Source organism: Streptomyces sp. NBC_00557 (assembly GCF_036345995.1).
Lineage (GTDB): Bacteria > Actinomycetota > Actinomycetes > Streptomycetales > Streptomycetaceae > Streptomyces.
The window spans coordinates 6,161,996-6,389,507 of record NZ_CP107796.1 but is presented as its reverse complement, the minus strand read 5'-3'; the positions used below and the strand labels follow the sequence as shown (position 1 = coordinate 6,389,507).

Here is a 227,512-nt window from a genome sequence, read left to right as displayed (position 1 = left end):
CCGCCGACCGGCCGCTGACCGTGGTCACCGCCTCCCTGCCGGTCGCGGGCGCCCTCGCCGAGGCCGGGAACACCCAGGTGCTGCTCCTCGGTGGCCGGGTCCGGGCGGGCACGCTGGCCACCGTGGACCACTGGACGACGAAGATGCTCGCCGGCTTCGTCATCGACCTCGCCTACATCGGCGCCAACGGCATCTCCCGCGAGCACGGCCTGACCACCCCCGACCCGGCGGTCAGCGAGGTCAAGGCGCAGGCGATGCGGGCCGCGCGCCGGACCGTCTTCGTGGGCGTGCACACCAAGTTCGGCGCGGTCAGCTTCTGCCGGTTCGCCGAGGTCGGCGCGCTGGAGACGATCGTGACGAGCACCCAGCTCCCGGCCGCCGAGGCCCACCGCTACTCCCTGCTGGGCCCGCAGGTCATCCGGGTCTGAAAGTCAACTCACCCCCCTTGCGGGCGCTTCACGCCCTCGAAGTGCCCCTTATATACCGATATCTCCAGGAGCGATCGATGCGAACCCAGAGCCGACGGAGGCCGCGAGCCACGCTCGCCCTGGCCGCCGCAGGGACGCTGCTCGCCCCGCTGCTCTCCGGCTGCTGGGTCGGCGCGGGCGGGACCGGCGGTGGTGACTCCATCAACGTCCTGATGGTCAACAACCCCCAGATGACCGAGCTGCAGAAGCTGACCGCCGCGCACTTCACCAAGGAGACCGGCATCAAGGTCAACTTCACGGTCCTGCCCGAGAACGACGTCCGCGACAAGATCAGCCAGGACTTCGCCAACCAGGCGGGCCAGTACGACGTGGCGACCCTGAGCAACTACGAGATACCGATCTACGCCCGCAACGGCTGGCTGCACGAGATGAACTCGTACGTCGCCAAGGACCCGTCGTACGACGAGAAGGACGTGCTGGCCCCCATGCGCCAGTCCCTGACCGCCTCCGACGGCAAGCTCTACGGCCAGCCCTTCTACGGCGAGTCGTCCTTCCTGATGTACCGCAAGGACGTGTTCACGGCGAAGGGCCTGACCATGCCGGCCCACCCCACCTGGCAGCAGGTCGCCGACCTCGCGGCCCGGGTGGACGGCGCCAAACCGGGCATGAAGGGCATCTGCCTGCGCGGCCTGCCCGGCTGGGGCGAGATGATGGCGCCGCTGACCACGGTGGTGAACACCTTCGGCGGGACCTGGTTCGACAAGAACTGGAAGGCCCGCCTGGACTCCCCCGAGTTCGAGAAGGCGACGAAGTTCTATGTCGACCTCGTACGCAAGCACGGCGAGTCCGGCGCCGCCCAGTCCGGCTTCGCCGAGTGCCTCAACGACATGACCCAGGGCAAGGTCGCCATGTGGTACGACGCCACGTCCGCGGCCGGCCTGCTGGAGGCGAAGGGCTCCCCCGTCAAGGGCAAGCTCGGCTACGCCCCCGCCCCCGTGGAGAAGACCCCCTCCTCCGGCTGGCTCTACACCTGGGCCTGGGGCATCCAGAAGGCCTCCCGCAACCCCGACAAGGCCTGGAAGTTCGTGTCCTGGGCGTCCGGCAAGGGCTACGAGCAGCTGGTCGGCGAGACCAGCGGCTGGCCCGACGTCCCGGCGGGCAAGCGGGCCTCGACGTACAGCAACCCCGAGTACCGCAAGTCGGCCGCCGCCTTCCAGGACATGACGAAGCAGGCCATCGAGAGCGCCCGGCCCACCGACCCCGGGGTGCAGCCGCGCCCCGCGCCCGGCATCCAGTTCGTCGACATCCCCGAGTTCACCGACCTGGGCACCAAGGTCTCCCAGGAGATCAGCGCGGCCGTCGCCGGACGCCAGTCCGTCGAGTCGGCCCTGAAGAAGTCCCAGAAGCTCGCCGAGAAGATCTCCAAGGAGTACGAGGGACGATGACCGCGACCACAGCACCCCTCGCCACCGCTCCGGTACGCGCCGCGCGGCAGCCCTCCGCCCGCCTGCGCGCCTGGGCCACCCGGGCCCCCCTCATGCCCGCCCTCGTCTTCCTGATCGTCGTGACCCAGCTGCCGTTCGTGGCCACGCTGGTGATCTCCTTCTTCGACTGGAACGCCCTCTATCCCAAGGCCCGCCGCTTCACCGGCCTGGACAACTACCGCCAGGTCCTCACCGACGCGGACCTGCGCCACTCGGTCTGGACGACCGTGCTGCTCACCGTGACGGTGGTGCTGGTCAGCCTGGTCCTGGGCCTCGTGCTGGCCCTGCTTCTGGACCGGAAGTTCCGCGGCCGGGGCATCGTCCGCACCCTGCTCATCGCACCGTTCCTCGTCGTCCCGGTGGCCGCCGCCCTGCTCTGGAAGCATGTGCTCTACAACCCTGAATACGGCCTGCTCAACGGGTTGTTGCACTATGTGGGCGGCCCCCAGCCGGACTGGATCTCCAACACCCCGCTGCTCGCCGTCGAGGCCTCCCTGGTGTGGCAGTGGACGCCGTTCATGATGCTGATCCTGCTCGCCGGACTGCAGAGCCGCGACCACCAGCAGATCGAGGCCGCGCGGGTGGACGGCGCCAACGACTGGCAGATCTTCCGCCATCTGACTCTCCCGCACCTGCGCCGCTACCTCGAACTCGGCGCCCTGCTGGGCTCGATCTACATCGTCCAGAACTTCGACGCGGTGTTCACCATCACGTCCGGCGGCCTCGGCACGGCCAACCTGCCCTACACCGTCTACCAGAGCTTCTACCAGGCCCACGAGAACGGCCTCGCCTCGGCCGCCGGCGTCCTGGTGGTCATCGGCTCGATCATCATCGCGACCTTCGCCCTGCGCGTGGTGTCGTCCCTGTTCCGCGAGGAGGTGTCCCGCGCATGAACGCCGCACTGCGCCGCAACGGGCTGGGCCTGCTGGCCTGGCTGACCGGCATCGCGTTCTTCCTGCCCATCGCCTGGATGGCGCTGACGTCCTTCCACTCCGAGGCGGACGCGGCCACCAACCCGCCGTCCTTCGCCGCGTCGCTCACCCTCGACGGCTACCGCGAGTTCTTCGGGTCGGGCGGCGGCGCGAGCCCCTGGCCCGCGCTGATCAACTCCACCGTGGCCTCGGTCGTCTCGACGCTGTGCGTGCTGCTCCTGGCCCTGCCGGCCGCGTACGCGCTCTCGATCCGCCGGGTGCGCAAGTGGACGGACGTGCTGTTCTTCTTCCTGTCCACGAAGATGCTGCCGGTGGTGGCCGGCCTGCTGCCGGTCTACCTGTTCGCGAAGAACACCGGGATGCTCGACAACATCTGGCTCCTGGTCATCCTCTACACCTCCATGAACCTGCCGATCGCGGTGTGGATGATGCAGTCGTTCCTCGCCGAGGTCCCCGTCGCGGTGATCGAGGCGGCGCAGATCGACGGCGCCCGGCTGCCGACGATCCTCACGCGCGTGGTCACCCCGATCGCCCTGCCCGGCATCGCCGCCACGGCCCTGATCTGCTTCATCTTCAGCTGGAACGAGCTGCTGTTCGCCCGGGTCCTCACGGGCGTGGTCGCCGAGACCGCCCCCGTCTTCCTGACCGGCTTCATCACCAGCCAGGGCCTGTTCCTGGCCAAGGTGTGCGCCGCGTCGCTCGTCATCTCCCTGCCGGTGCTCGCCGCGGGGTTCGCCGCCCAGGACAAGCTGGTCCAGGGCCTGTCGTTGGGAGCCGTGAAATGAAGGCCGCCGTCATCGAGTCCGTGGGCCGCGCCGTCGTCACCGAGGTCCCGGACCCGACGCCGGGACCCCGTGAGGTCGTCGTCGAGGTCGCCGCCTGCGGCCTGTGCGGCACCGACCTGCACATCCTCCAGGGCGAGTTCGCGCCCAAGCTGCCGATCGTGCCCGGGCACGAGTTCGCGGGCGAGGTCGTCGGCGTCGGCAGCCAGGTCACCGAGGTCGCGGTCGGCGACCGGGTGGCCGTGGACCCCTCCCTGTACTGCTACGAGTGCCGCTACTGCCGTACCGGTCACAACAACCTGTGCGAGCGCTGGGCCGCCATCGGCGTCACCACGGCGGGCGGGGCGGCGCGGTACGCGGTCGCCCCCGTGGCCAACTGCGTGAAGCTGCCCGAGCACGTGCGCACCGAGGACGCGGCCCTGGTGGAGCCGCTGTCCTGCGCGGTGCGCGGCTACGACGTCCTCAACTCCCGCCTCGGCGCGCACGTGCTGATCTACGGCTCCGGGACCATGGGCCTGATGATGCTCGAGCTGGCCAAGCGGACCGGCGCGGCGAGCGTGGACGTGGTCGACGTCAACCCGGCGCGGCTGGAGACGGCCCGGCAGCTCGGCGTGTCCGCCTCGGCGGCCAGCGCGGACGAACTGGACCGCCCGCAGGGCTGGGACGTGGTCGTGGACGCGACCGGCAACGCGGCGGCGATCCAGGACGGCCTGGACCGGGTGGCCAAGGCGGGCACGTTCCTGCAGTTCGGCGTGGCCGACTACGCGACCCGGGTGACGATCGACCCGTACCGGATCTACAACCAGGAGATCACCATCACCGGTTCGATGGCGGTGCTGCACAGCTTCGAGCGGGCGGCGGAGCTGTTCGCGAACGGGGTGCTCGACCCCGAGGTGTTCATCAGCGACCGGATCCCGCTGGACCGCTACCCGCAGGCGCTGGAGCAGTTCGCCGCGGGGGTGGGGCGCAAGATCGTGGTGGTGCCGTAGGCCGTTCGGCGGGTTTCCGCTGGTAAGGGAACGGTAAAGCGACGTCGTTCGTTCACCCGGCATGACAGCTATGACCCCTGGCTCGAACATCCCTCTGTCGGCCGCCCGTGTCACCGTGGACGTGTCCGCGCCCGTGCGGCTCGACGTGTCGGGCCTGCTGCTCACGGCCGACGGCAAGGTGCGCTCGGACGACGACTTCATCTTCTACAACCAGCCGGTGGGACCGGGCGTGAACTACGCGTCCGGGGGCGGTGCGGCCCCGGACGCGATCACGGTCGACACCGCCGCCGTCCCGCCGGACATCGAGAAGATCGTGGTCACGGCCAGCCCGGACGCGGCCGGCCAGACCTTCCAGGGCATCGAGCCGACGGCCACGATCCGTGACGCGGACGCCGGCACGGTGCTGGGCACCTTCACCCCGCCGCGGCTCGGCGCCGAGACCGCGCTGATCGTGGTGGAGGTCTACCGCCGGAACGGCGCCTGGAAGGCCCGCGCGGTCGGCCAGGGGTACGCCGACGGGCTGGCCGGCATCGCCACGGACTTCGGCGTGGCGGTGGAGGAACCGGCCGCCCCGTCGGCACCGCCGCAGCCGGCCGCACCGTCGGCGCCCCCTGTGGCACCGCCGCAGCCGGCCACTCCCTCGGCCCCGCCGGCGGCCCCGCCCCGGGCCGCCGCTCCCCCGCCGCCCGCCGTGCAGACCCCGGTGACCCCACCCGCCCCGCCGGTGTCGCCGCCCGCGGCCCCGCCCGCGCCCGCTCCGGGGGCCGGGAAGATCAACCTCGACAAGGGCCGGGTGAGCCTGCAGAAGAACCAGACCGTCTCCCTGATCAAGGGCGGCCGTCCGCTGCTCTCCCAGGTCAGGATGGGGCTCGGCTGGGAACCGGCGTTCCGCGGCGCGGACATCGACCTGGACGCCTCGGTCATCGCCTACGGCCCGCAGCGCAACCACATCGACAGCTGCTACTTCGGCAAGCTGACGATCCTGAACGGCGCCATCAGACACTCCGGTGACAACCTCACCGGAGAGGGCGCGGGCGACGACGAGGTGATCACGGTCGACCTGGGCCGCCTCTCCCAGGACGTCACCGGCCTGGTCTTCACGGTGAACTCCTTCTCCGGCCAGAAGTTCACCGAGGTCGCCAAGGCCTACTGCCGCCTGCTGGACGGCACCACCGGCGAGGAGCTGGTCCGCTTCGACCTCACCCACGCCGAGCCCCAGACCGGCGTGCTGATGGCCAAGCTCGTCCGCCAGTACTCCGGCGAGTGGGACATGACGGCACTGGGCGCCTTCGTCAAGGCCCGCACGGTGCGGAACATGGTGGACCCGGGGGCACGGGCGCTGTAGGCCGCCGGGGGCGGGGAGGAGCGCGGGCGGACCGCCGGTTCGCGGGCGCTGAGAGCCCCTCCCGCACGGGGAAGGCGCCACCCGGGCGGGAGGGGACGAGGCGGTGCACGCCACCGGCGTCGGCGTGGGGGTCGGACGCGGTCCGGTACGAGGGCCCGGCAGGGTGCGCCCTCGTACCGCGCCCGGTGCGTCACGCGACGGTGCAGGCGGTGCCGTTCACGGTGAAGGCGGCAGGCTTGGCGAAGGCGCCGGAGTAGGTGCCCTGGAACCCGAAGGACGTCTGACCACCGGGCGCGAGCTGCCCGTTGTAGGAGAGGCTGGTCGCGGTGACCGCCCCCGAGGACGGCGACACGGTGGCGCCCCAGGCGCTGGTGATCTGCTGGCCGGAGGGCAGCGTGAACCCGGCCTTCCAGCCGTTCACCGCCGTGCTGCCGGTGTTGGCCACGGTGACGTCGGCGGTGAAGCCGCCGGTCCAGACGTTCGTCCCGTACGTCACCTTGCAGGCCGACGTGCCGGGGTCGGCCGGGGTGGTGCCGCCGGTGTTGACTGCCGAGGAGAACGACGACACGGCGAGTCCGGCGCCGTTCTGCCAGGGTTCGAAGCCGGCCTGAACGCTCGTCAGGTACCAGCTGCTCTGGGCCAGTCCGCGGGAGACCGCCTGGCGCACGAAGTCCATGACGTCGAAGGACCAGCTGGTGATGGCCGACGGGGCGACGAACGACAGCACGTCGTTGGAGCCGTTGTTGCCGGACCACACCTGCCACTGGCGCCCGGCGACGGTGACGGTGCCGACCTGCGAGCCGACCGGCTGGACCGAGCCGACGTGGTTGAACCAGACCATGATCTCGGTCTTGTTCACGCCGTCCTTGCGGGCGGTCGGGTCGAGCCAGATGTCGTACGCCGCGTCGTACACGGCGTTGCTCACGTACGTGTACGAGATCGACGTCGGGGCGCTGGAGATGCCGCTGAGCTGCGCCGGGAGGTTGGTGCCCGGTGAGCAGTTGGTGTAGTGGCAGCCGTTGTAGATCGACGGGTACGACTTCGGCGCCCCGTTCGTCGGCACCGAGCCGTCGGCCTGGGTGATGCGGAAGCCGGAGTCGGTGGCGCTGATGCACTGGGTGTCGCTGGTGCCCCAGCGGTTGTTCTGGACGACATAACGGCCCTGGACCGTGGTCGACCCGAACTGATCGCAGACCGTCGTGTCGGCCTGTGCGGCCGAGGCGGTGGTCAGGAGCGCCGCCAGGGCGGCGAGGACGGTGAGCAGCGCCGCGAACAGGGCACTGGCTCCACGGACATGGTGCTGTGACGTGCGCATGCGGGTCCTCTCCGAAGGGACGGGGAAGTAGTCGCGGGAGCGCTCCCAAGTCATTGAATGGGAGCGCTCCCATTCCCTCGGTTTCGGTGGGACTGTAGGGAGTAGTGCATGTCCCTGACAAGACGTCGGGCGGGAATGCGTCGAAGCGTTGTCGAAGGCGCAGGTCAGATACTCACGCCCGGGAGCGCTCCCGAAACCCTTAACTCGCCGGGCCCTGATGCAGGGCGCCTCAGGCCGACTCGCGCACCACCAGTTCCGTGCGCAGAATGACATGCCGCCAGGCCAGTGAGGGTTCCTCGATCTCCTCCAGGAGCAGCCGGACCATGGCCCGGCCGATCTCCTGCAGCGGCTGACGCACCGTCGTCAGCGGCGGCACGGTCTGCTCTGCCAGCGGGAAGTCGTCGAAACCGACCACGGCCACGTCCTCGGGCACCCGCCGCCCCGCCGCCCGCAGCGCCTGCAGCGCACCGGCCGCCGTGGTGTCCGACGCGGCGAGCACCCCGTCGATCTCCGGGTGCCGCTCGATGAGCCGCGCCATCGCCAGCCGCCCGCTCTCCCGTGTGAAGTCACCCTCGGCGATCCAGGACGGCTTGCCGTGCAGCCCGGCCGCCGCCAGCGCCTCGCGGTAGCCGCGCAGCCGGCACTGGGCGACGTACATGTCGGACGGCCCGGTGATGGTGGCGATCGCCGTCCGGCCGCGTTCCAGCAGGTGGGAGACGGCGCTGCGGGCGCCGCCGACGTTGTCCGCGTCGACGTAGCTGACGTGCTCGTCGCCGGAGCGGCGCCCGAGCAGCACGGTGGGCACGCGGGCCTCGGCGAGCATGTCGGGCAGCGGATCGTCGGCGTGCACGGACATCAGCAGCACCCCGTCCACCCGGCCCCCGCGCGCGTACTCCAGCAGGCGCCGCCGCTCGGCGCCGGACCGCACCAGCGTCAGCAGCAACTGGATCCCGGTGTCGGCCAGCCCGTCCCCGAGCGAGCTGACGATCTCGGAGAAGAAGGGCTCGGCGAACTGCCGCCAGTCCGGCTCGGTCATCACCAGTGCCACCGCGTCGGCCCTGCTCCCGGCCAGGGAACGGGCCGCCAGATTGGGCACATACCCCAGCTCCGCGATGGCCTGCTGCACGGCACGACGGGTCGACTCCTTCACGCCCGCCGCGTTGTTGATGACGCGGGAGACGGTGCCCCGCCCCACTCCGGCGCGAGCGGCCACCTCCTCCAGCGTCGGCGTGCCAGGGCGTCGCCTGCCCATGACCACCTCCCCCACGAGATCCCCGATCTTACGGCCCGGCCGCCGCGCCGCACACGGCCGCGCCCCGGGACGCCGCCCCTCCGCTCCCGGGCGGGGCAGCTCCCGGGAGCACGTGCACGGCGTCGCGGGGCCGGGGCCGAAGGCCGGGGGAGGAAGCGTGACGACAGGCCCTAGCCCCGCAGCCCCTCCACCAGCAGGGTCAGATACCGCCGGATCTCCCGTCCCTGCCCGTTCGCGAGTTCGGATGCCGTGGCGACCCCGTGGGCGAGCCGCAGCACGTCGATCGGCTCGACGTCGGCCCGCAGCGCCCCCTCCGCCCGCGCCGCCTCGACCAGCCTCGCGGCCGCGCCCTTCACCGTCGTCCCGCACGCCGTCAGCGCGGCCGAACTGCCGTCCGTGACCGCCGAACCCAGCAGCGCCTTCATTCCCCGCACCTGGATCGTGGCGACGCACAGCTCGTTCAGCCACTCCATCAGGGCCTCGCCGGGCGGCAGTTGCCCCGCCAGCTCCTCCGCGCGCGCCCCCAGCGCCTCGATGCGGTCCACGTACGCCGCCTCCAGCAGCGCCTGCCGGGTCGGGAAGTGCCGGTAGAGCGTGCCGGAGCCGACGCCCGCCCGCTTGGCGATGTCGTCGAGTGACGCCTTCTCCCCATGCTCGGCGAAGGCCTCCGCCGCCACCTTCAGCAACCGCTCGTAGTTGCGCCGAGCGTCCGCGCGCATGGGCCTGACCTGCGTCATCCAGTAACTCCTTGCACAGCGGGAACCCTCTCCGTATTTACCACGGGGCGTCGCGCGCCTTCGGCTTCGGTTCCCTGATCGTGCCGGCCGCGCCGGCGGTGGCGGCGTGCGTGCTCACCGGCGGCAGACCCGGGTCCGCGCGCTGGCCTCGCGGCCTTCGGCGGCCCACAACGCCGCACACCCCCTCGGCGCTCCCCGCCTCGCGGGCGCGGCGGGGAGCGGCTCGGTGGTCCCGGCGCCTACCGCTGCTGCCGCTTCCAGGGGCCGGTGATGGCGAGCATGATGCCGGGCGTCTGGATGTTGGCGAACAGGGTCCGGCCGTCGGGCGAGAAGGTGACGCCGGTGAACTCGCTGTACTCCGGCTCCGCTTCGGTGCCGATGTTGAGCTCGTTGCGGGCGATCGGGTAGGTGCGGCCGCTCTCGGTGGCGCCGAACAGATGCTGGACGCCCTCGCCGTCCTCGGCGATGACGAGGCCGCCGTACGGGGAGACGGTGATGTTGTCCGGGCCGTCGAAGGCGCCGTCCTTCGCCGGGTCCGGGTTCACGCCGAGCAGCACCTTCAGGGTGAGGGTGCGGCGCGCCGGGTCGTAGAACCAGACCTGGCCGTCGTGCTGGACGGGGCTCTCCTCGCGGGCGTAGGAGGAGACGATGTAGGCGCCGCCGTCGCCCCACCACATGCCCTCCAGCTTGCGGGCGCGGGTGATCCGGCCGTCGGCGAACTGCTTGCGGGTGGAGACCTGCCGGGCGTCGCGGTCGGGGACGTCCACCCAGTCGACGCCGTAGACGGTGCCGATCCTGGTGGCGCGGGACAGGTCGTCCACGAACTTCCCGCCGGAGTCGAAGCACTTGAAGGCCTGGAGCACACCGGCGTCGTCGGCGAGGGTGCGCAGCTTGCCCCGGCCGTGCCGGAAGCCCTCCGGCGGGGTCCAGCGGTAGAGCAGGCCGTTGGGGCCGGCCGCGTCCTCGGTGAGGTAGGCGTGCCCGCGCTTGGGGTCGATGACGACCGCCTCGTGGGCGTAGCGGCCGAAGGCCTTGATCGGCTTGGGGTCGCGGTTGGCCCGGTGGTCCTCGGGGTCGACCTCGAAGACGTAGCCGTGGTCCTTGGTCATGCCGTTCTGGCCGGCCTTGTCCTCGGTCTCCTCGCACGTCAGCCAGGTGCCCCAGGGAGTGGAGCCGCCCGCGCAGTTGGTGGAGGTGCCGGCGATGCCGACCCACTCGGCGACCTGGTCGCGGCGCACCTCGACGACCGTGCAGCCACCGGAGGCGGCGGGGTCGTAGACGAGGCCCTCGGTGAGCGGCACGGGGTACGCCCAGTTGGCGCGCGGGCCCTTCAGTTCGTGGTTGTTGACGAGGAGGGTGGCGCCGCGCTGTCCCGCGAAGGCGGCGGTGCCGTCGTGGTTGGACGGCGTGAACTCGCCGGACTCCAGCCTGGTCCTGCCGCTGTAGGTGACGATCTCGTAGCTGAAGCCCGCGGGCAGGGCGAGGATGCCGTTCGGGTCCGGGACCAGCGGACCGTAGCCGACGCCGTGTCCCCCGTGCGCCGACTCCGCCCCGGCGCCGTCGGCGTCCGTCGCGGCGAGGGCGTTCGGCGCGGTGGCGAGGGCGCCGACGCTGCCCGCCAGGGCGATCCCGGCGCCGGCGATCGCGGAGGTTCTGGCGAAGTCCCTGCGGGTGAGCGACATATGTGTCTCCTACAGACGGTGGGAGTGCCGTGGAGGGTGGCGGACCTCGGTTCGGCGCACACGCTCCCGCCACACCTTGAACGGGAGTTGAACAGCGGGCTGCTTCCAAGGCCCTTGTTCAAGAATCCGTATGGCACACCCCATGGCCACCCCAAAGGCGACCCGCCACTACGGCACTCGGCCGCACCACCGAGAAGAAGCCCCCGCACCGCGACGGCACTCAGCCGCACCACCGAGAAGAAGCCTCCGCACCACGACGGCACTCAGCCGCACCACCGAGAAGAAGCCCCCGCACCGCGACGGCACTCGATCACAGCGCCGGGAGAGGACCGACCGTACCGCGACGGCCTCACACCCCGTGCTGCGACCGCGCCTTGAACGCGGCCTTGCGTGCCTCCTTCGCCACCTTCTTGTCCGGGTGCAGCCGTCCCATCGCCTCCAGCACCTCGGCCGTGGCCGGGTGCTCCACCCGCCACGCGGCGGAGAAGAACCCGCTGTGCTGCGCGGCCAGCCCCTCCACCAGCGCCTGCAGTTCCTCGGAGTTGCCCTCGGCGGCCAGTTGCGCGGCCAGCGTGTCGACGGTCAGCCAGAACACCATCTCCTCGGACGGCGCCGGCACCCCGGCCATCCCCCGCTCGCTCAGCCAGACGCGGGCCAGGCCGCCCAGTTCGGGATCGTCCAGCACCTCCCGCAACGCGGGCTCGGCCTCCGCGCCGACCAGGGAAAGGGCCTGCTGGCAGCGCAGCCTGCGCAGCGGCGCGCCCGCGTCCGCACCCCGGGCGGCGGCGAGCAACTCCCGGGCGGCGGCGAGCGGTTCGCGCCGGTCGAGCCACTGCTCGGTCTCGGCCCGCGCCGCGGCCTGACCGAATCCGGCCATGCCGTCGAGCAGCGCGTCCGCGCCCTTGTCGGCGAGTTCGCCCACGGCCGGCGCCGCGAACCCGGCGTCCAGCAGCCGCGCCCGCAGCCCGTACACGCCGAGCGGGGTGAGCCGGACCATGCCGTAGCGCGTGACGTCGGCGTCGTCCAGCGGCGCGGCCGGCTCCTCCTCCGGGTCGGCCATCAGCGCCTCGTCCACCGGCCGGTACTCCACGAGACCGACCGGCTCCAGCATCCGGAACTGGTCGTCCAGGCGCATCATCGCGTCGGAGACCTGCTGCAGGACGGCGTCGGTGGGCTCGCCCGGGCCGTCGGGGACGATCACCGAGGCGGCGAGGGCGGGCAGCGGGACCGGTCCCTCGCCGGGGCCGCCCTCACTCACCGTCAGCAGATACAGATTGCCGAGGACGCCGTCGAGGAACGCGGCCTCCGCGTCCGGGTCCCAGCCGAGTGACGAGAAATCGACCGTGCCGTCCTCGGCCAGGGCGTCGGCCAGACCGTCCAGATCCGGCACGCTCGCGTCGGCGAGGACGGTCTCCAGCGCGGTGAGCCACACGGAGAGCACGTCGGCCGGGGAGCCGCCGGTGAGCAGCTTCAGCTCCTCGCCCGGCCGTACCGTGCCGGCCTCCTCGTCCACGATCTCGACCAGCCCCGTGTCCACGGCGATCCGCCAGGCCTCGCCGGCGTCCGCGGCGGCGTCGTCACCGCTCAGTCCGAGCAGTTCGGCGGCGGCCGGAAGCTGCTCCTCGACCAGTACGCCGCCGGCGTCCACGCGGGTGTCCGGCCCCGCCCAGCGGGCGAGGCGGGCGGCACGGGAGAGCAGCGGCGTGGACAGCGCGGCGCGGGCCAGCTCCGCTTCGGAGTGCAGCCGTACGGGCGGCAGGGGGGAGCTGTCTGACATCGGCTGGATCTCCTCGGAGCGTGAAACGGGCTCAGCCGCTCAGCCTAGACGGATTTCGCCCCATGCCGCCCGGTTCATCTCCCCGTCAGCGGCCGTACATGGCCGAAACCTTGACAACTCCCGGGCGCAGGCAGGAGATTGACGCGCGTAGAAGTTGGGGGGACGACTGTTCACTCGGCTCTACGCGTGTCACGGAGGGCTACGACCCCCACACGCACCCGTACCACCCTCGTCCCGGCGCATCGTCACGTCCCCGGAGGGATCCCTTGCCGAGCAGGTCTTCCGCGCGCCTCGCCGCGCTCACCGTCGCCGCCGTCTGCAGCGCGGCGTCCGCCGTCGCCCTGACCGCCCCCGCGCACGCCGACTCGGTGCGCGTCCACGACATCCAGGGCACGACCCGAATATCGCCGTTCGCCGGGCAGAAGGTGACGGACGTGCCCGGCATCGTCACGGCCACGCGCACGTACGGCTCCTCCAGAGGCTTCTGGCTCCAGGACCCGGATGCGGACGCCGACCCGGCCACCAGCGAGGGCGTCTTCGTCTTCACCGGCTCCACGCCGAAGGTGGCGGTCGGCGACGCGGTGACGGTGACCGGCACGGTCTCGGAGTACGTCCCGGGCGGCGCCTCCTCCGGCAACCAGTCCCTGACCGAGATCACCAAGCCGGTGATCACCACGGTCTCCACCGGCAATCCGGTCCCGGCGCCGGTCGTGATCGACGAGGACTCGGTGCCGGACGCGTACACCCCGCAGGGCGACCCCGCGGCCGGCGGCTCGATCAACAACCTCCCGCTGGACCCGTCGAAGTACGCCCTGGACTACTACGAGTCCCTTGAGGGCATGAACGTCCAGGTCGCCGACACCCGCGTGGTCACCGCCACCGACCCCTACAGCGAGCTGTGGGTCACGGTGAAGCCGCACGAGCACGCCGGCCGCCGAGGCGGCACGGTCTACGGCTCCTACGACTCCCAGAACACCGGCCGCCTCCAGATCCAGTCGCTGGGCTCCACCGCCGACTTCCCGAAGGCGAACGTCGGCGACACCCTGGAGGGCGCCACCACCGGCCCGCTCGACTTCAACCAGTACGGCGGCTACACCCTCGTCGCGAGCAGGCTCGGCACGCTGCAGAGCGCCGGCCTGGAACGCGAGACGACGCGGAGGCAGTCGGGCCGCGAGCTGGCGGTGGCCACCTACAACGTCGAGAACCTCGACCCCTCGGACACCACCTTCGCCCAGCACGCGTCCGCGATCGTGAACAACCTGCAGGCGCCGGACATCGTGTCCCTGGAGGAGATCCAGGACGACAACGGCGCCACGGACGACGGCACGGTCGACGCGAGCGTCACCGTGAACAAGCTGATCGACGCGATCGTCGCGGCGGGCGGCCCGAAGTACGACTGGCGCTCCATCGACCCGGTCAACGACCAGGACGGCGGCCAGCCGGGCGGCAACATCCGCCAGGTGTTCCTGTTCAACCCCGAGCGGGTGTCCTTCGTGGACCGCGCGGGCGGCGACTCCACCACCGCGGTCGGCGTCGCCAAGAAGAACGGCAAGGCCGAGCTGACAGCCTCCCCCGGCCGCATCGACCCGCAGAACGCCGCTTGGAAGGACAGCCGCAAGCCGCTGGTCGGCCAGTTCGTCTTCCGCGGCAAGACGGTCTTCGTGATCGCCAACCACCTGGTCTCCAAGGGCGGCGACCAGGGCCTGACCTCCCAGTACCAGCCGCCGACGCGCAGCTCGGAGATCCAGCGCCACGCGCAGGCCACCGAGGTGAACGCCTTCGTCAAGGACATCCTCGAAGTCCAGAGGAACGCGAACGTGATCGCGCTCGGCGACATGAACGACTTCGAGTTCTCCGAGACGGCGCAGATCCTCGAGGGCGACGGCGAACTGTGGTCGGCGATCAAGTCGCTGCCGAGGAGCGAGCGGTACACCTACGACTACCAGGGCAACGAGCAGGTCCTGGACCAGATCCTGATCAGCCCGGCGATCCGGCGCGGCTGCGACGTCGAGTACGACAGCGTGCACATCAACTCGGAGTTCAACGACCAGATCAGCGACCACGACCCGCAGGTGCTGCGCTTCCGCCCGTGACCTGCGTCAGGACCGGCCGAACACCCCGCTGAGCCAGTCCTGCCAGGCGGCCTCGTTCGCCTCGGCGTCGGCGTCCGGCGCGAAGTCGTGGACGCTGATGCCGAGCGGGGCGCCCCAGTGGCCCCGCCCGAAGAAGCGGATGAGGGCGTGGTCGGTGCGCAGCCCGATGAAGTACGGGTTGCGGTAGTCGAGTACGGCGTCCAGGGGCCCGCCGGGCCCTCGGACGCTCACCTTGGCACCGGCGGCCGCGTCGTCCGCAAGCCCGAGGGCGCGCGCGACGGCGGCGAGCGCCCGCGGGCTCGCCGAGGCCGCGGGCCCGTTCAGCTGGGCGAAGGCGACCGGCCGGGGCGCGAAGTGGGTGAGGTACTCGCACAGGGTGTGCAGGTAGAAGTTGGTGTGCTTGCTGGCGCCGTCGTACTGGTTGTTCCAGTCGTCGGTGAAGATGCCGCTGTGCACATAGCGCACCCAGGCGCGGCGCCCCTCGTCGCGGGACTCGATGGTGTAGTCGAGCTGGTTGACCGACTGCGTCGGCATGCCGACGTCCTCGCTGCGACTGCCGTAGCGGTGCGGCGGATCCCAGGCGGTGACGGTGGACCCGAAGGGCCCCCTGCCGCCTTCGCGCGGCTCGGGCGGGTCCATGGGCCACAGGTAGCCGCCGGTGCCGGTGGTGACGGCCTCCCACACCTTCTCGGGCGGGACGTCCACCTCGAACTCGCGGACGATCTCGAATTCCTCGGGCATGTCGGGACTCCTGCTCACTGGTCCAGTGCGGGGGCCTTGACCGTGGGATGCAGGGCGACGACGATCCGGTGGTCGCGGCCGCCCTCGGCGTCCGGGGCGTCGTACTTGCGGATCAGCGCGCTCACGCCCGCCGTCAGCTCCTGTACGAAGGCCGCCCGGTCGGCGGCGGAGGCGAAGCGGACCTGCCCGTCCAGCGCGTAGGTCGCCAGCCCCTTCCGGGCCCGCGCGGCGCCGGTGATCAGCGCGCCGACGTCCCGCACCAGCCGGGCGCCGAGCGCGAGCAGCCACCGCGCGGACAACTGATCGCGAAAGCGATCCGGATCCGGCTGGACGCCCGGCAGAGCGGCGGGCGAGATGACGTACGAGGCGGCGGTCGCCCGCATCAGCCGCTCGGTGACGTTGCCCTTGCGCCGCTCCCCGGCCAGCTCGACCAGGCCGTGCCGCTCCAGCGCCTTGAGGTGGTAGTTCACCTTCTGCCGGGGCAGCCCGACCTTGCCGGCCAGCATCGTCGCCGAGGCGGGCTCGACGGCGAGCTCGGCGAGCAGCCGGGCCCGGATGGGGTCCAGCGACACGGCCGCCGCCTCGGGGTCCTCGATCACGGTCACGTCCAGCATGCCCACACCCTCCCACCGAAAACTTTTCTCGTCCACGGTGGGCGGGGCAGGTTCAGCGTCGCCTCATCCGCGCGACACCGGCGGCGACCACGGCGGCGACGCTCGCCAGGCCCGCGAGCACCGCCGGCCGCCGCAGCCGCACCAGAACGCCCGCGGCCCTGCCCTGCGCAGCATGCCCGGCGTGCCCGGCCCGCCCCTGCGCCACATGCCCCGCCTGAGCCACCTTGCCCTGCACGACATGCCCGGCATGGACGGCCTTGCCCTGCACGACATGCCCGGCCTGGGCAGCCCGGCCCTGCACCGCATGACCGGCCTGGACGGCCCGGCCCTGCACGGCGTGCCCGGCCTGGGCGGCGCTGACCCGCAGCTGCACGGTCATGGCGCCGGCCTTGTCCCGCAGATCGGCGGCCCGCACCCGGGCCCGCCCCTTCACATCGGCCTTGCCGACCAACTGGGCCACGGTGCCCCCGAGTTGGTGCCTGGCGTGCTCGATCTGGTGCCGCAGCTCGTCGGGTCCCTTGGCCCCCGTACGATGCGGAGTCCTGTGCTTCATCGGTGTGCCCTTTCTCGCGTCGACGTCGGCCCGGCCGCTGCCGAGCCCCGGGACAGGCCTGAGCGGGTCGCCTCCGGAGGCCGCGTGCGGCGGGAGGGGACGTGCCGGGTGGTGTCCGCCCGCAGCGGCCGGCGAGAACACCGGGCACTCCACGGCAGGCGGCCCGCCGGACCGAGGACGGACACCACCCGGCGCGGCACCGACTCACAGACCACCGTAGGCGCGACCCCGCCCACGACGCACCCGCACGGGCCGCCGCAGGCACCGAACGCACCCCGCAGACCACCGCAGGCATCGAACGCACCCGCACCCGCACGGAACGCCGCAGGCAGGGCATCGCACGCACCCGACGGGACACCGCACCGCACGAAGCACCCGCAGTGGCCCACGCACCGAAGACGCACCGACCAGGCCGCTCCAGAGCTGCGGGTACCCGGAGAGGCGGCCGTTAGGCCGTCACCCCCGCCCCGATCCCCCGCCCCCGCCCCCGCCCCCGCGCTCACCGAGCCGGGCGAGTTGGCTCTGGAACCAGTCGAGCCGGGCCTGCAACAACGCCGCCTCGGCCACGAGTTCGGGCACACCCAGCTCCGCCCCCGCCGCCAACTCGGCGGAGCCACCCGCACCCCCACCGCGCGCAACCACCCGCAGCCCCTCCCCGGCCAGCCGCGCGAACCCGGCGAGCGAGACGGACGTACGCCCGCGCACACACCCGGCGCACGCCGGAGCGAGCCCCCGCCACCCCGGCCTGCCCCACCCGGCGTCGGCGAGCGCGACGGCGGCGGCGCCGCAGGCGCACGGCCCGGCGACGGCCGTGCGCACCCGCTGCCGCCCGTACCGGAACCCGCGCTCGAAGCGGATGTAGGCCCCCAGCACGGAGACCTCCAGCAGCAGGGCCGTACGGTGCTCGGCGGTGCACAGCATGGCCTCCGCGGCGGCACGGTCGTGGACGCAGTGGAACCCGCAGTCGCACAGCCGGGCCGGCGGCCGGTGCCGGCGCCCGTAGACGCAGGCGGCGTCGTCGAGGACGCCGTACGGCAGCGCGCCGCCGAGCGACACTCCGGTGAACCCGGCCCGGGTGCCGTCCTGGGACAGCACCGGGTGGGCGATCTTGTATCCGGTCGGCGGCTCCGTCGGGCGTTCCGCGGGGAGCCGCAGTCTCATCGGACGGCCGGAACCTCTTCGCGGCCCGGCTCGGCCGTCACGACGCGGGCGGTGTCCTCAGCAAGCGGTCCCCGCTCCTCGCGGACGACCTCCTCGCGGACGATCTCCTCCCGGCCGGCCTCTTCGCCGCGCGGCCGCTCCTCGGCGTATCCGGTGGCCAGTGCCTTGCCGAGCTTCATGGTGCCTCCCATGACGGACGTCGGTGACCCTCCGGCCATAGTGACCCATGAAGGGCCGAGTTGGACACAGGGCCTCCGTCCACCAGAGCATCAATTCAGCAGAACTTACCAATAGCGCGTAGCAGAATTAAGTAGTGCTTGATCAAGGGGAGGCCGACACTACCCCCATGACGACGACACCCACCACCCCGCGCCCCTTCGGCCGCACCCTCTGCGCGATGATCACGCCGTTCACCGAGGAGGGCGCCCTCGACCTGGACGGCGCCCGCGAGCTGGCCGAGCGGCTGGTGGCCGAGGGCTGCGACGGCCTGGTGCTGAACGGCACCACGGGCGAGTCGCCCACCACCACGGACGCGGAGAAGACGGAACTGGTCGCGGCCGTCCGGGAGGCCGTCGGCGACAGCGCGTCCCTGGTCACCGGGGTGGGCACGGCCGACACCCGGCACACCGTGGAACTGGCCCGCGCGGCCGGGAAGGCGGGCGCAGACGGGGTGCTGGTGGTGACGCCGTACTACAGCAGGCCCCCGCAGGAGGCGCTGGAGGCGCACTTCCGCCAGGTCGCCGACGCGAGCGGACTGCCCGTGATGCTGTACGACATCCCGGGCCGCACCGGCACCCGGATCGAGCCGCAGACGATGATCCGCCTCGCCGAACACCCGAGGATCGTCGCGGTGAAGGACTGCTCGTACGACTTCCTAGGCACCCAGAAGGTGCTGGCGCACACCGATCTCGCGTACTACGCGGGCTGCGACGAACACGTGCTGGCGCTGTACGCGGTCGGCGCCGCGGGCTGCGTCAGCACGGTCGCCAACGCCGTACCCGGCCGGATCGCCGCGATCCTCGACGCCTTCGACGCCGGCGACACCGCGCGGGCGGCGCAACTCCAGCTGCGGGCGACGCCGTTGATCGAGGCGATGATGGCCGCGGGCCTGCCCGGCACGGTCACCGCGAAGGCGCTCCTCATGGCCCTCGGCCGCCCCGCGGGCCCGGTACGCGCACCCCTGCTGCCCGCAGACCGCGACACGACCGACGAACTGCTGACCCGGTACCAGGAACTCACCACCCCCTGACCACGGACAGCCGGAACCCGCACCCGCACCCGCACCCGCCCGCATCCGCAGACCTCACCGCTCGGCGAACACCGGCTCCCAGTCCCTGTCCGGCATGGCACAGCGCCCTCCGCCACACGGGGCGGAGGGCGCTGCTGCGCGGTGCGGTGGGTCAGTTGTGACTGTGGAGGATGTCGTTCAGGCCGCCCCAGACCGCGTTGTTCGGGCGGGCCTCGACCGCACCGGTGACCGAGTTGCGGCGGAAGAGGATGTTGGAGGCGCCGTTCAGCTCACGGGCCTTGACGATCTGGCCGTCGGGCATGGTGACCCGGGTGCCCGCGGTGACGTACAGGCCGGCCTCGACCACGCACTCGTCGCCGAGCGCGATGCCCACGCCCGCCTCGGCGCCGATCAGGCAGCGCTCGCCGATGGAGATGATCACGTTGCCGCCGCCGGACAGGGTGCCCATGGTGGAGGCGCCGCCGCCGATGTCGGAGCCGTTGCCGACCACGACGCCCGCGGAGATCCGGCCCTCGACCATGGAGGTCCCGAGCGTGCCGGCGTTGAAGTTGACGAAGCCCTCGTGCATGACGGTGGTGCCCTGGGCGAGGTGCGCGCCGAGGCGGACCCGGTCGGCATCGGCGATGCGCACGCCCTTGGGGACGACGTAGTCGGTCATGCGCGGGAACTTGTCGATCGAGGTGACCTGCAGGTGCAGGCCCTCGGCGCGGGCGTTCAGCCGCACCTTCTCGATGTCGTCCACCGCGACCGGGCCGAGCGAGGTCCAGGCGACGTTGGCGAGGTGGCCGAATATGCCGTCCAGGCTCTGGCCGTGCGGCTTGACCAGGCGGTGCGAGAGCAGGTGCAGGCGCAGGTAGACGTCGTGGGCGTCGATCGGCTTCTCGTCCAGCGAGGCGATGACCGTGCGGACGGCGACCACCTCGACGCCCCGGCGGGCGTCCGGGCCGGTCGCCGCGGTTGCGCCGCCGCCCAGCAGCTCGGCCGCCTGCTCGGCGGTGAGCCGCTCGGTGCCGGCCGGGCCCGGCTGCTCGACCAGCTCGGGGGCCGGGAACCAGGTGTCGAGAACGGTGCCGTCGGAGGCGATCGTGGCGAGGCCGGCGGCGACGGCGCCGGTGGTGCGGGTAGCAGACTCGGTCATGGGACAAAACCTAACGTGGGCGGGGTGGTCGGGGCGAACCGCGTCTCACGTGCCGGGCGCCGCTTCAGGGGATCAGCCGAGCCAGCACCTCACGCGCGCGCTCCTCGTCGTACGAACCGCCGGTGAGCAGCACTTCGAGGCAGATCCCGTCCATCAGGGCCACCAGCGCCCGCGCCGTCACCTCGTCCACCCGCGCGGCCAGCCGGTCCGCCGTCTCCTGCGCCCACTGGGCGGCGACCGGGCGCAGGGCCGGGCGGCGCAGGGCCGCGAGGTACAGCTCGTACTCCAGCTCCACGCCCGGCCGGTCGCGGCCCAGCCACTCGCCGAGGACCCGGGCGAGACCGGCCGCGAGGTCGCCGTCGCCGTCCGCGAGGACGCCGCTGGCGTCGAGCACCCGTGCGAACCCCTCGTTGGCCTGGCACAGGGCGGCCACCAGCAGGTCGTCCAGGGTGGCGAAGTGGTAGGTGGTGGAGCCGAGCGGGACGTCCGCCTCGGCGGCGACCGTACGGTGGCTGAGCCCGGCGATGCCGTCGCGGGCGGCCACCCGCAGGGCCGCGTCGATGATCCGCTGCCGCCGCTCGGGGTCGTAGCGCCGCCCCATCAGTGACTCGCCCCGCCGAGGTTCAGCACGACCACTCCACCGATGATCAGCAGGATGCCGCCGGCCTTGGCGAGGCTCAGCCCCTCCCCGAAGAGGAGCAGGCCGAGCAGGGCGACTGTGGCGGTGCCGACGCCGGACCAGATCGCGTACGCCGTGCCGATCTGGACGGTCTTCAGCGTCTGGGCGAGCAGCGCGAAGGAGACCAGATAGCCCAGGGCCGTCACGAGCGAGGGCCACAGCCGGCTGAACCCCTCGCTGTACTTCATCGCCGTCGTCGCGGCGACCTCGGCGGCGATGGCGCCGGCGAGCGTCAGATATCCCATGTGTACGAGCGTACACACCGTTGCGTACGGCCGTACACATGGGTCGCGCGGACGTGGGCGGAGCGCACGGAAAAGGGGCCGCGGCACTCGGCCGCGGCCCCTTTCGCCCGCTCTGTGTCAGACGTTGAACCCGAGCGCCCGAAGCTGCTCGCGGCCGTCGTCCGTGATCTTGTCCGGGCCCCACGGGGGCATCCAGACCCAGTTGATGCGCAGTTCGTTGACGAGGCCGTCCGTGGCGGACTTGGCCTGGTCCTCGATGACGTCCGTCAGCGGGCAGGCCGCCGAGGTCAGGGTCATGTCGACCGTGGCCACGTTGGAGTCGTCGATGTGGATGCCGTAGATCAGGCCGAGGTTGACGACGTCGATGCCCAGCTCGGGGTCGACCACGTCCATCAGGGCCTCGCGGAGTTCCTCCTCCGAGACCGGCTTCATCTCAGCGGTGTCGCTCATGCCGTCTTCCTTTCGGCGTCGGCGCCACCCAGCGCCTGGGCCGTCGCGTCCTTCCACGCCATCCAGCTCAGGAGGGCGCACTTGACCCGCGCGGGGTACTTGGAGACACCGGCGAACGCGACCGCGTCCTCCAGGATGTCCTCCATCGCGTCGTCCGGCTCGATCCTGCCCTTGGACTGCATCAGCTCCAGGAAGGTCTCCTGGATCTTCTGCGCGTCGGCCAGGTCCTTGCCGACCAGCAGCTCGTTCAGCACGGAGGCGGAGGCCTGGCTGATCGAGCAGCCCTGGCCCTCGTAGCTGACGTCCGCGATCTGCGTGCCGTCGTACTTCACGCGGAGGGTGATCTCGTCGCCGCACGTCGGGTTCACATGGTGCACCTCGGCGTCGCCATCCCGCAGACCACGCCCGTGCGGGTTCTTGTAGTGGTCCAGGATGACTTCCTGGTACATCGAGTCCAGCTTCACGGTCTCAGCTCACGCCTCTCAGCCGAAGAAGTTCCGTACGTGCTCCAGGCCGTCGACCAGAGCGTCGATCTCGGCCGGCGTGGAGTACAGATAGAACGACGCTCGCGTGGTCGCAGGAATTCCGTACCGGAGGCAGACCGGACGGGCGCAGTGGTGGCCGACGCGGACCGCGATGCCCTGCTCGTCCAGGACCTGGCCCACGTCGTGCGGGTGGATGTCGCCCAGCGTGAAGGAGATCGCGGCGCCCCGGTCCTCGGCCGTGGTGGGGCCGATGATCCTCAGGTCGGGGACCTTCTGCAGCTGCTGCACCGCGTACTCGGTGAGCGCGTGCTCGTGGGCGAGGATCTTCTCCATGCCGATCGACTGGAGGTAGTCGATCGCCGCGCCGAGACCGACCGCCTGCGCGATCGGGGGCGTGCCCGCCTCGAACTTGTGCGGCGCCGGGGCGTACGTCGAGGAGTGCATCGAGACGGTCTCGATCATCTCGCCGCCGCCGAGGAACGGGGGCAGGTCCTCCAGCAGCTCCTGGCGGCCCCAGAGCACGCCGATGCCGGTCGGGCCGCACATCTTGTGGCCGGTGAAGGCCACGAAGTCGGCCTGCAGGGCCTGTACGTCCAGCGGCATGTGCGGGGCGGCCTGGGAGGCGTCGACACACACCAGCGCACCGACCTCCTGCGCCCGGCGCACGATCGCCTCGACCGGGTTGACCGTGCCCAGGATGTTCGACACCAGCACGAAGGAGACGATCTTCGTCTTCTCCGTGATGATCTCGTCGATGTTGGACAGGTCCAGGCGGCCGTCGTCCGTGAGGCCGAACCACTTCAGCTTCGCGCCCGTGCGCTGCGCGAGCAGCTGCCACGGCACGATGTTGGAGTGGTGCTCCATCTCCGTGATGACGATCTCGGTCTCGTGGTCCACCCGGTAGGGCTCGTCGGCCCAGCCCAGCATGTTCGCCACGAGGTTCAGCGACTCGGAGGCGTTCTTGGTGAAGATCACCTCGTCGCGGCTCGGCGCGTTGACGAACGCGGCGACCTTGTCGCGCGCGCCCTCGTACAGCGCCGTGGCCTCCTCGGCGAGCACATGCACACCGCGGTGGACGTTGGCGTTGTAGCGCTCGTAGTACTCGCTCAGGGCGTCCAGCACCTGGCGCGGCTTCTGCGACGTCGCCGCGTTGTCCAGGTACACGAGCTTCCGGTCGTCGTGGACCAGCCGGTCCAGGACGGGGAAGTCCTTGCGGATCGCCTCGGTGTCGAGGAGGCCCGGCAGCTGTGTCACTCGGATGCGCCACCCTTCGTGTAAGCCTCGTAGCCCTCGTTCTCCAGCTTGTCCGCGAGCTCGGGGCCGCCGGACTCGACGATGCGGCCGCCGGCGAACACGTGGACGTGGTCGGGCTTGATGTAGCGCAGGATGCGCGTGTAGTGCGTGATCAGCAGGGTGCCGACCTCGCCGGTCTCACGGACGCGGTTGACGCCCTCGGAGACGATGCGGAGCGCGTCGACGTCCAGGCCGGAGTCGGTCTCGTCGAGGATCGCGACCTTCGGCTTGAGCAGCTCCAGCTGGAGGATCTCGTGGCGCTTCTTCTCACCGCCGGAGAAGCCCTCGTTGACGTTGCGCTCGGCGAAGGACGGGTCCATGTTGAGGCGCTCCATGGCCTCCTTGACCTCCTTCACCCAGGTGCGCAGCTTGGGGGCCTCGCCGCGGATGGCGGTGGCGGAGGTGCGCAGGAAGTTGGAGACCGAGACGCCGGGGACCTCCACCGGGTACTGCATCGCCAGGAACAGGCCGGCGCGGGCGCGCTCGTCGACGGACATCTCCAGGACGTCCTCGCCGTCGAGCAGCACGGTGCCGCTGGTGATCGTGTACTTCGGGTGACCCGCGAGGGAGTAGGCGAGGGTCGACTTGCCGGAGCCGTTGGGGCCCATGATGGCGTGCGTCTCGCCCTGCTTCACGGTGAGGTCGACGCCCTTGAGGATCTCCTTCGTGGCGTTGTCGGCCTCGACGGTGACGTGCAGGTCTCGGATTTCAAGCGTTGCCATGGGTGCCTCAGGACTCCTGGGTGAGGGAGACGAGAACGTCGTCCCCTTCGATCTTGACGGGGTATACGGGGACGGGGCGCGTCGCCGGAAGGCTGTCGGGCTTGCCGGAGCGGAGGTCGAAGCGCGAGCCGTGCAGCCAGCACTCGATGTGGCAGTCGTCGACCTCGCCCTCGGCGAGCGAGACGTTCGCGTGGGAGCAGATGTCGTGGATCGCGAACACCTCGCCCTCGGTCTTCACGACCGAGACCGGCGTGCTGTCGATCTCCACCCGCTTCGGGGTGTCCTCCTCCAGCTCGCTCAGCCCGCAGACGCGTACGAAGCTCATGCGACCGAAGCCTCCAGCTCCTCCTCGATCTTGGCGAGCAGGCGCTCCTCGATGTCCGGGACACCGATCTGCTGGACCAGCTCGGCGAAGAAGCCGCGGACCACCAGGCGGCGGGCCTCGTGCTCCGGGATGCCGCGGGCCATCAGGTAGAAGAGCTGCTCGTCGTCGAAGCGACCGGTGGCGGAGGCGTGGCCGGCGCCGACGATCTCACCGGTCTCGATCTCCAGGTTCGGCACCGAGTCGACGCGCGCGCCGTCCGTGAGGACGAGGTTGCGGTTCATCTCGTAGGTGTCGGTGCCCTCGGCCTCGGCCTCGATGAGCACGTCGCCGATCCAGACCGCGTGCGCGTCGTCGCCCTGGAGCGCGCCCTTGTAGACGACGTTCGACTTGCAGTGCGGGGTGTTGTGGGTGACCAGCAGGCGGTGCTCCTGGTGCTGCCCGGCGTCGGTGAAGTACAGGCCGAACAGCTCGGCCTCGCCGCCGGGGCCGGCGTACGTCACGCGCGGGTGCAGGCGGACCACGTCACCGCCGAAGGTGACGACGACCGACTTGAAGGAGGCGTCCCGGCCGACCAGCGCGTTGTGCTGGGCGACGTGGACGGCCTTGTCGTCCCAGTCCTGGACGGAGACGACGGTCAGCTTGGCGCCGTCGCCCAGGATGTAGTCGACGTTGGCGGCGAGCACGGCGTCACCGGTGTGGTCGATGACGACGACGGCCTCGGCGAAGGCGCCCAGCTCGATCACCTGGTGGGCGTAGGCGACCCCGCCCTCGCCGTGCGCGGCGATCCGGATCGGCTCGGTGAGCACCGTCTCCTTGGGGACGGTGACCACGCCGGCCTTCTCGAACGCCGAGTACGCCTGGGCGGCGACCCGGTCCACCGGGGTGCCCGCCCTGCCGAGCCGCGCGTCGTCGCGGCCGACGGTCTCGACGACGACGCCCTCGGGGGCCTGGACGGTGACCTTCACGCCCCCGCCGTTCGCGACGGCGGTGCCGTCGTGCAGCCCGCGCAGGCGCTCCAGCGGGGTGAACCGCCACTCCTCCTCGCGGCCGTGCGGGACCGGGAAGTCCGCCACGTCGAAGGAGGGGGGCGCGCTCATGCGCGAGACGACGGTCGACTCCGCGGCGACCGCGATGGAGCCCGCGGTGGTCGAACCCACGGGGATGTTCTGGGCCTCAGCCATGGCTGTCGTATTGCTCGCTTTCTCAGGTCAGTGGCTTGACGGGGGACTGCGGAACGGCGATCAGCCGACCGCGCCCTCCATCTGCAGCTCGATCAGCCGGTTGAGCTCCAGCGCGTACTCCATGGGCAGCTCCTTGGCGATCGGCTCGACGAAGCCGCGCACGATCATCGCCATCGCCTCGTCCTCGGACAGGCCGCGGCTCATCAGGTAGAAGAGCTGGTCCTCGGAGACCTTGGAGACGGTGGCCTCGTGGCCCATGGACACGTCGTCCTCGCGGACGTCGACGTACGGGTACGTGTCCGACCGGGAGATGGTGTCGACCAGCAGCGCGTCGCACAGCACGTTCGACTTCGATCCGGCGGCGCCCTCGCCGATCTCGATCAGACCGCGGTAGGAGGTACGGCCGCCACCGCGCGCCACCGACTTGGAGACGATGTTGGAGGAGGTGTTCGGCGCCATGTGGACCATCTTGGCGCCGGCGTCCTGGTGCTGGCCCTCGCCCGCGAAGGCGATGGAGAGGGTCTCGCCCTTGGCGTGCTCGCCCATCAGGTAGACGGCCGGGTACTTCATCGTCACCTTGGAGCCGATGTTGCCGTCGATCCACTCCATGGTCGCGCCCTCGTAGGCCACGGCGCGCTTGGTGACCAGGTTGTAGACGTTGTTCGACCAGTTCTGGATGGTCGTGTAGCGGCAGCGGGCGTTCTTCTTGACGATGATCTCGACGACCGCGCTGTGCAGCGAGTCCGACTTGTAGATCGGGGCGGTGCAGCCCTCGACGTAGTGCACGTAGGCACCCTCGTCGACGATGATCAGGGTCCGCTCGAACTGGCCCATGTTCTCCGTGTTGATACGGAAGTAGGCCTGGAGCGGGATCTCCACGTGCACGCCCTTCGGCACGTAGATGAAGGAGCCGCCGGACCACACGGCGGTGTTCAGGGCCGCGAACTTGTTGTCACCGGCGGGGATGACGGTCCCGAAGTACTCCTTGAAGAGCTCCGGGTGCTCCTTGAGCGCGGTGTCGGTGTCGAGGAAGATGACGCCCTGCTCCTCCAGGTCCTCGCGGATCTGGTGGTAGACGACCTCCGACTCGTACTGGGCGGCGACGCCGGCGACCAGGCGCTGCTTCTCGGCCTCCGGGATGCCCAGCTTGTCGTAGGTGTTCTTGATGTCCTCGGGCAGGTCCTCCCAGGACTCCGCCTGCTTCTCCGTGGAGCGCACGAAGTACTTGATGTTGTCGAAGTCGATGCCCGAGAGGTCGGAGCCCCAGTTCGGCATCGGCTTCTTCTCGAAGAGCTTCAGGCCCTTCAGGCGCAGCTTGGTCATCCACTCCGGCTCGGCCTTCTTCGCCGAGATGTCGCGGACGACCTCCTCGTTCAGGCCGCGCCTGGCGGAGGCACCGGCCACGTCGGAGTCGGCCCAGCCGTATTCGTACTTGCCCAGGCCCTCGAGTTCGGGGTGGGCAGTCTCCGTGGGGAGAGTCATGCGGGGTTCCTCCCGGCCGTGCTTGCAGGTGCGTCGGTGGATGTCTTGGGGATGAACGTCGTGCAGACGCCGTCGCCGTGCGCGATGGTCGCCAGTCGCTGGACGTGGGTACCCAGCAGCTCGGCGAAGATCTCCGTCTCCGCCTCGCACAGCTGCGGGAACTGCTCCGCGACATGGGCGACAGGGCAGTGGTGCTGGCACAGCTGCTCGCCGACCGGTGCGCTGCGCGCCGTAGCAGCGTACCCGTCCACGCTCAGGGCCTTGGCCAGCGCTTCGGCCCGCTTGTCCGGGCTGACCGCCTCGATCGCCTTGCGGTAGGCGCTCGCCTGGGCCGCGATCCGGGCGCGGGCGAAGGCGGCGACCGCCTCGGGTCCGCCGCCCTGCTCGGCGATCCAGCGGAGCGCGTCCGCGGCGAGCTTGTCGTAGGACTGGTCGAAGGCGTCCCGGCCGCAGTCGGTCAGCGCGAAGACCTTGGCGGGGCGGCCGCGCGTGCGCGTGCCGTACACGCGCTGTTCGCGGGCCTCCACCACGTTCTCCGCGACGAGCGCGTCCAGGTGGCGCCGGACGGCCGCCTGGGTGAGTCCCAGCCGGCCGGCGAGTTCGGCGACGGTCGACGGGCCGTGGTCCAGGATGGAGCGCGCGACGCGGTTGCGCGTGGAGCGCTCACCGGTCGCGAACTCTTCCTGCGGGGCCCCCAGAGGGGTCTCCCGAGCCTCGCCGACGTTTTTCACAACGCCATTGTTGCGTAATTCCCGAGAGCCTGACAAGCGGCGTCCGGATCACCGGGCGGTGCCCTGCGTCACTTAGGCATACCTAATCCGACCTGCGAAAACGATCTTTTATCGATCATCCGTCCGATAACCGGGTGACACCCTCGCCATCCGGCCGGGAGACTCCCCACCATGCCCACACCCCCTCCGACCGGCCCTCTCGTCACCCGGGACAGCCTCGCCGCACAGCTGCGCCAGCTCGGCGTCGAGCCCGGCGAGATCCTCCTGGTCCACTCCTCGCTCCGCGCACTCGGCTGGGTGAACGGAGGCGCCGTCGCCGTCGTCCAGGGACTCCTCGACGTCCTCGGCCCGGCGGGCACCCTCGTCGTCCCCACCCAGTCGGCCGACCTGTCGGACCCCGCGCTGTGGAGCAGGCCGCCCGTGCCGCCGCAGTGGTGGGACCGGATCCGGGCCACCATGCCGCCGTACGACCCGCTGATCACGCCCTCGCGCGGGGTCGGCGTGATCCCGGAGACCGTGCGGACCTGGCCGGGCGCCCTGCGCAGCGCGCATCCGCACACGTCCTTCGCGGCGCTCGGCCCGCACGTGCGCAGCCCGCTCGCCAAGCTGGAGAAGCTCGGCGCCCGGGCGCTGCTGCTCGGCGCGGGGTACGACGCCTGCACCAGCTTCCACCTGGCCGAGTACCGGATCCCCGCGCCGCTGGTCCCGGTGGGCCGGCCCGCGCCGGGCGGCGGCTGGCAGACGGTGACGGAGGTGTCGATCAGCTCGGACCGCTTCGACGAGCTGGGCCACGACTTCGAGCGGGACCGGCCGGTCGTACGCGGAAAGGCGGGCGCGGCGGACGTCCGGCTGTTCCCCGTGGCGGACGCCGTGGCCTACGCCGAGCGGTGGCTGCCGCTGCACCGGCCCCGGGAGGAGTGAGTTCTCCGACCCGCCCGCCTGACCGGCAAGCGGTCTCCCTAGACTCTGGACCCATGCGAAGTGAGCCTGTGGTCCAGGTCCAGGCCCTGGTGAAGCGGTACGGCACGAAGACCGCGGTGGACGGCCTCGACCTGGTGGCCGAGGCGGGCGTGACCGCCGTCCTCGGCCCCAACGGGGCCGGGAAGACGACCACGGTCGAGACCTGCGAGGGGTACCGGAAGCCGGATTCCGGCACGGTGCGCGTCCTGGGCCTCGACCCGGTACGGCAGTCCGCCGAGCTGCGCCCCCGGATCGGGGTGATGCTCCAGTCCGGCGGCGTGTACTCCGGCGCCCGGGCCGACGAGATGCTGCGGCACGTGGCGAAGCTGCACGCGCACCCGCTGGACGTGGACGCGCTGATCGAGCGGCTGGGGCTCGGCTCCTGCGGGCGGACGAGCTACCGGCGGCTGTCCGGCGGCCAGCAGCAGCGGCTCGCGCTCGCCATGGCCGTCGTCGGGCGCCCCGAGCTGGTCTTCCTCGACGAGCCCACGGCCGGCCTCGACCCGCAGGCCCGCCGGGCCACCTGGGACCTGGTGAAGGACCTGCGCGCCGACGGCGTCTCCGTGATCCTCACCACGCACTACATGGAAGAGGCGGAGCAGCTCGCCGACGACGTGGCGATCATCGACGGCGGCCGGGTCATCGCCCAGGGCTCCCCGGAGCAGCTGTGCAAGGGCGGCGCCGAGAACACCCTGCGCTTCACCGGCCGCCCGGGCCTCGACGTGGGCTCCCTGCTGAAGGCCCTCCCCGCCTCCTGCACGGCCGCGGAGCTGACCCCGGGCAGCTACCGCGTCGTCGGCACGGTGGACCCGCAGCTGCTGGCCACCGTGACCTCCTGGTGCGCCCAGCACGGAGTCATGCCGGACCGCATCTCGGTGGAACGGCACACGCTGGAGGACGTCTTCCTGGAGCTGACCGGCAAGGAGCTGCGCTCATGACCACCGCCACGGGTACCTACTCCCCGAAGCCGGGTGCGGCGCCCCTCCCCCGCATGATCGCGGCGCAGGCGGCGCTGGAGACGAAGATGCTGCTGCGCAACGGCGAGCAGCTGCTGCTGACCGTGGTCATCCCGACCCTGCTGCTGGTGCTCTTCAGCTCGGTGGACATCGTGGACACCGGCAGGGGCAAGGCGGTGGACTTCCTCGCCCCCGGCGTCCTGGCGCTCGCCGTGATGTCGACGGCGTTCACCGGGCAGGCCATCGCCACCGGCTTCGAGCGCCGCTACGGCGTACTCAAGCGGCTCGCCGCCTCGCCGCTGCCCCGCTGGGGCCTGATGACCGCCAAGACGGCCTCCGTGCTGGTCACGGAGGTCCTCCAGGTGGTCCTGCTGACGGTGATCGCCTTCGCGCTCGGTTGGTCTCCGCACGGCAACCCCGCCGCCGTGCTGCTCCTGCTGATCCTCGGCACGGCCGCCTTCTCGGGCCTCGGCCTGCTGATGGCGGGCACGCTGAAGGCGGAGGCGACCCTGGCCGCCGCCAACCTGGTCTTCCTGCTGCTGCTCGTCGGCGGCGGCGTCATCGTGCCCCTGGAGAAGTTCGGCTCGGCCGGGCAGCACGTCCTCGGCCTGCTGCCCATCTCCGCGCTGTCGGACGGCCTGCGGGACGTGCTCCAGCACGGCGCCGGGACGCCCTGGGGCGACCTGGGGATCCTCGCCGTCTGGGCGGTCCTGGGGCTGGCCGCGGCCGGGAGGTTCTTCCGCTGGGAGTGAGCCGTCACGAGGGAGCCTCGTGAACGCGTGCACAAGCGGCGGCCTACGATGGAGGGCGTGCCCAAGCTGAACCCCGCCGACGCCGCAGCGGCCGTGCGCAACCCGCTCGCCTTCATCGCCGCACGCTGGACCCCGTCCCCCCGGACCGTCCAGCGGGCCGCCCTCGCCGCGCTCGTGATGTCGGCGGTCATCGTCGTCACCGGCGGCGCCGTCCGCCTCACCGGCTCCGGCCTCGGCTGCCCGACCTGGCCGGAGTGCACGGACGGCTCGCTGACCCCGACGACCGCGCTGAGCTACCACAGCGCGATCGAGTTCGGCAACCGCATGCTGACGTACGTGCTGTGCGCCGCCGTCGGCTGGGCGATCATCGCCGCCCGCGCCGAGAAGCCGCGCCGGCGCAGCCTGACCCGGCTGGGCTGGGCGCAGTTCTGGCTGGTGATGGGCAACGCGGTCCTCGGCGGCATCGTGGTGCTCGTCGGTCTCAACCCGTACACGGTCGCGGCCCACTTCCTGCTGGCGACGGCCCTGATCACCGTCGCCGCGGTGATGTGGCAGCGCACCCGCGAGGGCGACGGCGCCCCCCGGCCGCTGGTCGGCAAGGCCGTGCAGCAGCTGGTGTGGTTCCTGGTGACGGCGTCCCTGCTGCTCATCGCGGTCGGCACGGTGGTCACCGGAGCGGGGCCGCACGCGGGCGACTCCAGCGACGTCAAGCGGATCCCGATCGACTGGGAGACCGTGGCCAAGCTGCACGCGGTGCTCGCCTGGATCGTGGTGACGCTGACGTTCGCGCTGTGGTTCGTGCTCAGGGCGGTGGACGCGCCGAAGGGCCCGCTCTCCCGCACCCGCGACCTGTTCCTGGTCCTGCTCGCCCAGGGCGTGATCGGTTACGTCCAGTACTTCACGCACCTGCCCGAGCTGCTGGTCGGCCTGCACATGCTCGGCTCCTGCCTGGTGTGGATCGGCGTCCTGCGCGTCCTGCTGGCCCTGCGCGAACGCCCCGAGGCCGACGTGAACCTTCCCGGCCCCTCGCCCGAGGTGACGGTGGGCACGCGCGTGTGACTCACCCGTACGCGGCGACCAGCGCGTCGATCGCCGGGGCGAGGTAGGCGCGGGTCAGCTCCGCACGGCGGATGACCCAGTCCTCGCCGGCCCGGGCGGGAGCGGCGCCGTAACGCCGGCGGGCGGTGTCCTCGACGACCTCCGCGGGAGCGCCGAGGGCGGGGAGTTCGGCGAGGGCCTCCCGCTTGGAGATCAGCCGCCCGTCCCGCAGCGCCACGGTGGCCCGGGCGAAGGTCAGCAGCCCCAGGTCCACCCACACGTCCTGCCGCCACAGCCTGACCCTGTCCACCGCCGGCCGCCAGTAGTCCCGCTGGTCGCGCACGACGAAGCCGTGCAGCTGCCGCTCCAGCACCGCCGGGAGGAGCCCGGCGGGTGGCTCGCCGTGCAGCACCCGCCCGAAGTCGTGCAGCTCACGCCGGGTGACGGGGGTGACCGGGCGGCGCAGGGCCCGGCCGTGTGCCCAGGTGAGATGCGAGCGGTCCGGGTCGTCCAGGGTGGCCGGGGTGAGATAGGTGCAGTGGAGTTTCGCGGCGAGCGGCAGGGTGCGCAGTCTGCGGTGCAGGGCCACCACGCGCCGTACGGTCCCGAGGCGCACAGGGCCCGGCAGTACGGCGATCAGGTCGAGGTCGCTGCGGCCCTCCTGGTAGTCACCGCCCGCCATTGAGCCGTGTGCCCACACGGCGCGCGGCCGCAGGGGCAGCAGTTCTTCCAGGAACCGGTCGAGCAGCGATGCGGTCGGCATCCGCCCAGTGTGGACACCTCAGGTCAGCCCGTACACCCGGCGCGCGTTGTCCGCCGCGACCATGCGGGCCACTCGCTGGGCGTCCTCCAGGGACCACGCGCCGTCGGCGACCCAGGTGCCCAGGACGCGGGCCAGGGCCTCGCGGAAGAGGCGGGCGCCGACGACGTGCAGCTCGGGCAGGCCGTGGGCGCCGGTGGAGAAGAGGATCTTGCCGAAGGGGGCCAGTTCCAGGATCTCGGCGAGGACGGTGGCCGCGCGGGCGCCGGTGCGCACGAGCGCGGCGCCGGAGTCGGTGTAGACGTGCGGGAAAACGCCGGCCAGGTGGGCGGCGTTGCGGTGGTACGGGTAGCCGTGCAGCAGGATCAGATCGGTGCCGAGGCCGGCCGTGGCCCGCACGAAGTCGGTGAGCAGCACGGGGTCGGTGCGGTCGATGCGGGAGCCCGGCTCGCCGAGCCCGGCGTGCAGTTGCAGGGGCAGGCCCGAGGAGACCGCGATCCACAGCAGGTGCCGCAGCAGCACCGGGTCGGTGAGCGGCCCGCCGACCCGGCGTCCGGCCAGCCAGCGCCCCGCCGCGCCCCGCACCTCGCCCGGCCCCGGCGGCTCGGGCGCGAGTGCGAGCCCGTGCCGGACGCCGGCGACGGAGGTGAAGGCGACGGCGCTCGCGGCGGCGCCGTGCACCGACTCGGCGAGGTTGGCGAGGAAGGACTCGACGGTGCCGGAGGTGTCGGCGACCTGCTCGGCGAGCTGCTCCAGCCGGATGATCTCGCGGGCCTCGGCCTCGCCGGCGGACGCCATCTCACCGGGGCCGGTGAGGTCGCCGGGCAGGCCGGTGTCGACCAGGTAGGTGGTGATGCCGCTGCCGCGCAGCAGTCTGCGGCCCGCTTCCAGCACGCCCAGTTCCCGGCGCCGGGCCAGATAGCGGGCCGGCGGGCAGTGCGGTTCCAGGCCGAGCAGGGGCGGGCACCAGCGCCGTACGGCGAAGCCGGTCTGGGTGTCGAAGAGGGTGGTTCCGGGCGCGGGCGGTCCCTCGGTGCGGGCGAGCTGGGCCTCGAAGGTGCCGAGGCCCAGCTCGGTTCTCAGTACGCCGTGGCAGTACTGGTCCACGAGGGACGGCGTCTCGATCATCCCCGGCCTCCCCGCTGCGCTCGGCTTCAACGGCCTAACGTGCGAACCGGGGTTGAGGTCGCGGTTCGGCTCGGGACTTGCGCATACGTCGGCGAGTGCGGCCCGTCGGTGGTTGCTCGATCCCACGCGGCGGAGCCGCCATCAATGCAGCCCCGCGCCTCTGGGGTTGGCTGCTCAACCGTCAGCTGCCGAGCTGAATGCCCGCCATCCGCTTCCACTCGTACGCGCCCGTCCTCACCTTCGCCGCGAGTTCCCCGTCGAAGGACTCGTGGACGGTGATGCCGGACTTCTCGACGGCCTTCCCGGCGATCTCGGTGCTGGGCGCCACGAGGTCCCCCCAGCCGCCGTCCTCGCCGACGAGGACGATGCGGGCGCCGCGCTCGCCGATGTAGGCCACCTGGCCCTCGGCGCCGCCGTGGGCCTTGGCGAAGGCGCTGATCTCCCGGGCGAGCCTGGCCACCTTGCGCTCGGCCCTCGCGTCAACCTGCTGCGTGTCTGCCATGGCCAGGATGCTACTCGCGGGTAGATCGACTGGCGAGGGCAGGGCTCTGTGACGTACGCCCGGTGTGCGTCAGTGCAGGAACGGGTCGACCGCGATCGCCACGAACAGCAGCGACACATAGGTGATGGACCAGTGGAACAGCCGCATCTCCTTCAGCTTCGCACCGGTCACCTCGGCCCTGGCCCGGTTCTGCAGCGCGTGCGCCTCCCACAGCCACCAGCCGCCGGCGGCCAGCGCGACCGCCGTGTAGAACCAGCCGGTGTAGCCGAGCGGGGTCAGAAGCAGGGAGACGGCGACCATGACCCAGCTGTAGACGACGATCTGCTTGGCGACGACCTTGTTGGAGGCGATGACCGGCAGCATCGGCACGCCCACGCGCGCGTAGTCGTCCTTCACCTTCATGGACAGCGGCCAGTAGTGCGGCGGGGTCCAGAAGAAGATGACGAGGAAGAGGATGACCGGGGCCCAGGACAGGGAGTCCTTCACCGCCGTCCAGCCGATCAGCACGGGCATGCAGCCCGCGATGCCGCCCCAGACGATGTTCTGCGCCGTACGCCGCTTGAGGATCATCGTGTAGACGACGACGTAGAAGAGGAGCGCTCCGAGTGAGAGCCACGCGCTCAGCCAGTTGACGGTGAATCCGAACAGCAGTGTGGAGACGACCGCCAGGGTGATGCCGAAGGCGAGGCACTCGGGCGGGCTGACCATGCCGGTCACCAGCGGCCGCTGCGAGGTGCGGTCCATCAGGGCGTCGATGTCCCGGTCGATGTACATGTTCAGCGCGTTGGCGCCGCCCGCCGAGAGGTAGCCGCCGACACAGGTCAGCAGGACCAGCTTCAGGTCCGGCACGCCCTGCTGGGCCAGGAACATCACCGGAACGGTGGTGATGAGCAGCAGCTCGATGATCCGCGGCTTGGTCAGAGCCACGAACGCCTTGACACGGGCCCCGAACGGCCGGTGAACCGGGCCCTGGCTCGCACCACCCAGCACGCCCGCTGGACGTGATTCGACGGCCGTCACGCACACCCCTGACAGAGACTCCCAGCGAGCCTCCCCCTGGGAAGTGCCGGCAAAGGCTCGCGCGTACCACGCCACTTTAGACGTTGCCCATACCCCGGCCTTCGCGGGGGTGGGGTCGTGTTGGCACACCCCCCATAAGAGGGGACACGGCACTCGATTGAGCGCTCAGATGACCACCTCCGTATTCATGTGCCACATGCCCTTGTCGGCCAGTCGGGAGGCGGATGACGCGGAGTCCCGGCAGTCTGTAAACACTCGAAAAAATGCACGTCCCCACGGGGGTAGGCTCGTCAGCGGCCGGCGGGCGGCAAGCACGCCGGCGGCCGGGTGGGCGCATGCCCCGAAGACCGGCGACCGACATGTGGAGAGGAGCCCTGACCCAGGGTGAGCACCAAGCCGACCACCACAGACCTTGAGTGGACCGAGCTGGACCAGCGGGCCGTGGACACCGCCCGTGTCCTGGCCGCCGACGCCGTACAGAAGGTCGGCAACGGCCATCCCGGTACGGCGATGAGCCTGGCCCCGGCCGCGTACACCCTCTTCCAGAAGGTGATGCGGCACGACCCCGCCGACCCGGAGTGGGTCGGGCGCGACCGCTTCGTGCTGTCCGCCGGCCACTCGTCCCTGACCCTCTACACGCAGCTCTACCTGGCCGGCTTCGGCCTGGAGCTCGAGGACCTGGAGTCCTTCCGCACCTGGGGTTCGAAGACCCCGGGCCACCCGGAGTACGGGCACACCAAGGGCGTCGAGACCACCACCGGTCCGCTCGGCCAGGGTGTCGCCAACGCGGTGGGCATGGCGATGGCCGCCCGCTACGAGCGCGGCCTGTTCGACCCCGAGGCGCCGCAGGGCGAGTCGCCCTTCGACCACTTCGTCTACTGCATCGCCGGCGACGGCTGCCTGCAGGAGGGCATCTCCGCGGAGGCCTCCTCGCTGGCCGGCCACCAGAAGCTCGGCAACCTGATCCTGCTGTGGGACGACAACCACATCTCGATCGAGGGCGACACCGAGACCGCCGTCTCCGAGGACACCGTCAAGCGGTACGAGGCCTACGGCTGGCACGTGCAGCGCGTCGAGCCGAAGGCGGACGGCGACCTGGACCCGCAGGCGATCTACGCCGCGATCCAGGAGGCCAAGAAGGTCACCGACCGGCCGTCCTTCATCGCGATGCGCTCGATCATCGCCTGGCCCGCCCCGAACGCCCAGAACACCGAGGCCGCGCACGGCTCGGCGCTGGGCGAGGAGGAGGTCGCGGCCACCAAGCGCGTCCTCGGCTTCGACCCCGACAAGCACTTCCAGGTCGAGGACGAGGTGATCGCCCACACCCGCAAGGCCCTGGAGCGCGGCGCCCAGGCGCGCGCCGAGTGGGAGAAGGCCCTGCAGGTGTGGCGGGACGACAACCCCGAGCGCGCCGCCGAGTTCGACCGCATCAGCCGGGGTGAGCTGCCCGCGGGCTGGGAGGAGAAGATCCCGGTCTTCGAGCCGGGCAAGGGCGTCGCGACGCGTGCCGCCTCCGGCAAGGTGCTGCAGGCGCTCGGCGCGGTGATCCCCGAGCTGTGGGGCGGCTCCGCCGACCTCGCCGGGTCGAACAACACGACCATCGACAAGGAGAGCTCGTTCCTGCCCGCGGGCAACCCGCTGCCCGAGGCCAACCCGTACGGCCGCACGATCCACTTCGGCATCCGCGAGCACTCCATGGGCGCCGAGCTGAACGGCATCACGCTGCACGGCAACACCCGGGTCTACGGCGGCACGTTCCTCGTCTTCTCCGACTACATGCGCAACGCGGTGCGCCTGTCGGCCCTGATGCACCTGCCGGTGACGTATGTGTGGACGCACGACTCCATCGGCCTCGGCGAGGACGGCCCCACCCACCAGCCGGTGGAGCACCTGGCCTCGCTGCGCGCCATCCCGGGCCTGAACATCGTGCGCCCGGCGGACGCCAACGAGACCGCGATCGCCTGGCGCGAGATCCTGCGCCGCTGGACCAAGGAGATCGGCAAGGGGCAGCCGCACGGCCTCGCGCTCACCCGCCAGGGCGTGCCGGTGTACGAGCCCAACGAGGACGCCGCGCGCGGCGGTTACGTGATGTTCGAGGCCGAAGGCGGTGAGCCGCAGGTCATCCTGATCGCCACCGGTTCCGAGGTGCACCTCGCGGTCGAGGCGCGGGAGCGGCTCCAGGCCGAGGGCGTTCCGACGCGCGTGGTGTCGATGCCGTCCGTGGAATGGTTCGAGCAGCAGGACCAGGGGTACCGGGACTCCGTGCTCCCGCCGTCCGTCAGGGCCCGCGTGGCCGTGGAGGCGGGTATCGGGCTGACCTGGTACCGGTACGTCGGGGACGCCGGCCGCGTCGTTTCCCTGGAGCACTTCGGTGCTTCCGCCGACGGCAAGGTGCTCTTCCGCGAGTTCGGCTTCACTGCCGAGAACGTGGCCGCCAAGGCCCGGGAATCCATCGCCGCCGCCCAGCGCTGACGCTCATATACGACACGTAGGAGATGTAATTCCATGACAGACGCACTCAAGCGCCTCTCCGAGGAAGGCGTGGCGATCTGGCTGGACGACCTGTCGCGCAAGCGGATCACGTCCGGCAACCTCGCCGAGCTGATCGACCAGCAGCACGTCGTGGGCGTCACCACCAACCCGACGATCTTCCAGAAGGCGATCTCGCAGGGCGACGGCTACGACCAGCAGCTCTCGGACCTCGCGGCCCGCAGGGTCACCGTCGAAGAGGCCATCCGCATGATCACCACGGCGGACGTCCGCGACGCCGCCGACATCCTGCGCCCGGTCTTCGACGCCACCGGCGGCAAGGACGGCCGGGTCTCCATCGAGGTCGACCCGCGTCTCGCCCACAACACCAAGGCCACCGTCGCCGAGGCCAAGCAGCTGGCCTGGCTGGTGGACCGGCCCAACACCCTGATCAAGATCCCGGCCACCCAGGCGGGCCTGCCGGCGATCACCGAGACCATCGGGCTCGGCATCAGCGTCAACGTCACCCTGATCTTCTCCCTGGAGCGGTACCGGGCCGTCATGGACGCCTACCTCTCCGGCCTGGAGAAGGCCAAGGAGCGCGGCCTGGACGTGTCGCTGATCCACTCCGTGGCGTCCTTCTTCGTGTCCCGCGTGGACACCGAGATCGACAAGCGCCTGGACGGCATCGGCACCGACGAGGCCAAGGCGCTGCGCGGCAAGGCCGCCGTCGCCAACGCGCGCCTCGCCTACCAGGCGTACGAGGAGGTGTTCTCCTCGAGCCGCTGGCAGGCGCTGGAGAACGCGGGCGCCAACAAGCAGCGTCCGCTGTGGGCGTCGACCGGCGTGAAGGACCCGGCGTACCCGGACACCCTGTACGTCACCGAGCTGGTCGCGCCGAACACGGTCAACACCATGCCGGAGGCCACGCTGGAGGCCACCGAGGACCACGGCGAGATCAGCGGCAACACGATCGCCGGCACCTACGAGCAGGCGCGTGCCGACCTGGACGCGCTGGAGAAGCTCGGCGTCTCGTACGACGACGTGGTGCAGGTGCTGGAGGACGAGGGCGTCGAGAAGTTCGAGGCGTCCTGGAACGACCTGCTGAAGTCCACCCAGGCGGAGCTCGAGCGCCTCGCTCCTTCGGAGGGCTGAGTTGTCACCCCTATCCGGTTCGGGAGCGAACCCGCTTCGTGACCCGGCCGACCGACGGCTCCCGCGCATCGCGGGGCCGTCGGGCCTGGTCATCTTCGGGGTCACCGGCGATCTGTCCCGCAAGAAGCTGATGCCCGCGGTGTACGACCTCGCCAACCGGGGTCTGCTGCCGCCGGGGTTCTCGCTGGTGGGCTTCGCCCGCCGCGACTGGGAGCACGAGGACTTCGCCGCGGTCGTGCACGACGCGGTGAAGGAGCACGCGCGTACTCCGTTCCGTGAGGAGGTCTGGCAGCAGCTCCTGCAGGGGATGCGTTTCGTCCAGGGCACCTTCGACGACGACGAGGCCTTCGAGCGGCTGCGCGGCACCATCGAGGAGCTGGACAAGGCACAGGGCACGGGGGGCAACTTCGCCTTCTACCTGTCGGTGCCGCCGAGCTCGTTCCCGGTGGTCATCCAGCAGCTGAAGAAGCACGGCCTGGCCGACCAGTCGGGCGGTTCCTGGCGGCGCGCGGTCATCGAGAAGCCGTTCGGCCACGACCTGAAGTCCGCCGAGGAGCTGAACAAGGTCGTGCACGAGGTGTTCGAGCCGGAGCAGGTGTTCCGGATCGACCACTACCTCGGCAAGGAGACCGTCCAGAACATCCTGGCGCTGCGCTTCGCCAACACGATGTTCGAGCCGATCTGGAACCGGTCCTTCGTGGACCACGTGCAGATCACCATGGCCGAGGACATCGGCATCGGCGGCCGGGCCGGCTACTACGACGGCATCGGCGCCGCCCGCGACGTCATCCAGAACCACCTGCTGCAGCTCATGGCGCTCACCGCCATGGAGGAGCCGGCCTCCTTCGGCGCGGACGCGCTGGCCGCGGAGAAGGAGAAGGTGCTCGGCGCGGTACGGCTGCCCCAGGACCTGGGCCGCAGCACCGTGCGCGGGCAGTACGCGGGCGGCTGGCAGGGCGGCGAGAAGGTCATCGGCTATCTCGAGGAAGAGGGCATCGACCCGCAGTCGAAGACCGACACGTACGCGGCGATCAAGCTGGAGATCGACAACCGGCGCTGGGCGGGCGTCCCGTTCTATCTGCGCACCGGCAAGCGCCTCGGCCGCCGGGTGACGGAGATCGCGGTCGTCTTCCAGCGGGCCCCGCACTCCCCCTTCGACACCACGGCGACGGAGGAGCTGGGCCAGAACGCGGTCGTCATCCGCGTCCAGCCGGACGAGGGCGTCACGGTCCGCTTCGGCTCGAAGGTGCCGGGCACCTCCATGGAGATCCGGGACGTGTCCATGGACTTCGCCTACGGCGAGTCCTTCACCGAGTCCAGCCCGGAGGCGTACGAGCGGCTCATCCTGGACGTGCTGCTGGGCGACGCCAACCTCTTCCCGCGCACGGAGGAGGTCGAGCTGTCCTGGAAGATCCTCGACCCGATCGAGGAGTACTGGGACAAGCACGGCAGGCCCGCGCAGTACAAGTCGGGCACCTGGGGGCCGGCCGAGGCGGACGAGATGCTCGCACGAGACGGACGGAGCTGGCGCCGGCCATGAAGATCGATCTGACCGACACCACCGCCGGCGACATCAACAAGGCGCTGGTGCGGGGCCGCCGCGCCATCGGCACGCCCGCCGTCGGCATGGTGCTGACCCTCGTCATCGTCACCGACGAGGAGAACGCCTACGACGCCCTGAAGGCCGCCAACGACGCCTCGCGCGAGCACCCCTCGCGCACGCTGGTGGTCATCAAGCGGGTCTCCCGCAGTCCGCGCGACCGCACGTCCTCGCGGCTGGACGCCGAGGTGCGGGTGGGCGCGGACGCGGGCACCGGCGAGACGGTGGTGCTGCGGCTGTACGGCGAGGTCGTGGGCCACGCCGACTCGGTGGTGCTGCCGCTGCTGCTGCCGGACGCGCCGGTGGTGGTGTGGTGGCCGGTGAACGCCCCGCTCGATCCGGCGAAGGACCCGCTGGGCGCGCTCGCCCAGCGCCGGGTCACCGACACCTACGCCGCCGAGCAGCCGGTGCGGGAGCTGTCCGCCCGCGCCGCGGCCTACGCGCCGGGCGACACCGACCTGTCCTGGACGCGGATCACCCCGTGGCGCTCCATGCTCGCGGCCGCGCTCGACCAGGTGGCGTGCGAGGTGAAGGCCGTCGAGGTGGAGGGCGAGGAGTTCAACCCGAGCTGCGAGCTGCTGGCGATGTGGCTCGCGGACCGGCTGGACGTCCCGGTGAAGCGGTCGCTGTCGGCCGGTCCGGGGCTCACCGCGGTCCGCATGGACACCACCTGCGGCCCGATCGTCCTGGACCGCGCGGACGGCACGCTGGCCACGCTGTCCGTCCAGGGCCAGCCGAACCGCGCGGTGGCGCTGAAGCGGCGGGACACCGCCGAGCTGATCGCGGAGGAGCTGCGCCGGCTCGACCCGGACGACACCTACGCGTCGGCGCTGCGCTACGGCGTGGAGCGGCTGAACACGGTCCCGGAACAGCAGTCCCCGGCGAGTGAGCCGGTGGCCGAGCCGGAGCCCGTGGAGGAGGCCGCCAAGGCGCCGGCGAAGAAGGCGGCGGCGAAGACCGCGAAGAAGGCACCGGCGAGGAAGGCGACGGCGAAGTGAGCACTCCGCAGCTGGTCGTCCACCGCGACAAGGAGCTGATGGCGCAGGCCGCCGCGGCCCGCCTGATCACGAAGATCGTGGACGCGCAGGCCTCCCGGGGCACCGCGTCCGTGGTCCTCACCGGCGGCCGCAACGGCAACGGTCTGCTGGCCGCGCTGGCGGCGGCGCCGGCCCGGGACGCCGTCGACTGGGGGCGCCTGGACCTGTGGTGGGGCGACGAGCGCTATCTGCCCGAGGGCGACCCCGAGCGCAATGTCACGCAGGCCCGCGAGGCCCTGCTGGACTCCGTGCCCCTGGACCCGGAGCGCGTGCACGCCATGCCCGCCTCCGACGGCCCGTACGGCACGGACGTCGAGGCGGCGGCGGAGGCGTACGCGGCGGAGCTGGCGAAGGCGGCCGGACCGGAGAACCACGGTGCGGTGCCCACCTTCGACGTCCTGATGCTGGGCGTCGGCCCGGACACCCATGTGGCCTCGCTCTTCCCGGAGTTGCCGGCCGTACGGGAGACCGAGCGGACGGTGGTCGGCGTGCACGGCGCGCCGAAGCCGCCGCCGACCCGGATCTCCCTCACCCTGCCGGCGATCCGCTCGGCCCGTGAGGTCTGGCTTCTCGCGGCCGGCGAGGACAAGGCGGAGGCGGCGGCCATCGCCTTGTCGGGTGCGGGCGAGATCCAGGCCCCGGCGGCCGGGGCGTACGGCCGCTCGCGCACGCTGTGGCTGCTGGACGCGGCGGCGGCCTCGCAGCTGCCGAGGTCGCTGTATCCGCCGGCGTCGCCGTGATCCACTGAGGTCCCCCCTCGCAGGCGCTTCACACAATCTCCACCGGATGCCCACGCACCGGCCAACTTGTGTGTAAGCTCCATGCGCTGCATCCGCACCACTGAGGGGGGACCTCATCATGCGCATACGCTTCGCGCTCGCCACCGCCGTCACGGCCGGAACGCTCGCCGTCGTCGTGCCGGCCCCGGCCCAGGCCACCGAGTACTCCTCCGCCCTGAAGATCAAGGGCGTCCAGTACGACGCGCCGGGGCGGGACTCCAACAGCTGCTCGACGGGCAACACCCGCGACGAGTACCTGACGATCAAGAACTACTCGCGCGGCACGACCGTCAACCTCAAGGGCTACGTCGTCAAGGACGCCGCCGGCAACCGGTTCACCTTCCCGTCCAACCACTACCTCGAGCCCGGCGACTACGTGAAGCTGCGCGGCGGCCACGGCACCGACTCGGACGCGAAGAACGTCGTCTACCGCCAGAACTGCAACTTCATCTGGAACAACGACAAGGACACCATCTACCTGTACAAGCCCTCCGGCGCCCACGCGGACACCCACGCCTACACCAAGTCCCGCGACGACCGGGACGGCAACGGCTACATCACCTTCCACGGCTGACCCCGCGCGGCCCAGGGAGGAAGAGAGTGAACCCGTACCAGCGCCCGTACCGGCGGGTGCGCCTGTGGGCGGCCGGCGTCGCGCTGCTGGCCGCCGGCGCGGCCGGCTGCGGCCAGTCCGGCGGCACGGCCAAGGCGTCTGCGCCGACGCCCCGGCCGACGGTGACCGTCACGGCGACGGCCACCGTGACCGCCGAGCCGGAGCCCGGCCCCACGGTCACCCGGACGAAGACCGTGCGGACGCCCGGACCGACGGTGACCGTCACCAGGGCCGCCTCCGGCACCGTGCGCAGTGGCGGCACCGGCGGCGGCAGCAGCGGCGGCGGCACCTGCTCGATCGTCTCCAACGCGGGCAACTGCTACCAGGCGGGCCAGTTCTGCCGCAGCGGCGACCACGGGGCGACGACCACGACCGCGGGCGGCACCCCGATCAGGTGCTCCTACAGCGGCAGCGCCTGGCGCTGGACGTACGCGTGACCCGGGCGGGCTCGGTCACTTGACCGAGCCCGCCATCACGCCCTGCACGAAGTGCCGCTGGAAGGCGAAGAACACCACCACCGGCACGATCAGGGACAGGAAGGCGCCCGGCGCCAGCACGTCGATGTTGCTGCCGAACTGCCGGATCTGCGACTGGAGTTCCACCGTCAGCGGCTGCGAGGAGCTGTCCGCGAACAGCAGCGCCACCAGCATGTCGTTCCACACCCACAGGAACTGGAAGATGGCGAGCGAGGCGATCGCGGGACGGCCCACCGGCAGCACGAGCCGGGTGAAGATGCGCCACTCGCTGCCGCCGTCCATCCGGGCCGCCTCCAGCATCTCCTTCGGCATCTCCGCGAAGTAGTTCCGCAGCAGGAACACCGCGAAGGGCAGGCCGTAGGCGACGTGGAAGAGGACGACTCCGGGGATCGTGCCGAACAGGCCCAGCGCGCCGAAGAGTTTGGCCACCGGCAGCAGGCCGATCTGCACCGGCACCACCAGCAGGGCCACCACCAGCAGGAAGAGGGGTTCCCGCAGCGGGAAGTCCAGCCAGGCGAAGGCGTATCCGGCGAGCGCGGCGATGACCACGACCAGGGCGGTGGCCGGCACCGAGATCAGCACGGTGTTCCAGAAGGCCTGCACCATGCCGGAGTTCTTCAGCAGCGCCGAGTAGTTGTCGAAGGACAGCTGGCCGGGGCTGGCGAACGCCGTCCACCAGCCGCCCTTGGCCGTGTCCTGGGCCGAGCGCAGGGAGGACAGGAAGAGTCCGGCCAGGGGGGTCAGCCAGACCAGGCCGATCACCACCAGGAAGGCCTGCACCAGGCCGTTGCCCAGGCCCCGCCTGATCGCGTTCATCGCTGACTCCTCATCGCTGACTCCTTCGGAAACGCCGGACGTTGAAGACCATCGCGGGGATCACCAGCAGCAGCAGGAGCACGCCGAGGGCGCTGCCCAGGCCCTGGTTGTTGCCGCCGCCGAAGGACACCAGCCACATCTGGGTGGCGAGCACCGTGGCGTCCTCCTGCACCGGTCCGGGCGCGATGATGTAGACGAGGTCGAAGACCTTCATCACGTTGATCACGAGCGTGACGAAGACGACCGTGAGGACGGGGGCCAGCAGGGGGACGGTGATCCTGCGGAAGATCTGCCACTCGTTGGCGCCGTCCATCCGGGCCGCCTCCAGCGCGTCCCGGGGCAGTGTGGACAGACCGGCGCCGATCAGGACCATCGCGAAGCCGGTCCAGATCCACAGGTAGGCGCCGATGATCGCCGGGGTGACGAGCGTCGGCCCGAGCCAGGAGACGCCCTGGTAGGGCTGGGCGAAGTTGGACGCCGGGAGCTTCACCGTGTAGGTGCCGGCGCGCAGTCCGGAGAAGCGGAAGGAGCCGTCGGCCGCGGTGGTCGCGCTCGCGACGGTCCGCCCGTCGCGCACCGCCTGCACCTTCATGCCGGGCAGGCCGCTCTCCTTCGGGTCGACCTTGCCCTGTCTGCCTCCGCCGCCGGGGGTGAAGTCCAGGTAGACGACACCGCGCAGTTCGCCGGGCGCGGCCGGGCGCGAGGCCGCCGCAGCGGCGGGCTCGGCGCCCTGGGGCAGGTCCTTGGGCAGCACGCCGACCATGGGGAGCGTCACCGTGTGCCCGGCGTCGGCGGTCGTACGGTACGAGCCGTCCCGGTCCTGGGTCAGCAGGCCCGTGCGGCCGCGCGCCGTCGGGTAGGCCGCGGTGCCCTTGAAGGCGTCGTGGACGGAGACCACGGCCGCGTTCAGCACGCCCTTGTTCGGGTCCTCGTCGTAGGCGAGCCGGAAGATGATGCCGGCGGCCAGGAAGGACACCGCCATCGGCATGAAGAGCAGCAGCTTGAAGGCGGTGGCCCAGCGGACCTTCTCCACCAGGACGGCCAGGATCAGGCCCAGGCCGGTCAGCAGGGCCGGGGCCACGACCACCCAGATGGTGGTGTTGCGGATGGCCTTCAGGGTCGCCGGGTCACGGAACATCTCGGCGTAGTTGCCGCCGCCCACGAACCGGGTGCCGGAGGCGTCGAAGAAGCTGCGGCCGACGGAGAACAGCACCGGGTAGACGACGAGCGCGCCGAGCAGGAGCAGCGCGGGGAAGACGAAGAGCAGGGCGATCAGCCGGGCCCGCCGCCGGCCGCGGCGCCCGCGCGCCACGCCGGCGGCGGCCGGCTCGGCCGCCCGCTGTTTCACAACAGTGGTGGCGGCCATGGTCAGTCCTGGTAGGCCTTCGCCGCGGCCGACTCCAGCTTCGCCGCCGTGCCCTTGGGGTCGGACGGGTCGCGCAGGAAGTCCTGGAGCAGCTTCCACTCCCCTGCGCCCTTGGTGCCGCCGAAGGCCGCCGGCGCCTGGTCGGACATGTCGAAGCGGACCGAGTCGCCCGCGTCGATCAGGGACTTGGCGGTGGCGCGGGTGACGTCGTCGCCGTAGGAGGCCGGGTCGAGCTTCTTGTTCGGGGACAGGAAGCCGCCCGCCTTGGCCCAGACGGCCGCGGCCTCGGGAGTGGCCAGGTACTCCAGGAGCTTCATGCCGGCCTTGCTGTTCTTGCCGTCCTTGAGGACGACCGCAGCGTCACCGCCGCTGACGACCGGCGCCGTGCCGCCGTCGACCGCCGGGAACGGGAAGAAGTTCGCGTCCTTGCCGATGGTCTTGCCGAACTGGTCGTGCGCGACTCCGCCCACGAAGTCGCCCTCGTAGACCATGCCGGCCTCGGGCTTGGGACCGAACACCTTCTCCACCGAGCCGGGGAAGTCGGTGTTCAGCGCCTCCTTCTGGCCGCCCGCGATCAGCTGCTTGTCCTTGAACAGCTTGCCGAGCGTGGTGAGCGCCTTGACGACCGACGCGTCCGTCCACTTGAGCTTGTGCGCGGCGAGCGCGTCGTACTTCTCGGGTCCGGCCTGGGAGAGGTAGATGTTCTCGAACCAGTCGGTGAGGGTCCAGCCGTCCTCGCCGCCGATGGCGAAGGCGGCGAGCCCGGAGTCGGAGACGGTGTGCCCGTCCTTGAGCATCTCGTCGTACGTCTTCGGCGGCTTGACCCCGGCCTGGGCGAGCGCGTCGGGGCTGTACCAGACGGTGGACTTGTGGGCGGCCTTGAAGTACAGGCCGTAGACGGTGCCGTCGACGCTGCCGTACTTCTTCCACACCGGCGCGTAGTCGGCGGTGATCGTCTGCTGGGCGGTGGCGGACAGGGGCTTGAGCCAGCCCTTCTTCGCGAACTGCTGCAGGACGCCGACCTGCGGGACCATCACGACGTCGGGTGCGTTGCCGCCCTCGATCTTGCTGCCGACGACCGTGGAGACGTTGTCGCCGGTGGAGATGAACTGGGTCTTGGCGCCGGTCTTCGCGGTGAACGCGTCCAGCACCTTCTGGAAGTTCTTCTGCTCGCTGCCGGTCCAGACGCCGGCCACGGTGACGGTCTGGCCGCTGAGCGCCTTGTCGCCGCCGCCGGCGGAGACCGGCCCGCCGCCGCAGGCGGTGGCGCCGAGGGCGAGGGCGAGGGCTGTGCAGCCGGTGAGCAGGGTGGTACGGCGTCGCATCATCGTCGATGTCCTTTTCGAGAGGTGGTTGATCACAGGTCGCTGAGCCACCAGGCGGCCGTGGCGCCCGGCAGGACGCCGGCCGGGCAGGAGCCGCTGGAGAGCAGGGGAGCGCCGGAGACGGGGGCGGGCACGGGGGCCGTGCCGAAGTTGACGGCGCAGACCAGGCCGTCGCCGCGGGTGAAGGCGAGAACGCCGGGCTGGGAGTCGAGCCAGGTCAGCGTGCCCTCGCCCAACTGCGGCAGGGAGCGCCTGAGCTGCAGGCCGTCGCGGTACAGGTGCCAGAAGGAGCGGGTGTCGGCGAGGGCGCGGTCGGTGGCGTACTCGGCGAAGTAGTCCGGCTGCGGCAGCCAGGGCTTGACCCCCTCGACTCCGGAGGTGAAGCCGAACGGGGAGGCCTGGCCGGACCAGGGCAGCGGCACCCGGCAGCCGTCGCGGATCCGGGCGCGGCTGCCGGTGCGGCGGAAGATCGGGTCGGTGAGGACGTCGTCGGGCAGGTCGACGACCTCGGGCAGGCCCAGTTCCTCGCCCTGGTAGATGTACGCGGCGCCGGGCAGCGCCAGCATCAGCAGTGCGGCGGCGCGGGCGCGGGCGGCGCCGAGGCCGCTGCCCTCGGGGGCGGGTTCGCCGTAGCGGGTGACGGTGCGGACCTGGTCGTGGTTGTTGAGGACCCAGGTGACCGTCGAGCCGGTGCCGGCGATGTCCTGCATGGCCTCGGAGATGACCTTGCGGAAGGCGTCGGCGTCCCAGGGGGCGCCGAGCAGGTCGAAGAAGAAGGCCTGGTGGAGTTCGTCCGGGCGGACGTACAGCGCGTGTTCGCGGGCGGTGGGGACGGAGACCTCGCCGACGAGGAGGCGTTCGCGGCCGTCGCGTGCGGTGTACTCCTCGCACAGGGCGCGCCAGCGGCGCCACACGCCGTGCACCTCGGGCTGGTTCCAGGCGAGCGGGTTGACCGAGTCACGGGTGCGGGCGTCGGCCTCCGGGTCGTCGGAGTCGGGCAGTTCGGGGTGCTTGAACAGTCCGGCGGCCACATCGATGCGGAAGCCGTCCACGCCCCGGTCGAGCCAGAACCGCAGGACGCGGTCGAACTCGTCGGCGACCTCGGGGTTGCGCCAGTTCCAGTCGGGCTGCTCGGGCGTGAACATGTGCAGGTACCACTGGCCGTCACCGACCCGGGTCCAAGCGGGGCCGCCGAACATGGCGTGCCAGTTGTTGGGCGGTTCGGCGCCGTCGGGTCCGCGCCCGTCGGCGAAGTGGAAGCGGGCGCGGGCCGGGCTGCCGGGGGCGCTCTGCAGTGCCTCGCGGAACCAGGGGTGCTCGCTGGAGCAGTGGTTCGGGACGATGTCGAGGAGCACCTTGATGCCGAGCCGCCGGGCCGCCGCCATCAGCAGGTCGAACTCGGCGAGGTCGCCGAAGAGCGGGTCGACGTCGCAGTAGTCGGCCACGTCGTAACCGTGGTCGTGCTGCGGCGAGGGGTAGAACGGGCTCAGCCAGATGCCGTCGACGCCGAGTTTCTTCAGGTACGGCAGTCCGGCCCGGACTCCGGCCAGATCGCCGACGCCGTCGCCGGTGCTGTCGAGGAAGCTGCGGACGTAGACCTGGTAGATCACCGCGTCACGCCACCAATGATGCCTGTTCAACCCTTGTGCCTGTCTTTCCGAAGGGCCAGCTGCGAAGGGCAGCGGTTATGCATGCATGTTAGGTAGCCGTGTCGCGAGGGTGTCAACGAAAAGAACGGAAGCTACTGGAGAGTTGAGGGAACAATTCCGGACTTAATGGGGCATCATGAACCGAGATGAGATCCGGGCGTTACCTAACAAGTAACTAGCAGCGGGGTCAGCGACGGGCGATCGCGTCGAGCTCGCGCGCCAGCCGGCGCACGGCCTGCCCGGGCGTCTCGCGCCCGGTGAGCGCGTCCTGCATCACCGCCTGCACCACCAGGCTGACCTGGTCGTAGTGCGGGCTCTTGGGGCGCGTGCGGGCGGTGAGCACGGCGGTGCGCAGCGTCGGCAGGTAGGGGAAGCGCCGGATCAGGGCCGGGTCTTCGTAGAGCGCGGCGCGCACGGGCGGCAGCGAACCCCGGGTGAGCACCTGGCGCTGGACGGGCGCGCTGGTGAGATAGGCGATCAGGCGCGCGGCCGAGTCGGGGTGCCGGGTGTGGGAGTTGACGGCGAGGTCGGAGCCGCCGAGCACGCTGGTGCCCGGCCCGTCGGGTCCGGGGATCGGCACGGCGCCGATCCTCCCGGCGACCTTGGAGCCCCTGGCGGAGGCAAGGGCGTAGGCGTAGGGCCAGTTGCGCAGGAAGAGCAGCCTGCCGTCCTGGAAGGCCTGCTTGGACTCCTCCTCCTTGTACGTCAGCGCCGCCTTCGGTATCCAGCCCTCGCGCACGCCGCGGGCGAGGAAGCCGATACCCTCGCGGGCGGCGGAGGAGTCGACGGTGACCCGTGTCCCCTCGCCGCCCAGGATGGTGCCGCCCGCCGAGTAGACGGCCTCGGCCGCGTTCACGGTGAGGCCCTCGTAGGGCAGGAACTGGCCCGCGTAGCCGTCGAGTCCGTACTTGGGCGCGATGGTCTTCGCGTCGTGCTCCAGCTCGGCCCAGGTGCGCGGCGGGGGCACGCCCTCCTTGGCGAGGATGTCCTTGCGATACAGGAGGAGTCCGGCATTCGTGACATACGGGACCGCATACAGGCGGCCGTCGTAGGTGGCCGTGTCCACGACCGGCGGCAGGAAGCTCTGCAGCGGGAAGCGGTCGCGCGGCAGCGGGCGGATCCAGCCGGCCGCCGCGAACTCCGAGGTCCAGTTGACGTCGATGTTGAGGACGTCGAAGCGGCCGCGGTCGCCGCCGCGCAGATCGGTGGTCATCTGCGCGTGGGTCTCGTCGGCGGAGTCCGGCAGCTCGACGAGGGTGACCTTCTCGCCGGGGTGGGTGCGGTTCCAGCCCTGCAGCAGCGGGGCGAGATAGCCGGTGAGGTCCCCGGCGGTGGCCAGGGTGAGCGGGCCGCGGCCGTCGCCGCCCGCGTCGTCGGCATGGGCGCCGGAGGCGACGTACCCCGTCATGATCACGGCGAGTACGAGGAGACCCCTACCGGCGGCGCGTATCCACCGCATAGGTTCCTCCCTGAACACGTACACACGGCTCCGGGCGTCCTCGCCCGGGACAGGGCCATGTATACCTGTTAGGTATGGGCGATACTAGGGCCTGGAGCACATTGTGAGAGGACAGGAGGACAGCACGCGTGCGCCTGCCCCTCCTGGCACTCCTCGCCCGCGGCCCGGCCCACGGCTACGAGCTGAAGCAGGACCTTGAGCAACTGCTGGGCTCCGCGTACCCTCAGCCCAACGTCGGCCAGATCTACGTCACCCTCGGCCGCCTCGAGAAGTCGGGACTGATCGAGGGCGAGGACGTCGAGCAGTCCAGCCGGCCCAACAAGAAGGTCTACCACCTCACCGACGCCGGGCGCGAGGCGCTGCACGCCTGGTTCGAGGAGACCGAGGACGAGCCGCGGGTGCGGGACGAGTTCTTCATGAAGCTCGCCCTCGCCCCGCAGACCGGTCTCGCCGACCAGATGGCCCTCATCAACAAGCAGCGGCGCCAGTACCTCAACACCATGCGCAACCTGTCGAAACTGGCCGCGGCCGAGAACCGGGACAACCGCATCGCCCACCTGCTCATCGAGGGCGCGATGCTGCATCTGCAGGCCGACCTCGACTGGCTGGAGCGGTGCCAGGAGGAACTGGAATGAGCGAGGACACGGTTCCCGTGCTGCGGGCCGAGGGCCTGGTGAAGACCCACCACGGCGAGGGCGCGCCCGCACACGCCGTGCGCGGGGTCGACCTGTCCGTGGCGCGCGGCGAGTTCGTCGCGATCACCGGCCCGTCGGGCGCCGGCAAGTCCACGCTGCTGCATCTGCTCGGCGGGCTGCAGCGGCCGGACGAGGGCAGCATCTGGCTGGACGGGCGCTGCACGGACTCCTTCAGCGAGGCGCGCTGGGCGGTGGAGCGCCGCAAGGCCATCGGGATCGTGTTCCAGTTCTTCAACCTGGTGTCGAACCTGTCCGTCGCCGACAACGTCGAGCTGCCCGCCCTGCTCGCCGGCGTCCCGCCGAAGAAGGCGCGCGCCGAACGCGAGGAGCTGCTGGCCGAGCTGGGGCTGGCGGGCAAGGAGCGCAGCATGCCGGGCGAGCTGTCCGGCGGCGAGCAGCAGCGGGTCGCGCTCGCCCGCGCCCTGGTCAACCATCCCGCGCTGCTGCTGGCCGACGAGCCCGCCGGCAGCCTGGACAGCAAGGGCACGCGCGAGGTGATGCGGCTGCTGTCCCGCTTCCACGGGCGTGGTCAGACCATCGTCCTCGTCACGCACGACGCCCGGCTCGCGAGCGCCGCCGACCGCGTGATCAGCTTCTTCGACGGCCGCATAGCCGACGACGCCCCGCTGGACGGCGCGCCCGCGCCCCGCAGGCCGGGCATCTCGGGCGTGCTGGAGCTGAGGGACTGACGGTGCCGGATCTCAGGGATGTGCGGGCCGCCCTCCGCTGGGCGCACTCCGACCTGCGCACGCACCGGGGCGAGGCGCTGTTCCTCATGCTGGCCACCGCCGGGATCGTCGCCTCGCTGCTGCTGGCCACCGCCCTGTTCGGGTACGCCACCAATCCCTGGCAGCGGGTCTTCACCCAGGCCCGCGGGGCGCACGTGTGGATCCACACCGTGCCGTCCGCCGACGCCGGCGCCCTGGCCCGGCTGGACGGGGTCCAGGCCGTGGCCGGCCCCTACCGCACCGAGTCCGCCACCGTCTCCGTACGCGGCGCCCGCGCCTCCGTGGAGCTGCGCGGCACTCCGCGGCTGCCTTCCGTCGGGCGGCCGCTGCTCGCCTCCGGGCACTGGCTGGACCCGGCCGAACCGGACGGCGTGGTGCTGGAGAGCAGCCTGGCCCGCGCGCTGCTGGCCGAGCCCGGGGACACCCTCACCCTGCCCGGTACGGCCCGCACCCTGACCGTGGAGGGCATCGCGGACAGCGCCGAGCCCCGCTACAGCCCGGGCGAGCAGCCGGGGCTGGTCTGGGCGCTGCCGTCCGCCGTACGCGCCCCCGGCGGCCAGGTGATCGGCCTGCGGCTCGCCGACCCGGCCGACACGGACTACGCGGTGCAGCGGGCGGTCACCGTGCTGGGGGCGGGCGCGGTCGGCGAGGTGTCCACCTGGCAGCAGGCGCGCTCGGCGGCCCAGGGCGACGACCGGCTGCTGGGCCAGGTGCTCGGCCTGTTCGGCCTGGGTGCCCTGATCGCCGCCGGGTTCGCCGTGCACGGCGCGATCGCCACCCGCATCCGGGGGCATCTGCGGGACATCTCGGTGCTGAAGGCGATCGGCTTCACGCCCGGCCAGGTGGTGCGGATCTTCCTGCTCCAGCACCTGGCGTACGCCCTGCTCGGCTCTCTCGCCGCGGCCGCGCTCGCCGAGACCCTGGGCCGCCGGATCCCGGGCCGGCTCGGGGACGCCGTGGGCGTCTGGCAGGGGCTGCCCGGGCACACGGTGGCGCTGTGCGTGGTGCCCGTGAGCGCGGTGCTGTTCATCGGCCTGACCACGGGTCTCGCGGCGTGGCGGGCCGGTCGGGTACCGCCGGTTCCCGTGCCGCGCCGCGCCGGGCCGGCCGTCGGTCGGCTGACCGGTGTGGCCCGGCGGGCGCTCGGTCTGCGGCTGCCGGCCGCCCTGGTCCTCGGCTGCCACAAGGCGTTCGCGGGGCGCGGCCGGTCGCTGGCCGCGGTGGCCCGGCTGACGCTGCCGCTGCTGCTGATCGTGGTGGCGCTCAGCGCCTGGACCACGATCGACCGCTTCCACAGCAGCCCCGACCGCGTGGGCCTGCCCACCTCGCTCACCGTCCGCACGGACGGCGCCCTGACCGCGTCCGGGGTGCGGTCCGTGCTGACCGGCGACCCCCGGGTCGCCGCCGCCTATCCCGGAGTCGAGGTCGCCGCGCTGGTCCCCGGCCAGACCGGCACCATCGCGCTGCGCGGCGTCGGCACCCGCGCCGAGCCCTACCCGTACGCCCTCGCCGCGGGCCGCGCGGCCCGCGGACCGGACGAGGCGGTGGCCGGCCAGGGCCTGCTGGACCTGCTGCACGCGCGGGTCGGCGACTGGGTGCGCATGACGGTGGGCGACCGGCCGCAGATCCTGCACATCGTCGGCCGCAGCATCGAACCGCAGAACGCCGGCCGGGTCGTGACCACCTCCCTGGACACCCTGCGCGAGAACGACCCCGCGCTGACCCCGGCCTTCTGGGAACTGCGGCTGCGCCCCGGCGCCGACGCGAAGAGCGTGGCCGCCGCGCTCGCCCGGTCCGGCCGGGGGCACCTCGATGTGCACCCCGTGACGAACCCGGCCGACGGGCTGTCCCCGCTGCGCGGCGTCGTCGCCGGACTGATCGCCGTGCTGGCCCTGATCGGGCTGGTCGAGCTGCTCACCGCCATCGGCGGCAGCATCCGCGAGGGCGAACGGGACGTGCTGGCGCTGAAGGCGATCGGCATGTCGCCACGGCAGATCACCGCGATCACCGTCACGGCGACGAGCTGTACGGCCCTGGCCGCGGCGATCGCCGCCACGGCGCTGGGGCTGCCGCTGGGCCACCGGCTGATCGACGCCCAGGGCAGCTCCAGCGGGATCGGGGCCGGTATCGCCCAGGCCCCCTCGCCCGTACTGCTGCTCGCGCTGGGTGCGGCCGCCGTGCTGGGGGCGGCGGGACTGGCCGCGCTGCCCGCGGCCCGCTCGGCACGCGGGCGCCTCGCGGACACCTTCAGCGCGGTGGCCTGACGGCCGTCAGGGTGCGACGTCGTGCCACTGCTCGGGGTGGGCCCGGATCTTCGTGAGCAGCCCGGCGAAGGCGTCGCCGTCGAACAGCACCGCGTTGTACTCGGCCGGGATGCGCACGTCGTCGATCTCGGCGGTCGGGGTGCCGGGGCCGTGGGGGTCCTGTGCTCCACCCGCCTCCTCGTACACCTCCTCGGCCTGGTCCACGAAGGAGCGGTACTTCATGGTCTTCACCGCCGAGTCGAAGTCCGGGCCGCGCAGCCCGGGAACGCGCGCGGCCAGCTTCAGCAGGAAGGCGTCGGTGAACCCGTCGACGCTCTCCTCGGGCTGGTGGGCGTAGAGCACGTCGTGGTACTCGGCGAACCTGCCCTTGTCCAGGGCGGCCCGCAGGGCGTTGACCGCCTTTCTCGACCCGGCGCCGCCGAGCCGGTCGTCCAGGAAGGAGGCCAGGGTGTACTCGGTCCTCGCCTCCCGCCGGATGGTCGCCGCGCGCAGCCGCGGCGCTCCTCCGCCGGTCTCGAAATCCTTGCACACCGGGCACCGCGGGTCCTCGTACAGGTGCACGGTGACGGGGGCGGCCGGGTCGCCGACCATGATGGTCGTGCCGTCGTTGCCCAGCCGCTCCGGCACGTCCGACAGCGCCTGGTAGGCCGGTGCCGGCCGGCCGTTCTTCGCCTCCGCCGGCTCCCCCCTGCTGCCGCAGCCCACCGCCGACACCCCGACCACGGCCACCGCGACCGCCGCGGCGAGCCCTCTGTACGCCATGTGCCCCTCCCCTGAAGTCGCCCAACCTTAAAGGATCGGCACAGAGGGCGCACAGAAAGGGCTGCCGCGGAGGCCGGCGGGGTCAGCTCCGGCCGCGCAGCTGCCGGTACCGGGCGACCAGGGCCTTGGTGGAGGGGTCCAGGCCGGGCACCTCCGCGCCCTCGGTCAGGGCGGGTTCGATCCGCTTGGCCAGCACCTTGCCCAGTTCGACCCCCCACTGGTCGAAGGAGTCGATGTTCCACACCGCGCCCTGCACGAACACCTTGTGTTCGTAGAGCGCGATCAGCTGGCCGAGGACGGACGGGGTGAGTTCCTTCGCCAGAATGGTCGTCGTCGGCCGGTTGCCCTGGAAGGTCTTGTGCGGGACCAGCTCCTCCGCCACGCCCTCCGCGCGGATCTCCTCGGCGGTCTTGCCGAAGGCGAGGGCCTGGGTCTGGGCGAAGAAGTTCGCCATCAACAGGTCGTGCTGCGCCTTGAGTTCACCGCTCAGCTCGTCGACCGGCCGGGCGAAGCCGATGAAGTCCGCGGGGATCAGCCTGGTGCCCTGGTGGATCAACTGGTAGTAGGCGTGCTGCCCGTTGGTGCCCGGCGTGCCCCACACCACCGGCCCGGTCTGCCACTCCACCGGCCGGCCGTCGCGCTGCACCGACTTGCCGTTGGACTCCATGTCCAGCTGCTGGAGGTAGGCGGTGAACTTCGACAGGTAGTGGCTGTACGGCAGCACGGCGTGCGACTGGGCATCGTGGAAGTTGCCGTACCAGATGCCCAGCAGGCCCAGAATCAGCGGGGCGTTGGCCTCGGCGGGCGCGGTGCGGAAGTGGTCGTCCATCAGCCGGAAGCCGTCGAGCATCTCCCGGAAGCGGTCCGGGCCGATGGCGATCATCAGCGACAGGCCGATCGCCGAGTCGTACGAGTACCGGCCGCCGACCCAGTCCCAGAACTCGAACATGTTGTCCGGGTCGATGCCGAACTCGGTCACCTTCTCCGCGTTCGTGGACAGCGCCACGAAGTGCCGGGCCACCGCCGCCTCGTCGCCTCCCAGCCCCTCGACCAGCCACTTGCGCGCCGAGGTGGCGTTGGTGATGGTCTCGATGGTGGTGAAGGTCTTGGACGCGATGATGAACAGCGTCTCCGCAGGGTCCAGGTCGCGGGTGGCCTCGTGCAGGTCGGCGCCGTCCACGTTGGAGACGAAGCGGACCGTCAGCGCCCGGTCGGTGAAGCTGCGCAGCACCTCGTAGGCCATCGCGGGGCCGAGGTCGGAGCCGCCGATGCCGACGTTGACCACGTTCCTGATCCGCCTGCCGGTGTGCCCGGTCCACTCGCCGGAGCGGACCCGCTCGGCGAAGGCGGCCATCTTGTCGAGGACGGCGTGCACCTTCGGCACGACGTTCTCGCCGTCGACCTCGATCACCGCGTCCCTCGGAGCGCGCAGGGCGGTGTGCAGCACGGCCCGGTTCTCCGTGACGTTGATCTTCTCGCCACGGAACATGGCGTCCCTGAGCCCGGACACGTCCGTGGCGGCGGCCAGCTCGCGCAGCAGCCGCAGCGTCTCGTCGGTGACGAGGTGCTTGGAGTAGTCGATGTAGAGATCGCCGACCTGGAGCGTGTAGGTCTCACCGCGCCCGGGATCGGCGGCGAACAGCTCCCTGAGATGGGTGTCGGCCAGCTCCTCGCGGTGCTTGGCGAGAGCGGTCCACTCGGGCGTCTGGTTGAGCCTGGTACGGCCGTCTGCGTTCATTTCCGACTTCCGCCTTCTTTCGTGCCTGTCCCAGCTGTTCCAACCTAGTTGATCACCGCTCGGCGCGAGCCGTCGTGACATCGCCGTGCGGCGCGACAACAGGTACGTCCGGCATGCGGGCCGGTATCAGCGAGGTGACGGCGAGGGCGAAGAGCACCGCGGCGAGCAGGGCCGGGCCGTTCAGCCCGTAGGCGCGGGCGGCCACCCCGCCGAGGAGTGCGCCGAGCGGCGCACCGGACGTGGACGCCGTGCGGAACGCGGAGGCGATCCGGCCCACCATGGCCCCGGGGCTGCGCTGCTGCATCAGGGTGACCTGGTTGACGTTCCACACCAGGTTCATGGCGCCGAGCAGCAGCATGCCGGCGACGAGCGCGGCCAGGTGCCGTACGGATCCGATGAGCAGCAGGGACGACGTCTGGACAGCGCCGGCGACCAGCAGCGCCCGCACCCGGCCGGTGCGCAGCGCGAGGCGCTGCGCGGCGAATCCCCCGGCGATGCTGCCGACCGAGTAGGCCGTCATCGCGGCCGCGTATCCGGCGTCGCCCGCGTCGAGCCAGCGTGTCACGTGCAGCGCCAGGGTGGCGATCAGGGCTCCCATGCCGATGTTGCACAGCAGCGTGGCCACGCAGATCGCGCGCAGTGCCCGGTCGCCCCACAGGGCGCGCAGGCCCGCACCGATCTCCGTGCGCAGGGTGCTGCCCGCCGGGCGGGGCGCGCGCTCCGGTGGACGCATCCGCAGGGACGCCACCAGGGCGGCAGCCACCAGGAAGGTGCCGGCGTCGGCCGCGAACGGCATGGCCACGCCCGCCGTCAGCAGCAGCGGCACGAGCGGCGCGGCCAGCAGACCGCCGGCGATCTGCTGACCCGTCATCAGACGGGCGTTGGCGCCGCCCAGTGCCGCGCGGTCCAGGAGGGCGGGCAGCAGGGCCGTCGCGGCGTTGTCGAAGAGGGTCTGGAGCGTGGTCAGCGTGAAGGCGAGGACGAGCAGCAGGGGGATCGAGGCGTGGCCCAGTCCCACCGTGACCGCGAACGCGGCCACCAGCAGGCCGCGGACCGTGTCCACGGCCCACATCGCACGCCGTCCGTCGACCCGGTCGGCCAGAGCCCCGCCGAGCAGGCCGAACAGCAGCCAGGGCACGTAACCACAGGCCGTCACGGAGGCGATGACCAGGGGCTCGTCACTGAGCCGGACGGCGAGCAGGGGCAGCGCGGAGGTCCGTAACGCGTCCCCGAACCGGGAGACCACGGCGGCCGTCCACAGCCGTCCGAAGCCCCCGCGCCATCCGGGCGCACGGCTCTGGCCCGTCCTGGTCTCCCCCGTGCCGACCACTGCCGTCAGCTCCCCTCGCGCGGTTCTCGCCTGCACCGACAACCGTAGAGGGCGGCACTGACAATCGGCCGTGCGAGCGGGGGCGACAGGGCTCCGGCCGGGCACCTGGAAGGCGCCCGGCCGGTGTCAACTCCTAGATCTCGCCCCGCAGTTTGGCGAGCGCCTCGGCGAGGATCGCCTCGCCGTCCGCGTCGCTGCGCCGCTCCCGTACGTACGCGAGGTGCGTCTTGTACGGCTCGGTGCGCGGCGGGTCCGGCGGGTTGTCCCGGTCCTGGCCGGCCGGGAAGCCGCAGCGGGGGCAGTCCCAGGTGTCGGGGACCTGCGCGTCGCTGGCGAAGCTCGGCTGCGTCTCGTGCCCGTTGGAGCACCAGAAGGAGACGCGCAGACGCGGCGCGGACTCGCCGCGCTCGGCCTCGCCCATCGGCCCCGCCCCGACCCGGCTTCCTCGGATCGCGTTGCCACTTGCCACGGTCGTAACTCCCTGCGTGATGGTGCCGCGAAGCGAGTCGGCGTTTCGCTCCGCTGCGAGCGCCTCAGTCTACGTAAGGCCCAACGCGCGTCCAGTGTTGGGAGTTACCAGCCCCACACCCAGACGCAAGCCCCATGATAGGCCGCGCCCTGGAGCGCGTACCGAACATGGGGCCTTACGTACCGAATATGCGTGATGTGTGTGCTGCGATGGTGTCAGCTGTTCGTCTTCATGAGGATGCCGAGGACGATGATGCACGCGAACCAGAGCAGCCCGATCACGATGGTGATCCGGTCGAGGTTGCGCTCGGCGACCGACGAGCCGCCGACGGACGACGCCATGCCACCGCCGAACATGTCGGAGAGGCCGCCGCCCTTCCCCTTGTGCATCAGCACCAGCAGCATCAGCAGCAGGCTGAAGATGATCAGGGCGATCGAGAACCCCACAACCACGGCTGGACCAACTTCCTCGGATTCGGATGGACGACGGGGGCACAGCGTCCCGGCTGCGCCCCCGCAAGGGTACGACGTATTGCCGCTACCGCCTACTCACAGCCCGCGTCACTGGTCGCGGAACCGCACGATCTTGACGAACTCGTCGGCGTCCAGCGAGGCGCCGCCGACCAGAGCGCCGTCGATGTCGGCCTGGGCCATGATCTCGGCGACGTTGCCCGACTTCACGGAGCCGCCGTACTGGATGCGGACCTTGTCGGCCACGTCCTGGCTGTACAGCTCGGCGATCTTGGCGCGGATGGCGGCGCAGACCTCCTGGGCGTCCTCGGCGCCGCAGACCTTGCCGGTGCCGATGGCCCACACGGGCTCGTAGGCGATCACGATCGTCTCGGCCTGCTCGGCCGGGAGGTCCTTCAGACCGCCCTCGACCTGGGCGAGGGTGTGGGAGACGTGGTTGCCCGCCTCGCGGACGTCCAGCTCCTCGCCGACGCACAGGATCGGGGTGAGGCCGTGCTTGTAGGCGGCCTTGACCTTGGCGTTGACCAGCTCGTCGGTCTCGTTGTGATACTGGCGGCGCTCGGAGTGGCCGATGACCACGTAGGTGCACTTGAGCTTGGCCAGCATCGGGCCGGAGATCTCGCCGGTGTAGGCGCCGGAGTCGTGCTGGGAGATGTCCTGGGCGCCGTACTTGATCTTGAGCTTGTCGCCGTCGACCAGGGTCTGCACGGAGCGCAGGTCGGTGAAGGGCGGCAGGACGGCGACCTCGACGGCCTCGTAGTCCTTGTCGGCCAGGGCGAAGGCGAGCTTCTGGACGTGCGCGATGGCCTCGAGGTGGTTGAGGTTCATCTTCCAGTTGCCCGCCATCAGCGGCGTGCGCGTGCTCAAGGTCAGTCCTCCAGTGCGGCGAGGCCGGGGAGCGTCTTGCCCTCGAGGTATTCGAGGGAGGCGCCGCCACCGGTCGAGATGTGGCCGAATGCGTTCTCGTCGAAGCCGAGCGTACGCACGGCGGCGGCGGAGTCACCGCCGCCGACGACGGTGAAGCCCTTCGCGTCGACGAGGGCCTGGGCGACCGCCTTGGTGCCCTCGGCGTAGTCGGGGTGCTCGAAGACGCCCATCGGACCGTTCCAGAACACGGTCTCGGCGTCGGCGAGCTTCGAGGCGTACAGCTCCCGGGTCTTCGGGCCGATGTCCAGGCCCTCCTGGTCGGCGGGGATCTTGTCCGCGTCGACTGTGGTGTGCTCGGTCGGCGCCTTGGTCTTCAGGTCCGGGAACGTCCGGGAGACCACGACGTCCACCGGAAGCAGCAGTTCCACGCCCTGCTTCTCGGCACGCTCCATGTACTCCTTGACGGCGGGCACCTGGTCCTCCTGCAGGAGGGAGATGCCGACCTCGTAGCCCTTGGCCTTGAGGAAGGTGTAGGCCATGCCGCCGCCGATGAGCAGCCGGTCGGCCTTGCCGAGCAGCTGGTCGATGACGGCGAGCTTGTCGGAGACCTTGGCGCCGCCGAGCGCGACGACGTACGGGCGGCGGACGTCCTCGGTGAGCTTCTTCAGGACGCCGACCTCGGTGGCGATGAGGTGGCCGGCGTAGTGCGACAGCCTCTTCGGCAGGTCGTAGACGGAGGCGTGCTTGCGGTGCACGGCGCCGAATCCGTCGCCGACGTAGACGTCGGCGAGGGCAGCGAGCTGCTCGGCGAACCCGGCGCGCTCGGCGTCGTCCTTGGCGGTCTCGCCGGGGTTGAAGCGCAGGTTCTCCAGGACGGCGACCTGGCCGTCGGCGAGGCCCTCGACCGTGTCCCGGGCGGAGGAGCCGACGGTGTCGGTCGCGAAGGCCACGGCGGAGCCGAGGAGTTCACCCAGGCGGGAGGCGGCCGGAGCGAGGGAGAAGGCGGGGTCCGGGGCGCCCTTGGGGCGGCCCAGGTGCGAGGCGACGACCACCTTGGCGCCCGCGTCCGCGAGGGCCTTGACGGTGGGCAGGACGGCGCGGATGCGGCCGTCGTCGGTGATCGTCCCGTCGGCCAGCGGCACGTTGAGGTCGGCGCGGACGAATACCCGCTTGCCGCTCACGCCGTCGGCGAGAAGTTCGTCGATCGTCTTCATTGAGTGGACTCCAAAGGAGGGCTCGTGGTGCACCTGATCGTAAGAGGACGTGGTCCGGGCGCGAGACAGGGCCCGGACAGCGCGGCGCTGCGCTGCCCGAGCCCTGCTCTCACTTCAAGGTCCCGCTTCGGCGATCAGAGCTGGTTGCCGACGAAGACCGTGAGGTCCACGAGGCGGTTGGAGTAGCCCCACTCGTTGTCGTACCAGCCGATGACCTTCACGTTCTTGCCCTCCTGGACCATGGTCAGGGAGGAGTCGAAGGTGCAGGACGCCGGGGCGTTGACGATGTCGGAGGAGACGATCGGGTCCTCCGTGTAGTCCAGGAGGCCCTTCAGCTCGCCCTCGGCGGCCTTCTGGAAGGCGGCGTTGACCTCTTCCTTGGTGACCTCGCGGCCGAGCTCGACGACCAGGTCGGTGACCGAGCCGGTCGGGACCGGGACGCGCATGGCGATGCCGTCGAGCTTGCCCTTGAGCTGCGGCAGCACCAGGGCGGTGGCCTTCGCGGCGCCCGTCGTGGTCGGGATGATGTTCTCGGCGGCGGCACGGGCGCGGCGCAGGTCCTTGTGCGGGAAGTCCAGGATGCGCTGGTCGTTCGTGTACGCGTGCACCGTCGTCATCAGGCCCTTGACGATGCCGAAGTTCTCGTCGAGGACCTTCGCCATCGGCGCCACGCAGTTGGTGGTGCAGGAGGCGTTGGAGATGACGTGGTGGTTCGCCGGGTCGTACTTGTCCTGGTTGACGCCCATGACGATGGTGATGTCCTCGTCCTTGGCCGGAGCCGAGATGAGGACCTTCTTGGCGCCGCCGGCGATGTGCTTCGCGGCGTCTTCCTTCTTGGTGAAGATGCCGGTCGACTCGATGACGATGTCGACGCCCAGCTCGCCCCACGGGATGTCGGCCGGGTTGCGCTCGGAGAGCACCTTGATGGTGTGGCCGTCCACGGTGATCGTGTCGGCGGTGTGGGAGACCTCCTGCTTGAGGCGACCCAGGATCGTGTCGTACTTGAGCAGGTGAGCGGTGGTCGCGGTGTCACCCAGGTCGTTGACAGCCACAACCTCGATGTCCGCCCCCTGCTCCAGCAGGGCGCGGAAGTAGTTACGCCCGATGCGGCCGAAGCCGTTGATGCCTACGCGGATCGTCACGAACCGATCTCCTCGTTGGTACGCCGGCCATGCGGTGCCGGCGAGCTCTGTTTGGGATGTCCCCGACCACCACCGACCCTACCTCTCCGATGGCCCCGGGGTGACATCGAGATGGCCCATACACGGGCAGGCATTCCGTACCCGTCGGTAGGGGTACGGACCGTGCCGGATCGACGGTGGTTTCACTCGTATTTGTTACGGAATGCCGAGCGGTTTTGACGGTCTGTTCACTCGTTCGTGAGCGGGTCGGCTCACTTGATCAACGCCCTTTCCGCGCACCGTTGAGAGGGGCCGCGCTCACCTGTCGGAACAAGGCGAGCATGATCTGTCAACGTGGCGGCCCTCACCTCCCGGAACGCGTGGAACGCCGTCCTCGGACAGAGGTGCCCGATCGGCCGCCGACCACACCTGCACGGGCGCCGAGGCCGGAGGTGCCGGTGATGCGCCAGGGGAAGACGGTGCCGGTGAGCAGAGGCTGCGACCCGCGCATATGACGGGGCATCAGATGCGCGAAGGCCGGCGCCCCGGCCCGACTGGGCCTCGGCACCGGCCTGTTGGCATGCGGCGGTCAGCCCGCCAGGTTATCCGCCAGCTCCTCGGTGAGGTTGGCCTCCGTGCCCGGGATGCCCAGGTCGGCGGCGCGCTTGTCGGCCATGGCGAGCAGCCGGCGGATACGGCCCGCCACCGCGTCCTTGGTCAGCGGCGGGTCGGCGAGCGCGCCCAGCTCCTCCAGGGAGGCCTGCTTGTGCTCCATACGCAGGCGTCCGGCCGCGGCGAGGTGCTCGGGGACCTCGTCACCCAGGATCTCCAGCGCCCGCTGCACCCGGGCTCCGGCGGCCACGGCGGCCCGGGCCGAGCGGCGCAGGTTGGCGTCGTCGAAGTTGGCGAGCCGGTTGGCCGTGGCCCGCACCTCGCGGCGCATCCGGCGCTCCTCCCAGGCCAGCACGGACTCGTGCGCGCCCAGCCGGGTCAGCAGCGCGCCGATCGCGTCACCGTCACGGACGACCACCCGGTCCACGCCGCGCACCTCACGCGCCTTCGCGGCGATGGACAGCCGGCGGGCGGCGCCGACCAGCGCCAGCGCGGCCTCGGGCCCCGGGCAGGTCACTTCCAGGGAGGAGGACCGGCCGGGCTCGGTCAGCGAACCGTGCGCCAGGAAAGCCCCGCGCCAGGCCGCCTCCGCGTCGCACGTGGCTCCCGAGACCACCTGCGGGGGCAGACCGCGGATGGGACGGCCCCGGCCGTCCACGAGCCCCGTCTGGCGGGCCAGCTGGTCCCCGCCGGCGACGACCCGGACGACGTAGCGCGAGCCGCGGCGCAGCCCGCCGGGCGCCATCACGATCAGCTCGGAGCCGTGGCCGAAGATCTCCAGGATGTCCCGCTTGAGGCGCCGGGCCGCCATCGCGGTGTCCAGCTCCGCCTCGATCACGATGCGCCCGCTCACCAGGTGGAGGCCGCCGGCGAACCGCAGAATGGCGGAGACCTCCGCCTTCCTGCAGCAGGTCCGGGTGACGGGGAGCCGGGAGATCTCGTCCTTCACCGCTGCCGTCATCGCCATGGGCCGATCCTTCCATGCATCCGAAAAATACGGTCGTACGCGGCGGCCAACAGCTCCGGATCATGCCGGGGGCTTCCGTCGGTCCGGGCCACCGGCGCCAGCTCGATCGCGGCCCCCAGCCGCTTGGCAGCCTCGGTGAGCGAGTCGCGGTCGGGCACGGCGGCCTCGTCGGCCAGCACCACGTCCAGGGCGAGTTTAGGGGCGTGTCGCCCCAAAACCTCCAAATGACGCTGCGGGGAGAAGCCCTCGGTTTCTCCCGGCTGCGGGGCGAGGTTCAGGGACAGCACCTTGCGTGCCTTGGTCTCGGTGAGGGCGTCCAGCAGCTCGGGGACGAGCAGGTGCGGGATCACCGAGGAGAACCAGGAACCGGGGCCGAGCACCACCCAGTCCGCGTCCAGCACCGCCGCCACGGCCTCCGGCACGGCCGGCGGGTCGTTGGGCACCAGGTGCACCGACTGGACCTCGCCCGGGGTGAGGGCGACGTTCGCCTGTCCGCGCACCGTGTCCACGTCGTCCGGGCGGTCCGGGTCGTGCCCCTTGACCAGGGCCTGCAGCTCCAGCGGCACGGCGGACATCGGCAGCACCCGGCCGTGCGCGCCGAGCAGCTTGCCCACCAGGTCCAGAGCCTGCACATGGTCGCCGAGCTGCTCCCACAGGGCGACGATCAGCAGATTGCCGACCGCGTGCTCGTGCAGATCGCCCTGGGACTGGAAGCGGTGCTGGATGACCCGGGCCCAGGTCTGCCCCCACTCGTCGTCGCCGCACAGCGCGGCCAGCGCCTTGCGCAGGTCACCGGGCGGCAGCACGCCCAGCTCGTCGCGCAGCCGGCCGCTGGAGCCGCCGTCGTCGGCCACGGTGACCACGGCCGTGAGGTCGCCGGTGATCCGGCGCAGCGCGGCGAGCGAGGCGGACAGGCCCATGCCGCCGCCGAGTGCGACCACCTTGGGCTGCGCGCCCCGGCGGCGGGGCCGCCCACCGCGGGCCTCGGCAGGCCGGGCCGCCGCCGCCCGGGCGTCGGCCGCGGCACGGCTCGAACGGCCCTCGGGCACCATCCGGCGCAGCCTGCCCAGCCGCCGTGTACGTTCCGTCATTCCCGTCCCATGTCCCGGTGCACGACCACCGTCTCCACGCCCTCGGCCGCGAGCCGCGCGGCGAGCTTCTCCGACACCGCGACCGAGCGGTGCTTGCCGCCCGTACAGCCGATGGCGATGGTCACGTACCGCTTGCCCTCGCGCCGGTAGCCGGCCGCGATGAGCCGCAGCAGCTCGGCGTACCGGTCGAGGAACTCCTTGGCGCCCGGCTGGTTGAAGACGTAGGCGGCGACCTCCTCGTTGAGGCCGGTGAACGGGCGCAGCTCCGGGACCCAGTGCGGGTTGGGCAGGAACCGCATGTCCGCCACCAGATCGGCGTCGACCGGCAGACCGTACTTGAAGCCGAAGGACATCACGGTGGCCCGCAGCTCGGGCTCCTCCTCCCCGGCGAACTGGGCGTCCATCTTGGCGCGCAGCTCGTGCACGTTGAGGCTGGAGGTGTCGATCACCAGGTCGGCGTCGCCGCGCAGCTCGCGCAGCAGCTCGCGCTCGGCGGCGATGCCGTCGACGATCCGGCCGTCGCCCTGCAGCGGGTGCGGGCGGCGCACCGACTCGAAGCGGCGCACCAGGGCCTCGTCGGAGGACTCCAGGAAGACGATCCTCCGGGTCACGCCGCGGGTGTCGAGGTCGGCGAGGGACTCGCGCAGATTGTCGAAGAAGCGCCGGCCGCGTACGTCGACGACGACCGCGATCCGCGCCACGTTGCCCTGCGAGCGGGCGCCCAGCTCCACCATCGTGGGGATGAGGGCGGGCGGGAGGTTGTCCACGACGAACCAGCCGAGGTCCTCCAGACACTTCGCCGCCGTCGACCGTCCCGCTCCGGACATGCCGGAGATGATCACCAGCTCGGGGATGGCCGCGTCGGGGCCTGCAGCCGGTGTACCGTCCGTGCTCACCTGTGCTCCGTCGTCCTGGACCGCGGGCTGCTGACCGGCCGCGGTTCGCGGCTGATCCTGCCCTGCCTCCCTGTGAGCGGGATCTCGGTCCGCTGTGGGCTGTGCATCGTGCTCGGTCATGTCTCCTGCCCCCGTCGTTCGTCCGGGAGGCCCGCGGTTACGGGCTCCCGCGAGGCACCCGCCGTCGTATCGGGTTCCTCGTCCTCAATGATCTCTCCAGTCGCCGTGTTGACGGCGGGTGCGGCCGGAGCCGCCTGGGCGAGGGCCGCGGCGACGGTCTCGGCCGTCTTCCGGCCTATGCCCGGCACCTCCTGGATCTGCTCGATTGTGGCGGACCGCAGCTTCTTCACCGAGCCGAAATGCTTGATGAGCGCCTGTTTGCGGGTATCGCCGAGGCCGGGGACCTCGTCCAGGGGGCCGGCCCGGAACCGCTTGGCGCGTTTGGTGCGCTGGTAGGTGATCGCGAACCGGTGGGCCTCGTCCCGTACCCGCTGGAGCAGATACAGACCCTCGCTGGTGCGGGGCAGCACCACCGGGTCGTCGTCGCCCGGCAGCCAGACCTCCTCCAGGCGCTTGGCGAGGCCGCAGACGGCGATGTCGTCGATGCCCAGCTCGTCCAGTGCGCGCCGGGCCGCGGCGACCTGCGGCCGGCCGCCGTCGACCACGACCAGCTGCGGCGGGTACGCGAACTTCCTGGGGCGGCCGTCGTCGTCCTTGAGGCTGTTGACGGCCGCGTCCGGGCCGGTCAGAGCGCCGTCACCGTCTCCGAGGACGTCCTCGGAGTCCTCCGTCCACTCCCCCGTGCGCTCCTTCTCCGCGAGGTACCGCTTGAAGCGGCGGGTGATCACCTCGTGCATGGAGCGGACGTCGTCCTGGCCCGCGAAGCCCTTGATCTGGAAGCGCCGGTACTCGCTCTTGCGCTGCAGGCCGTCCTCGAAGACGACCATGGAGGCGACCACGTCGTCCCCCTGGAGATGCGAGATGTCGTAGCACTCGATCCGCAGCGGGGCGCTGTCCAGGTCGAGGGCCTCGGCGATCTCCTCCAGGGCACGCGAGCGCGTGGTCAGGTCGGAGGCGCGCTTGGTCTTGTGCAGGGCGAGGGCCTGCTGGGCGTTGCGCTGCACGGTCTCCATGAGCGCCTTCTTGTCGCCGCGCTGCGGGATGCGCAGCGAGACGTTGGACCCGCGGCGGCCGGTCAGCCACTCCTGGACCGGCTCGACCGGCTCCGGCAGTGCCGGGACCAGGACCTCCTTGGGGACGGCGTCCCCGGTCTCCTCGCCGTAGAGCTGCTGGAGGGCGTGCTCGACCAGGGCGCCGGTGGTGATCTCCTCCACTTTGTCGGTCACCCAGCCGCGCTGGCCGCGCACCCGGCCGCCGCGCACGTGGAAGATCTGCACCGCCGCCTCCAGCTCGTCCTCGGCGACCGCGACGAGGTCGGCGTCCGTCGCGTCGGCGAGCACGACGGCGTTCTTCTCCATGGCCTTCTTCAGGGCCTCGATGTCGTCGCGCAGCCGGGCCGCCCGCTCGTACTCCATCTCCTCGGCCGCCTCCATCATCTGCTTCTCCAGACGGCGGAGGTAGGTGCCGGTGCGGCCGGCCATGAAGTCGCAGAACTCCTCGGCCAGCTCCCTGTGGTCCTCGGGCCCGATCCGGCCGACGCACGGCGCGGAGCACTTGCCGATGTAGCCGAGCAGGCAGGGCCGGCCGGTGCGGGCGGCGTTCTTGAAGACGCCCGTCGAGCAGGTGCGCACCGGGAAGACGCGCAGCAGCAGGTCGACGGTGTCGCGGATGGCCCACGCGTGCGCGTACGGACCGAAGTACCGGACGCCTTTCTTCTTGTGACCGCGCATCACCTGCACGCGCGGGAACTCCTCGTTCATCGTCACCGCGAGGTACGGGTAGCTCTTGTCGTCGCGGTACTTGACGTTGAACCGGGGGTCGTACTCCTTGATCCACGAGTACTCCAGCTGGAGGGCCTCGACCTCCGTGGACACCACGGTCCACTCCACGGACGCGGCGGTGGTCACCATCGTCCGGGTCCGCGGGTGCAGGTTCGCCAGGTCCTGGAAGTAGTTCGCCAGGCGCTGGCGCAGGCTTTTCGCCTTTCCGACGTAGATCACCCGGCGGTGCTCGTCACGGAACCTGTACACCCCCGGGGAGTCCGGGATCTCACCCGGCCTGGGGCGGTAGCTGGAGGGGTCGGCCATGTCTCACACCCTACTGGCGAGCACCGACACCGCGTCGGGCCTGTGGACAACGCCCGCACCCGCGCGCCCGTCCGTCCACAGGCCGGCACCGGTGTGCGGCGACGGCACGTCCGGCTCCGGTACCGATCACGGGCGAACGGCCGGGGAAGGGGCCTGCTTGGGCGACACGGAGGCTTGCCGGGGCGGCGGGCGGCGGGCGGCGGGCGGCGGGCGGCGGGCGGCGGGCGGCGGGCGGCGAGGAGGTTCTAGCCGTCCGGGGATCGTCGCCGAAACGCTCAGGTCTCCTTGTCGACATGGTCAGGGTGCGGACGGGGGCCGGCCCGTGCGGCGCCGCGCACCGGCGCGGCGTGGGCGTCGCGCACGGGCCGTCCTGTCGAGCGGCGCGGGCGGGGTGCGCGAGGGGCCGACGGCTGCGGGATCCGGCCGCGGCGCCGCCGCCCTCCGAGGGCCTGGCGGGTTCCAGGTGTTGTCGGGGTCTGGTCAACACGCTTCAATGCGGAGGAACTCGGGGCCGTGCATCCACGCGTACCGGCGTGGCGTGCGCAGGCACGGGCGTCCACAGCGCCCAAGAGGTGGCCCCGGCACCAGCGCAGCGGTCTGACCAGCCGCAGCGACACCTCACAGAAAGGCGCCCCGGTATGCGGCATGCCACGGAGCACGCGCACCTCCCCACCGCGGAACTGGACACGGCCCTGCGGGGCGGCCCCTTCCATGTGGCGCTGCGCGCCGCGATCGCCGCGCGCGGGCTGCCGCTGCAGCGCGTCCAGCATCATCTGTCCCGGTACGGGGTGAAGGTCGGTGTCACCAGCCTGAGTTACTGGCAGCAGGGCGCTCGCCGCCCCCAGCGGCCGGAGTCGCTCAGGGCCGTGCGGGCCCTGGAGGAGATCCTCCAGCTGCCGGACGAGTCACTGATCCGGCTGCTCACCGAGGCCGACCAGCGCCCGACGGCCGGCAGGCCGGCAGGACGCTCCTACCGCCTGCTGACCGAGGCCTCGAACGCCCTGGACCGGCTCCGCGCCGAGCTGGGCTGGTCGCTGGACGGCGGGCTGCACACCCTGGGTCACCACGAATGCGTCCGCATCGGCGCCCGGCGCGAGCTGGCGGCCCGCGAGGCCCACCACATCGTGCGGGCCCACCGCGACGGCGTCGACCGCTTCGTCGCCGTGCACCACGGAGATCCCGGCTGCCGCCCGGCCGACATCAGAGTGCGGGCGCTGGAGAACTGCCGCACGGGACGGATCCGCTGGGACCAGGACACCGGCGTGCTGGTCGCGGAGCTGCTCTTCGGCACCCGGCTGCGCGCCGGTGACACCTTCCTCTTCCGGTACGGCATCGAGGACGGCACGGCCGGGCCCGCCCGGGAGTACCTGCACCGCTTCGCCATCCCCGGCGGCCAGTACGCCCTCCAGGTCCGGTTCGACGCGGCCGCGCTGCCGGTCCGCTGTCACCGCTTCGCCCAGCACTCGCCGGCGGCACCCCGCAGCGGCCGCCACGACCTGCCGGTCACCGGCCCACACCACTGCGTCCACGTGGTCGAGCCGCGGATCCGTCCGGGCATCGTCGGCATCGCGTGGGACTGGGAGTGAAGTCGCCCTCGCCGCGCGGCACTTGAACCGGATCGCTGCCGGGCCGGTCCGGCTCGGCTGTCCGGTCAGGCGCCCGGGCCCGCGATGATCCTGCCGTTCGCCGTCTTCACCGGCAGTTCCGCCAGGGGCTCGGTGGCCGGTGACTGGACCACCTTGCCCGTCACGGCGTCGAACTGGCTGCCGTGGCAGGGGCAGACCAGAGTGGTCCCCTGCAGTTTGTTGATGGGACACCCCGCGTGGGTGCAGATCGTGCTGTACGCCTTCAGCGTGCCGTTCCCGTCGCGGCTGACGATCACGTTGTGGTCGCGGTAGAGCTTGGCCCCGCCCTTCGAGACCTCGCTCTCGGCGCCGAGGTCGACCGGCGCGGCCGGGGTGGCCGCCGGGTCCGAGCCACCCCGGCCCGGCGCCGAGCAGGCGGCCAGACCGAGCCCGGCGGCCGGGACCGCGGCGGCCCCTCGAAGGACGGTGCGACGGCTCGCGGACGGTCGGGCGGGCATCTGGGACTCCACTGCTCAAGGGATGTGCAGGGCGACGATACCCGGGCAGAAGGGCCGGCCCCGGGGCGGGGCGGGGCGGGCCGGGCGGAGGGTGCGGGTCCGGGCGGCGGGGGAGGTTCCGGCGGTTGGAGCGGATTCGGGTGGCGGCGAGGTTGATGGTGGGAGCAGGTCCGGGCGGCGGGGAGATTCCGGCGGCCGGAGCGGGTCCGGCGGTAGGGAGCGGGTCCGTGCGTCCCGAGCGCAGAACCGGCCGGGCCGGCCCGCAGAGGGTGGGTGAGTGACGTAAACGCTTACGCAAGCGTTTACGTCAGGCTGGTCGATGGGATACCGTCCCGGCGCGGAAGGACCGCGCTCGGGCGGAGGAGAAGGGAGACGCGATGCCCACCATGGCCGACGTCGCGCGCAGCGCCGGGGTCTCCGTGGCGACCGTCTCCCACGTGCTGAACGGCACCCGCCCGGTGCTGCCCCACACCCGCCAGGCCGTGCTGGACGCCATCGACGCCCTGGGCTACACCCCCAACACGCTGGCCCGCTCCCTGGTGACCTCCCGCACCCGGTCCATCGGACTCGCGGTGTCGGCGATAAGCAACCCGTACTTCACGGAGATCCTTCAAGGCGTCGAGGCCGCCGCCCTGGATGCGGGCTACAGCCTGCTCATCGCGGACCCGCACGACGATCCCGAGCACGAGCGCAAGGTCGTGCAGCTGCTGCATGAACGCCGGGTGGACGGCGTGATCGTCGCCCCGTCCGCGCGGCCGCGTGAACTGGTCGGCTACCTCCGGCGGCACTCCGTACCGACCGTGTTCCTGGACCGGATGATCGGCGCGGACGTGCTGGAGGGCGCGGACGTGGGAGGCGCCGCCACCCCGGATGGGCCCTGGTACGACCAGGTCTGCGCCGAGAGCGCCGGACCCACCGCGCGTCTGGTCACCCACCTCGCCGGGCTGGGGCACCGTCGGATCGGCCTCGTCGCGGGCCTGCCCGGCCTCAGCACCACCGGGGAACGCGTCTCCGGCTACCGGGACGGTCTCACCGCCGCCGGCCTGGCCTTCGACGAGCGGCTCCTCGTGTCCGGGAACTCGGAGGCCGCCGGTGCCGAGCAGGCCACGGCCGCCCTGCTCGCCCTCCCCGATCCGCCCACGGCCCTGGTCACCGCCAACAACGCGATGACCATCGGCGCGCTGCGCGCCCTGCGCCGGCACGGCTTGTCCGTCCCCGACGACATCGCCCTGTGCTGCTTCGACGACTTCACCTGGGCCGACCTGTTCTCGCCCCGGCTCACCGCCGTCGCCCAGCCCAGCAGGGAGCTGGGCGGCGAGGCCGTGCGGGTGCTGCTCGACCGCCTGGACGACCCGCGCCGGCCGGTCAGGACAGTGCGGCTGCCGTGCACGTTCGTCCATCGCACGTCCTGCGGGTGCCCGGAGGAGCCGGGCGGGACCCGGGAGTCCGGGCACACCGCGTCATCCACGCTGTCGGAGAAGGGAACCACCTCGTGATCGTCGTCACCGGTGAGGCACTGATCGACCTGGTACCGCAGGGCTCCGGTGCTCTCGCGGCCCTGAAGCCGGCGCTCGGCGGCGGCCCCTACAACACCGCCGTAGCCCTCGGCCGCCTCGGCTCGCGCACCGCGTTCTGCTCCCGGACCTCGCGGGACGCCTTCGGCGAGGCCCTGCTGGACGGGCTGCGGCGGGCGGGGGTCGACGTGTCGCGCGTGCAGCGCGGGGCGGAGCCGACGACTCTGGCGGTGGCCACGATCGACGACGGTGGGTCGGCCGCGTACTCCTTCTATGTCGACGGCACCGCCGACCGTCTGTTCACCGCTCCGGCCGCGCTGCCCGCCGGCACGCGCGCGGTGTCCTTCGGCACCTGCTCGCTCGTCCTGGAACCGGGGGCGAGCGCCTATGAGGAGCTGATGCGCACGGCGGCCGCACAGGGGCTGTTCACCGCGCTCGACCCCAACATCCGGGCGGGACTGATCCCGGACGCGGACGCCTACCGGGCGCGTTTCAAGAGCTGGCTGCCCTCGGTGACGCTGCTCAAGCTGTCCGCGGAGGACGCCGAGTGGCTGGGCGGCACCCCGCGCGAGTGGCTGGCCGCGGGACCGGCGGCCGTCGTGGTGACCCGGGGCGGGGATGGTCTGACCGTGTTCACCCGGGACGGCGCGGAGTACTCCGTGCCGGGTGAGAAGATCGCCGTGGTGGACACCATCGGCGCCGGTGACACGGTGAACGCGGCCTTGCTGCACGGGATTTCGGCCCTGGACGCGCTGTCGGAGGAAGCGCTCGCCGCCCTCGGGGCGGAGGGCTGGACGCGGCTGCTGCGCTTCGCGGCACGCGCGGCGGCGATCACCTGTTCGCGGGCGGGGGCCGAGCCGCCGTACGCGGCCGAGCTCGGTGATCTGTGAGCGACCCCTCTTCTCGTCAGCCGCTTCCCTCTCTGATGTTGTCAAAGTGCGGCCGGAACCGTGGTGCGGGGATCTGCCGGACCTCGGAGCCGGGTGGCTGATGGTGGAACGAGCGGCGCCCCGCGGGGAGTTCCCGCGGGGCGCCGTTTTTCTGGTGATGTGTCAGGCCTTGCGGGCCCGCGTCGTCTTCTTCGCGGGCGTCGCCTTCTTCGTTGCTGCGGCGGCCTTCTTGGTCGCCGTGTTGTTGGCCTTGGCCGTCACCGATTTCTTGGCCGCCGTCTTCGCCGCGACCGTCTTCCTGGTCGTGGCCGCACGCTGCGCCGGCACGGTGTCGGCGTCGCTGATGCGGTCGGCGCCGAGGATCTCGCGCAGGAACTTGCCGGTGTGGCTGGCCGGGACCCCGGCGACCTCCTCGGGCGTGCCCTCGGCGACCACGAGACCACCGCCTGCGCCGCCCTCCGGGCCCATGTCGACGATCCAGTCGGCGGTCTTGATCACGTCGAGGTTGTGTTCGATGACGATGACCGTGTTGCCCTTGTCGACCAGGCCGCCGAGGACCTTGAGCAGCTTGCTGATGTCCTCGAAGTGCAGGCCGGTGGTCGGCTCGTCCAAGACGTAGACGGTGCGCCCGGTGGACCGCTTCTGCAGTTCGCTGGCCAGCTTCACGCGCTGGGCCTCGCCGCCGGAGAGGGTGGTGGCGGACTGGCCGAGGCGGACGTAGCCGAGGCCGACGTCCTTCAGGGTCCTCAGGTGCCGGGAGATGGCCGGGACGGCCTCGAAGAAGTCGGTGGCCTCCTCGATCGGCATGTTCAGCACGTCGGCGATGGACTTGCCCTTGTAGTGGACCTCCAGGGTCTCCCGGTTGTACCGGGCGCCGTGGCAGACCTCGCACGGGACGTAGACGTCCGGGAGGAAGTTCATCTCGATCTTGATCGTGCCGTCGCCCGCGCAGTTCTCGCAGCGGCCGCCCTTGACGTTGAAGGAGAAGCGGCCGGGCTGGTAGCCGCGGACCTTCGCCTCGGTGGTCTCGGCGAACAGCTTGCGGATGTGGTCGAAGACGCCGGTGTACGTCGCCGGGTTGGACCGCGGGGTGCGGCCGATCGGCGACTGGTCGACGTGCACGACCTTGTCGACCAGGTCGTCGCCGTCCACGCGCGTGTGCCGGCCCGGCACGTTCCGCGCGCCGTTCAGCTCGCGGGCGAGGTGCGTGTACAGGATGTCGTTGACCAGCGTGGACTTGCCGGATCCGGACACGCCGGTGACGGCCGTGAAGACGCCCAGCGGGAAGGACACGTCGATGTCCTGGAGGTTGTTCTCCCGGGCGCCGTGCACGGTGAGCTGGCGGGACGGGTCGCGCGGACGGCGCACCTCCGGCACCGGGATCGCCTTGCGGCCCGAGAGATACGCGCCGGTCTGCGACTCGGTGTTGGCGAGCAGCTCCTTCAGCGAGCCGCTGTGCACGACCTTACCGCCGTGCTCGCCGGCGCCGGGGCCGATGTCCACGACCCAGTCGGCGACCTTGATGGTGTCCTCGTCGTGCTCCACGACGATGAGCGTGTTGCCCATGTCGCGCAGCCGGACCAGGGTCTCGATCAGCCGGTGGTTGTCGCGCTGGTGCAGGCCGATGGACGGCTCGTCCAGGACGTACAGGACGCCGACGAGGCCGGAGCCGATCTGGGTGGCCAGGCGGATCCGCTGGGCCTCGCCGCCGGAGAGGGTGCCCGCCGCGCGGTTCAGCGAGAGGTAGTCCAGGCCGACGTCGACCAGGAAGCGCAGCCGTTCGTTGACCTCCTTGAGCACCCGCTCGGCGATCTTCTTGTCGCGATCGCTCAGCTTCAGCTGCCTCAGGAAGTCCGCGCAGTCGCTGATCGACATCGCGGAGACCTCGGCGATCGACTTCCCCATGATGGTGACCGCGAGCACGATCGGCTTCAGCCGGGTGCCCTCGCAGGAGGGGCAGGGCACCTCGCGCATGTAGCCCTCGAAGCGCTCGCGGCTGGCGTCGCTCTCGGCCTCGCTGTGCCGGCGCTTCACGAACGGCACCGCGCCCTCGAAGGGCGTGGTGTACACGCGCTCACGGCCGTACCGGTTGCGGTAGCGGACCTCGATCTGGGTCTTGTGGCCGTAGAGCAGCGCCTTCTTCGCGCGCTGCGGCAGGCCCGCGAACGGGATGTCCGTGCGGAAGCCGAGCGCGTCCGCGAGGGCGCCGATCAGACGGCCGAAGTAGTCCTTGGTGTGGCCGTGCGACCAGGGGTGGATGGCGCCCTCGTCCAGGGACTTGTCCTCATCCGGGACGATCAGCTCGGGGTCGACCTCCATGCGCGTGCCGATGCCGGTGCAGTCGGGGCAGGCGCCGAAGGGCGAGTTGAAGGAGAAGGAGCGGGGCTCCAGCTCCTCGAAGGACAGGTCGTCGTACGGGCAGTACAGGTGCTCGGAGAACATGCGCTCGCGCTCGGGGTCGTCCTCCGGGAGGTCGACGAAGTCGAGCACGACCATGCCGCCGGACAGGCCGAGGGCGGTCTCGACGGAGTCGGTCAGACGGCGCTTGGCGGAGTCCTTCACGGTGAGGCGGTCGACGACCACCTCGATGGTGTGCTTCTCCTGCTTCTTCAGCGTGGGCGGGCTGGAGAGCTGGATGGTCTCCCCGTCGACGCGCGCGCGGGAGTAGCCCTTGGTCTGCAGGTCGGCGAAGAGGTCGACGAACTCTCCCTTGCGCTCGCGCACGAGCGGCGACAGCACCTGGAAGCGGCTCCCCTCCGGCAGCTCCAGGACCCGGTCGACGATGGCCTGCGGCGACTGGCGGGAGATCGGCCGGCCGCACTCGGGGCAGTGCGGCTTGCCGATGCGCGCGAACAGCAGACGCAGGTAGTCGTAGACCTCGGTGATGGTGCCGACCGTCGAGCGCGGGTTGCGGGAGGTCGACTTCTGGTCGATGGAGACCGCCGGGGACAGGCCTTCGATGAAGTCGACGTCCGGCTTGTCCATCTGGCCGAGGAACTGCCGGGCGTACGAGGAGAGCGACTCCACGTAGCGCCGCTGGCCCTCGGCGAAGATCGTGTCGAAGGCCAGGGAGGACTTGCCCGACCCCGACAGGCCCGTGAAGACGATGAGCGAGTCCCGGGGCAGGTCGAGCGAGACATTCTTCAGGTTGTGCTCGCGCGCGCCACGGACGATGAGACGGTCGGCCACGCCGGTCCGCACCTTTCTTGAGAGAAGTGACAGGGGCGGGGCCCCCGTGCTTCTTCAGACTAGGGGGAGCCACTGACAACGCCGGTCGGATTGCCCGGTTGCATAACAACCTCCGGCCATCCAGCATGCCCGACGCCGCCTCCGACGATATAGCACGCACTTTCGATTCACGGACGAGCTTCACCACCTTCACCCGAAGGTGTGGCGGGGCTAATGTCAGGCACATGATTGATCACGCTCATGACCTGGCATGTGTACGTGACGCGACCGAACGGCTCCTCACCGCGGTCGCCAAACTGGACAACGCGTCGCTCGCCGAGCCGTCACGGCTTCCCGGCTGGACCCGCGGGCACGTCCTCGCCCATCTCGCCCGCAACGCCGACGCGCTCGTGAACGTTCTCGAGGGGCGCCCCATGTACCCGAGCGGCGAGGCGCGGGAGGCCGACATCGAGCGGGGCGCCCCGCGCCCGATCGACGTCCAGCTCGCCGACCTGCGCGAGAGCGCGGCCCGCTTCCAGGCGGCGGGGGACGCGCCGGCGGACTGGTCGCGCACCGTGGAGCTGCGCAACGGGGTCACCGACTCGGCGGCGCGGGTGCCGTTCCGGCGGTGGGTGGAGGTGGAGCTGCACCATGTGGACCTCGGCATCGGCTACGAGCTGGAGGATCTTCCCGCGGAGTTCCTGGAGCGGGAGACCGGGTTTCTCGCCCAGCGGTTCACCGGGCACCCCGATGTCGCGCCGACGCGGATCACGGACGGCACGCGCGCGTGGCTGACCGGGCGGGAGGCGGACGAGCCGGAGGTCGTGATCAGCGGGACTCCGGCGGATCTGGTCGGCTGGCTCGCAGGACGGCGCGACGGCTCCGGCCTCACCGCGGAGGGCACACTGCCGACGCTGCCTCCGCTGTAGGCCGCCGTCGGTGCGCGGGCGCCTGTCGGCTATAGGCTGATCTCCATGACGTACACCGGAGAGGTCAGGGTCGGCGGACCGGCGGATGTGCACGAGCTGAAAGACCTGATGATCACGAAGATCGCGGTCGGCCCGATGGACAACAACGCCTATCTGCTGCGCTGCCGGGCCACCGACGAGCAGCTCCTGATCGACGCCGCCAACGAGGCGGGCACGCTCCTCGGCATGATCGGTGACGACGGCATCGCGTCCGTCGTCACCACGCACCGGCACGGCGACCACTGGCAGGCGCTCGCCGAGGTCGTCGCGGCGACGGGCGCGCGCACGTACGCAGGCCGCGAGGACGCCCCCGGCATCCCCGTGCCCACCGACGTCCTCGTCGACGACGGCGACGTCATCAGGGTGGGGCAGGTGGAACTCACCGCACGGCATCTCGTCGGACACACCCCGGGTTCGATCGCCCTGGTCTATGACGACCCGCACGGCCACCCGCACGTCTTCACCGGCGACTGCCTCTTCCCGGGCGGTGTCGGCAACACGCACAAAAACCCGAAGGCCTTCGCCAGCCTGATCCACGACGTGGAGACGAAGATCTTCGACGTGCTGCCGGACGAGACCTGGGTGTATCCCGGCCACGGCAACGACACGACACTGGGCGCGGAGCGGCCGCATCTGCCGGAGTGGCACGCGCGCGGGTGGTGACCGTCCGGCGCGCGCCCCGTGTGAACGTTTCACCCGTGTCGGGGGCGCGTGCGCGCTCCCCGCGCGCCGTGTCACGCAGTCAACTGGTGGCAACCCCGCAGAGGATGACGGCTCCTCCGCGGCAGGGCCGCCGGTCTCCAACCCCGCCCTCGGCCGGCGGCCCAGGCCAACCGCCCGTGGCCGAGCCGCCGTTCACACGGCCGCAACACCCGCTCCCACTATGCGGACAGTCCTGGTCGTGACCTCGACAAACGCGCGGTTCGCTGCCACTCTCCCGGCATGCATCCCGCTCCTCGCGCCCTGCGCCGCGCGGCAGCCGCCGCCACCGTAGCCCTCCTCGCCACCGCCATTGGCTGCGCTCCGCAGCCCGAGGACAAGGGGTCGGCAACCCCGTCCGGCTCGGCCTCGCAGAGCTGCGCCAAGGGCAAGCAGGCCACCAAGACGTCCGGGAAGCTGACGATCGCGACGGACGAGCCGGCGTACGAGCCCTGGTTCCAGGACGACAAGCCCGCGAACGGCAAGGGCTTCGAGTCGGCGGTCGCCTACGCGGTGGCCGGGCGACTGGGGTACGGCAAGAGCGCCGTCGTCTGGCAGAGCGTGCCGTTCAACAAGGCCTTCGCTCCCGGCGAGAAGACCTTCGACTTCGACATCAACCAGGTGTCGATCAGCGCCGAGCGCAAGAAGGCCGTCGACTTCTCCTCCGGCTACTACGACGTGCGCCAGGCCGTCATCGCGCTGAAGGACGGCAAGGCGGCCAGGGCGACGAGGATCGCGGACCTCAAGGGCCTGAAGCTGGGCGCCCAGGTGGGCACCACGAGCCTCGGCTACATCAGCGACGTGGTGAAGCCGTCGCAGCAGGCGGCCGCCTACTCCAAGAACGACGAGGCCGTCTCCGCGCTCAAGAACGGCCAGGTGGACGCGATCGTCACCGATCTGCCGACCGCCTTCTACATCACCTCCGCCCAGGTGACCGACGCTAAGGTCGTCGGCCAGTTCGAGAACCAGGGCGGCGCGCCCGAGCAGTTCGGGCTCGTCCTCGACAAGGGCAGCGGCCTCACGCCGTGCGTGACGGCGGCCGTGGACGCCCTGCGCAAGGACGGCACGCTGGCGAAGCTGGAGAAGCAGTGGCTGTCCGACGCCGTCGACGCTCCGGTGCTCAAGTGACCGTCGTCGAGGAGGAGTCCGGGAAGGACTTCGGCAAGGACGACCTGGGCGACGGATACGTCCCGTCCGAACGGCGACTGGCACGCGAGCGGCACAAACGCGCGCGTGCCCGCCGTGCCACGGCGATCGCCGCCCTGTCCACCCTGGTCACCGGCGCCGTGCTGAGTCTGGTCGTCGTCAGCGCTCCCGGCTGGCCGCGCACCAGGGAGACCTTCTTCGACGGCCACTACGCGCGCGAGGCCTTCCCCAAAGTTCTCGAAGGGCTGTGGCTCAACGTCCGGTTGCTGCTGGTCTGCGGCGTGCTGGTGCTCGTCCTCGGCATGCTGATCGCCGTCGCGCGCACCCTGCCCGGGCCCGTGTTCTTCCCCCTGCGCGTGCTGGCGGCCGCGTACACGGACTTCTTCCGCGGTCTGCCGCTGATCATCAATCTCATGATCGTGGTCTTCGGCGTGCCCGCCCTGCGTCTGCAGGGCGTGACCGTCGATCCCGTGCTGCTGGGCGGTACGGCACTGACGCTGACCTACTCCGCGTACGTCGCCGAGGTGTTCCGCGCCGGCATCGAGTCCGTGCACCCCTCGCAGCGCGCCGCGGCCCGCTCGCTGGGCCTGACCAGCCGCCAGGCGCTGCGGTACGTGGTGCTCCCCCAGGCCGTACGCCGCCAGGTGCCGCCGCTGCTCAACGACCTCGTGTCGCTGCAGAAGGACACCGGGCTCGTGTCGATCGGCGGCGCGGTCGACGCCGTACGGGCGGCCGACATCATCACCCAGCGCAGCCTGAACTACACCCCGTACATCGTCGCGGGCCTGGTCTTCGTGGCGCTGACCGTTCCGATGACCCGCTTCACGGACTGGGTGACGGCCCGGACGGACCGGCGGCGGGCCCAGGGAGGAGCACTGTGAGCGGCACAGACGCGCCCGTGCTGCGCATGGAGTCCGTCCGCAAGACCTTCGGCGCCTCGCTCGTGCTGCGGGACGTCGATCTGGAGGTCGCCCCGCACACGGTCACCGCGCTGATCGGCGCCTCCGGATCGGGCAAGTCCACGCTGCTGCGGTGCGCCAACCTGCTGGAGGAGATCGACGACGGCGCGATCTGGCTGGACGGCGAGGAGATCACCGATCCCCGTGCCGACCCGGACGCGGTGCGGCGCCGGATCGGCGTGGTGTTCCAGGCGTACAACCTCTTCCCGCACATGACGGTGCTGGACAACATCACGCTGGCGCCGCGCCGGGTGCACGGCGTCACCCGCGAGGAGGCCGAGGAACGCGCCAGGGAGCTGCTGGAGCGCCTCGGACTCGGCGGCAAGGCGGAGGCCTACCCGGACCGGCTCAGCGGCGGTCAGCAGCAGCGGGTGGCAATCGTCCGGGCGCTTGCCGTGCGGCCCCGGCTGTTGCTGCTGGACGAGATCACGGCCGCGCTCGATCCCGAACTCGTGGGCGAGGTGCTGGAGGTGATCCGGGGCCTGAAGGACGAGGGCATGACCATGGTGCTGGCGACGCACGAGATGGGCTTCGCGCGGGACGTCGCCGACCAGGTGTGCTTTCTGGACGGTGGCGTCGTCCTGGAGCGCGGCACCGCGGAGCAGGTCTTCGGCGACCCGCAGCAGGAGCGCACACGGCGCTTCCTGCGGCGGATCGTGGAGGCGGGTCGGCTCTAGCCGGCCGGCCGCCCGCGCCGGTGGCTACGCCTCGGTCCGCGCCCCGCCCGCCAGGGCGGCCACGCGCTCCACGCCGAACACATAGCCCTGCACGCCGCATCCGGCGATCACGCCGTCGGCGCGCAGCGAGACGTAGGAGTGGTGCCGGAACGATTCGCGCTGGTGGATGTTGGAGATGTGCACCTCCAGCACGGGCATGCCGTCGCAGGTGTTGAGCGCGTCCAGAATCGCGACCGACGTGTGGGAGTAGGCGCCGGGGTTGATGACGATCCCGCAGTGGTTCAGGCGCGCCTCGTGGATCCAGTCGACCAGCTCGCCCTCGTGGTTGGACTGCCGGAAGTCCACCGTGCCGCCGTGCGCTGCCGCCGCCTTGGCGCACAGCGCCTCCACGTCGGCCAGCGTGTCCTTGCCGTAGATCTCGGGCTGACGCTGGCCGAGCAGGTTCAGGTTGGGCCCGTTCAGGATCATGATCGGGGCGTTGGCCAGGGTGCGGGGCACGGTTCCTCCGGTCCGTTCGGGGCGGTACGCCGACGACCGCCTGCTCGCACCGGTCTATCACGGCGGCCGCAGCGCACGGCGGGCCGTGTGCGCCGGTGGCCTCGGCGTACGCCGTGGTCGCCCGATCGCCTCCACGCGCCCCGTAACCGTTGATCACGTCGGCTGGTTGACGCGGCATGCAGCCTGTACGCGCCGTCAGCACCCCTTCGATGCCGAGACTGGCCGCCGCCTCCCTGGCGGGCACCGCGATCGAGTTCTACGACTTCTTCGTCTACGGCACGGCCGCTGCCCTGGTCCTGGGGCCACTGTTCTTCCCGGCGTTCTCACCGTCGGCGGGGACGCTGGCGGCGTTCGGGACGTTCGGAGCGGGGTTCGTGGCCCGGCCTCTGGGCTCGGTGCTGTTCGGGCATCTCGGCGACCGGCGCGGACGGCGGCCGGTGCTGGTCGCCTCGCTGCTCCTCACGGGTGCCTCCACGGTCGCGGTGGGCTGCCTGCCGGCGTACGGCACGATCGGCGTCGCGGCGCCCCTGCTGCTGCTCGTCCTGCGCTTCCTGCAGGGGCTCGGGCTCGGCGGGGAGTGGGGCGGTGCGGTGCTGCTGACCGTCGAGCACGCGCCTGCCGCGCGCCGCGCGCTGTGGTCGAGCTTCCCTCAGGTGGGGCCGGCGTTCGGTTTCCTGCTGGCCAACGGCATGATGCTCGCCCTGTCGGCGGCGCTGTCCGACGCGGAGTTCGCGCGGTGGGGATGGCGGGTGCCGTTCTGGGCGGCCGGCGCGCTGGCGCTCGCCGGACTGTGGCTGCGCTCGTCGCTCGCCGAGAGCCCGCGGTTCCTGGAGATCGACGACCACGCGCGCGTGCCGCTGGTGGAGGTCGTACGGCACCACGGGCGGCTCGTCCTGCTGACGGCCGGCGCGCTGGCCGTCGGATACGCGGTCTTCTACACGGTGACGACCTGGTCGCTGGCGTACGCGACGGAGCGGCTCGGGGTGAGCCGCACCGTGATGCTGACCTGTGTCATGGCGGCGGTGGCCGTGAAGGGCGCCCTCACGCCTCTGGTGGCGGTGCTCGGCGACCGTTACGGACGCCGGCCGTTGTGTCTCATGGGGTGCGCGGCCTGCGTCCTGTGGATGCTGCCGATGGTGTCGCTGCTCGCCACCGGCCGGCCGCTGCTGATGTTCCTCGGCATCCTCGGCGCGCTGCTCGCCTTCGTCACCATGTTCGCGGTCGTCGCCGCCTACCTGCCGGAACTGTACGAGACACGGGTGCGCTGCACGGGCGCCGCGGTGGGCTACAACCTCGGCGGGGTCCTCGGCGGCGCGCTCACCCCGATCGTGGCCACGGCGCTCGCCGGGCAGAGCGGGCGGGTGCCCTGGGCCGTGGGCGCGTATCTGACGGGCATCGCGCTGGTCAGCCTGGTGTGCTTCGCGCTGCTCCCGGAGACGCGGCCGGTGCCCGTCGCGGCGGTGGAGCCGGCGACGGGCTGACCGGGCCGAGGGCCTGAGCCGGCCGAGGGGGCTGACCCTGCCGCCGGATTGACCCGACCGACCGGCTAGGGGTTGATCGCCAGTTCCAGATACGCCGCGAACACCACCAGATGGACTCCGCCTTGCAGCGGCGTCGCCCGTCCCGGCACCACCGTCAGGGAACTGACCACCACGGTCAGCGCGAGCAGCAGCATGTGTGTCGGGCTGAGGCCGAGCACGAGCGGTCCGGACAGCCAGACGGAGGCGAGGGCGACGGACGGAATGGTCAGGCCGATGCTGGCCATGGCAGAGCCGAGCGCGAGGTTGAGGCTGGTCTGCACCCGGTCCCGGCGCGCCGAGCGCAACGCGGCGATCGTCTCCGGCAGCAGCACGAGCAGCGCGATGATCACACCGACGACGGCTTGGTGCAGGCCGGCCGCCGCCACGCCCGACTCGATGGCGGGCGACACGCCCTTGGCCAGCCCGACCACGCCGATCAGGGCCAGGGCGAGCAGTCCGAGGCTGATCCGGGCGGTGCGCGCGGACGGCGGTGTGGCGTGCTCTTCGGCGGTGATGACCTCGCCCTGCCGGGTGATCGGCAGGAAGTAGTCGCGGTGGCGCACGGTCTGCGTGGCCACGAACAGTCCATAGAGGATCAATGAGGACAGCGCGGCGAAGGTCAGCTGCAGGGAGGAGAACTCGGGCCCGGGCTTGCTGGTGGTGAAGGTCGGCAGCACCAGGCTGAGGGTGGCGAGTGTCGCCACGGTGGCCAGGGCGGCGCCGGTGCCCTCCGCGTTGAAGACCGCGATGCGGTGCCGCAGCGAGGCGACGAGCAGACAGAGCCCGACGACGCCGTTGCAGGTGATCATGACGGCGGCGAAGACGGTGTCCCTGGCCAGCGTGGAACTCTTGGCGCCGCCGTCGGCCATCAGGGTGACGATCAGCGCCACCTCGATGACCGTGACGGCGATGGCGAGCACCAGGGAGCCGAACGGCTCACCGACGCGGTGGGCGACGACCTCGGCGTGGTGGACGGCTGCCAGTACGGAGCCGGCCAGTACGAGGATCACCAGGGCGATCATCGCACCCGGCAGGGCACGGCCCCAGGTGAGCGCCAGGAGGACGACCGCGAGGACGGGCACGAGGCTCGTCCATGGCGGGGTGAGCGACCGGAGCCGGGTGATCATGCGGCGATGGTCGCAGAGACGTACAGGCTTCGCATGTCCGTCGATCAGGCGTCGACGCTGTCCTTGGCGGTGGTTTCGTCTTCGCTGCGTGCCGCCTCGACGGCCGCCTGCCTCCTGCCGGCTGTCAGGCTGGTGACGGTCGTGACGACCAGGACCGCGCAGATCACGCCGAGCGAGACCGGGATGCTGATCTGCGGGACATGGACGCCGGACTCGTGCAGCGCGTGGAGCACCAGTTTGACGCCGATGAAGCCGAGGATGACCGAGAGGCCGTACGAGAGGTGAACCAGCTTCTCGAGCAGGCCGCCGATGAGGAAGTACAGCTGCCGCAGGCCCATCAGGGCGAAGGCGTTGGCGGTGAAGACGATGTACGGGTCCTGGGTCAGGCCGAAGATCGCGGGGATGGAGTCCAGGGCGAACAGGACGTCCGTGGTGCCGATGGCGAGCATCACGACCAGCATCGGGGTCATGACCCGCTTGCCGTTCTGCCGGATCCACAACTTGGTGCCGTGGTACCGGTCGGTCACGCCGAACCTGCGCTCCGCGGCCTTCAGCAGCCTGTTCTCCTCGTACTCCTCGTCCTCCTTGCCGGCGCGGGCCTCCTGGATGAGCTTCCAGGCGGTCCAGATCAGGAACACGCCGAAGAGGAAGAACACCCACGAGAAGCCGGCGAGGATCGCGGCCCCCGCGGCGATGAAGACGGCCCTCAGCATCAGGGCTATGAGCACGCCGACGAGCAGGACGCGCTGCTGGTACCGGGCAGGCACGGCGAACTTCGCCATGATCAGGACGAAGACGAAGAGGTTGTCGACGCTCAGCGACTTCTCGGTGATGAATCCGGCGAAGAACTCACCGGCGGGCCGCCCGCCGCCGAAGACGAGGAGACCGAGGCCGAAGACTCCGGCCAGCGTGATCCAGACGACGGTCCAGATCCCGGCTTCCTTGATCGACACCTCATGAGGCTTGCGCCCGATGAGGAAATCGACCGCGATCAGGGCGGCGAGGCCCCCGATGGTCAGGACCCACACGGTCAGCGAGATATCCACAGCACCTCCGGCGTCACATCACGGCAAACACGTCAGCGTCGTCGCTGCCGGAGGTCTCTTCCACCCGCGTCGGGCCGGCGCCCCGGGACCGGAAACGGTCCGTACTGACGGGTGCGCCGCTGTCAGGGAGTACTCCCCTCCGTACGGAAGACAGTACCCCAATCACCAAGGAAAGGTAAAGGAAAAAGCAAAAGAAAGATCAAGTACGCAGGTCAGACGCCTTTACCTGTGCTTGGTCATGGCTCTTGCCACCTCGGTGAGAACCCGGTCCACGACCTGGCTGCCGGGCGGCACCAGCGCGGGTTCATAGGTCCAGGCGTGCCCCACCCAGGGGTCGGCGAAGTGGTCGTCGGGCAAGGGGGTGAGCCGCATCAGCGAACGCCACAGCGGGTCGAGCAGGGGGCCGTAGCCGGCGGCGTCCTCGCGGTCGGCCACCAGGAGGAGGTGGACGCCGACGTCCGGTCCCTCGTCCGCGAGATACCGCAGCCGGGTCACCGCCCGGTCGTCGAAAGCGTGCGGGAAGTCGTTGACGATCAGCAGCTGACGTGCGGTGCCGACATCGGCCGGCAACGACTCGGGCGCACCGCCGCGCACGGCCATCTGCACCAGGTCGACCCGCCGGGTGAGCCGCTCCAGCGTCCGCGTCACCCCGGACGCGCCACTCGCGGGAGGCGCGGTCAGCACGCCGGTCCGGGTCAGCGGGGCGAACGCCGCAGCACCTGAGCCTGCCGGGTCGATGACCTGTACGGCGAAGTCCCCCGCCGGATGCACGGCCAGCAGCCGCGCCGCGAGCGCCACCGCCGCCTCCAGCGCCAGGTGCCGCAGCTGGGCGGAGTCGGGGAAGCCGTCGCATTCCGCCGTCCGGCCGCTGTCGACCCACAGGCCGCGTTCCAGCGGCAGTCTGACCAGCAGCGGGATGCTCAGCTGCCCGCTCTCGGGCAGACGGAGGTCGCCCAGGCGCAGCGCCATCGGCGGCTCGGCGGGCACGCGGTAGCCGTGCCAGACGGGGTTGTCCCAGCGGGCGTAGGCGGGCGGAAGAGCGGGCTCGACCACCTCGGACTCGGCGGTGAGCTGGGCGAGGTCGCGGTCGAGGACGGCCCGTGCCTGGTCCACCAGCTCCGTCCGGCGGGCATGGGCTGCCTCCCGCGCGGCGTCGCCCGCGGCTCCGAGCCGGTCGCGGGGGTCGGTCAGGGCCTGGTCGAGTTCCTTCTCCAGGCGCGAGTCGGCGAAGTCGACCGCGCTGCGGTAGGCGGCGGTCGTGCGGGCCAGGTCCTCGAACATGCCCCACACCTGGTTGTAGAGCCGCTCCTCCATCGACCAGCCCACGGCGTCCCCCGCGACGGGCTGCGCGGGCGTGTCGCCGGCGGCCTGAGGCTCGGCGGGCGGTGCGCCGTGCGGGCGGCGGCCGGGGTGGGTGTAGTCGACACGGGCGCCCGGATCACGCGGGGCGGCGGATGCCGGTGCGTCGTACGGGTTCCGTGCCTCGTGCGACGGTGCCGAGTCCGGCTGCTGCGGGGTGTGCGAGGGTGGCGGGCCGGCCGCGGGTGTCTCCTGCGGCCGGGGCGCCCGGGTGTCGTCCGGCCTTGGGGCCGGGGTGACGCGCGCGGTGCGGGCTGCCGTCTCGTGCGGTGACGTTTCCCGCGGCGGAGGGACGGCGGACGGTGCCGGTGACGCGCCGGACCCGCCGGGGTCCGCCGCCTCGTGGGCTGCGGCCGCGAGGTCGGCTGCCCCGTACAGGCCCTGGTCGGCGAGGAGTGCCGTGAGCCCGGCCGCATAGCCCTGGCCCACCGCGCGCACCTTCCAGGCGCCCTGTCTGCGGTACAGCTCCAGGGCGAACACGGCCGTCTCGCTGTCGAGGCCGGTGAGGGTGTAGCAGGCGAGTTCGGCGCCGTCCGGGGTCTCGACCGTGGTGTGCGGGGCGGCTACGGCGCCGAACCGGAGCGGTGCCCCGGCCCCGGTGGGCAGGGCGAGGAAGACGTGGACGCGGTGCACGGCCTCGGGCAGGGCGCCCAGGTCGACGGCCAGCCGGTGTTCGCCGGCGGCATGCCGGGGCGTCTCGACGCCGGGCAGAGCGGGGGCGCCGGGGTGGGCGACCCACGGGGGGCCGTGCACCGTGCCGTTCTCGTCGCTGAGCGTGGCTCCGGCCAGGACCGGCGTCGCGGCCGAGATCCGGATCGTCAGCCGGCCCTGGGACAGCGGGTGGTTCTGCCCCCGCACCAGCTCGGCCGTCATCGCCGTCGCCCCCGTCCGTCGTGTCGTGCCGTCGTGCGCCCCGCCGGTCGAGCGGGCGGTCCTACAGGTGCTGCTGGATCGCCGGCATCAGGTCCTGGAACGTACGGCCGTTCGCCGGGGTGCCGAGGGCGGTCATCGTCCAACCGGAGGCCGCGCGGTGCACCTTGGCCATGATCTGGGCGGTGTAGTCGCCGCCTCCGTCCAGCGTGTAGCGGGCCAGTTCCTGGCCGTTGGTCTCGTCCACGAGGCGGCAGAACGCGTTCTGCACCTCCTGGAAGGTCTGGCCCGTGAAGGAGTTCACGGTGAAGACGATCTGGTCGACGTGGACCGGGACGCGCTGCAGGTCCACCAGGATCGCCTCGTCGTCACCGCCCTGGCCGACGCCGCCGACGAGGTTGTCGCCGGTGTGGCGGACGGAGCCGTCGTCGCTCACCAGGTGGCGGAAGAAGACGACATCGACCGGCTGGCTGCCGGCGAACAGGACGGCCGAGGCGTCCAGGTCGATCTCCCGCGTGCGGGAGCCGAACAGGCCCCGCCGCTTCGCCGCCTGCCAGCCGAGCCCCATGCGGACCGCGGTCAGGGTGGCCCCGTCCTTCTTCTCCAGGCTGATGGCCTGACCCTTGCTCAAGTTGACGGACACCGCTGAATCCCCTCTCGAAGGTCCCCTGTTGCCGCGCAGCGCGCGGTTGCCAAGAACCCTACGCAGGGGCGCCGACAGTGCCGAACCCCGGCCCGCGCTTTGTGTCGGTGTTGCAACACTTGCGCGTATGCCGAGGTCCGGCGGGCGGCGGGGGTCAGGCGAGGCCGGCTTCCCGCATCTGGCGCAGCTCCTTCTTCATCTCCGAGACCTCGTCACGCAGCCGGGCCGCGATCTCGAACTGCAGCTCCGCGGCGGCGGCGCGCATGCGCTCGGTCATCTCCTCGATCTGCTCGGCGAGTTCGGCCGCAGGACGGTCCGTGGGGACCGTGGCCGCCGCCTTGCCCTTGGTGGCGGCCTTGCCGGCCTTCGCTCCCTTGGCCGTCTTGTCGCCCAGCGCCGGGACGGGCGCCTTGGCGCCCCTGCCGTCCTTGGACTTGCGGTAGCCGGAGCCGAGGAGCTGCTCGGTGTCGACCTCCTCGCGGGCGATCTGCGCGACGATGTCGTTGATCTTCTTGCGCAGCGGCTGCGGGTCGATGCCCTTGGCCTTGTTGTAGGCGATCTGCTTCTCCCGGCGGCGGTTGGTCTCCTCGATGGCCTTCTCCATCGCCGGGGTGATCTTGTCGGCGTACATGTGGACCTGGCCGGAGACGTTGCGCGCCGCGCGGCCGATGGTCTGGATCAGCGAGGTCCCCGAGCGCAGGAAGCCCTCCTTGTCGGCGTCCAGGATCGCCACCAGGGACACCTCGGGCAGGTCGAGGCCCTCCCGGAGCAGGTTGATGCCGACCAGGACGTCGAACTCGCCGGAGCGCAGCTCGCGCAGCAGCTCCACGCGGCGCAGGGTGTCGACGTCGCTGTGCAGATAGCGCACCTGGATGCCGAGCTCCAGGAAGTAGTCGGTCAGGTCCTCGGCCATCTTCTTGGTGAGGGTGGTGACGAGGACGCGCTCGTCCTTCTCGGTGCGCTTGCGGATCTCGTGCACCAGGTCGTCGATCTGGCCCTCGGTGGGCTTGACCACGACCTCCGGGTCGACCAGGCCGGTCGGGCGGATGATCTGCTCGACGACGCCGTCGGAGCGCGACAGCTCGTACGGGCCCGGGGTGGCCGACAGATAGACGGTCTGGCCGATGCGCTCCTGGAACTCCTCCCACTTCAGGGGGCGGTTGTCCAGCGCGGAGGGCAGACGGAAGCCGTGTTCCACGAGGGTGCGCTTGCGGGAGGCGTCGCCCTCGTACATGGCGCCGATCTGCGGGACGGTGACGTGCGACTCGTCGATGACGAGCAGGAAGTCGTCGGGGAAGTAGTCCAGGAGGGTGTTGGGCGGGGAACCGGGCAGCCGGCCGTCGAAGTGCATCGAGTAGTTCTCCACGCCGGAGCAGGTGCCGATCTGGCGGAGCATCTCGATGTCGTACGTGGTGCGCATCCGCAGCCGCTGGGCCTCCAGGAGCTTGCCCTGCTTCTCCAGCTCGGCCAGGCGCTCCCCCAGCTCCTTCTCGATGTCGTTGATGGCCCGCTCCATGCGCTCGGGGCCGGCGACGTAGTGGGAGGCGGGGAAGACGTACAGCTGCTGGTCGTCGCTGATGATCTCGCCGGTGAGCGGGTGCAGCGTGGACAGCGCCTCGATCTCGTCGCCGAACATCTCGATGCGGACGGCCAGCTCCTCGTAGACCGGGAAGATCTCGATGGTGTCGCCGCGGACCCGGAAGGTGCCGCGGGAGAAGGCCATGTCGTTGCGGGTGTACTGGATGTCCACGAAGCGGCGCAGCAGCTCGTCCCGGTCGATCTCGTCGCCGACCCTGAGGGGGACCATCCGGTCCACGTACTCCTGCGGCGTACCGAGGCCGTAGATGCAGGACACCGAGGCCACCACGACGACGTCACGGCGGGTGAGCAGCGAGTTCGTGGCCGAGTGGCGCAGCCGCTCGACCTCCTCGTTGATCGAGGAGTCCTTCTCGATGTACGTGTCCGACTGGGGGACGTAGGCCTCGGGCTGGTAGTAGTCGTAGTACGAGACGAAGTACTCGACCGCGTTGTTCGGCAGCAGCTCGCGGAACTCGTTGGCCAGCTGGGCGGCCAGCGTCTTGTTCGGCGCCATCACGAGCGTGGGGCGCTGGAGCTTCTCGATCATCCACGCCGTGGTGGCGGACTTGCCGGTGCCGGTCGCGCCCAGCAGGACGACGTCCTTCTCGCCTGCCTGGATGCGCCGGGCCAGCTCGGCGATGGCCGCCGGCTGGTCGCCGCTGGGCTGGTAGGGGCTGACGACCTCGAAGGGCGCCACCGTGCGTTCGATGTGGGATACGGGCCGCATGCCATCCACCGTACGACCCCGCACTGACAACGGGCCCGGATCAGCGGTTCTGCGGGGTCCGGGAGGCGTGCTGCTCGGGCTGGTGCACCTCGTGCAGGACGGTACGGCGGGGCGGGTGGGAGGAGACGGCGGCGGCCGGGACGCCCGGTTTGTGCTCGACGGGCCCGGGGGCGGCCCGGCCCGCGATCATCAGCGGGTCGAAGATCACGACGATGCCCGCGAGGAGCAGGAAGGCGAGCGGGCCGATCAGCATCGGCGCGAGCACGGACGGCTCGGGCGCGCCTCCGGCGGTGTGGGAGGCGCCGTCGAGGTGGACGCCGAGGGCCGCCATGCCCGTGTAGTGCATGCCGCTGACCGCGAGCCCCATCACCAGGCTCGCCCCCACGCTCCACGTGAAGCCGCGCACCCGCCCGGCGGCCCACAGAGCGGCGGTGGCGGCCACGACCGCTATGACGACGGACGCGACGACGGTGGGCGTGTTGTAGGTGAACCGCCCATGGAAACGCGCACCGGCCATGCCCAGGTAGTGCATCGAGGCGACACCCAGACCGGTGATCGTGCCGCCGGTGAACAGGGCGGTGCCGGTGGCGCCCCGGTAGCCGACGATGAAGATCCCGATCCCGACCATGACGATGGCGAGACCGAGGCTCGCATAGGTGGTCGACGTGTCGTAGTGGATCGGCGTCTCCTTGATGGCGAAGCCCATCATGGCGACGAAGTGCATGGTCCAGATGCCCGAGCCGATCGCGGCCGAGCCGAGGGCCAGCCAGGCGGGCCGCCAGGAGTGCGTGACCAGCAGGGACCGGGTGGTGCAGCGCAGGCCGAGGGCGCCACCGAGGCAGGCCATCAGATAGGCCACCAACGGGGTGACGGCCCCGTAGCTGAATCCGTCGACCGTGCCTTGCATCCGCGGCTGCCCTTCCGCCCTCTTGCGTCCCGGAATCCATTGAAATTGTCCCCCGTCCCAGGACCGCCGGGGCGGTCAGGGCTGTCGCAGAGAGTATGACCCCGACCGGAATGGTCGAACGATGTTCCGGCAAAGAAACACGGCCTTGCCTCAGTTGTGCGGTACCGGTGTGCGGAATCGGGACAGACTCATTCCGCATGTGGCCGTAGTGGGCGCGGTGCCGCGGACCGTCTGCTGTCAGGCTGGTTGCCGTCCGTTATTCGTTCGACGCGAGGAGTGTGCATGCACGTGCGCGTAGTTGCCGTCGCGGTCGCCTCGGTCCTGGGGACGGCGGCCCTGCTGAACCCCATCTCCGACGCCCGGGCGCGCGACGTCGGCGAACCGACGGTGATCGCCCACCGAGGTGCCTCCGCCTACGCTCCCGAGAACACGCTGGCCTCGATCGACAAGGCCGCACGGCTGGGCTTCTCCTGGGTCGAGAACGACGTCCAGCGCACCAGGGACGGCAAGCTGGTCGTCATCCACGACGACAGCCTGCGGCGCACCACCAACGTGGAGAAGCTCTTCCCGGGCCGGGCCCCGTGGAAGGTGAAGGACTTCACCGCGGCCGAGATCGCCCGGCTGGACGCGGGCAGCTGGTACTCCCCCGCGTACGCGGGCACGCGCGTGCCGACCCTGAAGCAGTACATGCGCCGGGTCGAGCACAACCACGAGAAGCTGCTCCTGGAGATCAAGAATCCGGAGCTCTATCCCGGCATCGAGCAGCAGACCCTGAAGCTCCTCGGCCACGAGGGCTGGCTGGACCGCGGGCATCTGAAGCGGCTGATCGTGCAGAGCTTCAGCGTCGGCAGCATCCGCACGGTCCACGAGCTGAAGCCCGCGGTCACCACCGCCCTCCTCGGGTCGCCCACTGCGGCGCAGCTGCGCAGGGACGCGCCCTTCACCGATCTCGTCAACCCGTCGTACGGATCGCTCACCAAGAAGTACGTCGCCGCCGCACACGCGCTGCGCGGAGCGCACGGCAGGCCGCTGCGGGTGTTCGCCTGGACGGTGAACGACGCGGTCACCGCGCGCAAGGTCGCCGGCTGCGGCGTCGACGGGATCATCACCAACAAGCCGGACGTGGTGCGGGCGGCACTCGGTTCGTACTGAGCGCGGCGGGCGTTGTCAGTGGCGGGCCGTACCGTGGCCGCATGGACAGCCATGGGCAGGATGAGCAGCAGGTCGTGTGGGCGGTGGTGCGCTCGGAGATCGGGCCGCTGATGCTGGCGGCGACTTCCGACGGCCTGGTCAACGTCGTCTTCCACGCCACGGAAGCGGTGCGGGACCGTGCCCTGAAGCGCCTGGCCGCCCGGCTGGGCGCCGCTCCCGTCGAGGATCCCGGCGCGCCGGTGCTGGCGGAGGCGATACGCCAGCTGCGGGCCTACTTCGCGGGCGAGCGGCACGACTTCGACCTGCCGCTGGACTGGTCGCTGATCTCCGGCTTCAACCGGCAGGTGCTGCGGGAGCTGGCGGCCGGGGTGCCGTACGGCACGGTGGTGGGGTACGGCGATCTGGCCGGGCGGGTCGGGCAGCCGGGTGGTGCGCAGGCGGTCGGCGCGGCGATGGGCGCCAATCCGCTGCCGGTGGTCGTGCCGTGTCACCGGGTGGTGGAGAGCGACGGCGGGATCGGCGGCTTCGGGGGCGGGCTGGAGACCAAGCGGAAGCTCCTCGCCCTGGAGGGAGTGCTGCCCGAGCCGCTGTTCTGACCCGGCCCGCCCATGGATCCGTGACCGGCCGGCCCGCGCGCCTGCGACGGGCCCGGCCCGGGCTTCTCCGCCACCCTGCCCACTCGTCTGCGGCTGCCCGGCTAGCCGTCGTAGTGCCGTGCCTCGAAGACGTTGCCGTCGGGGTCCCGGAAGTAGAAGCTGCGCGTGGCGTTGCCGCGGGCGCCGGACAGGTCGCGGTCGATGTACGACACGGTGACTCCGTGCTCCTGCAGGCGGGCGCGGAGGGCGTCGAAGGCGTCGGCCGGCAGGGACAGGCAGATGTGGTTGACGGGGTGGCCCGCGCTCTCGGCCGCACCGGGGAGCATCTTCATGCGCGGGGCGAAGCCGAGCGGGGCGAGGTCGAGGATGGTCTCCTCGTTGACCCGCACGGAGGGGAAGGCCGCCTTGCCCTCGGCGAACTCCGCGACCTTGATCGGCTCCAGGCCCACGGCCGTCTCGTAGAAGCCGGCCGCGGCGACCGGATCGGCCACCCACAGGACGACGTGGTCGAGGCGCATGCTGGTGTTCGTCATGCGCCCCAGGCTGGTGGCGTCCCCCACAGGCCGCAAGCGTTTAGCGGCGGCCGGCGCCCGCCAGAGATGAGGAAAGACCGTTACCGACGGACAGGAGGCGGTGCCTGTGGTGCTGATGGTGTCGGAAGAGGTCCGGGAAGCGATCGACGCACGGCGGCCGGTGGTGGCCCTGGAGTCCACGATCATCGCGCACGGTCTGCCCCGCCCGCGCAACCTCCAGGTGGCCCTGGAACTCGAGGACGCGGTCCGCCGGGAGGGCGCCGTCCCCGCGACCGTCGCCGTCCTCGACGGCCGGCCCCGGATCGGCCTGGACAAGGAGCAGCTGGAGCGGGTCGCGAACGAGGACGGCGTCCGCAAACTCGGCCACCGCGATCTGCCGCTCGCCGTGGCCACGGGTGCGAGCGGTGCGACCACGGTGTCGGCGACGGCGCAGCTGGCCTCGCTCGCGGGCATCCGGGTGTTCGCCACCGGCGGGCTGGGCGGGGTGCACCGGGAGTGGACGGTGACCCAGGACGAGTCGGCCGACCTGCGTCTGCTGGCGGGCACCCGGATCACCGTGGTCTGCGCCGGCGTGAAGTCGATCCTGGACGTGCCCGCGACATTGCAGCGGCTGGAGACACTGGGCGTGGCCGTCGCCGGCTACGGCACGGACCGCTTCCCCGGCTTCTACCTGTCCGACTCGGGGCACCCGGTCGACTGGACGCTGGACACGCCGGAGCAGGTCGCGGACGTCATGCGGGCCCAGGACGCGCTGGACGCGCCGCATTCCGCGCTGATCGTCGCCAACCCGGTGCCCGAGGCGGAGCAGCTCGATCCCGGGTTGCACGCGCGCGTGCTGGCCGACGCGCTGCGCGCCTGCGCGGACCAGGGCGTCACCGGTCAGGCGGTGACCCCGTTCCTGCTGGACTACCTGGTCCGGCACACCGAGGGCGCCTCTCTGGACGCCAATCTGGCGGCCGTGCGCGGCAACGTACGGCTGGCGGCACGGATCGCCGCGGCGTGGACCCGGGCATGACCGCGGGCCCGGGCGGGGCCCTGCTGGTGGTCGGCGACGTGGTCACCGATGTGGTCGCCCGGCACCACGGGCCCCTCGCGGCCGGCACCGACACCGCCGCCGTGATCCGGACGCTGCCGGGCGGCGCGGGCGCCAACGTGGCCTGCTGGGCCGCGCACACGGGCTGTGCGGACGTACGGCTGCTCGGCCGGGTGGGCGGGGAGTCGGCCGCGTGGCACGAACGCGAGCTGGTCGCGGCCGGGGTGCGACCCCGGCTGGTCGTCGATCCGGCGACGGCCACCGGGACGGTGATCTGCCTCGTCGACGCCGGCGCGGCGGCCGAGCGCACGTTCCTCACGGACAGCGGGGCGTCGCTGCGGCTCGATCCCGCCGACTGGTCGGACGCGTTGCTCGACGGAGTGGCCCGGCTGCACCTGTCGGGCTACCTGCTGTTCACGGAGCCGAGCCGGGAGCTGGCGCGGACGGCTCTCGCCGCGGCACGCGCGCGTGGCGTACCGGTCAGCCTGGATCCGGCGTCGGCGGGCTTCCTCGTACGCCTGGGGGTGGACCGCTTCCTGGCGTTCGCGGAGGAGCTGGACGTCCTGCTGCCCAGCCGCGACGAGGCGTGCCTGCTCACGGGGCTGCCGGATCCGGCGGACGCGGCGGTCAAGCTGAGCCGTCTCGTTCCGCTCGTGGTGGTCAAGGCCGGGGCGGACGGTGCGCTGGTCGTCCGTTCCGGCGGCATGCCGACCCGGGTCCCGGCGGTGCCGGCGTCCCCTCGGGACACCACGGGCGCGGGCGACGCCTTCACCGGCGCGTTCCTCGCGGCGCTGCTGGCGGGCACGGCCCCTGAGGAGGCGGCGGCACGCGGCTGCAGGGCGGGTGCGGAGGCGGTGGAACGGGTGGGCGGCAGACCGCCGCGTCCGGGGAGCGGAGGCTGATTCCCCTGTCCGGAAGGGAGGCCGATGCCGGCGGTCGGCTTCCCGGGGAGACGCCCGGCCCCACCGCACCATCCGAGGGGGCCGCCCGGCCGTCTGCCGACGCTCCCCGCCGACGGCCGCGAAGGCACCGGCGGCGGTGGCCCGGGCCGGCGCTGGATCGCGGACGCCGCCGGCGGACGTGGCCGGGGCCACGGAGTGGTACGGGCGTCGGCGTGGTGGCGCCCGGCTAGGGGGTTTCGTTTGGATCAGGCCGGATCAGGCCGCGGCGTCCGGTGCTGGGGGCACCTCCCACGCCCTTCAGGCAGTGGGGGAGCATCGCAAGGCGGAGGATCACCCGCGTACTGGGCGTACTCGGGTGGTCCGACAACGCAGCGAGGTGCCGTGCCGGGCGTCGCGGACCCGGGCTGATCCAAACGGAACCCCCTAGTCCTTCCGCCCCCACGCGGAGATCATCGGCGCGGTGGCCAGGTCCATGCCGCCGCCCTCGACGTTGGCCAGGTGCTGGTCGATCTCCTCGTCGGTGGCGAGCCCCGCGGCGACGAGACGGTCCCGGATCTGGCGGACCGTCGCGGCCTCGAGAGCGGTGCAGGCAGGAGACGTCACCGGGAAGAACGCCTCGGCCTCCACCGCGCTCAGGCCGGCCTCCCGGAGCAGACGCGGGAGTTTGCGGCCGTACGAGAGATCGGCGCCTCGTTCGGCGAGCAGCTTGCGGAAGCCCTGGCGCAGCCGGTTGGCGAGCCGCTGCTCGGGGCCGTACTCGTCGGGGCAGGTCAAGGGCTGGAGTGCGGGGTCGGCGTCCTCGACGAGGAGTCGTCCGCCCGGACGCAGGGCCTCGATCATGGACCGCAACGCCCTTGCCCGGTCCGGCACATGGACGAGGACGAGCCGGGCGTGGACCAGGTCGAAGCCCTCGCCCGGCGGTTCGTCGGCGCCCACGTCGTGCACGCGGACCTCCACCGACGGGCCGGACGCGGCGTCGAGCCGCGAGGTGTCGATGTCGGTCGCGACGACCTTTCCGGTGGGGCCGGTCTGCTCGGCGAGCCAGGACACCACTGAGGTTCCGCCGGCGCCGACTTCCCAGCAGCGCCAGCCGGGCCGGATGCCGAGGGCCTCGATGTGCCGGAAGGTCGTGGGATCGAAGAGGGCGGTGAACGCGCCGAAGCGCTCGCCGGCCTCGTTCTGCCGGTTGTCCAGGAGGTACCCGTCGGATGAGGTCATGCCTCGATCATGCGCCCTCCGCACACCGGCGCCTCATCCGCACACCGGCGTTCTCCCCGCACCGGGTGCCCTGTTCGCCCGCCGTCGCTTCGTCCACAGGCGGGAACCAAGCGGAACCTCACGTTCCCACAGGCTTACCCACGCCTTGCCCGCGGCTGGCAGACTTGCCGGGCAAGGCGCGAAAGCGTCGAGTGCAGGGAGATCCAGACGAGGAGATCCAGATGTCCATGGCGGGGAATCTGCGGAAGGTCACGGGGCTGAGCAGGGTCGGCGGCCTGCGCAAGGTGGCGCGCCTGACCCGGCGGCGGCCACGCGTCGACCTGAGCCATCCCGCCAGGTCACCGCTGGGCTCGTCGGTGGTCAACTGTGTGATGTACCAGGACGGCGTGCGCGTGCCGCAGTGCACGGACCTGGTGGACGCCGTGCGGATGGTGCGCAAGACGGGCGAGGGCTTCGTCTGGCTCGGGCTGCACGAGCCGACGGACCGTGAGTTCGCGGGCATCGCGGAGCTGTTCGACCTGCATCCGCTGGCGGTGGAGGACGCGGTCGAGGCTCATCAGCGTCCGAAGCTGGAGCATTACGGCGACACGCTCTTCGCGGTGTTCAAGACGGTCTGCTATGTGGAGCACGAACAGCTCACGGCGACCAGCGAGGTGGTCGACACCGGCGAGATCATGGTGTTCGTCGGCAAGGACTTCGTCATCACGGTGCGGCACGGCAGGCACGGCTCGCTGGGCCCGCTGCGCGAGGAGCTGGAGGCGCACCCGCAACAGCTCGCCAAGGGTCCGGCCGCGGTGCTGCACGCGATCGCCGACCATGTCGTGGACGACTACCTGAGCGTCACCGACGCGGTGCAGGCCGACATCGACCAGGTCGAGACGGAGGTGTTCTCGGAGAACGGCGCACGGCTGGACCCCGGGCGCATCTACCAGATGAAGCGTGAACTGCTGGAGCTGAAGCGGGCGGTGGTGCCGCTCGGCCGCCCGGTGGAGGATCTGGCCACCCGTCCCATACGGGTCGTCGCCCCTGAGATCCAGGCGTACTTCCGGGATGTGCTCGACCATCTGATACGGGCCAAGGAGCAGATCGCCGCGTTCGACGAACTGCTCAACTCGATCCTGCAGGCCCACCTCGCACAGGTGACCGTCGCGCAGAACGAGGACATGCGGAAGATCACGGCGTGGGCCGCGGTGATCGCCGTGCCGACCATGGTGTGCGGGGTGTACGGCATGAACTTCGACCACATGCCGGAGTTGCACTGGCGGTTCGGTTATCCCCTGGTCATGGCCGTCATGGCGGCGGCGTGCCTGGCGCTGTACCGGGGCTTCAGGCGCAACGGCTGGCTCTGATCCACCGGCCCGGCGCGGCCCGCAGGGTCACCTCCGCACCCCTCCTGCCGAGCCGTGCGGATCAACCGCTCCGGACCGGCCAGTCTTGGACCGCTCGGATCAACCACTCGGATCAGCCGCTCCAGGCGGGATGACGCGGGTCGTCGGCGCGGACCAGCACATCGGCGGTGCCGACGGGGTCGGTCTCGGCCTCGTAGCGCTCGAACGCGGGGAGCGTCCAGTGTTCGGCCTCGGGGGTACGGCGGCGCAGGGCGCCCGGGGAGAGCATGAGGTGCACGGTCAGGTCGAAGGGGAACCAGTGCCGCAGCAGAAGGGGGCCGTGGAGCAACAGGACTCCGCCGGGCGGGAGTTGGACATAGGGACTGCGGGTGGCCCGGTCGGTGGCCGGGTCCCACAGGTCGGGCAGGACGCGCCCGGTGCCGCCGGGGTCGAGCGGGCCGAAGACCTCGCGCCAGAGGGCGCCGGTGTCGAACCATCCGCCGTAGTACGACTCCGCGTCCCGGCGCCCGTGCTCCAGGCGCAGCGAGGCGGGGCGCAGGAAGCCCTCGGCGCCGACGACGAGTGAGGGCCGGCCCCGCACCCGGAGCGCCTCCCCGACCCGCTCGGCGAGGTCGCCGGGCCGGGCGGCCGGGGCCCCGTCGAAGCCGACACGCGGCCAGGCACTGCCGTCGGCCGGCTCCAGCGCGGCCAGCCGATCGGCGAGCAGCTCCGCGAGCCGGTCCCAGGTGATCGCTTCGAGTCGCACGGGGCCCATGATGCCGGGTGGCGGGAAGTGAGGTGACGGTGGCTGCCGGGGAAGCCCGGGCACGAGGACCACATGCGGGAGGGGGGCCGGGCGCCGGTGGCGGGTGCGAGGACCCACACGTGGGAGGCCGGGCGCGAGGACCCACACGTGGGAAGCCGGGCGTGAGGACCACACGCGGGAGGAGACAGGGGGTGAGGACAGAAGTGGGGCAGACGTGAGGCAGACGTGAGGCAGAGAGGAGGAGGGACCCGGCGCGGCGTGGGAGGGGCGGACGACGGGGAATGAACCGCGTATGGCGCTTCCCTCGACTCCCCACTCCCCCGGTCGGCTTGTCGTCATCCAGGCGCAGAAGCCCAAGCGGTGCGCCGCTTGCCGGCGCGGGCCGCTGTCGCTGCTCGTGCTGGAGGACGGGGCTCCGCGCTGCCTGGACTGCGCGGACCTCGGGCACCTGGTTTTCCTGCCGCGCGGGGACACCGCGCTGACCCGCAGGTCGCGGGAGGAGAGCGGGCTGTCGGTCGTGGTGGTGCGGTTCAACCGGCGCAAGAGCCGTTACGAGCGGCAGGGCGTGCTCGTGGAGGAGGCGGCGCTGGCCCGGGCCGAGGCCCGCTGTCTGGCGGACGCGGAGGCGCGGCGCAGGCGACGGGCACGGGACGCACGGCGCCGGGCGGCGGAGGACGAACGGTTCGCGGCGGCGTTCGCGGCCGAGATCCTGCGGCTGTTTCCCGGCTGCCCCGCCGATCGCGCGCAGGCGATCGCGGCGCACGCGTCCGTCCGGGGCAGCGGACGGGTCGGGCGGAGCGCGGCCGGGCGGGCGCTGTCGGAGGGAGCGGTGGTGTCGGCGGTCGTGGCGGCCGTACGCCACGTGGACACGCCGTACGACCAGCTGCTGATGCGCGGTGTGCCGCGGTACGAGGCACGGCGCCGGATCGCCCCGGCGGTGGAGGGCGTGCTGCGGGGCTGGCAGAGCGCCGGTGCGGACGTCGGCTGAGGAGCGAACGGACACCGCTGGGTGAAGGGCGGGAATCGGCCGCGGGGGCGGAGACGCGAACGTTCACCGGCTGCGTTCGCCACGCATGGCCGGAACCGGCTCCCCGAGGGGATGCCGGGCTTGTACGGGGTGGGACGAGACAGGATGGGGCGTGGGAGATGATCGGCGGGCCGTTCTTCGTGCTGGTCGTGGTGGGGATTCTCGGTACCGGGCTGATGGCCGGGGTTTTCTGCGCCTTCTCGGCCTTCGTGATGCGGGGGCTCGCCGCGCTGCCGCCCGCGCAGGGCGTCGCCGCGATGAACGCGATCAATGCCGCCGCGGTGCGGCCCGTCTTCACGACGGTGTTCACGGGTTCGGCGGTGCTGAGCGCGATGATCGCGGTGGTGACGTTCGTGGTGTGGCCGGACGACGGCAGGACAGAACTGCTGCTGGGCAGCGCGCTGTATCTCTTCGGCGCGTTCGTGCTGACGATCGCCGCGAACGTCCCGCGCAACGAGCGGCTGGCCCGGCTGACCCCGGGCGCGCCGGAGGCGGCCGTGTACTGGCCGGCGTACGTGCGGGAGTGGACGTTCTGGAACCACGTCCGTACGGTCGCCTCCGCGGCGGCCGCCCTGGTCTACCTGCTGGCCCTCGCCTGACCCCCGGGTGCACCTCTCGGTCCCGACCCGCCCCGGCACACCCGGAGAAAGCGCTGTCAGCCACTCTGCACGGCCGTCGGTGCGGACGTATCGTGGCCGAAAGGGTGCCGAAGGATGCCGCCCGATGACGTACGGCCGGTCGTACACGCGGTGCCCGCGCGGTCTCCGTACGCGAGGAAGACGACCATGGCCGATCCCAAGGGGTTCATGACCACGCCGCGCCAGGAGTGGCCGCGGCGGCCCGTCGAGGAGCGGGTGCGGGACTGGGACGAGGTCTACGTCCCGGGAGCGCTGCTGCCCATCATCAGCAAGCAGGCCGGCCGGTGCATGGACTGCGGTATCCCGTTCTGCCACCACGCCTGCCCGCTGGGCAATCTCATCCCGGAGTGGAACGACCTGGTCTCGCGGGAGGACTGGCGGGCGGCGAGCGAGCGGCTGCACGCGACGAACAACTTCCCCGAGTTCACCGGCCGGTTGTGTCCGGCGCCCTGCGAGGCGGGGTGCGTCCTGGCCATCAACCAGCCGGCCGTCACCATAAAGAACGTCGAGTGCGCGATCGCCGACCGGGCCTGGGAGGAAGGTTTCGTCCCGTCCTCGCCGCCCGAGCGCCTGTCCGGGAAGACGGTCGCCGTCATCGGCTCCGGGCCCACCGGGCTCGCCGCGGCCCAGCAGCTCACCCGGGCCGGGCACACGGTCGCCGTGTACGAGAAGGACGACCGGATCGGCGGGCTGATGCGATACGGGATCCCCGAGTTCAAGATGGAGAAGCGGCACCTGGAGCGGCGGATCGAGCAGATGCGGGCCGAGGGGACGAAGTTCCGTACGTCGACCGCCGTCGGCCGGGATGTCGGGGCGGTGGAGCTGTGCGGGCGGTACGACGCCGTCGTGGTCGCCACGGGGGCCACGGCGTGGCGGGAACTTCCGGTGCCGGGCCGGGAGTTGAAAGGGATACACCAGGCGATGGAGTATCTGCCGCTGGCGAACCGGGTCTGTGCGGGGGATCTGGAGGTCTCCCCGCTGTCGGCGTCCGGCAAGCACGTGGTGATCGTCGGCGGCGGAGACACCGGAGCGGACTGTCTGGGGACCGCCGTGCGCGAGGGGGCCGCGTCCGTGACCCAGCTGGACATCTACGCCCAGCCGGGCACCGAGCGCGACGAGGACACCGAGCCGTGGCCGACGTACCCGAAGCTGTACCGGCTGTCGGCCGCGCACGAGGAGGCCCGGGACCTGCGTACGGCACCGGCGGCGGACGCGGATGCCCGGCTCTTCGCGGCGTCCACGCTCCGTTTCACCGGGGACGACAGCGGGCGGGTGCGCTCGCTGCACCTGGTGGGCGTGGACGCGGCGCGGCGCCCGGTGCCGGACAGCGGGCGGACGCTGCCCGCCGATCTCGTGCTGCTCGCTCTCGGGTTCTCCGGGCCGGACCAGGAGGACGGGCTGATCGGCCAGTTGGGTCTGGCGCTGCAACCGCGCGGCACGATCGCCCGGGACGACGGCTTCGCCACCAACGTGCCCGGGGTGTTCGCCGCCGGGGACGCGGCGCGCGGACAGTCGCTGATCGTCTGGGCGATCGCGGAGGGACGGGCGGTGGCGGCGGCCGTCGACCGCTATCTGACCGGGAGTTCGCAACTGCCGGCCCCGGTCTCGCCGCGGGATCGGCCCATGCGGGTGTAGGCGGGGCCGGCGTGTTCCGATCGCGAGGGCGATCCGGTGCGGGTTCGGCTCGGTCGGTGTGCCGGTGCCGGTGTGCGGGTCGGTGCCGTGACGAGGAGGCCGGGCGAGCAGCACCACGCGGCCAGGCGGGGGTCAGGAGAGCAGGAAGTCGGCCTCCCCCGCCTTGGCGCCTTCTATGAACGCGGTCATCTCGTCCGTGGTGTAGATCAGCGCCGGCCCGTCCGGGTCGGTGGACTGGCGTACGGCGATCCGGCCGTCGGCCAGCTTCATCGCCTCCAGGCAGTTGCCGCCGTTGCCGCCGCTCCAGGGCTTGTGCCAGCCCTCGCTGCCCAACTCCCGCGCGGGCATGCCGTTGTACACGTGTGCGCGCGGCGTGATGCGATCCATTCACAGCTCCTTGCGGAGATCCCGGAGGATCTCCTTCGTGCGTTGTGCCGTAGCGGCCTGTGCCGCCATGCGGTCCATGACCTCGAGATGGGTCGCCACCTCGGCGCGCGCGTCCAGGTAGACGGCGCCGGTCAGGTACTCGCTGTAGACCATGTCCGGAAGCTCCGGCATGGCGAATCGGAACAGCACGAAGGGCCCGTACGTCCCCGGGTGCGGCCCGCTCTCGAACGGGACGACCTGGAGGGTCACCTGGGGCAGCTTCGTGACCTCGAGCAACTTGTCGATCTGCGCCCGCATCACCTCCGGTGATCCGACCGGGCGCCGCAGGGCGGTCTCGTCCATCACCGCCCAGAAGCGGGGGGCGTCGGGACGGGTGAGCAGTTCCTGGCGTTGCATGCGCAGGGCGACGTGCCGCTCGATGTCCTCGGGGCTGGTCTGGCCGACGGCGCCTGACTTGAGCACACCGCGTGCGTAGTCCTCGGTCTGGAGCAGGCCGGGGACGAAGTGCGGCTCGTAGGAGCGGATCAGGCTGGCCGCGCCCTCGAGGCTGACGTACATCGAGAACCAGCCGGGGAGGATGTCGTGGAAACGCTGCCACCAGCCGGGCTTGTTGGCCTCCTCGGCGAGCTGGACGAAGAGTTCGGCCTCGTCGTCGGGTACGCCGTAGGCCTTCAGCAGCAGTTGCAGGTACGGGATCTTGAGGGCGACCTCGGCCATCTCCATCCGGCGGACGGTGGCGGGCGCGACGCGCAGCACACGGGCGGCTTCCTCGCGTTTCAGCCCGGCACGTTCCCGGAGGTCCGACAGGCGTCGCCCGAGGACGACTTGCCCGACCGTCGGCGCGGACCGCGGCTCGCTCACGCTCTCACCTCCACCGGCTGCCTCTGTGTCTCTCCATCTGCTTCTGTCTCTGCCCGATGCCCGACGGTTCCCGGCAGACGTTCCCTGACAGGCCTGCGGCGCCATTCGAAGATGCATTCGAAGACCTGGACGGTCTCCGGTGCTCCCAATTGGCGCCGCGCGACGTGCTGTTGCGAGCAGTGTGCCACGGCCCCTGACCGAGTCATACAGCACTCTGCAATTTTCAGAGTGACACTTGCCAAGTGTTCACGACGGGGAGATAGTGGCAACCGTGATTCCGTCCGCGCCCTTAGGAACAGACGCCGCCGCAGACCGGTCCGGTCGTGGCGCCGGTGGCGGTATCCCCGCGGGAGCCGGTTCGAGAGCGGGGCAGGGAGCAGCCTCCGGCGGGGGCGCTGCCGAGCGCCGGTTCCGCTTCGAGCTGGCCGCGCATCCGGGTTCCGTCGCCCAGGCCAGACGCCTCGCGCACGCCTGGCTGACCGGCTGGTCGGTGTGCGCGGACACCTGCGACAGCGCGGCCCTGGTCCTGTCCGAGCTGGTCACGAACGCGATCGTGCACACCGCGAGCAGCCGTGTGGTGTGCGAGCTGCACGACCGGGCCGACACCGTGCGCATAGCCGTACATGACGAGGGCTGCGCCCCGGGCGAACCCCACTCCTCCCCGCAGCGCCCTGAGGAGGAGCACGGGAGGGGACTGCTTCTCGTCGACGCTCTGTGTCTGTCCTGGGGCGCCCAGGAACACGGCCCCGGGCTGCTGGTCTGGGCCGAGCTGGCACGCCGGACGGACACGGCCGACGACACCGCCGCTCCGCGGGACGACCTGGGCTGGGGCGCCCGCCCCAAGCCGGACCGCCCGGACGACTCCGACGAGGACGACTCTCCGGAGGGCCGGCAGGACGCCGCCGGGCTCCTCAGCCCTCGCCATCCCGAGCACAAGCCCCGCCGTGGAACACCGGAGCCCCATCCGCACCGGCTCCTGGACCGCCCGCCGCACCAGCCTCCGCACCAAGGCGCCGACCGGCACCGCACAGGGGAACGCAGGGTCACCGACCAGCATGGGGCCGGAGAGCACCGGCCGGAGCAGCACCGGATCCCCGACCAGCATGGGGCCCGAGAGCACTGGCCGGAGCAATACCGGATCCCCGACCAGCATCGCGGTGGGGTTCAGACCGGCGATCACCGCCACGAGCAGCAGCGCGCCGGGGAGCGTCCGTGACCGGCGGCCATGGCCGTCGCGGCTACGACCCCCGAGGCCATGACTCCGACAGCGGCTCCCGCCGGCAGGACGTCACCGGCAGGATCCTCGACCCGGGTCGACCCGGTGCCGGTGTCGTCGGGCAGGCCTCCGAGCGGTCCCTCGGGCTGGACACCCTGGTGCGGCTGCAGCGGCGCAGGTCGGCCCCGGACGCGCCCCAAAGGCTCACGGTGCCGGAAGGCATGACCGCGCCGCTCGGCTGTGACGCCGTCGCGGTGCCGGACCGGCTCGGCCCGCTCGTCGTGCCTCGGCTGCCCCGGCTGGGCTGTGTGTACGCCGACGGCGCCCGCTGGTGGTGGATCGTCCCCTCGGACTCCGACTATGCCCTGCCCTGGCCGTCCCCGGCCCACTACGCCCCCGGCGCCCTGGTCACCGGCGCCGCCCGGCTCATCCACCGCCCGGAGGGCACGGTCCCGTACACCCCGCCGATCCCGCTCTACCTGGCCCTGTGCCGGGTGACCGGGACGGCCCCGGACTGGTCTCGCGCGGCGTCCCAGGGTTGACATCGGCCGCGCCGCCCCTACGTCACGGCTTGGCCGGGGCCGGCCGTGCGCCCCTCACTTCCGCGCACTCCCACCGGTGCGTCCTGCAGGCGGAACAGGCCACCGCGCGGCCGACCGCGCCGGTCCGCTCACTCGGCGGACTCGGTACCCCGCACGATGACGAGGAACGCGTCCGTCGCGAGGTCCATGACGACCTCGGCGGGCAGGCCTTCCTGACGCCGCGCCTGCGCGAACTCCTCCGCGGGCCAGGATCCCCGCGGACCACCGGCGGGAAAGCGTTCGAGCACCGTTCGCCCGTTCACCATCTCGCACCTCCAGAAGCGTCGTACTCGTAGGAGTTAACGCTCTGGAGAAGGGAAACGGCTCGCCCAGTGACGGGACTGAGACATTACCTACACCCGTTCGGGGCGGACCGTGAGGGTCTGATCACTTTGTGGCACGACGCGCACGCTCGGTGTCAGTGGTCGTACTCGTCGTGCAGGCGCAGCCGGTCGCTTCCGGACGGGTTGCGGCCGAGTGGGGTGAGGTCGAGCAGACCCGCGAGGGTGCCGAGTCCGTCCAGGCCGCCCGGTCCGCCCGAGCCGTCGTCCGCGTCGCCGTACACCGAATAGGTATGGAAGACCCGGTCGTGTTCGCGCAGGAAGCAGCTGATGCCCGGACGGTCGGCCAGGCCCTGGTCCGTCACCACGGTGGCCTCGAGGTCGAGGTTGAAGTCGCTGTGGGAGGAGGAGTACCAGGGCACCGTCCAGCCCATGCGTGCCTTGAAGGGCAGGATCCTGGTGAACGGCGCCCGGGAGACGGCCGCGAAGGAGGTGTTCCGGGCGCGCAGATGGGCGAGGTGGCCGACCTGGTCCAGGAGGGCCGAGCAGCACGGGCAGCCGGTCTCCCGCTCCGGGGCGAACACGAAGTGCTGCACGACGAGTTGGGTCCGGCCCTCGAAGAGGTCCAGGAGGGTGGCCTTGCCGTCGCCGCCCTCGAAGACGTACTCCGGGTCCACCTCGACCATGGGCAGCCGCCGCCGCTCCGCGCCGAGCACCTCGCGCGCCCGTCTGACCGCCTCTTCCTTGCGCAGCAACTCCTCGCGCGCAGCGCGCCACTGCTCACGAGAGACGATCTCCGGAAGCGACATGGGGCCCTCCTGTCCGGCGGTCGGTTCGAGGTGCTGACCGTCGCGGGCAGCGGAACTCATCGCCGGACGCGAAGATTTTCTTCGGCTCCCTACGGCAGCGGACTTTTCGGCGACGGCGTCCCGGCCGTACGGACGTCCGGGGGCCCGCGGCGACGAGGAGGCCGGCCGAAGCGTCAGACGAGGGCCGCCGTACGGCCGTGCGGTGGCACCTCGACTCCCTGGAGCCCCAACTCGGCCAGCGCCTCACGGAGTTGCTCGACGTGCCGGGACGTGAGACGGCCGGTGTCGTCGAGGTGTACGGCGCAGGCGGTGGTCGTGTCGACAAGTCGCTCCAGGGCGTCCGCGACGGCGTCCGCGCCCGCGGTGTGCCGGGCGAGTGCGGGCAGTTCGGCGGCGGCGAGCGCGATGGCGGTACGGGCCTCGGCGAGCGTGCGGTAGGCCTCGCGGCGCAGCGCCCATCGCTCGGCGCGGTCACCGGACCCGCCGGACTCCCCGGACCCGCCGGATTCACCGAGGACGTGTGCGAGATAGGCGTGCGCGGCGTCCCCGGCCGTGGCGAGCCGGGCACGTACCCCGCCGCCGCGCTGCCCCGGCATCGGCAGATGCCCGACGACCAGTACGAGCACGCAGGCCATCAGGGTCTCCCCGATCCGGCTGACGGAGGCCTGCGGCTCGCCGCCTGCCATGACCAGGGCGAGGACGAGGACGGTGACGACGGCCGTCAGCGCGGCGAAGTGCCGGGTGGCGACCGGGACGAGCGCCCCGCACACCGCGACCAGCACGATCAGCCCCGCCGGCCGGGGCAGCAGCGCGGCGAGCCCGGCGAACACCAGGGCTCCCAGCACGGTCCCGGCGGCCCGGCACAGTACCCGGGAGGCGAGCGGACCGAGGTCGGGCTTGACGAGGAAGACGGCGGTGGCGGGCATCCAGTACCAGTGCTGGTGCTGGCCGTACCAGCGGGTGTGGTGCAGCGCCTGGGCGATGGCGGCGCTGGCCCCGAAGCAGAGGGCGACCCGCATCCCGTACTCGCGCCCACCACTGCCGAACACGGCGCGCAGCGCGCCCCGGAGACCCAGGCGCCGGGTGAGCAGCCGCCGTTGGGCGCCGTCCCCCCGGTCGAAGGCCTCGGCGGCACACAGCAGGGCGTCGTCGAGGGCGCGGAGGGCAGGGGCGAGGGAGGTGCCGGCGGGGTGGGGGCTCGCGGGGTGAGGGCGGCTCACGTGGTGGTCCAGGCCCTCGTCAGAAGGACGGCCCTCAGGCTGCTGTGGGTGGCCCGCGGCGTGGTGGGGAGGCCTCCCGGTCCGGCGCAGGCGACGGCCGGGGCGGGGGGTGTGCGGGACGGGTGGGGCGGGGAGGGGGCCGGCGGCGGTGTCGGCGCGGACGGCGGCGGCGAGGCGCCGGGGGCCTTCCGCGGCCCGCGCCGGGACCGGCTCGCCCACCCAGAACAGGGCGGTGGCGGCCTCGGCGAGGGGCAGCGCGGCCGCGTACCGGGCGTGCAGCCGGCGCTCGGCGGCGGAACTGGCGTACCGGCGCAGCCGGGGCCCGGCGAGGGCGTCCTGGGCATGGTCGAGGGCGGCGGTGAGCGCGGCCCGTCGCGCGGTGGCCTGCGCCCCGCCCACGGCCTCGACCAGCGCGGCGATGGCGTCGTACACCCCGGCGACCGCCTCCCGCTCCCCGTCGAACCGGAAGTCCCCGGCGAGCGAGCCGGGCGTGGGCAGGGCGAGCCGCAGCAGAAGCAGCCAGCCGGCTCCGGCGAGGAAGGCGAGGGCCTGCTGCCGGCCGCTCTCCGCCGCCGGCATCCCGGCGCCGATCGCGGTGCCGACGAGCAGGTGTGTGCCGGCGGCGGAGGCGACGGGCCCGACCGCGCTGATGCCGCCGGCGACCAGGCCGAGCGCGGTGAGCACGAGGGTGAGCGGTACGGCGGCCAGCCCCTGCCCGGCGTACGTCCCCGCGAGCAGCCCGAGGGCGCCGGCGAGCGCGGGCACCCCGAGCCGCCGCACGGAGGCGCGTCGGCTGCCCGGCCGGTCGTTGATCCCGGCGAGCATCGCGCCGATGGCGGCGAGCACGCCGAGGGGCGTCCGCCCGGCGAGCACACCGGCGAGCAGCAGCGGCCCGCAGCCGAGCACACCCCGGATCACCGCGTTCCAGGGCACGGGACCGCGCTGTGCGCGCAGGGCGTGGGCGAGCCAGAGGGGTGGGGCGAACCGGGACACGGGCCTCCTGTCGTACGCGGGCGGGGTGTGCCTAGCCTTCGGACGACGGCGGCCGGGTGGGCGGTGCTTCCACGGTAGGGGGCGACGGGGCGAGGAACGGGGCCCACACGTTTCGCGCGTGTGAAAGGTGGGGCACGGGCCGTTTTCTCAATGAACGCAACGCGGCGATTCTTTCCGCCTTGATCCGCAATCGCCTTTATGACCGTCTTTGCGGCTGTCGTTCTCCGTCCTGTTGCCGGCCGTCTGTGTGACCGTCCTGTGCACTGGGCTCGGCGATCCGCTGGGAACGCGACGTGCCGAGGATCCGCTCGGCTTCGGCGACGGCATGGACCAGCGCATCGGGTTCGCCGCGCAGGGCGGCCATCACGTCGTCGATCTCCCGCAGTCCGGCCCGTTCCAGCAGGCGCTTCTCGTTCGTCACCCACGCGCCGCGGGCCGCGAGCACTCCGTGGGCGGCTTGGGCAGCGGCCGTGGCGACGCAGCCGGCGGTCTCGGTGATGCGGCCCTGCGGGGCGTGGTTGTGCCGGGCGTAGTGCAGGGTGGCGCGGGCGGTGCCGTGCCAGCGCTCGGCGGCGGTGGCGCGCAGCCGGGCCGGATAGCCGGCCGGGCGGGGCACGGTGCCGCTGAGCACCTGGTTGACGGCGAGTTCGGCCACGACCAGATAGCTGGGAATTCCGGCGAGATGGAAGAGCAGCGGCTCCACCCGGAAGCGTCCTGCCTCCGCCTCCGCCAGTTCGTGCTCGACCACGTCCAGGTCCCGGTAGTGGACGTCGACCCGGCGCCCGTCGATCGTCAGCCATGCCCCGCCGTTGAAGACCCCGCCGCCCCAGCCGCCGACCTCGGACACCTCGCCCTCCCAGCCGACGGCGCGCAGGTCGTCCGGGTCGAAGGGGCCCCGGTAGTAGATCGCCAGGTCCCAGTCGCTGTCGGGGCGGTGGGTGCCCCGGGCGCGGGAACCGCCGAGAGCCACCGCCCTGACCGTGGGAAGAGCGGCCAGGCGGTCGGTGACGTTCCGGAGGAAGTCGGTGTCGTCGGTCATGGGTCTCATGGGAGCGCTCGGCGCGGTCGTACCGCCACCCGTTTTCTCGCGCCTCCGCTTCGCCGGCCAGGGCCGTTGTCACTGGCGTGCGGCAGGTGTTCCGTCGTCGGGGGTGCCTGAGAAGCCGGGGTCCTGACACGTCGGGGCGCCTGAGAAGTCGGGCGGTGCCTGAGAAGTCGGACGGTGTGCCCGGGAATTCGGATGCGGGCGGGCTGGAGGGGAGCGATCATCGGGGGGTTGCTCACTGCCGTCTCCGGGGGACAGTCCTCATGATCCAGCGCGTCACCGTTCCGGCTCTCTTCCCGCCACCCGCGTACTCCCACGCCTCGGTCGTCGAGGCCGGGACGAAGCTGGCCTTTCTCGCCGGGGCCGTGCCGCTGGACGAGAAGGGGGAGATCGTCGGGCCGGGCGATCCGGTGCGGCAGGCGGAGCGGGTGATCGCCAACCTTCAGGAGCAACTGGGCGCCGTCGGAAGCGACTTGGCCCATGTGGTGGCTACGGAGGTGTACGTCGTGAGCAGCGAGCCCGCGGTGCTGTCCGCGGTGTGGGAGGTCGTGGAGGCCTCCGGGCTGAGTGCGGGGCCGCACTCGTCCACGCTGCTCGGCGTCGCCTGCCTCGGGTACACCGGGCAACTGGTGGAGATCACGGCCACCGCGGTGGTACCGGAGCGGGAGGGGGACGCTCATGCCGGGTGACATCCTGCTGCGCCGGGCCGTGGCGGCGGACGCGGCGGCCGCCGCCGACGTGTATCTGCGGTCCTTTCGTGCCGCCCTGCCCACCGTCGTCCGGCCGCATACCGACGACGAGGTGCGGGCGTACATCCGGGACGTCGTCGTGCCATTGCGCGAGACGTGGGTGGCGCAGGCCGGTGACGGAACGGTCGTCGGGCTGATGGTGCTGGACGGCGAGTTGCTGTCGCAGCTCTATCTGGACCCCGAGTGGCGGGGGCGCGGCATCGGCGACCGGTTCGTCGCGCTGGCCAAGGAGCGCTGTCCGGGCGGGCTGACCCTGTGGACCTTCCAGGTCAACAAGCCCGCCCACCGGTTCTACGAGCGCCATGGTTTCACCGCCGTCGAGTTCACGGACGGCAGCGGCAACGAGGAGCGGGAGCCGGACGTGCGGTACGTCTGGCGCCCGCGAGGGACACCGCAGGCGTGACCCCCGAGTAACCTCGGTGCCCGTGAGGGGCGCAGCAACCGTGCGCGCCGGCGACCTCCGGGGCTCATGAGGGCCGCAGCAAGCGCGCCCCGGCGACCTCCGGTGCCCGTGAGGGGCGCAGCAACCGTGCGCGCCGCCCCGAGCGGGGCAGAGCGGGACGCACGCCCCCGCCACCGCCGGACTTGCCGGCCCAGGCGGACGAGAGCCACGGCGGGCCGGCTCAGCGTGCCGGGTGGCCCCATCTCCTCTCCTTGGGCAGCGGCGGCCGGTAGCTGCCCGCGCGGCTGGTGGTCAGGCCCAGGGCGACCAGGGACTCGGCGAGCTTGACCGCCGCCGCCACGCCGTCGACCACGGGCAGCCCGAGCTTCTCCCCCACCGTCCGCTGCAGTCCCGTCATCCCGGCGCAGCCCAGGACGAGGACCTCTGCGCCCATGTCCCGGGCCCGCTCGGCCGCCGTGAGGAACGCCGTCTCGGTGCGGCCGGGATCGGCGGAGAGGTCGAGGACGCCGAGGCCGGTACCGACGACGGCGGCGCAGTTCCGGGCCACACCGGCGGTCTCCAGGCTGTCCTCGATCTGGCCGCAGGAGCGGTCGAGGGTGGTGACGACGCCGTAGCGGCGGCCGAGGAGGCAGGCGAGGTGGGCGGCGGCCTCCGTGATGTCCACGACCGGGACGTCCGTCAACTCCCGTACGCCCTCCCGGCCGTGCTCGCCGAACCCGGCCAGGACGACGGCGTCGTACGCGTGCCCGTCGTACGTCCGCAGGGTGTCCAGGACGGCGGCCGCGGAGAGATAGCTGTCCAGCCAGCCCTCGGCGGACGCCGGGCCCCAGGCGGGGGTCAGGCCGGTCACCGTGGTGCCGGGGCCCGCGGCGGCCCGGGCGCCGCGGACGATCTCCTCGGTCATCTCCCGCGTGGTGTTGCAGTTGGTGACGATGATCCGCACGCCTGTCAGCCCTCCTTCGCCGAGATCGCGCGCTCCCGGCGGCCCAGCAGCGCGTACAGGGCGGCGGCGAGCGCGGTGCCGATGAACCAGGAGTACGGCGCCACGTCGCTGAAGCTCTTCACCAGCGCGACCACGGCGGCGACCGCTGCGGAGGGCAGGAACGCCCACAGCGCCCTCGGGTTGACGCCCCTGCGGTAGTGGTACCGGGTGCCCGGGCGGGCGTCGAACAGCGCGTCCACGTCGACCCTGCCGCGCTTGACCCAGTAGTAGTCGACCATGATCACGCCGAACAGCGGGCCGAGGAAGGCGCCGAGGCCGCCGAGGAAGTAGTTGACGACGGTCGGGTTGGAGAAGAGGTTCCAGGGGGTGACGACCAGCGCCGCCACCGTGCTGATCATGCCGCCGATCCTGAAGGAGATCTTCTGCGGCCAGACGTTGGCGAGGTCGTACGCCGGTGAGACGAAGTTGGCGACGATGTTGACGCCCATGGTGGCGACCGCGAACGTGAACGCGGCGACGACGAGCACCCAGGTGTTGCCGACCTTGGCGACCAGTTCCGCGGGGTCGGTGATGGCCTGCCCGAACGCCTTCAGCGAGCCGGCCGTGACGATCACCGACACCACGACGAAGGCGGTGGAGTTGATGGGCAGGCCCCAGAAGTTGCCGCGCCGGACGGTCTTGTAGTCGGGCGCGAAGCGGGAGAAGTCGCAGAAGTTGAGCATCAGCGTGCCGTAGGTGGCGAGGATCAGGCCGATCGCGCCGAACCACTGCCGCCACTGCTCGCCCGTGGACACCGGGTGCGGGGTGGAGGTGAGCGAGATGCTCCAGTGGGCCTTGGCGAGGACCCACAGCGCCAGCGCGATCATCACGAGCCAGATCGCCGGACCGCAGAAGTCCTGGAACTTCCGTACGGCTTCCATGCCCCGGCTGATGATCAGCGCCTGGAGCAGCCAGAGCGAGACGAAGGAGATCCAGCCGAGCGCGTCCAGGCCGAGGAAGGAGTGGCGGGTGAGGGATTCCAGGCCCGGCCAGGCCGCCAGCAGCATCACGTTGACGGCGACGGAGGCCAGATAGGTCTGGATGCCGTACCACATGATGGCGATCACGGCCCTGATCAGCGCGGGGATGTTGGCGCCCCAGACGCCGAAGCTGATGCGGCCGACCACCGGGAAGGGCACGCCGTGGCGCTGGCCGATCCGGCCCATCCGGTTCATGCCGGCGTAGATGATCACGAAACCGGCGAGCAGGGAGGTGAAGACCTGCCAGACGTTCATGCCGAGGACCAGCAGGCCGGCGGCGAAGGTGTAGTTGCCGAGGTTGTGGACGTCGGACATCCACATGGCGAAGAGGTCGAAGACCTTCCAGTTCCGCTGCTTGGCGGGGGCGAGGTCCTCGTTGACGAGGCGGGGGTCGGGGGCGAACACGGGGGCGCCGGTGGCTTCGGCGCGGTCGGCGAGGGACACGGGGCCTCCTGAACGGGGGACGAAGGGGCCATACCGTTGGAACTCGGACGGACCATCAGCGGGCAAACCGATGGAGCGGCAGCGTCAGGCACGGAAGCGGGTCGTTTGGTATACCAAACTGCGGACATGGTGCCGTCGTCAAGCGTTCGGACCGATGTCGTTGCCGTTACGGCCCCGTAAAAGTCCCCTCGTGTCGGCGAAGATGGGCCCATGACGAAGATCGAGCCCCTGGGCGCGGTGCGCGAGCGGGTCCTGGCGAGCCTGCGGGAGGACATCATCGCCGGGCGCCTCGCCCCCGGCGACCGGCTCGTCGAACGGGAACTCGCCGAGCGCTTCGGTGTTTCGCGGGTGCCGGTGCGGGAGGCGATCCGCGCACTGGTCGCCGAGGGCTTCGTCCTCTTCGAGTCCGCCCGCCGTACGGTCGTACGCCGGCTGACCCCGACCGACGTCCGGGAACTCTTCGAACTGCGCGAGGCGTTGGAGGTGTACGCGGCGGGGCTGGCGGCGACCCGGGTGACCCCCGAGGCCCTGGCGGAGCTGCGGGACCTGCTCGACCAGGCCGCGCGGGCCACGAAGGAGGGCGACGCCGAGGCGATCACGGACGTCAACACCCGCTTCCACGACCGCATCCGCGCCCTGGCCGGCAACAGCCTGCTGATCTCGGTCATGGAGCCGGTCGACGGCCGCCTGCGCTGGCTCACCCGGCGCAACGAGGAGTGGCCCCAACTCCTCACCGAGCATCGCGAGTTGTACGAGGCGATCGCCTCCGGCGACCCCGACCGGGCCCGCACCCACGCCCTCGCCCACGTCCGCGCCAACTACCGCTCGACGGTCCGGCATCTGTTCGGGACGGATCCGGAGGACGGCGACGGCGGCAGCACCGTCGGCGACCGAGCCGACGGCGGCTGAGTCGACGACGACCGAGCCGACGGCGGCTGAGGGGCGGGTTTCGGTAGAAGGGGCCGACCGCCTGTCGAGGACGGTTTCGGGAGAAGAGGCCGGCCTCCCGCCGAGAACGGTTTCGGGAGAAGGGCCGACGGCCCGCCGAGGACGGTTTCGGGCTGCGGGGCCAGTGGTGACCGGGGACCGGTTCCGCCGTCGGCGGTGAGTGGCGGTTACCGGAGTCCGGCCGCCTGTGCCGCCGTGCTCAGTACCTCGCGGAGCATCTCCGCGGTGAGCCGGCCGGTGAAGGTGTTGCGCTGGCTGACGTGGAAGCAGCCGAAGAGGTCGAGGCCGTCCAGGGCGACGCGGGTGCCGTGGGCGAAGGCCGGGCGGGGCCGGGGCACGGTCCAGCCAGCCTCGCTGAACGCGGGCAGCGCGGCCTGCCAGCCGAAGGCGCCGAGCACGACCGCGGCCCTCAGCGTCGGCCGCAGCAGCTTCAGCTCCTGCACCAGCCACGGGCGGCAGGTGTCCCGCTCGCCTGGGGTCGGCTTGTTGGCGGGCGGGGCGCAGTGCACCGGCGCGGTGACCCGGACGCCGTACAGTTCCAGCCCGTCGTCGGCACGGACGGAGGTGGGCTGCGAAGCGAGCCCCACGTCGTACAGCGCCTGGTAGAGCACGTCTCCGGAACGGTCGCCGGTGAACATCCGGCCGGTGCGGTTGCCGCCGTGCGCGGCGGGGGCCAGCCCGATGATCGCCAGCCGGGCGTCGGCGGGACCGAAGCCGGGCACCGGCCGCCCCCAGTACGTCCAGTCGGCGAACGCGGCCCGTTTCGTCCGGGCCACCTCCTCCCGCCACTCGACCAACCGGGGACAGGCCCGGCACTCCGCGACACGCCGGTCGAGCCGAGCGAGGGCGCTGCTGTCGTCCATACGGCCACCGTATGCCCCGTCGGCTCGGGTGCACCCGGGGCCCGGCGGCACCGATCCGCAGATCAGCGATGCTGCCGTATCCCTCCACCCCTGCGAAAACGCGTCCGGCTCACGCCGCCCGGAGAGTTAAGGTCGGGGGCATGGCTTCCGAGGATGCGGACGAGAACGTGAACCGTGGGACCGGTGGACCGGACGGGCCCGGCCCCGGCCAGGGCGCCGAGGATTCCCACGGCTCCGGCGCTTCCGCCGCCGAGCAGCCCGTCGATCCGAAGATCGCCGCCGCTGTGGCCGCCGCCGAGGCCGCGGGGCCCGGCAAGGGGGAGACGGTCCGGATCGACAGCTGGATCTGGGCCGTGCGCCTGATCAAGACGCGGTCCCTCGGTGCGACCGCCTGCCGGGGCGGTCACGTCCGTGTGAACGGCGAGCGGGTGAAGCCCGCCTACTCCGTGCGCGTCGGCGACGAGGTACGCCTGCGGCACGAGGGCCGCGAGCGTGTGGTGATCGTCAAGCGCCTCATCCGCAAGCGGGTCGGCGCGCCCGTGGCCGCCCAGTGCTACATCGACAACTCGCCTCCGCCGCCGCCCCGCGAGGCCGTCGCCCCCGCCGGCATCCGTGACCGGGGCGCCGGCCGCCCCACCAAGCGCGACCGCCGCGAGATGGAACGCCTCCGCGGCCTCGCCGGCCCGGGCTTTCCGGGCGGCTTCCCGGCGTTCGGCTCCGCCGGAGACCTCAGTGGTTCCGGAGGACCCGGCACGCCGGGCGGATCCGGGGGCCGGGGCGGCTCCAAGCCGGGCGGCCGCGGCAGGTCCGGCGACCGCGGCAGGTCCGGCAAAGGCAGTTGATCCGGCGAAGGCAGCCGATCCGGCGGCTCCCAGGGAGCCGGAAGGCCCGGCGGCCGTGACGGCTCAGACTCCGGCGGAAGCACCGGGCGCCCTCGAGGAGCCTGACCGAGGCGGGCCCCGCTGAGGCCGCCGAGAGCAGCGAGGCCTCGACCGGATACCCACCGGCACCGTCAGCCCGGCCCCCTGCCCCGCCGGCCGGTCACACACCGACACCGCCAGCTGGCCCCCTCGACGCCCCGGCGGGCAACGGACACGCATGACACCGCCGGCCGGCTCCCCGCCCGCCCCGCCGGTCGGTGCCGATGCCGGTCCGCGGGGTCAGGGGCGGCGTATCAGTCGGAGGAGTTCCGCGTTGTGCTCGCGTCGGGTCCAGGCGATCAGGGCGAGTGGCACCATGAGGATCAGCGGGGTCGCGGCGTTCTGGCCGGCGAAGACCGTGAGCTGGACGATGAACGCGCCCACCATCAGCGCGCTGAGCGCGATCGCCGCGACCGACTGGAGCGCGGGGATCAACAGGGCGACGGCTCCGGCGAGTTCGAGCGCGCCGATGGTGTACATGACCCCACTGCCCCAGCCGATCTTGTCGAAGGCCTCGACGGCCGAGGGGTGCGCGATGAGCTTGGGCAGCGCGCTCGCGATGCCGTAGAACAGCGCGAGCAGCACCTGTACGGTCCGCAGCGCGACCCGGGTCGCGCGCCTGCGGCCGCTGCGGGAACCGCTGGAGGTGACGGAAGCGGTGTGGGCGAGGGGAGCGGTGGAGTCGGACATGAGGGTCTCCTGGGGAAGCGGTGCCTATCGTCGATTGCTGTCACCGATGTAGACGGCGCACGGTCCGGGAACTCATCGCTGTGACGGGGACCATCTCCGACCGCGTGCCGGCCTACGCCCGCGGCACCGCCCGCACCCACATCCGGTCGGGTGTCAGATACGAGTCCACCTCCAGCCCCGCTTCCTCCAGTGCCGACTCGAACTGCTCTCTGGTCAACGGGCGGGACAGGAACGTCTGGGTCCACCGTGCGTCCGGGAAGACGTACTCGACGTGGACCGAATTCGCTCCGTTCCCGAGCGGTTCCGCCGAGAGCACCCTTACCGTGAAGCCGCTCGGGTCGGTGCGCTCCCGGGGCACGTTCGTGTGGTAGTCCTCGCCCTCGCGCTGGATGAGCACGCAGCCGTCCTTCGCCACATACCGGGCGCAGGTGCGCAACAGGCCTCTGCGTACCTCCTCGTCACCCGCGTGCACCAGGAACGACGCCAGCATCACCACGTCGAACTCCTCGCCGCCCAGGTCCAGTTGCTCGATGGGGCTGCATATCGTGCGCGCCCCGCGGACCCGGCTCAGCATGTCGGCGGACTCGTCCACCGCCGTCACCGCGAACCCGCGCTCGATCAGGGGACGGGTGATCCGGCCCACCCCGCTGCCCAGTTCCAGGATGCGCGCCCCGGCGGGTACCGCCGCGGCGATGATGTCCGGTTCCTCGCCCACCGGCAGCCGTTCGTACAGCTCGACCGCGCAGCCGTCCGGGGTGATCGCACCGGGTCCCGTGCCCTCGTATCCTTCACGCATCTCGACCGTCATGCCCGGACAACGGCCGGTCCCCGCACAGCCGTTCCCCTCCGCCGCTGGTTCACTCGTTCGAGTGAGGCGGGGCCGGTCGGCGCCGGTCGTCCGGGAACGGGAACCAGCCGTGCCCGATGTACCAGTGCCCGCCGGCCCGCAGATGGTCCCCCACGGCCCGCTCCACAGTGGTGCGCCGGGGCAGCTCCGCGACCGGCAGGTCCGGGTCGCCGAAGACGAACTGGACGGGTTCGGTGTCGGACGGCTCGGTGTCCTCGCGGGCGACGCGGAAGCGGTCCTGGAAGCGGATGATGTTGGAGTCGGCCGGCAGGTACCGCTTCAACTGCGGGTCCAGCAGCCAGGAGTGGCACAGCGCGGCCACCGGCCGCTCCTCGGGAAAGTGCCGGGCGAAGAACTCCCGGGCCCACGCCAGGGAGCGGTCGCAGGCGGACGGGGTCAGCGGGCCGTGGAAGTCGGGGACGTGCAGGTTCAGGCAGGGCGTGCCGGGCGCCACGTCCAGTCCGGCCGCGGAGATCACCGCTGACGTGCGCTGTCCGTGCCGCGCCCGCTCGAACTGCAGACGGCCCAGCTGGTACAGCTCGCCGCGGAAGTGCCGGACCAGCCAGCGCCGTGACCGCAGGCCGGTCGTGCCGTGCCGTCTGCGGTGCGCCGCCATGTGCCGGCCCAGGTCGGCCAGGGTGCGCCGGGAGACACCGGCCGGGATGCCGCGCTCCCGGTGCCGGGCGAGGGTGTGCGGGACGGCGGCGACGAAGACGTACACGGGGAAGGTGCCGGCCAGCTCGGCGGGCGCCGCACCGAAGAGTTCCGCCAGGTCGGGTGTGCGGCCGGTGTCCTGCGGGTCGCGGAACAACTCCTCGACGCACTCCTCCAGGAGTCTCAGCGCCCCCGGATCACCGGACAGCCGGCGCCGCCCGGCCACCAGCGCGTTGATGTCCTCGTGCGGCACGGCCAGGTCGAGGAGCAGTTCGGGCAGGTCGTCGGCTTCCGGCAGCACTGGTTCCCCCTTCGACGAGCGGCGGACGAGCGCCGTCGGTGAGCGTCGCGCCGTTGGTGAGCGTCGTTCTCGAAGAGTACGGTGCAAGAAGGAGTGGTGGTCCGATGCGTACGGGCAGTGAACCGGCGACCGCGCGCAGTGCTCTGCGGGCGCGGCTCTGGCTGTGCGTGTGGGGCCTGGTGTGGGCCGTCTTCGGCACGGCGGCGTTCGCGCTCGTCGGGCGCCCCGGCTGGGCGGCTGCCTGCGGGGTGCTGTTGCTGGTGGTCACCGCGGACATGGCCATGGTGCTCCGGCACATCCGGCAGGGCCCGCACTACCAGCCGGGCCGCGACGTCCCGCCGTACCCGCCACCGGACAACGGCGCCCCGTTCCGGCGCCCACCCAGACACCGGCATCCGTGACCGGCCCGGCGCGCAGAGCGCCGCTCGTCGCCGGCGGCTCAGTCGTCGAAGCGGGCCGCCTTCAGGTACTGCGGGTTCGGGTCCAGCGCTGCTGCCAGCCGGAAATGGCGTTTGGCCTGGTCGGCGCGGCCCTGGCGTTCGTAGGTGCGGGCCAGGGCGAAGTGCGCGAACGCGTTGTCCGGCTCGCGCTCCAGGACGATCGTGAATTCCAGTTCGGCCGGCCGCAGTTGCGCCGCGGCGAAGAACGCACGCGCGCGCAGCAGCCGGGCCGCGGTGTTCTCCGGATGTGCGGCGATGACTCCGTCGAGCAGCTTCACCGCGCCCCGCGGGTCCCGCGAGTTGAGCAGGTGCTCGGCTGCGCGGAAGTCGATGACGTGCGTCTCCGGAGTAGGTCCAGTGGAACCGCTGGTCTCGGGCACGGCAGAGTCCTTCCCTCACTCCGCTGATTCAACGCCCGCGGAGAGGGCCGCTATTCCGGAGCCTGTTCCGCGGAGTCCTCCCGCGCCCGCCGTACGAGGTCCTCCCACACCTCCGCGACGCGCTTGTGCAGCGTGTCCAGCGGGACGTCGTTGTCGATCACGATGTCCGCGATCCGTCTGCGCTGCTCACGGGTCGCCTGGGCGGCCATACGCGCGCGTGCGTCCTCCTGCGTCATCCCGCGCAGCCGGACCAGCCGGTCGAGCTGGGTCTCGGGGCTCGCGTCCACGACGATCACGAGGTCGTACAGCGGTGCCAGGCCGTTCTCGGTGAGGAGAGGTACGTCGTGGACCACCACGGCGTCGGGGGCCGCGGCCTGCTCCAGCTCGCGGGAACGCGCGCCCACCAAGGGGTGCACGATCGAGTTGAGGACGGCGAGTCTGCCGGGGTCGGCGAAGACGATCGAACCGAGCCTGGGCCGGTCCAGGCTGCCGTCCGCAGTGAGGACGTCCTCGCCGAAGGCCTCCACCACGGCGGCGAGACCCGGCGTGCCCGGCGCCACGACCTCGCGCGCGATGCGGTCCGCGTCGATCAGCACGGCCCCGTGCTCCACGAGCAGCCGCGACACCTCGCTCTTGCCGGCGCCGATCCCACCGGTCAGGCCCACTTTCAGCATGAGCGCCAGCTTAGGCGCTGCCACCGACAGCGGGACCGGCGGAGGTCAGTTGTCGCCCTCGCGCTCCGCCAGGAACCGCTCGAACTCGCGCCCGATCTCGTCGGCCGACGGGATGTCCACGGGCTCGGCGAGCATGTTGCCCCGGGTCTCGGCGCCCGCGGCCGCGTCGTACTGGTGCTCAAGGCCCTGGACGAGCGCGGTCAGCTCCTCGTCGCCCTCCCGGATCTGGCGGTCGATCTCCGTCTGCGTGCGGTACGCGTCCGTGCGCAGCGAGTGGGCGACCGTCGGCAGCACCAGCCCGGTGGCGGCCGTGATGGCCTCCAGGACGGTCAGGGCGGCGTCCGGGTACGGGGAGCGGGCGATGTAGTGCGGGACGTGCGCGGCGACGCCCAGGACGTCGTGGCCGGCCTCCATCAGGCGGTACTCCACCAGCGCCTCGGCGCTGCCGGGCACCTGGGCCTCCTCGAAGGGGCTGCGGTGGCCGGGGACCAGGTCGGTGCGGTTGCCGTGCGGGGTGAGGCCGACCGGGCGGGTGTGCGGGACGCCCATGGGGATGCCGTGGAAGTTCACGGACAGGCGGACGCCGAGCCGCTCCACGATCTGCCGTACGGCGGCCGCGAAGCGTTCCCACTCCACGTCCGGCTCGGGGCCGGAGAGCAGCAGGAAGGGGGCGCCCGTGGTGTCCTGTACGAGGCGGACCTCGATGGCCGGGACCTCGTAGTCGGTCCACCGGTCCCGCTTGAAGGTCAGCAGGGGCCGGCGGGCGCGGTAGTCCACGAGCCGGTCGTGGTCGAATCGGGCGACGAGCTGGTGGGGCAGTGAGTCGAGCAGCCGGTCGACGATCTGGTCGCCGGTCTCGCCCGCGTCGATGTATCCGTCGAAGTGGTAGAGCATGACAAGGCCGGCCGATTCCTGGGCGAGCGCCATGTCCACCACGGCGAGGCCCTTCGGCTCCCATGCGTACAAACCCTGCGGATCAAGCACTGTGACCGCTCCTCCTCGTGTTCGACATGGTCAACACGGCCTGAAGAGTGGGCATTCCCGCGACACGCCGTTGACCGGGCTCTCGGGGGGTGCCGAGGAAAGTGCCGACAACCGCAACTCCCTGGGGGCGCGGGGAACTGCGCGCGACCGCGGACCAGCCGCGGCCGGACGGCGAGCGGCACGCCCCCCGAGCACGCCTGAGGGGCCGCACCCCGAAAGGTACGGCCCCTCAAGAACCAGCTATCGGCTGAGCCTCAGCGGCTGGGGTTCCCCGCTGGGGGAGTTCAGCTCTGGCCGCCCGCCAGCTTCTCGCGCAGCGCGGCCAGCGCCTCGTCCGAGGCCAGGGCGCCGGACTGGTCGCCGCCCTCGGAGGAGTACGAACCGCCGGTCGCGGCCGGAGCCGCGGCCTCGCCGCCCTCGGCGGCGGCGGCAGCGTCGGCCTCGCGGGACTTGATGACCTGCTGCTGGTGCTGCTCGAAGCGGGCCTGCGCCTCGGCGTACTGGCGCTCCCACTCCTCGCGCTGCTTCTCGTAGCCCGGCAGCCAGTCGTTGGTCTCCGGGTCGAAGCCCTCGGGGTAGATGTAGTTGCCCTGGTCGTCGTAGGACGCGGCCATGCCGTACAGGGTCGGGTCGAACTCGACCGCGGACGGGTCGGCACCGAAGGACTCGTTGGCCTGCTTCAGCGAGAGGCTGATGCGGCGGCGCTCGAGGTCGATGTCGATGACCTTGACGAAGATCTCGTCGTTGACCTGGACGACCTGCTCCGGGATCTCCACGTGGCGCTCGGCCAGCTCGGAGATGTGGACCAGACCCTCGATGCCCTCGTCCACGCGGACGAACGCACCGAACGGCACCAGCTTCGTGACCTTACCGGGCACGACCTGGCCGATCTGGTGGGTGCGGGCGAACTGCTGCCACGGGTCTTCCTGGGTCGCCTTCAGCGACAGGGAGACGCGCTCGCGGTCCATGTCCACGTCGAGGACCTCGACGGTGACCTCCTGGCCGACCTCGACGACCTCGGACGGGTGGTCGATGTGCTTCCAGGACAGCTCGGAGACGTGGACCAGGCCGTCGACGCCACCCAGGTCCACGAAGGCACCGAAGTTGACGATCGAGGAGACCACACCGGAGCGGACCTGACCCTTCTGCAGGGTCGTGAGGAACGTCTGGCGGACCTCGGACTGGGTCTGCTCGAGCCAGGCGCGGCGGGACAGGACCACGTTGTTGCGGTTCTTGTCCAGCTCGATGATCTTGGCCTCGAGCTCCTTGCCGACGTACGGCTGGAGGTCGCGGACGCGGCGCATCTCGACCAGGGAGGCCGGGAGGAAGCCGCGGAGGCCGATGTCGAGGATGAGACCACCCTTGACGACCTCGATGACGGTACCGGTGACGATGCCGTCCTCTTCCTTGATCTTCTCGATGGTGCCCCAGGCACGCTCGTACTGGGCGCGCTTCTTCGAGAGGATCAGGCGGCCTTCCTTGTCCTCCTTCTGGAGGACGAGGGCCTCGATCTCGTCGCCGACGGCGACGACCTCGTTCGGGTCGACGTCGTGCTTGATCGAGAGCTCGCGGCTCGGGATGACACCTTCGGTCTTGTAACCGATGTCGAGCAGGACCTCGTCCCGGTCGACCTTCACGATGACGCCGTCGACGATGTCGCCGTCGTTGAAGTACTTGATCGTCTCGTCGATCGCTGCGAGGAAGGCTTCCTCGTTACCGATGTCGTTGACCGCTACCTGCGGGGTGGTGGCGGTGGTCTCGGTGCTGCTCGTCATGTGGGAAAGGGCTCCGGTACGGACATTGAAGTCGTAGGTACTGCTTACGCCGGGAGCCCGTTTCGCTCTGCAGAAGCCGGACAGCCAAGGAAGCGCCACCTTGTGGACACCGGGTGCCCGGTGGCGCCTCGACAACCGAGGGGACATACAACAGATGCGAGCGCAGCCTGCTACGTCTGAGGTGCGCAGGCCCGCAGCGCAACTTGTAGCATACGGGGGCAGCCGGACACGGTCAATGCGCGAAGGCGCACACCCGGGGCAGATCACCCCATAACCGGCAGAAGAAACGTCCCTGGAGGCCAGACAGGCCCCCGGGACCGCCTCCGTGACGGACCCCGGCGGGTTGGACGGAAGAGTACGACGAGGGAGCCGATCATCCAAGAGCCGGAAGCGTACGAGCCCGAAGTCACCGACGCCTTCGAACCGGAGGCGACACGCCGTGACGCCGGTGTCACGGAGAGCGTACGGGCCAACCGGGGCTGGTGGGACCGCAACGCCGACGAGTACCAGGTCGAGCACGGCACGTTCCTCGGCGACGACCGCTTCGTGTGGGGCCCGGAGGGCCTGGACGAGGTGGAGGCGGAGCTGCTCGGCCCGCCGGAGGAGCTGAAGGGCAAGGAGGTCCTGGAGATCGGCGCGGGCGCGGCGCAGTGCGCGCGCTGGCTGGCCGCCCAGGGGGCCCGCCCGGTGGCGCTGGACCTCTCGCACCGCCAGCTCCAGCACGCCCTCAGGATCGGCGGATCGTTTCCGCTCGTCTGTGCGGACGCCTGCGCGCTGCCCTTCGCCGACGGCTCCTTCGACCTGGCCTGCTCGGCCTACGGGGCGCTGCCCTTCGTCGCCGATCCGCGGCTGGTGCTGCGCGAGGTGCGCCGGGTGCTGCGGCCGGGCGGCCGGTTCGTGTTCTCGGTGACGCACCCGATCCGCTGGGCGTTCCCGGACGAGCCGGGCCCCGAGGGCCTGTCGGTCTCCGCCTCCTACTTCGACCGCACGCCCTATGTGGAGCAGGACGAGCAGGGCCGCGCGGTCTACGTCGAGCACCACAGGACGCTGGGCGACCGGGTCCGGGACATCGTGGCGTCCGGCTTCCGTCTGGTGGATCTGGTGGAGCCGGAGTGGCCGGCCTGGAACAGCTCGGAGTGGGGCGGCTGGTCCCCGCTGCGGGGCAGCCTGATCCCGGGAACGGCGATCTTCGTGTGCGAGCGCGACTGACGCCCCTCTTCTCATGTGCGCGCACGTGCACGCGCGCGTGAGGGCCGGTTCCGCTTTCGCACACGCGTGCGTACGTGCACGCACGTGCGAGGGACCCTTCCGCCGTCGTACGACACTGGGGGCGTGATCCGTTACGACGTCCTGGACGCGCTGCCCGTGCGCTCCGCCCTGCCCGCCCTGACCGACGCCCTGGACGGCGCCGGCGCCGCCGTGCTGGTGGCGCCGCCCGGCACCGGCAAGACCACGCTGGTGCCGCTCGTGCTGGCGGGGCTGACCGGGGGCGGGCCGGTGCGCCGGGTCGTGGTGGCCGAGCCGCGCCGGATCGCGGCGCGCGCGGCGGCCCGGCGCATGGCGTGGCTGCTGGGCGAGAAGCCGGGCGACAGCGTCGGCTTCACGGTGCGCGGCGAGCGTGTCGTGGGGCGGCACACGCGTGTGGAGGTCGTGACCACCGGTGTGCTGCTGCAGCGGCTGCAACGCGACCCGGAGCTGCCCGGCGTCGACGCCGTCGTCCTCGACGAGTGCCATGAGCGGCATCTGGACGCCGACACGGCGGCCGCGTTCCTGTGGGACGTACGGCAGACCCTGCGGCCGGAGCTGCGGCTGCTGGCCGCGTCGGCGACGACGGACGCCGAGGGGTGGGCACGGCTGCTGGGCGGGGCGCCGGTGGTCGAGGCGCAGGGCGTCGCGCATCCGGTGGAGGTGGTGTGGGCGCCTCCGGCGCGTCCGGTACGGCCGCCGCACGGGATGCGCGTCGATCCGGCGCTGCTGGCGCACGTGGCGTCGGTGGTGCGGCGGGCGCTGGCGGAGCGGGACGGGGACGTGCTGTGCTTCCTGCCCGGGGTGGGTGAGATCGCGCGTGTCGCCGGGCAGCTCGGCGAGCTGGGCGGCGTCGACGTGCTCCAGGTGCACGGGCGGGCGCCGGCCGCGGTGCAGGACGCGGTGCTGGCTCCCGGGACACGGCGCCGGGTGGTGCTGGCGACCTCGGTGGCGGAGTCCTCGCTGACCGTGCCCGGAGTGCGCGTGGTGGTGGACTCGGGGCTGGCGCGGGAGCCGCGGGTGGACCATGCGCGGGGGCTGAGCGGACTGACGACGGTACGGGCGTCGCGGGCGGCCGGGCGGCAGCGGGCGGGGCGGGCCGGACGGGAGGCGCCGGGCTGTGTGTACCGGTGCTGGACACCGGCCGAGGACGTCCGCCTGCCGGCCTTTCCGGCGCCGGAGATCAAGGTGGCCGACCTCACCGCGTTCGCCCTGCAGGCGGCCTGCTGGGGCGACCCGGACGCCTCCGGGCTGGCGTTGCTCGATCCCCCGCCGGGCGGGGCGATGGCGGCGGCGCGCTCCGCTCTGGCGGCGGTGGGGGCGGTGGACCGTGCCGGCCGGGCCACGGACACCGGTGTGCGGCTGGCCCGGCTCGGTGTGCACCCCCGGCTCGGGAGGGCGCTGCTGGACACCTCCGGTGCGGCGGCCGAGGTCGTCGCCCTGCTGTCCGAGGAAGTGCCCCGCGACTACGGGGACGACCTCGCCGGTGCGTTGCGGCGGGCCCGGCGCGGGGGTGACGCCTACGCGGGCCGGTGGGCCGCGGAGGTACGGCGGCTGCGCGCCGCCTCGGCGGAGTCGTCCCACTCGCCCACCCGTGTCCGCCGGACACAAGCCGCCGAACAGGCCCCCGCGAGCCTGGTGGAGGAGGGGGCCGGGGAGGAGCGGCGTGCCGGGCTCGTCGCTGCCCTCGCCTTCCCTGAGCGTGTTGCCAGGCTCGACGGTGGGTCGTACCTCATGGCCTCCGGCACCCGGGCCGAGCTCGGGGACGGGTCGGCGCTGCGGGGCGCGCCCTGGATCGTCGTCGCCGTTGCCGACCGGCCCGCCGGAAAGGGGCACGCGCGCGTGCTGCTCGGAGCCGCCGTGGAGGAGGGCGTGGCGGTCGGCGCCGCCGGGGCGCTGCTGGAGGAGCGGGACGAGGTGCACTGGGCCGACGGGGACGTCGTCGCCCGGCACGTCGAACGGCTCGGCGCCATCGAGCTCGCCGCACGGCCGCTGAGGGACGCCGACCCGGCTCTCGTGCGCGGCGCCCTGCTGGACGGGCTGCGGCAGGAGGGCTTCGGGCTGCTGCGCCGGCCGGCGGAGGCGCAGGCGCTGCGGCAACGGCTCGCGTTCCTGCACGCCCACCTCGGCGAGCCGTGGCCGGACGTGTCCGACGAGGCGCTGCACGCGCGCGTGGACGAGTGGCTGGAGCCGGAGCTGAGCAGATGCCGGCGACGGGCCGATCTGGGCCGGATCGACGCCGGGCAGGCGCTCGCGCGGCTGCTGCCCTGGGCGAGCGGGGACGCGGCACGGCTGGACGAGCTGGCGCCCGAGCGGATCACCGTGCCGAGCGGGTCGAGCGTCCGGATCGACTACGGGGATCCTCAGCAGCCGGTGCTCGCCGTGAAGCTGCAGGAGATGTTCGGGCTGCACCGGACGCCGGCGGTGGCCGGCGTACCACTGCTCGTGCATCTGCTCTCCCCCGCCGGGCGGCCCGTCGCCGTCACGGCCGACCTCGCCTCCTTCTGGAAGGACGGCTACCAGGCCGTGCGGGCCGAGCTGCGCGGCCGGTACCCGAAGCATCCGTGGCCCGAGGACCCGGCGACCGCCGAGCCCACCCGGCACACGAACGCGCGACTCAGGCGCTGACCGGTTCAGGTTCCATCTGCGTACAGCGCCATAGTCCTCTGACGGGTCGTCAGGTGGCTCCGTCGCAGCAGCGGGGCGCGCACGGACGAGGGCGCCCTCCCGCTGGTGCGGTGGAGGGCGCCCCCGCGGTTCGTGTGCGGGTCAGGAGGCGGACGGGCTGGGGGACGGGGACGGGCTCGTCGTGGAGTCCGCGGCGGCGACCTTCAGCTCGACGGTGAGCGTGGCGCCGCCGGTGGTGGTGATGCGGAGCAGGAAGGTGCCAGTGGCGTCGTCCGCGTACAGCTTGGGCAGGGTCAGCAGGCCCTTGGCGTCCGTCTGGAGTCCGGTGAGCGTGCGTACGGGCTTGCCGTCGGCGTCCTTGAAGTACGGGCCCTTGTCGTTCTCGGTCGCGTCCGTGTCGGACTTGATCAGGGTGGCGGTGGCCGCGACCTTGTCCGCGACGGCGCCCTTGTACGTCGCCTTCAGCTGGACCTGGTCGGCGAACTCGCCGCCCGGGGTGCAGGTCAGCGGTGTGTCGCTGGTGCGGGTCAGGGTGTCGGCGGCGCGCGGGGTGACGGTGGCCGTGTAGCCGAGGGCCTTGACCGAGCGGCCCACCACGGTCGCGGTGACCTTGAAGTCGCCGGTCTTCTCGCCGGCCTGGAGCGCCGGCGCGAGGGCGACGCCCTGGGCGTCGGTGGCGACCGTGGCCACGGTCTCGCCGCCGGTGAAGGTGGCGTCGGTGTCCCCGGAGATGGTGAAGCGGATCCTGACCTTGGCGACGGGCTTGCCGGACTTGGTCACGGCGCGGGTGCCGATCCGCTGGTCGAAGGCGTGGCCGGCCATCGCGGTGAGCTTGGCCGTGTCCGCGTCCGCCAGGTGGTCCACGGTGTCGGTGTTGGTCGGCGGAGTCGTCGGCGGCGCGGGCGGCTTCGGCGGGGTGGGGCCGGGGCTGCCGCCGCCGGGGGTGCTGGGCTTGGGATCCGGCTTCGGATGCGGCTTCGTCTTCGGCGTCTTGGTGTGCTTCGGGGAGTCGGTGTGCGGGGAGCCGTCGTCGCTGCGGTGGGTGGGCACGCTGCCGGTGCCGTCCGGCACGGAGTGGGTGCCCTTGCGGTAGTACTCCAGCCACGACAGAACGGTGTTCAGGTAGTCCTGCGAGTTGTTGTAGCTGAGGATCGCGCTGTGCAGGTCGCCCTCGCGGGAGAGGTCCCAGCCGTTGCGGCACAGGTAGTGGCCCGCGGCGAGGGCGGCGTCGTAGACGTTGTTGGGGTCCTTCGTGCCGTCGCCGTTGCCGTCGCGGCCGGCCCAGGCCCAGGTCGAGGGGATGAACTGCATCGGGCCGACGGCCTGGTCATACCGGGTGTTGCCGTCGTAGGCACCGTGGTCGGTGTCCTTGATGAGCGCGAAGCCGTTGCCGTCGAGGGCCGGGCCCAGGATCCTGCCGATCGTGGTGCCGCCCGCGTCGACCCGGCCGCCCTCGGCCTGGCCCGACTCGACCTTGCCGATCGCGGCGAGCAGTTGCCAGGGCAGGTTGCAGCCGGGCTTGGAGGAACGCAGTTCGGCCTCGGCCTTCTTGTAGGCGTCGAGGACCGTCGCCGGTATGCCGGCCTCGGCGTCGCCCTGGGCGACGGGGGTGCCGGTGGCGCTCGGCGAGGGGCTGGGATTCGGGCTGTTCAGCGGCGGCAGGTCCGTGTAGTACGGCGAGTTGCCGGTGGCGTTGTCGTCGGAGGCCGCGTCGGGCACAGGGGTGGCGGCGCCGGCCGTCGTCTGTCTCCCGTGGTCCTCGCCGGGTGTTCCCGGAGCCTGGGACGCCGACAGAGCCGCGACCGCTGCCGCGGCCACGGCGGTGGTCGCCGCCCCCTTGCGCAGCCGCCTTCCGAAATGCGCCGCCATCGAGTGAACCCTCCCGTGGACGCGGTGCGTCCGTCTCCGTCTGTCTGCCTCGCTGTGGTGTGACGGTTGACCCGGTGTTCTGGTTGCCCCTGTGACGCCCTTTCCGCGGTGTGACGTGTGTTCCGGCCGCGCGCCCGGCACGGCACCGCAGGTGACCCTACGACAACTTGCTGTGCACCGGGACCCGTTCAAGGCCCGTTTTCACCGGATGGCCAACTCGCGTTGCCGCACAGTTGCCGTGTACGGGCCCCGGGCGGACGTACGGGCCGGGGCAGACGGTCCCGCATACTGGACCGGCCTGACCACCGGTGCGCGCACCGCGGCCGACGACCGCTCCCGGGGGACCCGTTGCCGTTCACTCTCAGCCATGCGGCGGCCGTCCTGCCCGCGGTCCGCCGGGACGGGACCGGCCGCGGCCCGCTCGTGCCGGCGGTGCTGGTCGCGGGGTCCTTCGCGCCCGACATGCCGTTCTATGCGGCGAATGTCCTGCCGGGCGGCATGCAGTTCGGTGCGGTCACGCACGCGTTCGGCGGGGTCTGCACGGTCGACGTGCCCATCTCCTGGGCGCTGGTGGGCCTGTGGCTCCTGGTCCGCGAGCCGCTGCTCGCGCTGCTGCCCCGGGGCCGGCAGGAGCGGCCGGCCGTGCTGCTGCGCTGCGGTGCGCCACGCGCGCGTGCGGACGCCGCCACGGTGCTCCGGTGGTACATCTCCGCGGTGCTGGGCGCGCTGACCCATGTGGTGTGGGACGCCTTCACCCATCAGGGCGGTGGGGGACACGGCTGATTCCGGCCATCGGGCGGGACCGGGTGGCGGGCGCGCCGCTGTTCACCTGGCTGCAGTACGGCTCGTCCGTGGCGGGCGCGGTGACGATCGCGGCGTTCGCCGCGCGTGCGCTGCGGCGTGCGGCGGACGGGGAGCCGGTGGGGGTGCCGGTGCTGTCCGCGCGGGACCGGTGGTGGGCCGGCGCGGTGATCGGCGGCTGTGCGGCGGCCGGGGCGGTGCAGCGGGCGGCGCGCCGGTGGGCGCTCACGGGGGCGCCGGGGCGGCCGTGGGAACTGGTGCCCACCCTGTGCTTCGGGGCGGGCGCGGGGCTGGTTCTGGGGCTGGTGCTGTACGCCGGCGGGGTCAGGGTGTGGGGTCGGCGCCGGGATCCGGGCGGTCCCGGTGATCTCGGTGCTCCCGGTGATCCGGGCGGGGTGGTCGGTGCGGAGCGGGGGCGGCCGGCCGCTCGGTGAGGGACGCGACGAACACCGTGAGGGTGTGCCGGGGGCGCGGCCTCGGGAGCGCGGCGAGCGCGAGGGCCAGGTAGCCGCGGGCGAGGTCGGCCCACTGGCGCCAGTCGGGGGCGTGGTCCGCGTGCGCGGTCAGCCCGGTGAGTCTGTGCCGGAGGCCGGCGGCGGCCCTGCGGACGGTCCCGGTCAGGTCCGCGGGGATGCGGGCGGTGCTTGCGTCGGCCGCGAGGGCCGGGACCGGCGAGGCGAGCATGGCCTGCGCCGAGGCGGTGTCCGCCCAGGCCCGAATGTCTGCCTCGGGCGTCCGGCGGTGAAGCATGCGTATACCCATGCCCGCAGTTTTGCGCGGCGGGCCGTGGAGGGGCGTTCTGGCGGGGGCCACGTGAGTGACGGGTCCCTCCGGGGGTTCGGCCGACCTGGTGAGGGCGGGTGCCGGGTTCTGTGCTGGCGGGAGTGGGGGGATTGCGGTGGGTTCGGTGGCTGGGGGTGGGTTCGGTGGGATCGGCGGTGGGGTTCGGTGGGATCCGCACCGCCGGGATGCGCCGTGGAGGCGGGCGCCGTTGCGGCGGGCTTCCCTTTGCCGGGGTGGCGGGGGGGCGTCGCAGTGCTGGTTCGCTGCAACGCCCCCCGGTTGAGCGCCGTGGGCTAGTGCGCTGCTGATTCCCAGTCCGGGCCCACGCCGACCGAGACGTCCAGGGGGGCTCGGAGCTGGACGGCGTTGGACATCTCCTGGCGGACGATCTGCTCGGCGGCCGCGCGCTCACCCGGGGCGATCTCCAGCACGATTTCGTCGTGGACCTGGAGGAGCATGCGGGACTTCAGGTCCGCCGCCCGCAGCGCGCTGTCCACCTTGAGCATGGCGATCTTCACGATGTCCGCCGCGGTGCCCTGGATGGGCGCGTTGAGCGCCATGCGCTCGGCCGCCTCGCGGCGCTGGCGGTTGTCGCTGTTGAGGTCCGGCAGGTACCGGCGACGGCCGAAGAGGGTCGCCGTGTAGCCCGTCGCCCGGGCCTCGTCGACCGCGCGGCGGAGGTAGTCGCGGACGCCGCCGAAGCGCTCGAAGTACGCGTCCATCAGGGCGCGGGCCTCCGCCGCCTCGATGTTCAGCTGCTGGGACAGGCCGAAGGCGGACAGGCCGTAGGCCAGGCCGTACGACATCGCCTTGATCTTGCGGCGCATCTCCGCGTCCACCGCGGCCGGCTCGACGCCGAACACCTGGGACGCGGCCGTGGTGTGCAGGTCCTCGCCGGAGGTGAACGCCCGGATCAGGCCCTCGTCCTCGGAGAGGTGGGCCATCACCCGCAGCTCGATCTGGCTGTAGTCGGCGGTCATCAGGGACTCGAAGCCCTCGCCGACCACGAAGCCGCGGCGGATCGCCCGGCCCTCGTCCGTGCGGACCGGGATGTTCTGCAGGTTCGGGTCCGTGGAGGACAGGCGGCCGGTCGCGGCGACCGTCTGGTTGAACGTCGTGTGGATACGGCCGTCGCCCGCGATGGTCTTGATCAGGCCCTCGACCGTCACCCTCAGCTTCGCCTGCTCACGGTGCCGGAGCATGATCACCGGAAGCTCGTTGTCGGTCTGGGTGGCGAGCCAGGCCAGGGCGTCGGCGTCGGTGGTGTAGCCGGTCTTGGTCTTCTTGGTCTTCGGCAGGGCCAGCTCGCCGAAGAGGACCTCCTGGAGCTGCTTGGGCGAGCCCAGGTTGAACTCGTGGCCGGCGGCCGCGTGCGCCTCCTTCACGGCCTGCTGCACCGCGCCCGCGAACATCTGCTCCATCGCCTCCAGGTGCGCGCGGTCGGCGGCGATGCCGTGGCGCTCCATGCGGGCGAGCAGGGCGGAGGTGGGCAGCTCCATGTCCCGGAGCAGGTCGGCGGCACCGACCTCCGCCAGGCGGGCCTCGAAGGCCGTGCCCAGGTCGAGGACCGCGCGGGCCTGGATCATCAGGGCCTCCGCCTCGGCCCCCTCGTCGGCGCCGAAGGCCAGCTGGCCGTCGGCAGCGGCGGCCGGCGCCAGCTCGCGGTGGAGGTACTCCAGGGACAGCGCGTCCAGGTCGAAGGAACGGCGGCCCGGCTTGACCAGGTAGGCGGCGAGCGCGGTGTCCATGGTCACACCCTCGACGGACCAGCCGTGCTCGGCGAAGACGCGCATCGCGCCCTTGGCGTTGTGGAACACCTTGGGGCGGGCGGGGTCGGCCAGCCAGGCCGCGAACGCGTTCTCGTCCGCCTCGTCCAGCTCGGCCGGGTCGAACCAGGCGGCCGCTCCCCCGGCCGCGGCCAGGGCGACCTCGGCGACCGAGCCGGCGCCCAGCGCCCAGGCGTCGACGGTGGCCACGCCGAGCGTCTCGGCGCCGTGCTCGGCGAGCCAGCCGGCCAGCTCGCCGGTGCGCAGGATCGCGCCGTCCAGCTCCACGCCGTCGGTGGCGATCGGCGTGGCCTCGGCCTCCACCGAGCCCGGGTCGACGGCGAAGAGGCGCTCGCGCAGGGACGGGTTGCGGATCTCCAGGGTGTCCAGGATCATCGCGACGGCCTTGCGGTCGTACGCGGTCCGCTCCAGGTCGGCGACCGACTTCGGCAGCTCGACCTGGCGCTCCAGCTCGGTGAGGACGCGGTTGAGCTTGACCGACTCCAGGTGGTCGCGGAGGTTCTGCCCGGCCTTGCCCTTGACCTCGTCGACGCGCTCCACCAGCTCCGCGAACGAGCCGAACTGGTTGATCCACTTCGCCGCGGTCTTCTCGCCGACGCCGGGGATGCCGGGGAGGTTGTCGGACGGGTCGCCGCGCAGCGCCGCGAAGTCCGGGTACTGGGCGGGCGTCAAGCCGTACTTCTCGAAAACCTTCTCCGGGGTGAACCGGGTCAGCTCCGAGACGCCCTTCGTCGGGTAGAGCACCGTGATGTTGTCGGTGACCAGCTGGAAGGAGTCGCGGTCGCCGGTGACGATGAGCACCTCGAAGCCCTCGGCCTCGGCCTGGGTGGCGAGGGTGGCGATGACGTCGTCCGCCTCGTACCCGTCCACGGCGAAGCGGGGGGCGTTCATCGCGTCGAGCAGCTCGCCGATCAGCTCGACCTGCCCCTTGAACTCGTCCGGGGTCTTGGAGCGGTTCGCCTTGTACTCGGTGAACTTCTCCGAGCGCCAGGTCTTGCGCGAGACGTCGAAGGCCACCGCGAAGTGCGTGGGCTCCTCGTCACGCAGGGTGTTGGCCAGCATCGACGCGAAACCGTAGATCGCGTTCGTCGGCTGGCCGGTCGCGGTCGTGAAGTTCTCCGCGGGCAGCGCGAAGAACGCGCGGTAGGCCAGCGAATGCCCGTCCATGAGCATCAGCCGGGGACGGGTGCCGCCGGGGGTCTTGTCGGTCTGCTTCGATGCTGTCTCTGCCACGCCCTCGATCCTGCCACGCCGCACTGACAGTCCGGTCCGGGGCCGGGGAGCGGGCTGCGGAGGGTCTCCCTCGGTATCCGAGCGTGCCGGTGCTCTCGTCTAGCCCGGCGGGCACGGCTGTCAGTGCCACGTGGCAGGATCGGCGTTGTACTGGTCACACGCAGTCGAAGGGGAGCGTGCGATGGCGACGAAGCCGCCCAAGGGTGATCCGGTTCAGGACGCGCCGCAGGTCGTGGAGCCGAAGCACGCGGCGGCGGGGCTGCCCGCCATCGGTCACACGCTGCGCATCGCCCAGCAGCAGATGGGCGTGCGGCGCACGGCGCTGACGCTGCTGCGGGTGAACCAGAAGGACGGGTTCGACTGCCCGGGCTGCGCCTGGCCGGAGCCGGACCACCGGCACAAGGCGGAGTTCTGCGAGAACGGCGCGAAGGCGGTCGCGGAGGAGGCCACCCTGCGCCGGGTCACCCCGGAGTTCTTCGCCGCGCACTCCGTCGCCGACCTGGCGACCAGGAGCGGGTACTGGCTGGGGCAGCAGGGCCGGCTCACCCACCCCATGTATCTGCCCGAGGGCGGCACGCACTACGAGCCGGTCGGCTGGGACCGTGCCTTCGACATCGTGGCCGAGGAGATCGCCGCCCTCTCCTCCCCCGATGAGGCCGTCTTCTACACCTCGGGCCGCACCAGCAACGAGGCCGCGTTCCTGTACCAGCTGTTCGCGCGCGAGCTGGGCACGAACAACCTGCCGGACTGCTCCAACATGTGCCACGAGTCGTCCGGGTCGGCGCTCGGCGAGACCCTCGGCGTCGGCAAGGGCAGCGTCCTGCTGGAGGACCTGTACCGGGCCGACCTGATCATCGTCGCCGGGCAGAACCCGGGGACGAACCATCCGCGCATGCTCTCCGCGCTGGAGAAGGCGAAGGCGAACGGCGCGAGGATCATCAGCGTCAATCCGCTGCCCGAGGCCGGCCTGGAGCGGTTCAAGAACCCGCAGACCCCGCAGGGCCTGCTGAAGGGCGCCGCCCTCACCGATCTGTTCCTGCAGATCCGCATCGGCGGCGACCAGGCCCTCTTCCGCCTGCTCAACAAGCTGATCCTCGAAACCGAGGGCGCGGTCGACGAGGAGTTCGTCCGCGAGCACACCCACGGGTTCGAGGAGTTCGCCGAGGCCGCGCGTGGCGCCGACTGGGACGAGACGCTCAGGGCGACGGGCCTCACGCGCGCGGAGATCGAGCAGGCCCTCGCCATGGTGCTCGCCTCCGAGCGGACCATCGTCTGCTGGGCGATGGGGCTCACCCAGCACAAGCACGCCGTGCCGACCATCCGCGAGGTGGTCAACTTCCTGCTGCTGCGCGGCAACATCGGCCGGCCGGGCGCGGGCGTGTGCCCGGTGCGCGGGCACAGCAACGTCCAGGGCGACCGCACGATGGGGATCTTCGAGCGGCCCGCGCCCGCCTTCCTGGACGCGCTGGAGAAGGAGTTCGGGTTCGCGCCGCCGCGCAAGCACGGCTTCGACGTCGTACGGGCCATCCGCGCGCTGCGCGACGGCGAGGCGAAGGTGTTCTTCGCCATGGGCGGCAACTTCGTCTCCGCCTCCCCCGACACCGAGGTCACCGAGGCCGCGATGCGGCGCGCGCGGCTGACCGTGCACGTGTCGACCAAGCTCAACCGCTCGCACGTCGTCACGGGCGCGCGTGCGCTGATCCTGCCCACGCTGGGGCGCACCGAGCGGGACGTGCAGGCCAATGGTGAGCAGTTCGTGACCGTGGAGGACTCGATGGGCATGGTGCACGCCTCGCGCGGGCGGCTCGCGCCCGCGAGCCCGCACCTCAGGTCCGAGCCGGCCATCGTCTGCGGGCTGGCGCGCCGCGTGCTCGGCGAGCGCAGCGTCGTGCCGTGGGAGGAGTTCGAGAAGGACTACGCCACGATCCGCGACCGCATCGCGCGCGTGGTCCCCGGTTTCGAGGACTTCAACGCGCGGGTGGCCCGGCCGGGCGGCTTCGCGCTGCCGCACGCGCCGCGCGACGAGCGCCGCTTCCCGACCGCCACGGGCAAGGCGAACTTCACGGCGGCGCCGGTGGAGTACCCCGAACTGCCCGAGGGCCGCCTGCTGTTGCAGACCCTGCGCTCGCACGACCAGTACAACACCACGATCTACGGCCTGGACGACCGCTACCGGGGGATCACCGGCGGCCGGCGGGTGGTGCTGGTGCACCCGGAGGACGCGCGGGCGCTCGGGTTCGCCGAGGGGGCGTACGTGGACCTGGTCAGCGAGTGGAAGGACGGCGTGGAGCGGCGGGCGCCCGGTTTCCGGGTCGTGCACTATCCGACGACCCGGGGCTGCGCGGCGGCGTACTACCCCGAGACGAACGTCCTGGTCCCGCTCGACGCCACCGCCGACACCAGCAACACGCCGGCCAGCAAGTCCGTGGTCGTACGTCTCGAAGATCACACCGCCACCGCGGGCGGCCGTCTGGAACAATCGGCGACCGACTGAGCGTTTGCTCAGCGAGCAGACAGGCGCACGAAGAACGGAGCCGGGCCCATGGGTGAGCAGCAGCGAGTTCAGTTCCCGCAGGAGGTCATCGACGAGTACGCGGCGCTCGGTGTCGACCTGCCCGCCCTGTTCTCGGCCGGACACCTCGGCACGCGGATGGGCGTGCAGATCCTGGAGGCATCGGCGGAGAAGGTCGTCGGGACCATGCCGGTGGAGGGCAACACCCAGCCGTACGGCCTGCTGCACGGCGGCGCCTCCGCGGTGCTGGCGGAGACCCTGGGCTCGGTCGGCTCCATGCTGCACGGCGGCAGCTCGAAGATCGCGGTCGGCGTGGACCTGAACTGCACGCACCACCGGGGGGTCCGTTCGGGCCTGGTGACGGGGGTGGCCACGCCGGTGCACCGGGGCCGGTCGACGGCGACGTACGAGATCGTGATCAGCGACGAGGAGGGCCGCCGCGTGTGCACCGCCCGGCTGACCTGCCTCCTGCGCGACGCCCGCCCCGCCGACGCGGCCCAGATCCCGCCCGCCGGCGCCTGACCACCCCGCCCCGCTCGCACGGCGGGCAGCTGCTCCCGCCGCACCGGCCCGTTGCCCTCCGCCGTCCCTCCCCTTAGCTTCTGCTCATGGGACGGCGAGGGAACCCCCGGCCGGGGGCGAGGCTCCTGGCGCTCGGCCTGGCGCTGCCGGCACTGCTGTGCGCGACGGCCTGCGACCGGACCGCCGCCCCCGCACACCCCACCGCCTCCCGCCCCGGCACCACCTCGACCGCCGCCACCCCCACCCCGGCCACGCCCTCCGCCGCCCCCACCGACTCCCCCGACTCGTCGGCCTCCACCGCCCCCACCCCCACCTCCCCCGCCGCCCTCTGCACCCGCCTCGTCGCGCACTGGGCCCGTGAAGTGCTCGACAGCGACACCTACGGCGACTACCAGTCGATGGGCCTGTCCAACGGGCAGTACGCGATCCTGCGCGAGATCGTCGACGCCGCGCGCGCCGCGAAACGGCGTCAGGGCACCGGGGCCGCCGAGAGGCTGATCGACCGTCAGGCGCGCGCGTCCTGCGCCGAGCGATATCGGCACGGAACCCCGAGCGGAGGCCCCTGGCAATGAGCGGCATCGGTCCCCTGGAGCCGGGCGAGGGCACGCACGCGTGGGACACGCGGCACCCCACGTCCCCCGCCGCCGGCCGCGCGGCGAGGGTCCGCTCGTTACTGGCGACCCGTTACGCCCGCCACCGGCGCGCCACGCTGGCGTTCGCCGCGGTGGCCGTCCTCCTGGCCGGCGGCGGCTACCTCTACGCCGCCCGGCCCCGGCAGCAGCCGCCGCCCCCGGCGCCGTACCCCGCCCAGGTGGTCGAGGTCGAGTACGCCAGTGGGCGCCCCACCCCGGCCGGCGCCCCGCCCCGCAGCTTCAGCTTCGCGGTGCTACTGAGCGTGGAGTCCGGGCCGCCGGTCACCGTGACCCGGGTGACCCAGCCGTACGCGGGACTCTCGCTGGTGACGGACCCGCCGACGCCCTTCCGGACAAAGGCGGGTTCGGACCGCAGGATCACCATCACCCTGCACGTGACCCGATGCGCACATCTGCCCATGGACGCCGGGCTTCCATTCCTGGATGTAACTCTGCGTAATACGCGCGCAATACAGATTCAGAGCTACATCCTCGGCACGCGCTACGCCCGGCATCTCTCCCAAGCACTGAAAGGCGCCTGCGGCAACAACACCACGTCATCACCAAAACCCTCGAGACACCTGAATTGATCAAGGTGGGTCCTGCGGATTCTCACATTGCGGACGGGGCGAATCGGCCGGAATTCCGCCCTAACTCCCACGCCGTACCGCTCTGCATTACGTCGTGTCATAACAAGAGAGTCACAGCATTGGTCAGACACTCCTCCACGTTCCCCACACACGCTTAGAGTCACGGCCAGTCACCGCGCCCCCCAATTGCCCATCGGGCCTGTCACTTCGGTCGGGCGCGCGGCTCGACCGCTTCCACGGGGAGGCGGTCGTCCAGGGGAAAGGACTGATCGTGCGTCAACGTTCGCTCATCGCCATCACCGCCGCGCTGGCCGCGGGAGCACTCACCCTCACCGCCTGCGGCTCGCGCGACAGCGGCGACAAGGGCTCCGACTCCGGCAAGGGTGGTGGCACCACCGTCACCATCGGCGTCGACGCCCCACTGACCGGCGACCTGTCCGCGCTCGGCCTGGGCATCAAGAACTCCGTCGACCTGGCCGTCAACCAGGCCAACAAGAAGAACTACGTCAAGGGCGTCACCTTCAAGATCGAGGCCAAGGACGACCAGGCGCAGCCCTCCTCGGGCCAGCAGAACGCCTCCGCCTTCGTCTCCGACAACAGCGTCCTCGGCGTCGTCGGCCCGCTGAACTCCTCCGTCGCCGAGTCGATGCAGAAGGTCTTCGACGACGCCAAGCTGGTCGAGGTCTCGCCCGCCAACACCAACCCCGCCCTGACCCAGGGCGCCGACTGGCAGAAGACCAAGTCCCGCCCGTACAAGTCGTACTTCCGCACCGCGACCACCGACGCCATCCAGGGCCCGTTCGCCGCGCAGTACGTCTACAACAAGGCCAAGAAGACCAAGGTCTTCGTCATCGACGACAAGAAGACCTACGGCGCCGGCCTCGCCGCCACCTTCACCGCGGAGTTCAAGAAGCTCGGCGGCAAGGTCGTCGGCACCGAGCACATCAACCCGGACACCAAGGACTTCTCCGCGGTCGCCACCAAGGTCAAGAACTCCGGCGCCCAGGTCGTCTACTACGGCGGCGAGTACCCGCAGGCCGGCCCGCTGAGCAAGCAGATCAAGTCCGCCGGCGCCAACATCCCGCTCGTCGGCGGTGACGGCATCTACGCCGACGACTTCATCAAGCTCGCCGGCAGCGCCGCCACCGGCGACATGGCCACCTCCGTCGGCGCCCCGGTCGAGACCCTCCCCTCCGCCAAGGACTTCGTCGCCAACTACAAGGCAGCCGGCTACAAGGAGGAGTACGCGGCCTACGGCGGCTACTCCTACGACTCCGCCTGGGCGATCATCGAGGCCGTGAAGAAGGTCGTCGACGACAACGGCGGCAAGCTGCCCTCCGGCGCCCGCGCCAAGGTCACCGCCGCCGTCCAGAACGTCTCCTTCGACGGCGTGACCGGCAAGGTCTCCTTCGACCAGTACGGTGACGCCACCAACAAGCAGCTCACCGTCTACTCCGTGACGAACGGCGCCTGGAAGGCCGTGGAGTCCGGCACCTACAACGGCGGCTGACCCCCACACCCGCACCTGCCGAGAGCCGCGCGGGGCGCTGTTCCACTGGCGCCCCGCGCGGACTCGCATCCGGCTTCATCCGTCGAACTTCCCGAACGTCCCGGAGGACATGCGGTGAACGAGCTGCCGCAGCAGCTGGTCAACGGCCTGCTACTAGGATCCATGTACGGGCTGGTCGCCATCGGCTACACAATGGTCTACGGCATCGTCCAGCTCATCAACTTCGCCCACGGCGAGATCTTCATGACCGGCGCCTTCGGCGCGCTCACGGTCTACGCGTACATCCTTCCCGACGGCACCTCCATGTGGGTGGCCCTGCCGCTGATGCTGATCGGCGCCATCCTCGTCGCCGTCACCGTCGCCGTCGGAGCGGAACGGTTCGCCTACCGCCCCCTGCGCAACGCCCCGCGCCTCGCACCCCTCATCACCGCCATCGGCCTCTCCCTGGCGCTGCAGCAGGCCGTCTGGGCCTGGTACCCCCAGGCGAAGTCCGCCCGCACCTTCCCCAACATCCCCGGCGGCCCCTTCAACATCGGCAACGTCACCATCCAGACCGGTGACATCTTCCTGGTCGCCGCCGCCCCCATCAGCATGGCGATCCTCGCCTACTTCGTGATGCGCACCCGCACCGGCCGCGGTATGCAGGCCACCGCCCAGGACCCGGACACCGCCAAGCTGATGGGCGTCAACACCGACCGCATCATCGTGATCGCCTTCGCCGTCGGCGCCGCGTTCGCCGCGGTCGGCGGCGTCGCCTACGGCCTGAAATACGGTCAGATCGACTTCCGCATGGGCTTCATCCTCGGCCTCAAGGCCTTCACCGCGGCCGTCCTCGGCGGCATCGGCAACATCTACGGCGCCATGCTCGGCGGACTCGTCCTCGGCGTCGCCGAGGCCCTCTCCACCGCGTACATCGCGGACATCCCCGGCATGGACAAGTTCGGCAGCCAGTCCTGGGCAGACGTCTGGGCCTTCGTACTCCTCATCCTCGTGCTCCTGTTCAGGCCACAGGGCCTGCTCGGCGAGCGCGTCGCGGACAGGGCGTGATCGCGATGACCACACAGACCACCGCATCCGGCTCCCCCGAGACCCCGCAGACCACGACCGCACCCGAGGCCACCCACTCCGGCCTCATCGGTCTGCCGGCCCCCCTCGGACGAGCCCTCGCCACCGGCGGCGGCGCCCTCGCGATCGCCTCCACCTTCCTGTCCTGGACCTGGACCACCGACTTCCCCGGCGACCTCACCGTCTACGGCTACCCCGGCGGCCTGCAGGTCCTCGTCCTCATCGGCGGCATCCTCACCACCCTCTTCGGCCTCGCCTCCTACGGCGTCAAGGGCCTCGGCTGGCTCACCCCCGGCACCCCCGACGCCGCCCTGAAGATGGCCGCACTCGGCACCTTCGCCACCGCCTGGTACACCGTCATCGCCATCAGCACCGAACTCGGCGGACTGGTCAACCTCGAACCCGGCGGCTTCATCGTCGCCCTCGCCACCCTCGCCGCCCTCGTCGGCGCACTCGCCCTCCCCTTCGAACGACCCGAACCCGACCCCGCCGACCCCGACGACACCGGCTGGGAACTGTTCAAGCACAACACCCGGCAGAAGTGGAACGTCCTCAAGGCCTCCTTCGCCGCCGACACCCCCCGACCCGGCCGCAAACTCCCCGCCTGGGCCGAGATCCTCGTCATCGCCGCGGCCATGGCCATCGGCCTGGCGGTCTTCTCCTACGGCATCGACACCTCCTACGACGAGCTGTTCATCGGCTTCCTCATCACCGCCGGCTTCGGCTTCGCCACCCTCGTCAAGGCCGGACTCGTCGCCCGCCTCTCGGCCATCACCGCCCGGCACCGCAGCATCACCATGACCGGCGCCTTCGTCGCAGCGGCCGCCTTCCCCCTCACCCAGTCCGACGACCAGTACGCGACCATCGGCGTCTACATCCTCATCTTCGCCACCGTCGCCCTCGGCCTGAACATCGTCGTCGGCCTCGCCGGCCTCCTCGACCTCGGCTACGTCGCCTTCCTCGGCGTCGGCGCCTACACCGCCGCCCTGGTCTCCGGCTCCCCCTCCTCGCCGCTGCACGTCCAGTGGCCCTTCTGGGCCTCGGCACTCCTCGGCGCCGCCGTCGCCATGGTCTTCGGCGTCCTCATCGGCGCCCCCACCCTGCGCCTGCGCGGCGACTACCTCGCCATCGTCACCCTCGGCTTCGGTGAGATCTTCCGCATCACCGTCCTCAACATGGACGGCACCTCCGGACCCGACGTCACCAACGGCTCCAACGGCATCTCCTCCATCCCCAACCTCAAGATCCTCGGCTTCGACTTCGGCCAGGAACACCAGCTCCTCGGCACCACCATCGGCCGCTTCGCGAACTACTTCCTGCTCATGCTGCTCATCACCCTCATCGTGGTCGTGGTGTTCCGGCGCAGCAGCGACTCCCGCATCGGCCGCGCCTGGATCGCCATCCGCGAAGACGAGACCGCCGCACTCGCCATGGGCATCAACGGCTTCCGCGTCAAACTCATCGCCTTCGCCCTCGGCGCCTGCCTCGCCGGCCTCGCCGGCTCCGTCCAGGCCCACGTCACCTACACCGTGACCCCCGAGCAGTACCAGTTCGCCCACGTCGTCCCGCCCAACTCCGCCTTCCTCCTCGCCGCCGTCGTCCTCGGCGGCATGGGCACCATCTCCGGACCCCTGGTCGGCGCGGCCCTCCTCTACCTCATCCCGGCCAAGCTCCAGTTCCTGGGCGACTACCAGCTCTTCGCCTTCGGCGTCGCGCTCGTACTCCTGATGCGCTTCCGCCCGGAAGGCCTCATCCCCAACCGGCGCCGCCAACTCGAGTTCCACGAAGACACCGAAGCGCCCGCCGTCCTCACCAAGGCAGGGGCCTGACCACCATGACCACCGACACCACCACCCAGGACGCCACCCCCGGCGCCCCCGCCTCCGGCCAGACCGTCCTCGACGCCCGCGGCGTCACCATGCGCTTCGGCGGCCTCACCGCCGTACGCAACGTCGACCTCACCGTCAACAGCGGCGAGATCGTCGGCCTCATCGGACCCAACGGCGCCGGCAAGACCACCTTCTTCAACTGCCTCACCGGCCTGTACGTCCCCACCGAGGGCGAAGTCCGCTACAAAGGCCAGGTCCTGCCGCCCAAGTCCTTCAAGGTCACCGCCGCCGGCATCGCCCGCACCTTCCAGAACATCCGCCTGTTCGCCAACATGACGGTCCTCGAGAACGTCCTCGTCGGCCGCCACACCCGCACCAGAGAAGGCCTGTGGTCCGCCCTGCTGCGCGGCCCCGGCTTCCACCGCGCCGAAAAGGCCTCCCGCGAACGCGCCATGGAACTCCTCGAGTTCGTCGGCCTCGAACGCAAAGCCGAACACCTCGCCCGCAACCTCCCCTACGGCGAACAGCGCAAACTCGAGATCGCCCGCGCCCTCGCCAGCGAACCCGGCCTGCTCCTCCTCGACGAGCCCACCGCCGGCATGAACCCCCAGGAAACCCGGGCCACCGAGGAACTCGTCTTCGCCATCCGCGACAAGGGCATCGCCGTCCTCGTCATCGAGCACGACATGCGCTTCATCTTCAACCTCTGCGACCGCGTCGCCGTCCTCGTCCAAGGCGAAAAACTCGTCGAGGGCGACAGCGCCACCGTCCAGGGCGACGAACGCGTCATCGCCGCCTACCTCGGCGAACCCTTCGAAAACGCCCCCGGCGACGAAGAGGCGGCCGAGGTGGAGGCCGCCGAGGCGGGCACCGGCACCGACGGCACACCCGCGGCGCCCCAACCGGCCGAAGGCAACGCCGAGAACACCACCGACGCCGCGCCCGGCAAGGAGAACGACCGATGACCGCACTGCTCGAAGTGGAGGACCTCAGGGTCGCCTACGGCAAGATCGAAGCCGTCAAAGGCATCTCCTTCAAGGTCGAAGCCGGCCAGGTCGTCACCCTCATCGGCACCAACGGCGCCGGCAAGACCACCACCCTGCGCACCCTCTCCGGCCTGCTCAAGCCCGTCGGCGGCCAGATCCGCTTCAACGGCAAGTCGCTGAAGAAGGTCCCCGCCCACCAGGTGGTCTCCCTCGGCCTCGCCCACTCCCCCGAGGGGCGGCACATCTTCCCGCGCATGACCATCGAGGACAACCTCCGCCTCGGCGCCTTCCTGCGCAACGACAAACCCGGCATCGAAAAAGACATCCAGCGCGCCTACGACCTCTTCCCCATCCTCGGAGAACGCCGCAAGCAAGCCGCCGGCACCCTCTCCGGCGGCGAACAGCAGATGCTCGCCATGGGCCGCGCCCTGATGTCCCAGCCCAAACTGCTCATGCTCGACGAACCCTCCATGGGCCTCTCGCCGATCATGATGCAGAAGATCATGTCCACCATCGCCGAACTCAAGGCACAGGGCACCACCATCCTGCTCGTCGAACAGAACGCCCAGGCGGCGCTCTCCCTCGCCGACCAGGGCCACGTCATGGAAGTCGGCAACATCGTCCTGTCCGGCACCGGCCAGGACCTCCTCCACGACGAATCCGTCCGCAAGGCCTACCTCGGCGAGGACTGACCCGTCCGCACACGACGACGCGGCCCGCACCCCTTCTCCGGGGTGCGGGCCGCGTCGTACGAAGGTTCGCACGAAGGAAGAACGAAGAACGCCGCTCAGCCGTTCTTGGCCGCCTTCTTCTCCTCGTTGTCGGCGATCACGGCCTCCGCGACCTGCTGCATCGACATACGGCGGTCCATCGACGTCTTCTGGATCCACCGGAACGCCGCCGGCTCCGTCAGGCCGTACTCCGTCTGCAGGATCGACTTCGCCCGGTCCACCAGCTTCCGGGTCTCCAGACGCTGCGTGAGGTCCGCGACCTCCTTCTCCAGCTGCTTCAGCTCCGTGAAGCGCGAGACGGCCATCTCGATCGCCGGAACGACATCGCTCTTGCTGAACGGCTTCACCAGATACGCCATCGCACCCGCGTCCCGAGCACGCTCGACGAGGTCACGCTGCGAGAACGCGGTCAGCATCAGCACCGGCGCGATGGACTCCTCGGCGATCTTCTCCGCCGCGGAGATGCCGTCGAGCTTCGGCATCTTCACGTCCATGATCACCAGGTCCGGACGGTGCTCGCGGGCCAGCGCCACGGCCTGCTCGCCGTCCCCGGCCTCGCCGACGACGGTGTAGCCCTCCTCCTCCAGCATCTCTTTCAGGTCGAGCCGGATCAGGGCCTCGTCCTCGGCGATGACGACACGGGTCGTCAGCGGAGGCACGTGCGACTTGTCGTCGTCGGGCGCGTCTACGGGCTGGGGCGACTCGGGCGCGGTCACTGAGGCTCCTTGGTCCAGGGCAGGGCACGTACTGCTCCCAAGAGCGTACCTAGCTGCGGTATGGTGGGGGCACAGCGGGCGACCGTTAACCTTAGATTCATTGGCCCCCGTAGCCCAATTCGGCAGAGGCCGCGGATTCAAAACCCGTACAGTGTCGGTTCGAGTCCGACCGGGGGCACTTTTTCCTTGGTTTCCAAGGTCAGCAGTGTTAAGCGGAGGATCACATTCGCGTGATCCTTCGCTTTTCGTTGCGTGTCGCCACGACCACTCTCGCATGGTGTCCGCATGTACGACGTCAGCACACGCAAGCGAGCCCTCGCACTGGTTGCTCAGGGGCGCAGCCTGAACTCGGTCAGCAAAGAAACCGGCGTGTCCAGGGCCGCCATCCGCTCCTGGAAGACGCGAATCGACCCACTGCCCCGCAGGACCCCGTGCTCACTGTGCGGCCCCGTGGCGGAACCGCCCGAGGACAGGACGTCGTACAGCTACCTCCTGGGGCTCTACCTGGGCGATGGGTGCATCAGCCCCGCCCCGAGGTCGGGCTATTACCTCCGCATCGCCTGCGCCGACTCATGGCCTGGCCTCATCGAGGCGTGCGCCACCGCAGTCGAAGCCGTCAGCCCCAGCGGGAAGGCCTACCGAGTCCAGGCTGTCGGCTACATCTCCGTGGTGAGCTACAGCGCACACTGGCCCTGCCTCTTCCCCCAGCACGGCCCCGGTAAGAAGCATGAGCGTCCGATCGTCCTGGAACCCTGGCAGCACGCCATCGTCGACGCTCACCCGTGGGAGTTCATCCGGGGCCTGATCCACTCGGACGGGTGCCGTATCACCAACTGGACCACCCGCATGGTCGCCGGTGAGCGGAAGCGGTACGAATATCCGCGTTACTTCTTCACCAACACCTCGACCGACATCGTCCGTCTCTTCACGGACACCCTCGACAAGGTCGGCGTCGAGTGGAGGACGCTGAACCAGAGCCGCGCCGCCGTCACCGTCTCCGTCGCCAAGAAGGCCTCCGGCGCGCTCATGGACGCCCGCGTCGGCCCCAAGCACTGAAAAGCTACCTGGGGCTGTCGTCCTCGCCGATGTGGTGGACGCGAACCATGTTGGTCGAGCCGGAGACGCCGGGCGGGGAGCCGGCCGTGATGACCACGACGTCGCCCTTCTCGCAGCGGCCGTACTTCAGCAGCAGCTCGTCCACCTGGTCGACCATGGCGTCGGTGGAGTCGACGTGCGGGCCGAGGAAGGTCTCGGCGCCCCAGGTGAGGCTGAGCTGGGAGCGGGTGGCCGGTTCGGGGGTGAAGGCGAGGAGGGGGATCGGGGAGCGGTAGCGGGACAGGCGGCGGGCGGTGTCGCCGGACTGGGTGAAGGCGACGAGGAACCGGGCGCCGAGGAAGTCGCCCATTTCGGCGGCGGCGCGGGCGACGGCGCCGCCCTGGGTGCGGGGTTTGTTGCGTTCGGTGAGCGGGGGGAGGCCCTTGGCGAGCATGTCCTCCTCGGCCGCTTCGACGATCCTGGCCATGGTGCGTACGGTCTCGACGGGGTGTTTGCCGACGCTGGTCTCGCCGGAGAGCATGACGGCGTCGGTGCCGTCGAGGACGGCGTTGGCGACGTCGGAGGCTTCGGCGCGGGTGGGCCGGGCGTTGTCGATCATCGAGTCGAGCATCTGGGTGGCGACGATGACCGGCTTGGCGTTGCGCCTGGCGAGTTTGATGGCGCGCTTCTGGACGATGGGCACCTGTTCGAGGGGCATCTCGACGCCGAGGTCGCCGCGGGCGACCATGAGTCCGTCGAAGGCGGCGATGATGTCGTCGAGGTTCTCCACGGCCTGCGGTTTCTCGATCTTGGCGATCACCGGGAGGCGGCGGCCCTCTTCGGCCATGATCCGGTGTACGTCTTTGGCGTCGTCGCCGCTGCGGACGAAGGAGAGGGCGATGACGTCGAAGCCGGTGCGCAGCGCCCAGCGCAGGTCGTCCTCGTCCTTCTTGGAGAGGGCGGGGACGGAGACGGCGACGCCGGGGAGGTTGAGGCCCTTGTGGTCGGAGATCATGCCGCCCTCGATGACGAGGGTGTGGACGCGGGGGCCGTCGACGGCGGTGACTTCGAGGCAGACCTTGCCGTCGTCGACGAGGATGCGTTCACCGGTGGTGACGTCGGCGGCGAGGCCGGCGAAGGTGGTGCCGCATTGGTGGCGGTCGCCTTCGGCGCCTTCTTCGACGGTGATGGTGAAGGTGTCGCCGCGTTCAAGGAGTACGGGGCCTTCGGTGAATCGGCCGAGTCGGATCTTCGGTCCTTGGAGGTCGGCGAGAATTCCGACGCTGCGGCCGGTTTCGTCGGCGGCTTTTCGGACTCGCCGGTAGCGTTCTTCGTGTTCGGCGTGGGTGCCGTGGCTGAGATTGAATCGGGCGACGTCCATTCCGGCGTCGACCAGTGCCTTGATCTGGTCGTATGTGTCGGTGGCGGGCCCTAGAGTGCAGACGATCTTTGCTCGGCGCATGGGTCGAGCCTAGGCCTTACCCGCGGGTAGAGAATCGGTCGCACATGACCACTCAAGGACCTTTCAGTTAAGGGTTATTGACAAGTGTTGAATTGTGCGAGTGCTCGCTCCGATGAGCGAATTCCGGCGGATGTGTCCGGACGGCCGCCGGTGGCCCGCTGCGTGCGGGGCGGAGCGGGGCGGGTGGCCGTCCGGAGGGTGGCCGGGGTGACCGGGTCTGTGGTCACGTTCCGTCGACGAGTGGTGTGAGGTGCCGTACCTGCCGGGTGGGTGGTACCCGGTGGCGGTCTTCCTGGAGGCCGAAGGTGGTGAAGGCCGTTCGGGTGGGCTGGGGGTAGGGCTCTTTTCCGGTGAGGGTGTTGAGGATGGTGGCGCTGCGCCAGGCGGCGAGGCCGAGGTCGGGGGCGCCGATGCCGTGGGTGTGCAGTTCGGCGTTCTGGACGTAGACGGAGCCGGTCACGGAGGGGTCGAGGACGAGCCGGTAGTTCTGGTCGATGCGCGGGCGTTCGCTTTTGTCGCGGCGCAGGTAGGGGTCGAGCCCGGCGAGGATGCGGTCGAGGGGGCGTGCGCGGTAGCCGGTGGCGAGGACGACGGCGTCGGTGGTGAGCCGGGAGCGGCTGTCCTGCTGGAGGTGTTCCAGGTGGAGTTCGATCTTGGGGGTGGCGATGCGGCCGGCGGTGCGGACGCGGACGCCGGGAGTGAGGACGGCGTCGGGCCAGCCGCCGTGCAGGGTGCGCCGGTAGAGCTCGTCGTGGATGGCGGCGAGGGTGCGGGCGTCGATGCCCTTGTGGAGTTGCCATTGGGCGGGGACGAGGCGGTCGCGTACGGGTTCGGGGAGGGCGTGGAAGTAGCGGGTGTAGTCGGGGGTGAAGTGTTCGAGGCCGAGTTTGGAGTATTCCATCGGGGCGAACGCTTCGCTGCGGCCGATCCAGTGGAGTCGTTCGCGGCCTGCGGGGCGGTGGCGGAGCAGGTCGAGGAAGACTTCGGCGCCGGACTGTCCGGAGCCGACGACGGTGATGTGGCCGGCGGCGAGGATCTCGGTGCGGTGGTCGAGGTAGTCGGCGGCGTGGACGACGGGTACGCCGGGGGTGTCCACGAGGGGTTTGAGGGGGTCGGGTACGCAGGGTTCGCTGCCGACGCCGAGGACGACGTTGCGGGTGTAGGTGCGGCCGAGTGCTTCGGCTTCGCCTTCGGTGTCGAGTTGGGTGAAGTCGACTTCGAAGACGTCGCGTTCGGGGTTCCAGCGGACGGCGTCGACCTGGTGGCCGAAGCGCAGTCCGGGGAGGTTCTGGGCGACCCAGCGGCAGTAGGCGTCGTATTCGGCGCGCTGGATGTGGAAGTGCTCGGCGAAGTAGAAGGGGAAGAGGCGTTCGCGGTTTTTGAGGTAGTTGAGGAAGCTCCAGGGGCTGGTGGGGTCGGCGAGGGTCACCAGGTCGGCGAGGAAGGGGACTTGGATGGTGGCCCCGTCGATGAGGAGTCCGGGGTGCCAGTCGAAGCCGGGGCGTTGTTCGTAGAAGACGGCGTCGAGTTCGGCGAGCGGGTGGGCGAGGGCGGCGAGGGAGAGGTTGCAGGGGCCGATGCCGATGCCGACGAGGTCGCGGGGGGAGGTGGCCTCGTGCCGTGGGGGGGTGCTCATGCGGGGGTGCCTTCTGTGACGAGTTTCAGGAGGTGGGCCAGGTCGTCCGGCCGGGTGTGGGGGTTGAGGAGGGTGGCTTTGAGCCAGAGGCGTCCGTCGAGCCGGGCGCGTCCGAGGACGGCGCGGCCTTCGTGCAGGAGTCTGCGGCGTACGGCGGCGACGGTGTCGTCGTCGGCGCCGGTGGGCCGGAACAGGACGGTGCTGATCACGGGCCGGTCGTGGAGGTCGAGGCCGGGGTGTTCGGCGATGAGGGCGGCGAGCCGGCTCGCGTGGTCGCAGACCTGGTCGACGAGGGCGCCGAGTCCGGTGCGGCCGAGGGTCTTGAGGGTGACGGCGATCTTGAGGATGTCGGGGCGCCGGGTGGTGCGCAGGGAGCGGTCGAGGAGGTCGGGGAGTCCGGCGTCGGTGTCGTCGTCGGCGTTGAGGTAGTCGGCGCGGTGGTGGAGTGCGGTGAGTTCGCTGGGGTGGGCGACGGCGAGGAGGCCTGCGGCGACGGGCTGCCAGCCGAGTTTGTGCAGGTCGAGGGTGACGGTGTGGGCGGCGTTGAGTCCGTGGAGTTTGTCGCGGTGCTGGTCGCTGAACAGGAGGCTTCCGCCGTAGGCGGCGTCGATGTGCAGGCGGGTGCCGTGGGCGGCGCACAGGCCGGCGATCTCGGGGAGGGGGTCGATGAGGCCGCCGTCGGTGGTGCCGGCGGTGGCGGCGACGAGCAGGGGTCCGGGGAGGGTGGTGAGGGCCTGGTCGAGGGCGGTGGGGTCGAGGGTGCCGTGGGGGGCGGGGACGACGACGGGGTCGGGCAGGCCGAGCAGCCAGGCGGCGCGGGGCAGTGAGTGGTGGGCGTTGGCCCCGCACACGAGCCGTACGCCGTCGCCGTGGGTTTCGCGGGCGAGGAGCAGGGCGAGCTGGTTGGATTCGGTGCCGCCGGTGGTGACGAGGGCGTCGGCGAGGCCGGTGGCGTGGGCGAGGGTGCGGGTGACGGCGGTTTCGAGGGCGGAGGCGGCGGGGGCCTGGTCCCAGGAGTCCAGGGAGGGGTTGAGGGCGCTGACGGCGAGGTCGGCGGCGGTGGCCACGGCGAGGGGCGGGCAGTGCAGGTGGGCGGCGCACAGCGGGTCGGCGGGGTCGGCGGCGCCCTCGGCGAGGGCGTGGACGAGGGTGTGCAGGGCGTCGGGGTCGCCGTGGTCGGGCAGGACGTCGGCGAGGGCGGCGGTGACGCGGGCGGCGACGGCCTGTGGTCCGCCGCCGGGCAGTGGCCCGCCGCGTGCCCGGGTGCCGGTGGTGAGGGCGTCGAGGACGGTGTCGAGGAGGGGGCGCAGGGCGGCGGGGCCGTGCGGGCCCGAGGCGAGGGCTGGGGTGTGCAGGGGTCCTTGACCGCTCATCGCCTGTCCTCCGCTCGTGGACCGACTCGTGGGCTTGCGGGTTGTACGGGAAGAACCCGGTGTGTCCCCGATGCTCAACGAGCGAGACCCGAAAGTGGGTACGGCGGACGTGCGTGCTCAGCTCCGTGCGGTGAAGTCGTCCGCGTGGTCGTGGGCCCCTTGGGCGAAGGTGCGGGCCGGGGTGCCGGTCAGCTGTTCCACGGTGCCGGTGATCTCCGGTGGGACGCCGGTGGTCTCCTCGAAGGTGCGCAGCGGGCGCTGGAGCATGCCGGGCGGGACGTGGCGGGAACAGCTCCGGGCCCGGCCTGGCGGCAGTCGGTCTCGACGAAGGTCAGCCGCCGGCCGAGGGCCGCGCCGATGGCGGCGGCCTGTCCGGCGTGGGTGAGGGCCTCGGGGCCGGTCAGGCGGTGTATGGCGGCTTCGTGTCCGCCGTCGAGGGGTGCGCGTTCGGCGACGGCCGCGATGTCGTCCTCGTGGATGGGTGCGGACCGGGCGTGGGCGAAGACAGCGTGGACGGTGTTTCCGGCGCGGATCTGGGGCGCCCACTGCAGGGCGTTGGTGGCGAAGGTGTTCGGCGCGGCGCCCTCTTTGATGAGGCCGCTGGAGAGCAGCACGACGTGCCGCACTCCCTGGGCACGGGCGGCTTTGAGGAGGCCGGGGGTGCAGGTCTGTGCGTACCGGAAGAGGGCGGGCCTCGTCGAGCGCGGCGGCGGTGCCGTCGGGCCGGAGCGGACGACCTCGGCGCCGTCGGGCAGGGCGGCCCGCTGCGGGTCGCGGGTGAGCGCCCGCACGGGCCGCCCTGCGGCGAGGAGTCGGCCGACGAGGGCGCGGCCGACGCTGCCGGTCGCGCCGGTCACTGCGAGCACGGGGTGCCTCCGGGGGTGCGGCAGGGACCAGCCGTGCCCCAGGCCCGCCGGACCTAGTCCTGGTGTGCTTCCTGTACCTCCCGTACCTCCTGTGCCCCCAGTGCGGCCGGCGTCTGCTGTTCGCCGCGTACGCGCAGGGCGCGGGCGAGGTCGTCGAGGCGGTCGGCGAGGGTGCGGCGCAGGGCCGGGGTGGGGTCGGCGTCGCGCAGGCAGGCCTGGCCGAGCCGCAGGTTCTCGGCGTCGACGGCGTGGGCGGGGAACGCCCAGCGGGCGGCGGCGGTGGCTATGGCGGGGCCGCGCCGGGCGGCGACGGCGACGGCGTCCGGGTAGAAGCGGGGCACGTACTGCCGTACCAGGTCGGCCTGTTCGGGTTGCCAGAAGCCCTGCGCGGTGGCCGTGAAGAGGTAGTTGGACAGGTCGTCGCCGGCGAACATCGCCTCCCAGGCGGTGCGCTTGGCCTCCGGGTCGGGCAGGGCGGCGCGGCAGCGGGCGGCGCCCTCCTGGCCGGTGGCGCTCGGGTCGCGTTCCAGCTCGGCGGCGATGGCGGTCTCGTCGGTGGCGCCGAGTACGGCGAGCCGGCCGAGGATGCTCCAGCGCAGGTCGGGGTCGAGTTCCGGGCCGCCGGGGACGGTGCCGTCGGCGAGCCAGGCGGCGATGGTGTCGGGGTGGGCGGCGACGCCGATCAGGTGCCGTACGGCGAGCAGCCGCAGGCCGGGGTGGTCGCCGTCCTCGGTGCGGCGCAGCAGGTCGCGGCAGAGGGCGGTGAGGGTGGTGAGGGCGGCCGGGCGGTCCTCGGGGCCGAGGTACTGGTCGGCGATCTGGCCGGAGGCGAAGGCGAGGACGCCCTGGACGAGGGCGAGGTCGGTTTCGCGCGGGAGGTGGGCGCGGGCGGTGTCCAGGTAGGCGGCGGGGGGCAGTTCGCCGTCGCGTACGGCGTCCCGCAGGGCGTTCCAGGCGACGGCGCGGGTGAGGGGGTCGGGCAGTCCGGAGAGGCTGGTGCGCAGGGTGTCGAAGGAGTCGGGGTCGAAGCGGATCTTGGCGTAGGTGAGGTCGCCGTCGTTGAGCAGGAGCAGGGCGGGGCGTTTGCCGATGGGCTGGGCGTCGGTCTGCGGGACGTCGAGGCCGAGGCGTGTGCGCAGCACGAGGCGGCCCTCGTCGGCGATGTCGTGGTCGTACAGGCCGGCGGTGAGGTGGTGCGGGCGGCTGCCCGCGCGCTCGACGGTGAGGGTGCAGGTGCCGTCGGCGGAGGCGATGCGGGGGGTGAGTGTGTCCACTCCGGTGGTGCGCAGCCAGCTGTCGGCCCAGGCGGGCACGTCGCGGTCGGTGGCGGAGGCGAGGGAGTCGATGAAGTCGGCGAGGGTGGCGTTGCCGAACCTGTGCCGGGCGAAGTGGGTGTTGATGCCGGCGAGGAAGTCCTTCTCGCCGAGCCAGGCGGCGAGTTGGCGCAGCGCGGAGGCGCCCTTGGCGTAGGAGATGCCGTCGAAGTTGAGCAGGGCGGAGGCGGTGTCGTCAACCTTCTCGGGGGCGACGGGGTGGGTGGTGGGGCGCTGGTCGGCGTCGTATCCCCAGGCCTTGCGGGTGACCCCGAACTCGGTCCAGGGGTCGGTGAAGCGGGTGGCCTCGGCGGTGGTCTGGTAGCCCATGTACTCGGCGAAGGACTCGTTCAGCCAGATGTCGTCCCACCATTTGAGGGTGACGAGGTCGCCGAACCACATGTGGGCCATCTCGTGTGCGATGACCATGGCGCGGGTCTGCCGCTCGGTGTCGGTGACGGCGGAGCGGTAGACGAAGTCGTCGCGGAAGGTGACCAGGCCGGGGTTCTCCATGGCGCCCGCGTTGAACTCCGGGACGAAGGCCTGGTCGTAGGAGTCGAAGGGGTAGGGCTCCTCGAACTTCTCGTGGTAGCGGTCGAAGCACGCGCGCGTGATGTCGAGGATCTCCTCGGCGTCGGTGTCCAGGTACGGCGCGAGGGAGCGGCGGCAGTGGATGCCGAAGGGCAGTCCGCGGTGTTCGGTGCGCACCGAGTGCCAGGGGCCGCCGGCGACGGCGACGAGGTAGGTGGAGATCCGGGGGGTGGGGGCGGCCTGCCAGACGCCGTCGGGGCGCCGCTCGGTGATGCCGTTGGCGAGGACGGTCCAGCCGTCGGGGGCCTTGACGGAGATCTCGAAGACGGCCTTGAGGTCGGGCTGGTCGAAGGCGGCGAAGACGCGCTGGACGTCGTCCATGAACATCTGGGTGTAGACGTAGGTCTCGCCGTCGGCGGGGTCGGTGAAGCGGTGCATGCCCTCGCCGGTGCGGGAGTAGCGCATGGCGGCGTCGACGCGCAGTTCGTGTTCGCCGGCGGTGAGGTGGCGCAGGGGAAGCCGGCCGTCGTCCAGGGACTCGGGGTCGAGGGGCTGCCCGTCGAGGGTGGCGGCGCGCAATGCGGCGGGCTTCAGCTCGACGAACGTGTCCCCGGCGGACCGCGCGGTGAACCGGATCACCGTGCGGGAGTCGAACGTCTCGTCCCCGGTGGTGAGGTCCAGTTCGACCGTGTAGCGGTGGACGTCGAGGAGCTGTGCTCGGAGCTGCGCTTCATCGCGCGTGAGTACGGACATGCAGGCCATGCTGCCTGATCTCACTGACAGCGCACAGGGGGTGGGCGGTTTCACGGCTTATGTCCGGCTCACCGCTCGTTCCGGCGCGCTCCCCGGCCGACGCCGCCCGCCCCCGGTCTCTTCGGCCGCCACTCCTCTGGTCTCTTCCTCAGGCCCGGCCTCCGTGCCTCTTTCCCTCCGTCAGGCCTCCGGTCAGGCCCCCGGCTGCTGGCCGTTGGCCGTGTCCTCGGCGATGCGCTCGTGGTGGCGGATCACCTCCGCGATGATGAAGTTCAGGAACTTCTCGGCGAAGGCCGGGTCGAGCTTGGCGTTCTCCGCGAGCCGGCGCAGCCGGGCGATCTGGCGGGCCTCGCGGGCCGGGTCGGCGGGCGGCAGCTGGTGCACCGCCTTGAGGCGGCCGACCTGCTGGGTGGCCTTGAAACGCTCGGCGAGCAGGTGGACGACGGCGGCGTCGATGTTGTCGATGCTGTCGCGCAGCCGCTCCAGTTCCTGACGGACCTCGGGGTCCACGTCACCGGTTCCGATGTCGCTGGTGGTCATGCGAGTCACCTTATGGGTTGTGCGGGCCGGTCCTCCGGGCTGTCCGGAGAGTGGATCACCGGCGGATCGCCGGGATAGGGGACGCGGTCGCTCCAGCCCCCGGGCACGCTGCGGCCCTGCTGGGCGCGGAAGCGGACCGGGGCGAAGCCGACTGCATCCGGCGGCCCGGCGGACACGCCGGACGTGCCCGGCCCGGTGCGGGTGCGGGAGGCCCGGTGCGGGTGCGGGAGGGCCGGAGCGGGGCGGGTGCCGGAGTCCGGCGAGGTGGGCGCCGGCCGGTGCGCGCCCCGGCTGCCGCCCGTGTGGCGGGGCGTCCCGCGCGCCTACAGTGGAGAGGAGTTCCGGCGTCTTTGGGGGTGCGGACGTGGCGAACGGCGGACCGGTCCAGCACGGCTACCCGCACCTGGAGACGGTGCGGTCCGCCATCACGGCGCTGTACAAGCGGCTGTCCTACGAGACCGTCCAGACGTTCGCGACCAGCGTGGTCCCCGCCGACGTGGCCTTCTGCGACACCGACGACCTGCATCTGGGCGCGCAGCGGGTGGCCCGCGAGATCGTGCGGCACTTCCGGCTCCCGGACGCGCGGCTGATCGTCGGCTTCCGGGAGATGACCCACGCGGCGAACGTCGAACTGGCGGCGGGGCCGGAGTACTTCGTGGAACTGAACGACCGTTTCCGCACCCACCGGCGCGACATCGGCGCGGCACTGGCCCACGAGGTGGCGCACGTGTACCTGCACCGGCTGGACCTCTCCTTCCCCGGCACGCCGGAGAACGAGATCCTCACGGACACGGTGGCGACCTACCTGGGCGCGGGGTGGCTGCTGCTGGACGCCTTCCGGCAGGACGGGGTCTCCTCGCAGAAGCTCGGCTATCTCACGCCGGAGGAGTTCGGGTACGTCCTGGCCAAGCGCGCGCTGCTGTTCCATGAGGATCCCTCGGTGTGGTTCACCAGCCCGCAGGCGTACGAGGCGTACGCCGAGGGGATGGCCGTGGCCCGCCGGGACGGGCAGCAGCCGCCGCTGACCGGGGCCGGCTGGGCGGGGCGGCGGCGCTACGCCCACGACCGGCGGCACGTGTCGGGGGTCCAGCCGACGGCGCCCTACGCCTTCAGCCCCGACCCGGCGGGCCACCTGCGGGTGACGTTCCCGTGCCCGACCTGCCACCAGCGGATCCGGGTGCCGGTGAAGGGGCGGGTACGGGCGCGGTGCGGGCTGTGCCGGACGGTGCTGGAGTGCGACACGTAGGTTCACGTCACCGCGTCCGTGGGCGCCGCCCCCAGACACCCGGCCGCGCCCACCCACGACCCGGCTCGCTGGGTCGAGAGGCGGCCGGAAGGGCGAACGGGGGCCTGGAGGGCCAGGCCCCCGGGTGGCCGGCGCATCAGTCGAGCTGCTCGGACGCCGCCCGGCGAGGAAGCGCTGCGCAAAGCCCCGCGCACACCACGAACGCCCCGACGACCCACGGCATCGCGTCGACCAGCGCCCCGGTCATCCCCTTCCCCACGGCCCCGAAGAACACGGTGCCGACCACCGCGGCCCCCACCGCGCCGCCGAACTGCTGGGCGGTGGAGAAGATCCCGGACGCCCCGCCGGCCAGTTCCCCCGGCACCGCGGACAGCACGACGTTCACCAGCGGCACCACCAGGAACCCGAGCCCGGCTCCGGCGATCACGAGCCCCGGCACCAGCGGCCACGCCCCGGTGTGCGCGGCCGGCGCGCCGTCGATCACCGCGCCGGTCCAGCCGAGGCCGCCCGCCATCATCAGCGCCCCGGCGCCGAGCACCAGCCGCCCGTACCGTACGGCGAGCCCGTCCGCGGCGGGTGCGGTGAGGAAGCCGCCGGCCGAGAAGGCGACGGTCACCAGCCCGGCCTGCATCGGCGTGTACCGCTCGCCGGCCTGCAGCCAGACCGCGAAGACCAGGAAGAAGCCCTGCATGCCGACGGAGAACAGCAGCTGGACGAGGACGCCCACGGAGAACGCGGGGAGCCGGAAGGCACGGGCGGGAAGCAGCGGCACGGTTCCGGGCCGGTGCCGCCCGGCCTCGTACGCCCCGAGGCCCGCCACGGTCAGCACGCCCGCGCCGAGGCAGATCCAGCCCCACAGCGGCCAGCCGTTCTCCCGGCCCTGCACCAGCGGCAGCACGATCGCGACCAGGCCGCCGGCGAGCAGCAGGCTGCCCAGGACGTCCGGCCGGCCCGCCGACCGCTCGCGTGTGGCCGGGACCAGCAGCCATCCGGCGGCGAAGGTCGCCGCGGCCGCCGGCACGTTCACCAGGAACACCGAGCGCCAGCCCCAGCCGAACAGGTCGGCGTCCGTGAGGAGTCCGCCGAGCAGCAGTCCGACGGCGGAGGCGAAGCCGGCGACGGCGCCGTACATCCCGAAGGCCGCCCCGCGTTCCCTGCCCTGGAAGAGGGTGCGGAACGAGCCGATCACCTGCGGCACCAGTACGGCGGCGAGCACGCCCTGCACCGCGCGTGCGGTGATCAGCTGCGCCGGTGACTGGGCGATCCCGCAGGCCAGGCTCGCCAGTCCGAAGCCGGCGGTGCCGGCGAGGAAGAGCGGGCGGCGGCCGATGCGGTCGCCGAGGTGGCCGGAGACGATCAGTGCGGCGGCGAAGCCGAGCAGGTAGGCGGAGACGGTCCACTGCAGGTCGCTGGGCGAGGCGTGCAGGTCGCGGCTGATGGAGGGGACCGCCACGTTGACGATCGTGGTGTCGAGCAGGTCCATGAGCGCCGCGATCATCATCACGACGGCGGCGGCCCAGCGGCGCGGGTGCGGTTCCGCCGTGGTGGCGGGGGGTTCGGTGAGCGTTGCGGACACGGAGGTCTCCTCGGGTGTCGTGGGTCCGGCGTCCGCCGGATTTATTTCGTTCGGACTAACGAAAGAGTTGCACCGACACGGCCGCCTCCGCAAGTCCTTAGTTTGGCCGAACGAAATTTTTGCTAGCCTGAGGCCATGGCCACGGCAGACGAGAAGCGGGACCAGGCGGCCCGGGCGGAGACGCTGGAGCAGCTGATGACGGTGGGCCGGATCCACAGCGGGGTCACGGTCATGTTCCACTCGGCCATCGCGGCGAAGCAGGGGCTGAACGCGACGGAGGAGAAGACCCTGGACCTGCTCCAGCGGCACGGGGCGCTCACCGCGAAGGAGCTCGCCGAGCTGACCGGACTCGCCCCCGCCTCCGTCACGGGGCTGATCGACCGGCTGGAGGCCAAGGGATTCGTGCACCGCGTCCGGCACCCGACCGACAAGCGCCGGGTGCTCGTCGAGCTGAACCAGGAGAAGATCGCCGAACTCGCCGAGTTCTTCGAGGACTGGGGGCGGGACGTCGTCGAGGCGTGCGAGGAGTTCAGCACGGACGAGCTGCGGACGGTCGTCCGCTTCCTGTCCGTGATGAGCGAGCGGCAGCGCGCCGCCGCGGCCCGCCTGACCGGCTGACCCCGCGCGGGAGCGGGAAAAGCAGCTGTCCGGCGCGGTGAGCCGGCCGTACCTGATCGACGTCGGCGTGCACTTCCACGCGGCCGCGTCCGCGGCGACCGCCTGCACAACCAGCTGTGCATCCTGACCGACCGCCCCTCCGCCTGGGCGCTGGAGGCCACCGGCACGGTCGACGGCCATCGGCCTGCCCAGGCCCACGCTCTGCCAGCACATCCGCGGTGATCTGGGACCGGGCCGTGCTGCCGCCCGGGGTGCGGGCCGTCACCGAGCGCGGGCCGCTCGCCGGCGTCTGGTACGAGTAACGCATGCGACGACGCCTGCCCATGCGTCCGGTCGGGGACAGTCGGGCAGGCGTCGTCGGTGTTCCGTACGCCGTTGTACGGGACGTCTGTCGGTGCCGTCAGACCGCCAGGGCGCGGTCGGTCGGGCGGATCGGGGCCGGCAGGTCGCTGGCGCCGGTGAGGAAGCGGTCGACGCCGCGGGCGGCCGAGCGGCCCTCCGCGATCGCCCACACGATGAGGGACTGGCCGCGGCCGGCGTCGCCGGCGACGAACACGCCCGGCACGTTGGTCTGGAAGTCGGCGTCGCGGGCGATGTTGCCGCGCTCGTCGAGCTCCAGGCCGAACTGCTCCACCAGGCCGTTCTCCCGGTCGGTGCCGGTGAAGCCCATGGCGAGGGTGACCAGCTGGGCGGGGATCTTGCGCTCGGTGCCCGGCTTCGGGGTCAGCCTGCCGTCGACGAACTCCACCTCGGTCAGGTGCAGCCACTGGACGTTGCCGTCCTCGTCGCCCTCGAAGTGGGTGGTGGAGGCGGAGTAGATCCGCTCGCCGCCCTCCTCGTGGGCCGAGGTGACCTTGTAGAGGATCGGGAAGGTCGGCCAGGGCTGGCTGACCGGGTTCCGCTCCTCGTTCGGGCGGGGCATGATCTCCAGCTGGGTGACGGAGGCCGCGCCCTGCCGGTGGGCGGTGCCCACGCAGTCCGCGCCGGTGTCGCCGCCGCCGATGACGACGACGTGCTTGCCCTCGGCCGAGATCGGGGAGGTGACGTAGTCGCCCTCCTGGACCTTGTTGGCCAGCGGCAGGTACTCCATCGCCTGGTAGATGCCCTTCAGCTCCCGCCCGGGGACGGGGAGATCACGGGCCGTGGTGGCGCCGGCGGCGATCACGATGGCGTCGTAGCGCTTCTTCAGGTCGCGGGCGTTGATGTCGCGGCCGATCTCCACGCCGGTGCGGAAGCGGGTGCCCTCCGCGCGCATCTGCTCGATACGGCGGTTGATGTGCCGCTTCTCCATCTTGAACTCGGGGATGCCGTACCGGAGGAGGCCTCCGATGCGGTCCGCGCGCTCGTAGACGGCGACCGTGTGGCCGGCCCGGGTCAGCTGCTGGGCGGCGGCCAGACCCGCCGGGCCCGAGCCGATGACCGCGACCGTCTTGCCGGACAGGCGCTCCGGGATCTGCGGGGCGACGTCACCGGTCTCCCACGCCTTGTCGATGATCGAGACCTCGACGTTCTTGATGGTGACCGGCGGCTGGTTGATGCCGAGCACGCACGCCGACTCGCAGGGGGCCGGGCAGAGGCGGCCGGTGAACTCCGGGAAGTTGTTGGTCGCGTGCAGCCGCTCCTGCGCGGCCGACCAGTCCTCGCGGTAGGCGTAGTCGTTCCACTCGGGGATCAGGTTCCCCAGCGGACAGCCGTTGTGGCAGAACGGGATGCCGCAGTCCATGCACCGGCTGGCCTGCTTGCTGATGATCGGCAGCAGGGAGCCGGGGACGTAGACCTCGTTCCAGTCCTTGACGCGCTCGGCGACGGGACGGGTCTTGGCGACCTCGCGGCCGTGGTTCAGGAAGCCCTTGGGGTCAGCCATGGAGCGCAGCCTCCATCATCTTCTCGTGGGTCTCGTTCTCGGAGAGACCGGCCCGCTCGGCGGCGTCCTTGGCGGCGAGCACTGCCTGGTAGGTGCTGGGGATGATCTTGCTGAACCGCTCCACTGCCGTGTCCCAGTCGGCGAGCAGCTTCTCGGCGACCGTCGAACCGGTCTCCTCGGCGTGGCGGCGCACCACGTCGTGCAGCCACTGCTGGTCGGCCTCGTCCAGCGCCTGGACCGACTGGAGGTTGCCGGCGTTGACGTTGTCGCGGTCGAGGTCGATGACGTAGGCGACGCCGCCGGACATGCCCGCCGCGAAGTTGCGGCCGGTCGGGCCGAGGACGACCGCGTGACCGCCGGTCATGTACTCGCAGCCGTGGTCGCCCACGCCCTCGGACACGACCAGCGCGCCGGAGTTGCGGACGCAGAACCGCTCACCGGTGCGGCCGCGCAGGAACAGCTCGCCGCCGGTGGCGCCGTAGCCGATGGTGTTGCCCGCGATGACCGAGTACTCGGCGAGGTGGTCGGCCGCGCGGTCCGGGCGGACGATGATCCGGCCGCCGGAGAGGCCCTTACCGACGTAGTCGTTGGCGTCGCCCTCCAGGCGCAGCGTGACGCCGCGCGGCAGGAAGGCGCCGAAGGACTGGCCGGCGGAGCCGGTGAAGGTGATGTCGATGGTGTCGTCGGGCAGGCCCGCGCCACCGAACTTCTTCGTCACCTCGTGGCCGAGCATGGTGCCGACCGTGCGGTTGATGTTGCGGATGGCGACCTGGGCGCGCACCGGCTGGGCCTCGGTGGCGTCGTTCGCGGCGAGGGCGTCGGCGGCGAGCTTGATCAGCTCGTTGTCGAGCGCCTTCTCCAGGCCGTGGTCCTGCTCGACGACCTGGTGGCGCACCGCGCCGTCGGGCAGCTCGGGCACGTGGAACAGCGGCTCCAGGTCCAGGCCCTGCGCCTTCCAGTGGTTCACCGCACGCTCGACGTCCAGCACCTCGGCGTGGCCGACGGCCTCCTCGATGGAGCGGAAGCCCAGCTCGGCCAGCAGCTCGCGGACCTCCTCGGCGATGAACTGGAAGAAGTTCACCACGTACTCGGCCTTGCCGGCGAAGCGGTCGCGCAGCACCGGGTTCTGGGTGGCGATGCCGACCGGGCAGGTGTCCAGGTGGCACACGCGCATCATCACGCAGCCGGAGACGACGAGCGGGGCGGTCGCGAAACCGAACTCCTCGGCGCCGAGCAGCGCGGCGATGACCACGTCGCGGCCGGTCTTGAGCTGGCCGTCGGTCTGCACGACGATCCGGTCGCGCAGGCCGTTGAGCAGCAGCGTCTGCTGGGTCTCGGCGAGGCCCAGCTCCCAGGGGCCGCCGGCGTGCTTGAGCGAGGTCAGCGGGGAGGCGCCGGTGCCGCCGTCGTGACCGGAGATCAGGACCACGTCCGCGTGCGCCTTGGACACGCCCGCGGCGACCGTGCCGACGCCGACCTCGGAGACCAGCTTCACGTGGATCCGCGCCTGCGGGTTCGCGTTCTTCAGGTCGTGGATCAGCTGGGCCAGGTCCTCGATGGAGTAGATGTCGTGGTGCGGCGGCGGGGAGATGAGCCCCACGCCCGGCGTCGAGTGCCGGGTCTTCGCCACCCACGGGTAGACCTTGTGGCCGGGCAGCTGGCCGCCCTCGCCGGGCTTGGCGCCCTGGGCCATCTTGATCTGGATGTCGTCCGCGTTGACCAGGTACTCCGAGGTCACGCCGAAGCGGCCGGAGGCGACCTGCTTGATCGCCGAGCGGCGCGCCGGGTCGTACAGGCGCTCCGGGTCCTCGCCGCCCTCACCGGTGTTGGACTTGCCGCCCAGCTGGTTCATGGCGATGGCGAGGGTCTCGTGCGCCTCCTTGGAGATGGAGCCGTACGACATCGCGCCGGTGGAGAACCGCTTGACGATCTCGGAGGCCGGCTCGACCTCCTCGAGCGGGACGGGCTTCCGGCCGGACTTGAAGCCGAACAGGCCGCGCAGCGTCATCAGGCGCTCGGACTGCTCGTTCACGCGCGAGGTGTACTTCTTGAAGATGTCGTAGCGGCCCGTGCGCGTGGAGTGCTGCAGGCGGAAGACCGTCTCCGGGTCGAACAGGTGCGGCTCGCCCTCGCGGCGCCACTGGTACTCGCCGCCGATCTCCAGCGCGCGGTGCGCCGGGGCGATGCCGGAGGCCGGGTAGGCCTTGGCGTGGCGGGCGGCGACCTCCTGGGCGATGACGTCGATGCCGACGCCGCCGATCTTGGTGGCCGTGCCGCTGAAGTACTTGTTGACGAACTCCTCGTCCAGGCCGACGGCCTCGAAGACCTGGGCGCCGCGGTAGGAGGCGACGGTGGAGATGCCCATCTTGGACATGACCTTCAGCACGCCCTTGCCGAGCGCGTAGATCAGGTTCTTGATGGCCTTCTCCGGCTCGATGCCGTTGATGAAGGTGCCCGCGCGCAGCAGGTCCTCCACCGACTCCATCGCCAGGTACGGGTTGACGGCGGCGGCGCCGTAGCCGATGAGCAGGGCGACGTGGTGGACCTCGCGGACGTCGCCGGCCTCCACCAGCAGGCCCACGTGGGTGCGCTGCTTGGTGCGGATGAGGTGGTGGTGGACGGCCGCGGTGAGCAGCAGCGAGGGGATCGGCGCGTGCTCGGCGTCCGAGTGGCGGTCGGACAGGACGATCAGACGGGCGCCGTTCTCGATCGCCGCGTCGGCCTCGGCGCAGATCTCCTCGATGCGGGCGGCCAGCGCCTCACCGCCGCCGTTCACCCGGTACAGGCCGGAGAGGGTCGCGGCCTTGAAGCCGGGCATGTCGCCGTCGGCGTTGATGTGGATGAGCTTGGCCAGCTCGTCGTTGTCGATCACCGGGAAGGGCAGCACGACGGACCGGCAGGAGGCCGCGGTCGGCTCCAGCAGGTTGCCCTGCGGGCCCAGCGAGCTGCGCAGGGAGGTGACCAGCTCCTCGCGGATCGCGTCCAGCGGCGGGTTGGTGACCTGCGCGAACAGCTGGGTGAAGTAGTCGAAGAGCAGCCGCGGGCGCTCGGACAGGGCCGCGATCGGCGAGTCCGTGCCCATGGAGCCGATCGGCTCGGCGCCGGTGCGGGCCATCGGGGCGAGGATGACGCGCAGCTCCTCCTCGGTGTAGCCGAAGGTCTGCTGGCGGCGGGTGACCGAGGCGTGGGTGTGGACGATGTGCTCGCGCTCGGGCAGGTCGGAGAGCTCGATCTCCCCGGCCTCCAGCCACTCGGCGTACGGCTTCTCGGCGGCGAGGGCCGCCTTGATCTCGTCGTCCTCGATGATGCGGTGCTCGGCGGTGTCGACGAGGAACATCCTGCCGGGCTGCAGGCGGCCCTTGCGGACGACCTTGGCCGGGTCGATGTCGAGGACGCCGACCTCGGAGCCGAGGACGACCAGGCCGTCGTCGGTGACCCAGTAGCGGCCGGGGCGCAGGCCGTTGCGGTCGAGCACGGCGCCGACCTGGGTGCCGTCGGTGAAGCAGACGCAGGCCGGGCCGTCCCAGGGCTCCATCATCGTGGAGTGGAAGTTGTAGAAGGCGCGCCGGGCCGGGTCCATGGAGTCGTGGTTCTCCCACGCCTCCGGGATCATCATCAGCACGGAGTGCGGCAGGGAGCGGCCGCCGAGGTGCAGCAGCTCCAGCACCTCGTCGAAGGAGGCGGAGTCGGAGGCGCCCGGGGTGCAGACCGGGAAGATCCGCTCCAGCTTCTCCTTGCCGCCGAACAGGTCGGAGGCCAGCTGCGACTCGCGGGCGCGCATCCAGTTGCGGTTGCCCTGCACGGTGTTGATCTCACCGTTGTGCGCGACGAAGCGGTACGGGTGCGCGAGCGGCCACGACGGGAAGGTGTTCGTGGAGAACCGGGAGTGCACGAGCGCGATCGCGGAGGCGAAGCGGCGGTCGGACAGGTCCGGGAAGAAGGGCTCCAGCTGGCCGGTGGTCAGCATGCCCTTGTAGACGATGGTGCGCGCGGACAGCGACGGGAAGTAGACGCCCACCTCGCGCTCGGCGCGCTTGCGCAGCACGAACGCCTTGCGGTCCAGCGCGATGCCCTCGCTGGCGCCGTCGGCGACGAAGATCTGCCGGAAGGACGGCATGGTGGAGCGGGCGGTGGCGCCGAGCAGCTCGGGCGCGACCGGGACCTCGCGCCAGCCGAGGACGGTCAGCTCCTCCTCGGCGGCGATCGTCTCGATCTTCGAGACGGCGTCCTCGGTGCCCTCGGTGGGCAGGAAGGCGATGCCGACGGCGTAGGAGCCGGCGGCGGGCAGCTCGAATCCGGCCACCTCGCGGAGGAAGGCGTCGGGCACCTGGGAGAGCAGGCCCGCGCCGTCACCCGAGTCCGGCTCGGAGCCGGTGGCGCCGCGGTGCTCGAGGTTGCGCAGCACGGTGAGCGCCTGCTCGACCAGGGTGTGGGACGCCTCGCCGGTGAGGGTGGCGACGAAACCGACGCCGCAGGCGTCGTGTTCGTTGCGGGGGTCGTACATACCCTGCGCAGCAGGGCGAGCATCCATGAACGACCAGTTCTGGCCGTTCGCGGAGTGCTGGGACGGCTGGCGCGGCGTACGCATCGGCTCTCCCGTCGTCGTCATGTGGCATGTGGCAGGTGCCGAGGGACGACGTTGGCCCTCTGCGCGAGATCCCCGCACAAAAGGCGTGACCTCGAAATTTCGTGCAGGTTACATGATGGAGCGGTTCTCGGGAACCGGATACTCCGTTCCAACATGCGGACGCCACGGGGTCCGTGGCGGAGGTGCCGCACGGGGCGGCGGTCACCGCGAAGGCGGTGGGTGCCGCGCGTGGCGGCCGGGGATGCCGCGCGGTGGCGGCGAAGGCGAGTGGGGACCGTGCGGACGAGATCGGTCGGATCGGTGTCCGGCGGCCCGATGGGGGGCGGGAGGAGCGGCTTCACTCATCCCACGGGGGTGCGGCGGGCGTCGTTGCCCGCAGCGCTTACGGCTCATGCCCGGTGGTCACGCGGTCGAAACCCACGAGTAACGGGACTTTGGCGGGTACCTATGCGGCCCGACGCATAACTACCGGCGCGGCTATCCTACGGCCGTACCGAACAGGCTGCCCAGGGCGTACGTCACACCGGCCGCGGCGCCGCCCAGCGCGAGCTGCCGCAGACCGCTGTACCACCAGGTGCGCGCGGTCACCTTGGCCACCACGGCGCCGCAGCCGAAGAGCCCGGCGAGGGCGAGCAGCACGCTGGGCCACAGCCCGGTCGCGCCGAGCAGGAACGGCAGGACGGGCAGCAGGGCACCGAGGGCGAAGGAACCGAAGGAGGACACGGCGGCGACCAGCGGCGAGGGCAGGTCCCCGGGGTCGATGCCCAGCTCCTCGCGGGCGTGGATCTCCAGCGCCTGCTCGGGGTCCTTGGACAGCTGCCGGGCGACCTCGCGGGCCAGCTCGGGCTCCACCCCGCGCGAGACGTACAGCTCGGCGAGTTCGTTCTCCTCGTCCTGCGGGTGCCTGCGCAGCTCACGGCGCTCGACGTCCAGCTCGGCCTCGACCAGCTCGCGCTGCGAGGCGACGGAGGTGTACTCGCCGGCCGCCATGGAGAAGGCGCCGGCGGCCAGCCCGGCGAGCCCGGTGAGGACAACGGTCTGCTGGCTCACCGCCCCGCCGGCCACACCGGTCATCAGGGCGAGGTTGGAGACGAGGCCGTCCATGGCGCCGAAGACGGCGGGGCGCAGCCAGCCGCCGTTGACATCGCGGTGCGTGTGGTTGTCGCGGTGCGCCTCGTGGAGCGCGGCCTGCGTTTCGATGACGGCCATGCGGGCCCCCCGGATAGCTTAGCCAAAGCTAACTTTGGACGAGTTCTACTTTTCGACACCACAGAACCTACGCCGATTCCGGTTGCGTCGCCAGCAAGGAAAGGCTGGGCTAACCTGCGCCTTTACCGGATTTACGGCCGGATTGCTCATCCGTGCATGATCTTGCTCAGATGCCAAGCGGGTGATGCGGGCCCGGTGGAGGCACGGCCGGCGGCGGCGCGTGGCACACATGCGCAGAGCGTCTTCGCCGCCGCGTCCGTGGTCCCGCCGAAGGAGGCCGCCCATGGCATCGATCGTCCCCACTCCCCCGGCACCGGCGCCGGACGGCGCCCCCGGACTCCGGGACAGGGCCCGCGGCGCGCTGCTCGGCCTGGCCGTCGGAGACGCGCTCGGGGCGCCCGCGGAGAACCTCAGGCCGTCCGAGATCCGCGCCCGCTGGGGCCGGATCACCGGATACGTGACCGACAGTCCGTGCGGCACGGACGACACCGAGTACGCGATCTTCTCGGGTCTGCTGCTGGCCCGGCACGGCTCGGCGCTGACCGCCGCGCATGTGGAGGCGGCCTGGCACGAGTGGATCGCCGGCCGCGCCGAGGGTCCCTTCCGGGGCGCGGGGTTCAGCGAACGCGGCACGCTGGAGAACCTGCGCCGCGGCCTCGCCGCCCCCGTCTCGGCCCAGCACCGCCACGCCTGGAGCGACGGTCTGGCGATGCGGGCGGCGCCCTTCGGCGTCTTCGCCGCCGGCCGCCCCGCCGAGGCGGCCCGCCTGGTGGCGATCGACGGCTCGGTCAGCCACGAGGGCGAGGGCATCTACGGCGGCCAGGCCGTCGCCGCCGGAGTGGCCACGGCGATGACCGGCGCCCCGGTGGCGGTGGTCGTCGCCGCCGCGCTCGCGGTGATCCCCGAGGACTCCTGGACGGCCCGCTCCCTGCGGCGCGCGGTGGCCGTGTCCCACCGCGGCGAACGCGCGCTCCGCTCCACCGTCGTCATCGGCGGCTACCCCTGGACCGACCTGGCCCCCGAGGCGGTCGCCCTCGCCTTCGGCGCGTACGCGGCGGCCGACGGCGACTTCAGGGAGGCGGTGCTGACCGCCGTCAACATGGGCCGCGACGCCGATACGACGGCGGCGGTGGCCGGCGCCCTCGCCGGAGCGGCCCAGGGGACCGCCGCGATCCCGGCCCCCTGGGCCGCGGCGATCGGCCCGGCCCACGGCCACTGCCTGCCGTCCATGGCGGGCCACCACGTCCTGGACGTGGCAGACCTGCTGGTACCGGGCGAGGACGCGGACAGGGCGCGGGACGCGGGGGTGGCGCGGGACGCGGGGGTGGCGCGGGACGCGGGGGTGGCGCGGGACGCGGGGGTGGCGCGGGACGCGGGGGTGGCGCGGGACGCGGGGGTGGCGCGGGACGCGGGGGTGGCGCGGGACGCGGGGGTGGCGCTGCCGGCGGTGCTGGCTGAGGAGGCGGTGCTGACGGAGGGAGCGGTGCTGCAGAAGGGGGCGCTGCTGTCGGAGGGGGTGGTGCCGGAGGGGGCGGTGCTGCCGGAGGGGGCGCAGCCTGCTGAAGGGGCGGTGCTGCTGGAGGAGGCACTGCAGAAGGGGGCGCAGCCTGCTGAGCGGGCGGTGCTGCCGCAGGGTGCGCTGCTGCCGGAGGAGGCGGTGCTGCCGGAGGCGATGGGGCTGCCGAAAGGGGCGGCGCTGACTGAGGAGGCGGTACTGCCGAAAGCGGCGGTGCTGCCGGAGGGAATGGGGCTGCCCGAGAGGGTGGGGGCCGTAGCGCCGGCCTGCCCGCCAGCCGACACAAAGACCCCGCCGGACGACACACAGGCCCCGCCGGACGGCGCAGAAGCCCAGCCGGACGGCACAAAGGCCCCGCCGGACAGCGCACAGCCCCCGCCCGACGGTTCGAAGGCGGTACTGCCGGACGGGGCGCGGGCCGGTGTGGTCCTCACCGCCGCCTCCGAGCCCGTGGCGCCGCCACCCCTCACCCCCGCACTGCAACCGGCTGAGCCGGCACCGCGAGCCGGTGCGGGCGGCGGCCGGGGGCACGGCCCGCTGGTTGGGGCCGGGAACGCCGGGCACCCGGAGGGCGAGGGGCAGTCATGACAGCGCGTCGTATCGAAGGGCTTCTGCTCGGTCTCGCCGTGGGCGATGCCGCCGGCTGGCCGGCCGCGCGGCACCGGGCCGCCCGTATGCCCGAGTGGACCCGGCGCCTCACCCGCGAGCTCGACACCTTCGCCGAGCAGAACGCCACCACCACCCTCCCGGTGCCGATCGCCCTCAACCAGCCCCCGGAGCCCCTCCGCCTCGGCCCCTCCGACGACGCCGAGTGGGCGGCGTTCGCCGCGGAGGCGGTGCTGCGGGCCGGCGCCGACGACGCCCTCGGCGACCTCAGCCGGGAGCGCCGTACCCGCGCCGCCATCGACCTCACCTGGACCGCCGTGGCCGCGGAGGTGGCCGCCGCCGCGGACCGCGCACCCGAGGTCGAGTCCGCCGTCCTGCCCCTGCGCGCCCGCATCTCCGTGCGCGCCGGCCTCGGCAACCTCGCCTCCGGGCTGCGCCCGCCCGCCACCGGCCACGACAACCCGCACTACTTCGACGACGCCGCCTGCGTCCGCGCCTGCGTCCTCGCCGTCGCCCACCCCGGCGACCCCGAACGCGCCGCCGCGCTCGCCGAGTTCGACGCCCGCTACACCCAGGACGGCGACGGCGTGCACGGCGCCCGCGCCATGGCCGCGGCCCTCTCGCTGGCCCTCACCGGCACCGGCCCGGACACCTGCGTGGCCGCAGCGCTCGCCGAGCTCCCGGCCGGAACGGAGATCGGGCGCAACGCCCGCCACGCGCTGGCCCTCGCCGAGGACGGACTGCCCGCCTTCGCCCTCGTGCCGCTCCTGGAGCACCAGATCGTCGACCACGTCTACAGCTACGGCATCGCCGCCGCCGAGACCGTCCCGGTCGCCCTCGCCCTGGCCACGGCGGCCGGCGGCCGGATCGCCGACGCCGTCCCGGCCGCCGCCTGCCTGTCCCGGGTCGCCGACTCCGCCCCCGCCCTCGCGGGCGCCCTCACCGGAGCCCTCGGCGGCGGCGCGGCGATCCCGGAGACCTGGCGGGACGCCTGCCGCACCCTCTCCGGCTGCGTCCTGCCCCGCCTCACCGGCACCGACCTGGTGGAACTCGCCGGACTCCTGGAAGCCGCGCAACCGGCCCAGCCAGGAGGATGATTCGGGGCATGATGCCCAAAGTGCCCCAACCCTCCGAAGAAGAACGCGATCGGCCGTCCTCCCCCGGTCTCGACGAACGGATCACCGGCGCCCTCGTCGGGGCCGCCGTCGGCGACGCCCTCGGCGGCCCCGTCGAGGGGTACTCCCCCGACCAGATCACCGAGCGCCACGGCGGCCGCGTCCACGGCGTCGTCGGCCCCTGGCACGGCGACGCCTGGCGCACCGCCCGCCCCCTCGCCCCGTACCACAAGGGCGACGGCCACGTCACCGACGACACCCTGATGACCCACGCCCTGGTCCGGGTGTACGCCCGCGTCCGCGACCACCTCGACGCGTACGCCGTCGCGGACCATCTGGTGCCGGACCTGATGACCAACCCGCGCTGGATCCCGGAACTGGAGACCGAGACCCTGCCGCTGCACCGGCTCTTCCTCGCCGAGAAGTGGCTCGTGGCCCGGCTCGCCCACGGCCACGTCGATCCCCGGGAGGCGGGCGTCGGCAACATCGTCAACTGCGGCGCGGCGATGTACATGGCCCCCGTCGGCCTGGTCAACGCGGCCAACCCGGCCGCCGCCTACGCCGAGGCGCTGGACGTCGCCGGCGCGCACCAGTCGTCGTACGGCCGTGAGGCGGCCGGTGTCCTGGCCGCGGCCGTCGCCGCCGCCGCGGTGCCGGGCGCGACCCCGGACTCGGTCGTCACCGCGTGCCTGTCCCTGGCGAAGGACGGCACCCGTGAGGCGATCGAGAAGGTCTGCGAAGTGGCCGCAGGACACCGGGACTTCGAGTCGGCGCTGCGGCCGCTGCGCGCGGCGGTCGCCCCGTACGACACCGTCGGCCCCGACTACCGCGCGCCCTCCCTCGGCGCCCGCCGCCCCTCCCGGCTGCACGCGATCGAGGAACTCCCCGTGGCACTGGGCATGCTGGTGGTCTCCGGCGGCGACTACCGGCACGCCGTGCTCGGCGCGGTCAACTACGGCCGCGACTGCGACTCGATCGCGACGATGGCCGGTGCGCTCGCCGGCGCCCTGGGCTCGCCGGTCCCGGAGGACTGGGCGAAGACGGTCGCGGAGGCCAGCCGGCTGGACCTGTGGGAACCGGCCCGCACGCTCGCCGAGGTCACGCGGGAGGTCTTCCGGCGGGACGTGGACCGGCGGCGCGCGCACGAGCGGGCGTTCGCGGACCTCGGAGGCGCCGCATGCTCCGACTGACCTGGGTCCAGCCGGAGGACCTGCTCGGCCACGAGATCCGCCAGGCCCGCCTGGACGGGCGCGAGCCGTCCCGGATCGAGGCGCGCTGGCGGGCGGCGGGCGGCCCGGACGCACCGCCCCGCGCCGGAGCGTCCGCCCATGGCGTGTCCCGCTACCTCCGGCTGCTGGCGGAGGATCTGCTGGACGAACTGGCCGACCTGCCCAGCGCGTTGTCGGAGGACGAGCCGACGGACCTGGCCCGCATCACGTCCCTGTGCCCGGACTGGCCGGCGCCCCCTGCGCGGACAGGCGATCCGGCGCCCGCCCCGGCCGCCCTCGAAGCCGCCTGGCTGGGCCGGGCCATCGGGTGCCTGCTCGGCAAACCCGTCGAGAAACTCCCCCTCGACGGCATCCGCGCCCTCGCCCGCGCCACCGGCAACTGGCCCCTCACCGGCTACTTCACGGCACGCGGCGTCCCGGACGGCCTGCTCGCCGAGTACCCCTGGAACCGGCGCTCGGCCGGCACCTCCCTCGCCGAGAACATCGACGGCATGCCGCAGGACGACGACCTCGACTACGCCCTGCTCAACCTGCTGCTCCTGCGGCGCCACGGAAGGACGTTCACCACCGCCGACGTCGCCCGGCTCTGGCTGGACGAACTCCCGCCCGGCCGCGCCTTCACCGCCGAGCGCATCGCCTACCGCAACCTGCTCACCGGCATCGAACCCCCGCACACGGCCCGCCACCGCAACCCCTTCCGCGAGTGGATCGGCGCCCTGATCCGCGCCGACGTGCACGGCTGGACCAACCCCGGCGACCCGGCCGCCGCGGCGGAGCAGGCGCACCGGGACGCGGTCCTCACACACACCGCCAACGGCGTCTACGCGGCGATGTTCACCGCCGCCGTGATCGCCGCCGCCGCGGGCGGCCAGGACGTCCACGCCTGTCTGCGCACCGGCCGTACGGTGGTCCCGCCCCGCTCCCGGCTCGCGCGGGCGATCGACCACGCCGTCCGGCTGGCCACGGCCCACGAGGACTTCGACGAGGTCGTGGACCTGCTGCACGCCCGCTACGCGCCCGCCCACCACTGGGTCCACGCCATTCCCAACACCGCCCTGCTCGCCGCGGCCCTCACCCACGCCGACGGCGACTTCACCGGCTCCGTCTGCCGTGCCGTGTCGGGCGGCTGGGACACGGACTCCACCGGCGCCACGGCCGGAAGCGTCGCCGGGCTGCTCGCGCGCGACCCCGCCGCCCTGCCCGAGCGCTGGCGCGCCCCGCTGAAGAACCGGCTCGCCACCACCGTCGCCGACTTCGACGGAACCGGCTTCGACACCCTCGCCCACCTCACCCACCAGGCAGCCCACTGGGAGGCGATCCGCTCATGACCCACATCGTCGTCCTCGGCAGTACCAACATGGACCTCGTCACCTATGTCGCGAAGGCCCCGCAGCGCGGGGAGACCGTGACGGGACGGGAGTTCCGCACGATCCCCGGCGGCAAGGGCGCCAACCAGGCGATCGCCGCGGCCCGCGCCGGCGCCACCGTCTCGATGATCGGCGCGGTCGGCAACGACGCCTTCGGCCTGCGGCTGCGCGACACCCTCGAACACTCCGGCGTGGACACCGACTCCCTGCGCACGGTCGAGGGCCCGTCCGGCACCGCGCACATCGTGGTGGACGACGAGGGCGCCAACTCGATCGTGGTCATCCCCGGCGCGAACGGCACCGTCGACCATCTCTCCCCCGGCGACGAGGGGGTGATCGCCTCCGCCGACGCCCTGCTGCTCCAGCTGGAGATCCCGCTGCGCGCGGTCGTCCTGGGCGCCGAGGCGGCCCGCCGGCACGGGGTCCGTACGGTGCTCACCCCGTCCCCCGCGCAAGCGCTGCCGCCCGAACTCCTCGCCGTCACCGACCTGTTGGTGCCCAACGAGTACGAGGCGGTCACCCTCACCGGCCGCACCGACCCGCGCGAGGCCGCCGCCGACCTGCTGCAGCAGGTGCCCGAGGTCGTCGTCACCCTGGGTGCGACCGGCTGCCTGTACCTGGCCCGGGGCGCCGAGCCGCTGGTGGTCCCGGCGCCGCGGGTGACCGCCGTCGACTCCACCGGCGCCGGGGACACCTTCGTCGGCGCGCTCGCGGTGGCCCTGGCCGAGGAGAAGCCGGTGCGGGAGGCGCTGTCCTGGGCGGCGGCCGCCGCGGCGATCTCCGTCCAGCGGGCCGGGGCGTCGGTGTCGATGCCGTACCGTCCGGAGATCGACGCCCTGTGCACCGCATGAGCACGGCGACCCCGCCGCTCGCCGGGGTGCGGGTGCTGGACCTGGCGACGCTGTTCGCGGGCCCGCTGGCCGCCACCCTGCTCGGCGACTTCGGCGCCGACGTGATCAAGGTCGAGCATCCGCGCAGGCCCGATCCCTCCCGCGGGCACGGCCCGGCCAAGCACGGTGCCGGCCTGTGGTGGAAGGTGCTGGGCCGCAACAAGCGGACCATCACCCTGGACCTGTCCACGTCCGGCGGCCGGGCCGTCCTGCTGCGGCTCGCCGCCACCGCCGACGTGGTGGTCGAGAACTTCCGCCCGGGGACCCTGGAGAAGTGGGCGCTGGGCTGGCAGGAGCTGTCGGCCGTCAATCCCCGGCTGGTCCTGGCCCGGGTGACGGCCTTCGGCCAGTCCGGCCCGTACGCGCACCGGCCCGGCTTCGGCACCCTCGCCGAGGCGCTGAGCGGCTTCGCCGCGATCACCGGCGAGCCGGACGCGCCGCCCACGCTGCCGCCCTTCGGGCTCGCGGACTCCGTCGCCGGTCTCGCGACCGCCTGCGCCGTGCTCACCGCGCTGGCCGCGCGGGAGCGCACCGGCGCCGGGCAGGTCGTGGACCTGGCCATCATCGAGCCGATCCTGTCGGTCCTCGGCCCCCAGCTCACCTGGTACGACCAGCTGGGTCACGTCCAGCAGCGCACCGGCAACCGCTCCGCGAACAACGCCCCGCGCAACACCTACCGCACGGCCGACGGCCACTGGGTCGCCGTCTCCACCTCCGCGCAGTCGGTCGCCGAGCGGGTGATGCGGCTGGTGGGCCGGCCCGAGCTGGCCGAGCAGCCGTGGTTCGCCACCGGCGCGGACCGGGCCGCCCACGCCGACGTACTGGACGAGGCGGTCGGCTCGTGGATCGCCGCCCGCACCCGTGCCGAGGTGCTCGCGGCGTTCGAGAAAGCGGAGGCGGCGGTGGCCCCGGTGCAGGACGTCCGGGACGTGCTGGCCGATCCCCAGTACCAGGCCCTGGGCACGGTCACCACCGTGGACGACCCGGAGCTGGGCCCGCTGCGCATGCAGAACGTCCTCTTCCGGCTGTCCGCGACGCCCGGCGCGATCCGCTGGGCCGGCCGCCCGCACGGCGCCGACACCGAGGCGGTCCTCACCGAGCTGGGTCTCACCCCGGCCGAGCTGCACACCCTGCGCGAGGAGGGCGCCCTGTGACACCGCACCCGCTGACCTGGCTCTACGTCCCCGGCGACCGCCCGCCCGTGGTGGCCAAGGCGCTGGCCGCGGGCGCCGACGTGGTGGTGATCGACCTGGAGGACGCGGTCGCCCCGGACCGCAAGGAGTACGCCCGCGCCGCCACGGCCGAGCGCCTCGCCGACCCCCAGCCGGTTCCGGTGCACGTCCGCGTCAACGCCCTGGACAGCCCCTGGGCGGCCGCCGACCTGGGCGCGCTGGCGCGGCTGCCGGGCCTGTCCGGCCTGCGGCTGCCGAACGTGACGGGCCCGGCCGACGTCCTGCGGGTCGCCGCCGCCACCCCGGTGCCGCTGTACGCCCTGCTGGAGACGGCCCTCGGCATCGAGCACGCGTACGCCATCGCCTGCGCGCACCCCGCGCTGCGGGGCATCGCCCTCGGCGAGGCGGATCTCCGGGCCGACCTGGGCGTACGGGCCGACGCCGGCCTCGACTGGCCGCGCTCCCGGGTGATCGTCGCCGCGCGCGCGGCCGGCCTCGCCCCGCCGCCGCAGTCGGTCCACCCCGACATCCGGGACCTGGACGGCCTCGCCGCGTCCTGCGCCCACGGCCGCGCCCTCGGCTTCCTGGGCCGCGCCGCGATCCACCCCCGTCAGCTGCCGGTGATCGAGCGGGCCTATCTGCCCACCCCGGCGGAGATCGAACACGCCGAGACGGTCATCAAGGCAGCGGCGGCGCAGCCGGGCGCCCAGGCGCTGCCGGACGGCCGCTTCATCGACGCGGCCGTGGTGACGACGGCCCAGCGCACCCTGTCCCTGGCCCGCAGAAGGTGACCTTCTTCCGGCTGGCCCCGCACACGCCGAGGGCGCCCGGAAGATCCGGGCGCCCTCGGTGTCGTAGCGCGGGCGGTCAGCTCTTCTTCGTCGCCGACTCGGGCTCGTCCTTCGCCTCCGCCGGCTCCACCGGCTCCACCTGCTCCGCGGCCTCCGGCTCGGCCTTCTTCTCCTCCGCCTTCTCTTCCGCGTCGGCGGCGTCCGGCGTCTCACCGGCCGTCTCGGAGACCGCCTCGGGTTCCACCACGGCTTCCCTGCCCGGCCGCTTCTTCGACGACACCACGATGTACGCCACCGCCGCGAGGAACACGAGCATCGCGGTCCAGTCGTTCAGGCGGAGGCCCAGGATGTGGTGGGCGTCGTCCACGCGCATGTACTCGATCCAGCCGCGGCCCACGCAGTACGCGGCGACGTACAGGGCGAACGCCCGGCCGTGCCCCAGTGTGAAGCGGCGGTCGGCCCAGATCACCAGCAGGGCCACGCCGATGCACCACAGGGACTCGTACAGGAAGGTCGGGTGGTAGTAGCCCGGCACCCGGCCGCCCTCGGAGGAGGTGATGTGCAGCGCCCAGGGAACATGGGTCTCCCGGCCGTACAGCTCCTGGTTGAACCAGTTGCCCCAGCGGCCGATGGCCTGCGCGAACGCGATGCCGGGTGCGACGGCGTCCGCGTACGCCGGCATCGGGATGCCGCGGCGGCGCGCGCCGATCCACGCGCCGAGCGCGCCGAGCGCGATCGCGCCCCAGATGCCCAGGCCGCCCTGCCACACCTTGAAGGCGTCCACCCAGTCACGGCCGGGGCTGAAGTACAGCTCGTAGTCCGTGATCACGTGGTACAGCCGGCCGCCGACCAGGCCGAACGGCACAGCCCAGACCGCGATGTCGGCGACCGTCCCGGCCCGCCCGCCGCGGGCGATCCAGCGCTTGTTGCCGAGCCAGACGGCGACGAAGACGCCGATGATGATGCAGAAGGCGTAGCCGCGCAGCGGGATGGGGCCGAGGTACAGCACCCCGCGCGACGGGCTGGGAATGTAGGCAAGTTCCATGGCAGGTCCGACGCTACCGTGCCGGGCCGTGGTGGCGGCAAGCAGCCCGGCTACGGGTGCATAACGGGGGCGTGTGAAAAGGGCCCCGCACGGAGGGTCCTCACCGGCGGTCCGCCGCCTCCACCATCTGCTTGAGCTTGGCCGGGGTCATCGTCTGGCCCTGGTAGATGTTCTTGCCGTTGAGCAGGACCGCGGGCGTGCCGGTGAAGCCGCTGGACTGGAACGCCTTGTGGGACTTGGCCACCCAGCTGTCGTGGGTGCCGTCGTCGACGCACTTCCGGAAGGCGGGCGTGTCCAGGCCGCCGACCTTGCCGGCCAGCTCGATGAGTTTGTCGTCGCTGCTGAAGGCGTCGTCGGACTCCTTGGGCTGGTTCGCGTACAGCACGTCGTGGTAGTCGCGGAACTTTCCGGCGTCTTGGGCGCACGCCGCGGCGTTGGCCCCGCGCAGGGAGCCGGTGCCGCCGAGGTTGCCGTCGATCAGCCGGACCAGGTGGTACTCGATTCTGAGCTTGCCGGAGTCGGCCAGTTCGTGGAGCGTGGGGCGGTAGGCGGTCTCGAAGGCCTGGCAGGCCGGGCAGCGGACGTCCTCCCAGACGGTGAGCGTGGACTTGGCGCCGTCCTTGCCGACCGGGATCGCGAGACCGTCCTTGCCCTGCGCTCCCGAGGGCGCCACGACCGGGCCCGCCGCCTTCTCACCGCCCTTGTCCTTGCCGGCGTTCGCGGCGACGACGCCGATGACCGCCGCGAGGCCCAGGACGCAGACGACGCTCGCGCCCACGATCAGCGTGCGCCGACGCTTCTCCGCGGCCTTCTGCTTCTCGCGCTCGACCGCCAGCCGCTCCCGGGCCGCGCGCTTTCCCTCATGGTTCTTCTCGCTCACACCCCCAGAACGAACCGGGGAGGCACAGCGCGCCTCCCCGGTCCCAGGTCCACCCGTTCGAGTGACCGGATGTTCCGACAGGGGTGTTCTGATAGGGAAAGTGACCTGCGGTTACGCCTGTCCGCGCACGCCCTTGGCCAGCTCCCCGGCCAGCTCGCGGACCGCCTCGACGCCGGTCGCGTGGTCGGGGGCGTCCAGCATCCGCTTCACGAAGGCCGAGCCGACGATCACGCCGTCGGCGAAACCGGCGACCTCGGCGGCCTGCGCGCCGTTGGAGACGCCGAGGCCGACGCAGACGGGCAGCTCGGTGCCGGTGGCGCGGGTGCGCTCGACCAGGTTCTGGGCCTGCGCGCCGACGGATTCCCGGGTGCCGGTGACGCCCATCAGCGAGGCGGCGTAGACGAAGCCGCTGCCCGCCGCGGTGATCTGGGCGAGCCGCTCGTCCTTGCTGCTCGGCGCCACGACGAAGACGGTCGCCAGACCGTGCTTCTCGGCGTGCTCCCGCCACAGCGCCGACTCCTGCACGGGCAGGTCGGGCAGGATGCAGCCCGCGCCGCCCGCCTCGGCCAGCTCGGCGGTGAACCGCTCGACGCCGTAGCGGTCGATGGGGTTCCAGTACGTCATGACGAGCACCGGCTTGCCGGTGGCGTCGTGGACCTCGCGGACCGTGCGCATGACGTCGGCGATCCTGACGCCGCCGCGCAGGGCGATGTCGTCGGCGGTCTGGATGACCGGGCCGTCGAGGACGGGGTCGCTGTGCGGCAGACCGACCTCCACGACGTCCGCGCCGCCGTCGAAGACGGCCTTGATCGCCTCGATGCCGCCGTCCACGGTCGGGAACCCGGCCGGGAGGTAGGCGATGAGCGCGGACCGGCCCTCGGCCTTCGCGCCCGCGAGGGTGTCGGTCAGCAGCCGGATGTTCCCGCTCACTTGGCGTCCCCCTCGATCTCGGCGGTGTCGGTCTCGTCAGCGGCCACCTCGGCGTCGGTGTCGTACAGGCCGAAGTAGCGCGCTGCGGTGTCCATGTCCTTGTCACCGCGACCGGACAGGTTGACGACGATCAGCCCGTCCGGGCCCAGCTCCCTGCCGACCTCCAGCGCGCCGGCGAGGGCGTGGGCGCTCTCGATGGCCGGGATGATGCCCTCGGTGCGCGACAGCAGGCGCAGGGCCTGCATGGCCGCGTCGTCGGTGACCGCGCGGTACTCGCCGCGGCCGGTGTCCTTGAGGTAGGAGTGCTCGGGGCCGATGCCCGGGTAGTCCAGACCGGCCGAGATGGAGTACGGCTCGGTGATCTGGCCCTCGTCGTCCTGCAGGACGTAGGAGCGGGAGCCGTGCAGGATGCCCGGCTCGCCCGCGGTCAGGGTGGCGGCGTGCTCGCCGGTCTCGATGCCGTGCCCGGCGGGCTCGCAGCCGATGAGCCGTACGCCCTCGTCGGGGATGAAGGCGTGGAAGAGGCCGATGGCGTTGGAGCCGCCGCCGACGCAGGCGATCGCGGCGTCGGGCAGCCGGCCGGCGCGCTCCAGGAGCTGGCGGCGGGCCTCGACGCCGATCACGCGGTGGAAGTCGCGGACCATGGCCGGGAAGGGGTGCGGCCCGGCGACGGTCCCGAACAGGTAGTGGGTGTGGTCGACGTTGGCGACCCAGTCGCGGAACGCCTCGTTGATGGCGTCCTTCAGGGTGCGGCTGCCGGACTTCACGGCGACGACCTCGGCGCCGAGCATCCGCATCCGGGCCACGTTCAGGGCCTGCCGCCTGGTGTCGATCTCGCCCATGTAGATGGTGCAGTCGAGGCCGAACAGCGCGCAGGCGGTGGCGGTGGCGACGCCGTGCTGTCCGGCGCCGGTCTCCGCGATGACGCGGGTCTTGCCCATGCGCTTGGTGAGCAGCGCCTGGCCGAGAACGTTGTTGATCTTGTGGGAGCCGGTGTGGTTGAGATCCTCGCGCTTGAGGAAGACGCGGGCGCCGCCGGCGTGTTCGGCGAACCGGGGGACCTCGGTGAGCGCCGACGGGCGGCCGGTGTAGTTGACCAGCAGGTCGTCGAGCTCGCGGGCGAACTCGGGGTCCTGCTTGGCCTTGTCGTACTCGACGGCGACCTCGTCCACGGCGGCGACGAGGGCCTCCGGGATGAACTTGCCGCCGAACACCCCGAAGTAGCCTTCGGGGCTTGGGACCTGACCCTCCGGGTCGGGGTGGAAGAAGGTGCTGGGCATGCCGAAACCTCACGGTGAGTGCGTGTGAAAAGACACTGTTCGCCGTGGGGGCGGGGATGGTCCGTTGGCTGCGGGCTGTCAGTGGTTGCGCGCGCAGTTCCCCGCGCCCCTACAGGTCGGCTGCTGCCATCGCATGCCATTGACTTGCCCGGGCTCATCGCCGATGACGTACCGCACCCGGCGGCCGTGGACACGCCTCGCCGGGGCGCGGCAGCCCCTCGGGCGGCAGCCGCGCGCCAGGCGGGCGTACCGGTCCACGGTCGTCATGGTGGGAGTCATCGGGGTCAGCTTAGCGGGTGATCAGCTCCGGCCGTGCCGCAACGCGGGGTGTTCGCCCGCGGCGACCAGGTCGGCGACGGCGGTCTTCGGGTCGCGGCCGGTGACCAGGGACTCGCCGACCAGGACCGCGTCGGCGCCGGCGTTGGCGTAGGCGATCAGGTCGTGCGGGCCGCGGACGCCGGACTCGGCGACCTTGACGAGGTGGCCGGGGATCTCCGGGGCGACCCGCTCGAACGTGCCGCGGTCGACCTCCAGCGTCTTCAGGTTGCGCGCGTTGACGCCGATGACCTTGGCGCCCGCGTCCACGGCCCGCTCCACCTCGTCCTCGTCGTGCACCTCGACGAGCGGGGTCAGCCCGATCGACTCGGCGCGCTCGATCAGCGACTCCAGGGCCGGCTGGTCCAGGGCGGCCACGATCAGCAGCGCGAGGTCGGCGCCGTACGCGCGTGCCTCCCACAGCTGGTACGACGTGACGATGAAGTCCTTGCGCAGGACCGGGATGTCCACGCGCGCGCGGACGGCCTCCAGGTCGGCCAGCGAGCCGCCGAAGCGGCGCTGTTCGGTGAGGACGGAGATGACGGCCGCGCCGCCCGCCTCGTAGTCCGCGGCCAGTCCGGCCGGGTCGGCGATCGCCGCCAGCGCGCCCTTGGAGGGGCTGGAGCGCTTGACCTCGCAGATCACCTTGACGCCGTCGCCCTTGAGCGCGGCCACCCCGTCCTTCGCGGCGGGGGCCTTGGCCGCGCGCTCCTTGAGCTCGTCGAGGCTGACGCGTGCCTGCCGCTCCGCGAGGTCGGCACGGACGCCGTCGATGATCTCGTCGAGCACACTCACGCGAGCGGCCCCCTTTCAGACGGAGGTTCCTTCGGGTTCCTTCAGGTGGTGAAACCCGTGGTCATTGCGATGGTATCCGGAGGTGTGGCCGGCTCCCGCATCCGGTGGACGCCGGTCCCAGTACCTGGACGTTCCGCCGATGATCAAGGATGCAACCAGCCACCGGACGGCAGGTTCCGGACAACCGTGAACACCAGCAGCAGCGCGCCGACCGCCCACATCGGCGCCGGCCGCAGCTCCAGCCGGAACGGCAGGCCCCGCACCGCGCGGACCACCCATACGGTCCACAGCACGGCGAAGCCCAGACAGGCGGCCACGCCCAGCGCGTTGTCCCGCAGGGCGGCGAGCAGGTCGCCGTGGACGAGGGCGTGCGCGCTGCGCAGCCCGCCGCAGCCCGGGCAGTACAGGCCGGTGAGCCGGTACAGGGGGCACACCGGGTAGTGACCCGGCTGGTTCGGGTCGACGGCCCCGACGTACGCGAAGGCGCCGGCGACGGCCGCGAGCAGCCCCGCGGGGACGGCGAGCCGCCGCCGCGCGGTGGCTTGGGGGGCCGGTGGTGCGACCGTGGACGGGGCCGGGCACGTGTCGGGGTTCACCCCAGCATTGTCCCCTGCGATCCGATGCCCCGCGCGCCGGTGTGCGAAGGGGGCCGGGAGACGCCGAGGGGCGGCCCGCACCCTGTGCGGGTGCCGGGCCGCCCCTCGGCGGAAGCCGGGTGCGCGGTCAGCTCTCCACGCCGGCCGGCTCGCGGGTCGCGGCGGGGGCGCCGGTGACCTTGAGCGGCTTGGGGTTCTGGCCGAGGCCCATGGCGCGCATGATGCCGCCGACCACCGCGCCGCCGACGATGAGCACCATGCCGGCCCAGAAGCCGACGGGCTGGGCCATCACCATGAAGGCGCCCGCTACGCAGAAACCGATGAAGGAAATGATGACACCGGTCCAGGCGGCCGGGGTGTGACCGTGGCCGTGGCTGCTGCCCGCCATGTCTGTGCTCCTCGTTGCTGAGTACGTGTCCAGGGGAGCGTCGTACGTGACGTACGGCTCCGAGCCCGTCCGTCGCTGACCGAGCCGGACGCTCGCGTCCATTGTCCCGTACGCGCGCGTGCGCCGGACGCGGGGGTGGCGTCTGGTTCGCCACACCCTGCCCGGGGTCAGGAACCGGTCGGGTCCTCGCCCCGGTCCAGGGCCTTCCAGAGTTCCTCGGGGCGCTCCGGGTCGACCGGGCGCGCGGTGCGGCGGGGGCGGTCGGCGCCGCGCTCGTAGCGGCCGGACATCGCGGGCCAGCGGTTGCCGAAGCGCAGCGCGAGCAGGCCGGCCAGCAGGATCAGCGCGCCGCCGGCGGCCGCGACATAGGGCCAGCCGGTGTGGCTGAGCGCGGCGACGGTGGCGGAGGTGTCGCCGCTCGCCTGGGCCGCCTTCTCGTCCAGCGCGGAGCTGTCGGAGGCGGCCACGAGAGCGGCGGCCACGATGCCCGCGCCGGACAGGGCGAGCAGCGCGGCGACGAGGAGCCGGCCGGCCCTGCGGACCGCGAAGACGGCGACGAGCGCGGCGAGGCCCACGATCGCGAGGGCCGCGGGGACGCCCGTGACGTCGCTGCCCCTGGCGGTCAGCGGGAAGGTTCCGCCGGCCACCGTCGCGGTGCCCTCCGCCCAGCGCTGCCGGGTCGCGAGCAGGGCCACGGCCGCGCCGAGCGCACCGCACAGGAGGGCCACGGCGAGGCTCCGGCGGCCGGACCGGGCGGGACCGGCGGCTTCGGTACGGGGGTGAGGTACGGCAGTCACGTAGTCCACTATCGCCTGAACCCCGGGCGAACCGTCACCCGGGGTTCGTATGACAAGCGTCCTATGTGCCGGAAAGGCGCCTACCTGCCGAGCCGGTTGGCCGTGTGCACCGCGCGGAGCACCGCCGCCGCCTTGTTGCGGCACTCCTGGTCCTCGGCGACCGGGTCGGAGTCGGCGACGATGCCGGCGCCCGCCTGGACGTACGCGGTGCCGTCGCGCAGCAGGGCCGTACGGATGGCGATCGCGGTGTCGGAGTCGCCGGCGAAGTCCAGATAGCCGACGCAGCCGCCGTACAGGCCGCGCCGGGACGGCTCCAGTTCGTCGATGATCTGCATCGCGCGGGGCTTGGGGGCGCCGGAGAGGGTGCCCGCGGGGAAGCAGGCGGTGAGCACGTCGAAGGCGGTGCGGCCCTCGGCCACCTTGCCGGTGACGGTGGAGACGATGTGCATGACGTGCGAATAGCGCTCGATGGACATGAAGTCGACCACCTCCACCGAGCCGGGCTCGCAGACCCGGCCGAGGTCGTTGCGCCCGAGGTCGACCAGCATCAGGTGCTCGGCACGCTCCTTGGGGTCGGCGAGCAGTTCCTCGGCGAGGGCCTGGTCCTCCTGCGGAGTGGCGCCGCGGGGCCGGGTGCCGGCGATGGGGTGGACCATCGCCCGGCCGTCCTCGACCTTGACCAGGGCCTCGGGGGAGGAGCCGACGACGTCGAAGCCGTCGAAGCGGAACAGGTACATGTACGGCGACGGGTTGGTGGCCCGCAGCACCCGGTAGACGTCCAGGGCGCTCGCCGTGCACGGGGTCTCGAAGCGCTGGGAGGGCACGACCTGGAAGGCCTCGCCCGCGCGGATGCGCTCCTTGATGTCCTCGACGGCCGCCTGGAAGTCGGGGCCGCCCCACAGCGCGGTGTACTCGGGCAGCTCGGACGGCGGCAGCGCGGCCGGGGGCTGGGCGACCGCGCGCGTCAGGTCGGCCTCCATGGCGTCCAGCCGGGCGACGGCGTCGGCGTAGGCCTCGTCGACGCCGGTGTCGAGGTCGTTGTGGTTGATCGCGTTGGCGATCAGCAGGACCGAGCCCTCCCAGTGGTCCATCACGGCGAGGTCGCTGGTCAGGAGCATGGTCAGCTCGGGGAGCCTCAGGTCGTCGCGCTCGCCGGGGCCGATCTTCTCCAGGCGGCGGACGATGTCGTAGCCCAGGTAGCCGACCATGCCGCCGGTGAAGGGCGGCAGGCCTTCCTGCTGCGGCGTGTGCAGGGCCTGGACGGTGGCGCGCAGGGCCTGCAGCGGATCGCCGTCCACGGGCACGCCGACCGGTGGGGTGCCGAGCCAGTGGGCCTGTCCGTCGCGCTCGGTCAGGGTCCCGGCGGAGCGGACGCCGACGAAGGAGTACCGGGACCAGGAGCGGCCGTTCTCCGCGGACTCCAGCAGGAAGGTGCCGGGGCGCTCGGCGGCCAGCTTGCGGTAGAGCGCGACCGGGGTGTCGCCGTCGGCGAGGAGCTTGCGCGTGACGGGGATGACGCGCCGGTCGGTGGCGAGCTTGCGGAAGGTCTCGAGGTCCATGGCCGCTGACCTTACTGATCCGAGCCTGCGGGAGCGGCGGAGGCGTCCTTGAGGAGCACGTCCTCGTCGAAGCAGGTGCGCGCGCCGGTGTGGCAGGCCGCGCCCACCTGGTCGACCTTGACCAGCACGGTGTCGGCGTCGCAGTCCAGCGCGACCGACTTCACCCACTGGACGTGGCCGGAGGTGTCGCCCTTGACCCAGTACTCCTGGCGGCTGCGCGACCAGTAGGTGCAGCGGCCGGTGGTCAGGGTGCGGTGCAGCGCCTCGTCGTCCATCCAGCCGAGCATGAGCACCTCTCCGGTGTCGTACTGCTGGGCGATGGCGGGCAGGAGACCGTCGGCGCTGCGCTTGAGGCGGGCGGCGATCTCCGGGTCGAGGCTGCTGGGCCGGGGAGTCCCGGTCGTACTGGTCATGGGTGCCATTGTGCCGCGCGGACAGGACGGCGCCGGCGCCGTGTCCACTGCGCGGACTGGCCGGCTGGTCGTAGGCTGAGGGCATGTCGACCTTCGCCAAGCGTGAACGGCTGCTGTTCGCCGACCTCTTGGAAACCGTCGGTCCGGACGCCGAGACCCTCTGCGAGGGCTGGCGGACCCGGGACCTGGCCGCGCATGTGGTCGTGCGCGAGCGCCGCCCGGACGCGGCGGGGGGCTCGCTGATCAAGCAGCTCGCGCCGCGCCTGGAGAAGGTGATGGCCGAGTACACCGCGAAGCCGTACGAGGAGCTGATCCAGCTGATCCGTACCGGCCCGCCGCGGTTCTCGCCGTTCCAGCTCAAGCAGATCGACGAGGCGGCGAACACCGTCGAGTTCTACGTCCACACCGAGGACGTCCGCCGCGCGCAGCCGGAGTGGGCGCCGCGCGAGCTGGACCCGGTCTTCCAGGACGCCCTGTGGTCGCGGCTGGAGCGCACGGCGCGGCTGGTGGCCCGGGGGGTGCCGACCGGTCTGGTGCTGCGCCGCCCGGACGGGCAGACGGCGGTGGCACACCGGGGCGCGCCGGTGGTGACGGTGACCGGCGAGCCGTCGGAGCTGCTGATGTACGCGTTCGGCCGGCAGGACGCGGCCAAGGTGGACGTGCAGGGCGACGCGGACGCGATCGCCAAGCTGCACGAGTCGAAGCAGCTGGGCATCTGAGCGGGCCGGGGACGGCGTTCGGTCAGCCGGGGAGTTCCGCGCGGCGCAGGGCCGGTACGACGAGGGCGACGACCCCGCCGAGGCCGCAGACGGCGGCGCTGACGGCGTAGACCGGGCGGAGCCCCCAGGTGCCGGCCGCGGCGGCCGCGAACGGCATGCTGAGCGGGGTCAGACCGAGGCTGACCAGGCTGGATACGGCGGTGACGCGGCCCAGGTACGCCGGGTCGGTCTGGGTCTGGAGCAGGGCGCCGCACAGGGCGCCGCTGAGCCCGGTGAGCAGGCCGACGAGCACGGCGGTGGCGACGGCCGCGAGCAGTGTGGGCACGAACGCGAGGGCGCCGACGGCCACGGCCCCCACCGCGCAGGTCCACCCGGTGACCAGCCCGGCGCGCGGCAGCCGTCCCCGTACCGTCAGCAGCAGCGAGGCCGCTCCGGCGCCGGTCCCGAACCCTGCCAGCACCCAGCCCATCCCGGCGGCGCCCCAGCCGCGCCGGTCGGCGAGCAGGGTCAGCCCGACGTTCAGCGGGCCGACGAAACCGAGGTCGCCGAGCGCGATGGCGAGCAGCAGCGGGGCGAGGACGCGGTGGCGGCGGATGTAGCGCAGCCCGGCGCCGAGATCGCTCCAGGCGGTGGTGCCGTTGCCGGGTCCGGGCAGGTGCCGTACCCGCACGGAGAGCAGCAGGGGCACGGAGACGGCGATGAGCAGCCCGGCGAGTGCGAACGCCGCGGCCGCGCCGCCGAGGGCCACGGCCAGGCCGCCCAGCGGGGCGCCGACCACGCTGGAGAGCCGGATGGCCAGGCCCCGCATGCCCTGCACCCGGGCGAGCTGGTCCTGGTCGGTGAGGCGGGCCGGCAGGGCGCCCACGGCGGGCATGAACACGGCGTCGACCGTGCCGAAGACCAGCGCCAGCAGGGCGAGCGGCCAGAGCCCTGGGCTGGTGAGGAACAGCAGCGCGGCCACGGCGAGGACGGCCGCACACCGCACGGCGTCGCTGCCGATGACGACCCGGCGCGGCCCGAACCGGTCGGCGACGACTCCCCCGCCCAGCATCAGCACGGCCCGGGGCAGCGCGCTCGCCGACATCACGAGCCCTGCCTGGGCCGGGGTTCCCGCGCGGACGGCGGCCCAGGACAGGGCGAGGTAGTAGACGCCGTCCCCGAGCATCGAGGACGTGTAGGCGGCGAGCCAGCGCCGCACGTTGGGGTCGCGATGGGCCGGCGGTGCGCTCACCGGCGGCAGGAGCGTGGCGGTCACGCGAGGCGGTCCTTTCAGACGCGGAACGGGAAGCCGTACAGGTGGAGCGCCACGTGCTCTCGCCCCTCGGTCTCGCCCGCGGCCTCGGCGGCCCGGCTCCGCGCGTCGAACCTGCGCAGAAGGGCGTCCAACTCGTCCTTCAGTTCGGTGAGTTCGGCCGGGGTCAGCCGCATCCAGGACTCGGTGTCCAGCGACGCGGTGTTCCACTCGGGCCCCCAGGCGGGATGCTCGTCCAGGTAGCGGCGGTACCGGTCGGCCCGCTGGTCGTGGAAGAGCCGGGTGGCCGCCAGGTGTGCGGCGGCCTTCCCCGGCTCACCCCGGAAGTCCTCGTCCCGGATGGTCACACCGTCCGACGCCGGCTGCCACCAGCGCTCCCGGCCGTCGGCCGTCTGCGGCTCGGCCTCCTCGATCAACCCGTGATCGGCGAGCTTGCGCAGGTGGTAGCTGACCAGGGAGACGGCCTCGTCCACGTGCTCCGCGAGCCGGGAGGCGGTGGCCACCCGCTCCATGCACAGCAACCGGTACAGGTCGGCCCGCAACGGATGCGCGAGAGCCTTGAGTGTCCCCACGTCCGCGATGCGGCGGTTCCCGGTGCTCGCCATGCATCCACCGTAGATACGAAAGAAAAGTTGCACAATAGATGTTGCGCAACTTCCCTTTCGTATCAGGTCTCGGCTCGGCTCGGCGTCACCGCACCGGGTGGCCCGCCTCCCGCAGTGTCTGCTTCACCTCGCCGATGCGCAGGTCGCCGAAGTGGAACACCGACGCGGCGAGCACGGCGTCCGCGCCCGCCTCGATCGCCGGGGGGAAGTCGGCCAGCCGGCCGGCGCCGCCCGAGGCGATGACGGGGACGGTGACGTGCTTGCGGACGGCGGCGATCATCTCCAGGTCGTAGCCGTCCTTCGTGCCGTCGGCGTCCATGGAGTTCAGCAGGATCTCGCCGGCCCCCAGCTCCGCCGCCCGGTGCGCCCACTCCACCGCGTCGATGCCGGTGCCGCGCCGGCCGCCGTGCGTGGTGACCTCGAAGGATCCGGTCGGCGTGCGGCGGGCGTCCACCGACAGCACCAGCACCTGCCGGCCGAAGCGCTCGGCGATCTCACGGATCAGGTCGGGCCGGGCGATGGCGGCGGTGTTCACGCCCACCTTGTCGGCGCCCGCCCGCAGCAGCTTGTCCACGTCCTCGGCCGTGCGGACGCCGCCGCCGACCGTCAGCGGGATGAACACCTGCTCGGCGGTGCGGCGCACCACGTCGTAGGTGGTCTCCCGGTCGCCGGAGGACGCGGTGATGTCCAGGAACGTCAGCTCGTCGGCGCCCTCGGCGTCGTACACCTTGGCCATCTCGACGGGGTCGCCCGCGTCGCGCAGGTTCTGGAAGTTCACGCCCTTGACGACCCGGCCGTTGTCCACGTCCAGGCAGGGGATGACTCGGACCGCCAGGGTCATGACTGCTCAGGCTCCTCTGAATGCTTCGAGTTCTACTTCGACCAGGATCCGCGGATCGACGAACCCCTCCACGACCAGCAGGGTCGACACCGGGCGCACGGAGTCGAAGATCTCCTGGTGCGCCCGGCCCACGGCGTCCACGTCCCGGGCGTGGGTCAGGTACATCCGGGTACGGACGACGGAGCCGACGCCGAGCCCGAACTCGCCGATCGCCTCGAGGGCGCTGGTGAAGGCCACCTTGGCCTGTTCGTACGGGTCGCCCTCGCCGTACAGCACATCGCCCCTGAAGGACGTCGTGCCCGCCACCAGCACCCGGTCGCCCGCCGCGACGGCGCGTGCGAAACCGAAACTCTCTTCCCAGGGACTTCCGCTCTGCACACGCCGCACGGCATCGCTCATGACGACACAGCCTCCAAGGCCTCTTCCAGGGTGAACGCCTTCGCGTACAGCGCCTTCCCGACGATGGCCCCCTCGACACCGAGCGGCACCAGCCCGGCGATGGCGCGCAGGTCGTCCAGGGAGGACACGCCGCCGGAGGCCACGACCGGGCGGTCGGTGGCCGCGCACACGTTCTTCAGCAGCTCCAGGTTCGGGCCCTGGAGGGTGCCGTCCTTGGCGATGTCGGTGACGACGTAGCGGGCGCAGCCCTCCTTGTTCAGGCGCTCCAGCGTCTCGTACAGGTCGCCGCCGTCGCGGGTCCAGCCGCGGCCGCGCAGGGTGGTGCCGCGCACGTCCAGGCCGACGGCGATCTTGTCGCCGTGCTCGGCGATGACCTTGGCGACCCACTCGGGGCTCTCCAGGGCGGCCGTGCCCAGGTTCACCCGGGTGCAGCCGGTGGCCAGGGCGGCGGCCAGCGAGGCGTCGTCGCGGATGCCGCCGGACAGCTCCACCTTGATGTCCATCGCCCGGGTGACCTCGGCGATCAGCTCGCGGTTGTCGCCGGTGCCGAAGGCCGCGTCGAGGTCGACCAGGTGCAGCCACTCGGCGCCCGCGCGCTGCCAGGCGAGGGCGGCCTCGAACGGGGAGCCGTAGGAGGTCTCGGTCCCGGACTCGCCGTGCACGAGGCGTACGGCCTGGCCGTCGCGGACGTCGACGGCGGGGAGGAGTTCGAGCTTGGCCATGTCTCTACAGGGTTCCGATCCAGTTGGTGAGGAGCTGGGCTCCGGCGTCGCCGGACTTCTCGGGGTGGAACTGCGTGGCCCACAGGGCGCCGTTCTCCACGGCGGCGACGAACGGCTTGCCGTGCGTCGACCAGGTCACCTTGGGGGCGTCGATCCGGGGGTTGTGGGCCTCCAGCCGCCAGTCGTGGACGGCGTAGGAGTGCACGAAGTAGAAGCGGGCGTCGGCGTCGAGGCCGGCGAACAGCTGGGAGCCGGCGGGCGCGTCGACGGTGTTCCAGCCCATGTGGGGCACGATCTCGGCCTGGAGCGGCTCGACCGTGCCGGGCCACTCGTCCAGGCCCTCCGCCTCCACGCCGTGCTCGATGCCGCGCGCGAAGAGGATCTGCATGCCGACGCAGATGCCCATGACGGGACGCCCGCCGGACAGCCGGCGGTCGACCACCCAGTCGCCGCGCGCGGCGCGCAGGCCCTGCATGCAGGCGGCGAAGGCGCCGACCCCGGGCACCAGCAGTCCGTCGGCGTTCATGGCCGCGTCGAAGTCACGCGTGATCTCGACGTCGGCGCCCACGCGCGCGAGGGCACGCTCGGCGGAACGGACGTTGCCGAAGCCGTAGTCGAAGACCACGACCTTCTTGCCGGTCAATTCCACACCCCCAGCCGCATGACGCCCGCGACCAGGCACAGGCCCGCACCGATGGAGAGCAGGACGATCAGGCTCGCGGGCATCTTCTGCCGGACGAAGGAGACGATGCCCCCGACCAGGAACAGACCCACGACGATCAGCAGGGAGGAGAGGCTGTTCATGGCTCTACAGCGCGCCCTTCGTGGAGGGGAGGATGCCGGCCGCGCGCGGGTCGCGCTCGGAGGCGTAACGGAGAGCGCGGGCGAGGGCCTTGAACTGGCACTCCACGATGTGGTGCGCGTTGCGCCCGTACGGCACGTGCACGTGCAGGGCGATCTGCGCCTGGGCGACGAAGGACTCCAGGATGTGCCGGGTCATCGTGGTGTCGTACTCGCCGATCATCGGCGCCATGTTCTCGGGCTCGGTGTGCACGAGGTACGGGCGGCCGGACAGGTCGACGGTGACCTGGGCGAGGGACTCGTCCAGCGGGACCGTGCAGTTGCCGAAGCGGTAGATGCCCACCTTGTCGCCGAGCGCCTGCTTGAAGGCGGCGCCGAGCGCGAGGGCGGTGTCCTCGATGGTGTGGTGGGAGTCGATGTGCAGGTCGCCGTCGGTCTTCACGGTCAGGTCGAACAGACCGTGCCGGCCGAGCTGGTCGAGCATGTGGTCGTAGAAGCCGACGCCGGTGGCGATGTCGGTTCTGCCGGTCCCGTCGAGGTCGATCTCGACCAGGACGGAGGTCTCCTTGGTCGTACGCTCCACGCGTCCAACGCGGCTCATGCCTTACAGCTCCTTCGGGGGCGTGGGGGTGTCCCCCACAAAACACAGCAACTCACGGACCGCGTCGAGGAACGCGTCGTTCTCCTCCGGGGTGCCGGCGGACACCCGCAGCCACCCCGGTACGCCGTTGTCCCGGACCAGGACGCCCCGGTCGAGGATCCTCCGCCAGGCCTCGTGGGCGTCCGGGAACCGGCCGAACTGCACGAAGTTGGCGTCGGACTCGATGACCTCGTAGCCGATCGCGCGCAGTTCGGCGACGAGCCGGTCCCGCTCCGCCTTCAGCTGCTCGACGTAGCCCAGCAGCGTGTCGGTGTGCTCCAGCGCGGCCAGGGCGGTCGCCTGGGTGATCGCCGACAGGTGGTACGGCAGCCGGACGAGCTGCACGGCGTCCACGACCGCCGGGTCGGCGGCGAGGTAGCCGAGGCGCAGGCCCGCCGCGCCGAACGCCTTGGACATCGTGCGGGAGATCACCAGGTGCGGGCGGCCCTGCAGCAGCGGCAGCAGGGAGGCGCCGTGGCTGAACTCGATGTACGCCTCGTCCACGATCACCATCGACGGCTTGGCCGCCTGCGCCGCCTCGTACAGCGCGAGCACCGTCTCGGGCGGAACGGCGTTGCCGGTGGGGTTGTTGGGGGTGGTGATGAAGACGACGTCCGGCTTGTGCTCGGCGATCGCCCGCTCGGCCGCCGTGAGGTCGATGGTGAAGTCCTCGTTGCGGGGGCCGGAGATCCAGCCCGTGCCGGTGCCGCGCGCGATGAGGGCGTGCATCGAGTACGACGGCTCGAAGCCGATCGCCGTACGGCCCGGTCCGCCGAAGGTCTGCAGCAGCTGCTGGATGACCTCGTTGGAGCCGTTGGCGGCCCACACGTTCTCGGCGCCGAGCGGGTGGTTGCCGGTCTTCGACAGGTACTTGGCCAGCTCGGTGCGCAGCTGCACCGCGTCCCGGTCGGGGTAGCGGTTCAGGCCGCGGGCGGCCTCCCGCACCCGCTCCGCGATCCGCTCGACCAGCGGCTCGGGCAGCGGGTAGGGGTTCTCGTTGGTGTTCAGCCGTACGGGGACGTCCAACTGGGGCGCGCCGTAGGGGGACTTGCCGCGCAGCTCGTCCCGTACGGGAAGATCGTCGATCCTGGTCACTTGCCTTCAGGAACCTTCCACCCAAAACGTGCCTTGATCGCGGCGCCGTGCGCCGGCAGGTCCTCCGCCTCCGCCAGCGTCACCACGTGGTGGGCGACCTCGGCGAGCGCGTCCTTCGTGTAGTCCACGATGTGGATGCCGCGCAGGAAGGACTGGACGGACAGGCCCGAGGAGTGGCAGGCGCAGCCGCCGGTGGGCAGGACGTGGTTGGAGCCGGCCGCGTAGTCGCCGAGCGAGACGGGGGCCCAGGGGCCGATGAAGATCGCGCCCGCGTTCTTCACCCGGTCGGCCACCGCGGCGGCGTCGGCCGTCTGGATCTCCAGGTGCTCGGCGCCGTACGCGTCGACCACGCGCAGGCCCTCCTCGATGCCGTCGACGAGGACGATCGCGGACTGCCGGCCCTTGAGGGCGGGCACGATCCGGTCGTCGACGTGCTTGGTGGCCGCGACCTGCGGCTGCAGCTCCTGCTCCACCGCGTCCGCCAGCTCGGCGGAGTCGGTGACGAGGACGGCCGCCGCGAGCGGGTCGTGCTCGGCCTGGCTGATCAGGTCGGAGGCGACGTGCACGGGGTCGGCGGTGGAGTCCGCGAGGATCGCGATCTCGGTCGGGCCGGCCTCGGCGTCGATGCCGATCCGGCCGGTGAAGAAGCGCTTGGCGGCGGCGACCCAGATGTTGCCGGGGCCGGTGACCATGTTGGCCGGCGGGCAGGACTCGGTGCCGTAGGCGAACATCGCGACGGCGGTGGCGCCGCCCGCGGCGTAGACCTCGTCCACGCCGAGCAGGGCGCAGGCGGCCAGGATAGTCGGGTGGGGCAGCCCGCCGAACTCGGCCTGGGCCGGCGAGGCGAGCGCGATGGACCCGACGCCGGCCTCCTGGGCCGGTACGACGTTCATGATCACGGAGGAGGGGTAGACCGAGCGGCCGCCCGGCGCGTACAGCCCGACGCGCTCGACCGGCACCCACTTCTCGGTCACCGAGCCGCCGGGGACGACCTGGGTGGTGCGGGTGCTGCGGCGCTGCTCGCGGTGGACCAGGCGGGCGCGGCGGATGGACTCCTCCAGCGCGGCACGCACGGCGGGGTCGAGGGCCTCCAGCGCGTCGGTGAGGGCCTGGGCCGGGACACGGACGGATTCCAGCCGTACTCCGTCGAACTTCTCGGCGAAGTCGATCAGCGCCGCGTCGCCCCGATGATGCACGGCCTCGCAGATCGGACGCACCTTCTCCAGGGCGGTCGACACGTCGAAGTCGGCTCGGGGCAGCAGGTCGCGCAGGGCGAGGCCCTCGGGAAGGGCGTCGCCGCGCAGATCGATTCGGGAAATCACAGTCCCAATACTCTCAGACCGCCGTCCGGAGCCGGTGGCGCGTATCAATGGCTGATACAGAACGTGGCGCGACTTGGAAGATCGTCTTCACCCGCAGTGTTCCGGACGTGACCCAGCGGGCATGAACGGCTGTACGAAAGCACAGCACGGCACGGGGACCGGGAGACGACAGAGGTGACCGAGGAGGCCGGCTTCGCGGCCGGGGACCTGCCGGACGACCTGACCGCGGCGGAGGCGGGCATGTGGCAGGCCTTCCGCAACGGCAGTGTGTACGACCTGAGCTGCGGCGACGCCGTGGTGGACGATCCGCACGGCGGACACCCGTGGGGCCCGGAGCGCACCGTGCGGGCGCGGACGGTGGCGTGGCTGCTGCTGGACGGCCCGCCGGCGCTCGCGGGCCGGGTGTCGTCGCTGAAGCTGGCCGGCGTGCGGATCACCGGCCCGCTGGACCTGTCGGGCGGGACGGTACGGCCCTACGTCGAGCTGCGCGGCTGCCGCTTCGACGACGAGGTGCTGCTGCCGGAGGCCCGGTTCACCACGCTGCGCCTGGTGGACTGCGCGGTGCCCCGGCTGGAGGCGGCCCGCCTGCACACCGAGGGCGACCTGCACCTGCCGCGCTGCCGCTTCCAGAACGGGGTGCGGCTGACGGACGCGCACATCGGCACCGACCTGCTGCTCAACGAGGCGGTGGTGTACCGCGACCGCAGCGGGCGGTCGATCTCCGGGGACGGCGTGACCGTGGGCCAGGACCTGCAGGCGGAGATGCTGCAGTCGCACGGCGAGCTCCGGCTGCGCGGCGCCAAGGTCGGCGTGTCGCTGAGCCTGCGCGGGGCGAGCCTGGACAACCCGTACGCGCGCTACGCCCTGAACGCCCCCCAGCTGACCGTCGAGCGCACCCTGTACCTCACCCCGGCCGGCGTGGGCAGCCCCCTGCTGAGCGGGACGACACCGGCGCGCGGGACGCGGATCCAGCGCTTCGACTGCCGGGGCGGGATACGCCTGGACGACGGACGGTTCGGGGACGCCGTCGACTTCGAGCGGGCCCGGTTCACCCTCACCGACGACCAGGAGCTGTCCCTGCGCCGGGTGCACGCCTCGGAGCTGCGCTTCCTGGGCGACGGGCCGCAGCGGGGCAAGGTGGTGCTGTCCGGCGCGCGGATCGTCAACCTGGTGGACCGGGCGGCGAGCTGGCCGGGGCCGGGCAATCTGCACATGGGCGGCTTCGTCTACGAGAACCTCGTGCCGCGCGGCCCGTTCCCGCTCACCGGCCGGCTGGACTGGGTGGCGGCGGCCACCGCCGAGTACGCCCCCGAGCCGTACGAGCGCCTGGCGGCGGTGCTGCGGGCGGCGGGCGAGGACGAGGACGCGCGGGAGGTGCTGCTCGCCAAGCAGCGCCGGCGCCGCGAGACGCTTCCGCTGGCCGGGAAGTTCTGGGGGTACCTCCAGGACTGGACCGTCGCCTACGGCTACCGGCCCGGCCGGGCCGCCGTGTGGATGGCGGTGCTGTGGGCGGCGGGCACGCTGGCGTTCGCGCACGCCGACCATCCGCCGACGAACCACGACTCCCATCCCGCCTGGAGCCCGGCCCTGTTCACGCTGGACCTGCTGCTGCCGGTGATCGACCTGGGCCAGGCGAGCCAGTGGCAGCTGCGCGGCGGCTGGCAGTGGCTCGCGGCCGCGATGATCCTGCTCGGCTGGATCCTGGCGACGACCGTGGCGGCGGGGGCAACCCGGCTGCTGCGCCGGAGCTGAGCGCCGGTGAGCCGGAGCCTGTGGGGGGCGAGGGGCGCACGGCGGCGGCTGTGACACATGTTGCACCCTCACCTTTACCGCTCCTTGACCGTCCGTCGTACAACTTTCCATTACTTGCCGGATGCCTCTGGCGCACCGCCTACCTGCGGACTTTCAATGGTCGGCACGATGGTTCCGCTCCCCCCGTTCATCCGCCCCACCCGGATGGGCAGACGCTTCACCCGCCCGGCCGGCCCCCCGCCCGCCGGGGACGAGGTCCTGCTCGACGCCCCCGACGACCGTCTCTCGCCCGCACTGGTCGCGGCCGGCCGGGGCGAGTACCCGGCCGCCGCCGGGCTGCTCGCCGCCACCCGCGCCGGCGCCGAGTGGGAGAACCGCGACCGGTACGCCCGGCACCTGGCCGCCTTCGCCCGCTCCCGCCCCGAGTGGTTCGACGCCTGGCGCGCCGCCGCCCCCGACGACCCCGGCGTCCTGCTGGTCGGGGCGCAGCTGGCGGTGGACCGCGCCTGGCCGTCGCCGGCCCGGACCGAGCTGCTGCGCGAGGCGAGCCCGCTGATCACCGCCGCCGCCCGCGCCGACGACCGCGATCCGGTGCCCTGGCGGATCGCCCTGGACCACGCGCGCGGCTCGCGCGCCGGGCACCGGTACTTCGAGGAGCTGTGGGCGGCGGCGGTCCGCCGTGCCCCGCACCACTACGGCTGCCATGTGGCCGCGCTGCGCTATCTCGCCGCGAGCTGGCGCGGCTCCCACCGCGAGTGCTTCGACTTCGCCGACGGGGCCGCGCAGGACGCCCCGGCCGACTCGCTCGTCCAGGCCCTGCCGGCCCGGGCCGCCTTCGGCTACCTGGCCGGCGGCGGCACCGGGGTCCCGCGGGCCCGGCTGGACGCCGCGGCCGACCGGGCGCTCGCGCTGTCCGCCCGCTTCCCGGCGGCCGACCCGTGGCCCGCCCCGGTCCGCAACAAGCTCCTGTACCTGCTGATCCGCCTGGACCGCTGGGAGGACGCCCGCGCCCAGCTGCGGCTGATCGGCCCGTACGCCACGTCGTTCCCGTGGGAGCGCTTCTCCGAGGACCCGCTCGGGCACTTCCTGCGGGTGCGCGATCAGCTGCTGACGCCGGGGCGGCAGGCGGGGCCCGCGGCGCTGGCGGGCCTGATGAGCGGGCCCGCGGCGCCGCTCGGCGGGCGCGGCGGACACGCGGGCGCCGGTGACCACTAGGCTGGGGCGTCGTGACCACCGTCCGTCTTCCGCTCTTCCCGCTGAACACCGTGCTGTTCCCGGGACTCGTGCTGCCGCTGAACGTCTTCGAGGAGCGCTATCGCGCGATGATGCGCGAGTTGCTCAAGACACCGGAGGACGAGCCGCGCCGGTTCGCCGTCGTGGCCATCCGCGACGGCCACGAGGTGGCGCCGAGCGCCCCCGGCATGCCGGACCCCACGGCGCAGCCCGAGCGGGGACCGGCCGCGGGCTTCGGCCCCGACCCGGTCAAGGCCTTCCACGGGGTGGGCTGTGTGGCGGACGCGGCGACCGTCCGGGAGCGCGCCGACGGCACCTTCGAGGTGCTGGCGACGGGGACGACCCGGGTGCGGCTGCTCTCCGTCGACGCGTCGGGCCCGTTCCTGACGGCGGAGCTCCAGGAGCTGACGGAGGAGCCGGGCGACGAGGCGGGCGCGCTGGCCGAGGGGGTGCTGCGCTCCTTCCGCCAGTACCAGAAGCGGCTGGCGGGCGCGCGGGAGCGCTCGCTGTCCGCGGGCGCGGACCTGCCCGACGACCCGTCGGTGGTGTCGTACCTGGTGGCGGCGGCGATGGTGCACGACACGCCGACGAAGCAGCGGCTGCTGCAGGCCCCCGACACCGCCTCCCGGCTGCGGGACGAGCTGAAACTCCTTCGCGCGGAGACGGCCATCATCCGTAGCCTGCCGTCACTGCCCGCGTTCGAGCTGACGCGGACGCCGACCAGTCTGAACTGAGGGACCCAGCACTCACCGATGGCGAAGAAGTCGAAGAAGCAGCAGTCCGCCGGCACCCCCGCGACGGTCGCCCTGTCGTCGGCCGGGGTGGACTTCACGGTCCACTCCTACGACCACGACCCCTCCCACCCCTCCTACGGCGAGGAGGCGGCGGAGGCGATGGGCGTCTCCCCCGACCGCGTCTTCAAGACCCTGGTCGCGGACGTCGACGGCGCCCTGACCGTGGCCGTGGTCCCCGTCTCCGGCTCCCTGGACCTCAAGGCCCTGGCGGCGGCGGTGGGCGGCAAGCGGGCCACGATGGCCGACCCGACGCTGGCGGAGCGCACGACCGGCTACGTCCGCGGCGGCATCTCCCCGCTCGGCCAGCGCAAGCGGCTGCCGACGGTCCTGGACGACTCCGCCGAGGCCCACGAGACGATCTGCGTCTCGGCGGGACGCCGCGGCCTGGAGGTGGAGCTGGCTCCACAGGACCTGGCGAAGCTGACGCACGCGGTACTGGCGCCGATCGGGCGGGACTGAGCCGCCGGGGCCGGCGTCGAGGGGGGCCGTAAGGGGCTCCCACGCCGCGCGGCGGCCCGGAGGGGCCGGGCAGGCCCTAAGCCTGTTGCTGCGGATACGGCGGCTCGGGGTCGCGGGGGCCGAACAGCGCCGTGAGTCCGAGGTGCACCAGCAGCGCGGCCAGCGGCCACGCCAGCAGCGCGGCCTTCGCCGTGAGCTTCAGCGGCGCGGAGAAGGTGACGCCCTCGCCCACCTGCCTGGCATGGGCGAGCACGTCGGTCGAGGGGCCGAGCCACACCCCGAGCCGCCAGGCCAGCAGCGATCCGAGCAGCGCGCCTAGGCCCAGCGCCACCACGAGCGGCACTCCCCCGCGCCGCCGCAGCAGAAAGACCAGCACCGCGCTGACGAGCCCGAAGCCGAGCCCCAGCAGGGTGAAGGTGCCGTCCACCCCCACCGCCTGCTCGCCCTCGCTGTCCTTGAGATAGACCACCCAGCTCCGGCCGGTGCGGTCGCCGACCAGCGGCACGTGCGGCGCGAGCCACCACCACAGCAGTCCGAGCAGCACCCCGCCCAACGCCACGGCCACCGTGATCACGGCGGCCTCCCGGAGTTCGGTCTTCATACCGGGGCCGTCCTGTTCGTACACGCCCCCGGGGACACCGGCGGGCGGCGGGGCCTGCCAGACGTCGTGCGGGGACTGGTCGTGCGGCGGCGTAGGCGGAGTCAACGGTGCGGTCACCCTGACATCGTGCCAGGTCGTGCTGTGCGCCGCGTCACCGGACGGCGGCCCTGCGGTACGCCCACGTCGCCACGGCCAGCGAGACGACTCCGACACCCGCGCACACCCCCAGATCGACAAGGACGACGGCCCAGTCCGGGTGTGCCCCGAACGTCCGGGCGTAAGCCTCCACGCCGTACGTCGACGGCAGCAGATCCCGCGCCAGCCGTACGATCTCCGGCATCCGGTCGGTCGGCAGCACGCCCAGCAGCAGCGCCGCCGACATGCCGAGCTGGCCGAGCAGCGTGGCCAGCTCGGGCCGCGGGGCCAGCAGCCCGCAGGCGGCGCCGAGCCCGGACAGCGCGGCCCCGGCGAGCGGGATCACGGCCAGCAGGATCCACAGACTGCCCAGCGGCAGCCCGAACAGCACGCATCCGAAGACGGCCGTCACCAGCGTCCCCGGCACGGTGAAGGAGGCGTACGCCGCCGCCGCGCCCAGCACCACCGCGGCCGGCGGCACCGGCAGCGTGGCGTAGTGGTCGAGCCCGCCGCTCGCCCGCAGCTGCCCGAAGTACTGCGCCAGCAGATTCAGCGCCACGTACGCGACCACCAGCACCGACGAACCCGCCACGACGGACCGGGCCTCGCCGGTGCTGTCGACGACGCCCCGCATCATCACGGTGATGCCGACGGACTGGAAGGTGGCCACGAACAGCAGCGGGATCCGCGCCACCCGGGCCCGGGACAGCTGCGCCCGGTAGACGGCCGCCAGCGACGGCCACAGCCGCGCGGCCGGAGCGAGTCCGGCCGCGCCCCGCGCCGGCTCGGGCACGACCCGGCCGCCGCCCGGCAGCACCTCCGCGGGTACGACACTCACGACGAGCTGCTCCCCTTCCCTACGGCGGTCGCCCCCACCCATACGGATACGGCACCCCGCGCGCTCACGCCTTCACCAGTCCCTGCCGGGCCGCTCCGCCGAGCGCCAGGTAGACATCCTCCAGGCTGGGCGTGGCCAGCGTGAAGTCGTCCAGGGCGGCGAACGCGGCCCCACCGGTCACGGTGGCCACCGCGGCACGGGCCTCCTCGGGCGCGAGCCGCAGCGTCCAGCGCCGGCCGGACTCCACCGCGCGCTCCCGCAGCACGGCCACCTCGGGCACCTCCAGCGGCGCCCGCTCCCGCCACACCAGCTCGACCCGCACCTCGCCGGCCACCTGCTCCTTCAGGCCTGCCGGGGTGTCGCAGGCGATGACCCGGCCCCGGTCGATGACGGCGACCCGGTCCAGCACGGTCTCCGCCTCGATGACGTTGTGGGTGACCAGCAGCACGGTCGTACCGCGCTCGGCGCGCCGCCGGTCCACGGCCGCCCAGACCGCGCGCCGGGCCACCGGGTCCATGCCGGTGGTCGGCTCGTCCAGTACGAGCAGCGGCCGCTCCCCGACCAGGGCGGCGGCGAAGCAGGCCAGCCGCCGCTGCCCGCCGGACAGCTTCTTCAGCGCCCGCCCGGCGATCGGCGTGAGCCCCAGCTCCTCCAGTACGGCGTCCCGCTCGGCCCGCGCCCGCGTCCCGTCCAGGCCGCGCAGGCGGCCGGTGGTCTCGGCGGCGAGGGAGACGGTCAGCTCGTCCAGCGCGGACGACTCCTGGCCCAGGTAGGCCAGCAGGCGCGCGGCCCGCTCGGGGTGCCGGACGATGTCGTGCCCGAGGATCTCGATGCTGCCGGTGTCCGGCCGCAGCAGCCCGGTGAGCTGCCGGACGAGCGTGGACTTGCCGGCTCCGTTCGGCCCGAGCAGTCCGAAGACCTCGCCGCGCCGCACCTCCAGCTCGACGCCGTCGGTGGCCCGCACCGCGGGGGTGCCGGGCGCGCCGCGCCGGCCCTTCACGGCCGGATAGGTCTTGCCGAGCCCGCGCACACGGACGACCTCGTCCTGCCGAAGTGCCTGTGCCGCGCGCGTACTCACAAGGGACGAGGGTACGGGGTCGGGGCCCTTTACTCGCCTTTGGGGCGACTTCCGTACGTGACCGGTAAGGAACCCCGCCCGGCCGGCGGGGAACCCCGGGTCACTCCCCCGTCGCGCTCTCCGCGGCCGCCGGCACGTCGATCTCCCGCCAGAAGCCCGCCCGAATGGCGTAGCGGTCGTGCTCGTCGATCTGGTCGTCCTTGTGGGCGAGCAGCCCGAACCGCGCGGCGTACCGCAGCAGCTCCCCGTCGATGCGGTGCGGGATGCGCGGGTACATCTGCGACAGCTTCTGCAGATGGCTCTGGTCGCCGAGCCGGGACATCCAGCGGCGGGCGAAGACCTGCCCCACCTCGTACGGATCGCCGCCGACGGTGGTGATGTCCTCCTCCCGGTCCGCCCACCGCTGCTCGGCGGTGGTGAGCTGGGCCAGCGTCGGCATGGAGGCGATGTCGGGCGGCTCGGCGACGACGCCCGGCCGGTCCACCCAGCCCTTGTCGGAGGACCAGCGCAGGGTCGCGGTCGCCGGGTGCTGGACGGGCTGGGCGCCGGGGGCGCGCAGGGCGGCCAGGTCCTTGGGGGTGGGGACGCCCTTGTTGACGGTGGCCCGCTCCTGGGTGCCGTTCTCCGTGGCGGCGGCCGGCTGGGGCGCGCCCTGGCCGGCCGGCCGCTCGGCCGCCGTGGCGAGCGCGGACTCGGGCAGCGGCGCGGAGAGGATCGCGGCGATCTCGGGCCGGGGCGCGGGCGGCGGGGCGCAGACGCCGGTCAGTTCCTTGGCGCGGACGGCCTGGGTGATCCAGGCGCGGTCCAGCACGCGCCGCTCGTCGGCCTCGGCGACCAGGTCCTCGGACTGGTTGTAGTCGCCGTCGGCGGCCTGTACGGCCCACAGGTGGACGGCGACGCCGTGCTCCTTGGCGGCCATCATGCCGGGCAGCAGATCGCCGTCGCCGGTGACGAGGACGATGTCGGAGCAGGCGCGGTTGCGGGCCAGCTCGGTCAGCTCGGCGTGCATGGCGGCGTCCACGCCCTTCTGCGCCCAGCGTCCGTCGCTGCGGGTGAGGGCGCCCAGCCGGACGGTGACCCGGGGCATGACACGCAGCCGGCGATGCTCCGGTTGGGGGACCCGGTCCGGGGCGCCGTCGAACCAGTAGATGCGCAGCAGCGGGCACTCGGTCTCCGACTCGGCGCGTACCCGCAGTGCCTGGATCAGTGCGGCGTGGTCGACGGTGATCCGGGACCGCGAGGGCTCACCGGCGAGGAGGCTGGCGGCGGCTCCCAGCAAGTACCCGGCGTCCACCAGGACGATGCAGCGGTCCACGCGACTCACCCTCTTCCCGGCAGGTTTTGCTTCGGACTTCCTTCGAGTCTGCCCGACCGCGCGAGGGTTAACGGCCCGAACTCGATCTTCGGCGTGGCGTTTGCGGGACCCGCTCGCCCACCTGCCCTGTCACACACGGTAATTATCCGACATGCGCTTGATGTCAGCGTATGTGAATCTGGTCCCGGCCCTGGCCCCTAGATCCCCCACAGGAGGCAGATCACCATGGCCAAGAACAAGAACCGCAAGCAGGCTGGCCCGCAGAACCGCGCTCAGCACAGCGAGCACACCCAGGAGCGCGCACAGCGTCCGTCGGCGGAGGAGCACGAGTCCCCGATGGCGGGCGTCGCGAGCAGCCCCGCGGATGCTGCTGGTAAGAAGCGGAAGAGCTTCGGCCACAACTAAGGGCAGTTGAAGCCCGGCACACAGGAGGGGCGCACCCTTGGCGGGTGCGCCCCTTCGCGCGTGCTCAGGCGGTGGCGCCTGCGGTGACGGGTCAGCCGGCCAGGCAGGACGGGCCGAGCAGCACCTTCAAGTCGCCGAAGAGCGCCGGATCGGGCTTGACCCGGTGGCGGTCCAGGCGCAGCACCGTGGTCTTGCGCGGGCCCTGGAGCTTGATGCGGACCTCGCTGTCGCCCTTGTGGTGGCTGAGGATCTCGCCGAGGCGGCTGACCATCGGCGGGGTCACCTTCACGGTCGGGATGGTGAGCACCACGGGGGCGTTGGTGCCCGCGCTGGACAGGTCCGGGACCATCAGCTCCATGGCGACGAGCCGGGGCACGTCCTCGCGCTTGTCGAGGCGTCCCTTGACGAACACCACGGCGTCCTCGACGAGTTGGGTGGACACCAGTTGGTAGGTCGCCGGGAAGAACATGCACTCGATGGAGCCGGCGAGGTCCTCGACCGTGGCGATGGCCCAGGCGTTGCCCTGCTTGGTCATCTTGCGCTGCAGGCCGGAGATGATGCCGCCGATGGTGACGACCGCGCCGTCCGCGTGCTCGCCGCCGGTGAGCTGCGCGATGCCCGCGTCGGCCTTGTCGGCGAGGACGTGCTCCAGGCCGAAGAGCGGGTGGTCGGAGACGTACAGACCGAGCATCTCCCGCTCCTGGGCGAGCAGATAGGTCTTGTCCCACTCGTCGGGGGAGAACTCCACGTCGAGTCCGAAGCCGGGCTCGCTGCCGGTGTCCTCGCCCATGCCGCCGAAGAGGTCGAACTGCCCCTCGGCCTCCTTGCGTTTGACCGCGACCACGTTGTCGATCATCGGCTCGTACTGCGCCATGAGCCCCTTGCGGGTGTGGCCCATGGTGTCGAACGCGCCCGCCTTGATCAGCGATTCGGTGGTGCGCTTGTTGCAGACGACGGCCTCGACCTTGTCGAGGTAGTCGGGGAAGGAGGTGTACTTCCCCTTGGCCTTGCGGGTCTTGATGATCGACTCGACGACGTTGGTGCCGACGTTGCGGACGGCGGAGAGGCCGAAGAGGATCACGTCGTCGCCCTGGGCCGCGAAGTTCGCCTCGGACTCGTTGACGTTCGGCGGGAGCACCCGGATGCCCATGCGGCGGCACTCGTTGAGGTAGACCGCCGACTTGTCCTTGTCGTCCTTGACGGAGGTCAGCAGCGCGGCCATGTACTCGGCGGGGTGGTTCGCCTTGAGGTAGGCGGTCCAGTACGACACCAGGCCGTACGCCGCGGAGTGCGCCTTGTTGAACGCGTAGCCGGCGAAGGGGACCAGCACGTCCCACAGGGCCTGGATGGCCTCGTCGCTGTAGCCGTTCTTGCGGGCGCCGGCCTGGAAGATGACGAAGTTCTTCTCCAGCTCCTCGGGCTTCTTCTTGCCCATCACGCGGCGGAGGATGTCGGCCTCGCCGAGCGAGTAGCCCGCGATGATCTGGGCGGCCTTCTGCACCTGCTCCTGGTAGACGATCAGGCCGTAGGTGACGTCCAGGACCTCCTTGAGCGGCTCCTCCAGCTCGGGGTGGATCGGCGTGATCTCCTGCTGCCCGTTCTTGCGCAGCGCGTAGTTCGTGTGGGAGTTCATGCCCATCGGGCCCGGGCGGTACAGGGCCGACACGGCGGAGATGTCTTCGAAGTTGTCCGGCTTCATCAGCCGCAGCAGCGAGCGCATGGGGCCGCCGTCGAACTGGAAGACGCCGAGGGTGTCGCCGCGCTGGAGCAGCTCGAAGGTCTTGGGGTCGTCGAGCGGCAGGGACAGCAGGTCGATGTCGAGGCCCTTGTTGGCCTTCACCATCTTGACCGCGTCGTCCATGATCGTCAGGTTGCGCAGGCCCAGGAAGTCCATCTTCAGCAGGCCGAGCGACTCACAGCTCGGGTAGTCCCACTGCGTGATGGTCACGCCGTCGGTGTGCCGCACCCAGACCGGGACGTGCTCGGTGATGGTCTCGCTGGACATGATCACGCCGGCGGCGTGCACGCCCATCTGCCGGACCAGGCCCTCGACGCCGCGCGCGGTGTCGATGACCTTCTTCACGTCCGGCTCGTTCTCGTACATCGCGCGGACCTCGCCCGCCTCCGAGTAGCGCGGGTGGCTGGGGTCGGTGATGCCGGACAGCGGGATGCCCTTGCCGAGGACGTCGGCGGGCATGGCCTTGGTGATGCGGTCGCCCATCGCGTACGGGTAGCCCAGCACGCGCGCGGAGTCCTTGATGGCGTTCTTGGCCTTGATGGTGCCGTAGGTGCCGATCATGGCGACCTTGTCGGCGCCGTACTTCTCGGTCACGTACCGGATCACCTCGACGCGCCTGCGCTCGTCGAAGTCGATGTCGACGTCGGGCATCGAGATGCGCTCGGGGTTGAGGAACCGCTCGAAGATCAGGCCGTGCGGGATGGGGTCGAGGTCGGTGATGCCGAGGGCGTAGGCGACGATCGAACCGGCGGCGGAGCCTCGGCCGGGGCCGACCGCGATGCCCTGGCGCTTGGCCCACATGATGAAGTCGGCGACCACGAGGAAGTAGCCCGGGAACCCCATCTGGATGATGACGTCCATCTCGTACTCGGCCTGCTTCTGGCGGTCCTCGGGGATGCCGCCCGGGTAGCGGCGCTCCATGCCGCGGCGGACCTCCTCCTGGAACCAGGTGACCTCGGTGTAGCCCTCGGGGATGTCGAACTTGGGCATGAGGTCGCGCTTCTCGAACATGCCGGTGGTGTCGACCATCTCGGCGACGAGGAGCGTGTTGGCGCAGCCCTCCTGCCAGGCGTCCGAGGAGTCGATGGCGTACATCTCCTCGGTGGACTTCAGGTAGTAGCCGGTGCCGTCGAACTTGAAGCGGTCCGGGTCGGAGAGGTTCTTGCCGGTCTGGATGCACAGCAGGGCGTCGTGCGCCGCCGCCTCGTGGGCGTACGTGTAGTGCGAGTCGTTGGTGACCAGCGGGGGGATGCCCAGCTTCCGGCCGATCTCCAGCAGGCCGTCGCGGACCCGGCGCTCGATCTCGATGCCGTGGTCCATCAGCTCCAGGAAGTACCGGTCCTTGCCGAAGATGTCCTGGTAGTCGGCGGCGGCCTTGAGGGCCTCGTCGAAGTGGCCGAGGCGCAGCCGGGTCTGCACCTCGCCGGAGGGGCAGCCGGTGGAGGCGACGATGCCCTCGGACCACTGGGCGATGGTCTCCTTGTCCATCCGGGGCCACTTCTGCAGCCAGCCCTCGGCGTAGGCGTCGGAGGAGAGCCGGAAGAGGTTGTGCAGGCCGGTCTTGTTCACCGCCCACATCGTCTTGTGGGTGTAACCGCCGGAACCGGAGACGTCGTCCCGCTTCTGGTGCGGCTGGCCCCAGAGGATCTTGCGCTTGTTGCGCCGGGACTCGGGGGCGACATACGCCTCGATCCCGATGATCGGGGTGATTCCGGCCTTCTTCGCGGAGTGGAAGAAGTCGTACGCCCCGTGGAGGTTGCCGTGGTCGGACATGGCGATGTGCGTCATGCCCATCTCGTTGCAGGCGTTGAACATGTCCTTGAGCCGCGCGGCACCGTCCAGCAGCGAGTACTGGGTGTGGACGTGCAGGTGCGTGAAGGGCGGCTTCGACACGGTTGAGCCTCCGGGGGAAACACTCGGCGACGGGCTGGCGGACAGTTCTGGGGTCAGCGTCGAAGTCTATGCCCGGGCACTGACACTCCGCCCGGTTCCCCGCGTACCTTCATCCGGGAACCGGGCACTCCCGCGTGGCGTCGCCCGTTGAAGACGGCAGAAACGCTGTCGTACAGGTCATGCAGGCAAGCACCAGGAGGCACCCAGCGATGTCGGTCCACCGGCTCAACGACGAGCAGCGCGGCGAGGAGATCCTCGCCGTCTTCGACACCGCCTTCGGCCGGCTCCTGGCCGCCGACCCGGCCGCGTTCCGGGTGAAGTTCCGGAAGATGGCGGCATCGGCCTTCGCGTTCTACCGGGGCACGGCGTGCCTCTTCTACCACGACCTCACCGCGAACGCTCAGTTCGGCTCGAAGCGCGGCGGCCCGTACCTGGACGACCGCACCTCCCGCGTGTGGATCCACGGCGACCTGCACGCGGAGAACTTCGGCACGTACATGGACGCGGGCGGCCGCCTGGTCTTCAACGTCAACGACTTCGACGAGGCCTACGTCGGCCCGTTCACCTGGGACCTGAAGCGCTTCGCGGCGTCGATCGCGCTCATCGGGTACGCGAAGGCGCTCAGCGACGAGCAGATCACCGAGCTGGTGCGGATCTACGCCGGCGCCTACCGCGAGCGCATCCACGCCCTGGCCACCGGCGCCAAGAGCGACGAGGTGCCGCCGTTCACGCTGGACACCGCCGAGGGCCCGCTGCTGGGCGCCCTGCGCGCCGCCCGCTCGATGACCCGTTTCGAGCTGCTGGAGTCGATGACGGAGATCCGCGACTACGAGCGCCGCTTCGCGCCGGGCGGCGGCTCCATCGAGCTGGACGCGGCGACGCGCTACAAGGTGCTGGCCGCCTTCGACGGCTACCTGGAGACGCTGCCGGACTCCTCGCTGGCCCGCCCGGACTCCTACCGCGTGAAGGACGTCGTCGGCCGCCGCGGCATCGGCATCGGCTCGGCGGGGCTGCCGTCGTACAACATCCTCCTGGAGGGGCACAGCGACGCCCTGGAGAACGATGTGGTCATCTACATCAAGCAGGCCCAGACCCCGGCCGTCTCCCGGCACGTCACGGATCCGGCCATCGCCGGCTACTTCCAGCACGAGGGCCACCGCACGGTGATCTCCCAGCGCGCCCTGCAGGCGCACGCCGACCCGTGGCTGGGCTGGACCGAGCTGGACGGGGCGGGCCAGCTGGTGGCCGAGGTCTCGCCGTACGCGGTCGACCTGGACTGGGGCGACATCGACGACCCCGAGGAGATCGCGCAGGTCGTCGCCGACCTGGGCCGGGCCACGGCGGCGATGCACGCGGCGGCGGACGACACCTCCGGCGAGTCCCTGGTGCCGTTCTCCACCGAGCGGGCCATCGACGCGGCCATCGCGGCCGACGAGGAGGGCTTCGCTCCCCTTCTGGTGGACTTCGCGCACGCCTACGGCGCACGCGCGCGTGCCGACCACCAGATCTTCGTCGACCTGTTCCGCAACGGCCGGATCCCGGGGCTGTAGGCTCCGCACACTCACAGGCACCCTTTAAGGGTCGCTTACCCGCCCACGTGCCAGACTCTCTCTCGTTATGGACATATCCGGGACCCAGCTCAGAGCCGTGCGCGCGGCGCTGTTCACGGCTGTCGTCGTGACGCTCAGCACCGCGTCGCACGTCCTGCTGTCCCGGGCTCCGCTGCCGGTGGCGACGGTGCTGGCGGTCTGCGCCGGCGTCTTCGTCACCGCGTACGCGCTGGCGGGCCGCGAGCGCGGCTTCGGCCGGATCGCGGCCCTGCTGGTCCCGCTGGAACTGGCCGCCGACACCGTCTTCACCACCGGGCAGAACACCTGTTACGGCCGGGCGGGCGGCCCGGTCGCCGGACCGCTGCACGCGTTCGGTTTCAACGTGCTGTGCCAGGGCGGCTCCGTCGGCTCCCCGCTGGCCCGGATGACCGCGGCGCAGGGCCGTCCCGACGCGCTGCTCGCGCACGCCACTCCCGCGGCCGCCTGGCTGCTGCTCGCCGCGCACGTCGGCGTGGGCCTGCTCGCCGCCGCCTGGCTGCGCCGCGGCGAGCGGGCGCTGGTGCAGCTGCTGCGCGCGGTCGCCGCCACCACCTTCCGGCCGCTGCTGCTCGCGGTGGCCTCGGTCGCCGTCCGGCCGGCCCCGCTGCGCCGGCAGCCGCGCCCGGCCCCGCGCCGGACCGCCGCCCGCGACCGGCTTCTCGTGCACTCCCCGGGACGGCGTGGACCGCCGTGCTCTCCCGCCCTCGCCCTGCGCTGAGCGGGCGCCCCCGCTGAGCGGCGCCCGCTCCGCGGCGCCCGTCCGGGCGGCCCGGGCGGCGGCGACCGAGCACCCCAGTCCCCACACCTTTCCCGCGCACGGCATGTGCGCGTCCCCTACGGAGATCACCACCATGAGCAAGCGGAACACCCAGACGGCGAAGACGGCGGCCCGGGAGCGGCTGCGCCAGGAGCGCGAGCGGCAGGCCAAGCGCGCCAAGGCCAAGCGGCAGATCATCGTGGCCGCCTCGGTCGTGGCCGTGCTGGCCGCCGCCGGCGGTATCAGCTACGCCATCGTCCAGGCCAACAAGCCCACCGGGTGGGACGCCGCGAAGAGCCGGCCGCTCGTGAAGCCGGCCAACACCACGGGCCCGGACGGCACGACCGTCCTCATAGGCAAGAGCACCGCCAAGAAGACCCTCACCATCTACGAGGACCCGCGCTGCCCGGTGTGCGCGCAGTTCGAGCAGACGGTCGGCGCGACCGTGAAGAAGGACGTCGACGAGGGCAAGTTCAAGCTGCGCTACGTCGGCGCCACCTTCCTCGACAAGAACCTGCCCGGTGTCGGCTCCAAGAACGGCCTGAGCGCCCTGGGCGCCGCGCTCAACGTCAGCCCCGAGGCGTTCCTCGAGTACAAGGCCGCGATGTACTCGGCGAAGTGGCACCCCGACGAGAACGACGACAAGTTCAAGGACGACTCCTACCTGATCAAGATCGCCGACACGGTGCCCGCCCTGAAGGGCAACGCGGCGTTCCAGAAGGCGGTGAAGGACGGCACCTACGACCGGTGGGCGCTGGAGGAGTCCAAGATCTTCGACAAGGACGGCATCCAGGGCACCCCGACCCTGAAGATGGACGGCAAGACGCTGACGGGCGCCGACGGCAAGAACCCGCCGATGACCGTCGCCGACTTCAACACGGCCGTCGACGCGGCCCTGAAGGGCTGATCGGGAACTCCGCGGAAACCGGCCCTCGCATGAAGAGCGGGCGAACTTTGGGAGTTCGCCCGCTCGTGCGCATACCGATCAGTAACCTGATCGGTCGTGACCAGTCGATACAGATCGCTTCCGGCCCCCGAGGGCCCCAACTCCCTTTCGCCCCGCCGCCGTACGGTCGTCAAGGCCGCGGCGGCGACCGCTGTGCTGGCCGGCCCGCTCGCCGCCTCCCTTCCGGCGCGCGCCGCCGCCCAGGCCCCCGCCTTCCTGCACGGCGTCGCCTCCGGTGACCCGCTGCCCGACGGCGTCCTGCTGTGGACCCGGGTGACCCCGGTCCCGGAGGCCGTACCCGGCTCCGGGCTCGGCCCGGACACCGAGGTGAGCTGGGTCGTCGCCAAGGACAAGGCGTTCACCAGCATCGTCGCCAAGGGCTCGGTCACCGCGACCGCGGCCTCCGACCACACCGTGAAGGCCGACGTCCGCGGCCTCGCGCCGGCGACCGACTACTGGTTCCGCTTCTCGGCCGGCGGCGCCGACTCCCCGGTGGCCCGCACCCGCACCGCGCCCGCGGCGGACGCGAACGTGTCCTCCCTGCGCTTCGGCGTGGTCACCTGCGCCAACTGGGAGGCCGGGTACTTCGCCGCCTACCGCCACCTCGCGGCCCGCAGCGACCTGGACGCCTGGCTGCATCTCGGCGACTACATATACGAGTACAAGTCCGGCGAGTACGCGGCGCGCGGCACGGTCGTCCGCCCGCACGCCCCGGCCAACGAGACCATCACGCTCGCCGACTACCGGATCCGGCACGCCAGGTACAAGACCGACCCCGACCTGCAGGCCCTGCACCTGAAGGCGCCGGTCATCGCGATCTGGGACGACCACGAGTTCGCCGACAACGCCTGGTCGGGCGGCGCGGTCAACCACACCGAGGGCGCCGAGGGCACCTGGACCGCCCGCAAGGCCGCCGCCAAGCAGGCCTACTTCGAGTGGATGCCGGTCCGCCCCGCGATCGAGGGCACCACCTACCGCCGGCTGCGCTTCGGCAAGCTCGCCGATCTGTCGCTGCTGGATCTGCGTTCCTTCCGCTCCCAGCAGGCGTCCACGGGCAGCGGCTCGGTGGACGACCCGAACCGGACGATCACCGGCCGGGCCCAGCTGGACTGGCTGAAGGCGGGGCTGAAGGCCTCCGACACCAGGTGGCGGCTGGTCGGCAACTCGGTGATGATCGCGCCGTTCGTCATCGGCTCCCTCACCGCCGACCTCCTCAAGCCGCTGGCCAGGCTGCTGGACCTGCCGCAGGACGGCGTCGGCGTCAACACCGACCAGTGGGACGGCTACACGCACGACCGCCGCGAACTCCTGGACCATCTGCGCTCGAACGGCATCGGCAACACCGTCTTCCTGACCGGCGACATCCACATGTCGTGGGCCAACGACGTGCCGGTGGACGCGGGCACCTACCCGCTGTCGCCGTCGGCGGCCACCGAGTTCGTGATCACCTCGGTCACCTCCGACAACCTCGACGACATCGTCAAGGTCCCCCAGGGCACGGTCTCCGCCGTCGCCGCGCCGCTCATCGAGGCCGCCAACCGGCATGTGCACTGGGTGGACACCGACCGGCACGGCTACGGCGTGCTCGACATCACCGCCGACCGCGCGCAGATGGACTACTACGTCCTGTCCGACCGCACCGACCCGGACGCGACCGCGCAGTGGGTGCGCTCCTACCGCACCCGCAGCGGCACGCAGAAGGTCGAGCGGACCTACGACCCGGTGTAGCCGGCGCCGGCCGCCCCGCGGCTACCCGGCGTGCAGGCTGTCGAGGAAGCCGAGCGCCACCCGCCAGGTGGCCTCGGCGGCCTCGCGGTCGTAGTCCGGGAGACCGGGGTCGGTGTAGAGGTGCCCGGCGCCGGGGTACCGGTAGACCTCCACATCGGCTCCGGCCCGGCCCATCTGCAGATACCAGGCGGTCAGCCAGTCGTCCGTCTCGAACGGGTCCGGCTCGGCCACGTGCAGCTGCACCGGGAGCCCGTCCGTGTGGGCGTTCGGCGCGATGTCCGAGGTCCCGTGCAGAAGCAGCAGCCCGCGCGCCTTGTCGTCGCCGAGCGCGAGGGTCTGGGCGACGGACGCGCCGAGCGAGAACCCGGCGTACACCAGACCGCGGTCCGAGTACGGGGCGGCCGCCAGCACGGCCCGCTTCAGCAGCTCCTCCTTGCCGACCGACTCGTTGAACTCCATGCCCTCCTCGGCGGTGTCGAACGTGCGCCCCTCGAAGAGGTCCGGCGTCCACACCTCGTGGCCCGCCATGCGCAGCCGGTCCGCGGCGTCGCGCACCGCGGGCCTGAGCCCGTACGTCGAGTGAAAAAGCATGATGTTCATGAGGCCATGGTGCCAGCCGGTTCCGCCGCGCCCGAGCCGCCGTACCCGGGAACAGCCGGAACTCACATGTTCATGCCCGCCGATCACCGGTTAGGAGCGGTGGCATGGAGAATCTCGTCCGCCCTGTCATCGTGATCGGTGGCTCCGTGCTGCTCACCCTGGCCGTCGGCTGGGCCACCGACCGGCTGCTGCGCAAGGCCGACGAACGCGACCACGACTCACCCCTGTGGGAGCTGCTGCGCCGCGGCCGCATCCCCTACCAGCTCGTGCTGTGCGTCGCCCTGCTCCGCGGCTCCTACGACCAGGCGAAGGTGCTGGAGCGGCACCAGGTGGGCATCGGCCGGACACTGACCCTGGTGCTGATCGGCTCCGTCGCCTGGCTGGTGATCCGCATCGCCGCGGCGATCGTCGAGACCACCTACAGCCGCTACGCCCGCGCACACCGGGATGTGGCCCGGGTGCGCCGGGTGCGCACCCAGGTGGAGCTGATCATGCGGGTGGTGTCCGCGATCGTCATCGTCGTCGCCGTCGCGTCCATGCTGCTGACGTTCCCCGCGATGCGCGCCGCCGGCGCCTCGCTGCTGGCCTCGGCGGGCATCATCGCGGCCATCGCCGGTGTGGCCGCCCAGTCGACCCTGTCCAACATGTTCGCCGGACTGCAGATCGCCTTCGGCGACATGGTGCGCATCGGCGACACGGTCGTCGTGGACGGCGAGTGGGGCACGGTCGAGGAGATCACCCTGACCTTTCTGACGGTACGGACCTGGGACGAGCGCCGGATCACCATGCCGGTGTCGTACTTCACCTCCAAACCCTTCGAGAACTGGTCACGGGGCACCCCGCAGATGACCGGCACCGTCTTCTGGCACCTCGACCACAGCGCGCCCCTCGAGGAGATGCGCGAGAAGCTGCGCGACATCCTGCGCGAGTGCCCGGCCTGGGACGGCCGCGCCTACGGCCTGGTGGTGACCGACAGCACACCCAACACCATCGAGGTGCGCGCCCTGGTGACCGCCAAGGACGCCGACGACATCTGGACGGTGCGGGTCGCGGTCCGCGAGCAGATGATCACCTGGCTGGTGGCCGAGCACCCCTACGCGCTTCCCCGCGTCAACCACTCCGACGCGGTGCTCCCGCCGCAGCGACGCCCGTCGCCCGACGGCACGTCGCTGCGCAAGGACTACGAGCTGCCGCGCACCGGCCGGGGCTGACCGGCGCCGGGTCTCAATGGCCGCGCTCGGCGCCGCCGTTGACCTGGATGATCTGCGAGGTGACATGCGCGGCGCCGGGCGAGGCCAGCCAGTGCAGGGTCGCGGCGACGTCGCCCGGTATCCCGGGGCGGCCGTTCAGCGTCTCGGCGATGAGCCGTGCCCGCCGCTCCTCGTCCATGGAGTCCCCGAAGAACTCGGTGTCCTCGACGTATCCCGGCGCGACCACGTTCACGGTGATGCCGCGCGGTCCCAGCTGCCGGGCCAGGTCGTGCGCGTAGGGATGCAGTCCGGCCTTGGCCGCCGCGTAGGCACCGCTGCCGGAACCGCGGTAGGCGGCGATGGAGCTGATGAACAGCACCCGGCCGCCGGGCGCGGCGAGCCGGTCCTTGAGCGCCTCGGTGAGGAGGGCGGCGGTGAGGACGTTCTGCCGGAAGGCGGCCGTCCAGTCGTGGGCCACCCGGTCCAGGGGGTCTTCGCTCGCGGCAGGCTGCTCCCGGTACCCGGCGCCGCCGGCCGCGTGCACGAGGACGTCCACGGTGCCCAGCTCCTGGGCGACGAACCGGGCCGCCCGGCGCACCTGGTCCGGCTCGGAGAGATCCGCGGCATGGGTCAGGGCCCCGGGCACCTCCGCCTTCTCCAGCACCTCGGCGCGCCGGCCGAGCAACAGCACCCGGTCGCCGTCCGCCGCGAACGTCTGCGCCGTCGCCCGCCCGATTCCCGTGCCGCCACCACTGATCACGATGTTGCGAGTCATGATCCGAGAGTAGGAGCGAGTCACCGGCCGTGCCCGGATTTATCCACAGGCTCGGCCTGCTTGTACGACTATTCATCCGCAGGGGCTATGGGCACCGGTGCTCACCGCAGGCTGCGCACGTCGAGATGCCGGAGCACCCGGTCCACGATCTCCGGATCCGCGCCCGGCTCGCTCCGCGCCGCCAGCACCTCGTGCCGCGCCGCGCTCAGCATCTCGCTCTGGATCTTCCGGATCCGCTTCAGCCGCCTGACCCGCTGGTGCTGCGCCTCGCGCCGCTCCTCCTCCCCCATGTCGGGGCTGATCCGGATCCCGATGTCGTAGGCGCGCCGCAGCATCTGCTCGGACAGCTCCTCGGGCAGCTCCTCCACCTGCTCGATCTCCCGCAGCCGGCGCTTGGCCGCCCTCGCGGCGCGTACCGCCAGCTCCTTCTCGAACTCCTTCTCCCGCTCGGAGTCGGCCCGCACCCCGAGCCGTCTGACGAGCGACGGCAGTGTGAGCCCCTGCAGGACCAGCGTGACGATGATGACCCCGAAGGCGATGAAGACGATCTCGTCGCGGTCGGGAAACGGGGCCCCGGCGTCGGTCTTCAGCGGGACCGCCAGCGCCAGCGCCACCGAGGCCACCCCGCGCATCCCGGACCACCACATCACGACGGTCTCGCGCCAGCTCACCGGGATCTCCTCGTCGTAGTCCCGCCCCGCGTGCAGCCGCTTGGTCAGCCAGGTCGCGGGCAGCAGCCACACCAGCCGTACGGCGATCACCACGCCCACGACGACGGCGGCCCAGCCGAGCAGCTCCCCCCAGCGCCCCTGGGCCGTGCCGATCGCGTGGTGCAGCTCCAGACCGATGAGCCCGAAGGCGACCCCGGTGACCAGGGTGTCGATGATGTCCCAGAAGGTGTGCCCGGCCAGCCGGGTCATCACGTCGTCGGCGTCGGTGGCGTACTCGGCGAGGAACAGCGCCGTGGTGAGCACCGCGAGCACCCCGGAGCCGTGCAGCTTCTCCGCGAGCACGTACGAGGCGTACGGCACCAGCAGGGTCATGCCGATCTGCAGGGTCGGATCGCCGAGCAGGTCCATCAGCCTGTTCGCGCCCCAGCCCAGCACCAGGCCCGCGACGACGGCGACGACGGCGGACAGCACGAAGTCCGCGCCGGCCCGCCAGGCCGAGAAGGATCCGCTCAGCACCGCGGCGATCGCCACGTGGTACAGCACGATGGCGGTGACGTCGTTGAAGAGCCCCTCACCCTCGAGGATGGACACCAGGCGGCGCGGCAGCCCCAGTTGCCCGGCGACGCTGGTCGCGGCGACCGGGTCGGGCGGGGCGATCAGCGCGCCGAGCGCGACGGCGGCGGCGACGGTCAGGCCCGGCACGATCGCGTGCGCGACGACCGCCACGCACACCGTCGTGACGAAGACCAGGGCGACGGCCAGCAGCAGGATCGGGCGGATGTTGGCCGCGAACTGCCGCCAGGAGGTGCGCCGTACGGCGGCGTAGAGCAGGGGCGGGAGCAGTCCGGGCAGGATCAGCTCCGGCGGGATGTTCACGTCGGGCACGAAGTCGGCCACCGCGAGGACCCCGCCGAACAGGGTCATCAGCACCGGCGCCGGCACCCCGAACCGGTCCCCCACCGGGACGCTCACCAGGGCCCCGAGCAGCAGGACGAACAGCAGAGCCAACTGGTCCACGGACGGCGCTCCGGGGTCGACGATCATCTCGCAGGCTTCAAGACTGCCATCCGGCCGGACGGAACGCCCGCCGCCCCCCGGGCTCGGCCCGGCTCCCTACAGGGCGCGGCGCATCGCCCGGTGCGGTATCCCGGCGTCCGGGAACTCCGGGCCGTACGCCGTGTAGCCGAGGCGCTCGTAGAAGCCCAGCGCGTGGGTCTGGGCGCGCAGGTCGACCGCGGTGAGGCCACGCGCGCGTGCCGCGTCCTCGATGGCCCGCACCAGGGCCGCGCCGACGCCGAGCCCGCGGGCCTCGCGGGTGACGGCGAGCCGCCCCAGGGAGCCCACCGAGGCATCCCCGCCCGTCTTGGCCGCGGCGCTCTCGCCGTGCAGCAGCCGCCCGGTGCCCAGCGGCACGCCGTCCTCGCGGACCGCCAGCACATGCACGGCGGCCGCGTCGTAGGCGTCGTACTCGATGTCCTCGGCGACGCCCTGCTCGCGGACGAAGACCTCCTTGCGGACCGCGAAGCAGGCCTCGCGGTCGGCGGGGTCCTCGGCGACCCGCACGGCGTACGGCGCGCTCATGCGTACGTCTCCTCGCGCACCTGGTCGAGGGCCTTCTGCAGGTCCGCGGGGTACTCGCTCTCGAACTCCACCCACTGGCCGTCCCCGGGGTGCTCGAAGCCGAGGCGCACGGCGTGCAGCCACTGGCGGGTCAGGCGCAGCCGCTTGGCGAGGGTCGGGTCGGCGCCGTAGGTGAGGTCACCGACGCAGGGGTGGCGGTGGGCGGCCATGTGGACGCGGATCTGGTGGGTGCGGCCGGTCTCCAGCTTCACGTCCAGCAGCGAGGCCGCGCGGAACGCCTCGATGAGGTCGTAGTGCGTGACGGAGGGCTTGCCCTCGGCCGTGACCGCCCACTTGTAGTCGTGGTTCGGGTGGCGGCCGATCGGCGCGTCGATGGTGCCGCTCGTGGGGTCCGGGTGGCCCTGGACCAGGGTGTGGTAGCGCTTGTCGACCGTGCGCTCCTTGAACTGGCGCTTGAGCGAGGTGTAGGCGCGCTCCGACTTGGCGACCACCATCAGGCCCGAGGTGCCCACGTCGAGGCGGTGCACGATGCCCTGGCGCTCGGCGGCGCCGGAGGTGGAGATCCGGTACCCGGCGGCGGCGAGACCGCCGATGACGGTGGGACCGGTCCAGCCCGGCGACGGGTGCGCGGCCACGCCGACCGGCTTGACGATCACCACCACGTCCTCGTCGTCGTGCACGATCTCCATGCCCTCGACCGGCTCGGCGACGATCTGCACCGGCGCGGGCGCCTGGGGCATCTCGACCTCGAGCCAGGCGCCGCCGCGCACCCGCTCGGACTTGCCGACCACCGCGCCGTCGACCTGGACCTTGCCGGCCGCGGCCAGCTCCGCCGCCTTGGTGCGGGAGAAGCCGAACATGCGGGAGATGGCGGCGTCGACGCGCTCGCCCTCCAGGCCGTCGGGCACGGGCAGGGTACGGATCTCGGGAATCGTGCTCACCCGTCGAGTATGCCGGACGGGCGGAACCGGCCCGCACGAGCCTGTGGAAAACCTGCCGTGGACGGCTCGGGGGTTCAGTCCTTCCCGGGGCTCAGTCCCGGTGCAGCGTGCCGTCCGGGTCGAGGCCCCGGAAGGACAGCAGCACGATCAGGATGCCGCCGCACACGATCGCCGAGTCGGCCAGGTTGAACACCGCGAAGCCCTTGGGCGCGATGAAGTCGACGACCTTGCCCTCGAAGACGCCGGGCGACCGGAAGATCCGGTCGGTGAGGTTGCCGAGCGCGCCGCCGAGCAGCAGGCCGAGCGCGATGGCCCAGGGGTAGCTGTAGAGCTTGCGGGCCAGCCGGATGATCACCACGATCACGGCCGCGGCGATCAGGGTGAAGATGATCGTGAAGGCCTGGCCGAAGCCGAAGGCCGCACCCGGGTTGCGGGTGGCGTTCAGCTCCAGCCAGTCCCCGAGCAGCCTGATCGGCTCGCGGCCCTCCAGCCTGGCGACCACGAGCAGCTTGCTGATCAGGTCGAGGGCGTACGCGAAGGCGGCCACCGCGAACAGCAGGGCGATCCGTCGCCCGCGGCGCCCCCGCTCCTGGGCCGGGGCATGTTCGCCGCTGCCGTCCGGGGTGTCCGGCGTACCGATGATGCGCTCCGCCTCTGCCACGTGAGTCCCTCAACCTAGGTGCCTGACTGAGGACGAGACTACGACACGGCCGCGCACGTTCAGGAGCGGCGTTCCTGCTTCTGCTTGCACTCGACGCACAGGGTGGCCCGCGGGAAGGCCTGCATCCGGGCCTTGCCGATGGGGTTGCCGCAGCTCTCGCACAGGCCGTAGGTGCCCGCGTCCAGCCGCTCCAGGGCGCGCTCGGTCTGGATCAGCATGTCACGCGCGCCGGCGGCCAGGGCCATCTCGTGCTCACGGGTGATGTTCTTGGCGCCGATGTCGGCCTGGTCGTCGCCCGCGCCGTCCCCGGAGTCCCGCATCAGCCCCGCGAGCGACGCCTCGGAGGAGCTGATCTCCTCCTGCAGCCGCTCCGCCTCCGACAGCAGTTCGGCACGGGCCTCGTCGACCTCGTCCGCGGTCCAGGGGTCCTCGCCGGGGCGCACCGCCAGCTCGCCGGGCTCCGCCGCGGCGCCTCGCGCCTTGGGGACGGCGGTCTCCGCCGTGGCCGTGCCAGGAGTCTTCTTCGCAACCACTGTCGTGGCTCCCGTCTGCTTGGCGGCCCGCGCCGCGCCCGCTTTCTTGGCCCTGCTCGTGTCGGCCGCCTCCGTGGAGACGCCCGCCGCGGCCGCCTTCCCGCCGCCGGCCTTCTTCGCCGCCGGCTTCCGTACGGCCGTCTCGCCCACCGCTCCCTTCGCCACCGGCTTGTCCACGGCCGTCTCGCCCACCGCCCCCTTCGCCGCCGGCTTCCTCCCGCCGGTCTTCCCGGCCGCCGCCTTCTCGGGCACTGCCGCACCGGCCGCCGCGACGCGGATTCCCGTCTTCACGGCCGACGCGCTCCTGGCCGCCGTCCTCTTGCCGGCCGCCGAAGTCTTCTCACCGGCCGCCGTCTCGGCAGCGGCTTCACCGGCCGTGGCGTTCCGGGCTGTGGCCTCCTGCGCCGTGGCCTTCACGGTCGAGGTCTTCTGCGCCGTGGCCTTACCGGCCGAGGTGCTCTTGGCCGAGGCCTTCCCGGCCGAGGTCTTCCGGACCGAGGTCTTGATGGCCGCGGCCTTCTTGGCGGCGGGCTTCTCAGCCGCCGTCTTCTTGGCGGCTGTTTCCTTCAGCGCCGCCTTCCCGGCCGCCGTCGCCTTTGCGGTGCTCTTCTCGGCGGTGGACTTCTCGGCGCCGGCCTTTCCGGCCGAGGCCTTCCTGGACGCGGTCCTCCGGGCCGACGTGCTCTTCTCAGCGGCCGCGTCCCCGGCAGCGGACTTCTTCGCCGGGGACGTCTTCGCCGCCGAAGTCCTCGCCGCGGACGTCTTGGCCGCCGAGGTGGTCGCGGCGGACGTCTTGGCCGCCGAAGTCCTCGCGGCGGACGTCCTGGCCGCCGACGTGGTCCCGGCGGACTTCTCAGCGGCCGTCTTCCTCGCAGCCGCCGTACCGGCACCCGCGGCGGCCCTCGTGCCCGCAGTCGCCTTCGCACCGGCCGTCGCCCGGCTGTCCGTCGTTCTCCTGACGGCCGGCTCCTTCGGGGCCGGGTCTCGCAGCGCCGTTCTTCTCGCGGCCGGCTCCGCGCTCCTTCCCCCGGTCAGCCTCGTCCTGCCGGCCGCTCCCTTGGCCTGGCCACCCGGGGCGGCCGCAGCGCCGGAGGCGGCCGCGCCCCGGCGCCGGCCGGTCGCCGGCTGCTGTACGGCGGTCTTTTTCGCCACCATGGCCGCGACCCCTTCACATATTGTGATCATGTTCGCGAATCGTGCTGGGACGATAAATCGACTTGAGTCCCGCGGCAACGGGGCACACCGCCCGATTCGCCCGCCCGCACCCCCGCGCAGCGGGTCTGCATCCGTTGTGCCCAGCTCCCCGCCGGGTAATCCGCCACGCCCGGCCTCCCCGGATCCGGGCGCCCGGCCCCTGGCCATTCGGGTCACCCGGGCCGTCGCGGAGCACTCGGCCGCACCGCGGGCAAAACCGGTCGGCCGCTGTCCGCGCGGGGCCGTACACTGGGCGGAGCGAAAAGCGTGGATGGGGACGAGTAGCGGCGTACGCAGCCCAGAGCGACCCGGGGACGGTGTGAGCCCGGGGGCGAGCGCGACGTGAAGATCACCCCGGAGCCGCCGGAAGAAAGCCCAGCACGGGTGAGTAGAACCGGCTTCGCGACCCCAATGAGGGGGCTCACCGGCGCGTACGGCGCGGCGGGGGGCCAAGGAGGGTGGTACCGCGGGAGCGCGCCGCACACGGCGTTGCAGGATCGAAGGCTCTCGTCCCTCCGACGGAAGGCAGCAAGTCCGTTGGAGGATGCTCGCAGATGACAGCGCCGACGTACCGCCAGGTGCCCGCACAGGTCGACCTGCCCGCTCTTGAGCACGCCGTGCTCGACTTCTGGCGCGAGCAGAAGATCTTCGCCAAGAGCCTGGAGCAGTCGCAGGGCCGCCCGGAATGGGTGTTCTACGAAGGCCCGCCCACCGCCAACGGCATGCCCGGCGCCCACCACATCGAGGCGCGCGTCTTCAAGGACGTCTTCCCCCGCTTCCGCACCATGCGCGGCTACCACGTGGCCCGCAAGGCCGGCTGGGACTGCCACGGCCTCCCGGTGGAGCTGGAGGTCGAGAAGGAGCTCGGCTTCAGCGGCAAGAAGGACATCGAGGCGTACGGCATCGCCGAGTTCAACGCCAAGTGCCGCGAGTCCGTGACCCGCCACACCGACGCCTTCGCCGAGCTGACGACCCGCATGGGTTACTGGACGGACCTCGACGGTGCCTACCGCACGATGGACCCGTCCTACATCGAATCGGTCTGGTGGTCGCTCAAGCAGATCTTCGACAAGGGGCTCCTGGTCCAGGACCACCGCGTCGCCCCCTGGTGCCCCCGCTGCGGCACCGGCCTGTCGGACCACGAGCTGGCGCAGGGCTACGAGACGGTCGTGGACCCGTCGGTCTATGTCCGTTTCCCGCTTACCTCCGGTCCGCTGGCCGGCGAGGCCGCGCTCCTGGTGTGGACGACGACCCCGTGGACCCTGGTGTCCAACACCGCGGTCGCCGCCCACCCCGAGGTCACCTACGTCGTCGCGACGAACGGCGCGGAGAAGCTCGTCGTCGCCGAGCCGCTCGTCGGCAAGGCGCTCGGCGAGGGCTGGGAGACAACGGGCCAGACCTTCACCGGCGCCGAGATGGAGCGCTGGACGTATCAGCGTCCCTTCGAGCTGGTCGAGTTCCCCGCCCCGGCCCACTACGTGGTGAACGCCGAGTACGTCACGACCGAGGACGGTACGGGTCTGGTCCACCAGTCCCCCGCCTTCGGTGAGGACGACCTCAAGGTGTGCCGCTCCTACGGCCTGCCCGTGGTCAACCCGGTGCGCCCCGACGGCACCTTCGAGGAGGACGTCCCGCTGGTCGGCGGTGTCTTCTTCAAGAAGGCGGACGAACGGCTCACCGAGGACCTGCAGCAGCGCGGCCTCCTCTTCAAGCACATCCCGTACGAGCACAGCTACCCGCACTGCTGGCGCTGCCACACCGCGCTCCTCTACTACGCGCAGCCGTCCTGGTACATCCGCACCACGGCGATCAAGGACCGCCTCCTCGAGGAGAACGAGAAGACCAACTGGTTCCCGGAGACCGTCAAGAACGGCCGGTACGGCGACTGGCTGAACAACAACATCGACTGGGCGCTGTCCCGCAACCGCTACTGGGGCACCCCGCTGCCGATCTGGCGCTGCGAGGACGGTCACCTCACCTGCGTCGGCTCCCGCGCGGAGCTGACCGTGCTGACGGGAAGCGACCAGTCGGAGCTGGACCCGCACCGCCCGTTCATCGACGAGGTCACCTTCGCCTGTCCTCAGGACGGCTGCAGGAAGACGGCCACGCGCGTGCCCGAGGTCATCGACGCCTGGTACGACTCGGGCTCGATGCCGTTCGCGCAGTGGGGCTACCCGTACCAGAACAAGGAGCTGTTCGAGTCCCGCTACCCGGCGCAGTTCATCTCCGAGGCCATCGACCAGACCCGCGGCTGGTTCTACACGCTGATGGCGGTCGGCACCCTGGTGTTCGACAAGTCGTCGTACGAGAACGTCGTCTGCTTGGGCCACATCCTCGCGGAGGACGGCCGCAAGATGTCCAAGCACCTGGGCAACACCCTGCAGCCCATCCCGCTCATGGACCAGCACGGCGCGGACGCGGTGCGCTGGTTCATGGCGGCCGGCGGCTCCCCGTGGGCGGCGCGCCGCGTGGGCCACGGCACGATCCAGGAGGTGGTGCGCAAGACGCTTCTCACCTACTGGAACACGGTCGCCTTCCAGGCCCTGTACGCCCGCACCTCGAACTGGGCGCCGAGCGAGGCCGACCCGGCCCCGGCCGACCGCCCGGTCCTGGACCGCTGGCTGCTGTCCGAGCTGCACGCGCTGACCGACCAGGTGACGCAGTCCCTGGAGGCGTACGACACCCAGCGCGCCGGCAAGCTGCTGTCCGCGTTCGTCGACGACCTGTCGAACTGGTACGTCCGCCGCTCCCGGCGCCGCTTCTGGCAGGGCGACAAGGCCGCGCTGCGCACCCTGCACGAGGTGCTGGAGACCGTCACCAAGCTGATGGCGCCGATCACCCCGTTCATCACCGAGCGGGTGTGGCAGGACCTGGTCGTGCCGGTGACCCCGGGCGCCCCGGAGTCGGTGCACCTGGCCGCCTGGCCGGAGGCGGACCTGTCCGCGATCGACCCGGAGCTGTCGAAGCAGATGGTCCTGGTCCGCCGGCTCGTCGAGCTGGGCCGCGCCACGCGCGCGGAGTCGGGCGTCAAGACGCGTCAGCCGCTGTCCCGCGCGCTGATCGCGGCGGCCGGCTTCGAGTCCCTGGACCCCGAGCTGCACACGCAGATCACCGAGGAGCTGAACGTCTCCTCGCTGGCGTCGCTGTCCGAGGTGGGCGGCTCGCTGGTGGACACCACCGCCAAGGCCAACTTCCGGGCGCTGGGCAAGCGGTTCGGCAAGCGGGTGCAGGACGTGGCGAAGGCGATCGCGAACGCGGACGCCGCCGCGCTGTCGCTGGCGCTGCGCGAGGGCACGGCCTCGGTGGAGGTCGACGGCGAGACGGTCGCCCTGGCCCCCGACGAGGTGATCATCACCGAGACCCCGCGCGAGGGCTGGTCGGTGGCCTCCGACTCGGGCGCCACGGTCGCCCTGGACCTGGAGATCACCGAGGAGCTGCGGCAGGCGGGCCTGGCCCGTGACGCGATCCGGCTGATCCAGGAGGCCCGGAAGAACAGCGGCCTGGACGTCGCCGACCGGATCGCTCTGCGCTGGACCTCGACGGACCCGGCGGTGGTCGCGGCGCTGACCGAGCACAGCGCGCTGATCGCCGAGGAGGTCCTGTCGACCGACTTCGCGCAGGGTGAGGCGGACGACACCTTCGGTGAGCCGTTCACCGACGAGGGCCTGTCGCTGACGTTCCGCCTGCGCAAGGCGTAAGCCCCGAACCGGCCGAGAGCGGCCCGGTCTCCGCGAGGAGACCGGGCCTTCTTCATGGGCGCCGGCGCTGCAAGGTGGCCCGACCTCTGCCGCGCGCTCCGCGCCCTCCGTATGGACGCCGGTCCTGCGCCGCGGGCCACCCCTGTTCATGGGCCGGGGTATCCCCCACCACGTTCATCGGCCGGCCGAGGTTCCCCCGACCACCCGGCCCGAGATCTGACCGTGCCGGACCACCGCCTCCCCGGGCCCGGCACTTGCCTCTCAACCCGCGTAAACAGGGCGGGCCCCCGCGACCGAAGTCCCGGGGGCCCGCCCTGGTGAGCGCTGCCGACGCCGTTGTCGTACTAGTGCCCGATGCTCAGTTGTCGTCCTCGTCGATCAGGAACCCGCGCATCGGCGAGGGTGCCTGGCCCATCGGGGACGGACCCTGCGGGCGAACCGGGGCCATGGGCTGGGTCATGGCCGGGCTCATCTGCTGCTGGCCGCCGTAGGACGGGGCGGACGGACCGGGGTTGCCGCCCATCGTCTGGTTGCCGCCGTAGGACGGGGCGCTCGCGCCGGCCGGAGCCATGGAGGGCGCCGGGGACGGCGGCAGCGACGCGGTCGCCGGGGTGCGCGGCGGGGCCAGGGAGTCGTCGGCCTGGGTCTCCAGCTGGCGCAGCTGGGACTCGAGGTACGACTTCAGGCGCGTGCGGTACTCGCGCTCGAAGCCGCGCAGGTCCTCGACCTTGCGCTCCAGCGTGGCGCGGGCGGACTCCAGGGAGCCCATCGCGACGCGGTGCTTCTCCTGCGCGTCCCGCTCCAGGGCGTCGGCCTTGGCACGGGCGTCACGCTCCAGACCCTCGGCGCGGCTGCGGGCCTCGCCGACGATCTTGTTGGCCTCGGAGCGGGCCTCGGCGATCGCCTGGTCGGCGGTCTGCTGGGCCAGCGAGAGGACTCGGGCGGCGCTGTCGCCGCCGGGGCCCTGACCGGGCATGCCCATGGGACCACCCATGGGGCCGCCCATCTGCTGCTGCATGGGCGGCTGGCCGCCCATCGGGCCCTGGCCCATCGGACCCTGGCCCATCGGGCCGGGACCCTGCGGGCCGCCCTGACCGCCGGGGCCGGCGGGCAGCTGCGGGGCACCGCTCGGCAGCTGGGGCGGGCCACCCATGGGGCCGCCCATCTGCTGCTGCGGCGGGCCCGATATCCCGGCGGGCACCGGCGCGCCGGGACCTCGCATGCCCTGCTGCTGCGGGTGCTGCTGCTGGTCCTGCTCCGGCGGGCCCTTGCGCATGTTCTGCTGGTTCTGGGCGGCCGCACGGGTCGCCGCGGCCAGCTTGGCGCGCAGGTCCTCGTTCTCGCGGAGCAGACGGGTCAGTTCGGCTTCGACCTCGTCGAGGAAGGCATCGACCTCGTCCTCGTCATAGCCTTCTCGGAGGCGGACGGTCGTGAACTGCTTGTTCCGCACGTCCTCGGGGGTCAACGGCATCTCTTCACCTCAACGTAGTCATCGGCAGTCGGCAAGACCGTATCGTCCACCCTCATCACATGAAGCTCCCCGTGATGGAGAGGAGGATGTAGACGATGATCATCAGTACGAAGAAGGACAGGTCGAGCGCCACGCCCCCGAGACGCAGCGGCGGGATGAACCGCCGCAGAAGCTTCAGCGGTGGATCGGTGACAGTGTAGGTGGCCTCCAGTACGACCACCATCGCCTTGCCGGGTTGCCACGAGCGGGCGAACTGGAACACGTAGTCCATCACGAGCCGGAAGATCAGCACGACGAGGAACACAAGCAGCGCGGTGTGGACCACCGTGATGAACACGCTCATGGCCTGCGCTTCCCTCTCCCCTGTCCGTGCTCTTCCGAACCTGATCCGGTCGTCTGCGTCTCAGCTCTGGTTGAAGAACCCGCCCTCTGCGATGCGGGCCTTGTCCTCCGCCGTGACATCGACGTTAGCAGGAGACAACAGGAACACCTTCTGCGTCACCCGCTCGATGCTGCCGTGTAGACCAAACACCAAACCGGCCGCAAAGTCGACAAGTCGCTTCGCGTCTGTGTCATCCATCTCAGTCAGATTCATGATCACCGGGGTGCCCTCACGGAAGTGTTCCCCGATGGTACGGGCCTCGTTGTAGGTCCGGGGGTGAAGCGTGGTGATCCGGTAAGGCTCTCGCTCGGACACAACCTTGGGCATGATCACCGGTGCGTTCTTCTCGAGGGACTGACGTTCTTGTGTGATGGATGCCACGGGCGCGATCCGCGCCGGACGCCCGGATTCCGCGGCGAGCGAAGTCGAACGGGCCACCGGCTCGCGCGGCGCGGGCGGTTGCACGATACGCACCTCTTCGTCCCTTTGGGACTGATGTGCGCTGTGCGACTGGTGTGACGATTCGTGCCGTCGATGGTCCCGTTCCGGCTCCGGGTCCAACTCGGGCTCGAAGTCGTCGTCGGGGTCGAATCCGCGGCCGTCGTACCCATCGTCCTCCACGAGGCCGAGGTAGACCGCCATCTTGCGCATCGCGCCGGCCATGCTCTGAGTCCTCCGCTCTGTGGTGGATCGGCTGACGACTGCCAAGTGCCCGCGATCCACGAGGTCGTTGTGCCCGCCTTCGCAGGCACTGACCATATTTTCTGCTGTGGTCCGACTTCTTGGCGACGTTACCCGAGCCTGGGGCGGACTCCGAGTACCGCGGTGCCGACGCGTACATGTGTCGCCCCGGCGGCCACGGCCTGTTCGAGGTCCGCACTCATCCCTGCCGACACCATGGTTGCAGCCGGATGGGCTCGGCGCAGGTCAGTCGACAAATCCATGAGCCGTTCAAACGCCGCCCGTTCGCGCCCCGCGTACTCCCCCGTGAGCGGAGCGACGGTCATCAGCCCGTCGAGCCGCAGCCCCGGCGCCCGTCCGACGAGGTCGGCCAATTCTTCGATTCCGTCCGGGGCCACGCCGCCACGCTCGCCTCTGCCGCTCTCCCCCGCGTCCAGCGCGACCTGGATCAGGCAGCCGATCTCGCGGCCCGCCCGCACGGCCTCCTTCGACAGGGCCGTGACGAGCCGGGCGCGGTCGACGGACTGCACGACATCGGCGTAACCGACCACGGAACGGACCTTGTTGGTCTGCAACTGGCCGACAAAATGCCACTTAAGGGGCAGATCCGAGCATGCGGCGGCCTTCGGCGCCGCGTCCTGGTCGCGGTTCTCGGCGACATGGCGCACACCGAGTTCCGACAGGATCCGCACATCGCTCGCCGGATAGGTCTTGGTGACCACGATCAGGGTCACCTCCTCCCGCTTGCGCCCGGCCGCCACGCACGCGGCGGTGATGCGCTCCTCCACTTTCGCCAGGTTTGCGGCGAGTTGGGTCTTACGGTCCGTCATGCCCCATCAGTCCAGCCAGACATAGCCCGCGAGCCGCCCGGTGGTGCGGTCTCGGCGGTACGAGAAGTGATCGCCCGACTCCAGCGTGCACTCCGGCGCCTGCGCCCGGTCGCACACCCCGAGCCGGTCGAGCTGCGCGTGCACCCCGGCGCTCACATCGACCGCCGGCGTGCCCCAGCTCGTCTCTGCGTACGCCGCCGGCTCGACGGCCGCCACCTCGGCGCGCATCGCCTCGGGTACTTCGTAGCACCGCCCGCACACGGCCGGTCCGGTGCGGGCGACGATCCGGCCCGGCTCGGCGCCGAGTTCGACCATGGCCCGTACGGCGGCCGGGACGACGCCCTGGACCATGCCGGGCCGGCCCGCGTGCGCCGCCGCGGCGACTCCGGCGACCGGATCGGCGAGCAGCACCGGCACGCAGTCGGCGGTGAGCACGGCGAGGGCGAGTCCGCGGCGGACGGTGACGATCGCGTCGACCTCCGGGACCGGGCGGTCGCCCCAGGGTTCGTCGACGACGGCCACGTCGGCGCCGTGCACCTGGTTCATCCACACGACCCGGGCCGGGTCGATACCGAGCGACTTGGCCGCGATGTCCCGGTTGGCCCGTACGGCCTCCGGGTCGTCGCCGACCGCGCCGCCGAGGTTGAGCTCCTCATACGGAGCGGCGCTCACCCCGCCCCACCGGTCGGTGAAGGCGAAGTGGGCGCCGCTCACGCTCTCGCGCCGTCTTATCACTTGAGGAAGTCCGGGACGTCCAGCTCCTCGGCCGCGCTGTCCGTGTAGGCCGGACGCGGCGCCGGGGTGACCGGCGGCGCGGGGGCCGGGATGTCGGCCACGGGCTCGGGCGCCGGCTCCGGGTCCTCCTTGGGCTTGACGCTGCCGAGCGAGCCGAAGGACGGGCGGCTGGGCTCGGCCTGCCGTACCGGCGTGGGCTCCTCTCGGCGGGCGCCCCCCGAGGCCGAGGACGAGCCGAGGACGTTGTCCCGGCGGGCCGGGGGCTGGCCGCCGTCGAAGCCGGCCGCGATCACGGTGACCCGCACCTCGTCGCCGAGGGCGTCGTCGATGACCGCGCCGAAGATGATGTTGGCCTCCGGGTGGGCGGCCTCGCTGACCAGCTGGGCGGCCTCGTTGATCTCGAACAGGCCGAGGTCGGAGCCGCCGGAGATGGAGAGCAGCACACCGCGGGCGCCGTCGATGGACGCCTCCAGCAGCGGGGAGGAGATCGCCATCTCGGCCGCGGCCACCGCGCGGTCGTCGCCGCGGGCGGAGCCGATGCCCATGAGGGCCGAACCGGCCTCGGACATGACGGACTTCACGTCGGCGAAGTCGAGGTTGATCAGACCGGGGGTGGTGATGAGGTCGGTGATGCCCTGGACACCGGAGAGCAGGACCTGGTCGGCGGACTTGAAGGCGTCCAGGACCGAGACCTGGCGGTCCGAGATGGACAGCAGCCGGTCGTTGGGGATGACGATGAGGGTGTCGACCTCTTCGCGCAGTTCGGCGATGCCGTCCTCGGCCTGGTTCGCGCGGCGCCGTCCCTCGAAGGTGAACGGGCGCGTGACCACGCCGATGGTGAGGGCGCCCAGCGAGCGCGCGATGTTGGCCACGACGGGCGCGCCGCCGGTGCCGGTGCCGCCGCCTTCACCGGCCGTCACGAAGACCATGTCGGCCCCCTTGAGGACCTCCTCGATCTCCTCGCGGTGGTCCTCGGCGGCCTTGCGGCCGACGGCCGGGTTGGCTCCGGCGCCGAGTCCGCGGGTGAGTTCGCGGCCGACGTCCAGCTTGACGTCGGCGTCGCTCATCAACAGCGCCTGTGCGTCGGTGTTGATGGCGATGAACTCGACGCCCTTGAGACCGACCTCGATCATCCGGTTGATGGCATTGACACCACCGCCGCCGACACCGATGACCTTGATGACTGCGAGGTAGTTCTGCGGTGCTGCCACGTCGAAGGCCTCTCGCCTCGAATTACGTTGTCGTCGCCGTGCGGTGCCCCGCGCGGGGACGACGGATGCCGAATGGGACGGTCCGTAGCGCCGACCCGAACCCTAACCCTGAAGTTTAGGGTTACCAGTGTGTCTGTTCCCTGGAGTCTTCTGAACAGGACACTAAGTCGACAAGTGGCGCCCGTTCAACGAACACGCCGAACCTCCCGTTTTTCTTTTCACCCTATGTGATCAGGCGTAGCGGTGCCCAACCAGGGTGCTGGCCTGCGCTGATGCGCGTCAACTCCCCGAAGAGGCCGGGGCGGTGGGGACGCTGACATCCAAGTGCCGTGCGCCGGGAGCTGCTTTCATGAGAGCTGCGAGGGTCCGTGCCTTGGCGCGGCCGTTCTCGCTGCTGCCCCAGGCCACCGTGCGGCCGCCGGCCAACTCCAGCGAGATGTCGTCGTAGGAACGGACTTGGACGGTCCGGGTGTCCCGCGCCACCGCGGCCGGCAGGTCGCCCGCGACCTGGACGGCCTCGCGCACGAGCCGGCCGGTGCCGAAGCGGCGGAAGCTCGCGGCGCCCGAACCCGTGCGGAACACGGACATTTCCAGCAGGGGAACACCGTCCGGCGCCCGCGAAACCGTGGCGAACCGGACACCTTCGTGGTCGACTTCGATGAAATTCCGCCCTTTTCGGACCAGCAGTACCGGGCTGCGCTCGGTCACCTTCAGACCGATTCCACGGGGCCAGGCGCGGACCACGTCAACGGTGTCAATTCGGGGCAGTTTCCGGCGAAGCCGGGCTTCGATGCGGTCGGTGTCGACGGAAATCATCGGCGCCCCGACCGGTACGGCCGCCGCGCTGCGCACCTCTGCGGGGGTCAGCACGCGCGTGCCGGACACCGAGACGTGCCGGACGCGCACCCAGGACGAGCCGTACAGCACCCAGACGCCGGCCCCCAGCAGTACGGCAACTGCGGCCAGAATGACGATCGTACGAAGGCGCGGCCGCCGGAGCCTGCGGGCGAGCGGCGGGCCGGACGACTCCTGCTGGCGTTCACCGCGCTCGGCGGTCGTCTGTCCGGCCACGCTCACTGCCCCTTCGTCATATGGTCCTAACGGCGTGAGGCGATCGCCTCGTACACCATGCCGACGAGCAGTTCGTCGGCGTCCCGGCGGCCGAACTCGCTTGCGGCGCGGGACATCTCGTACAGCCGGTGCGGATCGGCGAGCACGGGCAGGACGTTCTGCTGCACCCACTCGGGCGTGAGTTCCGCGTCGTCGACCAGGAGTCCGCCGCCGGCCTTCACCACCGGCTGGGCGTTGAGCCGCTGTTCGCCGTTGCCGATGGGCAGCGGGACGTACGCGGCCGGAAGCCCGACGGCGGAGAGCTCGGCGACGGTCATCGCGCCCGCGCGGCAGAGCATCATGTCGGCCGCGGCGTACGCGAGGTCCATCCGGTCCAGGTAACTTACCGGGATATAGGGGGGCATTCCCGGCATCTGGTGCACCTGCGGCAGTTCGTTCTTCGGGCCGACCGCGTGCAGGATCTGGATGCCGGCCTGCTGGAGCCAGGGGGCGACCGCCTGGGTCACCTCGTTCAGCCGCCGGGCGCCCTGGGAGCCGCCGGAGACCAGCAGCGTGGGCAGGTTCGGGTCGAGGCCGAAGCGGTGCCGGGCCTCCGGGCGCGCGGCGGCGCGGTCCAGGGTGGCGATGGAGCGGCGCAGCGGGATGCCGATGTAGCGGGCGTCGCGCAGCTTGCTGTCCGGCGTGGAGACGGCGACCCGGGCCGCGTACCGCGAGCCGATCTTGTTGGCGAGGCCGGGGCGGGCGTTGGCCTCGTGGATCACGATGGGCACGCCGAGGCGCTTGGCGGCCAGATAGCCGGGCAGGGCGACATAGCCGCCGAAACCGACCACGACGTCCGCCTTGGTGCGCTCCAGGACCTGCTCGGCGGCCTTGATGGTGCCGCGCAGCCGGCCCGGGACGGTGATCAGCTCGGGCGTCGGCTTGCGGGGCAGCGGCACCGCCGGGATCAGCGCGAGTTCGTAGCCGCGCTCGGGGACGAGCCGGGTCTCCAGGCCGCGCTCCGTGCCCAGGGCCGTGATCCCCACGGTCGGGTCCTGCCTGCGCAGGGCGTCCGCGAGGGCGAGCGCGGGCTCGATGTGGCCGGCGGTCCCCCCACCGGCGAGTACGACATGCACCGAAATTCACCGCTCTCCGGACGGACGCGCCGCCGAGGCACGCCGTCGCATCGTGTTCCATCTCCGGGGACTCCGACCGGACCCGGAGCCCCCAGTCCCCCGCTTTCTACCAAAGCGAGGTTGCCGCATCGCAAGCGCCGCCCGCGCAGCGGGCTCGTCGCGCGCGAAGGCGATCAGCAGCCCGATGGCGAACATGGTCGGCAGCAGGGCGGACCCTCCGTAGGAGAACAGCGGGAGGGGCACGCCGGCGATCGGCAGCAGACCGAGCACCGCACCGATGTTGATCACCGCCTGGGCGGTGATCCAGGTGGTCACGCCTCCCGCGGCGTACCTCACGAAGGGGTCCTCCGTGCGTCCGGCCACGCGGATACCCGCATAGCCTAGAGCCGCGAAGAGGGCGAGCACCGACAGCGTCCCCGCCAGGCCCAGTTCCTCACCGGTGACGGCGAAGATGAAGTCGGTGTGCGCTTCCGGGAGTTGCCCCCATTTTTCCACACTCGCACCAAGACCGGAGCCGAAGAGTCCGCCGGAGGCGAGGGCGTAGATGCCGTGCGCGCCCTGCCAGCACATGTCGTTCGGGCCGGGGTCGGTGGCGGCGATGCAGCTGAGCCGGTTCAGCCGGTGCGGGCTGGACCAGATGGCGAGCGCGGCGAGCAGCCCGGCGACGCTCAGCACCCCGGAGAACAGCCGGGTGGGCGCCCCCGCGAGCCAGAGCAGACCGAACAGGATCGCCGTCAGGATGATCGTCGTGCCCATGTCGCCGCCGAGCATGATCAGCCCGAGCAGCAGGAAGGCGACCGGCACCAGGGGCACCAGCATGTGCTTCCACTGGGTCAGCAGCTTCTTCTCCTGCTTGCGGGCGATCAGGTCCGCGCCCCACAGCACCAGGGCCAGCTTGCCGAACTCGCTGGGCTGGATCTGGAACGAGCCGCCGAGGGAGATCCAGTTCTGGTTGCCGTTGACCGCCATCCCTATCCCGGGGATCTGCACCAGGACCATCAGGAAGACGGCGGCGGCGAGGATCGGGTAGGCGAGCGCCCGGTGCAGCTTCACCGGCATGCGGGAGGCCGCGAACAGCAGCACCCCGCCGATGAGCGCGGCGAGGAACTGCTTGCGGAAGAAGTACGACCCGGGCAGCGAGAGCTGCAGCGCGGTGATCTGGGAGGCCGAGTAGACCATCACCAGACCCAGCACGGTGATCAGCAGGGTGCCGCCGACGATCAGGTAGTAGGCGGTCAGCGGCCGGTCCCAGGCCCGGCGGGCGCGGGTGTAGAGGCGCTGTACGGGGTTCTCGCGCGGAAGGCGCGGCGCGGGGGGCCGCTTGACGGCCCGCCCGGCCGGAGGACGACCTGTACGGCTACCGGACATCACCGGCTCCTCCCGGCCTCAGCCACATCCGAGTCTCCCGTTCCTTCGAGGGTCCCGAAGCACCCTGTGTGGCCGAGACCCGGTCAGGCGCCCGCTTCGAGTTCGCGGACCGCCGCCGCGAACGCGTCACCGCGCTGGTTGTAGTTGGTGAACATGTCCATGGAGGCGCAGGCCGGGGCCAGCAGCACCGTGTCGCCGGGCTGTGCGAGCCGCTTCGCTTCCGTCACCGCCTGGAGCATCGCCCCAGTGTCGGTCCGGTCGACGTCGACCACGGGGACTTCCGGCGCGTGTCGCGCGAGGGCGTCACGGATCAGGGCACGATCGGCGCCGATCAGGACGGCGCCGCGCAGCCGCCTGGCCGACTTGGCGACCAGCTCGTCGAAGGTCGCGCCCTTCGCCAGGCCGCCCGCAATCCATACGATCGGTTCATATGCCGCCAACGAGGCTTCGGCGGCATGGGTGTTGGTCGCCTTGGAGTCGTCCACGTACGCCACCCCGTCGACGTCGGCGACGTGCGCGATGCGGTGGGCGTCCGGGCGGAAGGCCCGCAGGCCCTCGCGTACGGCCCTGGCGGGCACCCCGAAGGCGCGCGCGAGGGCCGCCGCGGCAAGGGCGTTGGCGATG

206 protein-coding genes, 1 tRNA gene and 1 pseudogene (2 of these 208 cut by a window edge) are annotated in these 227,512 nt (G+C 71.9%); 81 read left to right on the top strand and 127 right to left on the bottom strand.

From position 1 onward, the window contains the following. From OG956_RS28045 to OG956_RS28020, 6 genes are all read left to right on the top strand, one after another. Positions 1–428, top strand: partial view of a DeoR/GlpR family DNA-binding transcription regulator gene (locus OG956_RS28045; RefSeq protein ID WP_330340781.1) — the 3' portion only. The gene continues 343 nt to the left of window position 1, outside the view; the window shows 428 of its 771 coding nt (coding positions 344–771); its start codon lies beyond the left edge, outside the window; the stop codon is at positions 426–428. 77 nt (positions 429–505) lie between these two features. Next, positions 506–1,873: an ABC transporter substrate-binding protein gene (locus OG956_RS28040; protein WP_330340780.1), complete on the top strand. Its 1,368-nt coding sequence runs from the start codon at positions 506–508 to the stop codon at positions 1,871–1,873. Next, entirely contained in the window at positions 1,870–2,805 is a 936-nt protein-coding gene (locus tag OG956_RS28035) for a carbohydrate ABC transporter permease (protein ID WP_330340779.1), read from the top strand. Before OG956_RS28040 ends, OG956_RS28035 begins: the two co-directional genes overlap by 4 nt. Beyond that, complete coding sequence (locus tag OG956_RS28030) at positions 2,802–3,629, top strand: carbohydrate ABC transporter permease (protein WP_330340778.1); 828 nt, start codon at positions 2,802–2,804, stop codon at positions 3,627–3,629. Before OG956_RS28035 ends, OG956_RS28030 begins: the two co-directional genes overlap by 4 nt. Next, a complete protein-coding gene (locus OG956_RS28025) occupies positions 3,626–4,615 on the top strand; it encodes a zinc-dependent alcohol dehydrogenase family protein (RefSeq protein WP_330340777.1) in 990 nt (329 codons plus the stop codon). The genes OG956_RS28030 and OG956_RS28025 overlap by 4 nt, the downstream gene beginning before the upstream one ends. Before the next feature lie 70 nt (positions 4,616–4,685). Further along, positions 4,686–5,960, top strand: coding sequence for a TerD family protein (locus OG956_RS28020; RefSeq protein ID WP_330340776.1), 1,275 nt, complete (start codon positions 4,686–4,688; stop codon positions 5,958–5,960). A gap of 190 nt (positions 5,961–6,150) precedes the next feature. Here the strand turns inward: OG956_RS28020 and OG956_RS28015 are convergent, their stop codons facing one another. The 5 genes from OG956_RS28015 to OG956_RS27995 all read right to left on the bottom strand — a co-directional run bounded on the left by OG956_RS28015 (position 6,151) and on the right by OG956_RS27995 (position 12,723). Continuing rightward, the gene (locus OG956_RS28015; protein ID WP_330340775.1) at positions 6,151–7,275 is read right to left on the bottom strand and encodes a GH12 family glycosyl hydrolase domain-containing protein; all 1,125 of its coding nucleotides are present in this window, start codon (positions 7,273–7,275) and stop codon (positions 6,151–6,153) included. A 229-nt stretch (positions 7,276–7,504) separates the two neighbouring features. Next, positions 7,505–8,527 (bottom strand): LacI family DNA-binding transcriptional regulator, encoded by a 1,023-nt coding sequence (locus tag OG956_RS28010; RefSeq protein WP_330340774.1) that lies wholly within the window; start codon positions 8,525–8,527, stop codon positions 7,505–7,507. Between the two features lie 170 nt (positions 8,528–8,697). Further along, a complete protein-coding gene (locus OG956_RS28005) occupies positions 8,698–9,264 on the bottom strand; it encodes a TetR/AcrR family transcriptional regulator (protein WP_330340773.1) in 567 nt (188 codons plus the stop codon). Positions 9,265–9,503: 239 nt separating this feature from the next. Next, the gene (locus OG956_RS28000) at positions 9,504–10,946 is read right to left on the bottom strand and encodes an alkaline phosphatase PhoX (protein WP_330340772.1); all 1,443 of its coding nucleotides are present in this window, start codon (positions 10,944–10,946) and stop codon (positions 9,504–9,506) included. 349 nt (positions 10,947–11,295) lie between these two features. Next, a complete protein-coding gene (locus tag OG956_RS27995; protein ID WP_330340771.1) occupies positions 11,296–12,723 on the bottom strand; it encodes a hypothetical protein in 1,428 nt (475 codons plus the stop codon). Between the two features lie 266 nt (positions 12,724–12,989). On the opposite strand from OG956_RS27995, the gene OG956_RS27990 reads away from it, so the two are divergent. Continuing rightward, positions 12,990–14,816: an endonuclease/exonuclease/phosphatase family protein gene (locus OG956_RS27990; RefSeq protein ID WP_330340770.1), complete on the top strand. Its 1,827-nt coding sequence runs from the start codon at positions 12,990–12,992 to the stop codon at positions 14,814–14,816. A 6-nt stretch (positions 14,817–14,822) separates the two neighbouring features. Here OG956_RS27990 and OG956_RS27985 read toward each other — a convergent pair whose 3' ends face one another. The 5 genes from OG956_RS27985 to OG956_RS27965 all read right to left on the bottom strand — a co-directional run bounded on the left by OG956_RS27985 (position 14,823) and on the right by OG956_RS27965 (position 18,064). After that, complete coding sequence (locus OG956_RS27985; protein WP_330340769.1) at positions 14,823–15,557, bottom strand: SRPBCC family protein; 735 nt, start codon at positions 15,555–15,557, stop codon at positions 14,823–14,825. A gap of 14 nt (positions 15,558–15,571) precedes the next feature. After that, complete coding sequence (locus OG956_RS27980) at positions 15,572–16,171, bottom strand: ArsR/SmtB family transcription factor (RefSeq protein WP_330340768.1); 600 nt, start codon at positions 16,169–16,171, stop codon at positions 15,572–15,574. 52 nt (positions 16,172–16,223) lie between these two features. Beyond that, positions 16,224–16,724 (bottom strand): DUF3618 domain-containing protein, encoded by a 501-nt coding sequence (locus OG956_RS27975; RefSeq protein ID WP_330340767.1) that lies wholly within the window; start codon positions 16,722–16,724, stop codon positions 16,224–16,226. A gap of 456 nt (positions 16,725–17,180) precedes the next feature. Further along, positions 17,181–17,885 carry a hypothetical protein gene (locus tag OG956_RS27970; RefSeq protein ID WP_330340766.1) on the bottom strand — a complete coding sequence of 235 codons (705 nt, stop codon included), beginning with the start codon at positions 17,883–17,885 and terminating at the stop codon, positions 17,181–17,183. Continuing rightward, positions 17,882–18,064, bottom strand: coding sequence for a hypothetical protein (locus OG956_RS27965; protein WP_330340765.1), 183 nt, complete (start codon positions 18,062–18,064; stop codon positions 17,882–17,884). Before OG956_RS27965 ends, OG956_RS27970 begins: the two co-directional genes overlap by 4 nt. A gap of 167 nt (positions 18,065–18,231) precedes the next feature. On the opposite strand from OG956_RS27965, the gene dapA reads away from it, so the two are divergent. Then, positions 18,232–19,134 carry a 4-hydroxy-tetrahydrodipicolinate synthase gene (gene dapA, locus OG956_RS27960; RefSeq protein ID WP_330340764.1) on the top strand — a complete coding sequence of 301 codons (903 nt, stop codon included), beginning with the start codon at positions 18,232–18,234 and terminating at the stop codon, positions 19,132–19,134. 151 nt (positions 19,135–19,285) lie between these two features. Here dapA and dapD read toward each other — a convergent pair whose 3' ends face one another. The 11 genes from dapD to OG956_RS27905 all read right to left on the bottom strand — a co-directional run bounded on the left by dapD (position 19,286) and on the right by OG956_RS27905 (position 27,865). Continuing rightward, complete coding sequence (gene dapD, locus OG956_RS27955; RefSeq protein WP_330340763.1) at positions 19,286–20,272, bottom strand: 2,3,4,5-tetrahydropyridine-2,6-dicarboxylate N-succinyltransferase; 987 nt, start codon at positions 20,270–20,272, stop codon at positions 19,286–19,288. A 64-nt stretch (positions 20,273–20,336) separates the two neighbouring features. Then, positions 20,337–20,873, bottom strand: a complete 537-nt coding sequence (locus OG956_RS27950; protein WP_330340762.1) for a TetR/AcrR family transcriptional regulator — start codon at positions 20,871–20,873, stop codon at positions 20,337–20,339. Then, positions 20,873–21,196: a DMT family transporter gene (locus OG956_RS27945; RefSeq protein ID WP_330340761.1), complete on the bottom strand. Its 324-nt coding sequence runs from the start codon at positions 21,194–21,196 to the stop codon at positions 20,873–20,875. Before OG956_RS27945 ends, OG956_RS27950 begins: the two co-directional genes overlap by 1 nt. A gap of 117 nt (positions 21,197–21,313) precedes the next feature. Next, a complete protein-coding gene (locus OG956_RS27940) occupies positions 21,314–21,646 on the bottom strand; it encodes a metal-sulfur cluster assembly factor (protein WP_330340760.1) in 333 nt (110 codons plus the stop codon). Next, positions 21,643–22,110 carry a Fe-S cluster assembly sulfur transfer protein SufU gene (gene sufU / locus OG956_RS27935; protein WP_330340759.1) on the bottom strand — a complete coding sequence of 156 codons (468 nt, stop codon included), beginning with the start codon at positions 22,108–22,110 and terminating at the stop codon, positions 21,643–21,645. The genes OG956_RS27940 and sufU overlap by 4 nt, the downstream gene beginning before the upstream one ends. 18 nt (positions 22,111–22,128) lie before the next feature. Continuing rightward, on the bottom strand, positions 22,129–23,385 hold the full coding sequence (locus tag OG956_RS27930) for a cysteine desulfurase (RefSeq protein WP_330340758.1): 1,257 nt from the start codon (positions 23,383–23,385) through the stop codon (positions 22,129–22,131). Beyond that, positions 23,382–24,146 (bottom strand): Fe-S cluster assembly ATPase SufC, encoded by a 765-nt coding sequence (gene sufC / locus OG956_RS27925; RefSeq protein WP_208901529.1) that lies wholly within the window; start codon positions 24,144–24,146, stop codon positions 23,382–23,384. The genes OG956_RS27930 and sufC overlap by 4 nt, the downstream gene beginning before the upstream one ends. 7 nt (positions 24,147–24,153) lie before the next feature. Beyond that, positions 24,154–24,471 (bottom strand): non-heme iron oxygenase ferredoxin subunit, encoded by a 318-nt coding sequence (locus tag OG956_RS27920; protein WP_330340757.1) that lies wholly within the window; start codon positions 24,469–24,471, stop codon positions 24,154–24,156. Then, positions 24,468–25,652, bottom strand: a complete 1,185-nt coding sequence (gene sufD / locus OG956_RS27915; protein ID WP_330340756.1) for a Fe-S cluster assembly protein SufD — start codon at positions 25,650–25,652, stop codon at positions 24,468–24,470. Before sufD ends, OG956_RS27920 begins: the two co-directional genes overlap by 4 nt. 60 nt (positions 25,653–25,712) lie before the next feature. After that, positions 25,713–27,134 carry a Fe-S cluster assembly protein SufB gene (sufB, locus tag OG956_RS27910; RefSeq protein WP_330340755.1) on the bottom strand — a complete coding sequence of 474 codons (1,422 nt, stop codon included), beginning with the start codon at positions 27,132–27,134 and terminating at the stop codon, positions 25,713–25,715. After that, complete coding sequence (locus OG956_RS27905; RefSeq protein WP_330340754.1) at positions 27,131–27,865, bottom strand: helix-turn-helix transcriptional regulator; 735 nt, start codon at positions 27,863–27,865, stop codon at positions 27,131–27,133. Before OG956_RS27905 ends, sufB begins: the two co-directional genes overlap by 4 nt. A 171-nt stretch (positions 27,866–28,036) precedes the next feature. Here OG956_RS27905 and OG956_RS27900 point away from each other — a divergent pair, with 171 nt between their 5' ends. The 4 genes from OG956_RS27900 to OG956_RS27885 are packed head-to-tail and all read left to right on the top strand — an operon-like array spanning position 28,037 to position 31,592. Continuing rightward, the gene (locus tag OG956_RS27900) at positions 28,037–28,786 is read left to right on the top strand and encodes an aminoglycoside N(3)-acetyltransferase (protein WP_330340753.1); all 750 of its coding nucleotides are present in this window, start codon (positions 28,037–28,039) and stop codon (positions 28,784–28,786) included. Positions 28,787–28,839: 53 nt separating this feature from the next. Continuing rightward, on the top strand, positions 28,840–29,763 hold the full coding sequence (locus OG956_RS27895; protein ID WP_330340752.1) for an ABC transporter ATP-binding protein: 924 nt from the start codon (positions 28,840–28,842) through the stop codon (positions 29,761–29,763). Further along, a complete protein-coding gene (locus tag OG956_RS27890; RefSeq protein ID WP_330340751.1) occupies positions 29,760–30,533 on the top strand; it encodes an ABC transporter permease in 774 nt (257 codons plus the stop codon). Before OG956_RS27895 ends, OG956_RS27890 begins: the two co-directional genes overlap by 4 nt. A gap of 48 nt (positions 30,534–30,581) precedes the next feature. Next, positions 30,582–31,592: a COX15/CtaA family protein gene (locus tag OG956_RS27885; protein WP_330342969.1), complete on the top strand. Its 1,011-nt coding sequence runs from the start codon at positions 30,582–30,584 to the stop codon at positions 31,590–31,592. Position 31,593: 1 nt separating this feature from the next. Here OG956_RS27885 and OG956_RS27880 read toward each other — a convergent pair whose 3' ends face one another. From OG956_RS27880 to OG956_RS27865, 4 genes are all read right to left on the bottom strand, one after another. Further along, positions 31,594–32,334, bottom strand: a complete 741-nt coding sequence (locus OG956_RS27880) for a nucleotidyltransferase domain-containing protein (RefSeq protein ID WP_330340750.1) — start codon at positions 32,332–32,334, stop codon at positions 31,594–31,596. Between the two features lie 18 nt (positions 32,335–32,352). After that, positions 32,353–33,459 carry an amidohydrolase family protein gene (locus tag OG956_RS27875; protein WP_330340749.1) on the bottom strand — a complete coding sequence of 369 codons (1,107 nt, stop codon included), beginning with the start codon at positions 33,457–33,459 and terminating at the stop codon, positions 32,353–32,355. Between the two features lie 181 nt (positions 33,460–33,640). Then, complete coding sequence (locus tag OG956_RS27870; protein WP_330340748.1) at positions 33,641–33,961, bottom strand: hypothetical protein; 321 nt, start codon at positions 33,959–33,961, stop codon at positions 33,641–33,643. Positions 33,962–34,030: 69 nt separating this feature from the next. After that, the gene (locus tag OG956_RS27865; RefSeq protein ID WP_330340747.1) at positions 34,031–34,987 is read right to left on the bottom strand and encodes a heme o synthase; all 957 of its coding nucleotides are present in this window, start codon (positions 34,985–34,987) and stop codon (positions 34,031–34,033) included. 378 nt (positions 34,988–35,365) lie between these two features. Here OG956_RS27865 and tkt point away from each other — a divergent pair, with 378 nt between their 5' ends. The 7 genes from tkt (at position 35,366) to OG956_RS27830 (ending at position 43,071) form a co-directional block, all read left to right on the top strand. Beyond that, the gene (gene tkt / locus OG956_RS27860; protein WP_330340746.1) at positions 35,366–37,453 is read left to right on the top strand and encodes a transketolase; all 2,088 of its coding nucleotides are present in this window, start codon (positions 35,366–35,368) and stop codon (positions 37,451–37,453) included. Positions 37,454–37,486: 33 nt separating this feature from the next. Further along, complete coding sequence (gene tal, locus OG956_RS27855) at positions 37,487–38,605, top strand: transaldolase (RefSeq protein ID WP_330340745.1); 1,119 nt, start codon at positions 37,487–37,489, stop codon at positions 38,603–38,605. Between the two features lies 1 nt (position 38,606). Further along, positions 38,607–40,145, top strand: coding sequence for a glucose-6-phosphate dehydrogenase (zwf, locus tag OG956_RS27850; protein ID WP_330340744.1), 1,539 nt, complete (start codon positions 38,607–38,609; stop codon positions 40,143–40,145). Then, entirely contained in the window at positions 40,142–41,203 is a 1,062-nt protein-coding gene (opcA, locus tag OG956_RS27845; RefSeq protein WP_330340743.1) for a glucose-6-phosphate dehydrogenase assembly protein OpcA, read from the top strand. Before zwf ends, opcA begins: the two co-directional genes overlap by 4 nt. After that, the gene (gene pgl / locus OG956_RS27840) at positions 41,200–41,982 is read left to right on the top strand and encodes a 6-phosphogluconolactonase (protein ID WP_330340742.1); all 783 of its coding nucleotides are present in this window, start codon (positions 41,200–41,202) and stop codon (positions 41,980–41,982) included. Before opcA ends, pgl begins: the two co-directional genes overlap by 4 nt. A 118-nt stretch (positions 41,983–42,100) precedes the next feature. Continuing rightward, the gene (locus tag OG956_RS27835; RefSeq protein ID WP_330340741.1) at positions 42,101–42,595 is read left to right on the top strand and encodes a lamin tail domain-containing protein; all 495 of its coding nucleotides are present in this window, start codon (positions 42,101–42,103) and stop codon (positions 42,593–42,595) included. A 26-nt stretch (positions 42,596–42,621) separates the two neighbouring features. Then, positions 42,622–43,071, top strand: coding sequence for a hypothetical protein (locus OG956_RS27830; RefSeq protein WP_330340740.1), 450 nt, complete (start codon positions 42,622–42,624; stop codon positions 43,069–43,071). A 15-nt stretch (positions 43,072–43,086) separates the two neighbouring features. Here OG956_RS27830 and OG956_RS27825 read toward each other — a convergent pair whose 3' ends face one another. The 5 genes from OG956_RS27825 to OG956_RS27805 form a co-directional block, all read right to left on the bottom strand. Next, positions 43,087–43,926, bottom strand: a complete 840-nt coding sequence (locus OG956_RS27825) for a carbohydrate ABC transporter permease (RefSeq protein ID WP_330340739.1) — start codon at positions 43,924–43,926, stop codon at positions 43,087–43,089. A 10-nt stretch (positions 43,927–43,936) separates the two neighbouring features. Then, positions 43,937–45,292: an ABC transporter permease gene (locus tag OG956_RS27820; protein ID WP_330340738.1), complete on the bottom strand. Its 1,356-nt coding sequence runs from the start codon at positions 45,290–45,292 to the stop codon at positions 43,937–43,939. Between the two features lie 2 nt (positions 45,293–45,294). Beyond that, entirely contained in the window at positions 45,295–46,620 is a 1,326-nt protein-coding gene (locus OG956_RS27815) for an ABC transporter substrate-binding protein (protein WP_330340737.1), read from the bottom strand. A 29-nt stretch (positions 46,621–46,649) separates the two neighbouring features. After that, a complete protein-coding gene (locus OG956_RS27810; RefSeq protein ID WP_330340736.1) occupies positions 46,650–48,257 on the bottom strand; it encodes a glycoside hydrolase family 13 protein in 1,608 nt (535 codons plus the stop codon). Between the two features lie 196 nt (positions 48,258–48,453). After that, positions 48,454–49,725, bottom strand: a complete 1,272-nt coding sequence (locus tag OG956_RS27805; protein WP_330340735.1) for an ABC transporter substrate-binding protein — start codon at positions 49,723–49,725, stop codon at positions 48,454–48,456. Positions 49,726–49,853: 128 nt separating this feature from the next. Here OG956_RS27805 and OG956_RS27800 point away from each other — a divergent pair, with 128 nt between their 5' ends. From OG956_RS27800 to OG956_RS27790, 3 genes are read left to right on the top strand one after another with little or no spacing between them, the layout of a single operon-like run. Beyond that, entirely contained in the window at positions 49,854–50,360 is a 507-nt protein-coding gene (locus OG956_RS27800; protein ID WP_330340734.1) for a PadR family transcriptional regulator, read from the top strand. Then, positions 50,357–51,109: an ABC transporter ATP-binding protein gene (locus tag OG956_RS27795; RefSeq protein ID WP_330340733.1), complete on the top strand. Its 753-nt coding sequence runs from the start codon at positions 50,357–50,359 to the stop codon at positions 51,107–51,109. Before OG956_RS27800 ends, OG956_RS27795 begins: the two co-directional genes overlap by 4 nt. Before the next feature lie 20 nt (positions 51,110–51,129). Next, the gene (locus OG956_RS27790) at positions 51,130–53,412 is read left to right on the top strand and encodes an FtsX-like permease family protein (protein WP_330342968.1); all 2,283 of its coding nucleotides are present in this window, start codon (positions 51,130–51,132) and stop codon (positions 53,410–53,412) included. A gap of 6 nt (positions 53,413–53,418) precedes the next feature. Here OG956_RS27790 and OG956_RS27785 read toward each other — a convergent pair whose 3' ends face one another. The 12 genes from OG956_RS27785 to uvrC form a co-directional block, all read right to left on the bottom strand. Next, positions 53,419–54,174, bottom strand: coding sequence for a DsbA family protein (locus OG956_RS27785; protein ID WP_330340732.1), 756 nt, complete (start codon positions 54,172–54,174; stop codon positions 53,419–53,421). 82 nt (positions 54,175–54,256) lie between these two features. After that, complete coding sequence (gene pgi / locus OG956_RS27780) at positions 54,257–55,912, bottom strand: glucose-6-phosphate isomerase (protein ID WP_330340731.1); 1,656 nt, start codon at positions 55,910–55,912, stop codon at positions 54,257–54,259. Between the two features lie 52 nt (positions 55,913–55,964). Then, positions 55,965–57,278 (bottom strand): MFS transporter, encoded by a 1,314-nt coding sequence (locus OG956_RS27775; RefSeq protein ID WP_443065619.1) that lies wholly within the window; start codon positions 57,276–57,278, stop codon positions 55,965–55,967. A 97-nt stretch (positions 57,279–57,375) separates the two neighbouring features. Continuing rightward, positions 57,376–57,711, bottom strand: coding sequence for an RNA polymerase-binding protein RbpA (locus OG956_RS27770; RefSeq protein WP_078066843.1), 336 nt, complete (start codon positions 57,709–57,711; stop codon positions 57,376–57,378). 215 nt (positions 57,712–57,926) lie between these two features. Next, positions 57,927–58,157 (bottom strand): preprotein translocase subunit SecG, encoded by a 231-nt coding sequence (gene secG / locus OG956_RS27765; protein ID WP_330342966.1) that lies wholly within the window; start codon positions 58,155–58,157, stop codon positions 57,927–57,929. Between the two features lie 114 nt (positions 58,158–58,271). Then, positions 58,272–59,048 (bottom strand): triose-phosphate isomerase, encoded by a 777-nt coding sequence (tpiA, locus tag OG956_RS27760; protein WP_330340730.1) that lies wholly within the window; start codon positions 59,046–59,048, stop codon positions 58,272–58,274. A 2-nt stretch (positions 59,049–59,050) separates the two neighbouring features. Further along, positions 59,051–60,262 (bottom strand): phosphoglycerate kinase, encoded by a 1,212-nt coding sequence (locus OG956_RS27755; protein WP_330340729.1) that lies wholly within the window; start codon positions 60,260–60,262, stop codon positions 59,051–59,053. Between the two features lie 134 nt (positions 60,263–60,396). Continuing rightward, positions 60,397–61,404: a type I glyceraldehyde-3-phosphate dehydrogenase gene (gene gap / locus OG956_RS27750; protein ID WP_069781521.1), complete on the bottom strand. Its 1,008-nt coding sequence runs from the start codon at positions 61,402–61,404 to the stop codon at positions 60,397–60,399. A gap of 568 nt (positions 61,405–61,972) precedes the next feature. Further along, positions 61,973–62,962, bottom strand: a complete 990-nt coding sequence (gene whiA / locus OG956_RS27745) for a DNA-binding protein WhiA (protein ID WP_330340728.1) — start codon at positions 62,960–62,962, stop codon at positions 61,973–61,975. Then, a complete protein-coding gene (locus OG956_RS27740) occupies positions 62,953–64,053 on the bottom strand; it encodes a gluconeogenesis factor YvcK family protein (protein ID WP_330340727.1) in 1,101 nt (366 codons plus the stop codon). The genes whiA and OG956_RS27740 overlap by 10 nt, the downstream gene beginning before the upstream one ends. Beyond that, the gene (gene rapZ / locus OG956_RS27735; protein ID WP_330340726.1) at positions 64,050–65,069 is read right to left on the bottom strand and encodes an RNase adapter RapZ; all 1,020 of its coding nucleotides are present in this window, start codon (positions 65,067–65,069) and stop codon (positions 64,050–64,052) included. The genes OG956_RS27740 and rapZ overlap by 4 nt, the downstream gene beginning before the upstream one ends. Beyond that, positions 65,066–67,156, bottom strand: a complete 2,091-nt coding sequence (uvrC, locus tag OG956_RS27730; RefSeq protein ID WP_330340725.1) for an excinuclease ABC subunit UvrC — start codon at positions 67,154–67,156, stop codon at positions 65,066–65,068. Before uvrC ends, rapZ begins: the two co-directional genes overlap by 4 nt. A gap of 638 nt (positions 67,157–67,794) precedes the next feature. Here uvrC and OG956_RS27725 point away from each other — a divergent pair. Beyond that, positions 67,795–68,742, top strand: a complete 948-nt coding sequence (locus tag OG956_RS27725) for a hypothetical protein (RefSeq protein ID WP_330340724.1) — start codon at positions 67,795–67,797, stop codon at positions 68,740–68,742. A 65-nt stretch (positions 68,743–68,807) separates the two neighbouring features. On the opposite strand, the gene OG956_RS27720 is transcribed toward OG956_RS27725, so the two are convergent. Next, complete coding sequence (locus tag OG956_RS27720; RefSeq protein WP_330340723.1) at positions 68,808–69,239, bottom strand: Rieske (2Fe-2S) protein; 432 nt, start codon at positions 69,237–69,239, stop codon at positions 68,808–68,810. Positions 69,240–69,616: 377 nt separating this feature from the next. Between OG956_RS27720 and OG956_RS27715 the strand changes: the two genes are divergently transcribed. Next, positions 69,617–70,735 (top strand): LacI family DNA-binding transcriptional regulator, encoded by a 1,119-nt coding sequence (locus tag OG956_RS27715; protein WP_330340722.1) that lies wholly within the window; start codon positions 69,617–69,619, stop codon positions 70,733–70,735. Continuing rightward, positions 70,732–71,643, top strand: coding sequence for a carbohydrate kinase family protein (locus tag OG956_RS27710; RefSeq protein WP_330340721.1), 912 nt, complete (start codon positions 70,732–70,734; stop codon positions 71,641–71,643). The genes OG956_RS27715 and OG956_RS27710 overlap by 4 nt, the downstream gene beginning before the upstream one ends. 162 nt (positions 71,644–71,805) lie before the next feature. On the opposite strand, the gene uvrA is transcribed toward OG956_RS27710, so the two are convergent. Further along, entirely contained in the window at positions 71,806–74,832 is a 3,027-nt protein-coding gene (gene uvrA, locus OG956_RS27705) for an excinuclease ABC subunit UvrA (RefSeq protein ID WP_330340720.1), read from the bottom strand. A gap of 224 nt (positions 74,833–75,056) precedes the next feature. Here uvrA and OG956_RS27700 point away from each other — a divergent pair, with 224 nt between their 5' ends. From OG956_RS27700 to OG956_RS27680, 5 genes are all read left to right on the top strand, one after another. Next, on the top strand, positions 75,057–75,740 hold the full coding sequence (locus tag OG956_RS27700; protein ID WP_330340719.1) for a maleylpyruvate isomerase family mycothiol-dependent enzyme: 684 nt from the start codon (positions 75,057–75,059) through the stop codon (positions 75,738–75,740). Positions 75,741–75,785: 45 nt separating this feature from the next. Continuing rightward, positions 75,786–76,442 (top strand): MBL fold metallo-hydrolase, encoded by a 657-nt coding sequence (locus OG956_RS27695; RefSeq protein WP_330340718.1) that lies wholly within the window; start codon positions 75,786–75,788, stop codon positions 76,440–76,442. Between the two features lie 279 nt (positions 76,443–76,721). After that, entirely contained in the window at positions 76,722–77,606 is an 885-nt protein-coding gene (locus OG956_RS27690; RefSeq protein ID WP_330340717.1) for an ABC transporter substrate-binding protein, read from the top strand. Further along, positions 77,603–78,505: an amino acid ABC transporter permease gene (locus OG956_RS27685; protein ID WP_330340716.1), complete on the top strand. Its 903-nt coding sequence runs from the start codon at positions 77,603–77,605 to the stop codon at positions 78,503–78,505. The genes OG956_RS27690 and OG956_RS27685 overlap by 4 nt, the downstream gene beginning before the upstream one ends. A gap of 26 nt (positions 78,506–78,531) precedes the next feature. Then, positions 78,532–79,260, top strand: coding sequence for an amino acid ABC transporter ATP-binding protein (locus OG956_RS27680; RefSeq protein ID WP_443065696.1), 729 nt, complete (start codon positions 78,532–78,534; stop codon positions 79,258–79,260). Between the two features lie 24 nt (positions 79,261–79,284). On the opposite strand, the gene aroQ is transcribed toward OG956_RS27680, so the two are convergent. Then, positions 79,285–79,758: a type II 3-dehydroquinate dehydratase gene (gene aroQ / locus OG956_RS27675; RefSeq protein ID WP_330340714.1), complete on the bottom strand. Its 474-nt coding sequence runs from the start codon at positions 79,756–79,758 to the stop codon at positions 79,285–79,287. Between the two features lie 209 nt (positions 79,759–79,967). Between aroQ and OG956_RS27670 the strand changes: the two genes are divergently transcribed. After that, a complete protein-coding gene (locus OG956_RS27670; protein WP_330340713.1) occupies positions 79,968–81,239 on the top strand; it encodes an MFS transporter in 1,272 nt (423 codons plus the stop codon). Between the two features lie 65 nt (positions 81,240–81,304). Here OG956_RS27670 and OG956_RS27665 read toward each other — a convergent pair whose 3' ends face one another. From OG956_RS27665 to OG956_RS27640, 6 genes are all read right to left on the bottom strand, one after another. Further along, entirely contained in the window at positions 81,305–82,405 is a 1,101-nt protein-coding gene (locus OG956_RS27665) for a calcium:proton antiporter (RefSeq protein ID WP_330340712.1), read from the bottom strand. A gap of 44 nt (positions 82,406–82,449) precedes the next feature. Next, positions 82,450–83,451, bottom strand: a complete 1,002-nt coding sequence (locus tag OG956_RS27660; protein ID WP_330340711.1) for a TerC family protein — start codon at positions 83,449–83,451, stop codon at positions 82,450–82,452. Between the two features lie 222 nt (positions 83,452–83,673). After that, positions 83,674–85,683 carry a TerD family protein gene (locus tag OG956_RS27655; RefSeq protein WP_330340710.1) on the bottom strand — a complete coding sequence of 670 codons (2,010 nt, stop codon included), beginning with the start codon at positions 85,681–85,683 and terminating at the stop codon, positions 83,674–83,676. A gap of 61 nt (positions 85,684–85,744) precedes the next feature. Next, on the bottom strand, positions 85,745–86,323 hold the full coding sequence (locus OG956_RS27650; RefSeq protein ID WP_330340709.1) for a TerD family protein: 579 nt from the start codon (positions 86,321–86,323) through the stop codon (positions 85,745–85,747). Between the two features lie 154 nt (positions 86,324–86,477). After that, entirely contained in the window at positions 86,478–88,628 is a 2,151-nt protein-coding gene (gene uvrB, locus OG956_RS27645) for an excinuclease ABC subunit UvrB (RefSeq protein WP_330340708.1), read from the bottom strand. A 40-nt stretch (positions 88,629–88,668) separates the two neighbouring features. Then, on the bottom strand, positions 88,669–89,535 hold the full coding sequence (locus OG956_RS27640) for an MHYT domain-containing protein (protein WP_330340707.1): 867 nt from the start codon (positions 89,533–89,535) through the stop codon (positions 88,669–88,671). A gap of 282 nt (positions 89,536–89,817) precedes the next feature. Here OG956_RS27640 and OG956_RS27635 point away from each other — a divergent pair, with 282 nt between their 5' ends. Further along, positions 89,818–90,687 carry a glycerophosphodiester phosphodiesterase gene (locus OG956_RS27635; RefSeq protein WP_330340706.1) on the top strand — a complete coding sequence of 290 codons (870 nt, stop codon included), beginning with the start codon at positions 89,818–89,820 and terminating at the stop codon, positions 90,685–90,687. 41 nt (positions 90,688–90,728) lie between these two features. Next, on the top strand, positions 90,729–91,283 hold the full coding sequence (locus OG956_RS27630; RefSeq protein ID WP_330340705.1) for a methylated-DNA--[protein]-cysteine S-methyltransferase: 555 nt from the start codon (positions 90,729–90,731) through the stop codon (positions 91,281–91,283). 101 nt (positions 91,284–91,384) lie between these two features. Here the strand turns inward: OG956_RS27630 and OG956_RS27625 are convergent, their stop codons facing one another. Beyond that, complete coding sequence (locus tag OG956_RS27625) at positions 91,385–91,816, bottom strand: VOC family protein (RefSeq protein ID WP_330340704.1); 432 nt, start codon at positions 91,814–91,816, stop codon at positions 91,385–91,387. A gap of 106 nt (positions 91,817–91,922) precedes the next feature. Here OG956_RS27625 and OG956_RS27620 point away from each other — a divergent pair, with 106 nt between their 5' ends. Then, the gene (locus OG956_RS27620) at positions 91,923–92,831 is read left to right on the top strand and encodes a pseudouridine-5'-phosphate glycosidase (protein ID WP_330342965.1); all 909 of its coding nucleotides are present in this window, start codon (positions 91,923–91,925) and stop codon (positions 92,829–92,831) included. After that, a complete protein-coding gene (locus OG956_RS27615; protein WP_330340703.1) occupies positions 92,828–93,751 on the top strand; it encodes a carbohydrate kinase family protein in 924 nt (307 codons plus the stop codon). Before OG956_RS27620 ends, OG956_RS27615 begins: the two co-directional genes overlap by 4 nt. A 423-nt stretch (positions 93,752–94,174) precedes the next feature. Here OG956_RS27615 and OG956_RS27610 read toward each other — a convergent pair whose 3' ends face one another. Then, positions 94,175–94,969 carry a methyltransferase gene (locus tag OG956_RS27610; protein ID WP_330340702.1) on the bottom strand — a complete coding sequence of 265 codons (795 nt, stop codon included), beginning with the start codon at positions 94,967–94,969 and terminating at the stop codon, positions 94,175–94,177. Between the two features lie 221 nt (positions 94,970–95,190). Here OG956_RS27610 and corA point away from each other — a divergent pair, with 221 nt between their 5' ends. Next, on the top strand, positions 95,191–96,318 hold the full coding sequence (gene corA, locus OG956_RS27605; RefSeq protein ID WP_330340701.1) for a magnesium/cobalt transporter CorA: 1,128 nt from the start codon (positions 95,191–95,193) through the stop codon (positions 96,316–96,318). 112 nt (positions 96,319–96,430) lie between these two features. Here the strand turns inward: corA and OG956_RS27600 are convergent, their stop codons facing one another. Further along, positions 96,431–97,072, bottom strand: coding sequence for a uridine kinase (locus OG956_RS27600; RefSeq protein ID WP_330340700.1), 642 nt, complete (start codon positions 97,070–97,072; stop codon positions 96,431–96,433). A 283-nt stretch (positions 97,073–97,355) separates the two neighbouring features. Between OG956_RS27600 and OG956_RS27595 the strand changes: the two genes are divergently transcribed. From OG956_RS27595 to OG956_RS27585, 3 genes are all read left to right on the top strand, one after another. Continuing rightward, positions 97,356–98,051 (top strand): DUF2293 domain-containing protein, encoded by a 696-nt coding sequence (locus OG956_RS27595; RefSeq protein ID WP_330340699.1) that lies wholly within the window; start codon positions 97,356–97,358, stop codon positions 98,049–98,051. A gap of 158 nt (positions 98,052–98,209) precedes the next feature. Then, on the top strand, positions 98,210–98,689 hold the full coding sequence (locus OG956_RS27590; RefSeq protein WP_330340698.1) for an anthrone oxygenase family protein: 480 nt from the start codon (positions 98,210–98,212) through the stop codon (positions 98,687–98,689). A 186-nt stretch (positions 98,690–98,875) separates the two neighbouring features. Then, positions 98,876–100,363: a glutamate synthase subunit beta gene (locus OG956_RS27585; RefSeq protein ID WP_330340697.1), complete on the top strand. Its 1,488-nt coding sequence runs from the start codon at positions 98,876–98,878 to the stop codon at positions 100,361–100,363. A 132-nt stretch (positions 100,364–100,495) separates the two neighbouring features. Here OG956_RS27585 and OG956_RS27580 read toward each other — a convergent pair whose 3' ends face one another. Both OG956_RS27580 and OG956_RS27575 read right to left on the bottom strand, forming a co-directional pair. Further along, positions 100,496–100,750: a DUF397 domain-containing protein gene (locus tag OG956_RS27580; RefSeq protein WP_330340696.1), complete on the bottom strand. Its 255-nt coding sequence runs from the start codon at positions 100,748–100,750 to the stop codon at positions 100,496–100,498. After that, positions 100,751–101,611 (bottom strand): helix-turn-helix domain-containing protein, encoded by an 861-nt coding sequence (locus OG956_RS27575; protein WP_330340695.1) that lies wholly within the window; start codon positions 101,609–101,611, stop codon positions 100,751–100,753. Between the two features lie 271 nt (positions 101,612–101,882). On the opposite strand from OG956_RS27575, the gene OG956_RS40275 reads away from it, so the two are divergent. Further along, positions 101,883–102,827 (top strand): ATP-binding protein, encoded by a 945-nt coding sequence (locus tag OG956_RS40275; RefSeq protein ID WP_443065618.1) that lies wholly within the window; start codon positions 101,883–101,885, stop codon positions 102,825–102,827. A gap of 83 nt (positions 102,828–102,910) precedes the next feature. Further along, positions 102,911–103,369, top strand: a complete 459-nt coding sequence (locus tag OG956_RS27565) for a hypothetical protein (RefSeq protein ID WP_443065695.1) — start codon at positions 102,911–102,913, stop codon at positions 103,367–103,369. Positions 103,370–103,497: 128 nt separating this feature from the next. On the opposite strand, the gene OG956_RS27560 is transcribed toward OG956_RS27565, so the two are convergent. From OG956_RS27560 to OG956_RS27545, 4 genes are all read right to left on the bottom strand, one after another. Then, positions 103,498–103,674: a hypothetical protein gene (locus tag OG956_RS27560; RefSeq protein ID WP_330340694.1), complete on the bottom strand. Its 177-nt coding sequence runs from the start codon at positions 103,672–103,674 to the stop codon at positions 103,498–103,500. 152 nt (positions 103,675–103,826) lie between these two features. Beyond that, on the bottom strand, positions 103,827–104,498 hold the full coding sequence (locus OG956_RS27555) for a DUF899 domain-containing protein (RefSeq protein ID WP_330340693.1): 672 nt from the start codon (positions 104,496–104,498) through the stop codon (positions 103,827–103,829). Between the two features lie 173 nt (positions 104,499–104,671). Further along, complete coding sequence (locus OG956_RS27550) at positions 104,672–106,711, bottom strand: FUSC family protein (protein WP_443065617.1); 2,040 nt, start codon at positions 106,709–106,711, stop codon at positions 104,672–104,674. 196 nt (positions 106,712–106,907) lie between these two features. Next, positions 106,908–107,759, bottom strand: a complete 852-nt coding sequence (locus OG956_RS27545; protein WP_443065616.1) for a nucleotidyltransferase family protein — start codon at positions 107,757–107,759, stop codon at positions 106,908–106,910. 260 nt (positions 107,760–108,019) lie between these two features. Here OG956_RS27545 and OG956_RS27540 point away from each other — a divergent pair, with 260 nt between their 5' ends. Both OG956_RS27540 and OG956_RS27535 read left to right on the top strand, forming a co-directional pair. Further along, the gene (locus OG956_RS27540) at positions 108,020–108,445 is read left to right on the top strand and encodes a RidA family protein (RefSeq protein ID WP_330340691.1); all 426 of its coding nucleotides are present in this window, start codon (positions 108,020–108,022) and stop codon (positions 108,443–108,445) included. Next, positions 108,435–108,908, top strand: coding sequence for a GNAT family N-acetyltransferase (locus OG956_RS27535; RefSeq protein WP_330340690.1), 474 nt, complete (start codon positions 108,435–108,437; stop codon positions 108,906–108,908). Before OG956_RS27540 ends, OG956_RS27535 begins: the two co-directional genes overlap by 11 nt. Before the next feature lie 220 nt (positions 108,909–109,128). On the opposite strand, the gene OG956_RS27530 is transcribed toward OG956_RS27535, so the two are convergent. Next, positions 109,129–109,851 carry an aspartate/glutamate racemase family protein gene (locus OG956_RS27530; RefSeq protein ID WP_330340689.1) on the bottom strand — a complete coding sequence of 241 codons (723 nt, stop codon included), beginning with the start codon at positions 109,849–109,851 and terminating at the stop codon, positions 109,129–109,131. A gap of 5 nt (positions 109,852–109,856) precedes the next feature. Next, entirely contained in the window at positions 109,857–111,314 is a 1,458-nt protein-coding gene (locus tag OG956_RS27525) for an NCS1 family nucleobase:cation symporter-1 (protein WP_330340688.1), read from the bottom strand. A gap of 210 nt (positions 111,315–111,524) precedes the next feature. On the opposite strand from OG956_RS27525, the gene OG956_RS27520 reads away from it, so the two are divergent. Continuing rightward, entirely contained in the window at positions 111,525–112,223 is a 699-nt protein-coding gene (locus tag OG956_RS27520) for a GntR family transcriptional regulator (protein WP_330340687.1), read from the top strand. 206 nt (positions 112,224–112,429) lie between these two features. Here the strand turns inward: OG956_RS27520 and OG956_RS27515 are convergent, their stop codons facing one another. Then, positions 112,430–113,125, bottom strand: coding sequence for a uracil-DNA glycosylase (locus OG956_RS27515; RefSeq protein WP_330340686.1), 696 nt, complete (start codon positions 113,123–113,125; stop codon positions 112,430–112,432). 140 nt (positions 113,126–113,265) lie between these two features. Here OG956_RS27515 and OG956_RS27510 point away from each other — a divergent pair, with 140 nt between their 5' ends. Further along, positions 113,266–113,967 (top strand): RNA-binding S4 domain-containing protein, encoded by a 702-nt coding sequence (locus tag OG956_RS27510; RefSeq protein ID WP_330340685.1) that lies wholly within the window; start codon positions 113,266–113,268, stop codon positions 113,965–113,967. Between the two features lie 318 nt (positions 113,968–114,285). On the opposite strand, the gene OG956_RS27505 is transcribed toward OG956_RS27510, so the two are convergent. From OG956_RS27505 to OG956_RS27495, 3 genes are all read right to left on the bottom strand, one after another. Then, positions 114,286–114,735, bottom strand: a complete 450-nt coding sequence (locus OG956_RS27505; RefSeq protein WP_330340684.1) for a DoxX family protein — start codon at positions 114,733–114,735, stop codon at positions 114,286–114,288. Between the two features lie 112 nt (positions 114,736–114,847). After that, a complete protein-coding gene (locus OG956_RS27500) occupies positions 114,848–115,531 on the bottom strand; it encodes a class I SAM-dependent methyltransferase (protein ID WP_330340683.1) in 684 nt (227 codons plus the stop codon). A 61-nt stretch (positions 115,532–115,592) separates the two neighbouring features. Next, a complete protein-coding gene (locus OG956_RS27495; protein ID WP_330340682.1) occupies positions 115,593–116,537 on the bottom strand; it encodes an acyltransferase domain-containing protein in 945 nt (314 codons plus the stop codon). 104 nt (positions 116,538–116,641) lie between these two features. On the opposite strand from OG956_RS27495, the gene OG956_RS27490 reads away from it, so the two are divergent. Continuing rightward, entirely contained in the window at positions 116,642–116,938 is a 297-nt protein-coding gene (locus OG956_RS27490; RefSeq protein WP_330340681.1) for a DUF6343 family protein, read from the top strand. A gap of 38 nt (positions 116,939–116,976) precedes the next feature. On the opposite strand, the gene OG956_RS27485 is transcribed toward OG956_RS27490, so the two are convergent. The 4 genes from OG956_RS27485 to rpsA form a co-directional block, all read right to left on the bottom strand. Continuing rightward, a complete protein-coding gene (locus OG956_RS27485; RefSeq protein ID WP_330340680.1) occupies positions 116,977–117,357 on the bottom strand; it encodes a tetratricopeptide repeat protein in 381 nt (126 codons plus the stop codon). Between the two features lie 50 nt (positions 117,358–117,407). Beyond that, a complete protein-coding gene (coaE, locus tag OG956_RS27480; RefSeq protein WP_330340679.1) occupies positions 117,408–118,031 on the bottom strand; it encodes a dephospho-CoA kinase in 624 nt (207 codons plus the stop codon). Between the two features lie 45 nt (positions 118,032–118,076). Then, entirely contained in the window at positions 118,077–119,015 is a 939-nt protein-coding gene (locus tag OG956_RS27475) for a PAC2 family protein (protein ID WP_330340678.1), read from the bottom strand. Between the two features lie 284 nt (positions 119,016–119,299). Next, positions 119,300–120,790, bottom strand: coding sequence for a 30S ribosomal protein S1 (rpsA, locus tag OG956_RS27470; RefSeq protein WP_330340677.1), 1,491 nt, complete (start codon positions 120,788–120,790; stop codon positions 119,300–119,302). A gap of 372 nt (positions 120,791–121,162) precedes the next feature. On the opposite strand from rpsA, the gene OG956_RS27465 reads away from it, so the two are divergent. Both OG956_RS27465 and hrpB read left to right on the top strand, forming a co-directional pair. After that, positions 121,163–121,999: a class I SAM-dependent methyltransferase gene (locus tag OG956_RS27465; RefSeq protein ID WP_330342962.1), complete on the top strand. Its 837-nt coding sequence runs from the start codon at positions 121,163–121,165 to the stop codon at positions 121,997–121,999. 123 nt (positions 122,000–122,122) lie between these two features. Continuing rightward, entirely contained in the window at positions 122,123–124,663 is a 2,541-nt protein-coding gene (gene hrpB / locus OG956_RS27460) for an ATP-dependent helicase HrpB (RefSeq protein WP_330340676.1), read from the top strand. Between the two features lie 141 nt (positions 124,664–124,804). Here the strand turns inward: hrpB and OG956_RS27455 are convergent, their stop codons facing one another. Then, entirely contained in the window at positions 124,805–126,532 is a 1,728-nt protein-coding gene (locus OG956_RS27455; RefSeq protein WP_330340675.1) for a lytic transglycosylase domain-containing protein, read from the bottom strand. Positions 126,533–126,880: 348 nt separating this feature from the next. On the opposite strand from OG956_RS27455, the pseudogene OG956_RS27450 reads away from it, so the two are divergent. Then, positions 126,881–127,767, top strand: a pseudogene (locus tag OG956_RS27450) (DUF4184 family protein). On the opposite strand, the gene OG956_RS27445 reads toward OG956_RS27450, so the two are convergent. Both OG956_RS27445 and polA read right to left on the bottom strand, forming a co-directional pair. Then, entirely contained in the window at positions 127,658–128,095 is a 438-nt protein-coding gene (locus OG956_RS27445; RefSeq protein ID WP_330340674.1) for a hypothetical protein, read from the bottom strand. The pseudogene OG956_RS27450 and the gene OG956_RS27445 sit on opposite strands and share 110 nt — an antisense overlap. Before the next feature lie 314 nt (positions 128,096–128,409). Further along, on the bottom strand, positions 128,410–131,136 hold the full coding sequence (gene polA / locus OG956_RS27440; protein WP_330340673.1) for a DNA polymerase I: 2,727 nt from the start codon (positions 131,134–131,136) through the stop codon (positions 128,410–128,412). A gap of 181 nt (positions 131,137–131,317) precedes the next feature. Here polA and OG956_RS27435 point away from each other — a divergent pair, with 181 nt between their 5' ends. The 9 genes from OG956_RS27435 to OG956_RS27395 all read left to right on the top strand — a co-directional run bounded on the left by OG956_RS27435 (position 131,318) and on the right by OG956_RS27395 (position 141,474). Then, a complete protein-coding gene (locus OG956_RS27435) occupies positions 131,318–133,630 on the top strand; it encodes an FdhF/YdeP family oxidoreductase (protein WP_330340672.1) in 2,313 nt (770 codons plus the stop codon). Between the two features lie 48 nt (positions 133,631–133,678). Beyond that, positions 133,679–134,170 (top strand): hotdog fold thioesterase, encoded by a 492-nt coding sequence (locus OG956_RS27430; RefSeq protein ID WP_330340671.1) that lies wholly within the window; start codon positions 133,679–133,681, stop codon positions 134,168–134,170. 86 nt (positions 134,171–134,256) lie between these two features. After that, on the top strand, positions 134,257–134,742 hold the full coding sequence (locus tag OG956_RS27425; RefSeq protein ID WP_330340670.1) for a hypothetical protein: 486 nt from the start codon (positions 134,257–134,259) through the stop codon (positions 134,740–134,742). Next, the gene (locus OG956_RS27420; protein ID WP_330340669.1) at positions 134,739–135,392 is read left to right on the top strand and encodes a Tat pathway signal sequence domain protein; all 654 of its coding nucleotides are present in this window, start codon (positions 134,739–134,741) and stop codon (positions 135,390–135,392) included. Before OG956_RS27425 ends, OG956_RS27420 begins: the two co-directional genes overlap by 4 nt. A gap of 271 nt (positions 135,393–135,663) precedes the next feature. Beyond that, positions 135,664–136,902: a branched-chain amino acid ABC transporter substrate-binding protein gene (locus OG956_RS27415; RefSeq protein ID WP_330340668.1), complete on the top strand. Its 1,239-nt coding sequence runs from the start codon at positions 135,664–135,666 to the stop codon at positions 136,900–136,902. Positions 136,903–137,016: 114 nt separating this feature from the next. Then, complete coding sequence (locus tag OG956_RS27410) at positions 137,017–137,949, top strand: branched-chain amino acid ABC transporter permease (RefSeq protein ID WP_330340667.1); 933 nt, start codon at positions 137,017–137,019, stop codon at positions 137,947–137,949. A 5-nt stretch (positions 137,950–137,954) separates the two neighbouring features. Next, positions 137,955–139,796: a branched-chain amino acid ABC transporter permease gene (locus tag OG956_RS27405; protein ID WP_330340666.1), complete on the top strand. Its 1,842-nt coding sequence runs from the start codon at positions 137,955–137,957 to the stop codon at positions 139,794–139,796. Between the two features lie 5 nt (positions 139,797–139,801). Beyond that, the gene (locus OG956_RS27400) at positions 139,802–140,761 is read left to right on the top strand and encodes an ABC transporter ATP-binding protein (protein WP_330340665.1); all 960 of its coding nucleotides are present in this window, start codon (positions 139,802–139,804) and stop codon (positions 140,759–140,761) included. Beyond that, positions 140,758–141,474, top strand: a complete 717-nt coding sequence (locus tag OG956_RS27395) for an ABC transporter ATP-binding protein (protein WP_330340664.1) — start codon at positions 140,758–140,760, stop codon at positions 141,472–141,474. Before OG956_RS27400 ends, OG956_RS27395 begins: the two co-directional genes overlap by 4 nt. Before the next feature lie 95 nt (positions 141,475–141,569). On the opposite strand, the gene OG956_RS27390 is transcribed toward OG956_RS27395, so the two are convergent. Beyond that, a complete protein-coding gene (locus OG956_RS27390) occupies positions 141,570–142,229 on the bottom strand; it encodes an ANTAR domain-containing response regulator (RefSeq protein WP_330340663.1) in 660 nt (219 codons plus the stop codon). A 103-nt stretch (positions 142,230–142,332) separates the two neighbouring features. On the opposite strand from OG956_RS27390, the gene OG956_RS27385 reads away from it, so the two are divergent. Together OG956_RS27385 and OG956_RS27380 are read left to right on the top strand one after the other, a co-directional pair. Continuing rightward, positions 142,333–142,407: transfer RNA gene (locus OG956_RS27385), tRNA-Leu, on the top strand. A 107-nt stretch (positions 142,408–142,514) separates the two neighbouring features. Next, positions 142,515–143,285, top strand: coding sequence for a transcriptional regulator (locus OG956_RS27380; RefSeq protein ID WP_330340662.1), 771 nt, complete (start codon positions 142,515–142,517; stop codon positions 143,283–143,285). Between the two features lie 4 nt (positions 143,286–143,289). Here OG956_RS27380 and pyk read toward each other — a convergent pair whose 3' ends face one another. From pyk to OG956_RS27350, 6 genes are all read right to left on the bottom strand, one after another. Further along, the gene (gene pyk / locus OG956_RS27375; protein ID WP_330340661.1) at positions 143,290–144,726 is read right to left on the bottom strand and encodes a pyruvate kinase; all 1,437 of its coding nucleotides are present in this window, start codon (positions 144,724–144,726) and stop codon (positions 143,290–143,292) included. Between the two features lie 223 nt (positions 144,727–144,949). Further along, the gene (locus OG956_RS27370; protein WP_330340660.1) at positions 144,950–146,362 is read right to left on the bottom strand and encodes a lysine N(6)-hydroxylase/L-ornithine N(5)-oxygenase family protein; all 1,413 of its coding nucleotides are present in this window, start codon (positions 146,360–146,362) and stop codon (positions 144,950–144,952) included. Beyond that, positions 146,359–147,735, bottom strand: a complete 1,377-nt coding sequence (locus OG956_RS27365; RefSeq protein WP_330340659.1) for a pyridoxal phosphate-dependent decarboxylase family protein — start codon at positions 147,733–147,735, stop codon at positions 146,359–146,361. The genes OG956_RS27370 and OG956_RS27365 overlap by 4 nt, the downstream gene beginning before the upstream one ends. A gap of 188 nt (positions 147,736–147,923) precedes the next feature. After that, complete coding sequence (locus tag OG956_RS27360) at positions 147,924–148,601, bottom strand: SDR family oxidoreductase (RefSeq protein WP_330340658.1); 678 nt, start codon at positions 148,599–148,601, stop codon at positions 147,924–147,926. A gap of 53 nt (positions 148,602–148,654) precedes the next feature. Then, positions 148,655–151,198, bottom strand: a complete 2,544-nt coding sequence (gene pepN / locus OG956_RS27355) for an aminopeptidase N (protein ID WP_330340657.1) — start codon at positions 151,196–151,198, stop codon at positions 148,655–148,657. A 192-nt stretch (positions 151,199–151,390) separates the two neighbouring features. Then, positions 151,391–151,738 carry a chorismate mutase gene (locus OG956_RS27350; RefSeq protein WP_330340656.1) on the bottom strand — a complete coding sequence of 116 codons (348 nt, stop codon included), beginning with the start codon at positions 151,736–151,738 and terminating at the stop codon, positions 151,391–151,393. Between the two features lie 364 nt (positions 151,739–152,102). Here OG956_RS27350 and OG956_RS27345 point away from each other — a divergent pair, with 364 nt between their 5' ends. Then, entirely contained in the window at positions 152,103–152,984 is an 882-nt protein-coding gene (locus OG956_RS27345; RefSeq protein WP_330340655.1) for a hypothetical protein, read from the top strand. A 136-nt stretch (positions 152,985–153,120) separates the two neighbouring features. Here OG956_RS27345 and OG956_RS27340 read toward each other — a convergent pair whose 3' ends face one another. Next, complete coding sequence (locus OG956_RS27340; protein WP_330340654.1) at positions 153,121–154,560, bottom strand: MFS transporter; 1,440 nt, start codon at positions 154,558–154,560, stop codon at positions 153,121–153,123. A gap of 135 nt (positions 154,561–154,695) precedes the next feature. Here OG956_RS27340 and OG956_RS27335 point away from each other — a divergent pair, with 135 nt between their 5' ends. Next, positions 154,696–155,178: a MarR family winged helix-turn-helix transcriptional regulator gene (locus OG956_RS27335; RefSeq protein WP_330340653.1), complete on the top strand. Its 483-nt coding sequence runs from the start codon at positions 154,696–154,698 to the stop codon at positions 155,176–155,178. Between the two features lie 400 nt (positions 155,179–155,578). Here OG956_RS27335 and OG956_RS27330 read toward each other — a convergent pair whose 3' ends face one another. The 3 genes from OG956_RS27330 to OG956_RS27320 form a co-directional block, all read right to left on the bottom strand. Continuing rightward, on the bottom strand, positions 155,579–157,042 hold the full coding sequence (locus tag OG956_RS27330) for a glutamate synthase subunit beta (RefSeq protein WP_330340652.1): 1,464 nt from the start codon (positions 157,040–157,042) through the stop codon (positions 155,579–155,581). Next, positions 157,035–161,630 carry a glutamate synthase large subunit gene (gltB, locus tag OG956_RS27325; RefSeq protein WP_330342961.1) on the bottom strand — a complete coding sequence of 1,532 codons (4,596 nt, stop codon included), beginning with the start codon at positions 161,628–161,630 and terminating at the stop codon, positions 157,035–157,037. The genes OG956_RS27330 and gltB overlap by 8 nt, the downstream gene beginning before the upstream one ends. Before the next feature lie 477 nt (positions 161,631–162,107). Continuing rightward, positions 162,108–162,839, bottom strand: a complete 732-nt coding sequence (locus OG956_RS27320; protein WP_330340651.1) for a VIT1/CCC1 transporter family protein — start codon at positions 162,837–162,839, stop codon at positions 162,108–162,110. A 283-nt stretch (positions 162,840–163,122) separates the two neighbouring features. On the opposite strand from OG956_RS27320, the gene OG956_RS27315 reads away from it, so the two are divergent. Genes OG956_RS27315 through OG956_RS27285 form a run of 7 tightly spaced genes read left to right on the top strand, consistent with a single transcriptional unit; the run spans position 163,123 to position 171,525 of the window. Next, positions 163,123–164,943, top strand: a complete 1,821-nt coding sequence (locus tag OG956_RS27315; RefSeq protein ID WP_330340650.1) for an ADP-ribosylglycohydrolase family protein — start codon at positions 163,123–163,125, stop codon at positions 164,941–164,943. Next, positions 164,940–166,058, top strand: a complete 1,119-nt coding sequence (locus OG956_RS27310; RefSeq protein ID WP_330340649.1) for an ADP-ribosylglycohydrolase family protein — start codon at positions 164,940–164,942, stop codon at positions 166,056–166,058. Before OG956_RS27315 ends, OG956_RS27310 begins: the two co-directional genes overlap by 4 nt. An 11-nt stretch (positions 166,059–166,069) precedes the next feature. After that, on the top strand, positions 166,070–167,266 hold the full coding sequence (locus OG956_RS27305) for an ADP-ribosylglycohydrolase family protein (protein WP_443065694.1): 1,197 nt from the start codon (positions 166,070–166,072) through the stop codon (positions 167,264–167,266). Beyond that, positions 167,254–168,633: an ADP-ribosylglycohydrolase family protein gene (locus tag OG956_RS27300; RefSeq protein ID WP_330340647.1), complete on the top strand. Its 1,380-nt coding sequence runs from the start codon at positions 167,254–167,256 to the stop codon at positions 168,631–168,633. The genes OG956_RS27305 and OG956_RS27300 overlap by 13 nt, the downstream gene beginning before the upstream one ends. Next, entirely contained in the window at positions 168,630–169,523 is an 894-nt protein-coding gene (gene rbsK, locus OG956_RS27295; protein ID WP_330340646.1) for a ribokinase, read from the top strand. Before OG956_RS27300 ends, rbsK begins: the two co-directional genes overlap by 4 nt. Then, positions 169,520–170,716, top strand: a complete 1,197-nt coding sequence (locus OG956_RS27290) for a CaiB/BaiF CoA transferase family protein (RefSeq protein ID WP_330340645.1) — start codon at positions 169,520–169,522, stop codon at positions 170,714–170,716. Before rbsK ends, OG956_RS27290 begins: the two co-directional genes overlap by 4 nt. Then, on the top strand, positions 170,713–171,525 hold the full coding sequence (locus tag OG956_RS27285) for an HpcH/HpaI aldolase/citrate lyase family protein (RefSeq protein ID WP_330340644.1): 813 nt from the start codon (positions 170,713–170,715) through the stop codon (positions 171,523–171,525). The genes OG956_RS27290 and OG956_RS27285 overlap by 4 nt, the downstream gene beginning before the upstream one ends. Positions 171,526–171,601: 76 nt before the next feature. Here the strand turns inward: OG956_RS27285 and lgt are convergent, their stop codons facing one another. The 11 genes from lgt to hisI all read right to left on the bottom strand — a co-directional run bounded on the left by lgt (position 171,602) and on the right by hisI (position 180,523). After that, complete coding sequence (lgt, locus tag OG956_RS27280; protein ID WP_330340643.1) at positions 171,602–172,570, bottom strand: prolipoprotein diacylglyceryl transferase; 969 nt, start codon at positions 172,568–172,570, stop codon at positions 171,602–171,604. Positions 172,571–172,670: 100 nt separating this feature from the next. After that, positions 172,671–173,450: a DsbA family protein gene (locus OG956_RS27275; RefSeq protein WP_330340642.1), complete on the bottom strand. Its 780-nt coding sequence runs from the start codon at positions 173,448–173,450 to the stop codon at positions 172,671–172,673. A 111-nt stretch (positions 173,451–173,561) separates the two neighbouring features. Then, positions 173,562–174,380 (bottom strand): tryptophan synthase subunit alpha, encoded by an 819-nt coding sequence (gene trpA, locus OG956_RS27270; protein ID WP_330340641.1) that lies wholly within the window; start codon positions 174,378–174,380, stop codon positions 173,562–173,564. Then, positions 174,377–175,660, bottom strand: coding sequence for a tryptophan synthase subunit beta (gene trpB, locus OG956_RS27265; protein WP_330340640.1), 1,284 nt, complete (start codon positions 175,658–175,660; stop codon positions 174,377–174,379). The genes trpA and trpB overlap by 4 nt, the downstream gene beginning before the upstream one ends. Before the next feature lie 78 nt (positions 175,661–175,738). Then, positions 175,739–175,939 (bottom strand): tryptophan biosynthesis modulator TrpM, encoded by a 201-nt coding sequence (gene trpM, locus OG956_RS40270; RefSeq protein ID WP_397994334.1) that lies wholly within the window; start codon positions 175,937–175,939, stop codon positions 175,739–175,741. 21 nt (positions 175,940–175,960) lie between these two features. After that, positions 175,961–176,770 (bottom strand): indole-3-glycerol phosphate synthase TrpC, encoded by an 810-nt coding sequence (trpC, locus tag OG956_RS27260; RefSeq protein ID WP_330340639.1) that lies wholly within the window; start codon positions 176,768–176,770, stop codon positions 175,961–175,963. 143 nt (positions 176,771–176,913) lie between these two features. Continuing rightward, positions 176,914–177,366 (bottom strand): DUF2752 domain-containing protein, encoded by a 453-nt coding sequence (locus tag OG956_RS27255; RefSeq protein ID WP_330340638.1) that lies wholly within the window; start codon positions 177,364–177,366, stop codon positions 176,914–176,916. Positions 177,367–177,493: 127 nt separating this feature from the next. Next, entirely contained in the window at positions 177,494–177,754 is a 261-nt protein-coding gene (locus OG956_RS27250) for an HGxxPAAW family protein (RefSeq protein ID WP_330340637.1), read from the bottom strand. A gap of 167 nt (positions 177,755–177,921) precedes the next feature. Next, on the bottom strand, positions 177,922–178,560 hold the full coding sequence (locus OG956_RS27245; protein WP_330340636.1) for a TIGR02234 family membrane protein: 639 nt from the start codon (positions 178,558–178,560) through the stop codon (positions 177,922–177,924). Between the two features lie 71 nt (positions 178,561–178,631). Next, positions 178,632–180,110 carry an anthranilate synthase component I gene (locus OG956_RS27240; protein ID WP_330340635.1) on the bottom strand — a complete coding sequence of 493 codons (1,479 nt, stop codon included), beginning with the start codon at positions 180,108–180,110 and terminating at the stop codon, positions 178,632–178,634. A gap of 11 nt (positions 180,111–180,121) precedes the next feature. Then, positions 180,122–180,523, bottom strand: a complete 402-nt coding sequence (hisI, locus tag OG956_RS27235; protein WP_330340634.1) for a phosphoribosyl-AMP cyclohydrolase — start codon at positions 180,521–180,523, stop codon at positions 180,122–180,124. An 83-nt stretch (positions 180,524–180,606) separates the two neighbouring features. Here hisI and OG956_RS27230 point away from each other — a divergent pair, with 83 nt between their 5' ends. Continuing rightward, a complete protein-coding gene (locus OG956_RS27230; protein WP_330340633.1) occupies positions 180,607–181,242 on the top strand; it encodes a TIGR03085 family metal-binding protein in 636 nt (211 codons plus the stop codon). A 22-nt stretch (positions 181,243–181,264) separates the two neighbouring features. Here OG956_RS27230 and OG956_RS27225 read toward each other — a convergent pair whose 3' ends face one another. From OG956_RS27225 to hisD, 10 genes are all read right to left on the bottom strand, one after another. Continuing rightward, positions 181,265–182,497 (bottom strand): MFS transporter, encoded by a 1,233-nt coding sequence (locus OG956_RS27225; RefSeq protein WP_330340632.1) that lies wholly within the window; start codon positions 182,495–182,497, stop codon positions 181,265–181,267. A 14-nt stretch (positions 182,498–182,511) separates the two neighbouring features. Next, positions 182,512–183,099, bottom strand: coding sequence for a helix-turn-helix domain-containing protein (locus OG956_RS27220; RefSeq protein ID WP_330340631.1), 588 nt, complete (start codon positions 183,097–183,099; stop codon positions 182,512–182,514). An 85-nt stretch (positions 183,100–183,184) separates the two neighbouring features. Next, positions 183,185–183,940 carry an imidazole glycerol phosphate synthase subunit HisF gene (hisF, locus tag OG956_RS27215; protein WP_330340630.1) on the bottom strand — a complete coding sequence of 252 codons (756 nt, stop codon included), beginning with the start codon at positions 183,938–183,940 and terminating at the stop codon, positions 183,185–183,187. Between the two features lie 6 nt (positions 183,941–183,946). Beyond that, positions 183,947–184,339, bottom strand: coding sequence for a RidA family protein (locus OG956_RS27210; RefSeq protein ID WP_330340629.1), 393 nt, complete (start codon positions 184,337–184,339; stop codon positions 183,947–183,949). Further along, positions 184,336–185,061, bottom strand: coding sequence for a bifunctional 1-(5-phosphoribosyl)-5-((5-phosphoribosylamino)methylideneamino)imidazole-4-carboxamide isomerase/phosphoribosylanthranilate isomerase PriA (gene priA, locus OG956_RS27205; protein ID WP_330340628.1), 726 nt, complete (start codon positions 185,059–185,061; stop codon positions 184,336–184,338). The genes OG956_RS27210 and priA overlap by 4 nt, the downstream gene beginning before the upstream one ends. Before the next feature lie 4 nt (positions 185,062–185,065). After that, positions 185,066–185,710, bottom strand: coding sequence for an imidazole glycerol phosphate synthase subunit HisH (gene hisH / locus OG956_RS27200; protein ID WP_330340627.1), 645 nt, complete (start codon positions 185,708–185,710; stop codon positions 185,066–185,068). Next, entirely contained in the window at positions 185,701–185,865 is a 165-nt protein-coding gene (locus OG956_RS27195) for a hypothetical protein (protein ID WP_330340626.1), read from the bottom strand. The genes hisH and OG956_RS27195 overlap by 10 nt, the downstream gene beginning before the upstream one ends. Before the next feature lie 4 nt (positions 185,866–185,869). Continuing rightward, the gene (gene hisB / locus OG956_RS27190; protein WP_030783530.1) at positions 185,870–186,463 is read right to left on the bottom strand and encodes an imidazoleglycerol-phosphate dehydratase HisB; all 594 of its coding nucleotides are present in this window, start codon (positions 186,461–186,463) and stop codon (positions 185,870–185,872) included. Positions 186,464–186,466: 3 nt separating this feature from the next. Next, a complete protein-coding gene (locus tag OG956_RS27185; RefSeq protein WP_330340625.1) occupies positions 186,467–187,597 on the bottom strand; it encodes a histidinol-phosphate transaminase in 1,131 nt (376 codons plus the stop codon). After that, on the bottom strand, positions 187,594–188,919 hold the full coding sequence (gene hisD, locus OG956_RS27180; RefSeq protein WP_330340624.1) for a histidinol dehydrogenase: 1,326 nt from the start codon (positions 188,917–188,919) through the stop codon (positions 187,594–187,596). Before hisD ends, OG956_RS27185 begins: the two co-directional genes overlap by 4 nt. Positions 188,920–189,093: 174 nt before the next feature. On the opposite strand from hisD, the gene OG956_RS27175 reads away from it, so the two are divergent. From OG956_RS27175 to ybaK, 4 genes are all read left to right on the top strand, one after another. After that, positions 189,094–190,671, top strand: a complete 1,578-nt coding sequence (locus OG956_RS27175) for an oxidoreductase (protein ID WP_330340623.1) — start codon at positions 189,094–189,096, stop codon at positions 190,669–190,671. Between the two features lie 156 nt (positions 190,672–190,827). After that, positions 190,828–191,886, top strand: a complete 1,059-nt coding sequence (locus OG956_RS27170; RefSeq protein WP_330340622.1) for a hypothetical protein — start codon at positions 190,828–190,830, stop codon at positions 191,884–191,886. An 11-nt stretch (positions 191,887–191,897) separates the two neighbouring features. Beyond that, positions 191,898–192,638 (top strand): LON peptidase substrate-binding domain-containing protein, encoded by a 741-nt coding sequence (locus OG956_RS27165; RefSeq protein WP_330340621.1) that lies wholly within the window; start codon positions 191,898–191,900, stop codon positions 192,636–192,638. 18 nt (positions 192,639–192,656) lie between these two features. Next, positions 192,657–193,157, top strand: a complete 501-nt coding sequence (gene ybaK / locus OG956_RS27160; protein ID WP_330340620.1) for a Cys-tRNA(Pro) deacylase — start codon at positions 192,657–192,659, stop codon at positions 193,155–193,157. A gap of 76 nt (positions 193,158–193,233) precedes the next feature. Here ybaK and OG956_RS27155 read toward each other — a convergent pair whose 3' ends face one another. From OG956_RS27155 to OG956_RS27140, 4 genes are all read right to left on the bottom strand, one after another. Beyond that, positions 193,234–193,875 carry an AAA family ATPase gene (locus OG956_RS27155; RefSeq protein WP_330340619.1) on the bottom strand — a complete coding sequence of 214 codons (642 nt, stop codon included), beginning with the start codon at positions 193,873–193,875 and terminating at the stop codon, positions 193,234–193,236. A 34-nt stretch (positions 193,876–193,909) separates the two neighbouring features. After that, positions 193,910–194,731, bottom strand: a complete 822-nt coding sequence (locus tag OG956_RS27150; protein WP_330340618.1) for an ABC transporter permease — start codon at positions 194,729–194,731, stop codon at positions 193,910–193,912. Between the two features lie 64 nt (positions 194,732–194,795). Beyond that, positions 194,796–195,809 carry an ABC transporter ATP-binding protein gene (locus tag OG956_RS27145; RefSeq protein WP_330340617.1) on the bottom strand — a complete coding sequence of 338 codons (1,014 nt, stop codon included), beginning with the start codon at positions 195,807–195,809 and terminating at the stop codon, positions 194,796–194,798. 100 nt (positions 195,810–195,909) lie between these two features. Beyond that, the gene (locus tag OG956_RS27140) at positions 195,910–197,124 is read right to left on the bottom strand and encodes an NYN domain-containing protein (RefSeq protein WP_330340616.1); all 1,215 of its coding nucleotides are present in this window, start codon (positions 197,122–197,124) and stop codon (positions 195,910–195,912) included. Positions 197,125–197,349: 225 nt separating this feature from the next. Here OG956_RS27140 and OG956_RS27135 point away from each other — a divergent pair, with 225 nt between their 5' ends. Then, the gene (locus OG956_RS27135) at positions 197,350–197,529 is read left to right on the top strand and encodes a hypothetical protein (protein WP_330340615.1); all 180 of its coding nucleotides are present in this window, start codon (positions 197,350–197,352) and stop codon (positions 197,527–197,529) included. Between the two features lie 91 nt (positions 197,530–197,620). On the opposite strand, the gene dnaE is transcribed toward OG956_RS27135, so the two are convergent. Next, positions 197,621–201,160 (bottom strand): DNA polymerase III subunit alpha, encoded by a 3,540-nt coding sequence (gene dnaE / locus OG956_RS27130; RefSeq protein WP_330340614.1) that lies wholly within the window; start codon positions 201,158–201,160, stop codon positions 197,621–197,623. Positions 201,161–201,369: 209 nt separating this feature from the next. Between dnaE and OG956_RS27125 the strand changes: the two genes are divergently transcribed. From OG956_RS27125 to OG956_RS27110, 4 genes are all read left to right on the top strand, one after another. Further along, the gene (locus tag OG956_RS27125) at positions 201,370–202,710 is read left to right on the top strand and encodes a DUF2252 domain-containing protein (RefSeq protein WP_330340613.1); all 1,341 of its coding nucleotides are present in this window, start codon (positions 201,370–201,372) and stop codon (positions 202,708–202,710) included. A gap of 67 nt (positions 202,711–202,777) precedes the next feature. Further along, positions 202,778–203,467, top strand: coding sequence for a hypothetical protein (locus OG956_RS27120; protein WP_330340612.1), 690 nt, complete (start codon positions 202,778–202,780; stop codon positions 203,465–203,467). Positions 203,468–203,600: 133 nt separating this feature from the next. Further along, complete coding sequence (locus tag OG956_RS27115; protein ID WP_330340611.1) at positions 203,601–204,413, top strand: DsbA family protein; 813 nt, start codon at positions 203,601–203,603, stop codon at positions 204,411–204,413. A 96-nt stretch (positions 204,414–204,509) separates the two neighbouring features. Further along, on the top strand, positions 204,510–206,180 hold the full coding sequence (locus OG956_RS27110; RefSeq protein WP_330340610.1) for an alkaline phosphatase D family protein: 1,671 nt from the start codon (positions 204,510–204,512) through the stop codon (positions 206,178–206,180). A gap of 21 nt (positions 206,181–206,201) precedes the next feature. Here OG956_RS27110 and OG956_RS27105 read toward each other — a convergent pair whose 3' ends face one another. Further along, positions 206,202–206,780, bottom strand: a complete 579-nt coding sequence (locus OG956_RS27105) for a dienelactone hydrolase family protein (RefSeq protein ID WP_330340609.1) — start codon at positions 206,778–206,780, stop codon at positions 206,202–206,204. A 104-nt stretch (positions 206,781–206,884) separates the two neighbouring features. Between OG956_RS27105 and OG956_RS27100 the strand changes: the two genes are divergently transcribed. After that, the gene (locus tag OG956_RS27100; protein WP_330340608.1) at positions 206,885–207,991 is read left to right on the top strand and encodes a mechanosensitive ion channel family protein; all 1,107 of its coding nucleotides are present in this window, start codon (positions 206,885–206,887) and stop codon (positions 207,989–207,991) included. Between the two features lie 13 nt (positions 207,992–208,004). On the opposite strand, the gene OG956_RS27095 is transcribed toward OG956_RS27100, so the two are convergent. The 6 genes from OG956_RS27095 to OG956_RS27070 all read right to left on the bottom strand — a co-directional run bounded on the left by OG956_RS27095 (position 208,005) and on the right by OG956_RS27070 (position 214,287). Beyond that, positions 208,005–208,745, bottom strand: coding sequence for an SDR family NAD(P)-dependent oxidoreductase (locus OG956_RS27095; protein WP_330340607.1), 741 nt, complete (start codon positions 208,743–208,745; stop codon positions 208,005–208,007). Positions 208,746–208,846: 101 nt separating this feature from the next. Continuing rightward, complete coding sequence (locus tag OG956_RS27090; protein WP_330342960.1) at positions 208,847–210,433, bottom strand: Na+/H+ antiporter; 1,587 nt, start codon at positions 210,431–210,433, stop codon at positions 208,847–208,849. 96 nt (positions 210,434–210,529) lie between these two features. Continuing rightward, complete coding sequence (locus OG956_RS27085) at positions 210,530–210,997, bottom strand: GNAT family N-acetyltransferase (protein WP_330340606.1); 468 nt, start codon at positions 210,995–210,997, stop codon at positions 210,530–210,532. Continuing rightward, complete coding sequence (locus OG956_RS27080) at positions 210,994–211,938, bottom strand: RluA family pseudouridine synthase (protein WP_330340605.1); 945 nt, start codon at positions 211,936–211,938, stop codon at positions 210,994–210,996. The genes OG956_RS27085 and OG956_RS27080 overlap by 4 nt, the downstream gene beginning before the upstream one ends. Before the next feature lie 91 nt (positions 211,939–212,029). Next, the gene (gene lspA, locus OG956_RS27075; protein WP_330340604.1) at positions 212,030–212,599 is read right to left on the bottom strand and encodes a signal peptidase II; all 570 of its coding nucleotides are present in this window, start codon (positions 212,597–212,599) and stop codon (positions 212,030–212,032) included. Between the two features lie 59 nt (positions 212,600–212,658). Then, positions 212,659–214,287: a TraR/DksA C4-type zinc finger protein gene (locus OG956_RS27070; RefSeq protein WP_330340603.1), complete on the bottom strand. Its 1,629-nt coding sequence runs from the start codon at positions 214,285–214,287 to the stop codon at positions 212,659–212,661. Between the two features lie 593 nt (positions 214,288–214,880). Here OG956_RS27070 and ileS point away from each other — a divergent pair. Then, positions 214,881–218,024: an isoleucine--tRNA ligase gene (gene ileS / locus OG956_RS27065; RefSeq protein ID WP_330340602.1), complete on the top strand. Its 3,144-nt coding sequence runs from the start codon at positions 214,881–214,883 to the stop codon at positions 218,022–218,024. Between the two features lie 358 nt (positions 218,025–218,382). Here ileS and OG956_RS27060 read toward each other — a convergent pair whose 3' ends face one another. From OG956_RS27060 to murD, 10 genes are all read right to left on the bottom strand, one after another. Beyond that, entirely contained in the window at positions 218,383–219,495 is a 1,113-nt protein-coding gene (locus OG956_RS27060; RefSeq protein WP_330340601.1) for a DivIVA domain-containing protein, read from the bottom strand. A 55-nt stretch (positions 219,496–219,550) separates the two neighbouring features. Then, a complete protein-coding gene (locus tag OG956_RS27055; protein ID WP_023551437.1) occupies positions 219,551–219,838 on the bottom strand; it encodes a YggT family protein in 288 nt (95 codons plus the stop codon). A 60-nt stretch (positions 219,839–219,898) separates the two neighbouring features. Beyond that, entirely contained in the window at positions 219,899–220,540 is a 642-nt protein-coding gene (locus OG956_RS27050) for a cell division protein SepF (RefSeq protein ID WP_023551436.1), read from the bottom strand. 128 nt (positions 220,541–220,668) lie between these two features. Continuing rightward, a complete protein-coding gene (locus tag OG956_RS27045) occupies positions 220,669–221,388 on the bottom strand; it encodes a YggS family pyridoxal phosphate-dependent enzyme (protein ID WP_330340600.1) in 720 nt (239 codons plus the stop codon). Between the two features lie 6 nt (positions 221,389–221,394). Then, a complete protein-coding gene (pgeF, locus tag OG956_RS27040; protein ID WP_443065615.1) occupies positions 221,395–222,102 on the bottom strand; it encodes a peptidoglycan editing factor PgeF in 708 nt (235 codons plus the stop codon). A 17-nt stretch (positions 222,103–222,119) separates the two neighbouring features. Next, positions 222,120–223,334, bottom strand: a complete 1,215-nt coding sequence (ftsZ, locus tag OG956_RS27035; protein WP_330340598.1) for a cell division protein FtsZ — start codon at positions 223,332–223,334, stop codon at positions 222,120–222,122. A 279-nt stretch (positions 223,335–223,613) separates the two neighbouring features. Beyond that, positions 223,614–224,405 (bottom strand): cell division protein FtsQ/DivIB, encoded by a 792-nt coding sequence (locus tag OG956_RS27030; protein ID WP_330340597.1) that lies wholly within the window; start codon positions 224,403–224,405, stop codon positions 223,614–223,616. 26 nt (positions 224,406–224,431) lie between these two features. Beyond that, positions 224,432–225,520 carry an undecaprenyldiphospho-muramoylpentapeptide beta-N-acetylglucosaminyltransferase gene (murG, locus tag OG956_RS27025; protein WP_330340596.1) on the bottom strand — a complete coding sequence of 363 codons (1,089 nt, stop codon included), beginning with the start codon at positions 225,518–225,520 and terminating at the stop codon, positions 224,432–224,434. Positions 225,521–225,526: 6 nt separating this feature from the next. After that, a complete protein-coding gene (gene ftsW / locus OG956_RS27020) occupies positions 225,527–226,888 on the bottom strand; it encodes a putative lipid II flippase FtsW (protein ID WP_330340595.1) in 1,362 nt (453 codons plus the stop codon). Positions 226,889–226,971: 83 nt separating this feature from the next. Continuing rightward, on the bottom strand, positions 226,972–227,512 hold the end of the coding sequence (murD, locus tag OG956_RS27015) for a UDP-N-acetylmuramoyl-L-alanine--D-glutamate ligase (RefSeq protein ID WP_330340594.1). It continues 902 nt past the right edge of the window; 541 of the gene's 1,443 nt are visible here — the last part of the coding sequence; the start codon falls outside the window, past its right edge — the gene reads right to left on this strand; its stop codon occupies positions 226,972–226,974.

What these genes read in the sequence shown, in the direction of transcription:
- OG956_RS28040 (WP_330340780.1), top strand. Translation starts at nt 506, where the DNA reads ATGCGAACCCAGAGCCGACGGAGGCCGCGAGCCACGCTCGCCCTGGCC.
- OG956_RS28035 (WP_330340779.1), top strand. Translation starts at nt 1,870, where the DNA reads ATGACCGCGACCACAGCACCCCTCGCCACCGCTCCGGTACGCGCCGCG.
- OG956_RS28030 (WP_330340778.1), top strand. Translation starts at nt 2,802, where the DNA reads ATGAACGCCGCACTGCGCCGCAACGGGCTGGGCCTGCTGGCCTGGCTG.
- OG956_RS28025 (WP_330340777.1), top strand. Translation starts at nt 3,626, where the DNA reads ATGAAGGCCGCCGTCATCGAGTCCGTGGGCCGCGCCGTCGTCACCGAG.
- OG956_RS28020 (WP_330340776.1), top strand. Translation starts at nt 4,686, where the DNA reads ATGACCCCTGGCTCGAACATCCCTCTGTCGGCCGCCCGTGTCACCGTG.
- OG956_RS28015 (WP_330340775.1), bottom strand. Translation starts at nt 7,275, where the DNA reads ATGCGCACGTCACAGCACCATGTCCGTGGAGCCAGTGCCCTGTTCGCG.
- OG956_RS28010 (WP_330340774.1), bottom strand. Translation starts at nt 8,527, where the DNA reads ATGGGCAGGCGACGCCCTGGCACGCCGACGCTGGAGGAGGTGGCCGCT.
- OG956_RS28005 (WP_330340773.1), bottom strand. Translation starts at nt 9,264, where the DNA reads ATGACGCAGGTCAGGCCCATGCGCGCGGACGCTCGGCGCAACTACGAG.
- OG956_RS28000 (WP_330340772.1), bottom strand. Translation starts at nt 10,946, where the DNA reads ATGTCGCTCACCCGCAGGGACTTCGCCAGAACCTCCGCGATCGCCGGC.
- OG956_RS27995 (WP_330340771.1), bottom strand. Translation starts at nt 12,723, where the DNA reads ATGTCAGACAGCTCCCCCCTGCCGCCCGTACGGCTGCACTCCGAAGCG.
- OG956_RS27985 (WP_330340769.1), bottom strand. Translation starts at nt 15,557, where the DNA reads ATGCCCGAGGAATTCGAGATCGTCCGCGAGTTCGAGGTGGACGTCCCG.
- OG956_RS27980 (WP_330340768.1), bottom strand. Translation starts at nt 16,171, where the DNA reads ATGCTGGACGTGACCGTGATCGAGGACCCCGAGGCGGCGGCCGTGTCG.
- OG956_RS27975 (WP_330340767.1), bottom strand. Translation starts at nt 16,724, where the DNA reads ATGAAGCACAGGACTCCGCATCGTACGGGGGCCAAGGGACCCGACGAG.
- OG956_RS27970 (WP_330340766.1), bottom strand. Translation starts at nt 17,885, where the DNA reads ATGAGACTGCGGCTCCCCGCGGAACGCCCGACGGAGCCGCCGACCGGA.
- OG956_RS27965 (WP_330340765.1), bottom strand. Translation starts at nt 18,064, where the DNA reads ATGAAGCTCGGCAAGGCACTGGCCACCGGATACGCCGAGGAGCGGCCG.
- dapA (WP_330340764.1), top strand. Translation starts at nt 18,232, where the DNA reads ATGACGACGACACCCACCACCCCGCGCCCCTTCGGCCGCACCCTCTGC.
- dapD (WP_330340763.1), bottom strand. Translation starts at nt 20,272, where the DNA reads ATGACCGAGTCTGCTACCCGCACCACCGGCGCCGTCGCCGCCGGCCTC.
- OG956_RS27950 (WP_330340762.1), bottom strand. Translation starts at nt 20,873, where the DNA reads ATGGGGCGGCGCTACGACCCCGAGCGGCGGCAGCGGATCATCGACGCG.
- OG956_RS27945 (WP_330340761.1), bottom strand. Translation starts at nt 21,196, where the DNA reads ATGGGATATCTGACGCTCGCCGGCGCCATCGCCGCCGAGGTCGCCGCG.
- OG956_RS27940 (WP_330340760.1), bottom strand. Translation starts at nt 21,646, where the DNA reads ATGAGCGACACCGCTGAGATGAAGCCGGTCTCGGAGGAGGAACTCCGC.
- sufC (WP_208901529.1), bottom strand. Translation starts at nt 24,146, where the DNA reads ATGGCAACGCTTGAAATCCGAGACCTGCACGTCACCGTCGAGGCCGAC.
- OG956_RS27920 (WP_330340757.1), bottom strand. Translation starts at nt 24,471, where the DNA reads ATGAGCTTCGTACGCGTCTGCGGGCTGAGCGAGCTGGAGGAGGACACC.
- sufD (WP_330340756.1), bottom strand. Translation starts at nt 25,652, where the DNA reads ATGGCTGAGGCCCAGAACATCCCCGTGGGTTCGACCACCGCGGGCTCC.
- sufB (WP_330340755.1), bottom strand. Translation starts at nt 27,134, where the DNA reads ATGACTCTCCCCACGGAGACTGCCCACCCCGAACTCGAGGGCCTGGGC.
- OG956_RS27900 (WP_330340753.1), top strand. Translation starts at nt 28,037, where the DNA reads ATGCCCACACCCCCTCCGACCGGCCCTCTCGTCACCCGGGACAGCCTC.
- OG956_RS27895 (WP_330340752.1), top strand. Translation starts at nt 28,840, where the DNA reads ATGCGAAGTGAGCCTGTGGTCCAGGTCCAGGCCCTGGTGAAGCGGTAC.
- OG956_RS27890 (WP_330340751.1), top strand. Translation starts at nt 29,760, where the DNA reads ATGACCACCGCCACGGGTACCTACTCCCCGAAGCCGGGTGCGGCGCCC.
- OG956_RS27885 (WP_330342969.1), top strand. Translation starts at nt 30,582, where the DNA reads ATGGAGGGCGTGCCCAAGCTGAACCCCGCCGACGCCGCAGCGGCCGTG.
- OG956_RS27880 (WP_330340750.1), bottom strand. Translation starts at nt 32,334, where the DNA reads ATGCCGACCGCATCGCTGCTCGACCGGTTCCTGGAAGAACTGCTGCCC.
- OG956_RS27875 (WP_330340749.1), bottom strand. Translation starts at nt 33,459, where the DNA reads ATGATCGAGACGCCGTCCCTCGTGGACCAGTACTGCCACGGCGTACTG.
- OG956_RS27870 (WP_330340748.1), bottom strand. Translation starts at nt 33,961, where the DNA reads ATGGCAGACACGCAGCAGGTTGACGCGAGGGCCGAGCGCAAGGTGGCC.
- tal (WP_330340745.1), top strand. Translation starts at nt 37,487, where the DNA reads ATGACAGACGCACTCAAGCGCCTCTCCGAGGAAGGCGTGGCGATCTGG.
- opcA (WP_330340743.1), top strand. Translation starts at nt 40,142, where the DNA reads ATGAAGATCGATCTGACCGACACCACCGCCGGCGACATCAACAAGGCG.
- OG956_RS27835 (WP_330340741.1), top strand. Translation starts at nt 42,101, where the DNA reads ATGCGCATACGCTTCGCGCTCGCCACCGCCGTCACGGCCGGAACGCTC.
- OG956_RS27825 (WP_330340739.1), bottom strand. Translation starts at nt 43,926, where the DNA reads ATGAACGCGATCAGGCGGGGCCTGGGCAACGGCCTGGTGCAGGCCTTC.
- OG956_RS27820 (WP_330340738.1), bottom strand. Translation starts at nt 45,292, where the DNA reads ATGGCCGCCACCACTGTTGTGAAACAGCGGGCGGCCGAGCCGGCCGCC.
- OG956_RS27815 (WP_330340737.1), bottom strand. Translation starts at nt 46,620, where the DNA reads ATGATGCGACGCCGTACCACCCTGCTCACCGGCTGCACAGCCCTCGCC.
- OG956_RS27805 (WP_330340735.1), bottom strand. Translation starts at nt 49,725, where the DNA reads ATGCGGTGGATACGCGCCGCCGGTAGGGGTCTCCTCGTACTCGCCGTG.
- OG956_RS27795 (WP_330340733.1), top strand. Translation starts at nt 50,357, where the DNA reads ATGAGCGAGGACACGGTTCCCGTGCTGCGGGCCGAGGGCCTGGTGAAG.
- OG956_RS27785 (WP_330340732.1), bottom strand. Translation starts at nt 54,174, where the DNA reads ATGGCGTACAGAGGGCTCGCCGCGGCGGTCGCGGTGGCCGTGGTCGGG.
- pgi (WP_330340731.1), bottom strand. Translation starts at nt 55,912, where the DNA reads ATGAACGCAGACGGCCGTACCAGGCTCAACCAGACGCCCGAGTGGACC.
- OG956_RS27755 (WP_330340729.1), bottom strand. Translation starts at nt 60,262, where the DNA reads ATGAAGACGATCGACGAACTTCTCGCCGACGGCGTGAGCGGCAAGCGG.
- whiA (WP_330340728.1), bottom strand. Translation starts at nt 62,962, where the DNA reads ATGGCGATGACGGCAGCGGTGAAGGACGAGATCTCCCGGCTCCCCGTC.
- OG956_RS27740 (WP_330340727.1), bottom strand. Translation starts at nt 64,053, where the DNA reads ATGACGGAACGTACACGGCGGCTGGGCAGGCTGCGCCGGATGGTGCCC.
- rapZ (WP_330340726.1), bottom strand. Translation starts at nt 65,069, where the DNA reads ATGACCGAGCACGATGCACAGCCCACAGCGGACCGAGATCCCGCTCAC.
- uvrC (WP_330340725.1), bottom strand. Translation starts at nt 67,156, where the DNA reads ATGGCCGACCCCTCCAGCTACCGCCCCAGGCCGGGTGAGATCCCGGAC.
- OG956_RS27725 (WP_330340724.1), top strand. Translation starts at nt 67,795, where the DNA reads ATGCGGCATGCCACGGAGCACGCGCACCTCCCCACCGCGGAACTGGAC.
- OG956_RS27720 (WP_330340723.1), bottom strand. Translation starts at nt 69,239, where the DNA reads ATGCCCGCCCGACCGTCCGCGAGCCGTCGCACCGTCCTTCGAGGGGCC.
- OG956_RS27715 (WP_330340722.1), top strand. Translation starts at nt 69,617, where the DNA reads ATGCCCACCATGGCCGACGTCGCGCGCAGCGCCGGGGTCTCCGTGGCG.
- OG956_RS27700 (WP_330340719.1), top strand. Translation starts at nt 75,057, where the DNA reads ATGATTGATCACGCTCATGACCTGGCATGTGTACGTGACGCGACCGAA.
- OG956_RS27695 (WP_330340718.1), top strand. Translation starts at nt 75,786, where the DNA reads ATGACGTACACCGGAGAGGTCAGGGTCGGCGGACCGGCGGATGTGCAC.
- OG956_RS27690 (WP_330340717.1), top strand. Translation starts at nt 76,722, where the DNA reads ATGCATCCCGCTCCTCGCGCCCTGCGCCGCGCGGCAGCCGCCGCCACC.
- OG956_RS27680 (WP_443065696.1), top strand. Translation starts at nt 78,532, where the DNA reads ATGGAGTCCGTCCGCAAGACCTTCGGCGCCTCGCTCGTGCTGCGGGAC.
- OG956_RS27670 (WP_330340713.1), top strand. Translation starts at nt 79,968, where the DNA reads ATGCCGAGACTGGCCGCCGCCTCCCTGGCGGGCACCGCGATCGAGTTC.
- OG956_RS27665 (WP_330340712.1), bottom strand. Translation starts at nt 82,405, where the DNA reads ATGATCACCCGGCTCCGGTCGCTCACCCCGCCATGGACGAGCCTCGTG.
- OG956_RS27655 (WP_330340710.1), bottom strand. Translation starts at nt 85,683, where the DNA reads ATGACGGCCGAGCTGGTGCGGGGGCAGAACCACCCGCTGTCCCAGGGC.
- uvrB (WP_330340708.1), bottom strand. Translation starts at nt 88,628, where the DNA reads ATGCGGCCCGTATCCCACATCGAACGCACGGTGGCGCCCTTCGAGGTC.
- OG956_RS27640 (WP_330340707.1), bottom strand. Translation starts at nt 89,535, where the DNA reads ATGCAAGGCACGGTCGACGGATTCAGCTACGGGGCCGTCACCCCGTTG.
- OG956_RS27635 (WP_330340706.1), top strand. Translation starts at nt 89,818, where the DNA reads ATGCACGTGCGCGTAGTTGCCGTCGCGGTCGCCTCGGTCCTGGGGACG.
- OG956_RS27630 (WP_330340705.1), top strand. Translation starts at nt 90,729, where the DNA reads ATGGACAGCCATGGGCAGGATGAGCAGCAGGTCGTGTGGGCGGTGGTG.
- OG956_RS27625 (WP_330340704.1), bottom strand. Translation starts at nt 91,816, where the DNA reads ATGACGAACACCAGCATGCGCCTCGACCACGTCGTCCTGTGGGTGGCC.
- OG956_RS27615 (WP_330340703.1), top strand. Translation starts at nt 92,828, where the DNA reads ATGACCGCGGGCCCGGGCGGGGCCCTGCTGGTGGTCGGCGACGTGGTC.
- OG956_RS27610 (WP_330340702.1), bottom strand. Translation starts at nt 94,969, where the DNA reads ATGACCTCATCCGACGGGTACCTCCTGGACAACCGGCAGAACGAGGCC.
- corA (WP_330340701.1), top strand. Translation starts at nt 95,191, where the DNA reads ATGTCCATGGCGGGGAATCTGCGGAAGGTCACGGGGCTGAGCAGGGTC.
- OG956_RS27600 (WP_330340700.1), bottom strand. Translation starts at nt 97,072, where the DNA reads ATGGGCCCCGTGCGACTCGAAGCGATCACCTGGGACCGGCTCGCGGAG.
- OG956_RS27595 (WP_330340699.1), top strand. Translation starts at nt 97,356, where the DNA reads ATGGCGCTTCCCTCGACTCCCCACTCCCCCGGTCGGCTTGTCGTCATC.
- OG956_RS27590 (WP_330340698.1), top strand. Translation starts at nt 98,210, where the DNA reads ATGATCGGCGGGCCGTTCTTCGTGCTGGTCGTGGTGGGGATTCTCGGT.
- OG956_RS27585 (WP_330340697.1), top strand. Translation starts at nt 98,876, where the DNA reads ATGGCCGATCCCAAGGGGTTCATGACCACGCCGCGCCAGGAGTGGCCG.
- OG956_RS27580 (WP_330340696.1), bottom strand. Translation starts at nt 100,750, where the DNA reads ATGGATCGCATCACGCCGCGCGCACACGTGTACAACGGCATGCCCGCG.
- OG956_RS27560 (WP_330340694.1), bottom strand. Translation starts at nt 103,674, where the DNA reads ATGGTGAACGGGCGAACGGTGCTCGAACGCTTTCCCGCCGGTGGTCCG.
- OG956_RS27555 (WP_330340693.1), bottom strand. Translation starts at nt 104,498, where the DNA reads ATGTCGCTTCCGGAGATCGTCTCTCGTGAGCAGTGGCGCGCTGCGCGC.
- OG956_RS27545 (WP_443065616.1), bottom strand. Translation starts at nt 107,759, where the DNA reads ATGAGACCCATGACCGACGACACCGACTTCCTCCGGAACGTCACCGAC.
- OG956_RS27540 (WP_330340691.1), top strand. Translation starts at nt 108,020, where the DNA reads ATGATCCAGCGCGTCACCGTTCCGGCTCTCTTCCCGCCACCCGCGTAC.
- OG956_RS27535 (WP_330340690.1), top strand. Translation starts at nt 108,435, where the DNA reads ATGCCGGGTGACATCCTGCTGCGCCGGGCCGTGGCGGCGGACGCGGCG.
- OG956_RS27520 (WP_330340687.1), top strand. Translation starts at nt 111,525, where the DNA reads ATGACGAAGATCGAGCCCCTGGGCGCGGTGCGCGAGCGGGTCCTGGCG.
- OG956_RS27515 (WP_330340686.1), bottom strand. Translation starts at nt 113,125, where the DNA reads ATGGACGACAGCAGCGCCCTCGCTCGGCTCGACCGGCGTGTCGCGGAG.
- OG956_RS27510 (WP_330340685.1), top strand. Translation starts at nt 113,266, where the DNA reads ATGGCTTCCGAGGATGCGGACGAGAACGTGAACCGTGGGACCGGTGGA.
- OG956_RS27505 (WP_330340684.1), bottom strand. Translation starts at nt 114,735, where the DNA reads ATGTCCGACTCCACCGCTCCCCTCGCCCACACCGCTTCCGTCACCTCC.
- OG956_RS27500 (WP_330340683.1), bottom strand. Translation starts at nt 115,531, where the DNA reads ATGCGTGAAGGATACGAGGGCACGGGACCCGGTGCGATCACCCCGGAC.
- OG956_RS27490 (WP_330340681.1), top strand. Translation starts at nt 116,642, where the DNA reads ATGCGTACGGGCAGTGAACCGGCGACCGCGCGCAGTGCTCTGCGGGCG.
- coaE (WP_330340679.1), bottom strand. Translation starts at nt 118,031, where the DNA reads ATGCTGAAAGTGGGCCTGACCGGTGGGATCGGCGCCGGCAAGAGCGAG.
- rpsA (WP_330340677.1), bottom strand. Translation starts at nt 120,790, where the DNA reads ATGACGAGCAGCACCGAGACCACCGCCACCACCCCGCAGGTAGCGGTC.
- OG956_RS27455 (WP_330340675.1), bottom strand. Translation starts at nt 126,532, where the DNA reads ATGGCGGCGCATTTCGGAAGGCGGCTGCGCAAGGGGGCGGCGACCACC.
- OG956_RS27445 (WP_330340674.1), bottom strand. Translation starts at nt 128,095, where the DNA reads ATGGGTATACGCATGCTTCACCGCCGGACGCCCGAGGCAGACATTCGG.
- OG956_RS27435 (WP_330340672.1), top strand. Translation starts at nt 131,318, where the DNA reads ATGGCGACGAAGCCGCCCAAGGGTGATCCGGTTCAGGACGCGCCGCAG.
- OG956_RS27430 (WP_330340671.1), top strand. Translation starts at nt 133,679, where the DNA reads ATGGGTGAGCAGCAGCGAGTTCAGTTCCCGCAGGAGGTCATCGACGAG.
- OG956_RS27425 (WP_330340670.1), top strand. Translation starts at nt 134,257, where the DNA reads ATGGGACGGCGAGGGAACCCCCGGCCGGGGGCGAGGCTCCTGGCGCTC.
- OG956_RS27420 (WP_330340669.1), top strand. Translation starts at nt 134,739, where the DNA reads ATGAGCGGCATCGGTCCCCTGGAGCCGGGCGAGGGCACGCACGCGTGG.
- OG956_RS27405 (WP_330340666.1), top strand. Translation starts at nt 137,955, where the DNA reads ATGACCACACAGACCACCGCATCCGGCTCCCCCGAGACCCCGCAGACC.
- OG956_RS27400 (WP_330340665.1), top strand. Translation starts at nt 139,802, where the DNA reads ATGACCACCGACACCACCACCCAGGACGCCACCCCCGGCGCCCCCGCC.
- OG956_RS27395 (WP_330340664.1), top strand. Translation starts at nt 140,758, where the DNA reads ATGACCGCACTGCTCGAAGTGGAGGACCTCAGGGTCGCCTACGGCAAG.
- OG956_RS27380 (WP_330340662.1), top strand. Translation starts at nt 142,515, where the DNA reads ATGTACGACGTCAGCACACGCAAGCGAGCCCTCGCACTGGTTGCTCAG.
- pyk (WP_330340661.1), bottom strand. Translation starts at nt 144,726, where the DNA reads ATGCGCCGAGCAAAGATCGTCTGCACTCTAGGGCCCGCCACCGACACA.
- OG956_RS27370 (WP_330340660.1), bottom strand. Translation starts at nt 146,362, where the DNA reads ATGAGCACCCCCCCACGGCACGAGGCCACCTCCCCCCGCGACCTCGTC.
- OG956_RS27365 (WP_330340659.1), bottom strand. Translation starts at nt 147,735, where the DNA reads ATGAGCGGTCAAGGACCCCTGCACACCCCAGCCCTCGCCTCGGGCCCG.
- pepN (WP_330340657.1), bottom strand. Translation starts at nt 151,198, where the DNA reads ATGTCCGTACTCACGCGCGATGAAGCGCAGCTCCGAGCACAGCTCCTC.
- OG956_RS27350 (WP_330340656.1), bottom strand. Translation starts at nt 151,738, where the DNA reads ATGACCACCAGCGACATCGGAACCGGTGACGTGGACCCCGAGGTCCGT.
- OG956_RS27335 (WP_330340653.1), top strand. Translation starts at nt 154,696, where the DNA reads ATGGCCACGGCAGACGAGAAGCGGGACCAGGCGGCCCGGGCGGAGACG.
- OG956_RS27330 (WP_330340652.1), bottom strand. Translation starts at nt 157,042, where the DNA reads ATGGCTGACCCCAAGGGCTTCCTGAACCACGGCCGCGAGGTCGCCAAG.
- gltB (WP_330342961.1), bottom strand. Translation starts at nt 161,630, where the DNA reads ATGCGTACGCCGCGCCAGCCGTCCCAGCACTCCGCGAACGGCCAGAAC.
- OG956_RS27320 (WP_330340651.1), bottom strand. Translation starts at nt 162,839, where the DNA reads ATGGCCGTCATCGAAACGCAGGCCGCGCTCCACGAGGCGCACCGCGAC.
- OG956_RS27315 (WP_330340650.1), top strand. Translation starts at nt 163,123, where the DNA reads ATGGCATCGATCGTCCCCACTCCCCCGGCACCGGCGCCGGACGGCGCC.
- OG956_RS27310 (WP_330340649.1), top strand. Translation starts at nt 164,940, where the DNA reads ATGACAGCGCGTCGTATCGAAGGGCTTCTGCTCGGTCTCGCCGTGGGC.
- OG956_RS27305 (WP_443065694.1), top strand. Translation starts at nt 166,070, where the DNA reads ATGCCCAAAGTGCCCCAACCCTCCGAAGAAGAACGCGATCGGCCGTCC.
- OG956_RS27300 (WP_330340647.1), top strand. Translation starts at nt 167,254, where the DNA reads ATGCTCCGACTGACCTGGGTCCAGCCGGAGGACCTGCTCGGCCACGAG.
- rbsK (WP_330340646.1), top strand. Translation starts at nt 168,630, where the DNA reads ATGACCCACATCGTCGTCCTCGGCAGTACCAACATGGACCTCGTCACC.
- OG956_RS27290 (WP_330340645.1), top strand. Translation starts at nt 169,520, where the DNA reads ATGAGCACGGCGACCCCGCCGCTCGCCGGGGTGCGGGTGCTGGACCTG.
- lgt (WP_330340643.1), bottom strand. Translation starts at nt 172,570, where the DNA reads ATGGAACTTGCCTACATTCCCAGCCCGTCGCGCGGGGTGCTGTACCTC.
- trpB (WP_330340640.1), bottom strand. Translation starts at nt 175,660, where the DNA reads ATGCCCAGCACCTTCTTCCACCCCGACCCGGAGGGTCAGGTCCCAAGC.
- trpM (WP_397994334.1), bottom strand. Translation starts at nt 175,939, where the DNA reads ATGACTCCCACCATGACGACCGTGGACCGGTACGCCCGCCTGGCGCGC.
- OG956_RS27250 (WP_330340637.1), bottom strand. Translation starts at nt 177,754, where the DNA reads ATGGCGGGCAGCAGCCACGGCCACGGTCACACCCCGGCCGCCTGGACC.
- OG956_RS27240 (WP_330340635.1), bottom strand. Translation starts at nt 180,110, where the DNA reads ATGGACCTCGAGACCTTCCGCAAGCTCGCCACCGACCGGCGCGTCATC.
- hisI (WP_330340634.1), bottom strand. Translation starts at nt 180,523, where the DNA reads ATGACCAGTACGACCGGGACTCCCCGGCCCAGCAGCCTCGACCCGGAG.
- OG956_RS27230 (WP_330340633.1), top strand. Translation starts at nt 180,607, where the DNA reads ATGTCGACCTTCGCCAAGCGTGAACGGCTGCTGTTCGCCGACCTCTTG.
- OG956_RS27220 (WP_330340631.1), bottom strand. Translation starts at nt 183,099, where the DNA reads ATGGCGAGCACCGGGAACCGCCGCATCGCGGACGTGGGGACACTCAAG.
- hisF (WP_330340630.1), bottom strand. Translation starts at nt 183,940, where the DNA reads ATGACCCTGGCGGTCCGAGTCATCCCCTGCCTGGACGTGGACAACGGC.
- OG956_RS27210 (WP_330340629.1), bottom strand. Translation starts at nt 184,339, where the DNA reads ATGAGCGATGCCGTGCGGCGTGTGCAGAGCGGAAGTCCCTGGGAAGAG.
- priA (WP_330340628.1), bottom strand. Translation starts at nt 185,061, where the DNA reads ATGGCCAAGCTCGAACTCCTCCCCGCCGTCGACGTCCGCGACGGCCAG.
- OG956_RS27195 (WP_330340626.1), bottom strand. Translation starts at nt 185,865, where the DNA reads ATGAACAGCCTCTCCTCCCTGCTGATCGTCGTGGGTCTGTTCCTGGTC.
- hisB (WP_030783530.1), bottom strand. Translation starts at nt 186,463, where the DNA reads ATGAGCCGCGTTGGACGCGTGGAGCGTACGACCAAGGAGACCTCCGTC.
- OG956_RS27170 (WP_330340622.1), top strand. Translation starts at nt 190,828, where the DNA reads ATGGTCGGCACGATGGTTCCGCTCCCCCCGTTCATCCGCCCCACCCGG.
- ybaK (WP_330340620.1), top strand. Translation starts at nt 192,657, where the DNA reads ATGGCGAAGAAGTCGAAGAAGCAGCAGTCCGCCGGCACCCCCGCGACG.
- OG956_RS27135 (WP_330340615.1), top strand. Translation starts at nt 197,350, where the DNA reads ATGGCCAAGAACAAGAACCGCAAGCAGGCTGGCCCGCAGAACCGCGCT.
- OG956_RS27125 (WP_330340613.1), top strand. Translation starts at nt 201,370, where the DNA reads ATGTCGGTCCACCGGCTCAACGACGAGCAGCGCGGCGAGGAGATCCTC.
- OG956_RS27120 (WP_330340612.1), top strand. Translation starts at nt 202,778, where the DNA reads ATGGACATATCCGGGACCCAGCTCAGAGCCGTGCGCGCGGCGCTGTTC.
- OG956_RS27115 (WP_330340611.1), top strand. Translation starts at nt 203,601, where the DNA reads ATGAGCAAGCGGAACACCCAGACGGCGAAGACGGCGGCCCGGGAGCGG.
- OG956_RS27105 (WP_330340609.1), bottom strand. Translation starts at nt 206,780, where the DNA reads ATGAACATCATGCTTTTTCACTCGACGTACGGGCTCAGGCCCGCGGTG.
- OG956_RS27100 (WP_330340608.1), top strand. Translation starts at nt 206,885, where the DNA reads ATGGAGAATCTCGTCCGCCCTGTCATCGTGATCGGTGGCTCCGTGCTG.
- OG956_RS27095 (WP_330340607.1), bottom strand. Translation starts at nt 208,745, where the DNA reads ATGACTCGCAACATCGTGATCAGTGGTGGCGGCACGGGAATCGGGCGG.
- OG956_RS27085 (WP_330340606.1), bottom strand. Translation starts at nt 210,997, where the DNA reads ATGAGCGCGCCGTACGCCGTGCGGGTCGCCGAGGACCCCGCCGACCGC.
- OG956_RS27070 (WP_330340603.1), bottom strand. Translation starts at nt 214,287, where the DNA reads ATGGTGGCGAAAAAGACCGCCGTACAGCAGCCGGCGACCGGCCGGCGC.
- ileS (WP_330340602.1), top strand. Translation starts at nt 214,881, where the DNA reads ATGACAGCGCCGACGTACCGCCAGGTGCCCGCACAGGTCGACCTGCCC.
- OG956_RS27060 (WP_330340601.1), bottom strand. Translation starts at nt 219,495, where the DNA reads ATGCCGTTGACCCCCGAGGACGTGCGGAACAAGCAGTTCACGACCGTC.
- OG956_RS27055 (WP_023551437.1), bottom strand. Translation starts at nt 219,838, where the DNA reads ATGAGCGTGTTCATCACGGTGGTCCACACCGCGCTGCTTGTGTTCCTC.
- OG956_RS27050 (WP_023551436.1), bottom strand. Translation starts at nt 220,540, where the DNA reads ATGGCCGGCGCGATGCGCAAGATGGCGGTCTACCTCGGCCTCGTGGAG.
- OG956_RS27045 (WP_330340600.1), bottom strand. Translation starts at nt 221,388, where the DNA reads ATGACGGACCGTAAGACCCAACTCGCCGCAAACCTGGCGAAAGTGGAG.
- ftsW (WP_330340595.1), bottom strand. Translation starts at nt 226,888, where the DNA reads ATGTCCGGTAGCCGTACAGGTCGTCCTCCGGCCGGGCGGGCCGTCAAG.